We start from the raw sequence: 226,982 nt of genomic DNA on the forward strand, positions 1-226,982 counted from the left end.
TACCGCTTCTCGGTGTCGTGGCCGAGGATCCTGCCGGAGGGACGCGGCCGGGTGGAGCAGCGCGGCCTCGACTTCTACCGGCGGCTCGCCGAGGCGTTGCTGGGCAAGGGGATCGAGCCGTTCGTCACGCTGTACCACTGGGACCTGCCGCAGGCGCTGGAGGACCTGGGTGGCTGGCGCAGCCGCGACACGTCCTACCGGTTCGCCGACTACGCCGCGACCGTGCACGAGGCGCTGAGCGACGTCGTCACCAAGTGGGTCACGCTGAACGAGCCGTACTGCTCTTCGATCGTGGGCTACGGCGAAGGCCGGCACGCCCCCGGCGCCAGGGAAGGTCACGGCGCACTGGCGGCGGCGCACCACCTGTTGCTGGGGCACGGTTTCGCCGTGCGGGCCATGCGCGCCAACGGTGCGGCCGGCCAGGAGTTCGGCATCGTGCTCAACCAGTCCCCCACCGTGCCGGTGACGGACTCCCCCGCCGACGTCGCCGCCGCGAGCCGGCAGGACTGCCTGTTGCGCAGGCAGTTCACCGACCCGCTGTTCGGCGGGACCTATCCGGACGAGCTGACCTCGATGTTCAGCGAGATCACCGACTTCTCGTTCCGGCACGACGAGGACCTGTCGATCATCGGCGAGCCGCTGAACCACGTCGGTCTCAACTACTACTACCGCCTGCACGTCGCCGACGCACCGCACCGGGAGCCGGATCCCGCCAAGCGCACCGCCCACGACATCGGCGTCGACACGACCCAGCTGCCGGACGTGCCCCGCACCGGCATGGGCTGGCCGGTGGAACCCGCCGGTCTCACCACGGCGCTGACGGACCTCAAGGCCCGTCACCCCGATCTGCCTCCCGTGTACGTCACGGAGAACGGATGCGTCTACCCGGACACGGAAACCTTCGAGGACGACGACCGCATCGCCTATCTCCGCGACCACATCGCCGCGGCCGAAGCAGCCGCGGCGGCCGGAGTGGACCTCCGCGGCTACTTCTGCTGGTCGCTGCTCGACAACTTCGAGTGGGCGCACGGCTACAAGCACCGGTTCGGCCTGATCCACGTCGACTACGCGACCCAGCGCCGCACACCGCGCGCCAGCTACCGCTGGTACCGCTCGTTCATCAACGCTCGGCGGCAGGACAGCTGACGGCCGGAGCAGCTCCCCGGCTGGTGATGAGGGGATCTACTGGCGTTGCGCGGCCACCCAGGTCGCGACCTGCACCCTGGACTTGAACCCCAGCTTCGTCAGGATGTTCTCGGTGTGGGTCTCCGCGGTCCGCACCGAGATCACCAGCCGGTCCGCGATCTCCCTGCTGGTCAGCCCTTCGGCGATGAGGCCGGCGATCTCCCGCTCGCGCCGCGTCAGCACGCTCGGCGGCTCCACCGGCGCGGCGGCCTCCGGCTCCTCGCCCAGGGAGTACGCCATGGCCTCGTCGATCGTCATCGACCGGCCGCGCCCGAACGCCTCGTCGAAACCCTTGTCGCCCAGTCGTTTCCGCCCGACGCGCTCGGTTTCCTCGTGGTAGGGGTACATGTGCTGGTAGGTGCGCAGCGGACGGGCCATGATCTCCCAGACGCGGTCCGCCGCGCCGAGCAGCGTCGCCGCCGGTTCCACGTGCCCGAGCGCGGCCTCGACCCACGACAGCGACTCCACGGACCAGCCGATGCCGGTGAGGTCGCGGATGTCGCGGCGCAGCCGGATGCTCTCCCGGTACAGCCCGGCGGCACGGTCGTGGTCACCCTGCGCCATCGCGAAGATGCCCATGCTCCAGAGCGCGTACGAGCGGTGGAAGCACTCGCCCGCGGGCTCGGTGATCCGCAGCCACTCCTCGTGGCAGGCGGTGGCGCGGGCGACGTCACCGGCGAGGCCCACGGCGCTGGAGTAGCTCACCATCAGGTCGAGGCGGCGCGGCACGTCGACGCCGGGTGCCAGCACCGCGATGCCCCGCTCCAAGACCGAGATCGCGGCCGGCAGGTCACCGCTGTACAGATCGACGCTGCCTTCCACCCAGCAGGCGAAGGCCGTGATGGCCGGGTCGTTCACGACCGCCTCGATGGTCCTCGCGTCGGCCAGGCGGCGCAGGCTGTCGTCGAACTGCCCGTCCGCCGCCGCCAGGCTGCCGTCGGTGAGCAGCGCCCTGGCCCGCTCGACGGACGGCGGGCTCGGCCGGTCGAGCGCACGGCCCAGCCACAGGCGGCCTTCCCTGGCCCAGCCGCGGCCCCACCAGTAGAAGTGGAACAGACCGGACAGCATCCGGAACGCGGCCTCCAGCTCCCCCGGTTCCTTGAGGCAGTAGTCCACGGCCGCCTGGACGTTGGCGTGCTCACGGTCCAGCCTGGCGAACCAGAACACCTGCCGGGAGCTCACCCAGTCGGCGTTGGCCTGGTCGATCAGCCCGAGGTGGAAGTCGCGGTGCCTGCGCAGGAGATCCGCGTGTTCACCCGCGCGGTCGAGCTGTTCCACGCCGAACTCGCGGATGGTCTCCAGCATCCGGTAGCGCATCACGTCGCCGTGCTGGTCCGCGACCAGCACCGACTTGTCCAGCAACGAGGACACGGTGCTCAGCACTTCCTCGACGGCGAGCCCGGCACCGCAGCACACGTCTTCCGCGGCGTCGAGCTCGAACCCGCCGGCGAACACCGACAGCCGCGCCCACAGCAGCTTCTCCGCGTCCGAGCACAGGCCGTGGCTCCACTCGATGCACGACCGCAGCGTCTGCTGCCGGGCGGGGAGCACGCGCTGCCCCGCGGTGAGCGACTGGGGCTGGTCCAGCAGCCGGGCGAGGATGTCCTTCTCCGACAGCGCCCGCACCCGCGCCGCCGCCAGCTCGATCGCGAGCGGCAGGCCGTCCAGTCGTTGGCAGATCTCGGCCACCACGTCCCCGTTGGCGGAGTTCACGGTGAAGCCGAGCCGCACGGACGCCGCTCGTTCCGCGAACAGCGTCACCGCCTCCGACCCGTTCAGCTCCTGCTCGCCGAGCGGCCGTTCCAGGGCCGGGAGGGTGAGCGGTGGCACGGGCATGACTGCCTCGCCCGCGATGCCGAGGCACTCCCGGCTCGTCGAGAGGATTCGCAGCTCGTGACACGTCTGCAGCAGCGCGTGGGACAGTCCGGCGACCGCGTCCACGAGATGCTCGGAGTTGTCCAGCACCAGCAGCAGCCGGCGCGACGACAGGTAGTCGATCAGCATCTCGAGCGAGGTCCGGCCGGCCTCGCGCATGCCCACCGCCAGCGCCACGGCGTTCGCCACGAGCTCGGCGTCGCGCAGCTCGTCCAGCTCGACCAGCACGACCCCGTCCGGGAACGCCCGGTGCACGATGCGGCTCACCTCCAGGGCGAGGCGCGTCTTGCCGACTCCGCCCGGTCCGGTGAGGGTCACGAGGCGTGACGCGGACAACAGGCGCCTGACCTCGTCCACCTCACGCCGGCGGCCGACGAAGCTGCTCAGCTCCAGAGGAAGACCCGAAGTCCTCCTCCGGGCGACCGTGCCCATAACAACGCACGGTAGTGCCGTGGCCCCCGCGGCGCAGGGGGGAACCCACAACGGTTTGGAATCCGTAGCCTTCTACGTACTTCTCCCGATGTGTCCGCGGGGTGTCGCGAGCACCATTTCTCCATGTGGCCCGGACCACACGGGCTGGTGAAGAACCGGCCGCCGGGACACCAGGAGCGCAGCCATGTGCCAGCACCAGCCACAGTGCCCTGACGCGGCGGACCCGCGCGGCCCGTGGGCGGAGATCGCCGTCGCTCACCCCGAGCAGGGCTGGTACCTGCTCTGCAACGGGATCGTGCTGTTCGACGACGGAGGCCTGATGCTGCCCGATCACCGCGTCGTCGCTCCTGCCGCCTGATCTCGTTCGGGGGCGGCCTGACTCGGTCGGCCGCTCTCAAACGTGCCCGGTGGTTCCCCCGATGCCGGTGTCGCCTCCCCCCGCTGACACCGACGCGCACCGGGCGGGTGGGGTGGACGGTCTGCTCGCCGCAGCGCGCCTCTGCGGTCGGACCGTCCGCCCCGCCGTCCACCCCCACGACTCCGGAGAGAACCCGCCATGACCATCGACTCGCCGCCGCAGCCGTGCCCGCGTTGCCTTCGCCCGACAGTGCTGGTCACCCACCGCCAAGGCCGCGAATGGCTGCACGTCGGCACGTGGCTCGCCCGGTGCGGGCGGGTCGTGCACGCCGGCTGAGAGGGCTCACGGCGACGCGGCGGTGGACACCGGCGCGGTGAGCAGTCCGATGAGCAGGTCGACCAGTTCCGCAGCGGATTGCGGGTCGTCCCGCGGTAGATCGTCCGCGCACACGGCCCGTTCGCGGTCGGCGAGCAGGGCGAACAGCACGGTGGGCAGGACGCGCAGCCGCCGGCGCCGGATCTCGGGTGGCAGGTCCCGCAGCGCGCGGTCCAGACGCATGATGATCAGCCGGACCGCGGCCCGCCCCGCTCGCCCGAGGTTGCTGTCCGCGGCCAGCGCCGGGTGAGTTCGGACCTGTTCGAGGAACCGGGCGTAGTGGGTGGCGCCGTGTTCGTACGGGACGGTCAGCATCGGCACGACCAACGCCGACACCAAGGCCCGCACGTCGTGCGTCTCGCCGGCCGCCTCGCTCTCGGTGAGCAGCTCCAGGCGGTGCTGCTCCAGGTCGGCGATGCGGTACTCGGCGACGGCGTCGATCAGCCCGTCCCTGGAGCCGAAGTGGTACTGGACCGCGGAGTTGTTGCGCTGCCCCGCCGCCGTCGCGATGTCGCGCAACGGCACCTCGACGCCGTGCTCGGCGATCAACCGCTCGGCGGCGACGATGATCCGCTCCCTGGCGTCCGCGCTGGCCACGACATTACGTTAACACGCGCTTCTTGACTTTTAAGCACCAGCGCTTAACAGTGGCCGAGTGGTGACGGACATGTTCGGCTTGCCAGGCGCGGTCGCGGTGGTGACCGGAGCGGGACGGGGCATCGGCGCGGCATCGGCGGTGGCACTGGCCGAGGCGGGCGCGGACGTGGTGATCAGCGCACGTACCGCGGAGCAGCTCAACGAGGTCGCGGGCAGGATCGAGGTACTGGGGCGGCGGGCCGTCGTCGTGCCGGCAGATCTGTCCGATGTGGACGCTACGGCGGCGCTGGCGGACACGGCCGTCGAGCGGTTCGGGCGGCTGGACGTCGTGGTGAACAACGTCGGCGGCACGTTGCCGAACACGTTCCTGACGACAACGCCGGACTTCCTGGAAGACGCCTTCCACTTCAACGTGACCACCGCGCACGCCCTGACCTGCGCGGCGGTACCGCACATGCTCAAGGGCGGCGGCGGGTCGGTGGTCAACATCAGCTCTGTGATGGGCAGACTCGCCGGTCGCGGCTTCCTGGCCTACGGCACGGCGAAAGCGGCCCTGACGCACTACACGCACCTGGCCGCCACGGACCTCGCGCCGCGGATCAGGGTGAACGCGATCGACGTGGGCTCGGTCCACACCTCGGCACTCGACGTGGTCGCCCGCGACGAGAAGATCAGGACCTCGATGGAACAGGCCACACCGTTGCGCCGGCTGGGACATCCCGACGAGGTCGCGGCAGCGGTGCTGTACCTGGCGTCGCGGGCCTCCGGCTACACCACGGGATCGGTGCTGCGGGTCGACGGCGGGATCGGCGCGCCCAACCTCGACTTCAACCTGCCGGATCTCTGAGGAGGCCCAGATGCGCGTGGTGCAGTGGAGCACGGGCAACATCGGCAAGTGGGCGTTGCGGGGCATCATCGACCACCCCGAACTCGAGCTGGCCGGGGTGTGGGTGTCGGGCCCCGGCAAGGACGGCCGCGACGCGGGAGAGCTCGCCGGGGTGGACCCGGTCGGGATCCGCGCGACCACGGATGCCGGCCAGTTGATCGCGACGAAGCCGGACTGCGTGGTCTACACGGCGATGGCCGACAACCGGTTGACCGAGGCGATCGCCGACCTGTGCCTGCTGTTGCGGGCGGGCATCAACGTGGTGGCCAGCGGTCCGGTGTTCCTGTCCTACCCGGAGGGAACCGTGCCGCCCGAGCTGATCGAGCCGGTTCGCCAGGCCGCGATCGACGGCGGAAGTTCGTTGTGGGTCAACGGCATCGACCCCGGCTGGGCCAACGACTGGCTGCCACTGCTGCTGTCCGGCACGTGTCAGCGCATCGACCTCATCCGATGCTCGGAGATCACGGACTACTCCACCTACGACAATCCGTTGGTGTTGTTCGACATCATGGGCTTCGGTTCGGCGCCCGACCACACTCCCCTGCTGTTGCAGCCCGGCGTGCTCACTCTTGCCTGGGGCAGCGTGGTCCGCCAGCTGGCCGCCGCGCTGGACGTCGCGCTGGACTCGGTCGTCGAGGACCACGAGCGGTTCGCGGCTCCCGAGTCGTTCCCGGCCGCGGGCCGCACGATCGCCGAGGGCACGATGGCGGCGCTGCGGTTCACCGTCAGCGGCATGATCGCGGATCGGCCGGTGCTCGTGCTCGAGCACGTCACCCGCCTGCGGGCGGACCTCGCGCCGGACTGGCCGCAGCCGGTCGGCACCGGCTGCTACCGCGTGGAGATCGCCGGTGAACCCAACTACGTGGTCGACGTGCGGTTGACCGGTGGCGACGGCGACCACAACACCGCGGGCGTGGCGTCGACCGCCATGCGTCTGGTCAACGCCGTTCCCGCGGTCGTGGCCGCCCCACCCGGCCTGCTCACCGCACTCGACCTGCCCCTGACCACCGGACGCGGGCTCGTGGCCCGCGGCGCGAACGCCTGAGCCCTACCAGCCCCATCGGGACGACGGCCGCGTCTGTTGTTGTTTCAGGTCAAGGAAGTTGTACGCGGGCAACGGTCCGGTGCAAGTCGCCGTGACATCGGTGAACGCCGCCACCGCGGCGCGCACGGCCTCGATCTGGTCCAGAGGCAGAAGGTACGCACGGAGTTCCACGGTGTGTTCGGGTGCGGGAAGCAGCGCCGTCGACCGGGCCACCGCCGACACCGGTGCGAGCAGTGCTTCCGCCTCTTTCCGGCGCCACGCCACGATTTCCCGCGCGATCAGCTCGCCTTCTGCGAGGGTGTCCGTGCGGCGGCCCGTGAACGTGCGCTTCTCGTAGACCGCGCGCAACGCGGTGTCTTCGTCGAACGCCAGGCGCACGTGCAGCTCCGCCATGCCGTCGAGCTGGTCGAGATGGTGCCGCAGTGCCGGTGGGCCCAGTGCGAGCACCGCCGTGCGGGCGGCGGCCTCGTCCACCGCCGTGGTGCCGATGCGCAGTGGCAGCACCGGTCCGCCCGGCAGCAACGCGCACAACGCGGCCAGCTGGGCGACGGCCTCCTGCTCGGTCAGCGCGAGGCCGTCCGGCCGGTCGCTGACGACGACGGCGAGGTCCTCCAGCGCGACCATCCGGAACGGTGATCCGTCCGGCAGCCGGTGCAATGCCCGCACAACGCCGTGCAGGTGCAGGCTCACGGCTGGGGTTCCTCCACCTGGACCGCGGCCGGCGTGACGACCGCGGGGGTGACCATGGCCGGGACCGCGGAGGCGAGCAGGCCGTAGGTACCGCCGATGCCCTGTGCCGCGGGTGGTGCCGCCGCGAGGCCCCGGCGGGTCACCTCCAGCCGTTGCATCGCTTCCAGGTACCGGATGTAGGTGTCGACGCTCGCGATCACGACCTTGATGTCGATGGCGAGGATCTCGATGCCGATCAGCGACACGCGCACCGACGCGTCGATCACGAGTCCCTTGTCCAGCAGGACGTTCAGCACGTCGGACAGGCCGCCGGTGTTCGGCACGGCAGGAGCGGTCACGATGATGCCCTCTCTTCGCGCAACAGGCTCGCGATGTCGACGGGAAGCCGGACACCTGAGGAGTCCGGTTCACCGAGTGCTTCGCGCAACGCCGCGAACTGGCGTTGCAGTGAGATCAGCGCCTGGCCGAGGTTCTCGGTCTCCTCGGCCGTGAGGGTGCCCGCGTCCACCCGGCGCAGCGCTTGACGCTCCAGCAGTTCACACACGATCTCCAGCACGGCCACGACGATCCGGCCGAGCCCTCTGCCCGCGTCCTGCGCGGTCACCGGTCACCGCCGATGCCGATCAGCAACAGCCTCAGGTCGAGCCGGATCAGCTCGACGCCCGCCAACGCGATGACCACGTCGCCACGCACGACCGCACCCCGGTGCACCACCCGGTCGAGCAGGTCGACGAGGCTCGCGGCGGTGTGCTCAGGCATCGGCGAACTCCACCTTCGTGAACGAGTACGGCGGCCAGGGCCCGGTGATCTCCACTCGCAGCCCCAGTTCCCCGGTCAGCCGGCGAACCTCGGCGTGGAAGTCCTCCTCGTCCTCGGTGCGCACCAGGTACGCCGCTTCGAGCAGGAGGTCGCCCGAGAGGTCGCGGCACGTGCTCTCGGCGGCTCGCTGCTCCAGTGCACGGTGCACGGCGGCAGCGCCACTCCGGACGGCATCGGTGGCGTTCAGCCGCTGCCGGCGCAGTGTCAGATAAGCCGTTCCCGACATCTCGTCCAGATTGATCGGCTCACGCTCGGGGGCTCGCACCCGGACGCCCCACTCGCGCCGCCCCTCGACCCGGTCCAGCCAGGCCGACGCCTCCTCGTGGCGAGCGCTGAGCAGTCGCACGGCGGCGTCGACACCGTCGAGGACGGTGCCGAACCGCAGTGGCAGCACCGGTTCGCGCTGGAACACCGCACGCACCACGGCGTCGTGGTAGCGGGCCAGCACCGCCAGCGGACTGTCCTCAGTGGGCTCGTCGAGCTCGAGCCCGGTGAACCGGTCGAGCTCGACCTCGGCCACGACGAGGGCGAGGCCCCGGTGGCCGATCAGCCACGGCCCGGCCAGGTCGAGCTGCCGATCTCTCGTGATCGCGTACGCGTACAGGCCGCGGCTCATGGTCGTTTCTCCTCCAGCGCCCGCTCCAGCACCGCGAGACGCTCACGCAGCTCGGCGTTCTCCGCGGCCAGCTCGTTCGCCGCGGCCCGCTCCACCGCCTTCGGGGCGAAGAACGGGTCGTCCGTCCACCAGTCCATGCCCATCTCCCTGGCGGTCTGCGCGGACGCGACGAACAACCTCACCCGCAACGTGAGCAGCTCGATGTCCACCACGCAGACCGCGATGTCCCCGACGATCACCACGCCCTTGTCCAGGACGCGTTCCAGCGTGTCGGCGAGAGAACTGGACCTGTTGTCCACTGTGGAACCGTCCCCTCACATGTCGGTCGTCCCGCGGGTGTAACGCCGGAGCCGCTCGCAGCCGAACAGCTCCCCCGTCGCGTCGACGTCGACGCGATAGGTGGACATGACGCTGGTCGTGGCCGGGATGCGTTCGAGCTCGAGCACGTCGACCAGCACCGACCAGCCGCCGTCCGGCAGCGCGCGTATCCCCGAAACGGCTTCCGGCGTCCTGCCGATCAGCGCACCGAACTGCTCCGTCGCGGCGCGAATGGCGAATGCGGCAGTGAGTTTCTCAGGTTTTCCGGATGGCGAACTTTCATTGAAGTCGTCAGCCACCCTCCTGATCTTAGGGAGATCGCACCGCACGTCGCGATAATGCGTGCACAGCAAGAATTGACATATTCACCAGAACTGTCGAACAAGTCGAATACTGCCCCGGCCGTTGCAACCGGGGAGACCAAAAGGCGCTGCCAGCTGCGGAAATTCAGCGGAGTCCACAATGCCGACTCCGGCGGACGGGTGTGCGAATACCACCTTTGGAGCATGCGGACGAATCGGTGGATTCAGCCACCTATTGAGACACAGAATTTCAATGCAGCTGGTCGGGCGATTCCCGATCGGAATCACCGCGCCGCGGTTGACCTCGCCCGCAGGCGCAAGGCGGAGACGAGGAAGAAGATGCCGCCGAGAAGTGCGTAACCGGCCAGGTTCACCAGCGTCGCACCGTCCTTTGCGGACTGGAGGATGAACGAAGTGCCCGCCAGGACGGAAATCCCGCCGCTGAGGATCATCGGCCACTGACCACCCAGGCCGCGCCGCAGAACACCGACGACGAGCTGGACGAGCCCCGACACGATCGCCCAGCTCCCCCAGACCCGCAGGACGCCGGGGATGCCGGACGAGGCGGCGAGGGCGAGGCCGGTGGCGGCGAGCAGGCTGATCGCGATGTTCACGTAGAGGCCCGTGACCGCCTTCGTCTCCTTGGACGAGCGGAGGTCGACGATCGCCGCGGCCACGTCGAACACCGGGTACAGCACCAGCAGCGCGAGGCTCACGGCGCTGAGGCTCGACGCGGTCGCGACCAGCGAACCGGCCCACAACAGCGCGAAGGCGAACCGGACGAAGTACAGGCGCCTCAAGCCGAGTGCCACACCGGTCTCCGGAAGAGCAGCGGTGCTCATGAGTGTTCTCCCTCAGATAGATAGAACGTTCAGTCTCTCGCTGAACCATGACAGCCGCGTGGCGCCATCGTCAAGACCGAACGTTCTATCTGCTAGCGTGGCCGTCGAGAAGGAGAGGTGGGGCGACGGTGTCCGAAGCACGATCGCGGCTGCTCACCACGGCGAGCCGGCTGTTCTACTCGGAGGGGCTGCACTCGGTCGGTGTCGACCGGATCATCTCCGAGGCGTCCGTGACCCGCGCGACCTTCTACCGGCACTTCCCGAGCAAGGAAGATCTCCTGGTCTCCTACCTGCGCCTCGCCGACGAGGCGATCCGCGCCCAGGTGGAGACGGCCCGCGCCGCCGCGCCCGACGCGGCCGGGGCGGTGCGGGCGGTCGCGGAGTCGATCGCCGGCGGCATCCGGTCGGACGGCTTCCGGGGATGTGCGTTTCTCAACGCCGCGGCGGAGTACCCCGATCCCGCGCACCCGGTGCACCAGGCGGTCCTCGCTCATCGGGAGTGGTTTCTGAGCACCGTCACCGACCTGCTGGCACGGACGGGAGAGACGGCGGCCGAGCCCGCGGCGCGGCATTTCGTCATGCTGCGGGACGGAGCGATGGCGGCGGGATGCCTCACCGATCCTGAGCCGATCTGCGAGACGTTCCTGCGCGGCGTCGAGGGGATCCTGAGGTACCGAGCCACTCTCGCCTGATCACCGCCGTGCGCGTCGGTGATCATCCAACCGTGAACTACGTTGGTGGCATGGAGATCTACGACATCCCGGTCAGCACGCTCGCGGGTGAGCCGGGCAGCCTCGACGCGGTGCGGGGCAAGGTGCTGCTCATCGTCAACGTCGCCTCGCGCTGCGGCCTGACCCCTCAGTACGCGGGTCTGGAGCGGCTGCAGGAGAAATACGCCGACGACGGCTTCTCCGTGATCGGCTTCCCGTGCAACCAGTTCGCGGGTCAGGAGCCCGGCACCTCGGAGGAGATCGCCACCTTCTGCTCGACGACCTACGGGGTGTCGTTCCCCCTGTACGAGAAGCTGGAGGTCAACGGGCCCGGTCGGCACGCGATTTACCAGGAGCTGGTGCGTCAGGCGGACGCGGAAGGCGTCGCCGGCGACGTCCAGTGGAACTTCGAGAAGTTCCTGGTCTCGCGCGACGGCGAGGTGCTGGGCCGGTTCCGGCCGAACGTCGAGCCCGAGGCGCCGGCGATCACCGAGGCGATCGAGGCGGCACTTCGATAGGTCATCTGTGAATGCTGTTGCCGCGGCGTGCGCGGAGGTTGAATCCGCGCACGCCGTCGAAAGGGCTTCAGCATGCGTTTGATGAGCACAGCCGCGGTCACCGCCACAGCTCTCCTGGTGTCCGCGCTGCCCGCGTCCGCGATCAACTCCTACAACGCCACTCCCGCGCCCGAGCGCACCGAGGTCGGTGCCCTCGTCGCGACCTGGGACAACGACGACAACCCGGCGACCCCGGACCGCGTCGACTGGGTCTGCAGCGGAACGATGATCGACGACGACACGTTCCTCACGGCCGCGCACTGCACCAGCGACTGGCCGGCGAACGTGAAGTTCTACGTGTCGCTGCACCAGGACGTGCAGACCGCGCTGGACAACGCCACGGGCACGCCGGCGCAGATCGCCGCGGCGGTCGCGGTGCCGGGCACCGCGCACAACCACCCCGCCTACCCCGGCCCGGCGGAGGACACGCACGACATCTCCGTGGTGCAGGTGTCCGCGCAGCAGATGAAGGCGCGGTGGAAGTTCACCCCGGCGACGCTGCCCACCGCGAACCGCCTGGGTGAGCTCGGACCGCAGGGGCTCAACGACACGCCCTGGCTGGTCGCCGGCTACGGCACGCAGGAGGCCCGCCGCGGTCCAGGCGGGCACACGCACCCCGGTGGCGGTGTCCGGATGAAGGCGCCGGTGACGTTCAACGCGCTGAACAACGCGTGGGCCCGGCTCGCCATGACGGCGCCGCAGGGCAACGGCGGCGCCTGCTACGGCGACTCCGGTGGCCCGAACTTCGCCACGATCGACGGCAGGCTGACCCTCGCCGCCACGACGATCACCGGTGACTCGCCGTGCTACGCCACGAACGTCGTCTACCGGCTGGACAGCCCCGGAGCGCGGGACTTCCTCCGCCCGTTCGTCACGCTGCCCTGAACGGCTGCGAGCTGAGCTGACGCGCGAAGTTAGGCCGATCGGGTTACCTTCTGATTCCTGGTGACTGGGCAACACGCCGGGAACGGAGGTCGCCGTGGCACCCGACTCCGTTCCCGCCTGGATCGACCCGATGCTCGCCAAGCCCGACGGAGGCCGGCTGCGCGAAGGTCCGCAGTGGGCGTACGAGTACAAGCTGGACGGCTACCGCGCGGCGATGAGGATCGCCGCCACCGGCACGACAGTGCTGACCAGCCGCAACGGCCTCGACCTCACCGCCGAGTTCGCCGACCTGACGGGCGTGCTCGCCGAGGCGCTGCACGGGCGCGCCGCGGTGCTCGACGGTGAGGTCGTGGTCTACAACGAAGCCGGCCAGATCGACTTCGGCCTGCTGCAGCAACGACGCGGGCGCTTCCAGAAACACCGCACCGCTCGGCGGACCGAGCCGTTCACCGACGTCCCGGTCCGCTTTCTGGCGTTCGACCTGCTGCTGCTCGACGGGCGGCTCCTCCTCGACGAGCCCTACGAGCAGCGGCGCGCGCGGCTCAGCGAGCTGGCGATGCCCGACCCGTTCCGGGTGGCCGTGGTGCCGTCGTTCACCACCGCCGACCTCGCCGCCGAGCGGCTCACCCCGCAACGCCTGCTCGAACGCGTGGCCGCCGAGGGGCACGAAGGGCTCGTCGCCAAGCGCCTCGACTCCCCCTACCTGCCAGGCAAGAGGCCGGACTTCTGGTGCAAGCACCCGCTGGTGCAGACGCGCGAGGTGATCGTCTGCGGCTGGCGGCCCGGCCAGAGCGGCTTCACCGGCACCGTCGGCGGGCTGCTGCTCGGTGCGCACGACCCGGACACCGGTGAGCTGGTCTACATCGGCGACGTCGGCACCGGCTTCACCCGCCAGGACCGCGACCAGCTCCGGGATCGGCTGGCACCGCTCGAACGCCCACGCCACCCGTTCTCCGCCACTCCCCCGCGCGAGGACGTCGTGCGGGCCAGGTGGGTCGAGCCCGAACTGGTGGGCGAGGTGCGGTTCCGGCAGTTCACCCGCGGCGAGCACGGCCGCCTGCGCCACACCGCCTGGCGCGGCCTGCGCGCCGACCGCAGCCCCGCCGAGGTCGTCGCGCCACAGCCCGGCCGTTCACCCGCACCGGCGGAACCACCGGACATCGGCCGCCGCATCACCGTCAAGGCGGACGGACGCCGTCTGACCCTGTCCAACCTGGACAAGCCCCTGTACCCGGACGGCTTCACCAAGGGCGAGGTGATCGACTACTACACCCGCGTCGCCCCGGTGCTGCTGCCGCACCTGCGCGGCCGGCCGGTCACGTTCGTCCGCTTCCCCGACGGCGTGGGCAGGCAGGCGTTCTTCCAGAAGAACGCCGACGCCGGCGCACCGGACTGGCTGCCGACCGCCGCGCTGCCGAGCGGCGGCTCCCGGCGCGGCACCAACGCCGGCGAGATCATCCGCTACCCGCTGATCGAGGAGCTCGCCGCACTGGTGTGGGCGGCCAACCTCGCCGCCCTCGAACTGCACGTTCCACAGTGGAGGGTCGCTCCCGGTCCCGCACGCGGACTGCCTGACCGGCTGGTGTTCGACCTGGACCCCGGCCCCGGCACCTCGATCGTGGAGTGCTGCCGGGTCGCCGAACGACTCCACACCGCCCTCACCGCCGACGGCCTGGCCCCCACGGCCAAAACCTCTGGCGGCAAAGGACTCCAGGTCTACGCCGCCATCACCACCGACGATCCGGGCCGGCCGTCCGCCTACGCGAAAGCGCTGGCCGAACGGTTCGCCGCGGAGACACCCGGCCTGGTGACCGCGAAGATGACCAAGGCACTGCGCACGGGCAAGGTGTTCATCGACTGGAGCCAGAACAACCCGGCCAAGACCACCGTCGCGCCCTACTCCCTGCGCGGCCGCGACCATCCGGCCGCCTCCGCACCGGTCACCTGGGACGAGGTCCGCGACTGCCAGCACGCGGAAGAGCTCGCCTTCACCGCGGACGACGTGCTCGACCGGGTGGCAGAGCACGGTGACCTGTTCGCCGTCTGAACACCGCTGGAAGTGCTTCGTCAGGTGCGGTAGGGGCCTTGACCGGCGGGGTGATCTTCTAGTGGGGTGACGCCGGGAGGAGTTGGCGCGAGCACAACCCGCTGTCGTGCACCAGCACAACGCTCCTGGAGATCGCGAACGGGTGGCACCACCACGGCGAGCGAGGGGGCGATGTGGGAAGACTGAATCGCGTTGATCTGCCCGGCCTGATTGGTCGCGAGCCCCTTGGTTTCTTGGCGACGATGGGACTCGAAGCCCAGTTGTTGCACCAGGTCTACTTGAGCTGGGACCCGGCGGACGGTCATGCGATCCTGCACAGCGAGCGATATGCCACCATTGTCGATGTTGTCACCGAGCTGAAGGATGCGCTGGCCACGGTCAAGTCGGGACAAGCAATTCCAGGCATCAAAGGGTTTCCAATCCCCCGGAATCACGGAATGGCAGACCCCTTACGCATCCGCCCGGACGAGTACCGCAAGGTGCGTGCGCGTCAGGAACGCTCCGGCAGCTATTACTGGTTCGACAGCGTGGTGACCGACCGTGCGGTGGACGCCAATGGCTTCTGTGTTTTGAATCCTCTCGTCGGTATCCGTGGACGACAAACCGCCGGCAGCTTCTGGTACTACCCGATGATGGAAGTCAAGCGAGACCCGGAACGGCTTCTCACGGAAGCGCTGACGGGCTGGCGGAGGGTAGCAGGCGCGGAGGGATGGCTTCTTGATCACCGCGCGACCTATTCCTTCGAGACCACTCTGCGCGGCCCCGGTGGAAGTATGGCGGTGCCGGGTGCAACCTGGTTGGCCACCTTGGCGCTGCCGAGGTTCCGGTATCGACGTCGTAATGGCGTGGAGACCGGCCGGCCCGTGCTGCCGAACGGGTGGTTCCGCGTCGCCGATCGTGATGTGCTCGCATGGCCGATTTGGACGACACCGATTTCTGGAACCTGCCTGGATGCGGTCTGGAACGTCGGCTGGGGGTACGATGGCTGGAAATTCACGGCAAAGCCTGATGGTTCAATCGGTGCTGAGATTACGCGGACTCACGGCATACCGGCACCCAACAACATCGACCATGTCGTCGACCTGAACATTCTCGACCTGTATGGTGCTGCGCGCTCGACGCAGGGTGTTCTCACTCCTGTTGCGATGCGAACTCGACGTGTACCTGGGAAGTTCCGCGAGTACGACGCCTGGAAAGGTTGGGATTGGAAGTACCCGCCGGTTCCTGACTACCCGGGCAAGTACGGCCACGGGTGACGTTGACGTGTATCCGTCCCACCTGCCGACAGGGTCGCGCCACCAGATCGGCCCGCCGCCGCCAAGGTGACGGCCACTGCTGCACTCCCCCGCCGCGCACCAGAATGTGGTCCGCTTCTGCTGATGCGGGTGGTGCCCATGCGGGACGGACAGTCAGAGCGCCTCGCCGACTGTGAGCTGACCCGGGCGGACGACCGGATCGCGGTGACGGGCGAGATCGACGCGGCCAACGCCGGCGCGATCGCGGACCGGGTCTGCGGAGCTCTCGGCGGCACGGTCGTCGTCGTGGACCTCCGCGCGGTGACCTTCTTCAGCGCGGCTGGAGTGCACCTGCTGAGAAGGATCGCCGCCGCGGCCCGCACCTCGGACACCATCGTGCAGGTGCTGTGCTCGTCCGCGGTGCGCCACACCGCGCGACTGTGCGGAGTGACCGAACTCCCCGGCCTCGTGCTCGACCGATCCGACCGGCGCGAGCCGGACCCGACAGGGGACCGAGAGGCGCCGTCGTGACCACGTTCTCCGGCCGATCCACCCGCGAGCACTTCGAGCACGCCGTGCTGGTCGCCGACTCCGATGACGCCCTCGACCGGCTGCTCGTTCCCGTCCTGCGCCACCACATCCGCTCCGGTGAGCCCGCGCTGCTCGTGGTCAGCCGGCGCACCGAGCGCATCGTGCGCGACCGCCTCGGTTCCGCCGCCGGCAAGCTGGGCTGGGGAGATCCCAGCGCGTTCTACCAACGCCTCGGGTTCGTCTACGAGGGGTTCCGCCGCCACCTCGAACAGGAGCACGCGCAGGGCCGCAGCGTGCACGTGATCGCCGAGCCGGACTTCACCGCGGACCTGGACCTCCCGGTCGACCGCGCCACCGCCTACCTGGCGTACGAAGCGATCTGCAACGACGTCTGCGCCGGCTTCGGCTGCCCGGTGACGTGCATCTGGGACAGCCGCCACCACTCCGCCGAGGTCATCGAGTGCGTCCGCAGCGTCCACGCCCACGAGCTGACCGCCGAAGGCAGGCAGCGCAACAGCACGTTCGTCCGCGCCCGGGAGCATCTGGAATTCCAGACCCACGCGACCATGCCGCCCGCGCCGCGCAGGTTCGACATCGAGATCACGCTGCACGCTACGGCCGAGCTCGGTCCCAGCCGCGCCGCCGTCCGCGCCTGGGCCGGCTGTCACGGCTTCAGCGCCACCGCGGCGTTCCAGGTCACCACCGCGGTCAACGAAGTGCTCACCAACGGCCTCGAGCACGGACGGCCACCCGTGCGGCTCCGGGCCTGGCGCCACGGCACCACCCTGGCGGTCCAGGTGGACGACCACGGCGGCCGCCGCATCCCGCCCGACGCCGGTTACCGGCCACCCCGCCTGGACGGCGCGGGCATCGGCCTCTGGATGACCAGGCAACTCGCCGACGTCGTGCTCACCAGGACCACCGGCGACGTCACGACGGTGCGGCTGTACTTCCCCCACGCCGTCACCCACCGCAGCTTCGACGATGGGTGACGGCGACCGGGTCACGCCAGGTCAGCGGACCGCGCGCACACCGTTCTCGAAGAACGCGAGTCGCACCTCGGGGTCCACGGCCCGTTCCGGGTGGTCCATGAGCCCGAACGACAGTCCGTCCAGACTCGTGATGCCCGCGATGTTCTCGAACGAACCGTCGGGGTTGGAGTCCTTCTCGTAGCGCAGTGCCACGCGGTACTCCGCCACCGAAGCCGTGCTGTCCGGGTGGAAACGACCCTCACCGTGCGCACACGGGAAGACGAGGGTCTGACCGCCGAGCCCGGTGAGCCACGGGCTGTCGTTCTCCTCGTCGACGACGTGCCGCTGGTTCTCCTCGTTGCGGAACGTGCCGGAGCTGTTCACCTTCAGCCCCACCTTGCCGAAGCAGCCACCGCGCACCGCGATCTGGAAGCCGTTGCAGATGCCGATCAGCGGACGCGTGCGGCACGCCTCGAACTGGTCAGCCAGGTGGCTGCGCAGCAACGCACCCGCCACGGCACCCGCGCCGAGGTGGTCGCCGAACGAGAATCCGCCGGGGATGCAGAGGATGTCGGCGTCGTCGAGCCGCTCGTCGCCCGCCAGCAGGTCGGCCGCGAACCTCAGCCGCGGCGTCGCGCCCACCGCGGCGAACGCCGAGATGGTCTCCTCCTGGCAGTTCGTGCCGGGCAGGTACAGGACGTTGACGGTCGGCTTCATGCGATCCTCGCCGTGAACGAGTTGAGCCAGCCGTCACGCGCGGCCGGGGTGAACAGGTCAGTGCCGTCGAGCAGGATGCCGGAGCCGGGCGCGAGCACGCCGAGCACGACCGGGTTGAGCTCGGCGGGCAGGCGGTCCACGTCGTCCTGGGCCACCTCGACGACCGCGCCGACGCGGTGCTCGGCGAAGAGCGACTCGGCGGTCGCGGACTCCAGCCGCACACCGGTCCCGCTCGCCAGCACGCCCTGGGCGAGCGCCGCCGCGACACCGCCGGCACCGATGCGGGCACCGCTGCGCAACAGGTTCCTGCTCGCCGCCAGCGCGGCCAGGTAGGTGTCCACATCGGACAGTGCCAGGTCGTCCAGCGCACCGTCCGTCAGGCCGAGCTTGCGCCCGGCGACCGTGCCGACCGGCGACGAGGTGGACAGGCCGATGCGGACCAGCGCGTTGCCCGGCGCGGTCCACTGCTCGCGCAGCAGGCCGTCACGGTGGGGCACCTTGCCCAGCGCGGTCAGGAACACCGCGGGCGGCACGCTGACCAGGCCCTCGTCGGTGTGCACCGAGCCCGCCGACGAGTCCTTGCCCGAGATCAGCGGCACGCCGAAGTGACGGACCAGCACGGCCAGCTCGTCGACCATGCCGACCAGCCACTCGCGCCAGTTCTCGGACAGGTGCGGGGTGTAGAAGTTGTCGCACATGCAGACGTCGTGCACCTCGACGCCGGCGAGCACCTGGCCCGCGAGCAGCGAGCAGAACATCTGGCGCGTCGCGGCGACCGGGTCGGCGTCGAACATCCACGGGTTGAACGCGGTGTTCAGCACCGCGGCGGCAGGCGAACCCGCGACCGGGGTACCCGCCCAGTAGGCCGTGCGGACCGGGTGTTCGGTGCCGTGGTGCGGGCCGTACCAGGTGTTGCCCTGGACCGTGGAGTCGTACTGCGAGTCCGCGTAGTGCTGGGACGCCACCTCCGCGTCGGAGACGACCTGCTCCAGCAGCCCGGTGAGCTCGGCAGGCTCCAGCGACGGCCACGCGGGCGGCGGACCGGACGGGCGTGGCGGCGGGCCCACCTCCTGGCGTTCGACCTCGATGTCCAGCAGCTCGTACGAGACGTCGAAGCCGGTCTCGCCCTGGTGCGCGGGCACGGCGTCCGGCGCGGAGGCGATCAGGGCTTCCTCGGTCAGGTCCGGGGCGTGGAACACGTGGTAGCGACCCGTGTCCGCGAACCGGCCGATGACCGTCGAGCGGACCATGTGCCGGTCGAGGATCTTCTTCGCCCGCTCCTGGTGCTCCGGCGGCACGGCGAGCAGCATGCGTTCCTGCGACTCCGACAACAGGATCCGCCACATCGGCAGCGCCGCGGTCTTCAGCGGCACCAGCGCGGTGTTGATCCACACGCCGCACGCCTCGCCGATCTCGCCGACAGCGCTGTTCAGGCCCGCGCCACCGACGTCGGTCAGCGCGCTCATGCAGCCCTCTTCGCGCAGCTCGATCAGCGCCTTGCGGAACTTCACCTGCTCCAGCGGCGCGCCGATCTGCACCGCGGTCGTGTCCATCGTGGCGCCCGCCGAGCTGGCGGACGCGCCGTGGATGCCCTCGTTGCCGGTCAGACCGCCGATCAGCACGACGAAGTCACCCGGCCGCGGCGTGCCGCGCTGCGCCGCCGAGACCGGCAGCAGCCCGATGCTCCCGCCGAGCGCGAACGGCTTGGCGCGGTACGACGGGTGGAACGTCATGCGCGACGACATCATCGGCACGCCGAACGTGTTGCCGTACTCCTTGATCGCCCGGATCGTCTCGCCGGCGAGCCTGCGCGCGTCCGGCCTGCCCTTGATCGGCGCCAGCGCCTCGGGCTCGCCGATCGCCGTGTACTCGAAGCTGCCGATCGGGTCGGCGCTGAGGCCGGTGCCGAGGATGTCGCGCAGCACGCCGCCGAGCTTGGTCAGCTGGCCGAAGTAGCCGGAGATCGCCGACGGGCCGTTGTGCGTCTCCGCCTTGATCGCGATGGCGTGACCGTCGTAGAAGTCCCAGACACCCGCGTTGTCGTGGAACATGCTGAGCACGTTCGGGTTCGCGACGTCCTTGGCGGCGTTGATGAGCCTGCCGAGCAGGCCGCCCAGCGACTTCCACGTGGTGTGGGCGCAGTGGTCGCTCCACCGCGCGTCCAGGGCCTCCAGCAGGACCTCGGTGACGTACTCGTCGCCGAGCGTCTCCTGGATGTGCCGCACGTGCTTCATCTGGGCGAGCGAGAGGTTGCGGCCGCCGGCCACCCCCAGCTCGGCGAGCGCCTCGTCGTCGAGCCCGCGCAGGTCGTAGTGCACGGTCGGCTCGTAGTGGCCCTGCGGCACGAGGGTGTCATAGTGCGGTTCCTCGTCGTGCAGCTCTTCGATCGTCGCGTTGAACCGGGTCGAGGCGACCAGGTCGCGCAGCCGCGGCGACGACGACCGGTAGGTGGTGGCGACCTTTCCCGCACGCGCCTCGACACCGAGCAGCCCGCACACGGTGATGATCGAGTCGCTCTCGTTGTCGACCACGCCGCGCTTGTAGGCGACCTGCACGTCGCCCTGTGCCAGCGGCTGGTTCACGGTGACCTCGACGTCGAGCTGGTCACCGAGCACCGCGGCCACGCCGGTCAGCGCCGCCGGTTCCGGGTCGCCCTCGAACTCGACGTAGTAGTCGCGCCACACCTCGAGGTCGTCGAGCTCCCACGATCGGCCTAGCTCACGGATGTCGGGCTCCGCGACGCCCGCGGAGCGAACCGAGAACTTGTGGATCAACAATCCTCCTGGAGCTGGGACGGGGGGCGTCGAGAGACATTGTCCTCAATGGCCCCTCAGCTCGTGAAACCGCCTCCGTCAGGGATTTAATTCAGTCAACACTGAAGTGATTGTGACGATCGGAGATGACGATCTCGGCCTCGGGGTCGTGGCGCAGTCCTGACGTGCCCGCCACCACGATCGTCGCGCGGTGCCACGGCTGTTCGCGGAGCATGAACGGCAGTTCCTCGGCCAGCCACGCGGCGACGTGCTCCCGCTGGGCGGCGGAGTCGCCGTCGCGGGCCACCAGCCGGCGGTTCTGCTCGTCCAGGTCGCCCTGGATCCAGATCGAGGCGTCGAGCCACGGCGCGAGGGCGTCGCGGATGATCCCGGTGCCCTCGACCCACACCACGTCCAACCCGGCCGGGACGCGGATCGCGCCGGGCCGGTCGCGCTCGATCCAGGCCCGCGGCCGGAACTCCACCGCCTCGCCGCGGTGCAGCGGCCGCAGGACGTGCTCGGCCAGGAGGTCCGCCCAGTCGAAGTACGCGTGGTGCCAGGCGATGTCGTCGGTGTGCACGACTCCGGACGCGGGCACCATCGCGCGCAGCCGCTCGGCGAGGGTGGACTTCCCGGCGCCGCCGCGCCCGTCGATCGCGATCACCTGCGGACGTCCGGCGCCGGGTGCCGCCGCCCGCAGTCTCCGCACGACCTCGGACAGCCGCTCGGCCCGCCACCCCGGCGCCTCGGCCTCACCCCGGTGCAGGCGCATTCAGCCGGCCGTCCGGTATCTGCCGAGCACCATCTGGGCCAGCTCGTCCGCGACCTCGTCCAGCGTCGCGTCGACCCACCCCACGACCCAGTCGTGCATGAGCCCGTTGATCGCACCGATGATGGCCGCGGCGGTGATGCGGTAGTTGCCGGGCGGAATCTCGCCGCGCGTGACGGCGTCGGCGGCCAGCCGGTTGATCAGCTCGACCCAGACGGCCCGGCGTTCGAGGCGCTGGCGGTCCATCCGGGGGCTGACTCCGACGACCTCGACGTAGGCGATGCGGGCGTGACGCAGATCCGCGCAGGCACCCTTCACGTAGGCGTGCACGGCCAGCGGCAGCATTTCCGCCATGGGCAGGTGCGTGATGCGGGGCAGCGCCTCGGCGACAGCCTTCGCCGCCACGTCGTTGACGTGCAGGTGCAGGTCGGCCAGCAGGTCTTCCAGGGTGCGGTACTCCTCGTAGAACTGGCGGCTCGACAGTCCCGCGGCCTTGCACAGGTCACCGAGCCTGGTGCCCCGGTAGCCCGTCCCGGTGCCGAACAGCTCCAGCCCCGCTTCCCGGAACCTCCTGCGCCGCTCGTCACGGCGCTCGGCCGCGTCCTTGCCCCCGTAGCGACCCTCCGCCGGGGTGATCCTGCCTGCCACTGTTCCTCCACCGATGATCCGCAGCAGTTTCCTCCACTCGGTCTTGTGGCGGGCGTCACGTCGAGCCTACTATCCAGTAGCCACGATCTGAACTTGACCAAGTTCAGATTTCCCTGCGGCATGCCCCTTCCTGAGCGGGGCCCACTTCAACGGAGAAGCGATGAACGCTAGGACCGACCGTGCCCGGAAAACCCCTGCTGGGAGCGCTCTCTCGCGCCGCCGCCTGACTCACGCCGTCTTCGCGGCGGCCGTGCTCGCCGCCTGCGTCACCGCCCCGGCGGCCTCCGCGGCGCCGCTGCGCGAGGTGATGTTCGTCGGCAACAACTGGGACGGCACCGCCGATGTCATCAAGTCCACCGGCGACTTCGCCAGGATCGGCCGCCTCAACGTCATCCCCGACAAGACCCAGCGACTGACCGAGATCTACCTGAACCCGATCAAGCTCGCGTTCTTCCTCGGCATCCGGCAGGGCCCTGGCGAGGGACACGACCAGTTCGTCGACGACATGTACGCGACCCCCGACGGCACGGCCATGGTCGTCTCCCGCCCCAGCTTCGCCGACGTCGTCTCCCTCGACCTCGCCACCGGGCAGATCAAGTGGCGCTTCCCGGTGTCCGGCTTCCGCTCCGACCACATGGCCGTCTCCCCCGACGGCACCAAGGTCGCGGTCTCTGCGTCGACGTCCAACACCGTGCACGTGCTGGACATCAACACCGGCCGGCAGCTCGGCTCGTTCAAGACCGGTGACAAGCCGCACGAGAACGTCTTCACCAACGGCGGCAGGTACCTCTGGAACATGTCGATCGGCGAGGTCAACAACAACTTCGACGCGCCGTGGCAGGACTTCCTCAAGGGCGACCGGCACATCACCGTCGTCGACGCGAACACCTACCAGATCGTCAGGACGATCGACATGCGCGCCAGGCTGGACGCCTTCGGCCGCAAGGACCTGTCGAACTCGGTGCGGCCCGCGATGTTCAGCCCGGACTACTCGAAGCTGTACTTCCAGGTGTCGTTCTTCAACGGCTTCATCGAGTACGACGTCGCCACCGACCAGATCACCAGGGTGAAGACCCTGCCGAAGAACCCGAACACCAGCGACGACCGCACCACCTTCGTCAACGACTCACGCCACCACGGCCTGTCCATGAACCCCGACGGCAGCAAGCTCTGCGTCGCCGGAACCATGGACGACTACGCCACGGTCGTCGACCGCGGCACCCTCGAGCAGGGCCCGCTCGTCACGGCCTCCAAGCCCTACTGGGCCACCGTCAGCGGTGACGGCCGCGCGTGCGTGATCTCGGAGAGCGGCTCCGACCAGGTCACCGCGATCGACTTCGCCACCGGGCAGAAGCTCGTCTCCGTGCCGGTCGGCGACCACCCGCAGCGGGTTCGCATCGCCCGCATCGACGCGAACTGGACCGGATCGACCCGCTGATCATCGCCTGTCCATCTGGCCGGGATGTGCGCGCACATCCCGGCCAGATGCTGTTGTGACGTCGTACCTGACCGCCAGATCGAACGCCTTACCGCCCAAGGACTCGCGGACACCGTCCACACACGACTGGTGCGGCGCGGTGAATTGAGCACACCGTCCTGACCGGATCACCATCAGTGGTGGTCGTGGTGACCTTCGTGCGCGTGGCCGCCGTGGTACTGGTGCACCACCGCGTGCCCCTTGCCGCGCGAGATCAGCCACCGGTTGACGGGCACGGTCACCACGAAGGCGACGGCCAGCGCGAACGCGAGGCTCACCCAGAACAACCAGCTGGCGACGCCCGCCTCCATCGCACCGGGCACCAGCAGCATGACGGCGTTGTCGACGATCTCCATCACGGCGATCGAGACGGTGTCCGCGGCGAGCGCCACGCCGATCGCCGCCTTCAGCGGCAGGCCCGACTTGAGCACCGGGCGGATGGTCAGCGAGTAGCCGAACAGGAACGCCAGCGCAATCGCCAGCAGGATCGTGGCGAGGTTCGACCAGCCGAGCGCGGTGCCGATGACCATGCCGAGCACCTCACCGATCGCACAGCCGGTGAGGCAGTGCAGGGTGGCCGAGACGGCCAGCTTGGTCAGGCTCGCGGGTGCGGCGCCGTGGTTCATGTCTCCTCCTTCAGCTCGCGCCGAACCATACCCCTAGGGGGTACCCGTATCAAGTCCGACCTGAACCGGCCCCGGTGCCGGACCCGTAGGACACGTCGATGGCATCTACTAGGTACGGTAGTTGCATGAGCCACGGCGCGAAGGTCACGCGGTGGTTGTTGGTGTGCGTTCTGTTCGTCGGCGTCGTGGGGATGCATCACGTCGCGATGAGCGGCGCGATGCCGGCAACCCACGTGTCGATGCCGGCCGACGCGCACGGAGAACACGAACCCGAGAGCCCGTCGCAGCCGCACGACATGCTGAACATGTGCCTCGCGGTCCTGTCCGCCGTGGTGTTCGTGCTCCTCGCCTGGTTGCTAACCCGAGTGGTGCCCCTTGCCGCACAGCGCGTCCTGGCGACGCCGGCGTGGCCGCGGGCACCGGGTCGTCCCCCGCCCGCCGGCGGCAGAGCCCTGCTGAGTGCGGTGTGCGTGCTGAGGTTGTGATCCGCCCGGTCCACCGGCAGAAATCACCTGACCTCCACAAAGGAAGAAGTCTCTCCGCATGAAGAAGACCTTGGTGACGCTCGCCGTCGCGGCGGCCGCACTCGTCGCGGGCTGCGGCAGCAACGACATGACCGGGATGAACCACGGCTCCACCGCGCCCGCACCCGCTTCGAGCGGTCAGGCCGCCGGCCACAACGCCGACGACGTGACGTTCGCGCAGGGCATGGTGCCGCACCACCAGCAGGCGCTCGACATGGCGAAGCTCGTGCCCACGCGCAGCCAGAACCCGAAGGTGCTCGATCTCGCCAAGCGGGTCGAGGCCGCGCAGGATCCCGAGATCGCGAAGATGAACGAGTGGCTCAAGGCGTGGGGTGCCACCACGTCGACGCCGGGCATGGAGCACGGCTCCGGGCACGGCTCGATGCAGGGCATGATGAGCGCCGAGGACATGAAGATGCTCGAACAGGCCAAGGGCCCCGCGTTCGACAAGATGTGGCTCGAGATGATGATCAAGCACCACGAGGGCGCGGTCGCGATGGCGAGGACCGAGCTCGAGAAGGGCAGCAACGGCGACGCCAAGAAGCTGGCCCAGGAGATCATCGACGCCCAGCAGAAGGAGATCACCGAGATGCGCGGGCTGCTCGGCGCGGCCTGATCGGTGGGCGCCGGGGCGGGTGCGGCACCCGCCCCGGCGCGGCTCGGGAGGAGTTCCGCGTCACGTAACCTTGGCCGACCGGAGGGGATGGGCGATGCGCGGGCTGGGCGAGTTGGAAGCGGCCGTCATGGACGTGCTGTGGCACGCCACCGAGCCGCTGCGGGTGCGTCAGGTGCTCGAACGCCTCGACACGGGCAAGTCCCTCGCCTACACGACCGTGCTGACGGTGCTCGACAACCTGCACCGCAAGGACTGGGTGTCCCGCGAGCTCGACGGCAAGGCCTACCGGTACCAGCCCACCCTCAGCAGGGCGGAGGCCGCGGCGAACGCGGTGCGCGAGGTGCTGGCCGCCTCCGGTGATCCGCGGGCCGCGCTGCTGCACTTCGCTCGCTCCGCGTCCGAGGAGGAGTCGGAGGTCCTGCGGAAGGCGTTGCGCGGGAGACCGTCGAAACGATGACCGTCGCGCTGTCTCTTCTGCTCGGCTGCGTGGTCGTGGGCTGGCTCGCCCCGCGCTACCTGCTCCGGATCGCCGACCCGGCGGTGGCGCTCGTCGCGTGGCTGGTGTCCGTCGTCGCCGTCGTCGTCACCACGGCCGGTGCGATGCTGCTGCTGGTGCTGCCCGACCACGGGCTCGGCCCGTCGGTCGTGGCCACGCTGCACCACTGCTGGCAGTCCGTGGCGCACGGCTCTGCCCCTGCTGTCGAGGCGGTCAGCGGGGCGGTCGGCTTCGTGCTGCTCGCAGGCCTGCTGGCCCGCCTGGCCGTGGCCGGTGTCCGCGGCGGCCGTCAGCGCGCCCAGGCCCGTCGCGAGCAACTGGACGTGCTGCGCGTGGCAGGCCGGCGCGAAGAGGGCGCGCACGTGACGGTGTGGCTCGACCACGACAGCCCGCTGGCGTTCAGCCTGGCCGGCCGGCCCGGTGTGGTCGTGGCGACAGAAGGACTCCACCGCCACCTGAGCCCCGAGCAGGTGCAGGCGGTGCTCACCCACGAGCAGGCCCACCTGAACGGCCGCCACCACCTCCTCGTGGCGTTCGGCGACCTCGTCGGTGCCACACTGCCGTTCCTGCCGCTGTTCCGGCGCACGGCAGCGGCCCTGCGAGAGCTCGTCGAGCTCGCCGCGGACGCGACCGCCGTGCGCAAGCACGGCGCCGACGCGGTCAGGGCAGCGCTCACCGGCGTGGCCGGGCACGGCGCTCCCGGCACCGCGCTCGCCATGGGCGGCGACTCCGTGCAGAGCCGGCTCGCGAAGCTGCCGCGGCACGTACCCGGACCTGCCCGCAGGCTCGCCTCGTGCGGGCTGGCGGGTGTCACGGCCCTCGTGCTTCCCGCCGTGACCGCGCTGGCCGCCCTGGCGACGCTGATGCTGGTCTCCTGCCCGGCTGCGTGACGATCCGGCCGGCGCGGTAGCCGCCCTCCTCGATCTCCTGACACGACCTGCTACTGCCGTTAGTGGCAACCTCCGCGCGCCTTACCCCCAGGGGGTACTTGCCACACCCCTACCCCCCTGGGGTATAAAAGAGGCAAGCGCCCATCGTTCCCCCGGTCCCCCGACCGGCCGCGCGGTGGACCGATCGACAGGAGCGAGACGTGCACGGCTACACCGACAACAAGGACGCCCACCTGCGCCGCCTGAAGCGAATCGAAGGCCAGGTCCGCGGACTGCAGCGGATGATCGAGAACGACGAATACTGCATCGACGTCCTCACCCAGATCTCCGCGGCCACGAGGGCGTTGCAGGCCGTCTCACTCGGACTGCTCGACGAGCACCTCAAGCACTGTGTGAGCCAGGCCATCACCGACGGCGGAACGGCTGCGGACGAGAAGATCGCCGAAGCCAGCAACGCCATCGCCCGCCTGGTCCGCTCCTGACCGTCCGTCCCAGACGCACAGAGAGAAACCGAAATGGCTGAGTCCACCTACACCGTCAAGGGCATGACCTGCGGGCACTGCGTCAGCTCCGTCACAGAGGAGGTCGGCCAGATCAGCGGCGTGCGGCAGGTCGACGTCGACCTGCCCACCGGCAAGGTCACCGTCACGAGCGACGCGCCGGTCAGCCAGGAAGCTGTCCGCGCCGCCGTGACCGAGGCCGGCTACGAGCTCGTCGCGAGCTGAGGGAGCAGAGCATGAAGACCGGCTACAAGGTCTCCGCCTACGCACTCGCACTGGTGGTCGTGTTCGGCGGGGCCTGGGCTGCCGGTGCCGCCGCCGGCCCGTTCGGCGGAGCGGAAACGCCGAGCGGTGCCGACGGCATGAACCACAGCGAGAAGCCCAGCCCCGAAAAGTCCGCTGGGGAGCCACCCGCGTTGCCGCCGGGACTTTCAGTGTCCCAGAACGGTTACACGCTCCAGCTCGCCGCGAGCACGCCCACTCTCCAGTTCCACATCAGCGGCCCGGACGGCAAGCCGGTCACCGCGTTCGACGTGGAGCACGAGAAGAAGCTGCACCTCGTGCTGGTGCGCCGGGACGGTTCGGGTTACCAGCACCTGCATCCCGAGATGGCCGCCGACGGCACGTGGAGCACCCCGCTCACGCTGCCGGCCGCGGGCAGCTACCGGGTGTTCGCCGACTTCAAGCCACAGGGTGGCGCCAAGTCCACGCTCGGCGCGGACCTCCAGGTCCCCGGCGCGTACGAGCCGCAGCAGTACTCGACGGACACTCGTTCGTCCACTGTGGACGGCTACACCGTCACGCTGGGCGGCGACCTCAAGGCGGGCACCGAGTCCACGGTGACGGCCACCGTCACCAGGAACGGCGCGCCCGTCACCGACCTGCAGCCCTACCTGGGCGCGAACGGGCACCTCGTCGCCCTGCGCGCGGCCGACCTGGCCTACCTGCACGTCCACCCGCAGGAGGGGCCCGGCAGCGGTCCCGAGGTGAAGTTCTCCGTGGAGGTGCCGACCGACGGGCGCTACCGGTTGTTCTTCGACTTCCAGCACGGCGGGAAGGTCCGCACGGCCGAGTTCACCCTCGGCGCCGGCGCGTCGGCCGCCCCCGCCGTCACCCCGGCTCCCACCAAGGAGGAGGACGGCCATGCCGGACACGGCGGTTGATCCGCGAACCAGCCAGATCGAACTGTCGATCGGCGGCATGACCTGCGCCTCCTGTGCCGCGCGCATCGAACGCAAGCTCAACAAGCTCGAAGGCGTCACCGCCTCGGTGAACTACGCGACGGAGAAGGCTCGCATCGACTTCCCCGGCGACCTCTCCCCCGCCGACCTGGTGAAGGTCGTGGAGGACACCGGCTACACCGCCGAACTGCCCGCTCCCCCGGTCACCGGCGGGGACACCGTCGCCGAAGAGGATCCGACGCGGTCGTTGCGGCAGCGGCTGGTCACGTCCGCGGTGCTGTCGGTGCCGGTGATCGCGCTGGCGATGATCCCGGCGCTGCAGTTCACCTACTGGCAGTGGTTGTCGCTCGCGCTGGCCGGACCCGTCGTGGTGTGGGGCGCGTGGCCGTTCCACAAGGCGGCGTGGACCAACCTCCGGCACGGCGCCGCCACGATGGACACGCTGATCTCCATTGGCGTCGGCGCGGCGTTCCTGTGGTCGCTCTACGCGCTGTTCCTGGGCACCGCGGGCACTCCCGGCATGACGCACGGGTTCTCGTTCACCATCGAGCGGATGGCCGGGACCGGCAACATCTACCTCGAGGTCGCGGCGGGCGTCACGACGTTCATCCTGGCCGGCCGCTACTTCGAGGCACGGTCCAAGCGCCGCGCGGGAGCCGCGCTCAAGGCACTGCTCGAACTCGGCGCCAAGGACGTCGCCGTGCTGCGGGACGGCCGCGAGGTCCGCATCCCGACCGACGAGCTCAAGACCGGTGACCGGTTCGTCGTGCGGCCGGGCGAGAAGATCGCCACCGACGGCGTCGTCGAGGAGGGCAGCTCCGCGGTCGACGCGAGCATGCTGACCGGCGAGTCGGTGCCGGTCGAGGTGCGTCCTGGCGACTCGGTCGTCGGCGCGACGGTCAACGCGGGCGGTCGTCTCGTCGTGCGGGCCGCGCGGATCGGCTCGGACACGCAGCTGGCGCAGATGGCCCGGCTGGTCGAGGAGGCGCAGAACGGCAAGGCCGAGGTGCAGCGCCTCGCCGACCGGGTCTCGGCGGTCTTCGTGCCGATCGTCATCGCTCTCGCCATCGGCACGCTGGGCTTCTGGCTCGGCACGGGCGGAGGCGCGGGTGCGGCGTTCACCGCGGCGGTCGCGGTGCTGATCATCGCCTGCCCGTGCGCGCTGGGCCTGGCCACGCCGACCGCGCTGCTTGTGGGCACCGGACGCGGCGCCCAGCTCGGCATCCTGATCAAGGGGCCCGAGGTGCTGGAGTCGACCCGGCGCGTCGACACGGTCGTGCTCGACAAGACCGGAACCGTCACGACCGGCCGGATGAGCCTCATCGCCGTCCACCCGGCGAAGGGCGAGGAGCGTGACGAGGTGCTGCGGCTGGCCGCGGCGCTCGAACACGCCTCCGAGCACCCGATCGCCAGGGCGATCGTCGCCGGAGCGGGCGACGACCTGCCCGCGGTCGAGGACTTCCAGAACGTGGAGGGACTCGGCGTGCAGGGCGTCGTCGAAGGCCGCGCGGTGGTGGCGGGACGGGAACGCCTGCTCAGCGACTGGAGCGTGCACCTCGACGAGGAGCTGGCCACGGCGAAGAAGGAGGCCGAGCAGCAGGGCCGCACGGCGGTGCTGGTCGCGTGGGACGGCAAGGCGCGCGGCGTGCTGGTCGTCGCGGACACGGTGAAGCCCACGTCGAAGGAAGCGATCGAGGGCCTGCGCGGCCTCGGGCTGCGCCCGGTGCTGCTGACGGGCGACAACGAGGCAGCGGCTCGCGCGGTGGCGGCCGAGGTCGGCATCGACGAGGTCATCGCAGAGGTGCTGCCCGCGGACAAGGTCGACGTCGTCAAGCGGCTGCAGGACGAGGGCCGCGTCGTGGCGATGGTCGGCGACGGTGTGAACGACGCCGCCGCGCTCGCGCAGGCCGACCTGGGTCTCGCGATGGGCACCGGCACGGACGTCGCGATCGAGGCGGGCGACCTCACGCTGGTGCGCGGTGACCTGCGGGCCGCCGTCGACGCGATCAGGCTGTCGCGGCGCACGCTCGCCACGATCAAGGGCAACCTGTTCTGGGCGTTCGCCTACAACGTCGCCGCACTGCCGCTGGCCGCGCTCGGCCTGCTCAACCCGATGATCGCGGGCGCGGCGATGGCGTTCTCGTCGGTGTTCGTGGTGACGAACAGCCTGCGGTTGCGCGGCTTCCGCAGCCGGACCGCCTAGCAGGCGAGAGTTGAGGGGACGGCCCGCCCGGCCGTCCCCTTCAGCTCGCGTGCTGATCGGCTGGACGAGCGATCACGTTGGGCGCCAGCACATCCGGCACCGGCGCCCGGCCCGGCCCGCCGTCGGCGATCCAGCCGACGATGCCGTCGACCACCTCGTCCGACAACACGCCGCCGAGCCAGACCGGTCGTGCGCCCGCCTGCCTCGCGCCGGTGTCCGGCCGCACGACCACGACGTTCGAGAAGTCGCAGGAGTCCAGGCAGTCGGCGACCAGAACCCGGTGCGCGCCGACCGCCGCACGAAGCCGGGTGAGCTGGCTCTCGTGGTCGACGTCCGGGTGCTTCTTCTCCGTGCCGCAACAGCATCCGCGGCACACCGTCAACCTGTTCACCTGGCCTCCATGTGGCAAAACCTACTACGCGCGGCCGTTGGTTCCGCGCGCAGAGGGGCACACCCGGTGCCAGACGTCGAAGTGGGTGGCACCGCTGTCGGCGGAGCAGCCGGTGCACGCCGAACCCCGCCGCCTGCGAGAGCCGACCGAACAGCGATTGTTCGACCTCGCTCCGGATCACCGAGTCGTCACGCAGGTACACCCGCAGCGCATCTCTGCGCGCGAGCACGCCGACCAAGGTGCCGTGGCCGTTGACCACACACGCCGCATCGACGCGTGCGGCGGTCAGCACGCACAAGGCCGAGCACAACGGCTCCGGTTCCGCGATGGTGATGGCCGGCGACACCATGAGCTCCGCGGCCCGCGCCCCCTCCGGCGCGCTGCCACCGCGACCGCACCGCCGAGCCCGCCAGCACCGGCTCGGGCGTCGGTGCCGCCGCGGAACTCCAGCTTGGCCGGCAGATCGGTCTCGGACACCACGCCCTGCGGGCGGCCGGCCGGGTCGATCACCGGGACCACGCTCACGTCACACGCGAGCACCATCCCGACGAGATCCTCGAACAACGTCTCCGGTGCTGCCGTGACAACGCGCCGGCACATCACCCGAGCCGCGGTCAGCTCACCCGTGCTCGGCCTCCCGCACTTCGCGCGGCGACCGGCTTGCGGACTTACCAAGGTTGGCAACTGCTCAACCAGGCAGGAACGCCTCCCGACTCGCCGCCCCGGCGGCCGACCAGGAAGGATCACCACCATGACGACGATCCGCGGGAAGTGGCTCCGTTGAGCAGGCCCCTGTACCAGGTGAAAGCGGAGTTCTTCAAAACGCTCGGCCATCCGGCGCGCATCCGCGTGCTCGAGCTGCTCAGCGAACGCGAACACTCGGTCGCCGAGATGCTGGCCGACATCGGCATCGAGGCCGCGAACCTCTCGCAGCACCTCGCCGTGCTCCGCCGCGCCGGACTGGTCACCACCCGCAAAGAGGGCTCCAACGTCCACTACTCCCTGACGAGCCCGCACGTCGCCGAGCTGCTCGCGGTCGCCCGGCTCATCCTCACCGGTGTGATCTCCGGTCAGATGGAGCTGCTCGAGGACCTCCGCACGCCTGCAGGGCAGGCCCAGTCGCCGCGCCGACGCGGCTGACTCCCGGCGAGGACGAGGAGGACTGATGGCGGCCGAACCACCGGACACCGAACCCGACTACCGCTTCACCCTCGCCAACGAACGCACGTTCCTCGCCTGGATCCGCACCGCGCTCGGCCTGCTGGCCGCCGGTGTCGCGGTCCGCCAGCTCGTGCCCCCGTTCGCCGTGCCGGGTGCCACGACAGTGCTGGCGCTGGCGTGCACCGCTCTCGCCGCGGTCGTCGCGGCCACCAGTTTCCCGCGCTGGCGCCGCGTGCAGCGGGCGATGCGGGCCGGAACCCCGTTGCCGCACAGCCGGATGGTGGTCGTGCTCGCGGTCGGGGTGCTGCTGATGGCCCTGCTCGCCGCGGTCCTGGTGATCACCGGATGAAGCACGACCGAGGGCTGCAACCCGAGCGCACGAACCTGGCGTGGAACCGCACCGCGCTCGCGTCCGCCGCGTGCTCATTGCTGCTGCTGCATGTCGCGGCACGGCGCGGCTGGGGACTCGCGACCGTGCCCGCGGTGTGCACGGCCGCCGTCGCGGTGACGCTGGTCCTGCTCGGCCGCCACCGGCACCTGAGCACGACCGGGCCGCGCATCCTGCTGCTGGTGGCCGTACTCGTCACCATCGCCTGCGTGTCCGCACTACCGCTCGTTCTGCACGGGTAGCACCTGAACGTCGAACGACTCCCCTCCGGGAACGCGAACCCCAACAGGGCGAGGCCTTCCTCCTCCAGCACCTCACGGTCCTTTTCGGACACATCGGTGAACGGTCCGGCGACGAGCGTGCAGGCGCGCTTCGCCTTGTCCACCCGCCAGATTCCCTGGAGCAGTCCGCCGATCAGGAGATTGCCGCGCAGCACACCACCCCGCACGGTCATCAGCAGCCCGTGCTTGCGGCACCACTCGGCGAACGACAAGCCCTCCGGGATGATCCGGTCCCGCCTGGCGTGCGAGAGGAACACGTTGTCGTACTCGGGCAGATATCTCGGCGGCGCGGGCACGCCCGGGTCGGGCAGCTCGGCCTCCGGGACGTCGAACAGCTCCTTCCCGTTCTCGTCGAGGTGGGCGCACAGCTGTGGCCGCATCCGGTCGACGACCTCGCCGAGCCTCGTCAGCCCGCACCACGCCTGCACGTCCTGCACGCTCGCGGGCCCGAACGCCGCCAGGTAGCGCAGGATCAGCCGCTCCATCGACGGCGCCGCGTCGATCGGCCTGCCGAGCCACGTTCGCGCGGACGCGTGCACGGCGCGGCCGGTGCCGTTCCACGTGCCGCGCGGCGGGATCTGCACCAGCGCGGCCAGGTTGCGCACGGCGTAGGCGAGCGTCTCGGGCTTCCGGTCCGGCCAGTGCTCGTGCAGCGCCTTGCCCAGTTCGCTCGGAGTGCGCGGCCGCTCGTCGAGCAGTGCGAGCCCGCGTTCGACCACCGCGTCGAGGTCGAGGCCGCGGACGGCCGCGCTGTGGGCCGAGTTCCGGTGGAGGTCGCGGTCGAGCACCGGCTGCACGAGTGGACGCAGCGTCAGGCAGTCCTCCGCCGTCACGAGGTGGATCGTCGACCGCATCAGCGCGGTGCGCACCAGCTCGCGTTCGCTGACCATTGTGGGCAGTGGTTCGGACCGGTGGTCGCCGAGCCGCGACCACAGCGCGACGTACGGCCCCACCGTATCTGGGAGTGCATGCCCACCAGGTGCTCGACCACGTCGCGCTCGGGCAGGTCGTGCCTTCGCAGCAGGTACTGCCGGGACAGCAGGGCACGGTTGAGCACGCGGGGGCTCAACCGTGCCGCTGCCGCGGTCATCGATCAGCCTGCTGGGCTCCGCGCACGAAACCGTGGCTCCGCTCGACCTTGGCCACGTGCAGCGTGTACCTCTCGTACCACTCGGCCCGTCCGCGCTTCTGCGCCGTTTGGTGCTCGGCGTTCGTGCGCCACTGCGTGAGGGCGCCGGCGTCGCGGAAGTAGCCGACCGTGATGCCCAGCCCGCCAGGGGTCTGCGCGTGGTCGATCCCCAGGAAACCGGGGATCTCCCGCACCAGCTCCTCCATCCGCGCGTTGGTCTCGCGGTAGCCGCTCTGCTCCTGGGTCCGCACCGTGGTGAAGACAGCCACGTAGTAAGGAGGGTCGAAGGCCTCGACGGGCACTTGAGAGTCGTCGCTCACGGCGCCACCGTAAGGCGGGACGTGTCCGGCGATCCAACGCTTTCTGCAAAGATCGACAACGGGCACGTGGCCTGCGAGGCTGGACGCGATCTACGGGAGGCAGCGTGGCACCACTGGAGATGGAGGCAGAGCGGCGGGACGACGCGGTGATCCTGCGGGTCACCGGCGAGGTCGACTCCTACACCGCGCCGCTCCTGCACGAGCGCCTGGCCGGGGTGTTCGCCGAGGCGAAGGGCGGGACCGTCGTGCTGGACATGTCACGCGTGTCCTTCCTCGCCTCGTCCGGGCTCTCCGTGCTGGTGGACTACCACACGCGCGGTGAGGAACAGGGCACCCGGCTGAAGGTCGTGGCGCCGGCGGGCAACGTGCTGCGGGCGCTGCGGGCGACCACGTTGAACGAGATGATCGAGCTGTACGCCACCGTGCCGGACGCACTGGCGGCCCGCTGAGCCGGTTCGGCACCGACGGCATCGCCGGAACCTCGACCACCGGCTCACGGCGTTCAGCTGAGAACGGGGCCATCATGATCTGATGGACGTGAACGAGGTTCTGCTGCCCGGTGTGGGCCTGCGCTACGAGTTCACCAACGCGGACGGCGACCACATCGCCATCGTCGCCCGCCGCGAGGGCACCTTCGAGATCGGCCGCTACTGCGCGGACGATCCGGACGAGGCCCGGCAGGTGTTCCGGCTCACCAGCGCGGAGGCGGACACGATGGCCGAGATCCTGGGTGCTCCGCGCATCGCCGAACGGTTCGCCGATCTCACGAAGGAGGTTCCCGGCCTCAGCGCCGGTCAGGTCGTCGTGCCCGCCGAGTCGGTGCACCGGGGCAAACCGCTCGGCCACACGCGGGCCCGCACCCGCACCGGAGCGTCGATCGTCGCGATCGTGCGCGGCGACAACGTGATCGCCTCGCCGACACCGGACGAGGTGCTGAGGCAGGGCGACGTGCTCGTCGTGATCGGCACGCACGAGGGCATCAGCGGCGTGCGCGCGATCATCGAAAGCTGACCGTGCACACATCGCTCGCGCTGCTGCTCGAGCTCGGCGTCATCCTCGTCGGGCTCAGCGTGCTGGGCGCCGCAGCCCGGCGGTGGTCGGTCTCCCCCATCCCGCTCTACCTGCTGGCCGGCCTGGCGCTCGGCAACGGCGGCATCGCACCGGTACCCGCCGCGGGCGACTTCGTCGAGATCGGCGCCTCCATCGGCGTGGTGCTGCTCCTGCTCACCCTCGGCCTGGAGTTCAACACCGCCGAGCTCACGCACAGCCTGCGCCGCCACGTCCCGTCGGCCGTGCTCGACCTCGTCCTCAACGCCACGCCCGGTGCGATCGCCGGGTGGCTGCTGGGGCTGAGCTGGCCCGGTGTCCTGGCACTCGCGGGCGCCACCTGGATCTCGTCCTCCGGCATCATCTCGCGGCTGCTGAGCGACCTGCGCCGGCTCGGCAACCGCGAGACCCCTGCCGTGCTGTCGATCCTCGTCATGGAGGACTTCGCCATGGCGGTCTACCTGCCGGTGCTCGTCGTGCTCGCCTCCGGCGGCACCTGGTGGCAGGCGATCATCGGCGTGGTCGTCGCGACGGCCAGCGTCGCGGCGGCGTTCACCGCCTCGCACCGCTGGGGCCACCACGTCAACCGCTGGCTCGCCCATCCCGACGACGAGCAGCTCATGCTGCGCGTGCTCGGGACCACCCTCGTCGTGGCGGCACTCGCGGAACTGGTCTCCGTCTCCGCCGCGGTCGGCGCGTTCCTCGTCGGCCTCACCCTCACCGGGACCACGGCCGAACGAGCCCGCGCGGTGCTGGCACCGTTGCGCGACCTCTTCGCCGCCGCGTTCTTCCTCGCCATCGGCTTCGCCGTCAGCCCGTCCGACCTGCTCCCGGCGCTGCCCGCCGCGTTCGCCCTCGCCCTGACCGGCATCCTTACCAAGGTCGCCACCGGCTGGTATGCGGCCCGCCGGGACGGCATCGCCCCACGCGGACGCCTCCGCGCGGGAACCGCGCTGATCGCGCGCGGCGAGTTCTCCATCGTGATCATGAGCCTGGCCGGCGCCGCCGGGCACCAGATCGGTCCCGTGGTGACGGCCTACGTCCTGTTGCTGGCCACGATCGGGCCGCTGGTCACCCGCTGGTCCAGCGACTGGGTGCGCCGTCCGCGCGTCGAGCGGCCGCGGCAGCCCTGACCTGGACGGATCGACGGCGTCGTTAGTACACATCCGGCTGGTTGGCAAGGACTTGGCAACTGGACGAACCTTCGTCCAGGATGCCGCGCGTGCAGAGTGCGGCGGGGTTCGGCGACAGCGGTGAGATCTCCGGTGTCGCGTGGTCATCGCGCCGCTCGAGCGCCAGGAAGTCCACTGCGGACACGGCGGAGGACGTCCTGGCCGCGGCGCGCGGCGGGGACGAGAACGCCTTCCGCAGCCTCTACCGGGACGTGCAACCGAAGCTGTTGCGGTACCTCCAGGTGCTGGTGGGAACGGATGCCGAGGACGTGGCGTCCGACGCCTGGCTGCAGATCGCGCGGGACCTGGGATCGTTTCGCGGCGACGTCGACGGGTTCCGCGGCTGGGCGACCACCATCGCCCGCAACCGCGCGCTGGACCACCTGCGCCGTCAGCAGCGGCGGCCGGTCGTGCACGGGACCGTCGAGGACGTGGCCGAACCCGCGGGACCGGAGGACACCGCCCAGGCCGCGGTGGACTCCGTGGGCACCGACGCCGCGCTCGCGCTGATCGCCGGGCTGCCCAGGGACCAGGCAGAGGCCGTGCTGTTGCGGGTCGTCGTCGGCCTGGACGCGAAGGCCGCCGCCAAGGTGCTCGGCAAGCGTCCCGGCGCGGTGCGGACCGCGGCGCACCGCGGCCTGCGCACCCTGGCCGCCCAGCTCGACGCAAGCTCCCCACCAGGGCCAACACCACCGGAGTGACAAAAAATCGAGTCCTGACGCTGAAGGAAACGAGATGAGCACCCACCGTTCACGCCGCATCGGCCGGCGCACCGCGGAGCGACTGCTCCGCGACGCACCCGGCCACGCGCAGGTCACCGGGCACGACCGCCTGGGCGACCTGCTCGCGGCCGCGGCTGCCCCGGCCCGCGACCGTGAGCTGACCGGTGAGCACGCTGCCATGGCGGCGTTCCGCGACGCTCGTCTCGCCCCCGCCCCTCAGCGACGGAGACCCCGGATGCTCAAGATCGCACTCGCGAACCTGGTGACGGTGAAGATCGCCGCTGTCGCGGCGGCCGCCGCCGGCGGCATCGCACTGGCGGCGGCGGCCGGCACGCTGCCCGGCCAGCAGCGCGAGGAACCCGCGCCCGCCGCCGACACCGACGTCGTCGCCACGACCTCCGTCACGACCACCGAGAAGTCGAAGGCCCCGGACAAGAAGCCGGACAACAGCGCGTCGCCCTCGCCGTCCCTCCACGGGTTGTGCCAGGCCTACACCGCCAGGGCAGAACACGGCAAGGCGCACGAGAACCCGGCCTTGAGCGCGTTGATCACGGCCGCGGGCGGCCCCGACCAGGTGCCCGCCTTCTGCGCCGACCTGCTCGGCGACAAGCCCGGCAAGCCCGACGCGCCCGGCAAGCCCGACACACCCGGCAAGTCGGACCAGGCGCCCGGCAAGCCCTCCCGTTCGAACCGCTGACGCGCACCACGAACGTCCGGCGACCCGAGCTCTCCCTCACCGGGTCGCCCGCTCCCGGACGGGCGGCGGTCTGCCCCACACGCCGCCGCTCGTCCGCCCCTTCCCCGCTACCCAGAAAGTGGAGGAGCGCCTTGCTCTACGACTGTCCGTACGCGGTTTCGGCCGGCAGCTACCTGCTCGAAATGCTCACTCCCGAGGAGACCGACGAGTTCCGGCGGCACACCCTGCAATGTGTGTACTGCCAGGGGGAAATCGTGTCGCTGTTGCCCGGTGCCCTCTTCCTGCAGGAGCTCAGGGCCGGCATCCTCGCGGCGGACCAGCGCCTGTGCACGGACCGGCCTGCCCTCACCACCGTCGCCGCGCGGGAGCTCCGCTGGGTCTTCACGCACGGGTGAGCGTCAGCTGCCGCCGGTGGAAGTCGAAGTGCCGCACCGGAAACCGGTACAGGTCGCCGAGCGTCATGAAGTCCTGGAAGAACGGGTCCCAGCGCGTCGGGTAGTGCATGCCGCGGCTCAGGTCGCGTTCGCGGTCCAGGCGCCGGTGCAGCCTGGCGATCGTCCGGTCGCACAGCACATCCATGGTGTGCAAGGGCAGGAACGTGCCGCCGAGCCACGAGCCGAGGTAGTTCGCCACGTCGAACGGCCGGGTGCCGGCGTTGAGCACTCGGGCGAACCCGCGGCCGAACCCACGCGGCAACCGGCTGAACCCGCGGGCCAGCGCCAGCAGCGCCCTCATGATCAGGAAACCGAGCAGCATGTGGAACAGCAGCTGCCGGTTGGTCCACCGCGTTCCCGCGGACCTGGACCGCAGCTCGTTCTCCGTCGCCAGCGCGAGCAACTCGTGGAACGTCGCCCGCGCCCGCTCCAGCTCGTCGTGCACCGCCCGGGTGTCCACACCCTCGATTGTGCGCCTTCAGCGGGCGATCTTCGCGATGGTCGCTTTCGCCGTCGGTCCGACACCGATGAGGGTGGCGGACGCGGGTCCGGTCCAGCTGCCGTAGCCGAGCAGGTGCAACCGCGGCTCCTCCACCGCGCTCGTCCCGTCGACCGCGACGCGCCCTTCCGGGTCACGCAGCCGCAGTGGCGCCAGATGTCCTAGCGCGGGCCGGAATCCGGTGCACCAGATCACGACGTCGGCGTCCGCCAGCGTCCGCGCGTTCATCGGCGTGGCGGTCAGCAGTCCGCTGTCCCGAGCCTCGCGAACGGACGGCACGGCCACGATGTCACCGAGTTCACCGACGCCGTCCGCGCGGCGGCTGGCGATGTCGAAGAGCGCCTTTCCGTCGATCTCGTCAGGCATGTACCTCGGTGGCCGCCTCGTCATCCAGGTCAGCTCCGTGTGCGGCAGGAGGTCGGCGGCGATCTGCGCGCCGGAGTTGCCGCCGCCGACCACCACGACGTTCCGCCCGGCGAACTCGATCGGGTCGCGGTAGTCGGCAGTGTGCAGCTGGCGGCCGGGCAGGTCCATCAACGGCCGGAACGGGCGCCACCACGTTCCGGTCGCGCTGATGACGTGCTTCGCCGACCACGTCTCGGTGTCGGTGTGCACGAGCAGGCCGTCGTCGTGGCGGCTGACGGCGGTGACCTGGACGGGCCGGCGCACCGGGACGTCGTAGCGCTTCTCGTAGGCGGTCAGGTAGTCGACCGCGTGCTGCGCGGTCGGGTAACCGTCCTGGTGAGGCGGCATCGGCCAGCCGGGCAACGAGCTGTGGCGGGCGATGGAGAACAGCCGCAAGGAGTTCCACATGTGCGGCCACGCGCCGCCCGGCGACGGCCGGGCGTCGAGCACCACGTGGCCGATCCCGGCGCGGCGCAGGTAGTAGGAGGCGGACAAGCCGGCCTGCCCGCCTCCGATCACGACGACGTCAGAGCTCAGCACGGGCCGCCCACCGGCGTCGCAGCCGGAGGCTCACGTAGACGAGCGCGACGAGGACGGGCACCTCGATCAGCGGCCCCACCACACCGGCCAGCGCCTGGCCGGACGTCACGCCGAACACACCGATCGCGACGGCGATGGCGAGTTCGAAGTTGTTGCCCGCGGCGGTGAACGCCAGCGTCGTGGTCCGCTCGTAGGAGAGACCGGAGGCCTTGCCGAGCGCGTAGGAACCGGCCCACATGATCGCGAAGTACACGAGCAGCGGCACCGCGATCCGCGCGACGTCGAGCGGCCGGTTCGTGATGGTCTCGCCCTGCAGCGCGAACAGGATGACGATAGTGAACAGCAGGCCGTACAGGGCGATCGGGCCGACTCGCGGCAGGAACGCCGACTCGTACCAGTCGCGCCCGCGGGACCGCTCGCCCAGCTTGCGGCTGAGGTAGCCGGCCAGCAGGGGAATCCCGAGGAAGATGAGCACGGACTTGGCGATCTCCCACGCCGAGAAGTCGACGGAGGCGGTGCCGAGACCGAGCCAGCCGGGCAGCAGGTCGAGGTAGAACCAGCCGAGCACGCCGAACATGACCACCTGGAACACCGAGTTCAACGCGACCAGCACGGCGGCTGCCTCGCGGTCACCGCAGGCGAGGTCGTTCCAGATGATGACCATGGCGATGCAGCGGGCGAGACCGACGATGATCAGGCCGGTGCGGTACTCGGGCAGGTCGGCGAGGAAGATCCACGCCAGGGCGAACATCAGCGCCGGGCCGAAAACCCAGTTCAGCACCAGCGAAAGCAGCATCGTGCGGCGGTCACGGGTGACGGTGTCGAGTTTGTCGTAGCGGACCTTCGCGAGCACCGGGTACATCATCAGCAGCAGCCCCAGCGCGATCGGCAGCGACACCTCGCCGATCTTCACCGCGTCCAGCACGCCCTGCAGACCCGGCACGAACCGGCCGAGCAGCAGTCCGGCCACCATCGCCACACCGATCCAGACCGGCAGCAGTCTGTCCAGAAAGGACAGTCGGTGCAGCACGTCCGGTGCCGCGATTTCGTTCGTGCTCAACGAGTTCTCCTAAGTGAGGACAGACGGGGTCAGTCGCAACAAGCGCTGGAGTCGCGCAGAGGGCCGCCCGGTGCGAGGACCTGCGCCAGGGTGTCGATGGCGGCGTTGTCGACGCGGTACCAGCTCCAGGTGCCGCGGCGTTCCCTGCTCAGCACACCGGCCTGGACGAGGATCTTGAGGTGGTGGCTCAGCGAGGACTGCGGCATGTCGAACTGGTCGGCGAGGTCGCAGAAGCACGCTTCCTGCCCTTCCGTCCGCCGCACGAGACCGACCAGCTCGACGCGGATCGGTTCACCGAGCGCCTTGAACAGACGCGCGGCGGTGGTCGCGTCGAGCTGCAGCTGGTCCGGCATGTGGTCAGCATAGGGGCTTGGATTGACATTCGTCGATCCAGTCTGTTGTGATCTGCATCGACGAACTTCGGTCCAAGGAGATCTGATGTCCCGCACCCGCGGACTTCCCCAGCACGAGCTCACCGCCCAGCTGCTCCGGATCACCGACGAACTCGCCGACAGGTTCCACGGCGTCTACGGCCGCGAGACCGTCGCCAAGGTCATCGACGAGACCTACGACCTGCTCGCCGCCAACGCCACCGTCACCACCTACCTCCCCGTGCTCACCGCGCGCTTCGCCCGCCAGCGGCTGACCGACCAGGGCCGCGCCGACGGACTGACCACGATCACAGTGCCGCAGGTGCTGTTCATCTGCGTCCACAACGCCGGCCGCTCGCAGATCGCCGCCGCGCTGCTCGAGCACCACGCGTTCGGCAAGGTGTCCGTCCGGTCGGCGGGCAGCCGGCCGACCGGCACCATCCCGCAGACCGTCACCGACGCCCTCGCCGAGCTCGGGATCGAGCTGACCGAGGCCTTCCCCAAGCCGTTGACCGACGAGGTCGTGCGCGCCGCCGACGTCGTCGTCACGATGGGCTGCGGCGACGCTTGCCCGGTCCACCCCGGCAAGCGTTACCTGGACTGGGAGGTGGCCGACCCGGCAGGTGCCCCGCTCGACACCGTCCGGACCATCCGCGACGACATCGACCGTCGCGTCCGCGGCCTGCTGTCCGAACTGCTCCACGACTGAGAACCACCAGGAACCGAGGAGAACGACCGTGTCCAAGACCCCCGAGGTGCTGTTCGTGTGCGTGCACAACGCGGGCCGTTCGCAGATGGCCGCCGCGCTGCTGCAGCACTACGGCATGGGGCGCATCAGCGTGCGCTCCGCCGGTTCCGCACCCGCGGACAAGGTCAACCCCGCCGCGGCGGAGGCGATGGCCGAGTGGGGCCTGGACATCACCGCCGAGGTGCCGTCCAAGCTCACGACCTCCGACGTCGAGGCCTCCGACGTGGTGATCACCATGGGCTGCGGGGACACCTGCCCGGTGTTCCCCGGCAAGCGCTACCTGGACTGGCAGCTCGACGACCCGGCCGGGCAGGGCCTCGACGCGGTGCGGCCGATTCGTGACGACATCGACCGCCGCGTCCGCGGCCTGGTGGCCGAGCTGCTCGACCAGGCGTGATCGTCCGGGCGTGACCGGTCAGCCCTGGCAGCCGCACCCGGACGCCGTCTTGGCCTCGGCGACGCTCGTCGCGGGGTCCAGCGACTGCTCGTCCGTCGTACAGCAGGCGCTGACGCCACAGCAGGAGCTCTGCCCTTGTGCCACGGGCAGGCTCGCCGGGGTGACGGCGCCGGCCGGCTTCGTGGCGCGCACGATCGCCGAGTGCATGCCGTCGGCGACCTGCCGGGTCGGGGTGATCTCGATGTCGGTGAAGCCCGCCGCCCGCAGGCCGTCGCGGTACTCGCCGAACGTCAGCGCACCGGCGATGCAGCTGACGTAGGACCCGCGCTCGGCCCGCTGCGCCGGGGTGAGACCGTCGTCGGCCACCACGTCGGACACGCCGATGCGGCCGCCGGGGCGCAGCACGCGGAACGTTTCGGCGAACACCGCGGACTTGTCGACCGAGAGGTTGATGACGCAGTTGGAGATCACGACGTCGATCGTGTTGCCGGGCAACGGAATCGACTCGATGGTGCCCTTGAGGAACTCGACGTTGGCCGCGCCCGCCTTGGCCGCGTTGGACAGGGCGAGCGCGAGCATCTCGTCGGTCATGTCCAGGCCGTACGCCTTGCCGGCCGGGCCGACCCTGCGCGCGGAGAGCAGCACGTCGATCCCGCCGCCGGAGCCGAGGTCGAGGACCCGCTCCCCCTCCCGCAGCTCGGCGACCGCGAGCGGGTTGCCGCACCCGAGCGAGGCCGCGACGGCCTCGGCGGGCAGCTCGCCGCGGTCGCTCGCGGAGTAGAGGCCCGCGCCGAAGTTCTCGTCCACCTCCACCGCCTCCGGGCCGCAGCAACCACCGCCACCCGAGCTGACCGCGGCCGCCGCCGCCGCGTAGCGGGCTCGCACCGTCTCCCGCAGATCTGCGTCGCTCATCTGCACACCTCCTGCTGTATTGAAAACTGTCTATTGTTGGAACGTGTCGAAACAAGACTGCTGTGAGGGCTTGTCCGAGGCGCCGCTGGCAGAAGAGCAGGCGGCAGAGCTCGCGGCGATGTTCAAGGCGCTCGGCGATCCGGTGCGCCTGCGGTTGCTGTCGATGATCGCGTCACAGCCCGGCGAGGTCTGCGTCTGCGAGCTCACCCCGGCGTTCGAGCTGTCCCAGCCCACGATCTCCCACCACCTCAAGGTGCTGCGCCAGGCCGGGCTGGTCGACTCCGAACGGCGCGGCACGTGGGTCTACTACCGGCTGCGGCCCGAGACCACCGACCGGCTGGCCGCCGTGCTCGCCGCCAGTGGTCAGCCTGCCGGGGTGCGGTAGCTCGCGGTCGACAGCGCGGCCGCCAGCACACCGATCACGCCCAGCGCGACGAACACCGCCGGGTAGCCGCCGAGCCAGGACGCCATCGCGCTGCCCGCCCACGGTGCGACCGCGGCGGTCAGCATCACCGGGCCCATCAGCAGGCCGCTGAGCCGTCCGTAGTGGACCGCTCCCCACCGGTCGGTGATCGCGGTCGCCTGCACCAGCGTGAGGATTCCGCGCGTCACGCCGGCGAGCACCGCGCCCGCGATCAGCAGCAGCGCCGGTCCGGGCACCACCCCGAGCAGCACCGTCACCACCGCGCTCGCCAGCAGCACCACCGCGGTGCGCACGCGGACCGACGTCGCCGCGGCCAGGCGTCCGTAGCCGAGCCGCCCGAGCACCTGTCCCGCGCCGCCGAGCCCGAGCGCGACGGCCGCGACCGAAGTGGACAGTCCGCGTTCGGTCAGCAGCGGCACCAGGTTCACCACGCCCGCGTACACGCTCAACGCGGCCAAACTCATCGCCACCGTGAGCGCGAGGAACGGTGCGCTGCGTGCGATCGCGGACGGGTGGTGCTCCTCGTGCTCGTGCTCGATCGACGGCCACGGCAGCCGGAGTCCCCACAGGTGCACCGGAATCGTGATGACGGCGAGGACCACCGCCAGCGCCAGGTAGGTCTCCCGCCAGTCGAGGTGGGTGCCGAGCCAGGCGGTCAGCGGCGCGAACACGGTGCTCGCGAGTCCGGCGACGAGGGTGAGCGTCGTCAGGGCCGGCACCCGGTCCGGCCCGTGCCAGCGGGTCAGCGCCGCGAACGCCGGCGGGTACAGCACACCGGCCATCGCCACGCCCGCAACCGCCCACGCGCCGATGAACCAGGCCGGCGACTGCGCGGTCGCGATGGCCACGACCGCGGGCACCGCGAGCAGCGATCCCGCGGTCATGACCGGCCGCGGGCCGTGCCGGTCCAGCAGCCGCCCGGCCGGTACGCCGACGAGCGCCGCGACCACCTGGCTCACCGAGAACCCCGCCGTCACCCACGCCAGCGACCACCCCGTCTGCGCGCTGATCGACGTCGCGAGCACCGGGAACGCGTAGTAGAGCACGCCCCAGCTGGTGATCTCGGTGACGCACAGGACGATCAGCACACGGCGCAGGCCCGCGCGAGACCGCGCCGTCTCAGCGTGCACTGGTGACGAGGCCTGCCGGCTCGGTGCCGCAACCGCCGCCCTTGACCTCCTCCGGCGCGTCGAACACGCCGGCCCCTCCGCACACCCCGGTCTCCGGCAGCACGAGCTCGACCCGTCCGGCCGACTCGTGGTCACCGGCGATCGCGGCCACCACGGACCGCACCTGCTCGTAGCCCGTGAGCGACAGGAACGTCGGCGCCCGGCCGTAGCTCTTCATGCCCACCAGGTACACGTTCGGCTCGGGGTGGCGCAGCTCTGCCTCGCCGTGCGGGTAGACGGTGCCGCACGAGTGGACGTTCGGGTCGATCAGCGGCGCGAGCTTCACCGGGGCCTGCAGCACCGGGTCGAGATCGAGCCGGATCTCCGACAGCCACGACAGGTCCGGGCGGAACCCGGTCAGCACCACGACCTCGTCGATGTCCTCCACGCGGTGACCGTCGAACGACTCCAGCGTCAGCCTGCCGTCCGCCGTCCGCTCGACCGCGGCGGTGCGGAACCCGGTGACGGTCTCGATGCGCCCTGCCTTCGCGGCTTTCCTCGCCCGCAGGCCCAACGCGCCTCGCGCGGGCAGCTGGTCGGACTCTCCCCCGCCGAAGGCGTTGCCCACCGCGCCGCGGCGCAGCAGCCACACGATCTTCGTGCCCGGTTCCCGCTCGGCGAGGTCGGCCAGCGCGACCAACGCGGTCAACGCCGAGTGCCCGCTTCCCGCGACCGCGATCCGCTTGCCCGCGTACCGCGCGCTGGAGGTGGCGAGATCCGGCACGCGGTAGCTGATCTGTGCGGCAGCCGCCCGCTCTCCCACCGCGGGCAGACCGTCACCTCCCAGCGGGTTCGGCGACCCCCACGTGCCGGAAGCGTCGATCACCGCCCGGGCCGTGATCCGCTCCTCGCCCGCGTCGGTCAGCACGTGCACCGTCAACGGCTCGTCGTCACGCCCGGCGTCGACGACGAGGTCCCGGCCACGCCGCGCGACCCCCACGACCCGCGCACCGAACCGCACCCGGCCGCCGAGCGCCTCCGCGAGCGGGACGAGGTAGAGCTCGGCCCACTCCGCACCGGTCGGGTACCCTTCCGGCCGCACCCAGCCGCGTCGTTCGAGCAGGCGGACCGCCGCCGGGTCCACCAGCTCGCTCCATCTGGAGAACAACCGCACGTGGTGCCACTGCGACACCGCCGCACCCGCGCGGTCGCCGGCCTCCAGCACGATCGGCCGCTCGCCCCGCTCGACCAGGTGCGCCGCCGCGGACAGACCCGCGGGACCGGCACCCACCACGACGACTGGCAACTCGCTCATCGCACACCCCTTGAATTGATGAACTTCGAATCAACGTCTGGGACTCTATCGACGCGGGTCGATTGACGCAACCATCGACTTCCGTCGATACTTGCCGCATGACGGTCACCGTGCCCGGTCCACGCCTGCTCACCGCGCAGGACGCCGCGACGTACTCGGAGTGGTTCGCGAGTCTCGCCGAACCCACCCGCGTACGACTCCTGCACGCCGTGGCGACGGCAGGCCGGTCGATGACGGTCGGCGAGCTCACCGAGCTGCTCGGCATCAGCCAGTCGACGTGCTCGCACCACGTCCGCAAGCTCGCCGACGTCGGGTTCCTCCTGCTGCACAAGGAGGGCACGGCCACCCGCGTCGCCGTGAACCCCAACTGCTGCACCGGCCTGCCGCACGCCGCCGACGTGGTGATGGGTGTGCTCGAAACCCGCCCGTGCTGCCCGCTCGACGTGCCCGCCGACGTGACCGTGCGCCCGCTCGAACCGGGTGACTGGAGCGCGGTCCGGCGGATCTACGGCGAGGGCATCGCCACCGGTGACGCCACCTTCGAGACCGAGGTGCCGAGCAGGAAGACCCTGGACGCCAAGTGGCTCCCGGACCACCGCTGGGTCGCCGAGGTGGACGGCGAGGTCGCCGGCTGGGCCGCCGCGACGCCGGTGTCCGCCCGCGACTGCTACGCCGGCGTCGCCGAGACCTCGGTCTACGTCGGCGCGGGCTCACGCGGCCGAGGGGTCGGCAAAGCGTTGCTGAACAAGCAGGTCACCGCCGCCGACGAGGGTGGGCTGTGGACGTTGCAGACCTCGATCTTCCCCGAGAACCGCGTGAGCCTCGCCCTTCACCACGCCGCGGGCTTCCGCACCCTCGGTGTCCGCGAACGCATCGCACAGCACCACGGCGTGTGGCGCGACACCGTGTTCCTGGAACGCCGCACCGCCGAGTGAGGCCTCAGCCCTGCAGGTAGCGCACGATCGCGAGCACCCGCCTGCTGTAGGCCGCGCTGTCGGTGAGGTCCAGCTTGTCGAAGATCGCGTTGATGTGCTTCTCCACGGCGCTGCGCGAGATGCTGAGCGCCTGGCCGATGCCGGGATTGCTGTGCCCCTGCGCCATCTTCTCCAGCACGTCGCGTTCCCGCGGGGTGAGCAGCGCCAGTGGATCGGCGTGCGCGCTGCGGGCGATCAGCGCGCGGACCACGTCCGGGTCGAAGGCCTCGCCACCCGCGGCCACGCGCTCCAGCGCGTCGAGGAACTCGCCGACCTCCATCACACGGTCCTTGAGCAGGTAGCCGACGCGGCCACCCTCCGTTGAGATCAGCTCGGTGGCATAACGCTTCTCGACGTACTGCGACAGCACCAGCACGCCGGTCTCCGGCCAGCGGCGGCGGATCTCCAGCGCCGCCCGCAGGCCCTCGTCGGTGTGCGTGGGCGGCATCCGGACGTCGGTGAGCACGAGGTCCGGGCGGTGCTTCGCGGTCTCCTCGAGCAGTGCCGCGCCGTCGCCCACAGCGGCCACCACCTCGTGCCCCTCCTCGGCCAGCAGCCGGATCAGGCCCTCGCGCAGCAGGGTCGAGTCCTCGGCGATCACCAGGCGCACGGCAGCTCCGCGGTGATCACGGTGGGGCCGCCGCGCGGGCTGTCCACTGTGAACGCTCCGTCCACCGCGGCCACTCGCCGGGCCAGGCCGGACAGGCCGCTGCCGGCCGGGTCCGCGCCGCCGATTCCGTCGTCCTCGATCCGCACGACGACCATGGTGCCCGCACGGGTGACCGAGAGGTCGATCCGGGTGGCCCTGGCGTGCTTGCTGACGTTCGTCACGGCTTCGGAGGCGACGAAGTACGCGGGGATCTCGATGGTGCCCGGGTGGCGTTCGGTGAGCTCGTAGCGCAGCCGGACGGGTACGCCGGAGCGTTCCGCCAGCGACTCGAGGGCGGCGTGCAGGCCGTCGCTGTCCAGTCCGACCGGGTACACGCGCCAGGTCACCTCACGCAGGTCGAGCAGCACCCGCCCGGCCTCCTCGCGGGCCTGCTCCAGCAGTTCCGCGGCCTGGTCGGGACGGCGGCTCGCGCGGCCGAGCAGCATGCCCAGCGCGACCATGCGCTGCTGCACGCCGTCGTGCAGGTCGCGTTCGATCCGCCGGCGCTCCTCGTTGATCACCTCGACCACCTCGGCGCGGCTGACGGTGAGCTCGGAGACGCGGCGCCGCAACACCTCCTGCGCGGTCGGGCCGAGGAAGTGGCTCGCCAGCCTGCGGTCGAGGCTCTCCACCCCGAGCAGCCCCTGCAGCGTGATGAACACCAGCAACGTGCCGAACAGCGTGAAGGTGATCGGGTCGTACCAGCTCATCTCACCGTCACCGGAACCGATGGCCTCTCCCCCGGTCACCATCTGCCACACCATGACCGCCCCGGTCGCCGCACCGAGGAGGATCAGCACCAGCACACCGGCGCCGAGCCCGCCGATCAGCCAGCGGATGCCCAGGTACTGCAGCGCGCGCTTGCCCGAGTAGTCCTCGGCGGTGCACGGCCCGTGGTAGCGCTCGATCCTCCTGCGCTCGAACTCCGCGATCCTCCTGGCCGCGGCGAAGACCACGGGCCGGGCGGACGGCACCAGCAGCACGGGCACGGCGCAGATGAGGAAGGCGAGCTCGGCGAACGCGCCGGCACCCCCGATCGCCAGCCCTGCCGCAAGACGCGTGGCACGGCGCAGCAGACCACCACGTTCGAACAGCACCTCCGCAGCGTAGCCAGCACCGGGCAGCTGATCCACTGCGGTCGGCCGCACACCTGCACTGTGGAAAACCACACCCCGCCGCAACCGGCAGTTTCACGCCCGGCTCTACCTCGAAGCCCACCGGCTGCTGGACACTGTCCCGGTCGGTGAGGGAGAGGTGACGAGCATTTGGCAACGGGGGACGAACCACTGCAGTTCCGGGTTCTGGGGACGTTCGAGGTCACGCGCGGCAGTCGAAGATGCACGCCGACGGCCTCGAAGCAGCGGGCGTTGCTCGCCTTGCTCGCCTTGCACGCCAACGAGTTCGTGGCGACGAGTCGCATCGTCGACCAGTTGTGGTCGCGTGGCGCGCCGCGTTCGGCCATCGCCGCACTGCACGGCTACGTGACCGCGGTGCGGCGGGTGCTCACGCCGGGCTTGAGGAGCGCCAGGACGTCTCATCCCGTTCTGAACACCCGCCCCTCGGGCTACATGCTCTGCCTGGAGCCGCATCAGCTGGACCTGACCAGGTTCCGCCAGCTGGTGAAACAGGCTCAGGCCGAGGTCGCGGCCGGCGACTGCGGGCAGGCACGGGAGATGTTCACCGCGGCGCTCGGGTTGTGGCGCGGGTCGCCGTTGGCCGACCTGCGGGAGACGGGCATGTTCGACCACGACATCTCGCGGCTGGAAAAGGAATACCTGGAGCTGTTGCGCAGCCGGTTCGACGTCATGCTCTGCCAGGGCGACGGGCACCTGGCGGTGTTCGAGCTCGAGGAGCTGTGCGCGAAGTACCCGTTGTGGGAGAGGTTCCACGAGCAGCTGATGCTCGCGCTGTGCCAGGCCGAGCGGCGGGCCGACGCGCTCAACGCCTACGCCAGGGCGTATCGGGTGCTCTCCAGCGACGCCGGGATCGAACCGGGGCCGCGGTTGCGGGCCATGCACCAGGTCGTCCTCAGCGGGGACGACCCCCGGCACTGGCACGACCACCGGCACGCCGGGCTACGGGTGGCGCACACCGTTTCTCTTTAGGCGCCAGTCGAACTGCCGCCGGTAGCAGACGAGCGGTTCACCTTCCGCCACCTCGGTGTGGGTGACCTCGCCGATCAGCACGGTGTGGTCGCCGTGGTCGAACACCGCGGTCGCGGTGCAGCGCAGGTAGATCGGTGCCGCGCCCAGGCGGGGCACGGTGCCGTCCCACGCCCAGGCGACATCGGCGAACTTGTCCGCGCCCCGGCTCGCGAACGTCCGCGCGGTCCGTTCCTGAGCGCTGCCGAGCAGATGCACACCGAACTCCGCGCAGTGGGTCAAGGGATCGCGGCACCGTGAGGCGTGGTCGACGACCACCAGCACCGACGGCGGATGCACGCTGTACGAACAGATCGACGAGACGAGCAGGCCGCACGGCCGGCCGGCCGCCTGCCGGGTGGTGACCACGGCGAGGCCCGAGACCAGCCTGCTCATGGCGTCGGTGAACGTGGCCACCGGCAGTGCGGCGGCCACGTTCTCCGTTGCTGTCACCGCGATCCTCCTAAACCGTCGCGGCGGCGCAGAGTTCCCTGCGGTGCCGCGCGTCCTCGTCATCGGCGACAGCGAGAACGGCGTCGTAGTCGGCGATCGCCGCGGCCCACTCGCCGGACTCCTCGTACGCGACCGCGCGGTTGAACCTCGCCTCCGGGTTGTCGTCGAGCTTGATCGCCCGGCTGAGGTAGCTGATCGCGTCGGTCAGGTCGCCGGACGCCGCCGCGATCGTGCCGCGGATCGCCCAGGCCTCGGCCAGGCTGTCGTCGCGTTGCACCGCCTGCGCCAGTGCTTCGGACGCCTCGTCGTACTGCTCTCGTTCGACGAGCAGCTGTCCCTTGAGGCACAACAGGTGTGCGTTGTCCGGTGCCAGCTCCAGGGCGGCGGTGACATCGCGCCACGCCGCCTCGACGTCACCGTTGGCGAGCAGGAGTCCCGCGCGGTTGATCCTGGCGTCGACGTGCCTCGGGTCGAGTTCGACGACGTAGCCGAAGTCGGCGATGGCGCCTTCGATGTCGCCGAGCGCCAGGCGTGCGTCGGCGATGTTGTAGTAGGCCTCCGGGAACGGCGGGGAGAGCCGCAGTGCCTCGCGGTAGGCGGCGATCGCTTCCTCGTCGCGGCCGAGTCTGCGCAGGATGTTGCCGACGTTGAAGTGGTGCTCGGGGAAGTTCGGGTCCCGTTCGACGACGTGGCTGTAGTCGGCGAGCGCGTCTTCCAGCCTGCCCATGCCGCCGTAGACCTGTGCCCGGTTGTAGCGCAGCACCAGGCGGTGCAGCGCGTGCTCGTGCGGTTCCAGGTCGCGGTCCAGCCTGGCCAAGCCGTCGTTGAGCAGCGCGAGCGCCACCTCCGGTTTCTGCTCGCGCACCTCCACCAGTGCGAGGCCGTTGCGGGTGAACACCGACTGGAAGGCTTCCTTCTTCGGGTCGGTCAGCAGCGACGCCATCGCGATCGCCTGGTTCATCCACGCCCGTGCGCGAACGTAGTCCCGCTCGCCGTCCGGGTAGTGCCGCGCGTGCAGCATCGCCGTCGAATACGCCAGTTCAAGGTGCACGGCCGGATCCGTTGACGCTGCCCGGCCCTCGACGTAAAGAGCTTCTGCCTCGTGCGCACGTCCGACCGCCGCCAGCGCGATGCCCGTCTGGAACGTGAGCTGCCACCACGTCTCGGCATCGGTTTCCCGGTCGGCGACCGCGCGGCCGCGCAGGCCGAGGTCCGCCGCGGCCTGGTAGAGGCCGGTCTTCTGGCAGTGGTCCATGGCGGCGCGCAGTGCTTTCGCGCCGGCGCCCGCGGGGTCGCTGCCGTGCTCCAGGTGGTACGGGATGGCGCCGAGGTGCAACGAGAACTCCGTGGACTGAGCGAGCTGCTCGGCTCGGGCGTCGTGGAGTGCGGCTCTGGCTTCGTTCGGCAGAGCGAGGTAGGCGGCGAGCAGACGCGGGTCGTCGGCCGTGCCGTCACTGTCCACATAGGCCTGTGCGGGGTGGTCCGGCAGCGGGTCCTCCGCCGCAGGTTGAGCTTCGACCACCCGCGCGTGTGCGGCGATCGTCCGCGCCAGCGACACGTCGATCTCGCCGCGGGGGTCGGCGAGCGGTGCGCGGCTCGTGCCCACCACCACGGTGAGGCCGGGGATGTCCTGGCGGCGCAGCAGGATCGCGATGAACTCCTGGTCCGACGGGTCGGCCTCGTGCGCGTTCTCGAACACGAGGGTGCGCGGACCGCCGCCCAGCGCCGCCAGGTGGTCGCGCAGCACCTCTGCCAGGCCGTTGCCGATGTTGCGGGTGTGCAGCCGCGAGTAGTACCGGGTGCGTTCGTCGTTCTGCACGGCCCACTCCAGCGTGTGCCACGCGCTGGGCACCCGGCCGGCCAGCTCCGGCGTGCTCGTGAGGAGTTCGATGTTGTGCCGCTCCCCCAGCTCGGGGCAGCGGTCCAGCAGGTCGTCGGCGATCAGGCGCAGCAACGATCCCGCCGCGGTGTACGGCCCGCGCAACCGCCGGTGGGCGTCGACCGCCGCCCAGATCGGCGGCAGGTCCAGGTCGGCGAGCGCGAGTGCCCGGTCGCGCCGCCGGTCGGCGCGGATCCAGTAGCGGCTGTCCATGGGGTGCGTCCTCTCAGTGAATGACGTGGTGCAGGCGGCGGTCCCGGCGCGTCTGCACGCGTTCGCGGACCATGAGCCAGCCGAGCACTGCGAACTGCGCGATCGCCACGCCGCCGAAGACGATCGAGTCGAGCAGCAGGGGCGTGGGCACCGCGTCACCCGTGAGCCGGCCGAGCACGCCGACGGTGAACCGGTAGACCACGGGAGCTCCGGCGAGCACGAACGTCGTGAGGCTCGCGGTGTACCCGACCACGACGAGCCACGAGTACCAGAGCGCCACCCGGCGGTCGACCGGGTGCAGCATCGACTCGTCGGTTTCGAGGCGCCCGAACAGCCGCCTGAACCGGTTGCGGACCATCTGCCGTGCGGCCCCGTGCAGGTCGACGCAACCGAGCACCGTGCTCACGAGCACGTAGATGTCCGTGCGCAGGTAGAAGAAGAACTGCCAGATCACCCGAAGCAGCGCGGCGAACGCGACGGCGAGCAGGAAACGCCCCGCACCCGACAGCGAGCCGTCCGCGTGCCGCGTCAGGTCGGCGGCGATGGTGCACGCGGCGATCCCGATGACGTCGGCCAGCAGCCCGGCGACGATCGGCAGGTACCGCTTCCGCCGCGGCACGGCCACGAGCCCGTCGAGCGACGTCTCCAGCACGATGAAGTAGAGCCGCCGCCCGATTCTCAGCCGCGACTTGACGCCGAGCCTGCGCCCGGCCAGCGCGTGAAACGACTCGTGCAGGAGAATGAGCGGAACGGCGGCGAGGAAAAGCCCGACCTGGATGACCATGTAGTAGTCGGAGAAGAAGATGTTGTGATACGTCGGCCGCAGGTCCGGCGTGCGCACCATGGCGTACAGCGCCCAGCCGGCCAGTCCCGCGTAGACGACCCACGCCCACGGCGAGAACAGCGCGGCACCGAGTTTGGCGAAGCGCACCGGTTCCGTCGCGGTGACGAATTCGCCGGACTTCCGAATGAGGCCGAGCTCGTCGAGTCCCGCGACGACGTCCTCGATGTCAACGCTTTCCCCGTAGGCCCGCTCGAACCATTCAGCCGCCTGGCGCGGCGTGTCCCCCGCTTCCAGTCTGCGCACGAGCTCGGCGCCCTCAGCGGGGAAGATGCCGTACGAGTCGACGTCGGCACGCCCGATCGTCACCTCGTCGCCGTCCTCCAGGAACACCAGCGGATGCAGCGCCACCGGCCGGTCCAGATCGAACTCGGTCACCACGTTCCTCCCCGCGTGAGGCCAGATGCGCTGGGCGGCAAGGCCCAGCGCATCCCCGCCGCGCCTTAGACCGGCTTGACGTTGTACTGCGAACAGGCGGCCGCCGTGAGGCGAACCGGGCCCACCTTGCGAATGGTGATCCGCTTCATTTTCTTGGTCTTCTCCATGAGTGCACCTCCTCTTGCTGCGATACCGACATCGAGAGAGTTTGCCCGCACACTCCAAGAAATCTCCAAGAGGGCTCCAAAATCGAATCGTCACGCTATAGGAGAAGAAAATGGGCAACATTCCAGGTTGCCCGTCCTGCAAATGTCATAGGGTGGTGACATGGCTGAGCTGCTGACCATCGCCGACGTTCGGGCTGCGGCCGAGGTGCTCGACGGGCGGGTGCTGCGGACACCCACGCTCCCCTCGGCGGGGTTGTCCACGCTGCTGGGCGTGCCGACGACGGTGAAGCTGGAACTGTTGCAGCGCAGCGGTTCGTTCAAGACGCGCGGCGCCTTCGCGAAGATCCTCTCGCTGTCCGGCGCGGCGCGGGCGGCGGGCGTGATCGGCGTCAGCGGTGGCAACCACGGGATCGCGCTGGCCGACGCCGCGAACGAACTGGGCGTCGCCGCCACCGTCGTGATGCCCTCCACGGCACCCGCTCGCTCGGTGGACCTCGCTCGTGCGTCTGGTGCCGACGTGCGGCTGACCGACGACCTGCCGTCAGCCTTCGTGCTGCTGAACGAACTGGTGGCGGCGGGCGCGACCCTCGTGCACCCCTACGACGACCAGGTCGTGATCGCCGGCCAGGGCACGGTCGGGCTGGAGTTCGCGAGCGACGCCCCACACCTCACCGACGTGCTGGTGAGCATCGGCGGCGGAGGGCTGGCCGCGGGCGTCGCGACCGCGTTCCACGCGCTCGTGCCCGGCGTCCGCGTGTGGGGCGTGGAGGTCGAGGGCGCCGACGCGATGCACCGCGCACTGGACGCGGGCGGCCCCGTGGAGATCACGCCGACGTCGATCGTCTCGACTCTCTCCGCACCCCACGTGTCGCAGCTGACCTACGACCACGCCGTCGCGCTTCTCGAGGACGTCCTGGTGGTGTCCGACGCCGATGCCGTACGGGGCACGATCACGCTGGCCGAGACGCAGAAGGTGTGGGCGGAGCCCGCGGCGGGCTGCCTGGTGCCGGCGGCACGCAGGGTGCTCGACCGGGTCGGGCCCGGCGCCCGGCTCGGGATCGTGCTGTGCGGAGGGAACGCGACCGTCGCCGACGTCGTCCGGTGGGCGAACGCCTGACCCGGCCGAAGTTCAGCGAGCGAGGAGCTTGGCGACCCCGAACTCGAACCGCTCGTCGAAGGACTCCTCGGCGAGGAAGGGCAGCACGTTCTCCAGCGCGGGCCGCTGCCCCGGCGTGAGGTCATCGGACGAGCGGTGCGGCATCGCCTGTTCTTCCTGGCACAGGCCCAGGATGAAGTAGACGACGCTCCAACAGGTCCAGGCCGCCTCCCGCTCGGACAGGCCACCTTCGAGCAACGCGCCGACGAACGCCTCGGCGACGTCGAGAGTCGCGGGCTCGTTCGCGTAGGTGCCCGCGACGACGGCCGCGCCGTCACGGTGGGCCAGCAGGGCACGGCGGGCGATCTCGGTGGCGCGGGCGTGCCAGTCCCGCGGCAGGCCGGTCAGGGAGACGCCGGCGACGACCGCGTCCGCCATCAGCTCGCTCTGCCGGGCCTGGCTCCCCGCGTGCCACACAACGGAGTTCATGTGCACGTCCAGACGAGCGGTTGTCGGGGCTCGGCGTCACCTACGCGACCGGCAGGCGCGTGAGGAACCTGCGAATGCCGGACGGGAGCACGCTCTTCGAGCGCCTGCGGACCGGCGAGCACGTCGCGACCGGCGAAGGGCTCGTGCGCCCGGACGGTCACCTGGCGGCGTGACTATCGGATGGAGGCCTGAGCACGCGCGGCCGGGATGTCGTCGACCGCCACGACCTCGCGCCCGCCGGCCAGCACGAGGTCGCCGTCCGACGCGGCGGCGAGCATGGCGCGTTTCTCGGCGGGCGACCTCGCCTGGTGGACCACCCCCAGGCGATCGACGCGAATCAGCGTGACGGACGGATCCGTCACGCGGAACTCCGCGACGCTGCTCAGCCTCCGGACACCGTCGAGGCTGAAGTGGGCGAACTTCGGCATGACAATTGGTCTACACCAATAACCCTCCCCGCGGTAAGGGGCCAGTTCGCGCCGGCCCCTGTGCTCCGCGCCAAATTGGCGTAGACCAATTGACATGCGACTCCGAGCTTGGGCGGTCACGTGCGGACTGTGCGTGTCACTCGCCGTTGCGCCACCCTCCTCAGCCGATCCGCCGACGCCCGGACCGGGCAGAACGATCACCCTGATCACCGGGGATCAGGTGGTGGAGCACCGAACTCCAGGTGGCACGCGCACTTACGTGCCGCGAGCGGCGCGCGGACGGGAGCAGGTCCAGTTCGTCCAGTACGAGATTCCAGGTCACCACTACGTCGTCCCCGCCGACGCCGCCGGACTCGTGGCGGCCGGAAAGGTGGACGAGCAACTGTTCGACATGGCACCGCTCTTCGCGCAGGACGACGAGCACCTGCGAGTTGTTGTGCAGCACGGCGAGGAAGTCACGTCCCTCGCGGCGGCCGGTGACACGCGGACGCTCGCGAGCCTGCCCGGTTCCGCCCTGCGCGTGCGGAAAGCCGACGCGGCCGCGGCGTGGCCCAAGCTGACCGCTCCCGGCGTCAGCAAGGTGTGGCTCGACCGCAAGGTCCAGGCTTCGCTGCACGAGAGCATGCCGCAGATCGGCATGCCCGCGGCCTGGTCGGCCGGGTACACCGGCAAGGGCGTCAAGGTCGCGGTGCTCGACACCGGCGTGGACGACGGCCATCCCGACCTCGAGGGTGCCGTGGTGGCTGCCCGCGACTTCACCGGCAGCACCAGCGGCACCGCCGATCGGTACGGCCACGGCACCCACGTGTCCTCGATCATCCGCGGCACCGCCGACCGTTATCGCGGTGGTGCGTCCGACACGTCTCTGCTGTCCGGCAAAGTTCTCGACGACTGGGGGTCCGGCTTCCTGTCGTGGGTCGTCGCGGGCATGGAGTGGGCGACCGCGAACGGCGCCAGGATCGTCAACCTCAGTCTGGGCACCGGTGTGCCCAGTGCCGGTGACGACGTCATGTCGGTCGCCGTCGACCGGCTCACCCAGCAGACCGGCGCGTTGTTCGTCGTCTCCGCCGGGAACAACCCCGCCGTGCTGGGTTCGCCCGCCGCCGCACGGGAAGCGCTCACGGTCGGCGCGGTGACCAAGCAGGACGCCGTCGCCGGGTTCTCCGCACGGGGGCCGCGCGCGATCGACAGCCTGCTCAAGCCCGAGATCACCGCGCCAGGCGTCGACATCACCGCGGCACGGGCGAAGGACACCGAGATGGGCGTGCCCGTGGACGACCGCTACACCACGGCGTCGGGCACGTCCATGGCGGCGCCGCACGTCGCCGCGGCGGCCGCGGTGCTGGCCGGGAGCCGTCCCGGCTGGCAGGCGCCGGAGCTCAAGGCGGCGCTCATGAGCACGGCGAAGACGGTGGCGGGCGAGACCGTGTACGCGCAGGGCGCCGGGCGGGTCGACGTGGCCAGGCTCGTCCGTCAGAACGTCCACGCGAGCCCTGGCGGCGTGAGTTTCGGCCGGGTCTACGACAAGGCACTGAGCCAGGTCGTGACCGTGCACAACACCGGGCGGTCACCGGTCAGCCTCGGCCTCACCCTGGACGTGCGTGACAGCGCCGGAAACCCCGCTCCGAGCGGAATGTTCGGCACCGACGTGAACCGCGTCGACGTACCGGCCGCGGGCACCGTCCAGGTCACCGTGCACTCGCGGGCAGGCGTCCACGCGCCACCGGGCGACTACGGCGGATGGCTGGCCGGATCGTCCGCTGACGGGAGCGACGCCGTCCGCGTCCCGATCGCGTTGACCAAGGAAGCCGTGCCACATCACGACATCGATCTGGTCACGCTCGACACCGCGGGCAAGCCGGTCACCGGCTACCCGATCTGCGTCAGCCTGGACACGGGTGAACGCTGCCGCACCGTCGAACGCGGTGACGGCCGCCTGTCCGCGCGAGTGCCGGCCGGTCGCCACCTGCTCGCCACGAACGTCTTCGAACCCGGCCCCAGGCCGGACACCTGGCAGGTGTCGGCGATCGTGCGGCCGGTTTCGGTCAGTCAGGACAGCACGTTCGTCCTCGACGCGCGCAACGCGATCCCGTCCAGGGTCGCCGTGGACCGGCCGAGCACCGACCTCGGCGCCATGCTCACCGTCGCCTGCGACACGCCGGCGGGCAAGGCGATGTTCAGCGCCTCGGCGGCACGGCTCGCGGATCTGCGCGTGGCACCGGCCGCCGACGAGGCCGAAGCCGGTTGCCGCAGCACGTTCGGCACGGTGCTGGTGTCCGAAAAGGACACCGCGTCGAGCCCGTGGACCTACCACCTGATCTTCCCGTCGACCGGCGACATCCCCGCACCGGTGTGGCAGGCGCACGACGACCAGCTCGCGGTCGTCGAAGCCCGCGCCGCCGCCCAGGGAACCGTGCCGCAGCACGCCGTCAAGACCGTCTCGCCGATCTCGGACGGGTGGTTCGTCGTCCCGTGGAACTCGCTCGTCACACCACTTCCCGGTGTGCGCACGGAGTACCGCTCCCCCGGCCCGTGGACCTGGTACACCTACTTCAGCACCTACACGGACAACACCGAGACGTTCCTGTCACAGCAGGTCGCCCACACCACGTATCCGGCAGCGGGCCCGCGCGTCGAACGGTGGAACGCCGCGGTGTTCGGACCGAGCCTCGCCCCCGTCGACAGCACGGCCCACCGCTTCGGCAACACCGTGCTCTTCCAGATCCCGCTGTACGGCGACCAGTCACCGGACAACTCGGGCTACCTGCCCGGCATGACCGGTACCGTGTCGCTGTTCCGCGGCCACGACCTGATCGGTCCGGGCTCGATCCCGTTCGGCAACGTCAGCGCGTGGGCCCAGGTCCCGGCGGAACCGGGACGCTACCGCCTGGTCGCCGACGCGCAGCAGTCCTCGGCGGGCACCCCGCTGTCACCGCGGATCAGCGCCGAGTGGACGTTCCGCTCCGGCCGCGTCGACGACACCACGCAGATCCCGTTGCCGCTGCAGGTGGTCCGGTTCGCGCCGCCGGTCGACGAGCACAACACGGCACCGGCCGGGCAGGAGTTCCGCGTGCCGGTGACCGTGCAGCGGGTCACGGGCGCACCGCCGTCGCTCGTGATGGGCATCTCCGTGTTCGCTTCCTACGACGAAGGAACCACGTGGCATCCCGTGCACCTCATCCCCACCGCGACCGGGTGGGACGCGGTGCTGCACCATCCGCCGAACGCACGCACGGTGTCGTTGCGCGCCACCGCGACCGACGCCGGTGACAACTCCGTGCAACAGACCATCGTGCGCGCTTACGAGCTGAGGCAGGCGGGCTAGCCCTTCGGATTGTGCGACATCCTCGCCGGGGCACTCGTGATCGACGCCGCCGGGCACCACCTGGTGCACGGCGGCGCCGACTTCATCTCGCCGGCAGTTCTCCACGACGTACAGACCGCGCTCGAACGGCGGCACGAGGCTTCAGCGGGAGGTCCAGTCGGCTGAGACCTGCCGCCACTCCAGCTCCCACCGCCGCAACCGCAACCGCGTGTGCGTGAACCGGGTCAGGAGGTACAGCAGCGCCGCCGCGGCCGTCGCCGAGCCCCACACCACCAGGGCGACCACGATCGCGGTGATCGCGGCCCCCGCGGCGGACAACGGCGGCTCGGTCAGGTCACCGTTCCGATCGATCCAGATCGGCACGGTGGCGCCCGCCATCGCGCCGTGGTGCGCCTGCACCTCGCCTTGCCGCTCCTTCCCGTCCGGTGCGAGCCACGTCGCGCGCACGGGCGTGGTCTCCAGCACCGTGCCGCGGTCATCCACCCGCATGGCGGGCGGGGCGTTCTCGGCGAGCACGGCCTCGGCGCGCTGGCGCGTCGTCTGCTCGGTCTCCACCCGCGTCTGCCGGCTCGCGTGGAGTTCGGAGCCGGCCGCACCCGCGACCGGCACGGCGAGCAGCGCGACGATCACGGCGGCGACCAGCGCCGCGCCTTCGAGGCGATCGCCGGCGGTCGCGAGCTTGTTGCGGCCGGGGAACGCGTGCCGTACGACTCGCGAGAGCAGCTTCGAGCCCATCGTCCACCTCCGCGAGCAGGTTTCTCCTGACCAGGATCCCACTTCAAGGGCCCTTGGTCACGCCCCGGCAGGCGCCTGACGGCCTGCCGTTCACCCTGCCCATGATCGTCCTTTTCGGACTTCGGAGGCGCACGCGCCGACTCGCGGTGCGAGAGCTGGAAAGCGACGTGCCACAACGGTTCCTGCTGGCAGAATGGTGAGGCTGCACCCGATGACCGTCGTGGTCGCCGGAGCGTGGCCGGCGGTTCCGGCCGTGCGGGAGATCTGGCCTCGGGAGGATGATGACCATGGCGATTACCGCGAGGCAGAGCCAGGCGCTGCACGACCTCACCACGCGGGGAGTGCTGTCGGCCGACCAGGAAAGCGCCGTACGCGACGCACTCGAGGAGACCGGTGCGCCGCCGCGGGTCGCCGATCGGGTCACCGAGCTGGCCGCGTACGTCGGCGGCGGGCTCGTCCTCGGCGGGGCCGCGCTGCTGCTCGGGCTGTCCTGGGAAGACATGTCCCGCCTCACCAGGGTCGGGGTGCTCGGGGCGGCGACCGTTCTGCTGTTGGTCGCGGCCGTGGCGGTGGGCGGCCGTTCGGTGCGCGCTGTCACTGATGTGCGCCGGCGCGTCGTCAGCACGTTGTTCTCGCTCGCCGTCGTGACGGCGGCGTTCACTGCGGGAACCGCGGTGTCGTCTCGCGAGTTCGTCGTGGGTGCCACAACGGGTTTCGTCGTCGCGGTGGCGGCGTACCTGCTGGTGCCCACGGCGCTGGCCTGCCTCACCCTCGCCGCGGCGGCGATCGCCACGGTCATCGCGTGGACCACCGAGTACGCCGCGGACGTCCCGCTCGTGATCGGTGTGGCGTTGTTCGCGCTCGGGCTGATCGGCGCTCTGTTGTCCCTTGTGGACGTTCTGCGACCGGTACCGCTCGCGCTGGCGGTCAGTGCCGCGACCGCGTTGTTCGGCGCCCAGCAACCGTTGGGCAGCAACGCATGGGTGGCCTACGCGCTCACCGCCGGGCTCGCCGCCGCCTGCTTCGCCGCCTATCTCGGTGTGCATTCGACGGTGTTGCTCGTGGCGGGCGTGGTGGCCACGACCATCGTCGTGCCGGAGGTGGTGTGGGACCTGACCGATGGTGCCGTGGGCGGAGGCGTCCTGCTCCTGGTGGCGGGTGCCGTGCTGCTCGCCACCAGCCTGGTGAGCACGTGGTTGCGCCGCCACCGTTGATTTGGCCCCTTATGTCTGCTCGTGCCGCAGCAAGAAACTGCTGACATGAGCGACTATCGAAGATCAGTGGTACCAGTGCTCCTGGTGACCGCGGGCCTGGTGTTCTGGCCCACGGGCACGGCGGCAGCGCAGCCGCAGACGTGCAACGGCCTGACCGCCACGCACGTCGGCACCAACGGACCGGACGTCGTGTTCGGCACCAACGGGCCGGACGTCATCGTGACGCTCGGCGGAGACGACGTGGTGTTCGGCCTCGGTGGCAACGACACCGTCTGTCTCGGGGCCGGCGCGGACGAGTTCTTCGGCGGTGCGGGCAACGACTGGGCCTCCGGTGAGGCCGGCGCCGACACCCTCAACGGCGAGGCCGGCAACGACACCCTCCTGGGCGGCGACGGCCCGGACCGCCTGGACGGCGCGGCCGGCAGCGACATCCTCAACGGCGGCGCTGCCGCCGACACCATCGAGGGCGGCGCGGGCGACGACACTGTCAACGCGGGAGCGGGCGCGGACTCCGTGAGCGGCGGTGAGGGCGCTGACACCCTCAACGGCCAGAACGGCGCCGACCGCATCGAAGGCGGAAACGGCAACGACCGCATCAACGGTGGCGCGGGCGTTGACGACCTCGACGGCGGTGCCGGCAACGACATCGTCAACGGTGGCGCGGGGAACGACACGCTGACCGATCCGTCCGGCCTGGACGTCGGCGACGGCGGCGCGGGACCGGCCGACCGCTGCGACTCGCGGTTCGAGTCGCTGTCCGGCTGCGAGATCATCTTCTGACCGGGGGGGCCGCCGTCGAACCGGCACCGGCCTGACCCGTGATGAGCGGAGCGTTCACCGGCCCGAGGTTGATGAACGCTCTCCTCACTCCGTCGAGCGGCCTGGCACATGTCGTCGGACTCTGCCCCACACTCCGGAAGCTGCGGATCCTCAGGCACATGACATACGACGTGACATTCACCGAGCTGGCCTCCACCGTCACCTGCCATCAGCGGGTGAACACGACCGCGGCCGGCATCGCCAGTGCCGTCGGCCGAGGACTGCAGGACCTCTACGAGTTCGCCGCGCGCGCCGCGGTGACACCCGCGGGACCACCGCAGCTCAGCTGCCCGGACCCGGCTCCCGGCCGGGAGCTCGACCTCGACCTCCATCTGCTGCAGATCTCCGGCAGACCCGAGAAGAGCGGCGACATCGACGTCGTCGTTCTGCCGGAAGGGCCGGTCGCGCAGACGTTCCACCACGGCCGGTACGACGAAATCGGCGCCGCGTACGAGGCCCCGGCGCGAGAGCTGTACCTCACGGGACCGGACACAGCCACGGTTCCCGACGACTGCCTCACCGAGGTGGTCGTGCCGTTGCGCCGCAACTGACCGGCGGCGCGCCGACGCTCACGCCATGACGACGACCTGACGCACGGCCTCCCCGGACGCGAGCCTCGCGAACCCCTCGTTGATCTCGCTGAGCCCCAGCCGCCCGGACAGCAGCCCGTCGACCGGCAACCGGCCCGCCCGGTACAGGTCGACGAAGCGCGGTACGTCCCGGCGCGGCACGCACGAACCCAGGTAGCTGCCCTTGAGCGTGCGTTCCTCCGCGACGAGGTTCAGCGCGGGCAACGTGATCGTGCGGTCCGGGTGCGGCAGTCCGACCGTGACGGTGGTGCCGCCGACGGCCGTGGCGGCGTAGGCCTGTTCGAGCACCGCCGCGACGCCCGTGGTGTCGATGACCTTGTCCGCGCCGCCGCCGGTCAGGTCCCGCACGTGGCTCACCACCTCGGGGCCACCGGCGGCCTCGTGCGTCGCGCCGAGGGTGAGGGCCAGCGTGCGCTTGTGGTCGACGACGTCCACCGCCACGATCTGCGTCGCGCCCGCCGTCGCCGCCGCGAGCACGGCGGCCAGCCCGACGCCGCCCAGGCCGAACACCGCGACCCGGTCCCCCGGCACGACCTGCGCGCTGTAGAACGCCGCGCCCGCACCGGTCAGCACGGCGCACCCGAACAGCGCGGCGATGTCGAGCGGCAGGTCCGGCGGCACGAGCGTGGCGGAGCGGCCGGAGATCACGGTGTGCTCGGCGAAACCGGAGACGCCGAGATGGTGGTGTGGCCGGGTGCCGTCCGGGAGCGTCCATCGGCGGTGCCCGCCCAGCAGCGTGCCGTCGCGGTTCGCGACGGCGCCCGGTTCGCACAAGGCCTGGCGGCCGGACGCGCACCGGCGGCAGGCGCCGCACGCCGGGACGAACGACAGCACGACGTGGTCGCCCGGCGCGAACTCCGCGTTCGGGCCCGCCTCGACGACCTCGCCCGCCGCCTCGTGCCCGAGCACCATGGGCAGCGGCCGGATCCGCGAGCCGTCGATCACGGACAGGTCGGAGTGGCACAGGCCGGTGGCGTGCACGCGCACCAGCAGTTCGCCGGGACCGGGCGGGTCGAGCTCGAGGTCGGTGATCTCCAGCGGCCCACCGACAGCGGTCAGCACCGCGCCCCGCGTCTTCACGCGACCACCAGGCCTTCCATCGCCGTGCGCAGCTGCGCGGGGATCTCCACCGGCTTGCGGGTCGTCCGGTCGACGAACACGTGCACGAAGTGGCCTTCCGCCACGACGTCGTCACGTCCCTCGAAGTAGAACCCGACCTCGTAGCGCACGCTCGACCGGCCGAGGTGCCCGATCCGCAGCCCGGCGTCCAGCGCGTCCGGGAACGAGACCGAGCCGCGGTAGTTGCAGTGGGACTCCACGCACAGGCCGATCACGGTGCCGTCGTGGATGTCCAGGCCCGCGTCGATCAGCCACGTGTTGATCACGGTGTCCATGAACGCGTAGTGGACGACGTTGTTCACGTGCCCGTACACGTCGTTGTCCGCCCACCGGGTCGGAATCCTCTGCCAGTGCCGGTAACCGTCGCGCACACGACCTCCAGTCTCAACCGAGTCTCCTGGTGAGCTCGACCCTCGACCGCACGCCGAGCCGCGCGAAGATGTTGCGCAGGTGGTGCTCGACCGTGCGGTGGCTCAGGAACAGCTGCGCGGCGATCTCGCGGTTCGTCGCGCCTTCCGCGACCAGGCGGGCGATCTGCGCCTGCTGCGGCGTCAGCTCGGACCGGGGCAGCGGCGCGCCGGTCGGCTCCCCCGCCGCGCGCAGCTCGGCGCTAGCACGGGTCACCCAGTGATCTGCCTGGTAGGACTGGAAGATGCGCATGGCGTCGCGCAGGTGTTCGCGCGCCGCCTTGGGTTTGCGCCCGCGCCGCAGCCGGTTGCCGTACAGCAGCTCGGTCTTCGCGAGCTCCATCGCGGTGCCGCTTGCGCGGTGCAGCCGGATCGCTTCCTCGAAGTGCTCGTCGGCCGTGCCGTGAGCCAGCAGCGCGTGGCAGCGGTGCGAGAGCGCCAGCCGGGCCGCGCTGCCGGTGGCACCGGCCCACTTCTCGTACCTGCGGAGTGCTCTGTCCCCTGTGGACGGTTCGCCGCACGCGACGGCGGCCTCCACGACGTGCGGTGCGGCCATCACCTTGATGCCGACGTGACCGGAGTGCAGCCGCAACCGGCCCAGTGCGTCGGCCGGCCGGTCCCGTGTCAGGTCGACGCACGCGAAAGCCCACGCGCGCAGTGTGCCGGGCCGGATCAGCCCGCGCTGGGTGATGTGCTCGGTGGCGGTGCCGATGCGTTCCAGCGCGCTGTCCGCGTCTCCGCGCAACGCCGCGAGCAGCGCGAGGATCGTCAGGTGGTCGACCACCGCGTTGTGCTGGCCGATCGCGGTCGCCGCGTGCACGCCCTCGGTGGCCGCGGTGAGCGCCGCGTCGTGCTGGTCCAGCAGCAACGCCGACAGCGCCCGGTACACCAGCGCCCACGGCACCAGCGCGATCAGTCCGCACTCCCGCGCCGACGTGACCGCGCTGGTCGCCATCTCGTGCGCACGGGCGGCGTCGCCCAGCACGTACGCGGCCTGGCTCGCCCAGATCCGCGCCTGCGGTCCCGGGACCCGGCCGGCGAGCTCGACCACCTCGCGCAGCACTGGCAGGGCCTCGTCGTGCCGTCCGGCGAACGTCGCGGACATCCCGATCAGGTGGTCGAGCGTGAGACGGGTGGCGGGCGACTCGTCGTCGCGGAGGATCTCCCTCGCGAACTCCGCCGCCTCGGCGTGCCGGCGCTGGTCACCCGCGATGTTCGCGGCCTCGCCGGCGAACCCCAGCGCGGCCACCGCGAGCGAGCGCCGGGTGCCCGCCAGGCTCTTCGCGGCCCGGACCAGGCGGTCGGCGGCCACGTCCGGCAGTCCCTCACCCAGTTCGATGCCGCCGGCCAGCAGGTCCGTGAGCGCCGTCAGCTCCGGGTTGTCGGTCAGCCGGACGGCGGTGCGCAGGACGGCCCGCGACCGGTGCGGCGCACCGTGCGACCAGTGGTCCGAGGCGGCGTTCAGCAGGCGCCGCGCCTTCACCTCGGGATCGGCGGTGAGCTGGGCCGCGCGGTCGTGGTCGCGGGCCGCGGTGGCGAAGTCACCGCACCGGCGGGCGCGTTCGGCGTGCGCGGTGAGCACCTCCGCGAGCGCGGTGTCCTGGCTCGTGACCGCCTCGTGCCAGGTGCGGCGAGGTCCCGGTGGCAGGGTCGCCGCCAGCTCTGCGTGTGCCTCGCGGCGCAGCTCCAGCGGCACTTCCGCGCGCAGCACCGACCGGACGAGCCTGCGCGGATCGAGCAACGAACCCGCTTCCACCACGGCATCGAGGTCCAGCGCGGCCAGAGCCTCGGCGTCGAGCTCCTCGTCCACCGCGGCCAGCGCGACGACGTGCCGTGCGCGACGCGACAGCGCGTCGAACCGGGCACGCCACCGGATCCGCAGCGAGCTGTTCGCGGGCAGCACCTCTGGCGGCGGCGCGGTGCCCCCGAGCTGGGCGGGCGTGAGGGACTCCGCCAGCTCGACCAGCGCCAGCGGGTTCCCGCAGGCCAGGTCGGCGAGGTCCACGGCGAGGGTGGCGGGCACACCCGGCACCAGGTCGTGCAGCACGCGCAGGCTCGTCGAGCGGTCCAGCGGGTCGAGGGTCACGCTCGGCAGCCCGCGCGGCTCGCCCTCGCTGGCGATGAGCAGCGCGGCCCGTGTGCCGGTGACGTCGCGAGCGAGCCGCAGGAGGTCGTCGTCGAGAGAGAGGACGTCCAGGCACAGCAACGCGTCGTAGCTGTCCCGTACGGCGTTCAGCAGCGCGGTCTTGCCCGAACCGGCCTCACCGCGCAGCACCAGCACCCCGCCGCACCCAACGCGCGCACGGCTGATCAACGCGTCGACGGCGACGCGCTGCCGGTCACGACCACGCAGCATCGGGCCAGTCTTACGGCCCCCGGACGGCCTGCGGAAGGGGTCACGGCGAAATTCACCTACCGCTGTTAGTTTTGTGCCCGAAGTTTCCCGGTCAAGACCGGTGGTTGCACCGATGCGGACCGCACGACACGGGTTGCAGGGTCGAGAACGTCCTCTCAGTTCCCCTGCCGAATGAGGAGTACAACGCCGTGCAACTCCGTTCATTGATCCCGATCGCGCTCTCACTGCTGCTGGTCGGCGGCACCGCGCACGCCGCCGACAACCCGTACGAACGCGGCCCCGCCCCCACCACCGCGAGCATCGAGGCGGCACGCGGCCCGTTCGCCATCTCGCAGACCTCGGTGTCGTCGCTCGTCGGAGGCTTCGGCGGCGGCACGATCTACTACCCGACCAGCACCGCGTCCGGCACGTTCGGCGCGGTGGCCATCTCGCCCGGTTTCACCGGCACGCAGGCGACCATCGCGTGGCTCGGCCCGCGCATCGCGTCCCAGGGCTTCGTGGTGTTCACCATCGACACGACCACGGTCTTCGACCAGCCCGACAGCCGCGCGACGCAACTGCTCGCGGCGCTGGACTACCTGACCCAGCGCAGCGACGTGCGGTCGCGGGTCGACGCCACCCGGCTCGGCGTCATGGGTCACTCGATGGGCGGTGGCGGCAGCCTGCGCGCCGCCGCCCAGCGCCCGGCACTGCAGGCGGCGATCCCGCTGACCGGCTGGCACACCACGAAGAACTGGTCGACGGTGCGGGTGCCGACCATGGTGATCGGCGCCGAGAACGACTCCATCGCACCGGTCGCACAGCACTCCGAGCCGTTCTACACGTCACTGCCGTCCACTTTGGACAAGGCGTACCTGGAGCTCAACAACGCCTCGCACCTGGCACCGAACACGTCCAACACGACGATCGCCAAGTACAGCATCTCGTGGCTCAAGCGGTTCGTCGACAACGACACCCGCTACGAGCAGTTCCTCTGCCCCGCCCCACGTCCCGGCACCCTGATCGAGGAGTACCGCGACACCTGCCCGCACTCCTGATCCGAGCACGGGTCGCGGCACGGCGCCGCGACCCGTTCTCAGGACAGCGCCGCCGGTTCCCGGTGCGGGGTCCAGCGCAGGTGGACGTTCCGGTCGGGAGCGTCCGCCCGCAACAGCGACAGCCGCGGCCGGACGGCGTCGGTGCGCGACGTCGGCGGCTTGCGGCTGCCGGCCTGGAACTGGACAGGCCACTGGGCCCCGGCGCCGCGGTAGTCCTGTTCGGCCGCCGCGTGCAGGGTCCAGTGCGGGTCGTACAGGTGCGTGCGGCCGATCGCGCACAGGTCGGCGCGGCCCGCCAGCAGGATGGAGTTCACGTCGTCGTAGGACGCGATGGCACCGACCGCGATGACCGCCGTGCCGGTGGCGGCGGCGACCTCGTGCCGGATCCGGTCGGCGAACGGGGTCTGGTACGAGCGGCCGTACGCCGGCCGCTCCTCCCTGGCGACCTGCCCCGACGACACGTCGATCCCGTCCGCCCCGTGCGAGATGAAGGCACGGGCGATCTCTACCGCGTCGTGCTCGGTGTTGCCGCCGCTGATCCAGTCGGTCGCGGAGACGCGCACGATCATCGGCCGTTCGGCCGGCCACGCCGCGCGAACCGCGTCGAACACCTCCAAGGGGTACCGCAGCCGGTGCTCCAGCGAGCCGCCGTAGGAGTCGGTGCGCTGGTTCGCGATCGGCGAAAGGAACGACGACAGCAGGTAGCCGTGCGCACAGTGCAGTTCGACCAGGTCGAAACCCGCTTCGGCACCACGCCGGGCGGCGGCGGCGAACTCGGCGGTGATCCGGTCCATCTCGTCGCGGCCGATCTCGCGCGGCACAGGCGATCCCGGCCCGTACGGCAGTGGCGACGGGCCGACGGTCTCCCAGTTGCCCTCCGGCAGCGGGTCGTCCATGCCCTCCCACATCAGGCGCGTCGAGCCCTTGCGGCCGGAATGCCCCAGCTGCAGACCGATCCGGGCGGTGCTGCGCTCGTGGACGAACGACACGATCCGCGCCCAGGAGTCGCGCTGCTCGTCGTTCCACAGGCCGGTGCAGCCGGGCGTGATGCGGCCCTCCGGTGAGACGCAGACCATCTCCGTCATCACCAGCCCCGCCCCGCCCATCGCCTTGGACCCGAGGTGGACGAGGTGGAAGTCGCCCGGCACGCCGTCGACGGCCGAGTACATGTCCATCGGCGAGACGATCACCCGGTTCTTCAGCTCCAGCTGTCCCAGGCGGAACGGCTGGAACATCGCCGGCGCGGTGCTCTCCAGCCCCTGCGAGGCGGCGAAAGCGGCGTCGACGCGGTCGGCGAAGTCCGAGTCGCGGGTGCGGAGGTTGTCGTAGGTGATCCGGCGGGACCGCGTCAGCAGGTTGAAGCAGAACCGGGTCGGCTCCTGCCCCACGTACATGCCGATGTTCTCGAACCATTCCAGCGACGCCTGCGCGGCTCGTTGCGTGGACTCCACGACGGGACGCCGCTCGGTCTCGTACGCCGTCAGCGCGGTCTCGACGTCCGGGTGCTCGTGCAGGCACGCGGCGAGAGCGAGCGAGTCCTCCATCGCGAGCTTGGTGCCGGAGCCGATCGAGAAGTGCGCGGTGTGCGCGGCGTCGCCGACGAGGACCAGGTTGCCGTCGTGCCAGCGCTCGTTGCGCACGGTGGTGAAGCTCAGCCACTTCGAGTTGTTCGCGAACACCTGGTGGCCCGCCAGTTCCTCGGCGAACAGCTCGCGGATCCGCTCGACAGCGGACATGTCGGAGACGCCGGGAGGAAACTCCTCGGCGGTGTCGAACCCGGCGCGGCGCCAGACGTCCTCGTGCATCTCGACGATGAACGTGGAACCGGTGCCGGAGTACGGATAGCCGTGGACCTGCATCGTGCCCCACTCGGTGTCCCTGATGAAGAACTGGAACGCCTCGAAGACCCGGTCGGTGCCGAGCCACATGTACCTGTTGTGGCGGCGGTCCAGGGTGGTGCGGAAGCTGTCCGGAAAGGACTGTCGCACCAGCGAGTTGACGCCGTCCGCCCCGACCACCAGATCGTGCGACTCGCGCAGCCGGTCCGCGGCGGGGGCGGGTGTCGAGAAGTGCACCACCACACCGAGATCACGGCATCGCCGCTGCAGCAGGCCGAGCAGCTCCTTGCGCCCCATCGCCGCGAAGCCCTGACCACCCACGGTGTGGCTCTCGCCCCGGTAGTGGATGTCGATGTCCGTCCACCTGGCGAACCTGCGCGCCATGGCGTCGGCGAACTCGGGGTCGGCGTTCTCGATCCCGCCCAGGGTCTCGTCGGAGAACACCACGCCGAAGCCGAACGTGTCGTCCGGGGCGTTGCGTTCCCAGACGGTGATCTCGTGGCGCGGGTCGAGCTGCTTCATCAGCGCGGCGAAGTACAGGCCACCGGGGCCACCGCCGACGACACCGATCTTCACGTGAGCACCTCGTCCTCGACGATCTCGCGGAGTGCGAAGCGCTGCAGCTTGCCGCTCGCGTTGCGCGGCAACGAGTCGCGGAACCGCACGTCGCGCGGGTACTTGTAGGGGGCGATGGTCCGCTTCACGTGGTCCTGGATCTCCCTGGCCTTCTCGGCGTCGGCCGGTACGCCCTCCCGCAACACCACGAAGGCGCACACGACCGAGCCGCGTTCGTCGTCGGGCTTGGCCACGACGGCGGACTCCACCACGTCGGGATGGGTGTCGATGGCCTCCTCGACCTCCGGCCCGCCGATGTTGTACCCGGAGGACACGATCATGTGGTCGCTGCGGGCGTGGTAGTGGAAGTAGCCGTCCTCGTCGCGGTGGAACACGTCACCGGTGACGTTCCAGCCGTTCACCACGTAGTCCTTCTGCCGCGCGTCGTCGAGGTAGCGGCAGCCGACCGGGCCGATGACCCCCAGCCGCCCCGGCTCACCGGGGCCGAGCTCCTCGCCCTCGGGGCCGAGCACGGTCGCGCGGTAACCGGGCACCGGCTTCCCGGTGGCGCCGGGCCGGATGTCGTCGCCGGCGGCCGAGATGAAGATGTGCAGCAGCTCGGTGGCGCCGATGCCGTCGATCACCCGGAGCCCGAGCCGCTCGCGCAGCCGTTCCCAGGTCTCCCGCGGGATGTGCTCACCGGCCGACACCGCGCCGCGCAGGCCCGCGAGCTTCTGCTCCGCGCCGTCCCGCAGAATCGCCTTGTACGCCGTCGGTGCCGTCGCGAGCACCGTGACCCCGTGCTCTGCCACCAGATCCGCGATCTGCGCCGGGGTGGCGGCCTCGGTCAGCAGCGCGCAGGCGCCGGCTCGCAACGGGAAGACCACGAGCATGCCCAGGCCGAAGGTGAACGCGAACGGCGCCGTGCAGGCGACGAGGTCGTTCTCGTTCAACCGCAACACGTGCCGGCCGAACGTGTTGTCGATCGACAGGACGTCGCGGTGGAAGTGCGCGGTGATCTTGGGCGCCCCGGTGCTGCCGGACGTCGGCGCCAGCAGCGCCACGTCGTCGGCGGCGGTGTCCACGGCGGTGAACTCCCCCGGCTTGGTTCCCGCACGTGCCGCGAGGTCGTCGTACTCCACGACCTCCAGCGACGACAGCACGGTGCGCACGTCCTCGGTGAACCTGTTGTCCACCAACGCGATCGACGGACGTGTCCGCTCCAGGACCGGCGTCAGTTCACGGGCTCGCAACGCCACCATCGTGGTCACGACGACACCGCCGGCCTTGAGCACGCCGAGCCACGCGGCCACCGTCCACGGGTTGTTGGGCGACCGCAGCATCACCCGTTGTCCCGGCACGAGTCCGAGGTCCTCGGTGAGCACGTGAGCGACCTGGTTGGCGCGGGTCCGCAGCTCGCCGTAGGACCACACCTCCCCGGCGGGCGTGCGCAGCGCGGGCCGGTCGGGTCCGAACTTCGCCACCGGGACATCGATGAGCTCGGTGGCGGCGTTCAGCCGCTCCGGGTAGTTCAGCTCCGGTGTCGTGAACTCGATCGTCGGCCACAACTCCGCGGGCGGGAGGTGGTCACGAGCGAAGGTGTCCATGCTGAGTCCTTCCGGCGGCAGGTCGAGCGGCGCGGATCATGCCCTCCTGGGCAACGGTGGCGAGGTGACGGTGATCGCGGGTGAAGAAGCGGCCGTACCCGAGGCCGCGTCCCCCGTCCGCGGCGACCGCTTCCTGGGTGTAGAGCAGCCAGTCGCCGACCGGCCCCTGGCGGTGGAACCACATGGCGTGGTCGAGGCTCGCGGTGACCAGTCCCGGCTGCGCCCACGGCAGGTCGAGCACCCGCAGGACGGGCTCCAGGATCGTGTAGTCGCAGACGTACGCCAGCGCGGCGAGGTCCCGTTGCGCGTCGGTCAGTCCCTCGACCGGGCGCAGCGGGTCGAACGGCCTGACCCACACCGCCTGGTGCGGGACGCGCTCGCCCTCGACCGCGAGATAGACCGGGCCGGGCACGTGCCGCATGTCGAAACTCCGGCCACCGGACCAGTACGCCTTCGACACCTCGGTCATCGAGCCGCCGCTGCGCCCGGCGAGGTAGTCCGCCGAACCGGGCAGCTCCTCCGGTCCGGGCACACCGCCGGCGAACTCGGCCTGGAAGCTGCCGCCGGCCTCGCCGGCCGCGAAGTTCGCCAGGCAGACGTAGAGGGGCTTGCCGTTCTGGTAGCCGCGGACCTGACGGGTGCTGTAGCCACGGCCGTCGCGCAGCAGCTCCACCTCGTAGCGCACCCGGGCGCCGATGTCGGCCGGGCGCAGGAAGTAGCTGTGCATCGAGTGCAGCGTCTTGCCGTCGGTCACCGATCGCATGGCGGCGGCAGCCGCGGCGGCGACCAGGTCACCGCCGTACGCCTTGGGCCACGGGCAGGGCTGGGTGACGGCGGTGAAAGCCAGGTCGAAGTGCTGCGGCTCGGCCTCGTCCAGGGTGATGGCCGACGTGAACACCGCCGACGTCGCGAGGGTCCCGGTGGTCATCGGGTCAGCCAATCGCGCAGCTCCTCGTCCGGGACGTCGTCGAGGTTGACGACGATGTTCTCCGGCGTCCGCGTCGTCATCCACGTCAAGGGCTTGTTGCGCGAGAGGTTGCACTCGATGTGCGGCATGAACGGCGGCACGAAGACCCAGTCGCCCTCCTCCATGTCGACGTAGTCCTCGAACTTCTCGCCGAAGTAGATCCGCGCCCGGCCGGAGAGGACGTAACCGCCGGTCTCCGCCTCACCGTGGTGGTGGGTGACCGAGCGGTAGCCGGGTTCGTTGGTGACCTTGCCGAACCACAGCTTCGTCGCCGGGGTGTGCTGGATGCTCACGCCGGAGATCCGGATCGCGCCGCCGGAGTTCGCGGTGTCCGGGTTCTCCATGCCGCCACGCGTCACCACCGGGGCGACCAGACCGCTGGGCAGCCGGTACATCGAGTTGTCGCCTTCGAGCTGGTACTTGCTCAGGTCGGGCTCCATATATCGCATTCTTCACCGCCGTCAGATATTGTCAATACGCATGAGGCCAGTAGCAGTGAACCCGCCGAGCCTTCCCGTCCCGAGCGGCTACTCACACGGCACGCTCGCGGGCAACACGCTCCACCTGGGCGGGCAGACCGCCCTCGACGCGGACATGAAGATCGTCCCCGGCGGCATCGTCGAGCAGTTCCGCCAGGCGTTCGGCAACGTGCTGACCACGCTGCGCGAAGCGGGCGGCGAGCCGGAAGACCTGGTCAGCATCACGATCTACCTCACAGACATCCCGGACTACCAGGCCCACGGCAAAGAGATCGGCAAGGTGTGGCGCGAGCTCGCCGGCCCCGTCTACCCCGCCATGGCGGGCATCGGCTGCACCGCCCTGTGGCAGCCGGAGGCCCTCATCGAGATCCTCGGCGTGGCCGTGATCCCCGACCACCGCCTGCGCAAGCCATAGCGGTTTCATGATCAGCGAAATGGGGACGCGATAGTGAAACTCGCTGCTGTGACCGTCGACGGCGTCCGCCGTGCCGGTGTCGTGGACGAGGCGGAGCAGTCGATCGCCCTGCTGCCGGCCACCGTCGACGACATCGTCCGGGGCAGGCCGGCCGGTGCCCGCGGTGATGTCCTGCCGCTGGCCGAGGTCCGCCTGGAGTCGCCGCTGCACCGCTTCAACCGCGACATCCTGTGCACCGGCTGGAACTACCTGGACCACTTCGAGGAGTCGAAGGGCAAGCGCGAGGGGCAGGATCCCGCTTCCCTGCCCGAGCGCCCGACGTTCTTCACCAAGGGCCCGGACACCGTCATCGGCCCGGCCGACGACATCGCCTACGACCCGGGCCTCTCCACGAAGTGGGACTACGAGGCCGAGATCGCGATGGTCATCGGCCGCGACGGCCGGTCGATCCCCGTGGAGAAGGCCATGGACCACGTGTTCGGCTTCCTCGTCGCCAACGACGTCTCCCTGCGCGATCTCCAGCGCGCGCACGGCGGACAGTGGCTCAAGGGCAAGAGCATCGACGCCACCATGCCGCTCGGCCCGTGGCTGACGACGGCCGACGAGGTGGACGACCTCGCGAACCTGCAGGTGCAGTGCGAGGTCAACGGCCGCCTGCTGCAGAACGCCTCCAGCGGGCAGATGGCGTTCTCCTTCGCCCGGATCATCGCCGAGCTCAGCCAGGGCATGACGCTGCGCGCGGGCGACGTCATCCTCACCGGCACGCCCAGCGGCATCGGGAGCGCACGTGAGCCGCAGATCTTCCTGCAGGAGGGCGACGTGGTGGTCACGCGGGTCAGCGGGCTGGGCGAGCTGCGCAACACCGTTAAACTCACCCGCGGTTGATCACGGGCATGGACGAGGAGACGGCACTGAACGTCGCGCTGAACAGCGGCGCCGAGGTGGACACGACCGCCCCCGCCGGGCGCGACCGGCTCGGCCCGCTCATCATCACGATCTTCGGCCTGTACGCGCGCGGCGAGCACAACTGGCTCTCGGTGGCGTCCGTCGTGCAGCTCATGGCCGATCTCGGCGTCGAAGGCCAGGCCGTGCGGTCCTCGATCTCCCGCCTGAAACGCCGTGGCGTGGTCCGCAGCGAGCGCCGCGACGGCGCCGCCGGGTACGCGCTGGCCGAACCGACCCTCGAAACGCTCGCGGAGGGCGACGCCCGGATCTTCGAACGCAGGCGGGCGACCGCCGGGGACGGATGGCTCGTCGTCGTGTTCTCCGTGCCAGAGTCCGAACGCGAGAAGCGCCACGCGCTGCGCACCAGCCTGACCCAGCTCGGTTTCGGCACCGCGGCACCGGGGGTGTGGGTGGCGCCGGGCAACCTCGCCACCGAGACCCGCCGGACCCTGGAACGCCGCGGGCTGGCCGAGTACGTCGACATCTTCACCGGCCACCACTTCGCGTTCGGGGACCTGCGGTCGAAGGTGCGGGCGTGGTGGGACCTGGACGAGCTGGCCGACCTGTACGCGGACTTCGTGCGCCGCCACCGCCCCGTTCTCGACGCCGTCGCGGACCGCGTCACGACCCCGGAGCAGGCTTTTCAGCTCTACGTGCCGATGCTGACCCAGTGGCGGCGCCTGCCCTACAGCGACCCGGGGCTGCCCCTGTCGCTGCTTCCGCCCGGCTGGAACGGCGTCACCGCGGAAGCGCTGTTCGAGCAGCTCAACACCACGCTGAGCGCACCGGCGCGCGAGCACGCCCTGGCCGTGATCCACGGCCACGCCTGAGCGTGCAGGAGTGAGATCGGTGGCAAACGGGTAATGGGAGGAAGCCGTGCACGTGCATGTCAGCGCGGTAGGCCTGCCTCCGGGTGGACCGGCCGGTTCCGGCCCGGGAAGTTGAGCACTGCAGCGACCCGGCGCCGGTCCGGTTCCGGCCCGTAGCCGTACCATGCCTTGAGCGCGTCAAGCAGTCGGCGTCGTGGACTCCACTTGACGGAGGAAGAGGTACCACGGCATGGCTTACGAGGCGACCCACTCCGCATCCACGCCCTCCACCAACGGGGATCGCCCCGATCCGCTCGAGCGCCTGGACGAGACGGCCGAAGCCCTTGTGGTGCTGCGCGACGCTCTGACCGGCGAGGAACCGCTCGACAACGCGCTGCAGCGGCTGGCCGACACCGCGGCCAGGGCGGTGCCGGACGCCGACGCGGTGACCATTTCCCTGGTGACGGCGGAGCAGCCGCAGACGGCGGCCACGACCGACACCGGACTGGTCGACGTCGACGAGGAGCAGTACCGCGCGAACCGCGGGCCGTGTCTCGAGTCCGTGAGAACCCGGCAGGTCGTGCGCGCGGTCGTGGGCGAGCACGTCGACGAGTGGCCGGAGTTCGAGGCGGCGGCGGCCGGGCACGGGATCCGCGCCTACCTGTCGGTGCCCGTCCTGCTGCCCTCGGCGGACGAGGCCACCGCACAGCTCATCGGCTCGCTCAACATCTACAGCCACACCGCGGAGGCCTTCGACCCGTTCGACGAAGGCCTGATGCGGCTGTTCACCACGGCCGCGTCGGCGGCGATCAGCGGCGCTCACCGGTGGCAGCGCTCCCGCGAGCACATCACCCAGCTGGAGCAGGCGCTCGTGTCCCGTGCCGCCATCGACCAGGCCAAGGGCGTGCTGATGGCGGTCCACAGCTGCACGGCGGACGAGGCGTTCGCCATGCTCGTGCAGCGTTCGCAGCACGAGAACGTCAAGCTGCGCGACGTCGCGAAGAACCTGCTCGACACCGTGACTCGCGGCGACTGACCGGGGCCGGCTCACGCGGTCACCTCGGGTCCGGCACGACCTCGGAGACACGTGAGCGCGCCGGCCACCGCTCCCGGCGCGCCTCGCACGTGATCAGGTCAGTTCTGCCTGGACTTCAGGAAGCTGATGTACGACTCCGCGGCGGCGCGCGCCCTCTCCCGCAGCGCCTGCGGATCCGTCGCCGCGGCGGCCTTGATCTCCTCGCAGCTGGCAGCGAGCGCGTCCGGACCCAAGGTGGACAGGGCCAGGTCCGGCAGCTCGCTCTTCAGGCAGCGGGTCGCCCGCCCGACGGCATCGGGGTTGCAGTAGTCGTCCGGCGAGTAGCACTTCTCGACGGCGCCGTCCAGGACCGGCTTGCCGCGGGCGTAGACCAGCTCCAGGCCGCCGAGCCCCTGCACGGCCTTGGGCAGCACGACGTCCTTGAGCTCCTGGACGTCCCTGCGGTCTGTTCCCGGTTGGAGCTGGGCGGCGCAGACGCGGGACATGAACTCCTCGCGCGTGATCTTCGTCAGTGCGCCGACGGTGTCGCTGAAGTTGCCGAGGCAGGCGAGCGCGTTCGCCGCGGTGGGAGCGAGCACCAACGGAATCGCCGCACACAAGGCGGCGAACGCGGTAGTCCTGGCCTTCATGTCGTCGTCCTCCTGGGACTTGGAGCCGATCGGTCAATCCCTGGTACCCGCGAGATCACGAAAAGCACGGCGCGGGGCCAGGATCAACCGCATCGAGTGATGGTGAACCCATGCTCCACTTTGGAGTCCAGCAACAATGACGTCGCGTTGCGAACACGGGCGAGTCACCCGGTTTCCGTCGTGGTGATCGCTGAGCATCGGCGAGAACTTCCACCCGATCCAGTGTGGACAGATCACCCGCCGTGAGCTGATGTCGTCCACGACCGCGGCCGCCAGGACCGCGCTGTCCTCCAGTTCGGTGACGACGAGGCCGGCCCGCTCTCAGTTCGCCGCAGCCACCGGCGCCGTGTCGTGCAGTCGCCGCGCGGTGACTCACCTCTGGTCGGCGCGGCGTTCCTCGCGCGCCTTTTCGATGCGCTCCTCCAGCGCCTCGAACCACTCCTGCCCCTGCTCGCCGCAGCTGTCGCGGATCTCGCACTTGAGCTCGGACGTGTTGGCGTTGAGCGTGCGGACCATCTCCAGTCCCTGATCGACCTGGACGCGCAGCTCGCCGTGCGAACGAGCCAGGGCGTCCGCGGCGGCGTACATCTCGGCGCGTGCCCGCCTCGCCACGACGCGATGCGGGGCGAACCGCGCGCGGCGCACCAGGTACGACATCGTGTGCAGCGACGTCTGCGCGGACTGGTAGGTCAGGTGGGCGGTGTCAGCGCACTGGTACGACTCGCGGTGGAACGTGCGCAGGGCGTGGAAGTCGATGTCCGGGCGTTGTTGTCCCGGCCGTCCCGGTCCGCTCGACCCCGCGCTCGGATGGCCGGCCGGGCCGGTGCCCCGCGTGCGGATCTTCGTCAGGCGCGCCTGCACCTGTGCTGCCTGCCGGCGCACCCGCTCGTTCTCCATGCGGACGCGACGCAACGCGCGGTCCGCCTCCGCGGCCGCGGAGCGCACCTGCTGGACCGTGACCCGCTGGGGCCGGCGGTCCCACAGCCTGATCGCGACGAGCGCGCCCACACCGGCCAGCGCCGTGAGGGCGAGCGGCCCCATGCCGTCCTCGATGACGTGCTCACCGGACCTCAGCTTCAGGAAGGCGACCACGTTCATCGCGCCGAGCAGCACCCCGGACCGCACCAGCAGCCCCAGCCACCGCTTGATCACCGGCGTTCCCCGGCCACGCAGCCGTCCGTCGCGCCTCAGCGCCCACCGGACCAGCACCAGCGCCACCGGCACCGAGCCCGCCGAGGCCCATAGCCATTCCGACAGGTACGGCGCCTGGACGGGAGAGCCACCGGCCGCCACGTGCGCCGCGATCGCGGGCGACACCAGCAGCATGAGCAGCGGCAGGCCGAAGAACAGCAGGAAGAGCAGGATGGCACAACCACCGCAGCCGCTACGCCCGCGCGCCACAGCTCAGCACCCCGCCTTCATCGGCGGGTTCCGCGCTTGCCCGGTGCCCGTCCAGGACTGCGCCGCTGGGGCGCCAGCGCCGTCGCGCCGGATCCGTTGAGCACCTTGTCGATGACCTCGGCCACCCCGCCGGTGAGTCCGGTGTGGTGCTGGACCAGCATCGTGGTGAAGTGCTGGGTCAGCTCGATGTAGGCGCGGCGCTCCGCCAGCGGCAGCCCCGGCTTGACGGTCTCGCGCTGCATGTTGACCATGCACTCGCGCAGCGCCCGCGCGCTGTCGTCGGCCCGCCCGAGTTCCTTCCGCATCTGCCGCAGTGAGGCGCTGGACTCCTTCCTGCGCTGGTCCAGCAGCTTCAGGGTGATCTCCTTGGCGTCGGCCGCCAGGTTCTCCTCGAGCCTCACCCTGCGCATCTCGGCGTCCAGGGCGTAGGACTCGGCGACGTGCCGGCCGGCGGGACCCAGCGGTTTGAGCGACTCCGCGATGCGGGACACCGACTCGGTGAACCCCACGTGGTCGCCGGTCATGCGGATCAGACCGTTCGCCACTCAAACCGCCTTCCGCGCGAGCGTTCGTGGCGCGGCAGAGGCCGGCCACGGCCGGTTGATCCAACCGGCCGCACGGGACGTTACAAGATCCCGGTCGCAGCGGTGATCACGCTGCGTAACAGGTGCTCGAACTGCTCCGATAGCAGTAGCAGCAGGGGAGGCACGCGTCCGAACCTGGTTGTGCCTCACGGCGGAACGCGGTGGGGCCGCCTCTCAGCCGAAGGGCAGACCGCCATGCGCGCAGTCCGTTACCACCAGTACGGCGACCCCGGCGTCCTCACCGTCGAGGACGCCCCCGAACCGCACGCCGGGCCGGGAGAGATCCGGATCAGGGTCCAGTCCGTGAGCGTGAACCCCTACGACTGGAAGGTCCGCGCCGGCTACCTGGCCGAGGTCATCCCGACCACGTTCCCGGCGACCGTCGGCAGCGACGCGACAGGGATCGTCGACGAGGTCGGTGAGGGCGTCAGCGGTGTCGAGATCGGCGACCGGGTGTTCGGACTGGGGCAGGGCACCACGGCCGAGTACGCGGTCCTCACCGCCTGGTCGCCCGTGCCGGGCGGCTGGACGGTGGAGCAGGCCGCCGCGGCGGGACTGGTCGCCGCGACGGCCGTGACGAGCCTGGACGCTCTCGGCGACCTCGACGGCCGGACCCTGCTCGTCGAGGGTGCCGCCGGAGGTGTCGGTTCCGCCGCCGTGCAGATCGCAGTCGCCCGCGGCGCCACGGTGATCGGCACCGCGAGCGAGACCAACCACGACTTCCTCCGCGAGCTCGGTGCCACGCCCATCACCTACGGCGAGGGCCTGACCGAGCGGGTCGCCGCGGTCGCTCCGGACGGCGTCGACGCGGCACTCGACACCGCGGGCTCCGGCTCGCTGACCGAGATCGTCGCCATCGTCGGTGATGCCTCGCGCGTCGCGACGGTGGCCGACTTCGGTGCCGCCGCTCTGGGCGTCACCCTCATCGCGGGCAACGCGAACGCCGCCTCGGCCCTCGCCGACGCGCACCGGGTCGCCGAGTCCGGTGCGTACACCCCGCGCGTGGACGCCACCTACCCGTTGGAGAAGGCCGCCGACGCCCACACGCACGTCCAAGGTGGTCACGCGCGAGGCAAGGTCCTCATCACCCTCTGACAGTCCTCTTCGGACGGTCGGCCGCCGGCAAAGGGCCGGCCGGGCCACGAGATCGAGACGATCGGCGACTTGCGGTCAGCCGGTCGCGGCACGTGCGGCGCGCACGGACAGCTCGGCGAACGCGTCACGAAGGGCTTGTGGCGCAACAACATCGATGTCGGTGTCGAAGCGGGCGAGCCGCGCGGCGAGCGCGGCCCACGACCACGAGCCGGTCACCAGCCTGGTCGTGGCGGGACCGACCTCCTCGGCCAGACCGTCCCCGGCGAAAGGCGCCACCTCGGCCAGGGGCAGGTGGAGCACCACCTCTCCCGCACACGGCCAGGCATCGCGGTCGGTCCCTTTGAACCGGGCGGACAGGAACGCCGCGACGTCCCCGCCGGGCACCTCCCTCGGTGTGAAGCGGGGGCCGTTGGGAGTCCGCGGGATCATCCGGTCGGCGCGGTAGGTGCGCCAGTCCTCGTGTTCGGGGCTCCAGCCGACGAGGTACCAACGGCCGGCCCTGACCACGAGGTGGTGCGGCTGCACGCGGCGGGGCGGCCGCGGTTCGGTGTCGTCCGGGCGGCCCGGTGAGCGGTAGTCGAAGCGCACCTCCTCACGGGCGCGGACGGCACCGCTCAGGGCGAGCACCACGTCGGTGTCCACCTGAGGACCGGCTGATCCGACCGCGGTGATCTCCAGGGCGTCGACGCGCCGGCGCAGGCGGGCCGGCAGCACCTGGCGCACGGTGACCAGGGCGCGGGTGGCGGCTTCCTCGATGCCCGCCCCGCTGCCCACGGCGATCCGCAACGCCACGGCGAGCGCGATCGCCTGCTCCTCGTCGAACAGCAGGGGCGGCACCTCGCTGCCCGCCTCGAGCCGATAGCCACCGTCCGGCCCCTTGACCGCGTGGACGACATAGCCGAGCTCGCGCAGCCGGTCGACGTCACGGCGCACCGTCCGTTCGCTGACGCCCAGCCGCTCGGCGAGCAGACCTCCCGGCCAGTCGCGGCGGACCTGCAGCATCGACAGCAACGCGAGCAGCCGGCCGGACGTGACCGTGGAGGAGGCGATCGGCATGTTCCCAGCCTCGCACGAGTAGCGGACGTTCCCTGTCCTCTACTGCTGACATCGTCGTCCTCGCCGCCGGAAACCTCCGGCGACGACAACCACTTCCGAAGGACCGGACACGATGTCGATCAACGCTGTCGCCCACCTGAACTTCCGCGGCCAGGCCAGGCAGGCCCTGGAGTTCTACCAGTCGGTGTTCGGAGGCGAGGCCACCATCGCCACCTACGGCGACTTCGGCCTGCCCGCGGAGCTGCCCGGCGCCCGGCACGTGGTGTTCGGCCAGGTCGTCGCCGACAACGGATTCCGGGTCATGGCCTACGACGTGCCGGGCGAGCACACGCCACGACCGCAGGGCGAGCCCACCACGCGCCGGGAGAACGGCACCACGATCACCGAGGAGCCCTTCTTCCTGTCCGTGCGCGGCGAGACCGTCGAGGAGGTCGCCGCGCACTGGAAGGGCCTCGCCGACGGCGCGACGGTCATCGAGGACTTCGGTCCCGCGCCGTGGGCACCCGCTTTCGGCATGCTCACCGACCGGTACGGCGTCACCTGGATCCTGGACGTCGCTGCCTGAGGACACCCAGGTCCACTTTGGACAGTCCAGGGGTCACGGCGCTGGCGACAACCCGCCTGGCCGTGGCCCTGCGGCGGCACGGTTGCCATAATCGGTTGCCACTGCCCTGCGACCCGCGAGGTGAGACGAGCGACGTGATCCTCCCGAGCAGGCGCGCGGCGCGGGGCAACCTGCCGGCCGACGTCTCCAGTTTCGTGGGGCGCGGGCAGGACATCAGCGCCGCGCGTGACCTGCTGACCAGGACCCGTCTGCTGACGCTGACCGGTGCCGGCGGGGTCGGCAAGACGCGGCTCGCGCTGCGGGTGGCCACCGAGGTGCGGCGGGCGTTCCGCGACGGCGTGTGGCTGGTGGAGCTGGAGACGTTGCGGGAGCCGGAGCTGGTGCCGCACGCGGTGGCGGCGGCGTTCGGGCTGGAGGACAACACCGTCGGCTTCGGCTGGGCACCGCGCTCGCACCCGGACGTCGTGCTGGACCACCTGCGGGACAAGCACGCGTTGCTGGTGCTGGACAGCTGCGAGCACCTGGCCGTGGCGTGCGCCCGGCTCATCGCCTCGTTGCTGGCGTGCGCTCCCGGGCTGCGGATCATCACCACCAGCCGCCAGCCCCTCGGAGTCGCCGGCGAGCACCTGCTCACCGTGCCGCCGTTGTCGCTGCCGGACCGCGACCGGACACCGCCGCCGGACGAGCTCTGCCGGTACGAGGCGATCACCCTCCTGACCCAACGCGCCAGGGCGGTCCACCCGGCGTTCGCCGTCACGCCCGAGAACGCGGCCGCCGTGCTGCAGCTCTGCCGGCGGCTCGACGGCATTCCGCTCGCGATCGAACTGGCGGCGGTGCGGCTGCGCGCGTTGTCGGTGCGCCAGGTGCTGGAGCGGCTGGACGACCGGTTCCAGATGCTCACCGGCCGCCACCAGACGCTGTGCGCCGCGATCGACGGGAGCCACGAGCTGTGCTCGCCGCGGGAGCGGCTGCTGTGGGCTCGGGCGTCGGTGTTCGCCGGCGGTTTCGACCTCCGCGCGGCCGAGGAGGTCTGCGGCGGCGCCGGGATCGAGCCCGCAGAGGTCGTCGATCTCGCGACGGGCCTGGTGGACAAGTCGATCCTGACGCGGTGCGAGGAGCAGCGCGGGCAGGAGCCCCGCTACCGCATGCTCGACGTCCTGCGGCGGTACGGCCTGGAGAAGCTGCGCGCGGCCGGCGAGGACCACGCGATGACGGTCCGGCACCGCGACTGGTTCCTGCGCCTTGCGGAGGAGGCCGCGGCCGGCTGGTTCGGCCCCGACGAGCGGGCGTGGATGGACCGGCTGCGCAGTGAGCACGACAACGCGCGCGCGGCGCTGGAGTTCTGCCTGTCCGATCCCGGCAGTCTCGAGGCGGGTCTGCGGATCGGCGGAGCGCTGTGGTGCTACTGGGTGCCCGGCGGTCTGCTGGTCGAGGGACAACAGTGGCTCGATCGCCTGGTGGCTGCGGCAACCGAGCCGAGCCGGGCACTCGGGGTGGTGTTGTGGGTGTCCGGCTGGGCGGCCTCCCACGCCGGCGACCTCGTCGCCGCGGAGGCCAGGGCCGAGCAGTGCCGGCAGCTCGCCGCGCAACTGGGCGACGCGCGGCTGGAGGCCTACGGCCTGCAGGTCGCCGGGCTGGGAGCGTTGCTGAAGGGAAATCTGGAGCAGTCGCACGAGCTCTGCGCGCGGTCCTGGGAACGGCACGTCGCGCTGGGCGAGCTCACCAGCCCGGCGCTGAAGGTTCTGACGAAGCTCAGCCTGGTGGCGTCGATGACGGGAGACGTCGACCGGGCCGTCGCCTACGCCGAGGAGTGCGTGGACCTCAGCAGGCGGCACGACGCCCGGTGGGTCTGTTCGTGGGGTCTGGTGCTGCTGGGCCTCGCGCTGTGGCGGCGCGGCGACGCCGAGCAGGCGATCGGGCCGCTGCGCGAGAGCATCAGGGTCAAGCTGGAGCTCAACGACCTGTTCGGGCTCGGCATGGGCGGCGAGTACCTGGCGTGGGCGCTGACCACCACCGGACGGCACCGCGAGGCCGCCCGGCTGTTCGGCGTGCTGGAGCAGCTGTGGCCGACGGTGGGCACGCCGCTGATGGGACTCGCGCAGCTGGTCGAGTTCCACGAGCAGAGCGTGGCCACGGCCCGCGCCGCGCTGGGCGGCACCGCGTACGCCGAGGCGGCCGGGCACACCGCGTCCCATCCGTTGCAGGCGCTGGAGAACCTCCTGTGCGGCGACACCGCGCCTCGCCCGTCCCGGCAGGACGAGAAGTCGTGGGAGCCGCTCACCCGGCGCGAGCAGGAGGTCGCCGCGCTCGTCGCCAAGGGGCTGTCCAACAAGGAGATCGCGGCCAGGCTGGTGATCTCCCAGCGCACCGCGGAAGGTCACGTCGAACGCGTGCTGGTCAAGCTCGGGATGACCTCCCGCACCCGGCTCGCAGCGTGGGTGCATGGACGCCGGTGAGCACATCGCTGGGGGCTCCGTCGGCGTTGGGTTCCACGCCGAGCAGCCGCAGGTAGGCGAGCAACGGCTGCGCGTGGCTGTGCAGGTTGGCCACGGGATAGGCCTGCATCGCGACGCCGAGCTCCGGCAGTGCCCACGTCTCGCCGGGCCGGTCGCTCTCCGGCGCGAGGTAGCAGTCGGGTCCGGACAGCGTGCCGGTCCACGTGCCGGGGTAGGCGGCGGAGTGCGCGTGCAGGGTCATCCGCCGCCACTCGTCCCACGCCAGGTCGGGGTCGTAGCGGGCAGCCGCCCAGATCAGCGTCATGTTGACCGAGAACCACACCTGGCCGGGCCTGCCTTCGGGAACGGGCCACCGCGACCGCGCGCCGAGCGGTGATCCGGCGCGGCACGTCTCGTCGATCGTGCGCAGCAATGCCCGCGCCTGCTCGGGTGTGGCCGCGCCGCACAGGATCGCCCACGGCTGCACCTCGAGCCACAGGTCGTTCTCCCCGACAGGCCCGCCACCAGGGGCGTGCGCACGCCGGAACCACCGGCCGTTCCACTCGTTCGCGACCCGCTCACGGAGATCGGCGGCACGCTGCCGCGCCTCGGCGGCGGTGGCCCGGTCGCCGAGCCCTTCCGCCAGCCCCGCGTACACGGGCAGCACCCAGGCCGCCATCGCCGAGTTGAGCACCGACTCGCCGCGCTCGATCATCAGCTCACGGTCCACTTCGGACTCGCCGATCGCGAGGTCGTTCCAGTCGGCGTTCAGGATGCGGACGTGCCCGTGCTCCCCCACGCCGACCTCGTCGACGAAGAAGCGGAACTGGCGCCGCAGGTTCTCTGCCAGCGCAACCGGCTCGGCCCCGTGGCACGGGTGGTACGGCACCGGCCTGTCGAACGCCGCGAGGTCCCCGGTGGCCGCCGCGTACTCGGCGGCCAGCCAGAGCGCCCACAGGTTCTGGTCGGACGGCCGGAACAGCTGGGTCCACGGCTGCTTGCGGCCGTCGAGCGCGTACGGCAGGTCACCGTCCGGGCTGCCCCAGGCGCAGGTGTTGCGAAGGACCGACAGCGCGAGGTCCGGTTCGAGGTGGACGAGCGGGAGCGCGTGCTGCAGCGGATCCCTTGCCGCGCCGTTGAAACCGTGCCGGAACGAGTACGCGGCCCCCTGGTCGAGGGTGTGGCCGCCGAGCACGCCGTCCGCACAGGCGCCGCCGGTGAGCAGCGCCGCGTGCCAGGGGATCTCGATGGCCGCCTCCGGTGCCCGTGGGGCCGTCGCCGAGGGGAGCCGGTCGCGCAGGCCCGCCAGACTGGAGGCGTACAGGGCCGCAGGATCCACGAATCCGTCGAACAGCCCGAACCGGAACCACACCGTCGTCCGCCCGCCCGGTGGCAACGAGACCTCGACGGCGACCGTCAACGGCCCGTCGACGGTCTCCACCCGCTCGCCACCGAACTCCTCCAGCGCCACCACGGGTGCGTCCACCGGGGCAACCTCGCGCGACGGCCCAAACTCCAGGTCCACCAAGCGCGGCCGCACCACCCACTCCTCGGTCAACGGCCGGCGCAGCACCACCGCACCCCGGTTGACCACGTCGACCCGGACCAGCACCCACGGCACCGCACCTTCCGGGCACAGAACCGTGCGCTCGACCTCGGCCTCCTCGTCGGCGACCGCCACCCGGAAGAAGGTCGGCCCGAACAGCTTGGTCCCGGCTTTGTCCGTGGACAGCGCACCGAACCGCCCGACACCGGTGCGCTCGGCGATCCAGCGGCACCCGAGGTGCTCGTCCCACACCCCGGTGAGGCCGTCGCTGTCCGCCACCAGGGTGATCCGGCGGTTGCCCACGTGCACCCGATGCGTCGACGACGGCGGGTCGATGATCGGATCCCAGGGCTGAGGGCCCGCCCGGTACTCGAACGCGGGCAGGCCCTCGGCCGTCGTCCACACCCCGAACACGCTCACCCGTGAAGCGTTGCGGCAGAACGCAGGGGCGGGCTAGGTCCGTTCAGCGCCAGAACCTCGCAACCGGTCTCCCCTGTGCCCGACCAACCCCCGCAGCAGGGACGGGCCGGATCCGTTGAGCGCCACAACCTCGGCCGACGCTCACCCGCCCAACTCCCGCAACACGAGCGAGCGGGACCCGATCAACGCCACAACCCCCGCCAACGGAGTCCCGTCCGCGCACGCGACTCCCACAACACCGGCGGGCCCGACCCGCTCAGCGCCACAACCTCCGCCGACGGACTCCCGTCACCGCGCCCAACTCCCACAACACGGACGGCCCCTACCCACTCAGCGCCAGAACCTCCGCCGACGCTCTCCCGTCTGCCCGGCGAACTCCCGCAACACCTGCAGTGCCCGTGCCCACAACCGGTCCACGTCACCGGCGGCCGTGAGCTCCGCAACCAGGCGGCGCAGCGACTCGTACGCGGACCCCTGCCTGGAGCTGACGAGCATGCCGAGCCGGCTGGCCAGATCCGCCAGCAGCTCCCGGCGTTCCCAGCCGGGCCGGCCAGCGTCCTTCTCGAGGCGCTGAACCTCCAGCGCCGCGATCTCGCGCAGTTCCGCCGGTTCGTCGGGCACCGGTGCGGCACCACCACCCCCAGGAACCAGCTTCGGCCCCGCCGCCCGGAGGAGACGAGCCTGCGGCGCGGCGGGGAACCCTGCAGGAGCCGCGGGCGGCGGCGCGCCGAACCCGGCCGGCGCGGCCATCGCGACGGGGAAGGCGGGCATCGGCGCGGCGAACCGCGGCGTCTCCCAGCCCGCGGGCTGCTCGACCGGCTGCACCACGCGGTGCACCGTGCCGTCGGACACCACTCGCTCGTCCACCGCGACGAACGCGGTGAAGCGGCACAACACACCGAACCGCAGCGAAGTCTCCACGATCGACGCCTCCACCGCCCTCTCCCCGCTCGCGTACCGGTCTTCGAGGTCACGCAGCGCGGCGCGGGCCCACTGCGCGCGGACCGCGGGCTCGGTGTGGTGCTGCACGGCGACCGTCTCCTGCCAGTCCGCGCCGTCCCTGGTCCGGCCGCGCACGGTGAACGACTCCGGGGCCTGCGCGGTGTAGCGGCCGAGGACCACCAGCGGTACACCGGGATAGATGGCCGAGGGCGGCTTGGGCAGCGAGGACGATGGTGTCACCACCACGTCGGTGATCACCGGCGCACCGATCCGGCGCTGGATGTGCGTCATCGCCTCGTCCAGGCGGTCCTCGCTCTCGACGAGCTCGCACCGGCCGGCACCCCTGGCGGCCAGCCTGCCGAGGAAGCCCGCGTTGACGGCCGTGTCGATGCCGACGGCGTGCACCCTCGTCCGGTTGATCACCGGTGCCATGTCGCGCAGGATCTGGTCCTCGTTGCCGACCTGCCCGTCCGTGACGAGCACCAGGACGGGGTCGCGCTCGGAGCTCGCATCGGCCAGCAGCCCGAGCCCCTGCCGCAACGGCTCGAACAGCTCGGTGCCGCCGCGGGCCTGCACGCCGGCCAGGTGCTCGACGGCGCGGAAGCGGTGGCGGTCGGTGGCCGCGACCAGTCCCGTGCCGAGCTCGATCGGTCGTTCCACGCGGTCGTCGAAGGTGATCACGGCGAAGGTGTCGTCAGCGGTCAGCGTGTCGACGATGCGGGCGGCCGCGCGCCTGGCCGCGACCATCTTCCAGCCCGACATGCTGCCGGAGCGGTCGAGCAGCAGTACCACGTCACGAGGGCGGACCGGGGCCGCCGGGTCCGGTGGCAGGACCGTCAGCTGGTAGGTACCGCCGTCGTCGTCGGGCACGCACACGGCCGCGGAGCTGTTGCCCGCGTACTCCAGGCGGAGCACGAAGTCCCGGTCGACGCGCTCCCCCGGCACGACCGTGACGGTGTCGCCCTCGGCCACGACGGTGTGCAGGCTCGACCGCACCTCGCCGAGCTCCAGACCGGCCGGGTCGATCCGCACGCCGATGCCCAGCCGCACGGGGTTCGGGAATCCCGGCAGCAGCACCGGCGGCGTGATCCGGGAGGCGTCCGGCACCACGTCCGTGTCGTCCGCGTACCCGTCGCCCACCGACGGCCCCGGCAGCGGCGTGCCCGACACGTACCGGGGTGCGACCACCAGCGGGAACCGGAACGTGGCAGCGCCGTCCTCGAACACCAGCGGCCCGACCAGGCCCAGCTCGACGGTCACCCGCTCACCCGCCGGGATGTTGCCGACCCGCATGGTGAAGACGTCGGGCCGTTCCTCCTCGACGATGGACGCTCTTCGGCCGGCAGCTATCGCTTCGTCGTAGGCCTCCCGCGCGGCACCGCGTTCCTGCAGCTCGGCCTCGACCGTGCGGTCCCCGGCGGTCATCTTCATGCCGATCACGGCGGCGCGATCCGGGAGCGGGAACACGTACGTCGCTTCGAGAGCCGTGTCGTGGGAGTTCACGAAACCGGTCGTCAGCACGACGCGGCCGACCAGGCCGGTGATCGTCGCGCGCACGTCGAGGCGTTCCAGCGGCAGGTTGCCGCGTTCGGTGCGCAGCGCACCGACACCCGCGTCCTCACTCGTCCCGCCGACGCGGTCCAGTTCGGGAGCCTTCATCGGGGCGACGGAGAAGGTCATGACGATTCCCTTTCGTTCGTGAGCAGGCCACGGGCGGCGAGCAGGTCGAGCAACGGCCGGGCGGCGGCCGCGATGTCCGCGCAGTCGGCGGCGGCCGGCACACCCGGCACCAGGAGAACGGCACCTCCGCCGAGCGCGACGCCGTTCAGCGGAACCGCCGGCGGCGCTGGGGCGGGGGTGGCGACGGGTTCTGCCCAGAACCGAGGGCGGACGGCCTCCGCCGGTGGTGGTTCACCGGGTTCGAGCAGTCCTTCCGGCACGCGGGCGATGGCCGCCAGCGTGGTGTCGGTGGCGCCCGCGAGCTCGGCCTGGACCTCGGCCAGCGTCCTGCCCTGCGACTGCAGTCTCTTCACGGCCACGAGCTGGAGCAGGTGGCGCTTCTCGTACAACGCCGTCCGGCCGCGCATCGCCGACGGCCGGTCGACCAGCCCGGTCGTCGCGTACCAGCGGACTGCCCGCCGATCGGGCACGTCCCGCACCCGGCCGTTGGGCGCACCCGAGTACTCCGCCGTGAGCGCGGCGGAGACACGTTCCAGCAACTCGTCGAGCGTCCACACACCCCGATACTGACACTGCAATCGTGACAGTGTCAACGTTGCAGCCCGGAGTAACCTCACGAGTTGCTGAGCGTGACCAAACCTGCACTGAGGGGGCACGGAATGAGAGGCTTGGCAATCCTGGCAGCGCTTCTGCTGCTCTTATCCCCGTCCGCAGCCGCTGCGGCAGCGGTGGTCGTGGACTCGAACCGTCCGGACTTCTGGAAGGGCGAGGTGCGCAAGTCCGATCCGCGGCTGCGCGATGTGCCCGAATGCCGGACCAACGGGTGCGACCGCGCGTTCGTCTCCGTCCGGCTGCCCGCCGGTCTGCGGGCGAAGGCCGGGGGCGTCGAGCTCGCGATCCAGGCGGTCGGCGCCACTCCGGACGACAGTCTCGGGTTCGCCGTCTACCAGGGGTCGCGGCGCGTGGCACTCGCCGACGCGCAGATCGGCCCGGCTCGATCGGTGTGGCTGCCGAAAACCACCGCGCGCTACACCGTTTACGTCTTCTACAACCCGTTCGTACCCGAGCTGGGGTCGGACGTCGTCCGGTACGAAGGCCTGCTGGAGAACGAGAACTCGCCCAGGCCTTCTCCGCGCGAGCTCCTGCCGGATCTCGAGGCACTCCCCCAGCGGTACGCGACGTTCGAGACGCCACCGCCGTTCTTCGACGACGTCGCGGCGCCCGGCTCGTCGTGCTTCCGCAGCGAGGTGGAGGAGCAGAACGCCCGCAAGTGCCTGCGCTTCGGCCAGGCGATGTCGAACGTCGGTGAGGGTCCCGTCGACGTGCGGTACTCGACCCCGGCCGGCCAGCGCCCGCACGAAGTCCCGGGCTCACAACGCATTTATCGCGCTGACGGGACGTATCGCGACGTGCCGTCCGTCGGGGTCATGCACTATCACGAGATCCACCACCACTATCACTTCGAGGACTTCTCGGTCTCCAGGCTGGAGAACTCGGCCGGTGCCGTCGTCGCCACCGGGAAGAAGAACGGCTTCTGCATGGCCGACACCGAGATGCCCTGGTGGGCGCGCAAGGGCAACGCGCCGCAGAGCTATCCGGCGCCGCGCTGCCTGGACCCGGAGCCGTCGTCGCCACCCGGTGTCGACGCGTTCAAGAACGGCATCTCACGCGGGTGGGCCGACGAGTACTGGTGGGCACTGCCCGACCAGATGATCGAGGTCAGCGCGCTCGCGGACGGCACCTACACGCTGGTCACCCACGTCGACCCGAACAACAAGATCCGCGAGGCCGGCGAGGGCAACAACTGCGTCCGCATCCCGATCACACTGTCCGGACTGGCCACCGCCACCCCGAAAGCCGTGCTGGGGACCACGCCGAAAACCTGCTGAGGTTCACGCCGGGTGACCCGGTAGGGTGCCGCGGGTGACCACGGACAAGGTCGGCCACAACACCCTGCACAGCAACGACCACAGGGCCGAGCTGGGCCGGCTCAAAACCAAGAAACTGCAGATCCAGTACGCGCTGGAGCACATGCCGCGCGGGAGCACCGTCGAGGAAGTACGCGCCTGGCTGGGCGAGCACGGGCAACCGGCGCCCAGCCGGCCGTACACCGCGCCGATCGTCAACGAATGGCGCGCCCGCAACGGTGTGACGGACACGAGCGGACACGTGCCGCTGACGCCCGAGCTGATCGCACAGCTGGACGAGGCGGACGGCGGCACGCCCGCCGAACCGGCGAAACCCGCCGGTGCCAAGGGTTTCTACGCGGTCGCGGTGCTGAGCATCGGCGTCAGCGTGGACACCTCGTGGAGGTTTTTCGAGCAGCGCCTGGGAATCACCGACGTCGTCGAGCGGGTCGTGCTGTTCTCCGTGATGGAGGCGGCGCTGATCGCGTGCGGCTGGGCCATGCGCGCGGGCGTGCGCGGGAACGGCCGTCCTGGCCCTGCCCGCCTGGTGGCGTGGGCGCTCACGGCGTTCGCCGCGTTCGCCGCTCTCAGCCTGTCCGGTCCGGTCGCGGGTACCGCCCGCGTCCTGCTCGGACCGGTGCTGGGCCTCGTGATGCTGCACCTCGCGCTCGGCATCGAGATCCGCGCGACGCGTCAGCGCACGACCACCTGGGCCCGAGTGGGCCGTGAGCTCCGGGAACGCCTGTTGTCGTTGCTGGGCTTGGGAGACGACCACCGCGACGCGGTGGCGCGCACCCGCGACCGGGCGGCGCTGCGTGCAGCCAAGCTGGCGCTGGCGAGTCGGTGGACGCCGTTCCGGACGAGGCGCCTGCGCAAGGCTCTGCACGCCTCGCACGTCGCACACGACCCAGTACAACGCGACCGGATGCTGCGCGAACTGGGCGTGCTTCAGCACGCGCACAAGCTCGCCGAGACCACCCAGCCGTCGCCATGGTGACGTTCACCGACGACGCCGGGCTCGCCGCGGAGATCGCCGAGCTGGTGAACCGGGTGTACGCCGAAGCCGAGGCGGGACTCTGGCTCGGCGGCGCCGCCCGGACGAGCGAAACCGAGGTGGCGGACCTCATCCACGCTGGACAGATCGCGGTGGTCCGAACGGGCGAGCGCGTCGTGGGCGCGGTGCGCGTCCAGCAGCTCGGCGACGGCCTGGGCGAGTTCGGGATGCTGGTCGCCGCCCCGGAGGAGCGCGGCACCGGCCTCGGCAGGGACCTCGTGTCCTTCGCCGAACGGTGGGGCCGCGAGCGCGGTCTCTCCCGCATGCAGCTGGAGCTGCTGGTGCCGCGGACCTGGAACCATCCGGTCAAGGACTTCCTGCGGGCCTGGTACACGCGCATCGGCTACCGCGTGGTGCGCACGGGCGACCTCGGTGAGGACTACCCGGCGCTGGTGCCGCGGCTCGCCTGTCCGTGCGACTTCCTCGTGTTCCACAAGGCGCTGTGACCCAGGTCTAACTTTGCTTTTCCATAGCCAGTAGCTACTGTGCTGGCTATGGCTACCACTAGTCAGACTGCCGTCATCGTCGACGCCGTCCGCACTCCGCTCGCCAAGGGCAAGCCCGGCGGCGCCTACGCCGAGATCCATCCCGTCGACCTGCACAGCACGGTCCTCGCCGCCCTCGTGGAGCGCACCGCTATCGACCCGGCCGTGGTCGACGACGTGATCAGCGGAGCCGTGGGCCAGGTCGGCGAGCAGTCCGGCAACACCGCCCGCTGGGCCGCGCTCGCCGCCGGTTTTCCGGAGTCGGTGCCGGGTGTGACCGTCGACCGCCAGTGCGGTTCCAGCCAGCAGGCCCTGCACTTCGCCGCGCAGGGCGTGATCGCCGGCGCCTACGACGTCGTCATCGCCTCCGGTGTCGAGTCCATGAGCCGCATCCCGATCGGCTCGCAGACCCTGGGCAAGAACTTCGCCGGTACCAAGGTCTCCGAGCGCTACGAGCTCATTCCCCAAGGCATCAGTGCCGAACTCATCGCGGACCGCTGGAACCTCTCCCGCGCCCAGCTCGACGAGTTCTCCGCCGAGTCCCACGACCGCGCCGCCACTGCGTGGAAGAACGGGTTCTTCGACGCGCAGGTGACGTACGTGAACGACCTGCGCACCGACGAGACGATCCGTCCGGACACGACGGCCGAGGTCCTCTCCGGGCTCCGTCCCGCGTTCCGCAGCGAACACTGGGAGCAGCGGTATCCGGACCTGGACTGGCGCGTCACCGCCGGCAACAGCTCACCGGTCAACGACGGCGCCGCCGCCGTGCTGGTGACGAACGAGGAGGCGGCCACCCGCCTCGGCCTCCGCCCGCGTGCCCGCGTCCATTCCTTCGCCGTCGCCGGCGACGACCCGGTGCTGATGCTCACCGGCATCATCCCGGCCACCCGGAAGGTGCTCACCCGCGCCGGCCTGACCATCAACGACATCGACGTCTTCGAGGTCAACGAGGCGTTCGCGTCCGTCGTGCTGGCGTGGCAGGCGGAAACCGGTGCCGACCCGGCCAAGGTCAACCCGAACGGCGGCGCCATCGCCATCGGTCACCCGCTCGGAGGTTCGGGCGCGCGCCTGATGACCGCGCTGCTCCACAACCTGGAGCAGACCGGTGGCCGCTACGGGCTCCAGGTCATGTGCGAGGCGGGCGGACTCGCCAACGCGACCATCGTCGAGAGGATCTGACATGCCCCCGCGGCAGCGCAGCTACGACTGGAGCGACCCGCGGATCCTCGCGCAGGCCGCCACCGAGATGGACGGGATCGAGTTCCTCAAACGGATCGGCACCGGCGACCTGCCACCCCCTCCGGCCGGTCAGACCACCGGCATCGTTCCCGTGGAGGTCGGTGACGGGTGGGCACGTTTCGAGCTCGAGCCCGCCGAGTGGCACTACAACGTGATCGGATCGGTGCACGGCGGCATCCTGTCGACGCTCGCCGACACCGCGCTCGGCTGCGCCGTCCACACGAAACTGCCGGCCGGCACCGGCTACACGTCACTGGACCTGACGATCAAGTTCACCCGAGTGGCCACAGTGGACAGTGGCGTGCTCACCTGCGAGGGAACGGTGATCACGATCGGCCGCCGCACCGCCACCGCGCAGGCCCGCATCACCGACAGCTCGGGCAGGGTGATCGCCCACGCCGTGACGACGTGCTTGATCATCCCTTCCGGCTGATCCGGACGGCCAGCCCCTCCGGCCCGAGCGACTCGGCGCCGGACGGGGCGACCCGCACGCTGACGGGCTCTCCGGTCTCCGCCGCCACGACCCGCAGCGGCCCGCCGTCGTCACGCAGGTAGGTGTCGCCCCACTGCATGAGGGCTACGACCACCGGCAGCAACGCGTTGCCCATCTCGGTGAGGACGTACTCGTACCGGGTCCGCGATCCGGGCTCCCGGTAGGGCCGCTTCTCCAGCAGGCCGTGCTCCACCAGTTCCTTGAGCCGCTTGGCCGCCACCGCCTCGGTGATGCCGACGCGGCGCACGAAACCGTCGAACCGCGTTGTCCCGTAGAACGCCTCCCGCAGCAGGAGCATCGCCGACTTGGTGCCGACGACGTCCAGCGCCATGGCCATGGAACACCGGTCCGGCTGCCACTTGTCCAGCGCGGCCAGCGGCCCGCTCATCTGCATGGGCATGCGGGAAGCCTACACCTGACTAGCGTTGAGCATACCCAGGTGTCAGCTCTCCCAGGTCACCGGCGACTTGTCGTAGCCGTCACCGCGGCTGTACTCGGCTGCCGCGACCTTCGACCCGTCCGGCGCCCCGCTCAGCACGCACGTCTCGTAGGTCGCACCTGCCGTCGTGAACGTCTTCGGCGCGCTGGTGGACTCGCACTTCGGCGTCTCACCGCTGATGATCACGCCGGTGCCCTTGCCGTCCACACCGAGGCCGCGCAGCGACACCGAGACGTACCTGAGGTCGGTGCCGCTCAGGTTCTCGACTCGCACCCGCAGGTAGAACGGCGTGATGTGCTTCGCCTTGTCACCGAACTTCGCGAGATCCTCCTTCGCGCCCTGTTCGATGGCGGTGAGCGTGACCGCCACGGTGCCGTTCTTGTCCGACGAGGCGTACGGGATCACCGCGCGAGCGCCGACCTTGAGCTTGGTGCCGGGCGCGGTGACGTCACCGGGGGCGGAGACCGGTGCGGCGGCGGACGTAGGGCTCGCGCTGGTCGTCGGGGTCGCGCTGGTCGTCTCCACGGGAGCCGGTGCGCCGGTGGTCGCGGAGCCGCACGCCGACAGGAGCAGTCCTGCGGCGGCGGCGATGATCAGGGGGCCACGGGCGTGCGTCACTGCGGAACTCCTCTGGGCGGAACCTGGGGTCGCCGAGGAGGCTAGGTCGCGGCTGGTGGCGGCGGTATCGGTCGTTCACACCACACGGGTCAGAGGTCGTCGAGCCCGATCAGCCCGTCCTGGATCGCCCTGGCCACCAGCGCCGCCTTGGTGGGTGCCTGCCTGCCGATCGCCGCGTACTTGACCCTGATCCGTTCCAGATGCGAGTTCACCGTGCTGAGCGTGATGTTCAGGCGCTGGGCCACGAACTCCTTGGACTCCGACTGGAACCACTCGACCAGGACCTCGGTCTCGCGCGGTGACAGCGCGGGCCGGGTCTCGGACCTGTCGCCCGCCAGCGCGCCCGCGAGCGCGGGTGGCGTGTAGGACTGGCCTGCCGCCGCCGCACGCACCGCCTGCACGAGGTGATCCGCACCTTCGGACTTCGTCAGGTAGCTGAGCGCGCCGATCTCCAGGCATTGCAACGCGGTGTCGTCGTCCGCGCGCATCGAATAGACGACGACCTTGCGGCCGGCTTCCACGAGCCTGCGCAGCGCGGGCATCGCCGGTGCGGCACCGCCGAGGTGCAGGTCGAGCACGACCACCGACTCGGCGGGCGCGGTCCAGGCCACCTCGGGGTCCTCGCCGCTCGCCACGAGCGCGATCGGCGGCTGCGCGGTGGACAGCCAGTGCGCCACGCCCGCGCGCACGACGGGATGATCGTCGACCACGACCGCCGTCACGTCGTCCGCCATCTCGCCTCGCTCCTCACCAGTCCGCTGTGGACGCTTGTCTCCACGGTGACCAACGCCGGCGAGCCGCCGTCCGGCAACACTCCCGGCGCATCCGCGACCACCGCCACCCGCACCTCGTCGGCGGTGCGCAGTAGGCTCACCTTCGCACGTCCGTCAGCGGCGGCGAGCGCCTGGGCCATCGGTGCCACCAGTTCCCGGCGCACCTCCGTCGGCACCGGTGTCGCCGTGCCGCTCACCGCGAGCGACACCACGACTCCGCGCCGCTCGGCCACGTCCACGCACGCGGTCAGCTCGTGCAGCAACGGGTCCGGCACCTCGTCGTTCTCCGCGAACAACCTGCGCAGCTGCACCGCCGCGACCGAGCAGCGCAGCCTGGTGGGTTCGTCGGCCGCGCTCACCACCTCGTCGGCGAGATCGGCGAGCAGCGGCAGCACCGCGCCCAGCTGACCGGCGAACCCGGTGCGGAGGTCCTGTTCCCGTTGCCTGGCAAGCTCTTCCCGCGTACGGGCGGCGTCGTGCTCGGCGGCGGCTTCCGCGGCGAGGCGGGCATCGCGCACCAGCACTCGCGTCATCACCAGAACCCCGATCTGCAGGCTCGTGCCGCTGAGGATCACGACGCCGGCTGTACCGAGGTCGCCGTTGCCGTCGTGCAGGAACCACGCGACGGAAAACGCGATGTGTGCGGCGAGTGCGGCCATCGCCACCTTCGGCCGCTCGATCAGCAGAAGCAGCACGTACCAGCCGACCAGGCCGAACGCCCAGTCGGCGGGACCGAACGACGCCGCGTGCGGCAGGGCCGTCGTCGCGAGGATGGACGCCACGAGCACCAGAGCTGTACCGGGCAGCGCGATGACGGCGGGCAACTCCGCGACGAACCCGGCCACCAGCACGGAGCTCAGCAGCACGAACGCCACCCACGACGCCTCACGGGAGTGCGTCACGAGCACGGGCAGCGTCAGCCCGAGCTGGATGACGACCACCACGACCAGCAGAACACGCCGCGTGGTGGCGAAAACGGCGTGGTCAGTCATCGGCGGGCCAGACCAGTCGCACGCTGGTACCTCGGCCCGGCACCGAGTCGATCCTGGCCTCGCCACCCGCCGCCCGCAGCCGTTCCACGACCGACCCGCGCAACCCCCGCCGATGCTCCGGCACGTCGCCGGGCACGAACCCGCGGCCATCGTCCGCCACGACGACGAGCACGCCATCGTCGGTTCTGCTCACTTCCAGTTCCACGGTGGCTGCACCCGCGTGCCGCTCAACGTTCTTGAGCAGCTCCCCCACGGCCCGCACGAACGCCAGCGCGACGGCAGCGGGCACCGGCGCCGGCTCCACGGACACCGTGACAGCACTGCCCCGGGCCACCGCCGTGAGCGCGGTCCCGAGGTCCACCGCACCCTGGGCGTTGTCCCGCTCGGCCAGCGCCGAGAGGTCACGCCGGGCCTGCACCGCAACGGCCGACGCATCACCCCCGTGCGCGGCCATCAGGAACGTAGCCGCAGCGGTGTCGTGCAACAACGCCAGAAACTCCCGCTCCCGCCTACCGCGTTCCAGCGCCACCGCCGCCGCCCGCTGCTGCTCCACCGCCCGCTCGCGCAACGCGTCGACCCGCCGGCTGGACCGCCGCAGCAGCTCGTAGGCGACCCGCGCGAGCACCGACTCCAGCACCGCCCGAACCAGGACGCCTGGCCCGGCCACCGCCACCTGCACCGCGAGCAGCAAGGCGGTGGCGGGCACGGTGACCCGCGGCGGCCATTGCCACTGCCAGGTGATCAGCGTCGTGGTGAGCACGGTGAGGGTCCACTGCTGATCCCCCAGTGCCACGGACAGCACCACCACGCGCAGAAACGCCACCGGCAGCGCAACCCGCGGCACGCGGAAGTCCGCGATCGAGGTGAGGACGACGAACGCGAACAACGCCCAGCCCAACGGCGAGTTCACCGACAACGCGCCGAACACGCTGATCAGGAGGACACCGGCACCGCGGACCGGACCGGCGAGACGGTTGACCGTCGCGAGGAGCCTCGCCTCCAGCAGCACGCCCGGGATTGTGTCAGGTGGCGGATGCGCGGGGTGGGGTGGCGGAGAGAGCGGCGACCCGCGGCGGGTGAGGCCGCTGGTTTTGGATCGGGTCTGGCGCCGTTGGCGGGATCGCGGCAGCCCGGTCAGCCCCGGCCGGCGGGGCCGACGGGTTGACCGGGCTAAGGGGCCTGGCCGGGTTGACCGGGCGGACGGATGAACGTACTGCCGCGGGCAGGCAGAGGTAACGGGTCAGCTCGGCCGGCGCTGTCGGTCCGGTCAGCACTGTCAGCCCGCTCAGCCCCGTCAGCCCGGCCGGCGCTGTCAGCCCGCAGCAGCCCGGCCGATCCACTCCGCCGAGCCCAGCCCCATCAACCCGCCGCGACGATCCGCCACTGCTGGTTCAGGCTGTTGCTGTCCCCCCACTGCCCGAGGTTCGGCGTCCCCGAAGCCCTCCCCATCCCGTCCAGATAGAGCCCGGTGGCCCGGTTCCTGATGCGCACATCGTTGCCCCGGCTCTTCCCGGTGACCACGGTCCACTGCTGGCTGGTGGCCGAACTGCCGGCACGCTGCCCCGCATCCGCGCCGTTGGACGAACTCCCCAGCCCGTCGAGGTACAGCCCGCTGACCACGTTGCGGAACCGCACGTACGAGCCGGTGTTCTCGACGATCCACCGCTGGCTCGTGCTGGTACCGCCGGCGCCTTGGCCGGCCGTGGAAGCGCTGGTCCTGCCCAGGCCGTCGACGTACCAGCCGGTGCCGATGTTGCGGATCTCGACCTCGGTGCTGCCGCCGTCGCCCAGGCCCCAGGCGTAGCGCAGCCGTTGCAGTCCCGACGGGTTGGTCAGCGACAGGGTCTGGCCGCTTCTGCTGGTCAGGCTGTACCAGTCGCCGTCGCGCAGGCCCGGCCAGTACACGCTGCCCATGCCGAGGCTGCGCAGTTTCGCGCTGACGCCCCGGACGTAGTCGGACATGTACGACCCGCTGGGGATGTTGTAGTCGATGGCGTCGAAGTACACGTTGTTCTTGGTGCCGGGGGACATCGCGCCGCCCCACTCGGTGGCGATGGTGCGGGCGGCGTGGTTGCCGATGTAGCTCGCGATGTGGTCGGCCCACTGGGTTTCGCTCTCGTAGCCGGCGAAGAACGAGTAGTCGTGCACCGCGAGCAGGGTGCCGTTGAGCCTGCTGTCGTTGCCGACGGCGGGCACGTTCTGGGCGAGGCCGGCGCCGTCCAGGATCACCCTGCCGCGCGGGAGGCTCGAGTACCTGTTCAGCCAGCCGTAGTACATGTTGTTGAGGTCGGTGGTGCTGTAGCCGTGCGGCTCGTTGATGACCTCGAAGTAGGCGTTCGGGTTGCCGCCGTACTTGGCCACGACCTTGTCCCACATCTGGTTGAACGCGGTCATGTTCGGCGGACGGCCGCCGGTGTGCGCCCAGTACGCGAAGATCACGTTGCCCTTGGTCAGAGCCGTGTCGATGGCGCCGGTGTAGGTGCCCCAGTAGTTCGCCACGGTCGGCTCGTTGATCGGGATCCGCACCGTGTTGGCGCCGGTGATCGAGTACAGCTGGCCCACCACGCGGTCGGCGACGGCGGCGGCCGAGGAGTAGGTGTCCGAAGCGGTGAGACCTGACGGGTACAGCACTCCGTTGACGAAGTTGTCCCGCTGGTCGGCCCAGTTCACGCCCCTGAACTGCGCGGTGGAGGCCTGGGCCGGGCTCTGCACGGCGGTCAGCAGCCCGAGTAGCAACACCGGGGCCAGTAGCGCGGTAAGCGCTTTCCATCGACGACTCATCGGCTGCTCCACTACAGTGTGTCGCTCATTGCGATCGGTCGGATGCGGGCCGTGCCCGGCGGGTTCATGAGAGCAGCCTGACGAAGCGGGCGTCAAGCAGATGAGCATGCTTATCCGGGGCTTCGTCCACGAGGCTGATCACCGCGCTGGTCAGGTTCGATTCCATGTTCGATGGCCTGTCCTGGCTCGTTCGACGCGCATGTATTCTGGTTCGACGAACCAAAAAGTCATACTCATGAAGGAGCCGTATCGGTGGATGCAGAAGCCGCGTACGCGCCGCCCGCCTCCTACCGGCCGGGCTACGAGCTCGTCGCCGAACGGATCCTGCAGCTCATCGCCGAGCTCGAACTGCGGCCGGGCGACCGCATGCCGACCGAGAACGAGCTGGCCGGACGGATGGGGACCAGCCGGACCGTCGTCCGCGAGGCGGTGAAGATCCTCTCCGCGCTCGGCAGGGTGCGCGCGCACAAGGGGCGCGGGCTCTACGTCGCCGACGACGAGGGCATGCTCGGTTCTTCGAGGTGGGGCGGCTTCTTCATGCCCACCGACCTCGACCACGTCTACATGCTCTTCGAGTTCCGCCGGGTCCAGGAGACCGCGGCGGCCAGGCACGCCGCGACCCGCGCGACCCCCGCCGAGCTGCGTGCGATCGAGGTCGCCGCGGAACTGTGCAAGCAGGGGCACGTCACGAGGCAGGCGGCGCTGTTCGACCGCGGCGACGACGACTTCCACCTGGCCATCGCGGCCGCCTCGCACAACCAGTTCCTGGTCGCGGCGGTGCGCGAAGCCCGTCGCCTGCAGCGCCAGTCCAACATCATCGGCCTGCACGGCGCCGTCGGCGACCACGCCGCGGAGGCGGTGCAGGAGCACGCCGCGATCTACCGGGCCATCCGCGACGGCGACGAGGACGCGGCCGCCGCTGCCGCCGCCGTGCACGTCGACAGGACGCTCGAGGACTACCGCAGGGAGATCCAGCGCCGCGTCTTCGGCTGACCTGGACCGCTCTTCTGGATGCGTGCTACAACCTTCCCGGTGTTCAGTGTGATGTATCGCACTAAGCCCGATGCAATGACGCATCGAGGGAGGGACTCATGTCCGCCACCGAACGCCCGTGCGTGACGCCGTGAGCACGCCCGGATCCACCCCGGCGCCGCCGGCCACCACACCGCGCCCGCGAGCGCGAAGATCCTGACTGTCCACTGAGGACCGCCCTGGCTGCCGCACCGCCGCCGGCACACGGGCGCGCGGCCGGCGTGCCTCAACGCCGGAGAACTCGGATGAACCCGCTTTCACGAAATGAAGGTTGTGATGTTCATGAGTCCATCCCTGAGACGGCGGAGCAGACCGGCGCTCGCCGCGCTGACCGTCGCCGGACTCGCGGCGGCAACACTGACAACAACACTCACCCCCGGCGCGCCACAGCGGCGGCGAGCACCCTCGGAGCCGCGGCGGCACAGAGCGGCCGGTACATCGGGGCCGCAGTCTCCAGCGCCATCTCGGCGAGCCGCGTACGTCAACACGTGGGCCGCGGAGTTCAACTCCGTCACGCCGGAGAACGAGATGAAGTGGGACGCGGTCGAGCCCAGCCGCAACCAGTCAGCTACGGCGCGGCCGACCAGATCGTGAGCCAGGCGCGCAGCCTCGGCATGTCCGTCCGCGGCCACACGCTGGTGTGGCACTCGCAGCTCCCCCATCCGGGACTACAGCTACACGTACCGGTTGAAGCCGTTGCCCGACCTCGGCCAGGCGCCGGCGTTGTCCCGCAAACCGGTCGGCACCGCGGGCGGCGGCACCGGCCCGGTGCGGACTACCGCCTCGTCGCCCAGCACAGCAACAAGATGGTCGACATCAACGCCGCCTCCACCGCAGCCGGTGCCGTCGCGATCCAGTGGACCGCGACGGGCGGGTTGAACCAGGTGTTCGACTTCATCGACTCCGGTGGCGGCTACTACCGGATCCGCGCGCGGCACAACGGTCTCGTGTTGCAGGTCGCGAGCAACAGCACCGGCGCGGACATCACGCAGCAGGCCGACACCAACTCAACCAGCCAGCAGTGGCAGGTGGTCGACCAGGGTCTCGGCGTGGTCAGCCTGGTGAACCGGCAGAGCGGTCTAGCCGTGGACGTGTGGGAGCAGTCGACCGCCGACGGTGCCCGCGTCTCGAAGTGGACGGCGGGCAGCTGCCTCAACCAGCGTTTCCTGCTGCAGCGGCTCTAGGTTGACCGTGGGTGGTCTCCGCCGCTGCGGCGACGGAGACCGCCCAGGCGGCCGTGCCTGCCACCACCTCCGGCCGCAGCAGGTCCGTCAGCGTCTGCGCAGGCAGCAAACCCTTCTCCAGCACCAGTTCCGCCACTCCCCTGCCGGTGGCGAGCGCTTCCTTCGCGATGGCGGTGGCCGCCGTGTACCCGATGTACGGGTTGAGCGCGGTGACCAGTCCGATGGAGTTCTCGACGGCCGCCCGCAGCACCTCGGTGTTGGCGGTGATGCCGGCGACGCAGCGCTCGGCCAGCGTCACGCAGGCCGCGCTCAGGTGCGTGATCGACTCCGACAACGAGTGCAGGATGATCGGCTCGAAGGCGTTGAGCTGCAACTGACCCGCCTCGGCCGCCATGGTGATGGTGACGTCGTTGCCGATCACCTCGAAGGCGACCTGGTTGACCACCTCGGGGATCACCGGGTTGACCTTGCCCGGCATGATCGACGAACCCGCCTGCACGGGCGGCAGGTTGATCTCGCCGAAGCCCGCGCGCGGGCCGGACGACAACAGGCGCAGGTCGTTGCAGGTCTTCGAGAGCTTGACGGCGATTCGCTTCAACACGCCGGACATCTGCACGAACGCTCCGCAGTCCTGCGTCGCCTCGACCAGGTTCGCCGCGGTCACGAGGGGCAGCCCGGTGATCGCGGTGAGGTGGCGGCGGGCGGCCTCTGCGTAGCCGGGTGCCGCGTTGAGACCGGTGCCGATCGCGGTGGCGCCCAGGTTGATCTCGTGGATCAACGAGACCGCCTCTGCCAGCCGAAGGCGATCCTCGTCGAGCATCACGGCGTAGGTGGAGAACTCCTGCCCGAGCGTCATCGGCACGGCGTCCTGCAGCTGCGTGCGGCCCATCTTCAGCACGTCGCGGAACTCGACCGCCTTGCGGGCGAACGCGTCCTGCAGCACGGCCATGGCGTCCAGCAGGCCGCGCACGGCGAAGATCGTGGCGATCCGCACGGCCGTCGGGTAGACGTCGTTCGTGGACTGGCCGAGGTTCACGTCCTCGTTGGGGTGCAGGTGGGAGTACTCGCCCTTCTCGTGGCCGAGCAGCTCCAGCGCGCGGTTCGCCACGACCTCGTTGGCGTTCATGTTGGTCGAGGTGCCGGCACCGCCCTGGACGACGTCCACGACGAACTGGTCGAGCAGCTTGCCCGCCCGGATCTCCCGGCAGGCCTCGGTGATCGCGGCGGCCTTCGCCGGGTCCAGCAGCCCCAGCTCCTCGTTGGCGAGCGCGGCCGCCTCCTTGACCGCGGCGAGGGCTTCGACGAGGTGCGGGTAGACCGAGATCGGCATGCCGGTGATCGGGAAGTTCTCCGTGGCGCGCAGGGTGTGCACGCCCCAGTAGGCATCGGCGGGCACGTCGCGGTCGCCGAGCAGGTCGTGCTCTCTTCGGGAGTCTGCGGCGGTCATGGCTGTGCTGCTCTCTCGGGAAGGAGTGGAAGGCCTTCCGCGACGGGAGGGCTGTCGCGGAAGGCCGGCAACGTCAGCTCCAGCGGTCCTTGGCCTTGTAGTAGGCGCCGCCGAACGGCAGGAACCACGCGGTGCCGTTGTAGAACGGCACGGGCACCTTCGGGAAGCCGAGGCCGCGCAACGGGTTCGCCTCCGGCCTGCCGTCCATCACCTCGGCCATCGCCCGCCCCATGTACGTGGCCATCTGGACGCCGTGGCCGCAGTAACCCATGGAGTAGTACAGGCCGTCGACCTCACCCGCGTGCGGGATGCGGTCCCAGGAGAAGCCGACCATGCCTCCCCACACGTAGTCGATCCGCGTCCCCGCGAGCTGCGGGAAGATCTCCGTCATCTCCCGCTTGAGGATGTCGCCGCTCTTGATGTCGGAAGCCGGGTTGGAGGGGGCGAAGCGGGCCCGGCCGCCGAAGGCGAGACGGTTGTCCGGGGTGAGGCGGACGTAGTGGCCGACGTTCTTGTGGGCGACCAGCAGGCGGCCGTTCGGGATGAGCTCCTTGGCGCGCGCCTCCCCCAGCGGCTCGGTGACGATGATGAAGCTGCCGACGTTGATCAGCCGCTTCCGGAACCACGGCATCGACTTGTCGCTGTACGCGTCCGTCGCCGCCATGACCTGCTTGGCACGGATGGTGCCGTGCATCGTCTCCACCACGAAGCCGCCGCCGGGCAGTCGGGTGAGGCCGGTGGCGGCGTTGCGCTCGTGGATCTGGGCGCCCGCCCTCTCGGCGGCGTCCGCCAGGCCGCCGACGAACTTGCCCACGTGCAGGCCCGCGCTGAGCGGGTCGAGCAGAGCGCCGTGGTAGTAGTCCGAGCCGATCTCGGCCCGCAGGTCGCTCCTGCTCAGCACGACCGTCTCGTGACCGAAGTTCTCGGCCAGCTCGCGCTGCTTGGCCTGCAGGCCCTTGACGTGACTGGCCTTGCAGGCCAGGCCCAGACGCCCGGAGCGGGTGAAGTCGCAGTCGATCTGCTCCTTGAGCGTCAGCTCCTCCACGAGGTCCACGGCCTCACGGAACGCGTTGTACAGCTCGACGGCACGCTCGTCGCCGTACCGCTTGCGTGCCTCGCCGGGCGGGATCGTGATGCCCTGCGTGCACATGCTGCCGTTGCGGCCCGATGCACCGGAACCGATCTGGTCCTTCTCGACCAGCACCACGGACGCGCCCTTGCGTGCCGCGTGGTAGGCGGTCGACAGGCCGGTGAGACCGCCGCCGATCACCACCACGTCCGCGCTCTCGGGAAGTGGCTTGCCCGAGCGGTCGGGCCGTTGCGGGGCGGTGTCGAGCCAGTAGGGGATCTGTTTCATGGCGACGGCTCCTCCTGTGGTCAGCAGCCGAGCAGGGCGGGCAGCCCGGAGAGGTCGGGCAGCTCGTCGTAGGGCTGGTAGTCGCTGCTGCCGCGACGGCCGTAGCGGTTGATCCACACACGACGCTTCAGACCGAGGTCCCTGGTGGGGATGTGGTCGTACTCCCAGCCCTGCGCGACGTGGATCACCTGGCTCGGGTCGGCGTCCATGGTCTGGAAGGCGTACTCGAACGTCTGCCGGTCCGGCTTGTACGCCTTGGCCTGCTGCGCGGTGATCACGTAGTCGAACTCGACGCCGATGTTCTCGACGTTGCGCGCGATGAGGTTGTCGTCGGTGTTGGAGATGATCGCGATCTCGTACTTCTTCTTCAGCGCCCGCAACGCGTCGGGCACCTCGGGCCACGGCCCGAAGGTCGGGACGGCCTCGACGAGCGCGTCGCCGTCGGACTCGCGGTACTCCAGGCCGTGCAGGCGCATGGCGTTGCGCAGGCTGGAGTGCAGGATCTCGTGGTAGGGCCGGTAGGCCTCCAGAACAGCCTGGAAGCGCATGACCCGGAAGTCGTCCAGGAACTCGTCGACGTCCAGTCCGTCGAGGTCCAGCCGGTCGGCCAGCACCTTCAGGGTGGTCGGGGCGAGCTCGAAGTTGATCAGGGTTGCGTAGGCGTCGAAGGTGACGATCTGACGCATGATTCCAATCCTTTCTCAGACCACCCGGTCGCCGGGGGGCACGATCTCGTCGAGTGCGGCCAGGTCGGCCTCGGTGGGAGTCCAGCCGGCCGCCGCCGCGTTCGCGGTGACCTGCTGCGGGGTCATGGCGCCGCAGATGACGGAGCCGACGGCGGGCAGCGCGGCCAGCCCGCCCACGGCGACCTCGAGGAGGGTGAGCCCTCGCTCGGCGCCGTACGCCGTGAGTGCCTCGACGCGGTCGAGGGCCGCGTCGGTGAGCCAGCCCTGCCGCCAGGACAGACGGCTGCCGGGTGGCGGTTCCTCTCCCCTGCGGTACTTGCCGCTGAGCAGTCCGTTCGCCAGCGGGTAGTAAGGCAGGACTCCGATGCCCAGGCTCAGGCACGTGGGCGTGAGCTCGGTTTCCACGCCGCGGTCGAGCAGGTGGTAGCGGGCCTGCGTGCTGACGAAGGCCGCGGTGAGCTGGTCGGCCGGCGTGTTCGAGCAACCGATGTGGCGGACCTTTCCTTCCGCTACCAGTTCCTGAAGCGCCGCAACGGTTTCCTCGATCGGGGTCACACCGTCGGGTTCGTGGTACTGGTACAGGTCGATCCAGTCGGTGCCGAGCCGGTTGAGCGACGCCTCGACCGCGTGCCTGACGTACCGGCGGGAGCCGCGCGGCCCGTAGCTGTCGGCGACCGCGCTCATGGGCATGCCGAACTTGGTCGCGAGGACGACCTCGTCGCGGCGGCCTTTGAGCGCGGCGCCGAGCAGCCGTTCGCTGGAGCCGCGCCCGCCCTCGCCGCCGTACATGTCCGCGGTGTCGAACAACGTGATGCCCGCGTCCAGTGCGGTGTGGACGACCGCCGCGGTCCCCTCCTCGTCGAGGCGGGAGCCGAAGTTGTTGCAGCCCACCCCCACCACTGAGACGGTGGGACCGCGTTCACCCAGCGTGCGGTATCTCATGTGCCGTTCCCGAACCCGATGCAGACGTTCTTGGTCTGCGTGTAGCTCGCCAGCGCCTCCAGGCCCTTCTCGCGGCCCCAGCCGCTGTGCTTGTAGCCGCCGAAGGGCAGTTCGACTCCTGTGCCGACGCCGGTGGCGTTGACGTGGACCTGGCCGGCGCGGATGCCGTGCGCCATCCGCAGGGCCTTGTCGATGTCACGGGTCCACACGTACGACGACAGGCCGTACGGGCTGTCGTTGGCGATCTCCAGGGCCTCGTCGACGTCGTCGAACTCGATGACGGTCACGACGGGCCCGAAGATCTCCTCGCGGGCGACCCTGTTCTGGTTGGTCAGTCCGGAAAGGACAGTTGGCGCGATGTAGTAGCCACGGCGCAGCGTCAGGTCCTCGGGTGCACCGCCGCCGGCACGGACGTCCGCGCCCTCCTCGCGGGCCAGGTCCAGGAACCCCTGCACGCGGTCGCGCTGGCGTGCCGAGACGAGCGGCCCGACGTCCGAGTCGGTGAGACCGGGGCCCACGCGCAGCGCGTTCGCGTGGGCCGCCAGCCGGTCCAGGAACTCCTCGGCACCGCGCTGCAGCAGCAGCCGTGTCCCCGCCGAGCAGGTCTGGCCCGCGTTTCCGAACGCCGAGGCCGCGATGGCACCGAGCGCCAGGTCGAAGTCCGCGTCGGCGAAGACGACGACCGGCGACTTGCCGCCCAGCTCCACGATGGAGGGCACCACGTTGGCCGCGGCCGCCTGGGCGACCTTGATCCCGGTGGCGACCGACCCGGTGAACGTCACCTGGTCGATGCCGGGATGCCCGGCCAGCGCCGCACCGGTCTCACCGTCGCCCGGCACGACGTTCAGGACACCCGGCGGCAGACCGCACTCCAGCGCGATCCGGCCGATCTCCACCGGCGTCAGCGGCGCTTCCGGTGACGGTTTGAGCACCACCGTGCAGCCCGCGGCCAGCGCCGGCGCACTCCCCCGCGCGGTGTTCTGCAGCGGGTAGTTGAACGGGATGATCTGCCCGGACACGCCGATCGGCTCGCGCACGGTGTAGTCGATCAGGCCCGGTCCCAGCGGGATGGTGGAGCCGCCGAGCTTGTCCGCGGTGCCCGCGTAGAACTCGAAGTACCGCGCGGCCGCTTCGACGTCGGCCCTGGCCTGCCGCAGCGGCTTGCCCACGTCCAGGCTCTCCAGCCGGGCCAGTCGTTCGCCGTCGGCCCTGATGGCCTCGGCGATCCGGTACAGCAGCCGTCCGCGGTCCGCGGCGCGCATCCCCGCCCACTCGGGAGCGGTGAACGCGGCGCGAGCGGCGGCGACCGCGGCGTCCACATCCGCCTTGCCTCCCAGCGAGACCTCGGCGATCGGATCGCCCAGTGCCGGGTCCACGACGGTGAAGGTGCGGCCGTCGGCAGCCGGCACCCGCTTGCCGTCGATCAGCAGCTCGGTTTCCTTCACGGCTTGATCTCGCCTTCCACCGCGCCGAAGATCACGACCTCGTCGCCGGAGCGCACGGTGCGGATGCGGCGCACCCACAGCACGATGCCGTCCCAGTCGGCGCGGACCTCTTCGAGCGTGTTGCCGTAGTGGTCCACGATCTGACCGATCAGGTCGCCTTCCTTGCAGTTCTCGCCCGGTTCGGCGTAGCTGACGAAGAAGCCGCCGTTGCTGGAGCGGGCGAACGTGCCCGTGACGGCCGTGTAGGTGTCCCGCAGCTCCACCTCGCCGTCGATCATCCCGAGGCTGCGCAGGATGTTGCGGATCGAGTACATGTGCCGCTCGACGTTGGCCTCGCGGTACGTGGCGCCACCGCACTCGATGGTGATGGCGGGCTTGCCGGCCGCGAGAACGGGGTGGCGGACCGTGCCGCCCCACTTGCCGCCCTTCCAGACCAGCTCGTGCCCGGCGGCGAGCGCGATGTCCGTCGCCAGGTCCTCGTAGCCGCCCTGGAGGATGACCAGCGGGGCGATCTCGCCGTAGGCACCACCGGTGTGCAGGTCGACCACGGCGTCGACGGCGGGGACGACCCGCTCGACGAAGGTGGCGGCGAGACGCTGCGAGTACGAGCCCTCCGCGTCGCCGGGGAAGATGCGGTTGAGGTTCAGGTGGTCGATGCCGCTCGCGCGGGCGGCCGCCTCGAACGCCGGGGTGTTCATGCATGGGATGCCGACGACGGTGCCCCGCAGCGTCGCCGGGTCGATCTCGGCCAGCACGCGGCGGATCGCCTCCTGGCCGTCGTACTCGTCGCCGTGCACGCCGGCGTCGACACACAGGACCGGACCGTCCTGGACGCCGTTGACGACGATCAGCGGAATGCCGAGGTCCACGCCGTAGCTGCTGGTGCCGACCGGGATGAGGCCCTGGGCGCGCTCGCCGGGGGCGACGGTCAACGGACCGATGGAGTACATGTGCGTTCCTCTCGTGGTGTGGCGTGGAGACGTCATCGGGCCAGTGCGCGCGAGGCCTCGTCGAGCGTGTCGGCGATGATCTCGGCGATGCGGTCCAGCAGCGGCCGGTCGCTGATCAGCGGTGGCGCGATCTGCAGCAGCGGCGCGGCGCGGTTGTAGACCCTGGCCAGCAGCCCGGCTTCGCGCAGGCGACGCGGGGTCAGGTCGACGACGAGCGCCTGGCGTGCCGCGTCCGAGAAACCACCGTCGGGAAGATCGCCGGCCAGCTGGACGGCGTAGAAGAACCCGGCGCCGCGGACGTCGGCGACGATCGGCAGCCCGGCGAGCGCCGCCATGCCGTTCGCCAGTCCGCCTTCCAGAGCGCGGACGTTCTGCAGGACCTGGTCGCGTTCCATGATCTCGATGGTTCGCAACGAGATCGCGGCGCTGAGCGGGTGCCCGCCGAAGGTGTAGCCGTGGTTGAGCACGGCTCCCGGCCGGTTGATCACCTCGGCGACCCGTTGCCCGGCCAGCGTGGCGCCCATCGGGGCGTAGCCGGCGGTGATGCCCTTGGCGACCGTGACGAGGTCGGGCCGGGCGCCGAAGCGACTGCCGCCGAACCACTCGCCGAGCCGCCCGAAGCCGGTGATCACCTCGTCCGCGACGAGCAGGAAGCCGTACCGGTCGGCCAGCGCCCGCAGGCCCGGCCAGTAGCCCTTCGGCGGCGTGATGCAGCCGCCGCGGTTCTGCACGGGCTCCGCGATGAGCATCGCGATGGTCTCCGGCCCTTCGGCCAGCACGGCTTCCTCGATCTCACCGAGCAGGTGCGCGGTGAACACGGCGTCGTCCGCCAGCTCGGGCGCCAGGCCGAGACGGTTGGTGTTGGCCACGAACCGGGTGTCGATCGCGGGTGGCCCGTACGGCTCGGTGAGCCCGGGGTCGTCGGTGAACGACAGGGCGCCGACGGTCAGGCCGTGGTACGCGCTGTTCCTGGCGATGACCTTGGTGCGGCCCGGCTCGCCGCGCAGCGCGTGGTAGCGGCGCGCGATCTTCCACGCAGTCTCCACGGCTTCGGCGCCACCGCTGGAGAAGAACGTGTGCTCGATGCCCGCGGGCGCGAGCCCGGCCAGCCGCTCGGCGAGCTCGATCGCCGCCGGGTGGGCGGAGGCGGACCACAGCGGGCTGTAGCAGAGCTCGCGGAGCTGTTTGCCCGCCGCCTCCGCGATCTCGTCGGCGTAGGAGTACCCGAGCTGGCAGCAGTACAGGCCGGAGAGCCCGTCGATGTAACGCGTGCCGTCGTCGTCGCGGACGTACGGGCCCTCCCCGCTGCGCACGACGAAGAGATCGTCGCCGAGCGAGCCGTTCGAGGTCATGTTGAGCAGCAGGTGCTTGGCCGCGGCCGCGTGCAGGTCGGTGGTCATTTCGTGTCACCTCCCGCAGGGACGTCCACCGGCAGCAGGCCGCCCTGCTTGCCCGTGCCGAACCTGCGCAGAAGGCTGACGAGCCCCAGCGCCACCAGTGCGACGGCGATGAGCAGCGCGGCCACCGCGGTGACCGTCGGATCCACGTCGAACTGCAGGACGTTGAACACCTGCACGGGGAGAGTGATCGTGTCCACGGAGGACAGGAACTGGGAGATGAAGAACTCGTCGAAGCTGGTGATGAAGGAGAAGATCGCCGCGGCGATCACGCCGGGAGCGGCCAGCGGGAAGGTGATCCGCCGCGCGATGGTGAGCCGGCCGGCTCCCATGCTGGCGGCGGCGTCCTCCAGCCGCTCGTCGATACCCTTCAGCGTCGCCATCAGGATCATCACCGCGATCGGCGTGGCGAGCACGGTGTGGCCAAGCGCGATCGCGATCGGGCTGCCGAGCATCGCCGCCGGTTCGAAGAGCAGGAACAACCCCAGCGCGACGACCACCTGCGGGATCACCAGCGGCGCGAGCACCAGGCCGTAGACCGCGGACCGCATCGGAAGGTCGCTGCGCACCAGGGCGATCGCGGCCATCATCCCGAGCGCCACCGAGAACACCGTGGTCAGCGCGGCGACCGTGGCGCTCAGCGCGAGTGCGGCCGGCCACCTGCTGCCGTCGGCGAACAGCTGCTGGTACCAGTTCATCGTCCACGACTCGGGCGGGAAGGAACCCAGTGCGTCACTGCCGAACGACGTCACGAGGATCAGCACGATCGGCATTCCGAGGAACACGAGCACCAGCAGTGAGATGACGGCGAGAACGACGCGTCCCGCCACGCTGTCACGCAACCCGATCATGCCGCACCCCGGTTCTTCGCGGCCTCGCTCACGCTCTTCACCAGGCGCAGCAACAACAATCCGGCGAAGGTGAGGAGCAGCAGGATCACGCCGAGAGCGGAGGCGCCGTTCCACTGGTTGTTCTTCATCACCTGCTCGTCGATGAGCGAGGCGACCATCGTCTGCTTGGGACCACCCATCAGCGCCGGGGTCAGGTAGTAGCCCAGGCACAGGATGAAGCTCAGGATCCCGGCGTTGACCAGACCGGGGGCGACGAGCGGCAGGTAGACGCGGAAGAAGGTGACGAGCCGTCCGGCCCCCATGCTCGCCGCGGCCGCGATCAGCCCGCGGTCCACGCCGCGCATGACCGCGTACAGCAGCAGCACTGTGTAGGGCAGCATCACCGAGGTGGTGCCGATGACGACGCCGAGCTCGTTGTACAGCAACTGGAACGGGGCACCGGGCACGTGCAGCGCCATCAGCGTCTCGTTCACCAGGCCGTGGTCACCGAGCAGGATGATCCAGCCGTAGGTGCGGACCAGGGCGCTGATGAAGTGCGGCACGACGACCACCAGCATCACCAGACCGGCCCAGATCGGCCGCAGCCGGGTGATCCAGTAGGCCAGCAGGAACCCGATGACCAGGCTGATCACCGACGTCTCCGCGGAGATCCGCAACGTGATGAGCAGGATGTCCAGGCTGGTCCCGGTGAGCGCGTCGGTGTACCAGTGCAGCGTGAACCCGCCGTCCTCGCCCTTCAGGCTGAGCAGGAGGGTGCTGAAGATGGGGTACACGAACAGGATCAGCAGGTACACGACGACCGGCGTGGCGTTGAGCAGCCCGAAGCGGGTGCGGCGGCCGGACAGCCGGCGGCGCCATCCGCCGGTGGTGGTGGCGGCCGCGACCACCGGCTCCGGTGGCGGGGCGAGGACGGCCACGGCTCAGCCTCCCGTTCCGGCGGCGTCGAACACGCTGACGTCGTCCGGGTCGGCGGTCAGGCCCACCCGGTCGCCCATCAGGGGCGCCCGGCCGGCCGGGATCTCCAGCCGGATGGTGCTGCCGGCACCATCCGGGCGGATCGTGACGCGCACCAGCGTGCCGACGTACGTGACGGTCTCGACGATGCCGGTGCAGAACCCGTCCTCCGGCGCGCACACGGCGAGCCTGCCGGGCTGCACGGCGGCCTGCACCCTTGCACCGGCGGCATGATCATGCCGCCGGGTGCGCACGACGCCTCCGGTGTCGAGGCGAACCGCACCGTCACTCTCGACGGTGCCGGGGAGGAAGTTCGCGGCTCCGAGGAAGTCGGCGACGAACGGCGTGCGCGGGCGCTCGAACAGCTCCTGCGGGGTGTCGAACTGGTCGATGCGGCCGTCGCGCATGACGGCGATCCGGTCGGAGAGCACGAGGGCCTCCTCCTGGTCGTGCGTCACGTAGATGACCGTCAGCCCCAGCTCGCGCTGAATGCGCTTGATCTCCGTCTGCAGCTGGTCGCGCAGCTTCTTGTCGAGCGCGCCCAGCGGCTCGTCCATCAGGATCACCGGCGGGCGGTAGACCAGTGCGCGACACAGTGCGACGCGCTGCTGCTGGCCGCCGGAGAGCTCGCGCGGCCGGCGCCGGGCGAAGCGGGACAGTCCCGCCATCTCCAGCGTCTCTCCCACGCGGTTGCGGATGTCCTGTTTGGACAGGCCGCGCAGCTCCAGCGGGAAGGCGACGTTCTCGCTCACGGTCATGTGCGGGAAGAGCAGGTACTGCTGGAAGACGAAGCCCAGGCCGCGTTTCTGCGGCGCGAGGCGGGTGACGTCCCTGCCGCCGACGACGATCGACCCGGAGTCGGGTTCGACGAAGCCGGCGATCATCATCAGGGTCGTGGTCTTGCCGGAGCCGGACGAGCCGAGGAAGGTCACGAACTCCCCGGCGCCGATCTCCATCGAGACCTCGTCGACCGCGGTCATGGTGCCGTACGTCTTGCGCACCTTGGTCACCGAAAGCGATTTGCCGATGCCGATCCCGTCCGGTGCCAGGACCAGCGGCGACTTCCTCTCCGACATCACGTGAAGCTCAGACACGGGCCCACTCCTGCCAGCGCTTGGTCACGGCGTCGTCGTTGGCGACCCACCACTCGACGTCGGCGTCGAACCCGGTGTCCAGGTTCTTCGGCGAGCCCAGCAGGGTGGCCGAGACCTCGTCCTTCATGTCCTTGTAGGCGGCGGGCACCACCGGCGCCATCGGGTAGATCTCGGCGAAGCGGGCCTGCACCTCCGGACGCAGCGAGTAGTCGATCAGCTGGTACGCGGCGTCGAGGTTGGCCGCGCCCTTGGGGATGGCCCAGCCGTTGCTCTGCCTGCGGGCGCCCTGGAACACGTAGGCCAGCGGCTGGCCCTGCTTGATCAGGTCGTTGAGGCGGCCGTGCCAGACGGTCGACACGTCGACCTCGCGGCGGCCGAGCAGCACGCCGGGCAACGCGCCGGTGTCCCAGTACTTCTTGACCGAGCCCTTGATCTCGTCGAGCTTGCGGAAGGCGCGGTCGAGGTCGAGCGGGTACAGCTTGTCCAGCGGTACACCGTCGGCCAGCAGGGCGAACTCGAGCTCGGGGATGTCCGCGTCGAGGTGCTGGAGGCTGCGGTTGCCCGGCAGCGCCCTGGTGTCCCAGAAGTCGGCCCAGGAACTCGGCTTCTTCCCGCCGAAGGCGTCCGTGCGGTACGCCATCACGCTGCCCCAGTAGTTCTTGCCGACCGCGGTCGGCGTGAGCAGGTTCTTGGCGATGTCCGCGTTCTTGGCGGTCTTGAGGCGGTCGTAGTCGATCTGCTGGGTCGCGTCCTCCTTGGCGAACTTCACGAAGTCGATCATCGAGTTGTCGATCAGGTCGAACTGCGGCCGGCCCTGCTTGATCTGGGCCAGCATCTGCGCGTAGTTCGGGTTGATGACCTTGATCTCGATACCGGTCTCCTTCATGAAGGGCTCGAGAACAGCCTTCATGTTGGCGTCGCCGTAGGCGCCACCGCTGTTGCGGACCACGAGCGTCTTGCTGCTCGTGCCACCGCTGCCGGACGAGCGGCTCGTGCCGCTGCCGCACGCGGCCAGCGCGGACGTCGCGGCGACAGCGCCTAGACCTCGGAGGAAGAGCCGGCGGTCGATCCGGGTGTCTTTCACGATGAACCTCCTGGGGGCGGGGAGGAAGCTTTCGGGGCGGGGACTATCGGGGTGCCGCGATCGCGGCGAGGTCGGTGCCGGGAAGAACGGTGAGGCCGCGCATGCCGTAGAAGACGCGTCCGGTGGCGGGAGCCAGAACCTCGTGTTCGCGGCCGTCGGCCGGGTCGACGACGCGTCCGATGACCTGACCCTCGGTCACGTCCGTGCCCGGCACGAACTCCGGGTACCACAGGCCGATGGCCTCGGAGGCCAGGAAGGCGGCCCAGACCCATTCGGTGACCGGACGCGATTCGACGTCGTCGCCGTTGAGGAAGTCGATGACCCTCAGCAGCGCGGCGACGACGCGTTCGGCCGCCTGCGGATCACGTTCACCGAGCTGGCCGGTCTCCACGAGGATGGCGGGGATGCCGAGCCTGGCCGCCGCGGCGTGGCTGTTCCCGCCGTCGGGGTTCAGGCCGAGGATGACGTCCTCGTGGCCGACGACGGAGGCCATGGTGGCGGTCTTCGCGTCGAGCTCCTGGTCGCCGGTGAGGCGGTAGCCGACGAAGTTGCGCAGGAACTCGTCGATGCGGCCGGCGTGCAGGTCGACGAACGCGTCGGCGCCCTCGATGATGTTCTCGAAGAGCCACGCCGCCAGCCGCTCGGTCGGGCTGCCCTCGGGATCGCCGGGGAAGACGCGGTTGATGTTGATCCCGTCGAGCGGGGACGTGCCGAGCCGTCCGTTGTAGACGGCGGGAGGGTTGGCGACGAGGCAGAGCAGCACCTGCCCGCGCACCTGCTCCGGGTCGAGGCGACCAGCGAGCCGGTGGAGCGCGTCGATGCCGGTGAACTCACCGCCGTGCACGCCGGCGGTGATCACCACGCGCGGGCCCGGCCTGCTGCCGTTGATCAGGGCCACGGGGACGTCCGTGGTGAGCGTGCCCAGCTCGGCGCGCACGCTGCCGCGCACCTTGGTCCCCGGCCCGGCGCTCAGCGCGCCGACGGTGAGGGTGGTAGCGGTGTCGCTGGTCATGGCTGCGTCACGCCTCCGTGCGGTTCGTGGTCGAGATGAAGTCGATGGGCTGGGCCGACGTGCCGTCGAGGGCGAGGTCCGCGGCGATGTCGCCCATGGCGGGCGAGAGCTTGAAGCCGTGTCCGGAGAAACCGGCGAGCAGCACGACGTTCTCGTTGCCGGGCAACGGGCCCACCAGAGGGCGGCTGCTCTCGGTGTAGCCCTCCATGAACACGGACAGCCGGACGGGGTTCGGGTGCAGATCGGGCAGGTACCGGCCGATCAGCTCGTGGAAGATGTCCAGTTCGGACGGTTGCACCGTCCTGTCGAGACGGTTCGGGTCGTCCACCAGCCGGTGCAGGGTCCTGGACAGGCCGAGCTTGACCGAGACGCCGTCGGGCGACGGCAGGCCGTAGCAGTGGGTCGGCGCGGTGCGGATGAACGCCGGGCGCTCGTCCCCGAACCACGCGCCGGTGGTGGGCACGTACCAGGCGCTGACCAGCCGGCGGATCTCCACCTCCCAGGGCAGGTCGGGCAGCAGGTCGTTGACCCACGGGCCGACCGTGACCACGACGGCGTCGAAGTGCTCGCTGCCCTCGTCGGTGCGGACCGTCACGCCGCCGCCCGTCTTGGTGATCTCGCGGACCGGCGTGTACCGGTGGATCCGGGCACCCAGCTCCTCCGCGCGGCGTGCGGCGCTCTGGACGGTCAGCTCCGGCCGGATGAAGCCCGCGTGCCGGTCGAGCACCGCCGCGTCGCCGTCCTCGATCCGGTACTGCGGAAAGCGCCGCGCGAGCAGGTCCGCGTCGAGAACCTCGTGGTCGAGGCCGTGCTCGGCGATGGACTGCAGGACGGTGGCCATCTGCTGGTGCGAGGTCGGCCCCATGAGCAGGCAGCCGGTCAGGCGGCGCAGCTCTCGCCCGGTCTCCCGCTGGAGCTCGCCCCACAGCGCGTCGGCGTGCTTGAGCAGCGGGACGTAGCGGGAGTCCTCGAAGTGGGCGCTGCGGAAGATCCGCGTCTCGCCACCGGCGGCACTGCGGTCGTGGCCGGGGGCGAACCGGTCGTACCCGACGACCTCGGCCCCGCGGGCCGCGAGGCGCCAGGCGACCTGACTGCCCATCGTTCCGACGCCGACGACGGCGACACGCTTGCTGGCAGGCACTTGGACTTCCTTTCGGCTCACCGGACGGTGAAGCTGACGTGTCCGAGGGGTGATGTTCCACTGAGCTGTGCCACAATGTGGCATGCTGTGCTAGAATCTGGCACGAGAATGACACCCCGTACAAGGCGCGGTCAAGAGGTGTCTCATGGCAGAGCAGAGGATTAACCGGGGGTAACGTGTGGAGATGAAAAGCGTGACCAGGTCGCTGCGCATCCTGGAGGCGGTTGCGCATCACCAGCCGGTCACGGTGGGAGAACTGACCAAGCTCTTCGGGCTGCCCAAGTCGACTGTTCAGCGCACGCTCGTCACACTGCACGAGGCGGGCTGGTTGCGCGCGAACCGCAAGGACACGACGCGTTGGGAGATCGGTGCGCGCGTGCTCGCGGTGCGGCCGGCGGCCCTGCAGGGTTCCAGCCTGTTCGCGGCTGCCCGCGACCCGATGATCCGGTTGCGGGACAAGGTCAACGAGACCATCCACCTGTCTGTACCCGACGCGCTGGACTGCATGGTGGTGGTCGACCGCGTCGACTCGTCACACGCCGTGCGCACGTTCCACGAGATCGGTGACATCTCTCCGCTGCACGCCACGGCGACAGGGCGGGCAATACTGTCCAACACGGGCAAGTCCGATGTGGACGAAGTACTGGCCCGGCGGCTGGAGAGCTACGGCGAGGCCACCATCACCGATCCGGAGCAGCTCAAGGCAGAGCTGGAGCAGGCACGGGCGAACGGCTACGCGCTCAACCGCAACCAGTTCCGGCCCGGCGTCTGCGCGATCGCCTCAGCGATCCTGGATGAGGACGGCACCCCGCTGGCGGCGGTGGCGATCTCCATGCCGGACTCCCGCTTCGAGCCGGACCGGCTGCCAGAGCTGGGCCGGATGGTCGCGGACACCGCCAAGGAGATCTCCAACCGCAGACTGGGTTCCTGAGGTCGTGAGTGGTTTCCGTCGCCATGGCAACGGAAACCACTCACGACACCGGCACCGCCACGTACTTGTAGTCCAGGAACTCGTCGATGCCCACGCGGCCGCCCTCGCGGCCCAGCCCGGACTGCTTCACGCCACCGAACGGCGCGGCGGGGTTGGAGACGAGCCCGGTGTTGAGGCCGACCATGCCCGCCTCCAGCCGTTCGCTCACGCGCAGCGCCCGGTCGAGCGACTCGGTGAAGACGTAGCCGACGAGTCCCCACTCGGTGTCGTTGGCCTGGCGCACGACCTCGTCCTCGTCGTCGAACGTCAGGATCGCCGCGACCGGGCCGAAGATCTCGGTCCCCATCAGGTCGCTGTCCGGTGACACCCGGCTCAGCACGGTCGGAGGGTAGAAGCTGCCGGGACCGGTGGGCGTCCTGCCGCCGGCGAGCACGCGCGCGCCGCGCTGGACGGCGTCCTCGACCAGGCGCTCCACCTTGCGGCGTCCGTTCTGGTCGATCAACGGACCGACGTCGACTCCGGGTTCGGTACCGGGTCCGACGGTGAGCGCGCTCATGCGGGCGGCAAGCCGCACGGCGAACTCCTCCGCGACGTCGCGGTGCACGAAGAACCGGTTGGCCGCCGTGCAGGCCTCACCCATGTTGCGCATCTTGGCGACCATCGCGCCGTCGACGGCCTTGTCCAGATCGGCGTCGTCGAACACGATGAACGGCGCGTTGCCGCCCAGCTCCATCGACGTGCGCACGACCTGCTCGGCGGACTGCTCCAGCAGGAGCTTGCCGACCTGGGTGGACCCGGTGAAGGACAGCTTGCGGATGCGGCCGCCGCGCAGCAGCGGCTCGACGACCTCCCCCGGCTTGGACGTCGTGACGACGTTCAGCACGCCGTCTGGCAGCCCTGCCTCGCGCAGGATCTCCGCCAGCACGAGGCTGGACAACGGCGTCTGCGGCGCGGGCTTGAGCACCATCGTGCAGCCGGCCGCGATCGCCGGGCCGATCTTGCGGGTGCCCATGGCCAGCGGGAAGTTCCACGGCGTGATCAGCAGGCACGGCCCGACCGGGCGGCGCATCAGCAGCATCCGGTTGCGGCCGTCCGGCAGGGTGCCGAACCCGCCCTCGATCCGCACGGCCTCCTCGGAGAACCAGCGGAAGAACTCCGCCGCGTACGCGACCTCGCCCCTGGCCTCCGACAGTGGCTTGCCCATCTCCGTGGTCATCAGCAACGCGAGCTCGTCGGTGCGCGAGACGATGATGTCGTAGGCGCGGCGCAGGATCTCGCTGCGCGCCCTCGGCGCGGTGGCGGCCCACTCCTCCTGCACGCGCACCGCGGCGTCCACGGCGAGCTGCGCGTCCTTGGCTCCCGCGTCGGCGACGTGGCAGACGACCTCGCCGGTCGCCGGGTTGTCGACGGGCATCGTGGCGCCGTCCGCGGCGTCCACCCACGTGCCGCCGATGAACAACTGCTTCGGAACTTCCATCACGGGTCTCCTCCTGGGTCGAGCAGCTCTGCCAGGTGCACGGCGCGCACGCCCCGACCGCCCGCGAGGTGGTCGACCTGGGTGGCGCAGCTGAAGCCGTCCGCCACGACGACGGCATCGGGGTTTTCTTCCAGTCGCGGCCGCAGGGCGAGGTCCGCCACGGCCATCGAGGTGTCGTAGTGCTCCGCCTCGAAGCCGAAGTTGCCCGCGAGCCCGCAGCAGCCCTCCGCCTCGGTCACGGTGCGCACGCCGAGCCGGCGCAGCAGGTCGCGCGGGCGCCGGCCGCCGAACGTGGCGTACTCGTGGCAGTGCGTCTGCAGCACCACGGAGTCCGGCACGACCGGCTTCCAGTCCGAAGTGGGCAGATCCGTCAACGCGGCCGTGAGCGTGTGGACCCGCGCCGCCACGCGGCGGGCGGCGTCGGTGTCCAGCAGGTCGGGCACGTCCCGCTTCAGCGCCGCCGCGCAGCTCGGTTCGGCGACGACGATCGGCAGGTCGCGGTGCGGGCCGCGGTCGAGCCGGGTGACGGTGCGGGCCATCACCCGGCGCGCCACCGACAGCTGACCGGTGCTGACCCACGTGAGGCCGCAGCACAGTCCGCTGCTCGGTGTGCAGGGCACCCCCGCCGCACCGAGCACACGGGCAGCAGCACCGGCGACCTGGGGACGGAAGGCGCGCGTGAAGCTGTCCACGAACAGCAACGCGGCCGGTCTGTCGACCGCCGTGCGCAGAACTGAACGCAGCGCACGGCGGGACGCGAAGGAAGGGATGGCCCGGCGGGTGGTGACACCACCGAGCCACGCGGCCACCTTGCCCAGCGGGCCGCGCAGGACCGCGTTCAGCGGCCGTGCGACGTGGCCGGCGAGCTTGGAGGTCGCGGGCAGCCATCCCAGTGAGTAGTGCGAGCGCGGCCGGATCCGGCCGCGGTGGTGCTGGTGCAGGAACTCGGCCTTGTAGGTGGCCATGTCCACCCCGGTGGGGCAGTCGCTGGAACAGGCCTTGCACGACAGGCAGAGGTCCAGCGCGTCCTTGACCTCGGTGGAGCGCCAGCCGTCCCGGACGACGTCGCCGCGCAGCATCTCCTGCAGCATCCGCGCACGGCCGCGGGTGGAGTGGTTCTCCTCCCCCGTCGCGCGGTAGCTCGGGCACATCACGCCGCCGGAGCTGCCACGACAGCGGCCGACACCGACGCAGCGCCGGACCGCGCCCGCGAAGCCGTCCTCGTCGTGGGGGAACGTGAAGAGCGTCGTGCGTCCCTGCGGCTGCGGGACGTCCAGCGCGAGATCGGCATCGACCGCCGCAGGTGCCACGATCACGCCGGGGTTCAGCAGGCCGTCCGGGTCGAACACCCGCTTGAAAGCCTCGAACGCCCCGATGATCGCCGGGCTGTACATGACCTCCAGCAGTTCGCTGCGCGCCCGTCCGTCACCGTGCTCGCCGGAGAGCGTGCCGCCGTGGCGGACGACGACCTCGGCCGCCTCGTGCAGGAACCGGCGGGTGGCGTCCCTGCCCTCCTCGCTGCCGAGGCCGAAGTCGATGCGCACGTGCACGCACCCGGCACCGAAGTGTCCGTAGAGGACTCCGGTGAGCCGGTGCGCGGCCAGCAGCGCGCGGAAGTCGCGCAGGTAGCCCGCCAGGTTCTCGGGCGCGACCGCCGCGTCCTCCCAGCCCGGCCACGACTCGCCGCCGTCGACCAGCCGGGCGGCGAGGCCCGCCCCGTCCTCGCGCACCCGCCACAGCGAACGCCGCTCCTCGCTGTCGGCCACCCGGCCGTCGACCATGCGGCCGCGGGCCTTCAACGTGTCGAGCAACTCCCCGGCGCGGACGGCGACATCTGCCTCGTCGTCGCCGTCCAGCTCGACGTACAGCCAGGCGCTCCCGTCCGGCAGGCCGGTGACCGAGCCGGGGCCGCGGCGGGCGCGCATCGTGGCGACGATCGCCGCGTCCATGCCCTCGACCGCGGTCGGGTTCCAGCGCAGGATCTCCGGCACGTCCTCGGCGGCGTCCACGACGTCGTCGTAGCCCAGGGCCAGCAACGTCACCACGGGCGACGTCGTCACGAGCCGGACGGTCGCCGCCACGACGACCGCGCACGTGCCCTCGGTGCCGACCAGGGCGCGGGCCAGGTCGAACCCGTTCTCCGGCAGGAGGTGGTGCAGCTGGTAACCGGAGACCTGGCGCGGGATGCGGCCCAGTTCGGTGCGGATCGGCGCCAGGTGGTCGCCGATCAACCGCCGCAGTGCCGCCTCCAGCTCGGCGACCGCGCCGTAGTCCGCGGGGTCGGCGGGACGCAGTCCGGTGTGGTCCGCGATCGCGTGCAGACCGTCGATGGTGATGATCTCCAGCGCCTCCACGTGACCGCTGGTGCGCCCGTGCCGCACGGACCGGTTGCCGCACGCGTCGTTGCCGATCATGCCGCCGATCGTGCAGCGACTGTGTGACGACGGGTCCGGGCCGAACGTGAGGCCGTGCGGTGCGACCGCATCGCACAGGTCGTCCAGCACGACCCCGGCCTCGACCCGAGCGGTGCGGTTCTCCTGGTCGATGCTGAGGATCCGGTTCATGCCGCGGGAGAAGTCGAGCACGAGGCCCGGCCCGACGGCGTTGCCCGCCATGCTCGTGCCGCCACCTCGCGCCGTGACCGACACACCGAGCTCCTTGCAGGCCCGCAGCGCCGCGGACACCTCCTCTGGAGAACGGGGGAAGGCCACGGCGCGAGGCGCCACCCGGTAGTTGGAGGCGTCGTAGGCGTAGGGCGCAGTTCCTCCGGCCTTCGCCTCCACCCGCATTCCGGGGGCGGTCTTGGCGAGCAGTCGCACCAGCGGGTCGGCTGTCATCGAGCCGACACTCCCGCTTCCACGGCGGCGGACCAGGCCCGCAGCCCTTCGTCGACGGCGTACTCGTCGATCACGAGGGCAGGGATCATCCGCACGACCTGGTTCCACGCGCCGCACAGCAGCAGGAGCAGGCCCTGGTCCACGGCGGCGCGCTGAACCCGGCCGGCGGTCTCCGGGTCGGGGCTGCCGTCCTCGTTGACGAACTCGGTCGCGAGCATCAGGCCCGCGCCCCGCACGTCGCCGATCGCCGGTGTCCTGGCGGCGACCGCTTCCAGGCCCGCCCGCAGCCGCGCGCCCATCAGCTCGGCGTTCTGCACGAGCTTCTCCTCCTCGACGACCTCCAGCGTGGCGACGGCGGCCGCGCACGCCACGGCGTTCGCGCCGTAGGTGCCGCCCTGCGAGCCCGGCCACGCCTTGCTCATCAGCTCCTCGCCCGCCGCGATGCCGGACAGGGTGAAGCCGCTGGCCAGGCCCTTGGCGGTGACGAGGATGTCCGGCGTGACGCCGGAGTGCTCGTGACCCCAGAACCGGCCCGTGCGCCCGACGCCGGTCTGCACCTCGTCGAGGATCAGCAGGAAGCCGTGCCGGTCGGCGCGCTCACGCAGGCCCTCCAGGAACGCGCGGGGAGCGGGCACGTAGCCGCCCTCGCCCAGCACCGGCTCGACGATGAGCGCCGCGGTGTCGGCGGGCGAGGAGATCGTCTGCAGCACGTAGTCCAGCTCCTGCAGGGCGAACCGCGTCGCGGTCTCCTCGTCCCAGCCGTAGCGGTAGGCCGTCGGGAACGGCGTGACCACCACACCGCTCATCAACGGGGAGAAGCCCGAGCGGAACCGCGTGCCGGAGGTCGTCATGGAGGCGGCGGCGACGGTGCGGCCGTGGAAGCCGCCGTGGCAGACGAGGATGTTCGGCCTGCCGGTGGCCTGCCGCGCGAGCCGCATCGCCGCCTCCACGGCCTCGCTGCCGGAGTTGACGAAGAACAGGCTGTCGAGGCCCTGCGGCAGCACCTCGCCCAGCTTGTCGACCAGCCGGCGCAGCGGCTGGTGCATGACCGTCGTGTACTGGCCGTGGATCAGCGTCGCGACCTGCTCCTGGGCCGCGGCCACCACCTTGGGGTGGCAGTGCCCGGTGCTGGTGACGCCGATGCCCGCGGTGAAGTCGAGGTACCGCCGGCCGTCTTCCCCGTACAGGTGCACGCCCTCACCGCGGACCGCGACGACGGGGGTGGCTTGGCGCAGGTGCGGTGACAGAGCGGTCATGGTCATCTCCCGGGCGGAGTGGTCGTGTTCTTCGTGCGGTCACCTGAGCGTTGCCGCAGCGACGCACGCCGACAACGCGTGTTCTGTCCGGCTGAGGGCCGTTGTTTGGACGTTTTGTCAACCGCGGCCGACCGGCCTCGCCGTCCGGAGCCCTCCCGAGGCGTCCGGATCCGCGCTTGCGCAGGTGAGGACCGCTTGTCAAAGTGGCGCCGTGCCCCAGAAGCAAGGTCTCACCGTGGCCGACGTGCTGGCCCTGCCCGTGCTGGCCTCAGGCCGGCCCGAGGTCGTGGCCGGCGAGCAGAACCTCGACCGGCTGGTGCGCTGGGTGCACATCACCGAGCTGACCGACCCGGCGTCGTTCCTCAAGGGCGGCGAGCTGGTCCTCACGACCGGTGTGCCGCTGCCCGGTGACGCCTCCCTGGTGCGCCGCTACGTCGACGAGCTCGCGGACGTCGGCGCCGCCGCGCTGGTCCTGGAGCTGGTCCGCCGGTTCCACCGCGCGCCGGAACCGCTGATCCGCGCCTGCCGCGCCCGCGGACTGCCGCTGGTCACGCTGGCGAGGGACGTGAACTTCCTGGAGGTCACGCAGGTCGTCCACACGCTGATCCTGGGCAACCAGACCGAGGTGCTGCGCCGGACCCAGCAGATCCACGAGGCCTTCACGACGCTGACGCTGCGCGGCGCGGGACCGGAGGAGGTGGTGCGGACGGCGGTCGAGATGAGCCGCCGCACCGTCGTGCTGGAGAACCTCGCCCACCAGGCGGTCATCTGCGAACCCGCCGGAACCGACGCGGAGACCGCACTGGCGCACTGGGAACGGCGGTCGCGGGCCACTCCCGTCGTGGACCACACGGAGGTGCTCGGCGAGGAGGGCTGGCTGACCACGCCGGTCGAGTTCCAGGGCGAGCGCTGGGGCCGTGTCGTCATGCTGCCGGACACCAGGTCCTTCAGCGCCGAGGACGTCACCGTTCTCGAACGAGCCGCCATGACGCTGACGATCGCCCGGCTCATCCACTCCACCGCGTGGGAACGCCGGGCGCACCGCACGGTGCTGCACGACATCGCCGAACAGCGCTACCGCTCCCCCGGCGAGGCGCGAGCCCGCGCCGCCGCTCTCGGCCTGCCCGTCACCGACGCCTCGTTCCTCGCCGTGCTGGTCGACGTTCCGCGCAGCGCTGGAGAGGTGGAAACCCTGCTGTCGCGGACGCTGGAGCGGACCGCTCTGGTGGGCACGCTCACCGAACGGCGTGTCGGCGTGCTGCTGTTCCTGCGCAAGGGTCAGCCCTGGCAGTCCACAGTGGAACAGCTGAGCCGCACCGCACGGGAGGAGGACGCCGGCGCGGTGGTGAGCGTCGGGTGCGAGGTCGGCGACCTCACCCACGTCGCGCGCTCGTTCCGTGAGGCAGGGCGAGTGGCCGAAGCGGTTCTTCCCGGCTCCGACCTGCTCTTCCACCGGCTGTCCGACATCGGCCTGCGGCACCTGCTGCACACCCTGCGCGACGACGTCCGCGTACAGGACTACGTCGAACGGCAGATCGGCCGGCTGGTCGAGCACGACGCCCGCAACGGCACCGAACTGCTGCCCACCCTGCGCCACTACCTCGACGCCGCCGGCAACAAGACCATCGCCGCACGCCGCGGCGGCATCTCCCGCCAGACGCTGTACGACCGCTTGCACGCGCTGGAACGGCTGCTCGACCGCGACCTCGAGCTGGGCGAGCACCGCACCGAACTGCACGTCGCGCTCCTCACGCTCGACGTGCTCCGCGGCTGACACCCGCCGACCGGCTGGTCCCGGGCAGCCGGTCGGCGGGCTGTCGGGGCCGGGTCACCGGTGTTCGCGGGTGGTGCCGCGTGCCGAACACGGTGGTGAGAAAGGAGTCCACCGTGGACCATCAGGACCGCGAACCGAACCTCGCCATCGACCTCGCTCTCACGTTCCAGCCCGGCCACGGAGTGGAACGCACACCGGACGCCGCCCTCGATCAGGCCCCCGCGAACCAGGACGACGGTTCCAGTCTCACCGACCCGTCCTGATCCTCAGCACGGCCTCCGCCACCGCGTCCGGACGATCCAGCTGCATCAGATGCCCCGAACCCGGCACGATGCGATGCACCCCACGTGGTGCGAGAGCAACCATCGCCTCGTGGGCAGCGAGGATGCGGCGTGCCGAACGCGGACCACCCAGCGCCTCTCCCGCCGTGAGCACCCACCACGGCACATCGGGCAACGGGTGCACACCACGCAATCCGTCCACTTCGGACACCAGATCCGCATAGCCTGCCAGCTCCGCCACCGCGGCGGCGCGCGCCGGTGGCCGGCCGGCCAGCCGCAGCAACGGACTCACGCACCGCGCCGCCAGATCGGCCAGTCCGAGCCGGGCGACGGCGGTGGCGAGCACCGCCCCCGGATCGAACGGTCGGCCGATCCCCGGTGGCGCGAGACTCGGGTCCACGAGCACCGCACCGCACACGCGCGAAGGCCGCAGCCGCACGCAGGCCTCCACGTGCAAGCCGGCGAGCGAGTGCCCGACCAGCACGACCGGAGCCCCCGCGATGTCCAGCACCTCGTCCAGCACGGCCACCTCCCGCCGCGCCGACGGTGCCTCCGGCGACGGTGCGCTCGCCCCGTACCCCGGCCGATCGAACCGCAGCACCCGCATCGACGGTGCCAGCAGCCTGGTCAACGGGTCCCAGTCGGTGAGCGCGCCCGCGAGCCCCGAGGTGAGCACGACGGGAGGCCCGTCCGCCGGTCCGTCCCCGAGAACATGGATCACGAGAACCAGCATGCCGGAAACCGTCGCGACAGGAGTGCGCCTACCGGCTGCTGTAGACGGTGGCTTCCTTCGAGGTCTGCCGGATCCCGTTGGGGCCGTTGAGGAACCGCTCACCCCACGGCGTGAGACGGGCCGGATCGAACGAGGTGACGAGGTCGAGGTACTCGACGCCGCCGCTGTTGCCGCTCCACGACCAGCCGAGGTAGCCGAGGCCGCGTTCCTGGGCCTGGGCCATGATCGCGTTCTCGTCCGGGTCACCGTCCGAGTGCTTGTCCCCGAACTCCCCCACCACGAGCGGGAGCGCGGCGGCCCGGAACGCGTCGAAGTAGGCACCGACCTTCGCGGGGGTGTTGTAGAGGCCGTACATGTGGACCGAGAAGACCGTGTTGTGCAACGGATCCGCCTTGAGGACCGAGGCCGCGTCGTTGCGCATGATGTGCGCCCAGTCCTGCCCCCACATCGGCGCGTCCGCCATCAGCAGGTGCCGCAGCCCCGCCGCGCGCAGCCGGCTGATCGCCTTGCTCGTCGCGCTCGCCCAGAACGGGCTCACCAGCAGGTTGTTGCCGAACGGCTCGTTGCCCAGGTTGATCACGACGTGGGCCTCCTGGCCCCGCAGCGCCGCGGCCACCCCGATCCACCAGGTGGCGGCCTGGTCGAGGCTCGCGGCGCCGAGCTGGTCGCCGTACCCCGTGGTGTCGTGGGCTTCCAGCACGCAGATCAGCCGCGACCGCTTGCACAGCGAGACGACCTCGCTGACGTCGGCGGCCGACGTCGGTCCCCACCGCTGCCCGCTGCCCAGCACGACCCGGACGGTGTTGGCACCGAAGGACTTGATGTCCGCGAACGAGCCGGTCCGGTCCGGGAACCACACGTGCGGGTGGTTCACGCCGCGCATCACGAACGCGGCGCCGTTCGCCTCGACGACCCGCGCGCCGTCGACGTGCAGACCCACCGCGGTGTCGGCGGAAGCGGGAGACACACCGGCGGCGAGGATCAAGCCTGCCAGCACTGCACGAAGCCAGGTCACAGCGGCGCACTCTATCGACTTGATCACCCGCGAAGCACTCCGCCGGACGGCCGCTCATCATCCGTCACCTCCGGCACGCGAACCGAGCCGGCGTGCGTGGGGCGAAGCAGCGCCCCCTCACGAAGCACGGTCACATGAAATCCCTGCCTGCCAAGAAGACCTAGGCCCCGACGCAGACGAACCCGTTGGGCTCGCCGAGTTCCTCCTGGGCCTCGGCGAGCGCCCGCGCCGGGGGCAGGTTGTCGCGCAACCGGCGGTGCACCGCGATCATCAGCTCCTTGGTCGCGGCGTCCGGGACCGGGACGACCGAGGCGATCAGCTGCGAGGCACCGCGTTCGAGGAACGTCGCGGCCAGGCCCAGAAGTTCGTTGCCCGCCACCACCACAGAGCGGCCGACGTCGCACGCGGCCATGATCACGGTTTCCGGGACCTGGTCGAGCCGCTGGACGTCGTAGACGACCAGCGGTCCGTCGTGCAGCGACAGCGCCGAGAACAACGGGTTGTCCGGGTTGAGCCGGCCGTGCGCCGCGAGGTGCACGGTCCCGGCCGTGCCGAGGATCTTCAACACCTCGTCGACCGTCGCGTCAGGAGGGTTGGCGGTCTGGTGGATGTCCGCCACGGCCCGCGCTTCCTCCTCCGCGCCCGGCAGACCCGGACCGCTGGCGACGGCGAAGGTCCTCGCGCGGGCAGGACGGTTCGCCGCGGTGTGCCACAGCGTTGCCGAGGGTGACACCACGACCGGCTTTCCCCGGCACGACGGCAAAGTCGACCACGGAACGCCGTGGAGCACACCGGTCGGCACGACGACCAGCGGGCGATCGGCACGAGGCAGGAGCAGCTCGTCCAGCTTCGCGGCCGTGGCGTGCAACAGTTTCCTGACGTCCGGACGGGGTCGCTTGGCCAGGTGCCGCAAGGCGAACGGAACGCGTTCGAGCAGACCGCTCACCTCGGCGACGGTTCCGATCCCGCGCAACGTCAGCCGGCCGTCGACGATCGTCAGCGCCAGCAGGCAGCCGTCGATCTCGATGAACTGGACCAGCACGCGGTCACCGAGGTCCAGTTCGGACGGACGCACCGGCTCGGCGGGGCCGCCGGCGGTGGCGCGGAGCAGGCGGCTGCGGTTCTTGATCCGGCGTTCGAGGTCCACCTGCCGGTGTTCGAGCTTCACCGCGGGACGGCCCTCGGCGCGAGCGAGCTCCAGTTCCGCGACCGTGGCGCGCAGCTGCGGCAGCAGCGAGGCGAGTTCCGGGTCGTCCGGCGGGCGGACGGACCGGTGGAGGAACCGGCTCGCCCGGCCGCGTTCCGCCCATTCGAAGACGTCTGCGGCCCTGCCGGTGCCCAGGGCGACGCGCAGACCCAGCGAGGCCAGGTCAGCGCGGTGCAGGGCCGAGTGCGCACGAAGATCACCGGCGCCCAGCGCGGCGTGGTTCTCGTCGAGCACCCGCAGGCCGCGCCGGGCCGCCGCCAGCGCCGAACGAGGACCGGTGCGTTGACGCAGAAGGGCTTCGGCGTACCAGCCGCGAGCCCGCAACGTCGCCGGGCCGCCACTGCGTGCGCGGCTCGCGATGCCCAGGTGCGAGACCGCGCGCGCCTCCTGCCTCCGGCGTTCCGCGACCAGAGCCAGGTCGATGTGCGCCTGCACCACGGCGGCAGGGCGGCCGGCCAGTGCCGCGATCATCCCGTCGGGATCGCTGATGCGGCACGGCTTCCCTGCGCTCAACGCGGCACGCAGCACCGTCGCGCGAGCCAACGCGGCGTGGTGGTGCCGTCCCTGCCGGGTGAACTGGGCGAGCGCGGCGCGGGCGTACTTGCCTGCGGCAGCCCAGTCGGAGGCCAGCAGGGCCGCGTCGGCGAGCAGCAGACGCGTCTCGGGGACCTTGAGCTGGCGGCCCTCGGCACGGAAGGCGGAGATGGCCTGCGAGGCGTGCTCGCGTGCTTCACCCACCAGGCCCACGGACAGCAGCAACTCCGCGCGGTCTTCCAGCACCGGCGCCAGCTGGCCCCCGTGGTGCGCGATGATCTCCTCTGCGCGGTCCAGGTGTGCCAGGGCGGCCGGGACGTCACCGCGGCGGCTCTCCACGAACCCGAGGTTCTCGGCGATGATGCCCACGACGAGGTCACGGCCGAGCTCACGTGCCAGCCGTTCGGCCTCCAGCAGGTCCTTCACCGCCGCGGCGAAGTTGAGGCGCTCCGCCTGCAGGATCCCCCGGTTGACCAGGATGCGCTGCAGGGCGAGCCGGTCACCGCTGCGGCGCAGCGCGCGCTCGGCGGACTGGTAGTCGGCGAACGCGTCGTCGAGGTGGCCGAGGTGGTAGAGGATCACCGCCCGCTGGCCCCGTGCCCGAGCGCCCAGCACGGGCACCGCCAGGTCCACCTCGCGCAACGCCGAAGCGGCACGGCCCTGCTGGACGAGGGCGAACGCGAGCTTCATCCGGCTCTCGGCGGCCGCCTTCCCCACCCCGAGCCGGACCGCACGGCGCAGGTGGGTGACGGCCTCGGACACCTGCCCGGTCTGGGCCAGCGCGTACCCCCACGCCTGCTCGGCCAGCGCCTGAGCGGCGGCGTCACCGGAGGCGTCCCCGACCACGAGCGGGGCCAGCGGGAGCACCCGCGCCGGGTCGACGTCCGCGAGCCGCATCGCCTCACGTGCGGCTTGTAACGCGGATCCGGGCGGCATGATGACCAATGTGCCAGGTATAAACGCCGGGCGTGGCGGCATCGGTTCGGCGGAAGCTCACCCGCGGAGGCTGAAGTGCAGAAGGACGACAAGGACCAGGCCGCACCCGACACGCTCGTCGTGGACCTCACCGAGATCGAGGTCGTCGGTTCGGTGCTCGACGACCTCGGGATCTGGGTCACCGAGACCGAGAAGGTCGTCGAGTTCGACCTCGCGCTGCTGAAGCTCGAGCTCGGCGGCGCGGCCCTCACCGACATCGACCCCGTGCTCGCCGAACTGCGCGCCCGGTTCGCGGGGCGTGCCGCCGGCTGGTCACCGCTCATCGGCAAGAACCGGAGGATGGCGAGCGTCTTCGGCGCGTACCCGCAGACCAAGAGCATGAGCCTCTGGGACCCGGTGCCCGCCGAGGACTCGCTGCCGACCTTCACCCGTGAGGCGGGCGAGGGGGTGCGGATCGGCCTGCTCGACACGAGGATCTACGAACACCCCGCTCTCGCCGGCCTCGACATCGAGACCCCCGACCCCGCCACCCGGTTCGGCAAGGACCCCGGCACGGAGTGCACCGTCGAGGACGGGCACGGTGTGTTCACGGCGGGCCTCATCCTGGAGCAGGCGCCGAGAGCCACCCTCGTCGCGCGGCACGTGCTGGGTTCCGACGGCAAGGCCTACGCGTGGGACGTGATCAAGAAGCTCGCCGAGTTCCTGAACAACAAGCATCCGGTCGACCTCATGGTGCTGGCCAGCGGCTGCCGCAACACCCTCGACGGCCGCCCGCCGCTGATCGTCGAGCGCGCGATGGAACGGCTGAGCGCGCACATGATGATCGTGGCCGCCGCCGGCAACCACGGGATCGTCGAGGGCATGTCCTCCGACGTCCACACCACGCGCAACTCGGCAACATGGCCGGCCGCGCTTCCGCGCGTCGTCGCCGTCGGGGTGGCCGGCGCCAGCTACAGCCCTCAGCTGCCGTGGGTCAACTGCGCCGTCCATCTCGGGGAGGACCCGAGGTTCGTCAGCACGTACCTCGAAGACGACAACGTGAAGATGCTCGACGGCACCACCCACGTGGACTTCTCCAAGGGCTACGCGTCCTGGGTGGGCACGTCCTCTGCCGCGGCGTACGTGGGCGGGATGGTCGCCGCGAAGCTGGCGGCGTCGGACAAGAAGAGCGCCTACGAGGTGCTGCCGGAGGTGTGCGCCGGGCCGACCGTGAAGGAGTTCGACTGGCAGTACCGCGACGACGGGAGCCAGCGCATACTCGGCTGATGGACGACCCGGGCGGCAGGCTGGCCGCGCTGCGTGCGGCGGTGCTCGGCGGGCCCGGTGCCACGGACCGCGACCTGCGCCGGGCGGCGGCCTCGGGAGCCGCGCCCGGCGTGTGGTCGGGCTACGTCCGCTCCGTGCGCGAAGCCTCCTACCGGGTGTCCGAAGAGGACATCGCGGTGTTGAAAGCCGGCGGGATCGGCGAGGAGGAGATCTTCGAGGTCACCGTGGCCGCGGCCGTGGGCGCAGCCTTCGACCGGCTCGAAGCAGGCCTGCGGGCGGTGGCGGAGTCATGAGGCTCGGGGTCCTGGAACACGGGCACGGCCGGGCGGCCCGGTGGTTCCAGAAGATCGTGGTCACGCTCATGGGCCACGAGGTGGACGACGTCGTCAAAACGGCGATGCACCGGCCCGGTTTCTTCGGCAGGCACTTCTTCGCCTACGGCCAGGAAGTCCTGCGCGGGCCGTCGTTCTGGACGGTGGCCGAGCGCGAGCACCTCGCCGCGGTGTCCTCCGAGCTCAACGAGTGCCCGTTCTGCGTGCGGGTGCACACCGAGACAGCACGCCTCGCGGGACACCACGACGTGCGGCCGGAACTCGCCGCCGTGATCACCTTCATCACGCTGCTCAACCGCGGCGGGGTCACCGCGGCCGACGCGGCGGCGGTGCGCGCGGCCGGGGTGCCGGTCGAGGCCCTCGTGGAAGCGTTGCACGTCAACACGATCTTCAACATCGTCAACCGGCTCGGCAACGCGTTCGGCTGGAGCTGGGACTCCGACGAGCACGTCCACGCCGCCGCACGCGTGATCCAGCGAACCCGCTATCGGTTGCCAGGACTCGTGTTGCGGTGACGGCACGCGGCCACACGGTCACGTCGTGCCACCGTTGAGCCGAACGAGTAGGGCCGAAAGGCTCGTCAATGTAACGCCCGATCGGCGTAGCGTCGGCACGTCTTGCGTCGACCACGCACGCCACGGAGGAACGCGATGAGGCGGTCCACGACATTCCTGTCCGCATTGGCTCTCGTCCTGGGAGGCGTGGCGGCGTCACCCGCCCAAGCCGCGCCCGAACACGATCCCCTCGACGTCTACGTCGCCCGGGTGACGCCCGCGCAGGCGGGTGATCTCTCCAGGCAGGGCTTCGACGTCGCGCACGCCGCCACGGCCGGCGACAGGGTCGAGGTCGAGCTCGTGCTCTCCGGCGGCCAGCAGAAGGAGCTGGCCAGACGCGGAGTCGACGCGAAGGTCAAGAAGAACGCGGACGGCAAGAGCGCGCGGCAGCTCGCCGCCGAGCAGGCCGCGAACGGGTTCACCGTGTGGCGGTCCTTCGACGAGCCGGGCGGGATCCGCGACCAGCTGTACACGCTGGCGCGCACCAACCACAACCTCGTCAAGCTCTCGGTGCTCGGCAAGACCGGACAGGGGCGCGAGATCATCGCGCTGAAGGTGACGCAGGGCGCCAACGGGCTGCGCGACGGCAGCAGGCCCGCGGTGCTGTACTCGTCGACGCAGCACGCGCGGGAGTGGATCAGCACTGAGGTGAACCGCAGGCTGCTCAACCACGTCGTGGACCGCTTCAAGGCCGGCGACAAGGAGATGAAGGACCTCCTCAAGGACACCGAGCTGTGGTTCGTGATCGTCGCCAACCCGGACGGCTACCAGTACTCGTTCGACGTGGAACGCCTGTGGCGCAAGAACCTGCGCGACAACGACGGCAACGGGCAGATCACCGTCGGCGACGGCGTCGACCCGAACCGCAACTTCGACGAGCACTTCAACTACGACAACGAGGGTTCGTCGAGCGCGTTCGCCAGCGAGACCTACCGCGGGCCGAGTGCGGCCTCCGAACCCGAGACGAAGGCGATGCAGGGGCTGCTGGACCGGATCAAGCCGAAGTTCCAGTCGAACTGGCACTCCGCCGGTGAGTGGATCCTCTACCCTCAGGGCTGGCAGACCGGCTCGCCGGAGGCGGACAACCCGATCTACGTCGCGCTGGCCGGCACCGACGCCAAGCCCGCGATCGCCGGGTTCGACCCCGGCATCAGCTCCGACGAGCTGTATGTGACCAACGGCGAGACGACCGACTACGCCGACAGCCGCAACGGCACGGTGGCGTTCACCCCTGAGCTCAGCGAGGGCTGTGACGGCTGCGGCTTCGTCTTCCCCGACGACGAGGCGCTCGTCGAGCAGGAGTTCCAGAAGACGCTGCCGTTCTCGCTGTCGCTCGCGAAGTCCGCCGTCGACCCGGCGAATCCGAAGTCGAGCGTCGGCATCGACGTCAAGCCGTTCTACCTCGACCAGGCCGATCTCGACCAGGAGAACGGTCCACTGTCCATGTTGGACTTCACGTTCGACGTCTCCTACGGCGATCCGCAGGAGGTCCGGGTGCTGGCGAAGAAGTCGCTCGGCGCCGTGACCGCGAAGTGGCAGATCGGCGACGGGCCGGTGCAGAGCGGGCCCACGTCGGTGTGGACCGGCGGTGAGCGGTACAACACCGGCAATGCGAACTACTACCACGTGGTGCGCGGCACGGTGACCGGAACCAACCCGGGCGACCAGGTCAAGGTGTGGTTCGAGGGCGGCGGGCAGACGAGCGCTTCGTTCACCTACCGCGCTGTCTCCGAGACGGGCAACAAGGTGCTCGTTCTGGCCGCGGAGGACTACACCGGCGCCTCGCCCGTGCAAGGCGTAGCGGCGCCGAAGTACGTCTCGTACTACCTCGACGCACTCGCCGCCAACGGCATCGCCGGCGACGTGTACGACGTGGATGCCAACGGCCGCAAGGCACCTGACGCGCTCGGCGTGCTGAGCCACTACCAGGCCGTCGTCTGGTACACCGGCGACGACGTCATCACCCGCGAGGCGGGCTGGGGTCCCGGCAACGCCTCCAGCCTGGCGCAAACGGAGCTGTTCGAGATCCGCGACTACCTCAACGAGGGCGGAAAGGTGCTCTACACCGGCAAGTACGCCGGGCATCAGTACGCGGGCGGGCACGGCACGCAGCTCTACGACCCGTTCGAGAACAAGCAGTGCAGCACGCTGCCCGACGCCGCCACGCGGTGCCGCCCGCTCACCGGTTCCGGCAACGGCGTGAACGACGTCATCGAGTACTGGTTCGGTGCCGCGATCATCAACGAGGGCGCCGGCCAGGACCCCGACACCGGCGACACGTTCCCCGTCGCCGGTGTCGCCAACCCGCTCACCGGCATCTCCTTGTCCCTCAACGGAACCGACAGCGCGCAGAACCAGGACCACACCGCGTCGTTCCTGACGACCAGTGGCCTGCTGCCGGTGACCCAGTACCCGCAGTTCGCGAGTGAGGTCGCCGCTGCGTGGGACCGCCCAGGTGGCCCGTTCGCGCCGCACACCGGCGACTACTACATGTACTCGCAGATCAGCGACGTGTCGTACAAGCGGCTGACGCGCACGATCACCGTGCCACCGGCCGGCGCGCAGATGTCGTTCTGGACGTCGTACGACACCGAACCCGCCTGGGACCACCTGTTCGTCGAGGCCCGCACAGCCGGCGGCACCAACTGGACGACGCTGCCCGACCTGAACGGGCACACGACGACCGCTCCGGGGGACAGCTGCCTTGCGGGCTGGCGCGACCTGCACCCGCACCTCGACCACTACCAGACGATCAACGCCGACGGCACCTGCTCGCCCACCGGTTCCAGCGGTGTCTGGAACGCGGCGTCCGGCGGGTCCGGCGGCTGGCAGCAGTGGAACGTCGACCTGTCCGCCCATGCGGGTTCCCAGGTCGAGGTGTCCATCGCCTACGCCAGCGACTGGGCCGTTCAGGGTCTCGGCGTCTTCGTCGACGACATCGAGGTCACGACCGGTGAGGGCACGACGTCGTTCGAGTCCGGTTTGGACGGTTGGACCGTCACCGGCCCGCCCGCGGGCAGTGCCCCCAACGGCAACAACTTCATCCGCACCACCGCCGCAGGCTTCCCGGAGGGTGCCGTGGTGAGGACCGCCGACACCCTGTACTTCGGGTTCGGTTTCGAGGGCATCACCGACGCCGCGACGCGCAACGACGTGATGGGGAGGTCGATGCAGCACCTGCTCGGCACAGGACCGTGAACAGTCCTAACATGGGTTCCATGGGCACCACGACCCTGGAACTGACCGATGAGGAGCTCGTCCTCCTCCGGCACGCGCTGCGCCACTACCTGTCGGAGTTCGGTCACGAAGAGGCCGACATCCTGCGGAAGGCACGCGCACTGCTCGGCAAGCTCCCCGAGCCGGTCCGCAAGTAGGCCGGAGCACCGACGTCGCCGGGTCGCCTCGCACCCGGCGACCGGTGCCGTCCGGCCTCGACCGCGCGCCAGGTCCGCCGACCCGCCTCCGGGGTGATCAGCCAGCCGTCCCGATGGCCTCGTCGAGAATGCTCAGCCCCAGCGCCAGTTCCTCTTCGGTCGCGGTGAGCGGCGGCGCGATCCGGAACACCCCGCCCATCCCGGGAATCTGCACGATGTTCATGTGCAGCCCCAGCTCCAGGCACTTCTGCGTGATCGGCGCGCTCAGGCTCTCGTCCGCGATCTCCAGTCCCACCAGCAACCCGCGCCCGCGCACGTCGGACACCAGCGAGTGCCGGGCAGCGATGTCGTCCAGTCCGTTGCGCAGGAACGCCCCGAGCTTCGCCGCCTGCTCGTCCAGCCGTTCCTCCACCAGCACGTCCAGCACCGCGTTGCCCACCGCGGCGACCAGCGGATCCGACACGTGCGTGGTGAAGAACAGGTAGTTGCGGGCGTGCGCCTCCTCCTCGATCTCGGCCGAGGTGATCACCGCGGCGAGAGGCAGGCCGGCGCCCAAAGTCTTCGACAACGTCAGGATGTCCGGCACCACGCCGTCACGCTCGAACGCGTACCAGGTTCCCGTGCGGCACAACCCGGTCTGAGCCTCGTCGAGGATCAACAGCATCCCGCGCTCCCGGCACTTCGCCGACAGCGCCGCGAAGTACCCCACCGGCGGCTCGAGAATCCCGCCGGAGCTCAGAATCGGCTCGACGATGCACGCGGCCAGCGCACCCACGGACTGCGCGTCGATCAGCTCGAACGCGAGATCCAGCTGCGTCTGCCAGTCACCGGTCGGCGCCGGAATCGCGAAGTTCCCCGGTGTGGCGGGCCCGTACCCCTTGCGCCCGGCGCTGTAGGTGGCGGCAGCCGCGGCAGCCGTCATCCCGTGCCACGAGCGCGCGAACGACACCACCTCGTACTTGCCGGTCACGAGCTTGGCCATGCGCAACGCGGCCTCGTTCGACTCTGCGCCGGTCGTCAGCAGCTGCACCTTGGACAGCGGCGCGGGCAACGTCTCGGCGAGGCGGCGGGCCAGGTCCACCACCGGACGGCTCAGCATGCCGCTGAACAGGTGGTCCAGGTTCGCGATCTGCCGCCGCACCGTCGAGACGACGCGCGGGTGCGAGTGGCCGAGGATCGCGCTCATCTGGCCGGACGTGAAGTCCAGGATGCGGCGGCCGTCCTCGGTGAACAGGAAGCTCCCCGAGGCGCTGTCGATGATCTCCCGCGTGAACGTGCCCCCGTAGCGGACGAGGTGGCGGTCTACGTCCTGCCAGAAAGTGTCCATGCGGGAGACGCTACGAACCCGTGAGCATCAGGTCCATCTCACAATTCCACGCTCGCTGTTCGGAAATACCGAACAACGAGCACACTGCACGGCATGACGCTGAACCCGTGGCGCCTGCGCCTGCTCAGCCAGCTCGACGCGCTGGGGACCGTGCGGGCGGTGGCGCAGGCCGCGAACCTGAGCGCTTCGAGCGTGTCGCAGCAGCTCGCGGTGCTGGAGAGCGAGACGCGCACGCAGCTCATCGAACGGACCGGGCGCCGCGTGCGGCTGACGTCGGCCGGGCTGATCCTGGCCAGGCGAGCACGGTCGATCCTCGACCAGATGGACGCCGTCGAAGCCGAGCTGCGCGGCCTCAACGAGGAGCCGTCGGGCCTCGTCCGGCTGGGTGCGTTCCAGAGCGCGATCCACACGCTCGCCGTGCCCGCGATCGGGCACCTCGGCCACCCGCACCTGCAGGTGGAGCTGGTCGAGCTGGAGCCGCACGCCAGCATGCCCGCGTTGCTGGCAGGCGAGGTCGACGTGATCATCACGACGACGGACTTCGTCGAGCTGCCGGTCCCCGGGGACATCGACGTCGTGCCGCTCGGCGAGGACCCGATCGTGCTGCTCTCACCGCCGGGTCAGCCGAAGGCGGACCTCAAGGCGTGCAAGGACGAGCCGTGGGCGTTCGACATCCCCGGCTCGTACATGGCGAACCTCGCCACGCGCCTGTGCCGGCAGGCGGGCTTCGAGCCGCGGGTCGCCGGGCGGTTCAGCAACTACATGCTGACCCTCAAGCACGTCGAGGCGGGTCTGGCGGTCGCGGTGCTGCCCGCGCTGGCGGTCGACCCCAGGTTCGACGTCGTGACGAAGGAGCTCCCGGTGACCAGGAAGATCACCGCCGCTGTGCGCAGGGACGCGCGCGCCGCGATCACCGCGGTGCTCAACGCCCTGCATACTCGGTCGCAGTTCAACGAGAGGTGACGCCGACGAGATGGGCACTGCCAGCAAGCGCGTGACGATCAACGACGTCGCGCGGACCGTCGGAGTCTCGCGGCAGACGGTGTCGCGTGCGCTCAACGACAAGGGCGAGATCGACGTCGGCACCAAGCAGCGGGTCCTCGACGCCGCGCGCGAGCTCGGCTATCGGCCGAGCCGGTTCGCCCGCGGGCTGGTGCGGCAGGACACGACCACCATCGGACTCGTCATCCCCGACCTGCTCAACCCGTTCTTCACCGAGGTCGCCGCCGGGGCGCTGGAAGCCGCCCGCGCGCGCGGCTGGCACGTGATCGTCTACGACACCGCCGGCAGCGCCGACGAGGAGCGCGGCACGCTCGAAGTGGTCGTGTCCCAGGTGGACGCCGTCGTGGGCTACTTCAGCCTGGCGGAGGCCGATCTCGACGCTCACCTCAGCGGCATGCCAGCCGTCCTGATCGGGCGCGAGCACCAGACGCCGCGGTTCAGCTCGATCCGCGTCGAGGGCGCGGCGGGCGTCCGCGAGGCCGTCGACCACCTCGTCTCGAAGGGGCACCGCGAGATCGGCATGCTCGACCACGCGGGCCGCAGCGAGCCGAGCATCCGCCGCGCGTGGTTCACCGATGCGATGAACGCACACGGGCTCGCCGCGGACGCGGTCGGGAACGCCCTGCAGTCGGTCGACGGCGGGACCGAGGCGCTGACCGGCCTGCTCACGGAGCACCCCGAGCTCACCGCCGTCTTCACGTTCAACGACATCATCGCCATCGGGGCGCTGAGGGCGGCCCGGCGGCTCGGCCGGGTGGTGCCGGACGACCTGGCCGTGGTCGGGTTCGACGGGCTCCAGCTCGGCACGGTGGTCGATCCGGCGCTGACGAGCGTCGCGCTCGACACCCGCCGCGTCGGAGCGCTCGCGATCGAACAGGCGGGCAGGCTGCTCACGGGCTCCACACCGCTGCCCTCGGAAGAACTGCTGGTCAACGCCGTTCTTCTGGTGCGCGAATCCGCCTGACTCCTTGACAGATCCAGCCGTTCTGCGCATGCTTCGGAGGTGTCCGTGAACGTTCACGGGAGCGTTCACGGACTCCCTCGAGGGTGAGACGCTGAAGGGCTGAAACCTTGTACATCGAAGACATGGGTCCTGGTACGGGTGCCTTGCCGCCGCGTGCCTTCTTCACCTCCGACGCGGCATCGCTGTCGCTCGACGGAGCCTGGCGCTTCCACCTGTCCCCGTCCGCGGCCGCGGCGCCCGCCGGCGTCGAGCGCGAGGACTTCGACGACAGCGGCTGGTCCACGATCACCGTTCCCGGGCACTGGCAGCTGCAGGGCCACGGCTCTCCCGCGTACACCAACGTGCAGTACCCCTTCCCGATCGAGCCGCCGTTCGTGCCGTCCGACAACCCGACGGGCGATCACCGGCTGACGTTCGACCTGCCTTCCGGCTGGCCTTCCGACGAGCCCGCCGCGCTGCGGTTCGACGGCATCGACTCGTGCGGGCGGGTGTGGCTCAACGGTGCCGAGCTCGGCGTGACGCGCGGCAGCAGGCTGCCGTCGGAGTTCGAGGTCGGCCACCTGCTCCGCCCGCGGGGCAACGTGCTGGTCGTGCGCGTGCACCAGTGGTCGTCCGGCAGCTACCTGGAAGACCAGGACATGTGGTGGATGTCCGGCATCTTCCGCGCCGTGACGTTGCTGTCGCGGCCGCGCGGCGGTGTCGCGGACTTCCACCTGAACGCCTCGTACGACCACGTTTCCGGGCTCGGCCGGCTGTCGATCACCGCCGCTCCCGAGGTGCTGATCACCGTGCCGGAGCTGGGCGTGCAGGACGCGCGGTCCGCCGAGGTGCCGGTGGAGCCGTGGAGCGCCGAGAACCCCCGGCTCTACGACGGTTTCGTGCACACGGCCGTCGAACGCGTGCCGGTGCGGATCGGCTTCCGCACCGTCGCCATCGAGGACGGCGTGATCACGATCAACGGCTCGCGCGTGGTCTTCCGCGGCGTGAACCGGCACGAGCACCACCCGCGTCTCGGACGCGCCGTGCCGCGCGAGACCGCTCTCGCCGACGTCCTGCTGATGAAGCGTCACAACGTCAACGCCGTCCGCACCAGCCACTACCCGCCGGACCCGCACTTCCTCCAGCTGTGCGACGAGTACGGCCTGTGGGTGATCGACGAGTGCGACCTGGAGACGCACGGCTTCGGCGACCTGGGCTGGGAGGGCAACCCGAGCGACGACCCGCGCTGGACCGAGTCCTACCTGGACCGCATGCGCCGGACCGTCGAACGCGACAAGAACCACCCGTCCGTCGTGATGTGGTCGCTCGGCAACGAGGCCCACACCGGCCGCAACCTCGCCGCGATGGCCTCGTGGGCCCGCGACCGCGACCCGTCCCGCCCGGTGCACTACGAGGGCGACCGCGAATGCGAGTACGTCGACGTCTACAGCCGCATGTACGCCCCCCACGAGGAGGTCGAGGAGATCGGCCGGCGTGAGGACACCAACGCCCGGCGCCGCACGCTGCCGTTCATCCTGTGCGAGTTCGCCCACGCCATGGGCAACGGGCCGGGCGGCATGCTCGAGTACCGGGAGCTGTTCGAGCGCTACCGCCACGTGCAGGGCGGGTTCATCTGGGAGTGGATCGACCACGGCCTCGAGGCCGACGGGCACTACGCGTACGGCGGCGACTTCGGCGAGAAGATCCACGACGGCAACTTCGTGATCGACGGCCTGGTGTTCCCCGACCGCACGCCGTCGCCCGGCCTGGTCGAGTTCGCCAAGGTCTTCGAGCCGGTGCGGATCACCGGGACCGCGCAGAGCATCCGGGTCGAGAGCCGCTACGACCACGTGTCGCTCGACCACCTGCGGTTCGACTGGGTGTACGAGGTCGACGGGGCAGAGGTCGCCTCGGGGTCGCTCGACGTGCCCGCGGTGACTGCCGGAGAGCACGCAGAGCTCCAGGTCCCGCAGCTCCCGGCGGCGTCCGGCGAGGGCTGGCTGACCGTCCGCGCCTCCCTGGCCACCGCCACCACCTGGGCCGACGCCGGTCACGTCATCGCCTGGGGTCAGATCGCCATCGCGGAAGCCGCCCCGGTCTCCCCCGTCACCGCCGTGGAACTGGTGGGCGTCGGCGATGTCCTCTCGCTCGGCCCCGGCGAGTTCGACCCGGCCTCCGGCCTGCTGACCAGGATCGGCGAACACCCGGTGCAGGGTCCGCGCCTTGACCTCTGGCGCGCCCCCACGGACAACGACCGAGGCTCCGACGCACCGGACGACCGCGCCTGGCGCGAGGCGGGCCTGCACCGCCTGCAGCACCGCGTCATCGAGGTCGGCGTCCAGGAGAAGGCGCTGGTCGTCCGTACGCGGGTGGCACCACCGGCGCTCGGTTTCGGCATGCTCGCCGACTACCACTGGACCGCCGACGGCGACCGCCTGCGACTCCAGCTCGACGTCACCCCCGACGGCGAGTGGCCCTGCACGCTCCCCCGCCTCGGTCTGCGGTTGGCCCTCCCGGCCGAGCTGACGACCGTCGAGTGGTTCGGCGCGGGTCCGGGCGAGGCGTACGCGGACAGCCGCCACGCGGTCCGCACCGGCCGGTTCAAGTCCACTGTGGACGATCTGCAGACGCCGTACGTCTTCCCGCAGGAGAACGGCAACCGGGCGGACGCGCGCTGGCTCCAGATCACCGCGGGCGGTCGTGGCCTCCGGGTGAGCGGCGAGCCGGTGTTCGACTTCACCGCCCGCCGCTGGACCACCGAGGACCTCGACGCGGCCCGGCACCCGGACGAGCTGAAGCCGCGCGAGCACGTCCACCTGAACCTCGACCTCGCCCAGAACGGACTGGGCACGGCGTCGTGCGGGCCGGGCGTGTTGCCGCAGTACCGGCTCTACGCGCAGAAGGCGAGCTTCTCGCTCACCTTCACCCCGTTGTCCTGAGCGCCCACCAGGTGTCCATTCGAGGCACGGCGGCCGTGTCGCCCTGAGCGACACGGCCCGCGTGGAACAGGAACGCGGCGATGCCCGCCGCGCCCTGCATCCAGCCGACGCCGGGTGGCAGCAGCGGGTCGTCGTTCCTGTGCTCGAGGAACCGCCAGCACACCCCGGTCCCGTCCGGAATCGCGCGCTCGACGAGCACATCGGCAAGTCGCAACGCGAAGTCCGTGTGTTCGCCGGTGTCCAGCAACCTGTCGCCGACCCCGGCGGTGCCGCAGCAACGGCCGTCGTTGTCCCAGAACCCCGGATAGCGCCGTTCTGGCAGGCCGGAGGACAGGATGCTGTGCAGGCACCGGTCGTGCCAGTGCGTCACCGGGGCATCGGCCACGTCGGAGACACCGGCGTGGCCCAGCGCCGGCCACAGCAGCGACGTTCCGGTGGGGCCGTGGCACCAGCCGTAGCTGAACGGCTCCATGTCCTCCAGCAACGGGATGCGCAGCGGCACGCGGAAGCCACCGTCGCTCACCTCGGCGAGCGTCACGAGGTGCTCCGCACCCGAGGCCGCCGCCTTGACCAGGTCCGGCCGCCCGAACTCCGCGCCGGCGAGCGCCAGCGCGGTCGCGATGCCGGACAGGCCGTGCGAGAAGTTCGGCATCTCCCGTTGCACGACGCACGAGCGCACCGGCACTGCACGCCAGTTGAGCCCGGCCGGCACCTCCTCCTGCTCGGCCAGCAGGATCTCGGCCGCCGTGTCCGCGAGCTCGCGCGCTCCCCCGGCACCGTGGCGGTGAGCCCACACGGCCGCGAGCAGGACACCTGCCGTGCCGAGCGTCAGGTCCTGGCTGCGAGCGCCTTCCAGGAACCGCGGCGGGCTGTAGTGGTCGAGCGCCCAGCCGTCCGGTGTGGACAGTTCGAGCAGCCGGGTGACGGCCGCGCCGGATCCGGGCTCGCCGAGCGCGGTCAGCACGCCGATCGCGCTGACCAGACCGCCGAAGAACGTGTAGTCGGTCGTGGTGGCGATGCCCGCGCGGACCTGCTCGGCGACGACCGCGGCCAGGCGTTGCTCCTCGTCCGTCCACTCCCGGCTCAGGCGGATCTCCGCCAGCACGTGCGCCAGGCCGCCGACGCCCGCGTACATGCCGTCGCGGTCCTCCGGGTCGAACTGGCCGCCCGCTGACGGCGGAATCCACACCGCGTCGTCGTAGCGCACCTGATCCAGCACCCACCGCCAGGCTGCCTCGGCGGTCCCCCAGTACGTTTCCATCGCGCGATCATCGCATCGCGCCGGCCCGCGTACCCGGCGTTCCCGCCCGGTCGCATCACGTGATCTGGAAAGCTGGACCCGTGCGCGTGGCATTGCTGGGCCCCACGACCGCGGAGGCCGACGACGGCACACCGGTCGACATCGGTGGTGCCCGCGTCCGCATGCTCCTGGCCCGCCTCGCGCTCGATCCCGGCCGTCCCGTGCCCACCACGACCCTCATCGACGGCCTGTGGGGCGAACAGCCACCCGCGGACGCGTCGAACGCCCTGCAGTCGCTCGTCTCACGGCTGCGCAAGGTCTGCCCGGACGTGACGCTGGAGCCGGGCGGCTACCGGCTCGCGATCGCGCCGGACGACGTCGACGTCCACCGGTTCGAACGGCTCCGCGCCGCCGGGCGGCTCGACGAGGCACTCGAGCTCTGGCGAGGTGACGCGCTCGCCGACGTGCGAGAAGCGCCGTTCGCCCAGTCCGCCGCCGCACGGCTCGACGAGGCACGCCTCAGCGCCGAGGAGGAGCGGTTCACGACCGGCGAGCTCGACATCGTCGCGCTGACCGCCATGCACGAGAAGCACCCGCTGCGGGAACGCCTGGCCGGACTCCTGATGCGGGCGTTGTGCGCGCAAGGCAGACAGTCGGACGCGCTGCGCGTCTACGAGGGCGTCCGCCGCCGACTCGCCGACGAGCTGGGCGTCGACCCGTCCCAGGAGCTGCGGGACATCCACGTCGCCGCCCTGCGCGGCGAGCTCACCCCGAGGCCCTCGGTCGACCGGCTGCCCGTGCGGCTCACCAGCTTCGTCGGCCGCGACGAGGAACTGGCCCAGATCACCGGTCAGCTCGGCCACGCGCGGCTCGTGACGCTGGTCGGACCGGGCGGTGCGGGCAAGACGCGGCTGGCCACCGAGGTCGCGGCCCGGCATCCGTTGCACGCCAAGGGGCGCGTGTGGTTCGCGGCACTGGCCGGTGTCCGCGCGCCGGAGGATCTCGCGGGTGCGGTGCTCAGCGCGTTCGACGTGGCCTTCGGCGGGGATCCGTTGCGGCGCGGGGCGGAGGGCATGAACCGGATCGCCGAGGTGCTGGGCGCGGGCGAGTCGTTGCTGGTGCTGGACAACTGCGAGCACCTCATCGGCGCCGCCGCCGAGTTCGCCGGTGACCTGCTGCGGCGCGTGCCGAACCTGCGGGTGATCGCTACCAGCAGGGAGCCGCTCGCGATCGACGGCGAGTCGCTCTGCCCGGTCGGCCCGCTCTCCGTGCCCAACGGCCAGACCGACGTGTCGGGGTTCGGCTCGGTGCGGCTGTTCCTGGACCGGGCGAACGCGGTGAAGCCCGGCTTCCGGCTGGACGAGTCCACTGTGGACGAGGTTCGGCAGATCTGCCGCAGGCTCGACGGCATGCCGCTCGCACTCGAACTCGCGGCCGCGCGGCTGCGGTCGATGACGATCCGGCAGATCACCGAGCGTCTCGACGACAGGTTCCGGTTGCTGACCTCGGGCAGCCGCACGGCACTGCCCCGCCAGCGCACGCTGCGCGCCGTCGTCGAGTGGAGCTGGGACCTGCTGACGGAGGAGGAACGCCAGCTCGCGCGCAGGCTGTCCGTGTTCCCGGCGGGAGCCGACCTCGCCGCGATCGAGCAGGTCTGCCACGAGGACGCGCTGTACGTGCTCACGTCACTGGTCGAGAAGTCCATCGTGGACGTCACCGAGCACGACGAACCGCGCTACCGGATGCTCGAGACCATCCGCGTCTACGCGGCGGAACAGCTCGACGCGGCCGGGGAGAAGCGAGAGGTCGTCGACCGGTTCCGCCAGTACTACCGGGCCCTCACCGGCAGGTGGGAGCCGCTCACCCGCACCACCCGCCAGCTCGAGGCGATCGGGATGTTCGACGCGGAGCAGGACAACATCGCCGCCGCGCTGCGCGGCGCGTTGGACGATCGCGACGCGGAGCTGGCGGCGGACCTGGTCGGCGGCACCTTCTGGTACTGGCTGGTCAAGGGCGACAACGAACGTGCGGAGCTGTCGGTGCGCGACGTGCTCGCGCTCGGCAACGACCTGCCGGCCGACCTCGCCGCCTCGTTCCGCGCGATGCACCTCATCATGACCGCGATCCCCGGCGCCCCGGAGACCGTGCAGGCCGCGGACGTCATCGAGGACTGTGTGCGCACCGGTGCCACGCAGAAGTATCCGGCGCTGTCGATCGCACTGCCGATGCTCGCGTTCCTCAGCCAGAACCGCGAGCTGGCACGCCGTGAGGTGGCGCGGGCCTCGGCGAGCGAGGACGCGTGGGCGCGAGCGGCGGCCGACTGGGCGTTGAGCTTCATCCTCGTCGACGAGGGTGATCTCGACGGCGCCGAAGTGGCCCGTGACCGCGCGTACGAGCAGTTCGTGGCCGTGGGCGACCGCTGGGGCTCGGCGATGACGCTCGGCATGAAGGCCGCGTTCGTCTCGCACACCGGCGACAACCAGGCGGCGATCGACCTGTACCAGCGCGGGCTCGACGTGGCGCTGGAACTGCGGTCGCAGGACGACGCGGTGCAGCAGCAGTGGCGGCTCGCGGTCGAGTACGCGCGCGCCGGCGACCACGAGTCGGCCGCGCGTGAGGTCGCCGAGGCGGAGCAGTACGTCCGCGACGTCGGCAACGACCAGATGTCTCTCATGGTCGGCTACGCGAAGGCCGAGGTCAGGCTCCGCGCCGGCCACGCCGCCGAAGCACGTGAGCTGAGCACGCGGATCAAGGAGTCGGCCACGATCTCGGCCGTGTTCGGCTCGTACGTCGCGGAGTGGTCGGCGATGCTCGACGCGCGAATCGCGCTCGAGGAGGGCGATCTGGCCGAGGCGGAGGCACGCGCCGCGGTGGCGATCGGCATGACGTCGGACCGCGGCGACATGCCGGATCTCGCGACGGTGACCGAACTGCTCGCCCACATCCGGCACCGGCAGGGCCGCGGCTCGGCGGCCCGGCTGCTCGCGCTCGCCCAGGTGATCCGCGGCCGGCTCGACCTGGGCGATCCCGACGTGCGGCGCCTCGTCGCCGAGCTCGGCGAGCCCGGACAGCTCACCATCGGCAAAGCGGAAGCGCTGCGGGAGATACGCGAGGAAGCGGGCATCAGCACCGGCTGACACCCGCCTCGCACTAGACCCTCTTGCGGTAGGCCCACGTGGCCAGCGGGAAGAACACCGCGACCGCCGCCACCATCCAGATCAGCGAACCGGTGAGCGGTGCGGCGATCGCACCGCCGTTGAGCAGTCCGCGCAGCGCGTCCGCCATCAACGAGACCGGGCTGATGTCCGCCCACGCCTTCAGCCAGCCCGGCATCGTCGACGTGCCGACGAACACGTTGCTGCCGAACGTCAGCGGCATGATCAGCACGAACATCATGCCCTGCACGGCCTGCGGGGTCTTGAGCAGCATGCCGACGAACACCGACGCCCAGCAGAAGGCCAGCCCGAACACGATCGTGAGGCCCACCGCGACGAGCAGTTCCACCGGCCCGGTCTGCACCCGGAAGCCCATGACGGTGGCGACGACGAGCAGCACCATGATGCAGACGACGTACCGCACGATGTCCGCCAGCACCGCGCCGATCAACGGTGCCGAGCGGGCGATCGGCATGGACCGGAACCTGTCGAACACGCCCTTGGAGACGTCCGTGTTCAGCTGCACGCCCGCGGTCATGCTGGCCTGCAGGATGTTCATCACCATGATCCCCGGCACCAGCATCTGCAGGTACGCGTCCGTGTTCCCGGCGAGCGCGCCGCCGAAGAGGTAGGTGAACATCGCCAGGAAGACGATCGGCGCGATCGTCACGTCCATCAGCTGCTCGGGGTTCTTGCGGATCTTCAGGATTCCGCGCCACGCCAACGAGAACCCGTGGCGCATGCCCTTGTCCAGCGCGATGGTGCTCATGCCAGGCTCCCCTCGGTCTGCTTGCCCGTCAGCGCGAGGAAGACCTCGTCGAGCGACGGCAGGCGCAGCGCCAGCTCGTCCGCGGTGATGCCGGCGTCGTCGAGCTTGCGGACCAGAGTGGACAGCAGCACCGGATCGTTGACCGGCGCCGTGAGCAGTCCGGTGTCGTCGTCGCGCGTCGGCCGAACCCCGGTCAGGTCGCCGAGAATCCGTTGCACGACATCGAGATCGCGCAACGACGTCGGCCGCACCTGCAGCGTCTGCCCGCCCACGCGGCGCTTCAGCTCGTCCGGCCGTCCCTCGGCCACCACGCGGCCGTGGTCGAACACCGTGATCGTGTCCGCGAGCTGGTCGGCCTCCTCCAGGTACTGCGTGGTGAGCAGGACCGTCACCCCGTTCGCGACGAGCTTGCGCACCACCGCCCACACCTCGTTGCGGGCGTGCGGGTCCAGCCCGGTGGTCGGTTCGTCGAGGTACAGCACCGACGGATTCCCGACCAGGCTCGCCGCGAGGTCGAGCCGCCTGCGCATTCCGCCCGAGTACGTCTTGGCGGCCCGCCCCGCGGCGTCGGTCAGCTCGAACTGCTCCAGCAACTCGGCCGCCCTGGCACGCGCCCCCGCCCGTGAGTGGTCCAGCAGCCGCGCCAGCAGCACCAGGTTCTCCGTACCGGAGAGGTCCTCGTCCACCGACGCGTACTGCCCGGTCAGCCCGATCAGCGACCGCACCGCCCTGGGATTCTTCACCACGTCGTGCCCTCCGACCGTGGCGTGCCCGGCGTCCGGCCGCAACAACGTGGCCAGCACCCGCACCGCCGTGGTCTTGCCCGCACCGTTCGGCCCGAGCACGCCCACGACCTTCCCCTCTGGCACCTCGAGGTCCACGCCGTCCAGCGCTTTGGTCTCCCCGTAGTGCTTGACCAGGCCTTCTGCCCTGATCGCCAGTGACATCGTCGGTCCCTCCCCGTGTTCGGGAGGAACTGTGCGCCGCCCCGCTGGCAGGACGCGCACAAGCCGCTGTCAGCCCCTGACAGCCGCTGTCATGCGCCGGACGGCCTCCGTGAGGATCTCGGGCGAGGTGGCGATGTTGAGCCGCGCGAAGCCCGCTCCCCCGCTGCCGAAGTCCGTTCCCGAGGTCAACGCGACCCGTCCACGTTCGAGGAACAGCGCCGCCGGGTCCGCGCCGATGCTCCGGCAGTCCAGCCAGGCCAGGTAGGTCGCGGGTGCCGGCCGGTACCCGATCTCCGGCAGATGCTCCGCGAGCAGCCCAGCCAGCAGCGCGCGGTTCCCCTCGAGAGCTTCCAGCACCGCGTCCAGCCAGTCGCCACCTTCCTTCAACGCCGCGGTGTGCGCGATGGAGGCGATGTGACTGGGCCCGTGGCTGACCTCCACCGGCAACCTGTCGAGGTCGTCCGCGTCCGCCCCGGCAACGGCGATCGCGGCCTTCAGCCCGGCCAGGTTCCAGCCCTTCGACGCGGACATCAACGACAGCCCTCGCGGATCAACGCTCAAGTACGGCACGAACGTCGCGCTCCTGGACACGATCGGCGCGTGAATCTCGTCGGCGATGACCCGAACCCCGTACTTCCCGGCGAGGTCGGCAACGGCGGCCAGCTCTTCGGCCGTGTGCACGGTCCCGGTCGGGTTGTGCGGACTGCACAGCAAATACACCGGCCGCGCGGCGCGGACGTGCCTGAAGGTTCGCTCCAACACGTCCGGATCGAGCCGACCGTCGTTCAGCGGCGCTTCGACGATCGGCAGTCCCATGCTCCTCACGAACATGTAGAACGGCGGGTACACCGGCGGGCTGACGATGACGAGGTCACCGCCCACCACCTTGATCATCTCGACGATGCCGAGCATCACGTCCGCCACGACCGCCGTGCGGTCGACCGCGATCCCGTCCCACCTCCAGCGGCTACTCGCGAAGCCTGCCAGCGCCTCGGCATATCCGGTTCCGCACGGGTAGCCCGTATCGCCGAGCTGCACGGCATCGATGATCGCCCGCGCGACCGGTTCGGCCGGCTCGGCGTCCATCTCGGCCACCCACATCGGCAGCACGTCTTCCGGGTACTGGCGCCACTTCACGCTCGTGCGCTGCCGCAACCGCTCCAACCGGACGTCGAACGGGTTCACGAGGCCGACCGCACCAACGCCTCAGTGACTTCGCGGATCGAGGCCGTGCCGCCGAGATCGGGAGTTCTGGTCGACGGCTGGGCCAGTGTCGTCTCGATCGCCGCCAGCACGGCCGCGGCGGCATCGGGCCGGCCGAGGTGCTCCAGCATCAGCGCGGCCGACCACACCGCGCCGACCGGGTTGGCCACTCCCGTGCCCGCGATGTCCGGCGCAGACCCGTGCACCGGCTCGAACATCGACGGGAACTCCCGCGTCGGGTCGAGGTTGGCGGACGGCGCGATGCCGATGCTGCCCGCGACGGCCGCCGCCAGGTCGCTCAGGATGTCACCGAACAGGTTCGAGCCGACGACGACGTCGAACCGGCCCGGCTGCAGCACGAACTTCGCGGCCGGCGCGTCGATGTGCTCGGCGTCCCAGCGCACCCCGGGATGGTGCTCGGCCCGTTCGGCGACGATCTCGTCCCAGAACGGCAGGGTCTGCACGATGCCGTTCGACTTGGTCGCCGACGTCAGGTAGCCACGGCGCAGTGCCGCGAGGGCGAAGGCGTGGCCGACGATCCTCGTGACGCCGGCCCGCGTGAAGATCGCCTCCTGGATCGCGAGCTCGTCGGGGAAGCCGCGGTTGAGCCGGCCGCCCGCCTCGCTGTACTCGCCCTCGACGTTCTCCCGCACGACCACGAAGTCGAACTCGGCCTCCCGCACCGGCGTCTCGACGCCGGTGAACGTCCGGATCGGCCGGAGGTTGACGTACTGGCGGGAGGTGCGCCGGATCGGGATGAGCAGACCCCACAGCGACACGTGGTCGGGTACCCCGGGCCAACCGACCGCGCCGAGCAGGATGGAGTCGAAGTCCCGCAACACGTCCAGCCCGTCAGCCGGCATCATCGCGCCCTCACGCGTGTACCGCTCGCACCCCCAGTCGAACTCGGTGTACGACAGCTTGAAGCCGTGCGTGGCCGACACCGCGTCGAGCGCGTCCCTGGCCGCGCCGATCACCTCCCGGCCGATCCCGTCGCCCGGTATCACCGCTATCCGCATCAGCCACCGATTCCCAGCAGTGCGACCATCACCGGTAGCCCGAGCAGGATCAGGATCGCGCCCAGCACGTCGAACGAGATGCCGGAGCGGATCATTCTCGTGATCGGAACCACCCCTGATCCGTACACGACCGCGTTCTGCGGTGTCGAGACCGGCAGCATGAAACCGAATGACGCGGCGAACGTCGCGGCGAGCGCGGGCACGAACGGGTTGGCGCCCGCGGCCATCGCGATCGGGATGATGATCGGCACGACGACGGCGGCGGAGGCGGTGTTGCTCGTCGTCTCCGACACGACGATCGCGAGGACGACCGCGAAGATCGTGATCGGGACGACGCTGCTCAGGCCGAGCAGGTCGGACGCCGACTCGCCCAGCGTCTTGGCGAGACCGGTGCTCGCCAGCAGCGAGCCGAAGATGATGCCGGTGCCGAACAGCAGGATCGTGCCCCAGTCGATCTCGGCCGCGTCACGCCAGCGCAGCGTGAACTCACGCTTCGGCCAGTCGACCGGCAGCAGGTACAGCAGCGACGCGCCGATCACCGCGATGACACCCTCGTCGAGCCGGTCGCTGACCGTCTCGTAGACCTTCGAGTCGTTGCCCGCGATCAGCGCGACGATGCCGGGCACGATCCACAGCGTCACGGTGACCCCGAACGCGATCAACGTGTTCTTCTCCGCGCGGGACAACGGCCCCATCGCGTCACGCTCCCGCTGGACGTAGTCGCGCACGCCGTCGATGCGCTTGATCTCCGGCCGGTTGAGCAGCAACAGGACCACCCCCAACGCGACGAACATCAGCGCACAGATCGGCAACGCCGTCGCGGTCCACTGGGCGAACGAGATCCGCTCCCCGGTGGCTTCCTCGATCAGGCCCCTGCCGATGAGGTTCGGCGGTGTCCCCACCGGTGTCAGCAGTCCGCCGACGCTGGCGCCGTACGCGAGCATGAGCATGATCGCGGCACCGACCCGCAGCCGCAGCGGGTCGAAGTCCTCGGCCACCAGCCCGCGTTCCTGAAGCAGCTTCGCGATCACCGCGAGGATGCCGATCGCGGTCGGCAGCAGCATCGCGACCGTCGCCGTGTTGGACACGAACGCGGACAGCACACAGGTGATGCCGCCGAACGCGATGATCACGCCAGTCGTGGAGCCACCCACCCGCGGCAGCGCGAGGATCCGAAACGCGAACCGGCGCGCCAGCCCGTGCTTGAGCATCGCCTGGGCCAGGATGAACGCCCCGATGAACGTGAAGATCGTCGACGAACCGAACGGGCGCAGCGCCGCGTCCGGCGGCACCACACCCAGCACGACGATCAGCCCGACACCGATCAGCCCGCCGACCGGGATCGGCACCGCCTCGGTGATCCACAGGACGATCACGCCGAGCAGGATCCCCGCGAGGGTCTGCTGATGACCTGCCAGGTCGATCGGCAGCGCCAGGAACACGATCGTCACGAGCGGTGCGAGCCACAGTCCCACCGTGCGGCGGCCGCGCTCGAACCTCTCCTCGGTTTTGGACAGCTTCTGCTCGCCCAGACTCCGATATGTGGCGTGGCCGAGCAGTGCGGCGTCCACATCGGTCCGGTTCGTTGGTCGGTCGTTCGGCATGGTGCGCCTCCCATCGATCCAGGACCAGGGTGGCACCGGGGAGCACGACCGGCTACCCCTGAGGGCCTCACCAGCCGGTGAGGCCCTCCCCGGACCGCTGTCAGGCGAACGGCGACTTGTCGATGCCGCACGTCTTCTGCGCAGGCAGCACCCCGGTGAAGAGGTACTCCCGCTTCACCTTCTCCGCGCAAGCACTCCGCACGTACATCGACGTGTGCCCGTACCCCTCAACGGTGAGGAACGCGGTGCGAGCCATCTCCGCCGCACCGTCGCGAGCACCGTGCAGCGGCGTGGACGGGTCGAACCTGCTGTTGATGAACAGGATCGGCGCCGACGTCCAGCGGTTCCACGGACCGGTGTAGCGGTCCTCGTCACGACCCTGCCAGAACGCGCAGGCCATCATGTCGTACACCACGGCACGGCCCCAGTACGGCACGCGCTCGTTCTCACTCTTGCCGTACTTCGTGTACGTGGCGGTGTCGCGCGGGAAATCGCTGTCCGAGCACTGAACCGCGTTGAACCCCTCGAACCGGTTGGTGACGTAGTCGGCGGACGCCGCGCGCAGCGACGCCGGCGCCTCCCACACCCCCTGCAGGATCCGGGCGGTGTCCTGCCAGTTCTCCGGCTGCGCCAGCGCGTCCCAGACGGTGCTGATCAGCGTGACGCGGTCGAAGCGGCCGTCCGGCGTGGTGACGGGAGAAGCCGTCACCTTGGCCACCAGGTCCGCCCACTTCTTGCGCAGGTCGCCGCCCGCGAACGCGCATTTCGCGCCCGGAGCCGCGCACAGCTTCAGAAACTGGTCGAACGTCTCGGCGACACCGCGCGGCACGTCCTGGCGCGTGTCGAGCGGCACGGTCGTGCCCTGGTTGCCGTGCCCGGTGGCGTTGCCGATGAAGTCGAGCGCACCGTCGAACGCGAGCGCGCGGACCTTGTCCGGGAACATGTTCGCGTAGATCGCTCCGAGGTGCGTGCCGTACGAGATGCCGTGGTACGTCAGCTTCTTGTCGCCGACGGCCTTGCGCAGCTGGTCGAGGTCACGCGCCGTGTTGGCGGACGAGACGTGGTCCAGCAGGTCGCCGGACTTGGCCTCGCAGCGCCGCACGAACTCCCGGTACCCCTCGTAGAACGCCGGCTCCTCCGCGGCGGTGTCGGGGTAGACCGGGATCGAGTTGAGGAACGCCTGCTGCTCCTCGACGCTGTCGAAGCACCGGACAGTGGCGCTGCGACCGATGCCGCGCGGATCCCACGACACCACGTCGAACCGCGCCCGCAGTTCGGACGAGAACAGCCACTCCCACTTGCCACGTGCGCGCAACCGGTCGACACCGGACGCGCCGGGCCCGCCGAAGTTCACGAACAGCGAGCCGATCCGCTTCGACGGGTCGGTCGCGGGCAACCTGATGACCGCCAGGTCGATCTTCGTGCCGCTCGGCCGGTCGTAGTCGAGCGGCACCTTCGCGGTCGCGCACTGGAACCCGTCCTGACAGTCCTGCCAGGACAGCGCAGGCGTCTGCACGCCGGGTTCGGCGACAGCGACGGAGGCGGGCGCCAGGCCGATGAGCAGCGCCGCCGTGATCAGTATCGATTTCAAATTGAAGCTCCCCAGTTCCAAACCTCTCGGTCAGGGAGACGCTGGTGCCACCCGCCGGGTTGCATCCGGGGAACGAGCGGAAGTCAGCTCAGCGCGTGCGTGGCGGTCGCACCTCCGTCCACCACGAACTCCGCGCCCGTGCAGTACGCGCTTTCGCTGCTGGCCAGGAACAGAACGACGTTCGCGACGTCCTCCGGCTGGCCGACTCGGCGCAGCGCCACCTTCTTGCCGATCGGTGAGATGTCGACCGGGCGGCCCAGCGCCTCGCCCACCATCGGGGTGTTGATCGCGCCGGGATGCACGGAGTTGACGCGGATGCCGTGCTGGCCGAGCTCCATCGCGGCCACTTTGGTCATGCCGCGGATCGCGAACTTCGAAGCCGTGTAAGCAACCAGGTACGGCATGCCGCCCAGGCCCTCGACCGACGACACGTTGACGATCGATCCGCCGCCCGCCCGCGTCATCGACTCCACGACGGCGCGCATCCCGAGGAACGTGCCGACCTGGTTGATGCCGATCACCCGCTGGTAGTCGGCGAGTGTCGTGTCCGTCAGCGCCGAGAAGTGCAGGACGCCCGCGTTGTTCACCAGCACCGAGATGTCGCCGAACGTGCTGATCGTGAACGCGACCGCCTCGGCCCACTCGTCCTCGTTGGACACGTCGAGGTGGCAGTACTCCGCTCCCAGCTCGGCGGCGAGCTCCTTGCCCTGGTCGTCGAGGACGTCGGTGAGCATCACCCGCGCGCCCTCCTCGGCGAACCGGCGGGCCGCGGCCGCGCCCTGACCGCGGGCCGCACCGGTGATCAGGGCGATCTTGCCGTCCAGCCGCATCTACATCAGCTCGTCGGTCAGCGGCATCATCACGGTCTTGAGCTCGGTGTAGGCCTCGTAGGCGCTCTGGCCGCCCTCGCGGCCGAGACCGGACTGCTTGAAACCCCCGAACGGCACGTGCGGTTCGAGCTGGAAGCCGTTGATGCCGACCATGCCGACGCGCAGCCTCTTCGACACGCGGAACGCGCGGCGGACGTCGTTGGTGTAAACACCGGCTCCCAGGCCGTACTCGGTGTCGTTCGCGATGCGGATGGCTTCTTCTTCGTCGTCGAACGGCACCACGGTGAGCACCGGTCCGAAGATCTCCTCGCGGGCGATCGTCATGTCGTTGCTGGCATCGGCGAAGATCGTCGGCGCCACGAAGTTGCCCGACGCGAGATCGCCTTCGAGCCGGGTGCCGCCGGTGACCAGGCGAGCGCCGTCCTGCTGGCCGCGTTCGATGTAGCCGAGCACGCGGTCGAGCTGTTTCTGGTTGATCAACGGACTGGCCAGCACCGCCGGGTCGAACGGGTCGCCGAACGTGACCGCGCTCGCGAGCATCGAGGCGGTGGCGACGAACTCCTCCTGCACGTCCCGCTGCACCAACGCCCGTGTGTGCGCGACGCACGCCTGACCCGACAGGCCCATGGTGACCATGCCCATGCAGGTCATCGCGGCGAGGCCGACGTTCGGGGCGTCCGCGAACACGAGTGCGGGCGACTTCCCGCCCAGCTCCAGGGAAACGCGCTTCATCGTGCCCGCGGAGGCTTCGACGATCCGGCGGCCGACCGCGCGGCTGCCGGTGAAGCTGATCTTGTCGACCGCGGGGTGGGTGATCAGGGCTTCGCCGGTCGGATCGCCGGGACCGGTGACGAGGTTGATCACGCCCTCCGGCAGACCCGCCTCGATCAGCAGCTCGACCATGCGGATCACGCAGAACGACGCGTACTCCGAGGGCTTCACGACGACCGTGCACCCGGCGGCGAGCGCGGGCGCGAGTTTCTGGGCGAACAGCACGAACGGCGCGTTCCACGGCAGGATCGCCGCGACGACACCGACCGGCTCGCGGAACGTCATCGCCAGGTGGTCGCCACCCTGGTACGGCGGCAGGGTCTGGCCGCCGACCTTGTCGATCCAGCCCGCGTGGTGGTCGAAGATGTCCGCCGCGATGCCGACGGACGTGGCGTAGATCTGGCCGAACGACAGCGGCACGCCGTTGTCCAGCGCCTGCAGGCCGCGCAGCTCGTCGGAGTGCTCCCGCAGCAGGTCGCTGTACCTGCGCAGCACCCGGATGCGTTCACCGACCTTCGACCTCGACCACGTGCCCTCGTCGAACGCCTTGCGCGCGGCGAGCACGGCGGCGTCGACGTCCTCGGGTGACGCGACGGCGAAGTGGCCGATCTCCTCACCCGTGGCCGGGTGGTGGTGGGTCCAGGTCTCGGCCGTCTCACGGAACTCGCCCCCGATGAGGAGCCGGCCGTCCTTCAGGCCGAGCGTCTCGCGGTGCGGTTGCACGGTGAGCGTCACAGCTCCTCCTACAGCACAGTGTCGTTCAAAGACTCATGGTTTCGGTGCACGAGAACGTCTTCTTCGGATCGCGACCGGCGAAGTGGTCGTCCAGATCTTCGAACCCGGTGAACCTCTGCTCCACGGTGGGCGGCGCCATCAGCGCGACCATGCCGCCGTGCACCACGAAGACCTGGCCGTTGATCTTCTCGCCGGATGGACCCGCGAGGTGCGCCACGAACTTCGCGACGTGCTCGGGCGCCAGCGGGTCGTCGCCTTCCGGTGCGTCGCCGAACACGTGCGCGGTCATGCCCGTGCGAGCACGCGGGCAGATCGCGTTGGCGCGGACGCCGTAGCGGGACGTGCCTCGGGCCGTCGCGACCGTCAGCGCGGCGATCCCGGCCTTGGCCGCCGCGTAGTTCGCCTGGCCTTCGGAGCCGAGCAGGAACGCCTCCGACGAGGTGTTCACGATCCGCCCGTAGACCTGTTCGCCGGACGACTTGGACTGCTGCCGCCACAACGAGACGGCGTTGCGCGACAACAGGAAGTGACCTCGCAGGTGGACTCTCATCACGAGGTCCCAGTCCTCGTCGGACATGTTGAACAGCATCCGGTCGCGCAGCACTCCGGCGTTGTTCACGACGACGTGCAGGCCGCCGAACTCCTCCAGCGCCGCGGTGACGAGGGTGTCCGCGGTGGTCCGCTCCCCCACGTCACCCTCCACCACGACGCACTTGGCGCCCAGCTCCTCGATCTCGGCCGCGACGGCGTCGGCCGAGCCGGGCAGGTCGTTCAGGACGAGCGAAGCACCGGCACGAGCCAGCTCCAGTGCTTCCGCCCGGCCGAGCCCGGCTCCCGCGCCGGTGACGACGGCGACCTTCCCCGCAAGGTCCACTTGAGACTCCCGATGGCTGTGTGTTTCAGTCGAAGAGGATGACCTGACGGATCAGGGATCCTCCGCCGCGCAGCGCCTGCAGGCCCTCGTTCACGTCCTCGAGGCGGATCCGCTTGCTGATCATGCCTTCCAGGTCGAGACGCCCCTGGCGCCACAGCGCGATCATGCGCGGCACGTCCCGGCGGAAGTTCGCCGTTCCGTAGAACGACCCGTGCAAGGTCTTGTCGTGCAGGAACAGTTCCTGCGCGCTGAACGACACCATCGCGTCGGCACGTCCGGCGCCGACGACGACCGTGTGGCCGCCGCGCCGAGTCAGGTCCCACGCCTGCCGGATCGTGGCGGACAGGCCGACCACGTCGAAGACGTAGTCGAAGCCCATGCCGCCGTTGAGCTGGTTGTTGAGATCGGCGACGCCCTCGGGTGTCGTCGCGTGCGTCGCGCCGAACCGCTGCGCCACCTCGTGCTTCTCGACCACGGGGTCCACGCCGACGATCTTCGCCGCCGCGGCGAGCCGCGCGCCCTGGATCACCGCGATGCCGACGCCACCGCAGCCGATCACCGCGACGCTGGAACCCGGTTCGACCTTCGCGGTGTTGAGCACGGCGCCGACACCGGTGAGAATGCCGCAGGACAGCAGTGCCGCGATCTCCCACGGCACGTCGTCGTCGACCTTCATCGCCGCGTCGGCGGGCACGACCATCTCTTCGGCGAACGCGCCGAGACCCGCGTAACCGAACGCCGGATTGCCGCCGACGACGAAACGCGGCGAGGTGAACGCGGACAACGTGTGCACGAGACACAGGTGGGCCTGACCGGTCACGCACTGCGCGCACTTCCCGCACGGCGGCACGAACGTGATCGCCACGTGGTCGCCCACCGCGAGCGATGTGACGGCAGTGCCGATCTCGACGACCTCACCGGCACCTTCGTGCCCGATGACGCCGGGTGCCAGGGCGGGCAGCGTTCCGTCCATCGCGGACAGATCGCTGTGGCACACACCGCACGCCTTGATCTTGATGCGCACTTCCTGCGGCCCCGGCGCGGTGGTCGTCACGTCGTCCCGGAGCTCGAGCTTGTCGTCACCGACCTGGTTGAGCACGGCTGCCTTCACCGGTATCACTCCTCGCTGAGCTCACGGCCAGTGCCACGGCACTCGATACCCGTCGCACACTAGAATCTGTTCCTGTTCGTGACAAGGTCCATCAGCGTGAGAGCCGCAGCGCGCCCATGGGGCACGACGTGACGGCACGTTCGGCCCTCTCGACCTCGTCATCAGCCAGCTCACCCTCCCGGATCTGCAGAACCTCTTCGTCGTCAAGGTCAAACACCTCAGGCAGGATTGACATGCACACCCCGTGCGCCTCACAGACCGAAGGGTCCACGTCCACCTTCATGACAGCCTCCTGACAGCAGGTAGAACTTGTTCTAGAGTAGCGGCCATGCGCATCGGTTTCACGCCCGAACAGGAGCGGTTGCGCCAGGAGCTGCGGGCGTACTTCGCCGCGCTCATGACGCCGGAACGCCGGGCAGGGCTCGCCGGCGGCAGCGACTACGGTGATGCCGAGGTGTACAAGGACACCGTCCGCCAGATGGGCAAGGACGGCTGGCTCACCATCGGCTGGCCGGAGGAGTACGGCGGCCGCGACCGGCCGATGATCGAGCAGCTGATCTTCCTCGACGAGGCGTCCGCCGCCGGTGCGCCGGTCCCGTTCCTGACGCTGAACTCGATCGGGCCGACCATCATGGCGTACGGCACCGCCGAGCAGAAAGCGTTCTACCTGCCCAGGATCGCTTCCGGTGAGATCCACTTCGCCATCGGCTACTCCGAACCCGAGGCCGGCACCGACCTGGCGGGGTTGCGCACCCGGGCGGTCCGCGACGGCGACGACTACGTCATCAACGGCCAGAAGATGTGGACGAGTCTCATCCAGTACGCGGACTACGTGTGGCTGGCGTGCCGCACCGACCAGGAATCGCAGCGGCACAGGGGTTTGAGCATCATCATCGTGCCGACCACCGACCCCGGTTTCTCCTGGACGCCGGTGCCGACCATGTCCGGGCCGACCACCAGCGCCACCTTCTACGACAACGTGCGCGTGCCGGCGATGAACCTGATCGGCGAGGAGCACAGGGGCTGGAAGCTCATCACCAACCAGCTCAACCACGAACGCGTCGCACTGTGTTCGGCCGCACCGCTGCAGACCGCGCTGCGCGAGGTTCGTCAATGGGCGCAGGAAACCGGCGCCGATCAGAACGAGTGGGTACGGCTGCACCTCGCTCGCGTGCACGCCAAGACCGAGTTCCTCAAGCTGATCAACTGGCGGATCGCCTCCGGCGGTGACGACGCGCCTTCACCCGCGGAAGCCTCGGCCACCAAGGTGTTCGGCACCGAGTTCGCCACCGAGGGCTACCGGCTGCTGATGGAGGTGCTGGGCGCCAACGGAATCGTGCGCGCCGGTTCGCCGGGCGCGTTGTTGCAGGGCCGGGTGGAACGCATGCACCGGTCGTCGCTGATCCTGACGTTCGGCGGCGGCACCAACGAGATCCAGCGGGACATCATCGCGCGCGCCGGCCTCGGCCTGCCCGCGGTGCCTCGATGACCGGGAGACGACATGGACTTCACCCTGACCGAGGCACAACGCGAACTCGCCGCGCTGACCCGCAAGATCCTCGACTCCTCGGCCGACCCGTGGCCTGATCTGGTCAAGTCGGGTGTCGTGCCCGACTCCCCCGACGAGTTCGGCGTCCTCGAACAGTGCTCGGTGCTGGTCGAGCTCGGCCGCGCGGTCGCCGCTGTGCCGTACCTGTCCACGATGGTCGCGGCGTCGGCACTGGCGGAGTTCGGCACGGCGGAACAGCGCTCGCGGTGGCTGACGCCGGGAACCGTGCTGTCCGTGGCGCTTGCGGAAGCCGATGGCGCGAAGACGACCGTGCCGTTCGCGGCCAGTGCGGCCGCGTTCCTGGTGTCGCACGACGAGCAGGTGTTCCTCGTCGAGGCCGGCCGGCTCGACATCACTCCGCAGGAACTGGTCGACGGCTCGGAGGCGGGTTGGTTCGAGTTCTCCGGTGGCGAACCGGTTCCCGGACTCACCCCGGAGTGGCTCGTCACGCGGTACACGTTGGGGCTCTGCGCTTTCCAGCTCGGCGTGACCGAACGAGCGCTGGAGCTGACAGCCGAGTACGCGCGCACCCGCGTGCAGTTCGACCGACCGATCGGCAGCTTCCAGGCCGTGGCACAACGGCTCGCTGATGCGTACATCGACGTGGCGGCGATCCGGTTGACGCTGTGGCAGGCGGCCTGGCGGCTGTCCGAGGGCCTGCACGCGGACGCCGAGGTGGCGACGGCGAAGTTCTGGGCTGCCGACGCCGGGCACCGCGTGGCGCACACCGCCGTGCACGTTCACGGCGGCACGGGCATCGACATGAGCCACGACGTGCACAAGTACTTCACCGCGGCGAAGCGGGCCGAGTTCGAGCTGGGCGGGGCGACCGCCCAGCTCCTGAAGCTCAGCGCAGCTTGGTGAGCCGTTCCACCGTCTCGTCGAACTCCCGCAGCAACTCCGCGAGCACCTCCGCGACCGGGCGCACCTCGTTCATCCGCCCGACGACCTGCCCGACCGGCATCGACACCACGGACGGGTCGTCGGTGCGGGCGATCCGCAGGTGTGCCTCGCTGACCAGCAGGTTCTGCAACGGCATGGGCAGCGGTTGCGGGGCTTCCTCCGCCGCCCACGCCTCCGTCCACCGCGTCTTCAGCAACCGCGCCGGCTTGCCCGTGTAGATGCGGGTGCGGACGGTGTCGCTGGAACCGGCGGCGAGCAACGCCTGCTGCGTGCTGGAGTTCCCGAGCGTGTACTCGGTGGTGGTCAGCCAGTACGAGCCCATCCACACACCGGAGGCGCCCAGCGCCATGGCCGCTGCCGCCTGACGGCCGGAGCCGATGCCACCGGCGGCGAGCACCGGCACTTCCACCGCGTCGACGATCTCCGGCACGAGCACCATCGTGGCGACCTCACCGGTGTGCCCGCCCGCCTCGTAGCCCTGCGCCACGACGATGTCGACGCCGTTCTCCACGTGCCGGCGCGCGTGCTCGGCCTTGCCCGCGAGGGCGGCCACCGGAACGCCGGCCGCGTGCACCCGTTCGATGACATCGGCGGGCGGCGAGCCCAGGGCGTTCGCGATCAGCCGGATCGGGTGCTCCAGCGCCACGTCCACGTGTGATCGCGCGACCGAGTGCAGCCAGCCGAGAACGCCCTGGCTGTCCTCGCCCTCCGGCAGCGGTGGCACGCCGAGCTTCAGCAGCGTCTGCTGCACGAAGTCCTTGTGGCCCTGAGGGATGAGCTTGCTCAGGTCCACCTGCGTGCCTTCCGCGGGCACCTTGGCGGGCATCACGATGTCGACGCCGTACGGCTTGCCGTCGGTGTTCTCGTCCATCCACGTCAACGCGCGGTCGAGGTCCTCCGCGTCGTTGAACCGAACGCACCCCAGCACGCCGAGGCCGCCCGCCCTGCTGATCGCCGCCGCCACGTGCTCGGACGGTGTGAAGCCGAAGACGGGGTGTTCGATGCCGAGCTGGTCACACAGGCTGGTGCGCATGGTCCTCCACGTGGCGGCGAGCCCACTGGTAGTCGGGTTTGCCGGTGGGCGTCCTGCCGATCTCGTCGACCAGCCAGAGCGACCGCGGCACCTTGTAGCCCGCGAGCGTCTCGCGGACGTGAGCGTCCAGTTCGGACAGTGTGGGAGTCTTGCCCTCGCGCGGGTGCACCAGAGCGCCGACGCGCTGGCCGAGCCGGTCGTCGGGAACGCCGATCACGAGGGCGTCGTACACGTCCGGGTGCGACTTCAGCGCCGCCTCGACCTCTTCCGGGAACACCTTCTCGCCACCGGTGTTGACGCAGGTGTTGCCGCGGCCGAGCAGCGTGATGTCGCCGTCCTCCTCGAACCTGGCGTAGTCGCCGGGCACCGTGAACCGCCTGCCGTCGACCTCGACGAACATCCGCGCGGTCTTCTCGGGGTCCTTGTAGTAGCCGAGCGGGATGTGCCCGCCGCGCGCCAGCTTGCCGATGACACCCGGCACCGGTTCCAGCTTGTTGCCGTCCTCGTCGATGACGATGGTGTCGTCGTTGAGCTTCACCTTGGTGCCGTCGGTCTTCACCATCTCCTTGGACACCGCGCCGATGCCGGTGGAGCCGGTCTCGCTCGACCCGATCGACTCCAGCAGCGTCGTGTGCGGCAGGAGCTCGTGGTACATCTTCTTCACGGCGTAGGAGAACAACGCGGCGCTGCTGTTGATGATGTACAGCGACGAGCCGTCGTAGTCGCCGCGCTGGAACTCCTCGATCAGCGGGCGTCCCATCGCGTCGCCGGTGATCACGGCGACCTGGACCTTCTCCTTGCCGATCACCCGCCAGATCTCGGCGGGGTCGAACTTCGGCACGAGCACAACGGTGCTGCAGCTGAACAACGCGCCGAGCACGGCCCACTGCGCGGCGCCGTGGATCAGCGGCGGCAGGCAGAGCCGGACGAGACCGTAGTCCTTGCCCGCCTTGGCCTGCTGCCACTCGTCGGTCAGACGTTCGCCGGTCACGAAGTCGATGCCGCCGCCGAGCGTGCGCCACACGTCCTCGTGCCGCCACATCACGCCCTTGGGCATGCCGGTCGTGCCGCCGGTGAAGAGGATGTAGAGGTCGTCGCCGCTGCGTGGCGCGAAGTCCCGCTCGCCCGACTCCCCGGCGAGCGCCGTCTCGTAGTCGGCGCCGGCGAACTCCTCTTCGGACTCGTCGTCGATCACGACGGTGTGCCCGGGAGCCCCGACCTCCGCGACCAGCGGCGAATACCGCCGTTCGTGTACGAGTGCGACCAGATCCGCCTCACCGAACAAGTACTGCAACTCGTTCTTGGTGTAGCGGTAGTTCACGTTGATGGCCACCGCGCGCAGCTTGTAGACCGCGAGCATGGCTTCGACGAGCTCGATGGAGTTGCGTGCGTAGAGCCCGACGTGCGACCCCTGTGTCACGCCGTTCTTTGCCAGGTGGTGAGCCAGTTTGTTGGCTCGCGACTCGAGCTCGGCATAGGTGACCCTCCGGTCGCCGCACACGAGGGCGATCCGGTCGGGCACGGTGTCAGCGGCGTGTTCAACGAGGTCTGCGACGTTGAGGGCCATGGTAGGCAAAGTAGAACGTGTTACTGTTCTGGACAATCCCCCGTGCGGTCAGACTCGATCCAGGAGGCGCGCGAATGACGACCACGACGGAACCCCACGCCTTGGTGGACCTGGTCGGCAACGTTCTGGTCGTGACGATGAACAGGCCAGAGGTCCGCAACGCGTTGTCGGGCCCGATGATGGCCATCATGCGCGAGGCCTGGGACCGCGTGGACAACGATCCCGACGTCCGGGCCTGCATCCTGACCGGCGCCGGCGGGTCGTTCTGCGCGGGCGCCGACCTGAAGGCGATGACGTCGAACCATCCCAGTGACACGGCGGGAAGTCACGACTTCTCGGTGATCGAGCCACTGCTGAAGGGTCGTCGGTTGACGAAACCGCTCATCGCGGCGGTGGAGGGTCCGGCGGTCGCCGGCGGCACCGAGATCCTGCAGGCGACCGACATCCGGGTGGCCGGCGAGAGCGCGCGGTTCGGTGTCTCCGAGGCGCGGTGGGGACTCTTCCCGCTCGGTGGATCGGCGGTGCGGCTGCCGCGGCAGATCCCCTACACCGTCGCGGCCGATCTGTTGCTGACCGGGCGGCACATCAAGGCACCCGAAGCCAAGGAGATCGGCCTGATCGGGCACGTGGTGCCGGACGGTCAGGCACTGGACAAGGCGATGGAGCTGGCCGGGCTGATCACGGCCAACGGACCGCTGGCGGTGCAGGCGATCCTGCGGACGATGAGGGAGACCGAGGCCATGCACGAGAACGAGGCGTTCAAAGTGGACGCCCGGCTCGGCATGGAGGTGTTCCGCAGCGAGGACGCGAAGGAGGGTCCGCGCGCCTTCGCCGAGAAGCGGAAGCCGGAGTTCAAGGGCCGCTAGCCACTTCGTTCGCACCCGTAACACCTGCCGACGGTCTGCCGATCAGCCACTCAGCACGCATTCGCAGTCCGGGCAGGGGCCAGTCGTGAAGCACTCTGATCAGTCGACCGACAACGCCGTCGACGGCGATGTCCAGGGCACGTCGATCCAGGCGGGATCGATCGGCGAGGTCCACGTGACCGCGCAACGCGAGCCGCGGTGGCGCAGGCCCAGCTGGTTTCTCGGCGTGGCGGCGGCTGTGGTGAGTGCGGCGGTGCTCGCGTTCGTGCTGGTGCCGGGCGAGCAGGCGCAGCACACACCCGCGGCCGCCACCACCGCGACCTCGGCCCCGGCCGTCACAGCGTCGCCACCGGCTTCAGGTGCACCGGCCACCACGACAACGGCCGGTGCCGCCCGTCCGGCGCCGGGTGGGTCGGTGCCGCGTACGACGAACGCCGTCCCGACCGCAGTCGCGCCCACGACAACGACCACCACTGCCGCCGCCGCGCCCCCGCCCGCGGCCACCGGCGTGCGGTACAGCGGCACGCTGCAGTTCGGCAGCTTCCACCTCGACCTCGCGCAGCCACGCGACGTGCCGGGCACCAACCTCTGGCGGCTCACCCAGCACCGTCTGCACGGCGACGACGGCTACGAACTCGCGGAGTGGCTGGGCGACGGCGCACCGGGACAGGCCGAGTGCGCCGCCGACCTCGTGAAGCGCGCGACGAAGGACGCGGAGAACCTGGTCGCCGGCAGCCGCGTGTGCGGAAGGTCGCCCGCCGGCCGGATCTTCCGGATCGACGTCGTCGCGATCGACAGCACCGCGATCACCGGTGACGTCACGGTCTGGGAGTGATCAGCAGCCCGCCACGTGGAAGTCACCCGGCGGTACCCACGGCGTGCCGGGCCAGAAGATCCGACCCTCCGGCCGCATCTGGCGGCCGACCGCGTAGGCGTGGGCGTCCCCGCTCAGCTCGGGGTCGTGCGGCCAGCACTGGTCCCAGATCTCTTCCTTCCGGGCCTGCCAGTAGCCGAACACGTTCTCCGGGTGGTTCTGGATGCTGCAGCCCGTGTACTCGTCGCGCCGGATCCACGTGTTGCCGGCACTGTCCAGGTCGGCCTCCGCGGCGAAGATCGCGGCGGAGGTGTGGACGACGTGGTCGGTGTTCGGGTGGTCGCGGTGGCCGATGGGTCTCCCTCAGGACACCTCAGTCGATGCCGGGGGCGGTGTGCGCCGCAGCAGGAGAACGACGAACCCGAGAGTTCCGCGGTAGCCGCCCAGCCAGCTGGTGCGGTGGGCCGCTGACATCTGAAGAGCGAGGTCGCTGTCGGGGTGTTCGGGATTGTCGAGGGCCCACCGGGCGAGGGTGCCGGTCCAGCACCATTCGTACTCGTCCCACTCCGCGATGGTGCTGATGTATCCGTAGACCGGTGTCCATCCGTCGGCGACGACTTGGGCCACGGTGGTCGGGAGATCCGCGTACTTCTGCGGGCCGTCCTCCAGTTCCGCCCGGACGGCAGCGTCGGGCTCGCGCTCCCAGAAGCAGTCGCCGAGCAGGAGCATCCCGTCTTCGGTGAGATGCTCTCGAGCGGCGCTCAACGTGGGGAGCAGCCCGCCGAACGCGTAGGCGGCTCCCACGCTGAGCACCAAGTCCGCTTTCCTGGTCGACCGGTACTCGGCGACGTCCTGGCGGCGCAGTTCGAGCCGATCTTCCAGACCGAGCCGGGCGGCCTCGCTGAGGACGTGGTCGAAGCCTTCACCCGAGATGTCGACTCCGACAGCCGTTACGCCGCCGTGCGCCTGTAGCGCGCGTAGCAACCAGGTGCCATCGCCACAGCCCAGATCGAGCAGGTGATCGTCCTGCCTGCGGATGGCCCGGTGGAGAAGGTGCTCCACTGTGCTGTCGCTCAGTGGAGCCGAAATCGGATGGTCTGCGTGCGCGAGAGCGCTGAGTTCGCGTCGGTCCACCAGTGCTGTCTAGCAGAATCCGGATCTTGTGTCGCATGTATTTGGCGGTGGTGATGTTCTAGATGTCGTTGGCCGCTATGTAGCCGAACGTCATGGCGGGCCCGATCGTCGAACCGGCACCGGCGTAGCTGCGTCCCATCACTGCCGAGCTCACGTTGCCCGCCGCGTACAGGCCGGGGATCACCGAGCCGTCCGGGCGCAGCACGCGGGCACGGGCGTCGGTGACCATGCCGCCCTTGGTGCCGAGATCGCCTGGCACGATCTTGAACGCGTAGTACGGCGCCAGCCACAGCGGGGCGAGACACGAGTTCGGGAAGATCGCCGGGTCGGTGTAGTAGTGGTCGTAGGCGCTGTCGCCGCGCTTGAAGTCGGGGTCCCTGCCGGTGAGCGCCTGGTTGTTGAACCGGTTGACGGTGGTCTTCAACGCGTCCGCCGGGACGCCGATCGCGCCCGCCAGGCCGTCGAGCGACCAGTTCTTCACGACCGCGCCGCCCTGGTACCACCCGTCCGGCAGCGGCAGCGTGGGCGCGATGTCGGCGAACAGGTACCTGTTGCGGTAGTTCTGGTCGACGATCAGCCACGCCGGGATGCACGGATCGGTGGGGTTCTTGTCGTACATGACGTGCACGACGTCGCTGTAGGGCGCGGCCTCGTTGACGAACCGCCGGCCTGCCGCGTTGATCATCAGGCCGCCGGGCAGGGTGCGTTCGGCGAGACAGAAGTACGGCGAGCCGGGCGTCGGGATCGCGGGGCCCCACCAGGCGTCGTCCATGAGGTCGAGCGCGGCGCCGACGCGCTGGCCCGCGCGGTGGCCGTCACCGGTGTTCTCCTTCGCCCCGACCGTCCACTGTGTTCCGATCGGCTGACGCTGGTACTGGGCGCGCATCGCCGCGTTGTGCTCGAAGCCGCCGGAGCCCATGATCACGCCGCGCCGTGCTTTCACGAGACCGCGCGAGGTCAGCACTCCCCTGACCGCGCCGTTCTCCACGTGCAGCTCCTCCAGCGGGGTGTTCAGCCACACCGGCACGTTCGCCCGCATCAGTCCCGCCCTCAGACCACCGGCCAGCGCCTGCCCCATCGTCAGCGGCTTCTGGCCGGCCAGCGCGGCAGCCGTTCCTCTGGCGAGCGCCGCCGCGGCCGTCGCGGCTCCCTTGGCGTTCACCAGAGCGAGCGCGAGCCACTTGTAGTCGGCGCCGTAGATGACCAGGCCCGCGGGCGTGGCGAGGTACGGCGCGTTCAGGTTCGCCAGCTCCGCGCCGAGGATGCGGCCGTCCAGCATCTCCGGCTCGATCGACCGGCCCTTCACGATGCCGCCGGGAAGCTCCGGGTAGTAGTCGCTGTAGCCGTCCATGTGCCGGAAGCGCAGCGGGCTGTTGCGCATGACGAACGAGATCATCTGCGGCCCGTGCGCCAGGTACGCCTGCTGCCGCGCCACGGGGATGTCGCCGACGACGGCGGCGAGGTACTGCCGCGCCTTCTCCGGTGTGTCGGGCACCCCGGCGGCGAGGATGATCTCGTTGTTGGGGATCCAGATACCGGCACCGGATCTGGCGGCGGAACCGCCGTACGTCGGTGCCTTCTCCAGGACCACGCAACTCAGGCCGCGTTTGGCCGCGGTGAGTGCGGCGGTCATGCCGGCCGCGCCCGCGCCGACCACCACGACGTCGAACTCGCCGAGTGGTTGCGCGAGTGCAGGGGAGGTCCTGACGAGTCCTGAGGCCAGCGCGAGACCGGCTCCGGCGAGCACCTGACGGCGGTTCAGGTTCATGGGGTCGCTCCAGACATGGGACTTCCGGTGGTCTCAGGTCACGCGCGGTCGCGCAGCTTTCGCTTGTAGAGCTTGCCGTTCGGGTCGCGCGGCAACTCGGCGAGATAGTCGATCGTGCGCGGCAGCTTGAACTTGGCGAGCCTGGTGCCGGCGAACTCCAGCAGCTCCCTGGTCAGTTCCTCGCTCGGCTCGACACCGTCCGCGGGCTGGACGACGGCCTTGATCTCCTCGCCCCAGTCCGGATGCGGCACCCCGAACACGGCCACGTCCGCCACCTTGGGGTGGCACACCAGCTCGCCCTCGATCTCCGCCGGGTAGATGTTCACGCCACCGGAGATGATCATGTCGTTCTTGCGGTCGCACAGGAACAGGTAGCCGTCCTCGTCCAGATAACCGATGTCCTGCAACGTGAACAGCTTGCCGACCCGCGCGGCCTTCGTCTTCTCGGCGTCCTTGTGGTACTCGAAGGTCGCGTCGCCCATTCGCATGTAGACCAGGCCGCGTTCGCCCGCCGGGAGCTCGGTGCCGTTCTCGTCCAGGATCTTGATCTCCGACGTCGGCCACGGAAGGCCGACGGATCCAGGCTTCTTCAGCCATTCCTGGGCGCTGATCGCCGTGCCGCCGCCCTCGGTCGCGGCGTAGTACTCGATCACGACGGGGCCCCACCAGTCGAGCATCCGGCGCTTGACCTCGAGCGGGCACGGCGCCGCGCCGTGGATCATCGCGCGCAGCGACGACAGGTCGTACTTCGCCTTGACGTCGTCCGGCAGCGCGAGGAGGCGGTGGAACTGGGTCGGCACCATGTGGCTGTGGGTGACCTTGTACCGCTCGATCAGCCGCAGCATCTCCTCCGGCGACCAGTGGTCCATGAGCACCGCGGTGTGGCCGAGCTGGATGGAGATGACGACGAAGTTGAGCACCGCGGTGTGGTAGAGCGGCGATCCGCACAGGTGCACGTGACCGTCGTGCGGCTTGATCCCGAAGATGCCGAAGAACCACGGGGCCGACGGCGGCACGACGTCCGGGTCGGCGCCGGTCAACGGCCTGCGCACACCCTTGGGCCGGCCGGTCGTGCCGGACGTGTAGAGCATCGGTGAGCCGGCCGTGCGGACGTCCGGCCTGCCTTCCTCGCCCGCACCGAGCTTGGCGAGCGGCTCGAAGCCGGCGATGTCGCCGACCGAGAACCGGGCGCCGGCCGGCAGGCTCGCCGCGGCTTCGGTGGCGGCCTGCGCGAACCGCTCGTGCCCCACGAAGGCCTTGGCGCCGCTGTCCTGCACGAGGTAGGCGACCTCGGCGCCGGTCAGGTGCCAGTTCGCCATGACGACGTAGAGACCGGTCTGGAACGCGGCGAAGTACACCGCCACCAGTTCGGCGCTGTTGGGCAGCATCAGCACGATGCTGTCGCCGGGTACCAGCCCCAGGGCCTGAAACCCGCGACCGTACCCGTCTGCCGATGCCGCGAGCTCGGCGTAGGTGATCTCGCGACCGCTCGGATCGACCAGCGCGGTCAAGCCCGGCTGATCGGAAGCGATGTTCCAGAGTCCTGTGACCACCCCCTCAAAGTAGAACGCGTTTCACCTACTGACAAGCCTCAGCGACCGCCTTGATCGAAGCAACGTCGCGACATCCGACGAGCAACATCGTGACGCCCGCCTTCCCCCACCGGCCGACCTCCTCGCGGACGTGCTCAGCGGTGCCGACGATGGTGATCTCGGCGACCAGTTCGTCCGGAACCACCTGTGCCGCCTCGTCTTTGCGTCCCGACTGGAACAGCCTGCCGATGTCCTGGACGACCTCGCCGTATCCCATGCGGGTGAAGACCTCTGCGTGGAAGTTCATGCCGGGTGCGCCCATTCCGCCGATGTACAAAGCGACGAACGGCTTGAGCATGGCCCTGACCGATACCGGATCGTCCGTCACGACGACCTGACACGTGGCCGCGACCTCGAAGTTCTCCCTGCTGCGGCCTGATTTCGCGAACCCTTCGGACAGCCACTCGTCGTACATGCCGGCGAGCCTGGGCGCGTAGTAGATGGCGAGCCAGCCGTCGGCGATCTCCGATGTCAGCGCGACGTTCTTCGGCCCCTCGGCGCCGAGCCAGATGGGCAGGTCCGCGCGCAGCGGGTGGGTGATGGGCTTCAGCGGCTTGCCGAGCCCGAGCGCTCCCGGCCCCCGGTAGGGCAACGGGTAGTGCGGGCCGTCGTTGGTGACCGGGGCCTCGCGCGCCATCACCTGACGCAGGATCGAGATGTACTCCCTGGTCCTGGCAAGGGGTTTCGCGAACGGGCGACCGTACCAGCCCTCCACGACCTGCGGTCCGGAGACGCCCAGGCCGAGCACGAACCGTCCACCGGAGAGGTGGTCCAGAGTCAGCGCGTGCATCGCGCAGGCCGCCGGTGTGCGCGCCGACATCTGCACGACGGACGTGCCCAGCCGGACTCGCTGCGTCGCGGATCCCCACCACGCCAACGGTGTGAAGGCGTCGGAGCCCCACGCTTCGGCCGCGAACACCGCGTCGAAGCCGGATTCTTCCGCCGCCGCCACGAGTTCGGCGGCGTTCGAGGGCGGACCGGCGCCCCAGTAGCCGAGCTGCAGACCGAGCTTCATGCACCCATCTTGCCACCATTTCGAGAACCTGTTTCACTTTGATCTGTGACTCGGCCGCTGAGTGCTCCGCTCGACGTGGGCTTCGACTACACGCGCTCGCTCGGCCCGACGCTGGGCCGGTTCCTCACGGATCTGCGCCGCCGGAAGGTGACCGGGATCCGCGGTTCCGACGGCCGCGTGCACGTGCCGCCGCTCGAGTACGACCCGGTGACCGCCGAGCGGCTGTCGGAGTTCGTCGACGTGGCGTCGACCGGTGTCGTGCGCGGGTGGTCGTGGATCCCCGAGCCGCTGGAGGCCCAGCCGCTCGACCGGCCGTTCGCGTGGGCGCTGATCCAGCTCGACGGCGCGGACACCTCGCTGCTGCACGCCGTCGACGCGGGCTCGCCGGACCGGATGTCCACGGGCGCGCGGGTGCGGGTGCGCTGGCGGGCCGAACGCGTCGGCGCGATCACCGACATCGAGTGCTTCGAGCTCTCGGACGAGCCTTCCGCTGACCCGGTCGAGGCCGACGAGGTCACGATGGTGACCACTCCGGTGCACCTGCATTACACGCATTCCGCGTCGCCGACCGAGGACCCGTTCCTGCGCGGCCTGATGGAGGGGCGGCTGATCGCCCAGCGCTGCCCGGAGTGCTCGAAGGTCTACTTCCCGCCGCGACCGGCCTGTCCCACCGACGGCGTGCCGACGACGGACCGGATCGAGCTGTCCGACCGCGGCACCGTCACGACGTTCTGCGTGGTCAACGTGCCGTTCCTCGGCCAGCGCATCCCGCCGCCGTACGTCTCCGCCTACGTGCTGCTCGACGGCGCGGACATCCCGTTCCTGCACCTGCTGCTCGGCGTCGCGCCCGAGGACGTGCGGATGGGCATGCGGGTGGAGGCGGTGTGGAAACCGCGCGAGGAGTGGGGCCCGACGATGCAGAACATCGACCACTTCAAGCCTTCCGGCGAGCCGGACGCGCCCTTCGACTCATACTCCCAGCACCTGTGAGGGCCTGATGCGTGACATCGCGGTTGTCGGGTTCGCGCAGACGCCCTGCGTGCGTGAGACCGACGGCACCACCAACGGTGTCGAGATGCTGGTGCCGATCTTCCACGAGGTGCTCGGCGGGCTCGGCCTGACCAAGTCCGACATCGGCTTCTGGTGCTCCGGCTCCTCGGACTACCTGGCGGGGCGGGCGTTCTCGTTCGTCTCGGCGGTGGACGCGATCGGCGCGTTCCCGCCGATCATGGAGTCCCACGTCGAGATGGACGCGGCCTGGGCGCTGTACGAGGCGTGGGTGAAACTGCTGTGCGGCGAGGTCGACACCGCGCTCGTCTACGGTTTCGGCAAGTCGTCGGCCGGTCAGTTGCGACGGGTCATGGCGATGCAGCTCGACCCTTACGTCGTGACGCCGCTGTGGCCGGATTCCCTCGGCCTGGCCGGGATTCAGGCGCGCATGGGCATCGAGGCCGGTCTCTGGGACGAGCGGCAGATGGCGTCGGTGGCCGCGCGGAGCCGTGCCGCAGCGGTCTCGAACCCGCTGGCGCAGCTGTCGGGTTCCGTGGAGGTGTCCGATCTGCTCGCCACGCCGTACGTGGTGGATCCGTTGCGGCGGCACGACTGCGCGCCGATCACCGACGGCGCCGCCACGATCGTGCTGGCCGCCGGCGATCGTGCGCGGGAGCTGTGCGAGCGCCCGGCGTGGATCACCGGGTTCGAGCACCGGGTGGACTCGCCTTCGTTCGGCGCGCGCGACCTGCTCGGTTGCGCTTCGGCGGTGGCCGCGGGCAAGGCGGCCGGTGCCGGCGGTGTGGAGGTGGCGGAGCTGCACGCGCCGTTCACCCACCAGGAAATCATGCTGCGCCAGGCACTCGGCCTCGGCGACGACGTCGTGGTGAACCCGTCCGGTGGCGTGCTGGCCGGCAACCCGATGTTCGCGGCCGGCCTGGCCCGCATCGGCGAGGCGGCGCGCCGCGTGCACGACGGCTCGGCCTCGAAGGTCCTCGGCCACGCCACGAGCGGCCCGCTGCTCCAACAGAACCTCGTCTGCGTGATGGAAGGGCGGGAGTAGATGCGACCGGCAGCAGTGGTCGGCACCGGCCAGACGCACCACGCCGCGAAACGCCTCGACGTCTCGATGGCGGGCCTGTGCCGCGAGGCGATCGACCGCGCGATGGCCGACGCGGGCGTGGACTGGCCCGACATCGACGCCGTGGTCCTGGGCAAGGCCCCGGACCTGTTCGAGGGCGTGATGATGCCCGAGCTGTTCCTCGCGGACGCGTTGGGCGCGGTCGGCAAACCGTTGCTGCGCGTGCACACCGCGGGCTCGGTCGGCGGCAGCACCGGCAACGTGGCGGCGTCGCTGGTCCAGTCCGGCGTGCACGACCGCGTCCTGGCGGTCGCGTTCGAGAAGCAGTCCGAGTCGAACGCGATGTGGGCCCTGTCCGTGCCGACGCCGTTCACGATGCCGGTGCACGCCGGCGCGGGCGGCTACTTCGCCCCGCACGTGCGCGCCTACATCCGCCGCGCCGCCGCCCCAGAACACGTGGGCGCGATGGTCGCCGCGAAGGACCGCCGCAACGGCGCCCTGAACCCGTACGCACATCTGAAGCAGCCGGACATCACCGTCGAGTCGGTCCGCGCCTCGACCATGCTGTGGGACCCGATCCGCTACGACGAGACCTGCCCTTCCTCGGACGGCGCCTGTGCCGTGGTGATCTCCGCGGAGCCCACTTCCGGTCGTGCCGCGTGGATCCGCGCGACCGCGATGCGCACCGAGCCGACGACGTTCGCCGGCCGCGACCAGGTCAACCCGCAGGCCGGCCGCGACGCCGCCCGGGCGTTGTGGAAGCAGGCCGGGATCACCGATCCGCTGTCCGAAGTGGACGCCGCCGAGATCTACGTGCCGTTCTCCTGGTTCGAGCCGATGTGGCTCGAGAACCTCGGCTTCACCGACATCGGCCAGGGCTGGAAGCTCACCGAGGCGGGCGAGACCGAGATCGGCGGCCGCCTCCCGGTGAACCCGAGCGGCGGCGTTCTCTCCTCGAACCCGATCGGCGCGTCCGGCCTGCTGCGTTTCGCCGAAGCCGCCATGCAGGTCATGGGCACCGCCGGTGAACACCAGGTGGACGGCGCCCGAGTCGCCCTGGGCCACGCCTACGGCGGTGGCTCGCAGTTCTTCGCCATGTGGGTCGTCGGACAGGAGAAGCCATGAAGTTCACCCTCGGCATCGCCATGAGCCCGCTCGACCAGCTGACCGAGTTGGCCAAGACCGCCGAGGAGTGCGGCTACGCCTCCATCGCGCTGCCGGACTCCCTCTTCTTCTCGGAGAAGGTCTCCGCCGACTACCCCTACACCCCGGACGGCTCCCGCATGTGGAACGCCGAAACCCCGTGGGTGGACCCGCTCGTGGCCGCCGCCGCGATGGGCGCCGTGACGTCCCGCATCCGCTTCTACACCCAGGTCCTCAAACTGGGCTCCCGCAACCCCTTGCTCCTCGCCCGCCAGATCGGCTCAGTCGCCCACCTGACCGGCAACCGCTTCGGCCTGGGCGTGGGCCTCGGCTGGTCCCCGGAGGAGTTCGAGTGGTGCGGCGCCCCGTTCAAGAACCGCGGCCCGCGCGTCGACGAGATGATCGACATCCTGAAGCTCGTGCTGGACGGCGGCATGGTCGAGTACCACGGCAAGTACTTCGACTTCGACCGCCTGCAGATGTCGCCGGCTCCCACCTCACCCGTGCCGTTCTACGTGGGCGGCCACTCCCCCGCCGCCCTGAAGCGCGCCGCACGGGTCGGTGACGGCTGGACCTCGGCAATGATCAAGTTCGCGGATCTGCGTTCCGTGATCGCGCAGCTGAGGGATCTCGGCGCGTTCGAGCGCCCGTTCGAGATCCAGGCCGTGTGCATCGACCGCTTCGGCCTCGACGGCTACCGCCAGCTCGACGAGATCGGAGTGACGGACGTGATCGTCGTGCCGTGGCTGTTCTACGGCGTCGGCTTCGACGGCGACCTTCAGGCCAAGAAGGACGGACTTCGGCGCTTCGCCGACGAGGTGATCGGAGAGTTCGCATGACCGCCGTGACCTGGAAGGCCTCCCGCACGGAAACCCCTGCCCGCGTGGCCTCCTGGCGCTCGATGGACGCCGTGACCCGCGGCGCCAAGGACGAATGGCTGTCGCTGTTCGCCGACGACGCCGTGGTCGAGGACCCGGTGGGCCCGTCGATGTTCGACGCCGAGGGCAAGGGCCACCGCGGCAAGGAGGCGATCGCGGCCTTCTGGGACCTGGCGATCGCGAACGTGGAACGCTTCGAGTTCGCGATGCACGACTCGTTCGCGGCGGGCTCGGAGTGCGCCAACGTGGGCACGATCTCGGCGTTCCTGCCTGGCGGGGCGCGCGTGGACACCGAGGGCGTGTTCGTCTACAACGTGGGCGAGGACGGGCTGATCAGGTCCATGCGGGCGTTCTGGGAGACCGAACGCGCCCTGGCGACCCTGCGCACCGAATCCTGACCGGCTCGGGGCTCGGTTTTGCCTTCGCCGCGCTGGGTTTCCAGGCGCGCGACGGTTCCGCCGAGCGGGCCAGCTGCCGTTCTTCGCCGGCACGCTGATCCGGGACGGACATCTGATCGTGGAGGGCGACAAGATCGCGGGCGCTCACTCGTACGCGGTCAGCGGATAGCAAGGCACCTCCGGAGGTCGGCCCGCCTTGCGTTGGCTGGTCGCGTTCCAGCTGAGGGCTCGCCGACGCGGGTTGCTCGCGTTCCAGCGTGGTTGCGTGGGCATTGACGGGCCGGGTCTTTTCATCGTCGCGAAGCGGCGATGACGAAACCGAAGCTCGGTAAACCCGCGCGCCCACCCACACACGGCGACGATCGCACCGCAGGCGGCCAACCAGCAACACAGCGAATGCGGGCCCACCGAAGCAGACCCGCCTCCACCTACGAGTACTGGACCTGGAAGTCCTTGATCCCGTTCAACCACCCGGACCGCAGCCGTCGGGGTTCGTCGACCTGCCGGATGTTCGGCATGTGGTCGGCGATCGCGTTGAAGATCAGGTCGATCTCCAGCCGAGCGAGGTTGGCGCCGATGCAGAAGTGGGCACCGCTCCCGCCGAAGCCGAGGTGGGGGTTCGGGTCGCGGGTGATGTCGAACTTCTCCGGCTCCTCGAACACCTCCTCGTCGAAGTTGGCCGAGGAGTAGAACAGGCCGACCCGTTGCCCCTTCTTGATCTCCACCCCGCTCAGCACCGTGTCCTGCGTCGCCGTCCGCTGGAACACGATGACCGGTGTGGCGAACCGGACGATCTCGTCGGCAGCGGTGGCCGGCCGCTCGGCCTTGAACAGCTCCCACTGCTCCGGATGATCGAAGAACGCCTTCATCCCGTGGGTGATCGCGTTGCGCGTGGTCTCGTTCCCGGCGACTGCCAGCAGCAGGACGAAGAAGCCGAACTCCTCCGACGCCAGCCCTGCACCGTCCACATCGGCCTGGACGAGCTTGGTGACGATGTCCCCGCGTGGACAGGCGCGCCGGTCCTCCGCCATCGTCCAGGAGTAGCCGAGCAGTTCGGTGGCCGCGACCATCGGGTCGCCCTCGAACTCCGGGTCGTCGTAGGAGATCATCTGGTTGGACCAGTCGAAGATCTTGCGCCGGTCCTCCTGCGGGATGCCGATGAGCTCCGCGATCGCCTGCAACGGCAGCTCGCAGGCGACGTCTGTGACGAAGTCGCCCCGGCCCTTGGCGATGGCCTCGGCCACGATCTTCTCGGCCCGCGCGCTGAGGGCGTCGCGCAGAGCGTTGATCGACTTCGGCGTGAAGCCGCGCGAGATGATGCCGCGCTGCTTGGTGTGCACCGGCGGGTCCATGTTGAGCAGGAGGAGCCGCTGCATCTCGATGCGGTCGCGGGTCATGCCTTCGGCGAACCGGATGATCGCGGTGTTCTCCCAGCTCGAGTAGACGTCGCTGCGGCGGGAGACCTCCTTGACGTCCGCGTGTTTCGTCACCACCCAGAAGCCGTCGTCCCCGAAGCCGCCCTGGCCCGTCGGGTGGGAGTTCCACCAGATCGGCGCGGTCTGGCGCAGCTCGGCGAACTCCTGCAGGGGTAAGCGTTTCGCGTACATGTCGGGGTCGGTGAAGTCGAAGCCCTCAGGGATGCGCGGCTTGCCCACGGACACACCTCCTAGATGTAACACGTTCTAACCGATTCAAACACGGTTGCGCCTTGTGTTGAAGCCCCCAGGCGGCCAATCTGGTCGTACACAGGAACGTGTTCTAGTTTCCAGTCCAAGGAGGCTCGCGTGGGCAGTCCGGTGATCGTGGGAGCGGTGCGCACGCCCATCGGCAGGCGCAACGGCTGGCTGTCGGGGCTGCACGCCGCCGAGCTCCTCGGTGCGGCACAACGCGGTTTGCTTGATCGAACAGGTGTTGATCCGTCCACTGTCGAACAAGTCATCGGCGGCACCGTCACCCAGGCGGGCGAGCAGTCCAACAACATCACCAGGACCGCCTGGCTGCACGCGGGCCTGCCGCACACCACCGGCTGCACCACCATCGACGCCCAGTGCGGCTCGGCCCAGCAGTCCACGCACCTCATCGCGGGCCTGATCGCGGCGGGCGCCATCGACGCCGGCATCGCCTGCGGTGTCGAGGCGATGAGCCGGGTACCGCTGCGCAGCAACATCGGCGACGCCGGCTCGCCCCGCCCCGACTCGTGGGCCATCGACCAGCCCAACCAGTTCGTCGGCGCGGAACGGGTCGCCGCACGCCGCGGCATCGGGCGCGAGGAGGTGGACCGGTTCGGCGTCCAGTCCCAGACGCGCGCGGGCAGGGCCTGGGCGGAGGGGCGGTTCACCGCCGAGGTCGTGCCCGTGAAGGTCGGCGAGGAACTGGTGGAGACCGACCAGGGCCTGCGCGAGACCAGCCTGGAGGCACTGGCGGCGTTGAAGCCGGTGATGCCCGACGGCGTGCACACGGCGGGCACGTCCTCGCAGATCTCCGACGGCGCCTCGGCCGTGATGGTCGTGGACGAGGACTGGGCACGCGCACACGGGCTGCGGCCGAGGGCGCGGATCGTCACGCAGTGCCTCGTCGGCTCCGACCCGTACTACCTCCTCGACGGCCCGGTCGACGCGACCGCGCGGCTGCTGGAGCGCAGCGGTATGAGGATGGCCGACATCGACCTGTTCGAGGTCAACGAGGCGTTCGCATCGGTCGTGCTGTCGTGGGCCGCGGTGCACCGGCCGAACCTGGACCGGGTCAACGTCAACGGTGGCGCGATCGCGATCGGTCACCCGGTCGGCAGCACGGGCACGCGGCTCATCACGACGGCGTTGCACGAGCTGGAGCGCCGCGACGCGACGACGGCGCTGATCACGATGTGCGCCGGCGGGGCACTGGCCAGCGGCACGATCATCGAACGGATCTGAGGACCGGAACTGTCATACCCTGATAGCTTCCGGCGGTGGTCGTCTCTGGGCAACGCCCGACGGTGGGCGCAGAGGATCGGCGCGGTGTGCTGGAGCGTGCCGCCGATCTGATGGAGAGCCGGGTACGTCTCGATCGAGGTCGGCCGGTCGCTGGCGCAGCAGCTCCGGCACGATGCCGCCGCCGACCGCTGGCAGGCGCTCTCCGACCCCGGTGAGTTCGCCGCGGCGCTCACCGAGCATCTTCGGGAGGGTTCCGACGATGGGCACCTGGCCGTGAGCTACTCCGCGGCGGCGTTGCCGGCAGTCGAGATCACCGCCGGCGACGCCTACTCGGAGCAAGAGGCGGAGCGCTACTACGGCAGACGGGTCAACCACGGCTTCGAGAAGTTCGAGCTGCTGCCGGACAACATCGGCTACCTCAGCCTGCGCGTGTTCGCTCCGCCGGCCATGGCCGGCGATGTGGCCGCCGCCGCCATGACGTTGCTCGCCCAGGCCGACGCGATGATCATCGATCTGCGTCGCAACGGCGGCGGCCACAGCGACATGGTGGCACTGCTCGCGGCGTACCTCTTCGACCGCAGCGAACCCCTGAGCAGCACCTACTACCGCCCCGAGGACCGGCTCACGACCAGCAACACCCCGGCCTGGGTCCCGGGGCGCCGGTACGGCGCCACCAAGCCGGTGTACGTCCTCATCTCCCCGAAGACGTTCTCCGCCGCCGAGCACTTCGCCTACGACCTGCAGGCGCTCGGCCGGGCCGTTGTGGTGGGCGAGCCCAGCGGCGGAGGCGCGCATCCGTTCGAGTACCGGCGGCTGCACCCGCACTTCGTGTTGTGCCTGGCCGAATCCCGATCGGTCAACCCGATCACCAACGGCAACTGGCAAGGCGTCGGGGTCGTCCCGGACATCGCGGTGCCGGCGGACCGGGCGCTTGATGCCGCACTGGAGCTCATCCGCGCTCAAGCCCCGTACACGGGCACCGGGTGATCCTCGGCGACCAGCTGACGCACCACCCCGCCCAGCTCGTCCGGCGCCCACCGCGCACCCTTGTCGATCTCCGGCCCGCGCTGCCACCCGTGGACCACGCAGATCCGCCCGCCGTCGACCTCGAACATCCGGCCGGTCACGTCCGCAGCCTCCGCACTGCCCAGCCACACCACGAGCGGCGACACGTTCTCCGGCGCCATCGCGTCGAACCCGCCGTCCGGCGCCGCCATCGACTCCGCGAACGTCGCTTCGGTCATCCGCGTCCTGGCGGCGGGAGCGATCGCGTTCACCGTCACGCCGTACCGCGCCAGCTCGGCCGCCGCCACGAGCGTCATCGCCGCGATCCCCGCCTTGGCCGCCGAGTAGTTCGCCTGCCCCACGCTCCCGAACAGCCCGGCGCCGGACGACGTGTTGATCACCCGGCCCGACACCGCGCCGCCCGCCTTGTGGACGCCGCGCCAGTACGCGGCCGCGTGGTGCAGCGGCGCGAAGTGGCCCTTGAGGTGCACGCGCACGACCTCGTCCCACTCGTCCTCGCCGCAGCTCACGACCATCCGGTCGCGCACGATCCCCGCGTTGTTCACGAGCACGTCGAGCCCGCCGAAGGCAGACACCGCAGCCTCGACCACCCGCGCGGCACCGGCCCAGGTGCCCACGTCGTCGGTGTTCACCACGGCACGCGGCCCGATCAACGACGCCACTTCCGACGCAGGCCCCACCGACAGGTCGTTCACCACGACCCTGGCACCCGCGGCCGCGAACGCCAGGGCGTGCGCACGCCCGATGCCCCGACCGGCGCCGGTGACGATGACGACCCGGTCCTCGCACAACATCATGAACTCCCATCGGTCTTGGCGGCGTCCAGGAACGCGGGCACCTCGCCCCCGCCGTGCACCACCAAAGTCGAGCCGGTGACGTACGAAGCCAGCGGAGAAGCGAGGAAGACCGCGCACGCGCCGATCTCGTCCGGCGACGCGAGGCGGCCCAGCGGCACGGTCCGCTCAACGGCAGCGATGCCTTCCGCGGACCCGTAGTGCAGGTGAGACTGCTCGGTCCGCACCATTCCGACTGCCAGCGCGTTGACCCGCACGAGAGGCGCCCACTCAACGGCCAACGAAGCGGTCAGGTTGTCCAGCCCGGCCTTGGCGGCGCCGTAGGCGGCGGTCCCAGGCGAAGGCCGCCGACCGGAAACGCTGCTGACCATCACGATCGAACCGCCGGAGTCCTGCAGCGCTGCGTGAGCGGCCTGGGACACCAGCAGCGGCGCCAGCAGGTTCAGCTCGACGATCTTCTGGTGGAACCGCGGCGAAGCCTTCTCCGCCAACGCGAACGGCGCCCCACCGGCGTTGTTCACCAGCACGTCCAGCCGCCCGAACCGCGAGACGATCCCGGACACGAGCGACGACACCTGCTCGGCGTCCCGGACGTCGCACTGCACGAACGACGCACCCGGCACCTCGGCGGGACGCCGGGCACAGGTCACGACCGTCGCGCCCGCGGCGAGAAACGCACGGGTGATCCCAAGACCGACACCCCGCACGCCGCCCGTCACGAGGACGACGCTTCCGTCCAGGGAGAGTTCCACTCCGCACCTACCCCGGTCGCTCTGGCGCTGCTAAATTACCAAGCAATCGCTTGGTTCGGAAGGCGGCGCGATGGGAATCTCCAGCAGCCACACCGAAAACGGCATCATCGAGGTGACAGTCGACATACCTCCGGTCAACGCCATCCCCGCGCGCGGCTGGTTCGAGCTGGCCGAGACGATCACCTACGCGGGCCGGGATCCCGAAGCACGGGTGGTGATCCTCAGGGCCGAGGGCCGCGGGTTCTGCGCGGGCGTCGACATCAAGGAGATCCAGCGCACGCCCGGTCACGAAGCGCTGATCGCCGCGAACCGGGGCTGCGCCAAGGCTTTCGCTGCTGTCTACGACTGCGAGGTGCCGGTCATCGCCGCGGTGAACGGGTTCTGCCTCGGCGGCGGCATCGGGCTGGTCGGCAACGCGGACGTGATCGTGGCGTCCGACGACGCCACGTTCGGCCTGCCCGAAGTCGATCGCGGCGCGCTCGGTGCCGCGACGCACCTGGCCAGGCTCGTGCCGCAGCACCTCATGCGGACGCTGTACTACACGGCCAGGAACATCAGCGCGCAGGCGTTGCACCACCACGGCAGCGTCTACGACGTCGTACCGCGCGAGCAGCTCGACGACGCGGCCCGCGAGATCGCCAAGGAGATCGCCAAGAAGGACCCGACGGTGATCCGCGCGGCCAAGGAGGCGATCAACGGCATCGACCCGCAGCGCGTGCACACCAGCTACCGCTACGAGCAGGGCTTCACCTTCGAGCTGAACCTCACCGGGGTGTCGGACCACGCCCGGCAGGCCTTCCTGGACGGAAACCATGCGCGACAAGCGAATGACGGCTGACGAGGCAGTAGCCGGGATCAAGGACGGCATGACCGTCGGCATCGGCGGCTGGGGCTCGCGGCGCAAGCCGATGGCCCTGGTCAAGGCGATTCTCCGCACAGACCTGAAAGACCTCACCATCGTCACGTACGGCGGACCGGACGTCGGCCTGCTGTGCGCGGCGGGCAAGGTCCGCAAGCTGGTCTACGGGTTCGTCTCGCTCGACACCATCCCGTACGACCCGTGGTTCAAGCGGGTCCGCGAAGCCGGCGGGATCGACGTGCTGGAGCTGGACGAGGGCATGTTCCAGACGGGGCTCAGGGCCGCCGCGCACCGGTTGCCGTTCCTGCCGATCAGGGCAGGCCTCGGCTCGGACGTGCTCAAGTACGCCCCCGAGCTCAGGACCGTCCGATCGCCCTACGACGACGGCGAGGAGCTGGTCGCCATGCCCGCGCTCAAGCTCGACGTGGCGCTGGTGCACCTCAACCGCGCGGACCGGCACGGCAACGCCCAGTACCTCGGGCCCGACCCGTACTTCGACGACCTGTTCTGCCTGGCCGCGGACCGGCGCTACGTCTCGTGCGAGCAGATCGTGGAGACGTTCGACGGGCCGCCGCAGACGTTGCTGCTCAACCGCATGATGGTCGACGGAGTCGTGGAGGCACCGGGTGGCGCGGGGTTCACGAGCTGCGTCCCCGACTACCCCCGCGACGAGAAGCTCCAGCGCGAGTACGCCGAAGCCGCAGGTGACCTGGAGAAATGGCCGGGCTTCTACGAGAGGTTGCTGGCATGAGCGACATCACCAGGGCCGAAATCTGCGTCACCGCGTGCGCCGACCTGTTCGCGGGCGCCGGTGAGACGCTCGCCAGCCCGATGGGCCTCATCCCGTCCCTCGGCGCGAAACTCGCCCGCCTCACCACCGAACCCGACCTCCTGCTCAGCGACGGCGAGGCGTTCCTGCTCACGCCCGAGTCCACTGTGGAGGGCTGGCTGCCGTACCGGAAGGTCTTCGACGTCGTCGCGCACGGCCGCCGGCACGTCGTGATGGGCGCGAACCAGGTCGACAGGTTCGGCAACCAGAACATCTCCGCGATCGGCGACCACGCCAGGCCCACCAGGCAGCTCCTCGGTTTCCGCGGCGCGCCTGGCAACACCGTCAACCACCGCACCAGCTACTGGGTGCCGCGGCACAGCCCGCGCGTGCTGGTCGAGACCGTCGACGTGGTCTCCGGTGTCGGCTACGACCACGCCGTGGGCCCGTTCCACGACATCCATCGTGTCGTCACGAACCTCGCCGTGCTCGACTTCAACACCCCTGACCACTCGATGCGCCTGGTGTCCACCCACCCCGGCGTGTCAGTCGACGAGGTGCAGAAGCAGACATCGTTCCCGCTCGCCGCGGCAGACGTCACGGAGACCAGGCTGCCCACCGACGAAGAGCTGAAGCTCCTCCGAACCGTGCTCGACCCGGACAGCAAGCGCGACCGGGAAGTCCCGTCATGAGAACCGCGCTGACCGAGCTCGTCGGCGTCCGTCATCCCGTCGTGCAGACGGGCATGGGCTGGGTCGCCGGGCCCCGCCTGGTTTCCGCGACCGCGGAGGCCGGAGGGCTCGGCATCCTGGCCTCGGCGACCATGACCTACGCAGAGCTGGAAGCCGCCATCAAGGAAACCCGTTCCCGCACGTCACAACCGTTCGGCGTGAACCTCCGCGCGGACGCCCAGGACGCGGCGGAGCGGGTCGACCTGCTGATCCGCGAACAGGTCAAGGTCGCTTCCTTCGCGCTGGCACCGAAACCCGACATGATCGCGAAGCTGAACGACGCCGGTGTCGTCGTGATCCCGTCGGTCGGCGCGGCCAGGCACGCGGAGAAGGTCGCGAAGTGGGGTGCCCACGCGGTGATCGTCCAGGGCGGCGAGGGCGGCGGCCACACCGGCGGCGTGGCGACGACCCTGCTCCTCCCGAGCGTGCTGGACGCCGTGGACATCCCGGTGATCGCGGCGGGCGGTTTCTTCGACGGCAGGGGGCTCGCGGCAGCACTCGCGTACGGTGCGGCCGGAATCGCGATGGGCACGAGGTTCCTGCTCACCCAGGAGAGCACGGTCCCCGACGCGGTCAAACACGCGTACCTGCGACGGGATCTGAACGGCACGGTCGTCACCACCCGTGTCGACGGCCTGCCGCACCGGGTCCTGCGCACCGACCTGGTCAACCACCTCGAACGGTCTGGCCGGGTCAGCAGCCTGACACGAGCGATCACCAACGCGGCCAGGTTCCGCCGGCACACCGGGCTCACCTGGCGCGCGATGATCCGCGAAGGCCTGGCCATGAAGCACGGCAAGGACCTCACCTGGTCACAGGTGATCATGGCCGCGAACACGCCGATGCTGCTGCGCGCCGGCCTCGTCGAGGGCAGGACCGACGCGGGCGTGCTCGCGTCCGGTCAGGTCGCCGGTCTGCTGCAGGACCTGCCGACGTGCGAGGACCTGATCACCGGCATCGTGCACCACGCCGAGAAGATCATCGCCAGAATGGGGAACAGTCTCAGAGACGTTCGATGATCGTCACGTTGGCCTGACCGCCGCCCTCGCACATCGTCTGCAGGCCGTACCGGCCGCCCGACCGCTCCAGCTCGTGCAGCAGCGTCGTGAACAGCTTCGTGCCGGTCGCGCCGATCGGGTGCCCCAGCGCCAGCGCTCCCCCGTTGACGTTGACCTTCCCCAGGTCGACGCGCAGCTCCTTGGCCCAGGCCAGTGGAACCGACGCGAACGCCTCGTTGATCTCGAACAGGTCGATGTCCGAAATGGACATCCCCGCTCGCTCCAGGGCGTACCGGGTGGCGCGGATCGGCGCGGTCAGCATGTAGATCGGGTCCGATCCGCGGGCGGAGAGGTGGTGCACCCGAGCCCGCGGCGTCAGCTTCCGCTCGCGCATCGCCCGTTCCGACACGACGAGAACCGCCGAGGCGCCATCGGAGATCTGGCTCGACAAGGCCGCCGTCGTCCGTCCACCCGGCCGCAACGGCTGCAGCGCCGCCATCTTCTCGGCACTGGTGTCCGGACGCGGGCACTCGTCGTGCACGACACCGTCGACCGGCGCGATCTCCCGGTCGAACCGGCCCTCCTTGATCGCGGTAAGCGCTCGCAGGTGGCTCTGCAGCGCGTACTCCTCCATCTCGCGCCGGGAGAGGTCCCACCGCACGGCGATCAGGTCGGCCGCGCGGAACTGGTTGACCTCCTCGTCGCCGTACCGGTGCTGCCAGCCCTCACAGCCCTCGAACGGACTGACCGTCATGGCCGACCCGATCGGCACCTGCGACATGTTCTGCACGCCGCCCGCGACCACGACGTCCGCCGTGCCGCTCATCACCGCCTGCGCCGCGAAGTGCAGCGCCTGCTGGCTCGACCCGCACTGCCGGTCGACGGTCACCCCGGGCACCTGCTCCGGGAACCCCGCGGCCAGCCACGAGGTCCGCGCGATGTCACCCGCCTGCGGCCCGACCGTGTCGACGCACCCGAAGATCACGTCGTCCACGTCGGTGGGATCGACGTCGACGCGGTTGAGCAGTGCCGTGATCACGTGCGCACCGAGATCGGCGGGATGCACGTGGCTCAGTTCGCCGCCACGCCTGCCCGCCGGAGTCCGCACAGCCTCGATGATGTACGCCTCGGCCACGAGGGCCCTCCTTCTACGTCTTGTTCCCCATCGAGTTCTTCCGGCGCCCGGTGGCGATGCCGTCGAGCAGGATCGCGAGGTACTGGTCGGCGACCGCGTCCGCGGACAGGCCTCCGCCCGGCCGGTACCAGCGCACGGCCACCCACACCGTGTCGCGGATGAACCGGTAGGCGAGGTCCACGTCGAGATCGGCGCGGAACACGCCCGCGCGCATGCCGTCCTCCAGCAGCACCGTCCACAGCTTGCGGAACTCCACGTTGCGGTCGTCCAGGTAGGAGAACCGCTCCAGCGGCATCAGGTGCTTGGACTCGTTCTGGTAGATCGCGACCTCGGCGTGCCGGCTGTCGATCGCCTCGAACGATGCCACGACCAGGGCTTTCAGCGTCTGCTTCGGTTCGAGGCCCGCGTCGACGATCTCGTGGTACCGGGTGAACAGCTCGTCGAGGAAGGTCCGCAGGATCTCGTCCACCATCGACTCCTTCGAGTCGAAGTGGTGGTAGAGGCTGCCGGACAGGATGCCCGCCGCGTCCGCGATGTCCCTGACCGTGGTCTGCCCGTAGCCACGTTCGGCGAACATCCGCGCGGCGAGCTCCAGCAGCTCCGCCCTCCTGCCGCTCATCGATCTTTCCTTCCTCACGGGTGCTGACTGCTCACCGAGACGACCTCGCCCGTCAGGTACGACGAGTAGTCGCTGGCGAGGAACACGATCACATTCGCGACCTCCCACGGCTCGGCGGCGCGCCCAAAAGCCTCACGGGACGCCAGCTCGGTCAGCAACTCCTCACTGGTGACCTTGGCCAGGAACGGGTGCGCCGCCAAGCTCGGGGCGACCGCGTTCACCCGGATGCCGTGCTCGGCCACGTCCATCGCGCTGCATCTCGTCAGCGCCATGACACCTGCTTTTGCCGCCGCGTAATGGGCTTGGCCTTTCTGGGCACGCCAGCCGACGACGCTCGCGTTGTTAACGACAACACCGCTTCGCTGGGCGACCATTTGGCGCAACACGGCCCTGGTGCAGCGGAACGTGCCGTTCAACGTCACGTCGAGAACGCGCGACCACTCGTCGTCGGTCATGTCCAGCACGGACTTCTCACCGCCGAGGCCCGCGTTGTTGACCATCACGTCGATGCGGCCGTAGCGCGCGACTGTTTCGTCTACGAGCGTCTGCACGTGCTGTTCGTTCGTGACATCGCACGGGATCGCGTGATCGGTGCCGAGCGACTCGTGCGTCTCCTTGAGGCGGCGCTCGTGCCAGTCGCTGATCACGACCGTCGCGCCCTCTTCGAGGCACCGTTTCGCGGTCGCCGAGCCGATACCCGTGCCCGCCGCGGCGGTCACGACGACGACCTTGTCCCTGAGCAGGTCGTGGCCGGTCATCGCGGTAGCCCCAGAATCCGGTGGGCGATGATCTCGCGCTGGATCTCGTCGGACCCGCCGTAGATGGTCTCCGCGCGGCTGAACAGGAACATCCGCTGCCACTCGTTGCCGTCGATCATCGACTCGGGGCCGAGCGACTCCATCGCGAGCTCACCGAGCCTGCGGTGCCACCCGCCCCAGAACAGCTTCAGCACGGACGCCTCCGGGCCAGGGTCGTCGTTGAGCGTTCTCACCGTGTGTGAGCGCATGACGTGGAGCTCGAGCCACGCTCTGGTGAGTTTCTCCCGCATGTGGTCAGGAGCCTTCGCCATGATCGCGTCGAGCTGGCGGCGGAAGCTCACCTGGTGGCCGAGCATCGCGGTGCCGCGCTCGAAGCCCAGCGTGGCCATCGCGATCTTCCAGCCCTGGCCGGGCTGCCCGACCACGTTCTCGCGAGCCGTGACCGCGCCGTCGAAGAAGACCTCGTTGAACTCCGACGTGCCGGTCAGCTGGCGGATCGGCCGGACCTCGATGCCGGGCTGGTGCATCGGCACGAGCAGGTAGGAGAGCCCGTGGTGGCGTTGTGATCCGGGCTCGGTGCGGCACAGGACGAAGATCCAGTCCGAGTAGTGCGCGTTCGACGTCCAGATCTTCTGGCCGTCGATCACCCACTGGTCGCCCTCGAGGGTCGCCTTCGTCTGGACGGACGCGAGGTCGGAGCCGGCACCCGGCTCGGAGTAGCCCTGGCACCACAGCTCGTCGAGTGAGCGGATCTTCGGCAGAAAGCGTTCCTTCTGCTCGGGGGTGCCGAACGCGATGAGCGTCGGGCCGAGCAGACCCTCACCCACGATGTCGACCTTCGCGGGCGCGTCGGCCTCCGCGTACTCCTCGTGGAAGACGACCTGCTCCTCCACGCTGCGCTCGCCCGGCCAGCCGAGGCACGTCCACCCGTGCGCGGCCAGGTGCCGGTGCCAGCGCAGCCGGCCCTCGAACGCCTCGTGCTCGCGGCCGGGCCCACCCAGGCCGCGCAGCTCCGCGAACTCACCGACGAGGTTGGCGGACAACCATTCCCGCACCTCGCGCCGGAAGGACTCCATGGGCCATACTCTAACCTACCAAGCACTTGCTTTGGAGGCCCAATGGAGGCCACAGTGGCCAGCGATCCAAGCAGGCAAACGGTTTCAGCGGTGCTCGACCGCGCTGCCTCGCTCTTCGGCGGCGCGGAAGCGTTGGTGGACGGGGACGTTCGCCTCACCTACACCGCGCTGCGGGCGCAGGTGCACACCGCCGCACGCGCACTCATCGGGATGGGTGTGCGGCCAGGCGACCGGGTGGCGTTGTGCGCGCCCAACTCGCGGCACTGGGTGGTCGCGGCACTGGGCGCCTTGCACGCGGGCGCCGCGCTGGTACCGATCAACACCCGGTTCACCGCTGCCGAGACGCTCGACGTGCTGCGGCGGAGCAAGGCGCGCGCCTTCATCGTCGAGGGCGAGTTCCTCGGCCGCGACCGGCTCGCGGAGCTGCGCGGAGAGGAGCTCCCCGAGATCATCGTGCGACTACCGGCCGACTGGCTCGACTGGGCCACGAACCTGCCGTCGCTCGATCCGGACCAGCTGTGCGACGTCATGTACACCTCGGGCACGACCGGGCGCAGCAAGGGCGCGATGAGCGCGCACCGGCAGTCGCTCGGGGTCGCGGAGGCGTGGGCGTCCTGCGGTGAGCTGTCGTCGAACGACCGGTACCTGATCGTCAACCCGTTCTTCCACACCTTCGGCTACAAGGCCGGGATTCTCGCCAGTTTGCTGCGCGGCGCGACGATCGTGCCGCAGCCGGTGTTCGACGTCGTGGAGACGATGCGGCTGATCGAACAGGAACGCATCACCGTGCTGCCGGGGCCGCCGACGATCTACCAGACGTTGCTCGACCACCCCGATCGCGGTTCGTTCGACCTGTCCAGCCTGCGTCTCGCGGTGACAGGCGCCGCGGTGGTGCCCGTGGCGCTGGTCGAGCGGATGCAGACGGAGCTGTCGTTCTCGACGGTGCTCACCGCGTACGGGCTCACGGAGGCCGTGGTGGCCACGATGTGCCGTCCCGAGGACTCACCGGAGACCGTCGCGCACACGTGCGGGCGGCCGATGGCGGACTTCGAGCTGCGGCTGGGCGAGAAGGACGAGGTGTTGCTGCGCGGCCCGAACGTGATGCTCGGGTACCTGGACGATCCGGAGGCGACCGCCGCGGCCATCGACGCCGAGGGATGGCTGCACACGGGCGATGTCGGACGCGTCGACGAACGGGGCTACCTGTCGATCACCGACCGGCTCAAGGACATGTACATCTGCGGCGGGTTCAACGTCTACCCCGCGGAGATCGAGCAGGCGCTGGCCCGGTTGCCGGGAGTCGCCGAGTCGGCCGTGGTGGGGATGGCCGACGCACGGCTCGGTGAGGTCGGCGTCGCGCACGTCGTCACCTCGCCCGGCCACGAGCTGACCGAGGACGAGGTGATCGAGTTCTGCCGCGGCCGGCTGGCCAACTACAAGGTGCCGCGGGCCGTCGAGTTCCACCCCGCGCTCCCCCGCAACGCCGGCGGCAAGGTCCTCAAACACCTACTGCGCAAGGAGAACGCGTGACAGTCTCGTATGAGCGGCGGGAGGCGGTCGCCGTCGTGACCATGAACCGCCCGGAGTACCGCAACGCGCAGAACTCGGCGATGACGTACGCGTTGGACGAGGCCTTCACGCGCGCGGTCGACGACGACGAGGTCAAGGTGATCGTCCTGGCCGGTGCCGGTGACCACTTCTCGGCGGGCCACGACATCGGCTCGCCTGGCCGGGACGTCGACGTGTCGTTCGAGCGCAAGGCCGTGCTGTGGTGGGACCACGTCGGGCGTTCCGGTGGTGATCTCCGCTTCGCCCGCGAGATGGAGGTCTACCTCGGCATGTGCCGGCGGTGGCGCGAGATCCCCAAGCCGATGATCGCGATGGTGCAGGGCGCGTGCGTGGCGGGCGGACTGATGCTCGCCTGGGTGTGCGACCTGATCGTGGCCGCAGAGGACGCGTTCTTCGCCGATCCCGTGGTGCGTATGGGAATTCCCGGTGTCGAGTACTTCGCCCACCCGTGGGTGCTCGGCCCGCGCGCCGCCAAGGAGGTGCTCTTCACCGGCGACCGCTTCTCCGCCCAGCGCGCCTACGAATGGGGCATGGTCTCACGTGTCGTGCCGCGCGCCGAACTGGAAACGTCGACGTTCCAGCTGGCTTCGCGGATCTCGGCGATGCCGCAGTTCGGGCTGGCCCTGGCCAAGAAGGCGGTCAACCAGTCCGAGGACCTCATGGGCATGAGGGCCGGGATGGACTCGGTGTTCGGGTTGCACCACCTCGCCCACGCCCACAACGCCGAGGTGAGCCCGGACGCGCTGGCGGGCATGGACGCCCGTTCGATGAAGAAGGCCTCCAGCTGATGGACCTCTCACTGGACTCCTCGACTCTTGAGTTCCAAGCCGAGGTGCGCTCGTGGCTGGCCGCGCACGTCCGGCCACTGTCCTCGATGGACACCTTGCAGGGCTTTGAAGAGCACCGCGCGTGGGAACGGCTGCTCGCCTCGGCCCGGTTGTCGGTGGTGTCGTGGCCAGAGGAGTTCGGTGGCCGCGACCTGGGTCTGCTGCAGTGGCTGATCTTCGAGGAGGAGTACCACGCCGCCGGCGCGCCCGGTCGCGTCTCGCAGAACGGCATCTTCCTGCTGGCGCCGACGCTGTTCTCTCACGGCACCGACGAGCAGCGCGCGCGGATCCTGCCGCCGATGGCGCGCGGCGACGAGGTGTGGGCGCAGGCGTGGTCGGAGCCCGAGGCCGGATCCGACCTGGCGTCGTTGCGCAGCACCGCCGTTCGTCGTGATGGTGGCTGGCTGCTGCGTGGCCAGAAGACGTGGAGCTCGCGGGCGGCGTTCGCGGACAGGGCGTTCGGCCTGTTCCGGACCTCCGCGGAGGGACGTCACCGCGGCCTGACCTACCTGATGTTCGACCTGCGCGCCGACGGCGTCACCGTGCGGCCGATCAACCAGCTCGACGGCGAACCGGGCTTCGCCGAGATCTTCCTGGACGACGTGTTCGTACCGGACCACGACGTCATCGGCGAGGTCGGCGACGGCTGGCGCGTGGCGATGAGCACCGCGGGCAACGAACGCGGTCTGTCGTTGCGCAGTCCCGGCCGGTTCGTCGCCGCCGCGGGGCGGCTCGTGGAGCTGTACCGCAAGAACCCGGATCCGGCGTTGCGCGACCGGGTCGTCGACGCGTGGATCGGTGCCCAGGCCTACCGGCTGCACACGTTCGGCTCGCTGGCCAACCCGCCCGCAGGGCCGGCCGCGAGCGTCACGAAGGTGTTCTGGTCCGAGCTGGACGTGGCACTGCACGAGACCGCGATGGACCTGCTGGGCGAGGTCGCGCCGGGGTGGCGGGACGGCTGGCTGTTCTCGCTGGCGGGGCCCATCTACGCCGGCACCAACGAGATCCAGCGCAACGTCATCGCCGAACGGATCCTGGGGTTGCCACGATGATGTTCACGCTGTCGCCGGAGCAGACGGACTTCGCCGGGGTGCTGCACGGGTTCCTCGCGGCGGGGAGGCGGGACCTGGCCGAGGTCGGGGTGGACGAGGTGACGGAGCCGGTCGACCTCGTGGTGGTGTTCGAGGAGCTGGGGCATCACGCGGTGCCGGGGCCGCTGGTCGAGTCCCTGGCGGTGGTGCCGGCGCTGGTGGACGGGACGGCGACGGGTACATCGTCGGTTGCCTTCCCACCTCACGTCCCGCACGCCGTCGAAGCCGACCACTACTTCCTCGTCGAAGGCGACACCCTCCGCGAAGCCGTCCCCGCCGCCGAACTGTCCTCCGTGGACCCCGCCCGCCGCCTCGTCGAGCTGACCGGCGGCGCGGTGATCGCCACCGGGATCCCGGCCACCCGCGCCTTCGACCTCGGCGTTCTGACCTGCTCGGCACAGCTCCTCGGCCTCGGCCGCGCGATGCTCGAGATGACCACCGCCCACACCCTGGCCCGCACCCAGTTCGGCAGGCCGATCGGCTCCTTCCAGGCCGTCAAGCACCACCTCGCCAACGTCCTGATCGGACTGGAGCTGGCCCGCCCGCTGGTGTTCGGCGCCGCCGTGACGATGACGACCCGCGACGTCTCGGCGGCCAAGGTCGCCGCCTCGGACGCCGCCTGGAACGCCGCCAGGACCGCCCTGCAGGTGCACGGCGCGATCGGCTACACCGCCGAGCACGAGCTCGGCCGGTTCCTGCTGCAGACCCGGGCCCTGCGCACCGCCTGGGGCAGCCCGTCGCTGCACCGAGCCCGCGTGCTGGAGGCGTTGTGACACCGGAACAACTCGCACTGCGCGACACCGTCCGCAGCCTGCTCGACAAGCACTCCGACATCCGTGCCGCGATCGAAGCCCCGCACGGCTACGACAAGGACCTGTGGGCGCGGCTGTGCGAGATCGGCGTGCTCCCGATCCCCGAGCACCATGGCGGATCCGGTGCCGGGCTCGCGGAGACCCTGGTGGCGCTGGAAGAACTCGGCCGCACGCTCACGCCTGCTCCCCTGCTCTCGTCGACGCTGGCCGCACAGGCACTGCTCGTCAGCGGAAACGACGAGGCCTGTGGCCGGCTGCTACCGCGGATCGCCGGCGGAACCGTCGCCGCACTCGCCTTGCCCTGGGCCACCGGTGACCACGTGACCACGGCTCCGCTCGACCACCCCGAGGTGACCACGGCTGTCTCCGACGGCCCTCTCCACGCCACCGTCCACCACGTCCTCGACGGCGACCACGCCGAAATCCTGCTGGTCACCGACGGCATCTCGCTCTACGAGGTCGATCCCGGCCAGCCCGGCGTCACGCGCGAACACACGCCGGCCGTCGACCTGACCCGCCGCCTGGCCACCATCCGCCTCACCGACGCCACCGCGACCCGCCTGGGCCTCTGGTCTTCCCAGGTACGCGACACGGCACTGGCCGCACTGTGCGCGGAACAGGTCGGCGCCGCCGCCAGAGCACTGGAGCTCACCGTCGAGTACACGAAGACCAGGGTCCAGTTCGGGCGGCCGATCGGTTCGTTCCAGGCGTTGAAGCACCGCATGGCGGACATGCACGTCCTGGTGGAGACCGCGAGGTCGGCCGCGCGGGCCGCCACCGACGAGGTGTCCGCAGCGGTCGCGAAGGTGTACTGCGCCGAAGCGTTCTGCAAGGTCGCGGCCGAGATGATCCAGCTGCACGGCGGCATCGCGATCACCTGGGAGCACGACGCACACCTCTACTTCAAGCGGGCGCACGGCAGCGCCCAGCTGTTCGGCAGCCCTCAAGATCACATCGACCGCCTCTCCCGTTCCGCACACCGGTGATCAGGCCGCTGCCTGGACTCCTGGCTCGTGGACGAACGCATCCTTGACCCAGGACGCGCGCACGAGCGGTTGGACGACGACACCCTCCGTTCCGTGCGCGAGGACCACTTCGGCGGCGAGCCGGCGCAGGCCGAGGCGACGTTGCCGCTGAGCACGGCGTACGGGGAAATCGGCATCACGAGGGAAGAGCGAGGCCGATGTCGTGCTGTCCGCCGATGCGGCGCGGCACGGCGGGCGCCGGTTGCGCCGGGCTTGGCGCGAGCCGCCCGACGGGGCGAAGCGGGTGTACGTGCTGCAGGTCGCCGAAGGTGCGAACCTGCTGGGCGCGTTCGCCGGGCTCTCCGGGCGGTTGTGGGTCGTGTTGCAGGAGAGGTGGCCGCTGGAGGTCGTGGCCGAGGGCAAACCGCTGCCGCCCTGCCAGGCCGCAGCGGTGACCGTCGCCCCGCAGATCTGGAGCAGCTAACCGGTCAGCCGCTCCAGCAGGCGCCGGAACTTCGGACACTCCATGTGCGTCGGCGCCGGGCACGACGCGGCGTGCCGCAACCCGTCGCGCATGACCGTCAGCCGGCGGATCGTCGCGTCCAGTTCGTCCGCCTTGCTCGTGAGCACCGCGCGGTCCAGGCGCGGGCTGCCGTCGGGGGCGAACATGACCGCGATCTCCTCGAGGGTGAAGCCCGCCGCGCGGCCCACCGAGATCAGCGCCAGCCGCTGGAAGACGCCCTGGTCGAACACCCGCGTGAGGCCGCGCCGGCCGACCGATCCGATCAGGCCGCGCTCCTCGTAGTAGCGCAGGGTGGACGCCGGCACGCCGGATCGCCGCACCACCTCGCCGATACCCAGTTCCTGCATGACACTTGACCTCAAGCCGACTTGAAGTAGGACGGTAGGAGCATGACACCAGAGGTCAACAGCGAACAGGCCGCACTGTGGAACGGGCCCGGCGGGCACGGCTGGGCCGCGGCACGGGACATGGTCGACGTGGTTCTCCAGCCGTTCGAGGACCTGCTCGTCGCGGCGGCGCGGGAGAGGCCGCGCACCGGCGTGCTCGATGTCGGATGCGGGACCGGGGGCGTGACCAGGGCGATCGCGGCGGCGCTCGGCGACGTGCCGTGCGTCGGCGTCGACATTTCCTGGCCGCAGATCGCCGTCGCGCAGGAGAGCACGAACGTGCGGTTCGTGCACGCGGACGCGCAGGTGCACGCGTTCGAGCCGCAGTTCGACCTGATCGTGTCGCGGTTCGGGGTCATGTTCTTCGACGACCCGGTGGCCGCGTTCCGCAACCTCGGCAAGGCCGCGAAGCCCGGTGGCGAGCTGCGGGTCGTCGTCTGGCGCGGCAAGGACGAGAACCCGTTCATGACCACCGCGGAACGGGCCGTCGCGCCGCTGATGCCCGATCTGCCGACGTTCGATGCCGACGCGCCCGGGCCGTACGGGCTCGCCGACCCCGACCGGGCGCGGAAGGTGCTGGACGACAGCGGGTGGACCGGCGTCGACATCCGGAAGGTCGATCTGACCTGCACCATGCCAGAGGACGTGTTGCCGACGTACCTGACGATGCTCGGGCCGGTGGGCCGGGCACTCCAGCCCATGCCCGAACACGAACGCGCGGAGGTGCTCGGCACCGTGCTCCGCGCGTTCGAGGAGTTCGTGCAGGACGGGGAAGTCCGCTTCCCCACCGCGTCGTGGGAGATCAGGGCCCTAACTCCACTCTGACTGGCGCTGGGCGGTGAGCAGGTTGTCGAGGACCTCGCCGGACCAGCCTCGGGTGTCCAGCTCGGCGTGCACGGCGTAGCGGCCGCGGTAGAACAGCAACGGCTGCGCGTCGCGCACCGGGCCGAGCTCGACGACCGAGCCGACGACCATGTGGTGGTCGCCGGCGTCGTGCACCACCGAAACCCGGCAGTCGACCCAGGTCAGGGCGCCGTCGAGCACCGGGGCACCGGTGGCCGACGGCGTCCAGGCCACTCCGGCGAACTTGTCCGCGCCGGCCTTCCCGAACACCGTCGAGATCTCCCGCTGGTCCTCGGCCAGCACGTTCACGCAGAACGCGCCGGACGCCGCCATCGCCGCCCAGCTGCGCGAAGTCCGTTGTGGACAGAACAGCACGAGGGGCGGGTCGAGCGACAACGCCGCGAACGCCTGGCAGGCGAACCCGACCGGCCCGTCCGCAGACATGCCGGTCACCACGGTCACTCCCGTGCAGAAGTGACCGAGGACGGAGCGGTAGCGGGCTACTTCTGGTAGCCCACGCTGAAGTCGTGTCCCCACAGGCTCACCGCCGTGCTCTCGCGTGCGATCCAGTCCTCATCGGACACCTGCCGTCCCTCGCAGCCGAACTCGACGTCGAACCCGCCGGGTGTCTTCATGTAGAACGACAGCATCAGGTCGTTGACGTGCCGGCCGAGCGTTGCCGACATCGGCACCTTGCGCCGCATCGCGCGGTCCAGGGTCAGGCCGACGTCGTCGGTGTTCTCGACCTCGACCATCAGGTGCACGATCCCGCTCGGCGTCGGCATCGGCAGGAACGCCAGGCTGTGGTGGCGCGGGTTGCAGCCGAAGAACCGCAGCCACGCCGGTGGCCCGTCCGCCGGACGGCCGACGAACTGCGGAGGCAACCGCATCGAGTCGCGCAGCCGGAAGCCCAGCACGTCCCGGTAGAAGTGCAACGCCGCCTCGTCGTCCGAAGTGGACAGCACGACGTGCCCGAGACCCTGCTCCTCGGTCACGAACCGGTGCCCGTACGGCGACACCACCCGCCGGTGCTCCAGAGCGGCGCCGTGGAACACCTCCAGGGTGTTGCCGGAGGGGTCGTCGAAGCGAATCAGCCCGTTGACCCGGCGCTCGGCCAAATCCGAAGCCGAACCCTCCACCACCGCGACACCGGCGGAAGCCAGCCGCTTCGCCACCTCGTCCAGTTCGGCCTCGGTCGCGACCTCCCAGCCAGAGGCCTGCAAGCGGTCCGCGGTTCCGGGGACGATCACCAGCCGCGCCGGGAAGTCGTCCATCCGCAGATAAAGAGCGCCTTCCGTGGAGCCCTTGCCCTCGACCATGCCGAGGACCTTCAGTCCGAACTCGCGCCACCGGTCCATGTCGGTGGCCTCGATCCGGAGATAACCCAGCGATCGGATCCCCATCACGCCTCCGTCAAGAAGTCGGTCGCCAGCCGGTTGAACTCGTCGAACTTTTCGAGCTGTGCCCAGTGGCCGCAGCCGCCGAACACGTGCAGTTGCGCCCGCGGGATCAGCTTCAGCGCCAGCAAGGCGCCGTCGAGCGGATTGACCCGGTCTTCGCGTCCCCAGACCAGCAACACCCGCTGGCGCAACCGATATGCCTCCCGCCAGAGCATCCCCTGCTCGAAGTCCGGCCCGGCGAACGACTTGCCGAGAGCGGCCATGGCGCGCAACGACTCCGGCTGCCGCGCCGCCTCGAACCGTTCGTCGATCAGCTCCTCGGTGACCAGCGACTGGTCGAACACCATGATGCGCAGGAACTCCTCGATCCTCTCCCGTGTCGGGTCCTTCGCGAACGCGCTGAGTTTCCGCACACCCTCGGTCGGGTCCGGCGAGAAGACGTTGAGGGACAAGCCTCCCGGCCCCATCAGCACGAGCCGCCCGGCACGCTTGCCGTGGTCGAGAGCGAACCGGACCGCGGTGCCACCGCCGAGCGAGTTGCCCAGGATGTGCGCCTGCTCGACGCCCAGCTCGTCGAGCAGGTCCTTCAGCGCCCGTGCCGCGAAGGTGAAGTACTGGTCGTGCTCGGCGGGCTTGTCGGACTGGCCGTAGCCGGGCATGTCCACGGCCAGCACGCGGAACGACTTCGCGAACACCGGGATGTTGCGGCCGAAGTTGCTCATCGCCGACGCGCCGGGCCCGCCGCCGTGCAGCAGGACCAGCGTCTCGGAGTGGTCGGTGCCCGCCTCGTGGTAGTGCAGCCGCACGTTCATCAACGCCCCCTCAGAACAGCCCGTCGCGGACCTGGATGCCGAGCTCGCCCTTGCCGTACATGACGAGCACGCGCTCCGGGTCGTTGGCCGCGTGCACGCGTGCGGCGTGCGCGTCGCGCCAGAACCGGGGCAGCGGCAGGCCGCTGTTGATGGCCTTGCCGCCCGCGCTCTCGAAGAGCCGGTCGATCGCGGAGATCGCCCGCGCACTGCCGAGCACCTGGTCGCGCCGCGCCCTCAGCCGCAGCTCGATCGGGATCTTCGTGCCGGCGACGGCGTGCTCCCACTCGTCGTTGATGTCCTTCTCGAGCTGCCACCACGCCGTGTCGATGTCGTTGGACGCCATCGCGATCCGCACCTGGGCGAACGGGTCCTCGACGGACTTCTCACCCAGGTAGGCGGCCCGGACCCGCTCACGGGTGGCGTTGACGTGCACCTCGTACGCGCCGTACGCCATGCCGATCATCGGCGCGGTGATCGCGTACGGGTGGATCGTCCCGTACGGCATCCGGAAGAGCGGGCCGGGATTGACGTCCTGGCCGGGGCAGACGCAGCGGGCGGTGTGCATCATGCTCAGCGTCCGGTGCTCCGGCACGAACACGTCGGAGACCACGATGTCGTTGCTGCCGGTGCCGCGCAGACCGACCGTGTCCCACACGTCGTTGATCGTGTAGTCGGCGATCGGCAGCAGGAACGTGCGGAAGTCGACGGGCTTGCCCTCGTCGTTCATCACCAGGCCACCGAGCAGCACCCACGTCGCGTGGTCGCAGCCGGACGAGAAGCTCCACTTGCCGCTGAACCGGAACCCGCCCTCGACGGGGGTCGCGCGGCCGGTCGGCGCGTACGAGGACGAGATCCGCGTGTCCCGGTCCTCGCCGAACACCTCGTCCTGCGCCCGGACGTCGAACAACCCGACGTGCCACGGGTGCACGCCCAGCACGGACGCGACCCAGCCCGTCGACCCGCACGCGCTGCCGATCAGCTTCACCGCCGTGTAGAAGTCGAGCGGATGCGACTCGAAGCCGCCGTACCGCACGGGTTGCAGCATCCGGAAGAACCCGGTCTCCTGCAACGCCTTCACCGACTCCGGCGGCACCTTGCGCAGCTCCTCCGCCTCCTGCGCGCGTTCCCGCAGAGCAGGCAGCAGATCCCGCACCTTGCCGAGGATTTCCTCGCTCATCGGACTTTCTCCCTGCTCAGCTCCAGTGCGATGTCGATCAGCTGGTCCTCCTGCCCGCCCACGAGCTTGCGCTCGCCCGCGCGCACGAGGATCTGCGCGCCGGACACGCCGTAGCGTTTCGCCTGCGTGTAAGCGTGTTTGAGGAAGCTGGAGTAGACGCCCGCGTAACCCATCATCAGCGCCATCCGGTCGAGCAGGCACTCCTCCGGCATCACGGGCCGGACGACGTCCTCGGCCGCGTCCACGATCTTGAAGAAGTCGACGCCGGTCTCGAACCCGAGCTTGTCGCACACACCGACGAACGCCTCCAGCGGCGTGTTTCCCGCGCCCGCGCCGAATCCGCGCACGCTGCCGTCGATCTGCTTGGCCCCGGCCCTCGCCGCCGCGACCGAGTTCGCGACGCTCAGCCCGAGGTTCTCGTGCCCGTGGAACCCGACCTGGGCGTCGTCGCCGAGCTCGGCCACCAGTGCGGCCACCCGGTCGGAAACCTGTTCCAGCACCAGGGCGCCGGCCGAGTCGACGACGTACACGCACTGGCAGCCCGCGTCGGCCATGATGCGGGCTTGACGAGCCAGCGCCTCCGGTGGCTGCGAGTGCGCCATCATCAGGAACCCGACGGTCTCCAGTCCGCGCTCGCGCGCGAGCTGGAAGTGCTGCACCGAGACGTCCGCCTCGGTGCAGTGCGTGGCGATCCGGACGATCGACGCCCCGTTGTCCTGCGACACCAGGATGTCGTCCTTCACCCCGACACCGGGCAGCATCAGCACGGCGATCCTGGCCCGCTGGGCCGTCTCGGCAGCGACCTTGATCAGCTCCTGCTCCGGCGTGAGGCTGAAGCCGTAGTTGAACGACGACCCGCCGAGCCCGTCGCCGTGCGTCACCTCGATGACCGGCACCCCGGCGCCGTCGAGTGCCGCCACGATCGACCGGACGTCCTCGACCGTGAACTGGTGCCGCTTGTGGTGCGAGCCGTCACGCAGTGACGTGTCGGTCAGCCGCAGAATCGGACGCTGCTGCATTCGCGATCTCCTCCCCCACCTTCGTCGCGGCGGCCGTCATGATGTCGAGGTTCCCGGCGTAGGCAGGTAAGAAGTCGCCCGCGCCCTCGATCTCGACGAAGATCGACACTCGGCCGGCGTCGAACTGCGGCTCGCTCAGCAAGCGGAACCCCGGCACGTACGAGCGGATGTCGGTCTCCATCCGCGCGATCGAGTCCGTGATCGCGTCCGGATCGGCGTCCTCGGGGATCGCGCAGAAGATCGTGTCGCGCATGATCATCGGAGGATCCGCCGGGTTGAGCACGATGATCGCCTTGCCGCGCTCCGCTCCCCCGATCGCCTCGATGCCCTTGCTGGTCGTGCGGGTGAACTCGTCGATGTTGGCCCGCGTCCCCGGTCCCGCCGACACCGACGCCACGCTCGCGACGATCTCCGCGTACGACACCGGGACGACGCGCGACACCGCGTGCACCATGGGAATCGTGGCCTGGCCACCGCACGTGATCAGGTTGATGTTGGGCGCGTCCTGGTGCTCGCCGAGGTTCACCGGGGGCACGACGTACGGCCCGACCGCCGCCGGTGTCAGGTCGATCGCCCGGATGCCCGCCTCCGCGTAGCGCGGCGCGTTGGCCCGGTGCACCGCCGCGGACGTCGCCTCGAAGACGACGTCCGGCAGCTCGTCCTGACGCAGCAACCACTCCACGCCGTCGGCCGACACCTCAAGGCCCAGCGACGCCGCCCGGCGCAGACCCTCGCTGGCCGGGTCGATGCCCACCATCCAGCGCGGTTCCAGCACCGGCGAGCGCAGGAGCTTGTAGAGCAGGTCGGTGCCGATGTTGCCGGACCCGATGATGGCCGCCTTCACAGAGACCACCAGCCTCCGCCGCAGGCGCTGCGCACAATTCGATGGTCGGGCGTCGTGCTCATCATGGCTCCCGGTAAATTGCGTATCGTTAGGACGGCGTACAGGTGCCGGGCTTACCCGACCCCCGAACAAGCTGCGGTGTTCAACGGCACTTTCGGTTGTGTACGCCTGGTGTGGAACAGGACCCTGAGCGAGCGGAGTGACCGTTACCGCGACAGTGGTGCGCGCACCTCGTACAAGCAGACCTCCGCCACTCTCACCGAGTGGAAGCGCACCGAGGAACTCTCGCCCTTGTCGGAAGTTTCCCCGGTTCCGTTGCAACAGACACTGCGCCACCAGCACGCAGCGTTCCAGAACTTCTTCGCTCGGCGTGCGCGCTACCCGAAGTTCAAGACCCGCAACGGCCGCCAAACCGCGCACTGCACGCGCTCTGCATTCGGAATGCGGCACGGCATGCTGACGCTCGCCAAGACGGGCCTTCCGCTGCGTTTCGTCTGGTCTTTCGCCGATGTGGACGTGACCACGCTCGACCCGGCGACCGTGGTCATCACCCGTGAACCAGACGGACGCTGGTACGTCACCTTCGCCGTTGATGCCGAAGAGCCCGCGCCCACCGAGCCAGTGGGCCACGCGACAGGTGTTGACCTCGGCTTGACGGATCTCCTGGTGACCAGCGACGGCCTGCGGATCGCCAATCCGCGACAGTTTGCCCGCAGAGCACGCAACCTCGCCCGCTATCAACGCCGAATGGCTCGCTGCCAACGCGGAAGCAACGACCGCCGCAAAGCAAAGACAAGAGTCGCCCGGGTTCACCGGACGATTCGCAACGCACGGCGAGACTTCCTGCACCGCACGACCACGAACCCGGTGCGTTCGGCTGACCTCATCGCTGTCGAAGACCTGAACGTCGCGGGTATGAGACGCAACCACCACGTCGCACACGCCATCTCCGACGTCAGTTGGGGGGAGTTCAAGCGGCAACCGGCATACAAATGCGCGCGCGCTGGCCGCACACTGGTGGTCATTGATCGCTGGTACCCGTCGAGCAAAACGTGCTCGGCCTGCGGGCACCGGCTGACTGAACTGGCTCTGTCCGCTCGGCACTGGCCGTGCCCGTGCTGCCGCACCCTGCACGACCGGGACCTCAACGCGGCGAAGAACATCCTTGCGGCTGGTCGAGTCGTAGCCCGAAGCACATCGGGTGATGCCTGCGGAGCTGATGTCAGTCGGCAAGGGTCCTCCCTTCCGCGATCGGCGATGAACCAGGAATCCTCTGCCGTGAGGCGCAGCCCGTGAGGGCCATCCGCCGCAAGGCGGATGGGAAACAGTCAATCGAATTTCAGGTCTACGGAGCCGAGTCCGGCGAACTCGGCGTGGAACTCGTCACCCGGCCGCGCGTCGATCGCCCGCGTGCACGAACCGGGCAGCACGATGTCGCCTGCCAGCAACCGGACGCCGAAGCTCGCGACCTTCTCCGCGAGCCACGCCACCGCGATCGCCGGATCGCCCAGCACCGCGTCACCGCGTCCTTCGGCGACCACTTCACCGTTGCGCCGCAACGTCGCCGCCACCGCGCCGATGTCCAGTTCGGACGGCCGGACGCGCTCAGAGCCGAGGATGAACCCGGCAGAGGAGGCGTTGTCCGCGATGGTGTCCTGGAGGCCGATCTTCCAGTCGATGATCCGGCTGTCGATCAGCTCGATGGCCGGCGCGACGAACTCCGTCGCCCGCAGCACGTCCTCGACCGTGCAGCCCTCGCCCGGCAGGTCCTGGCTGAGCAGGAACGCGATCTCGACCTCGACCCGCGGGTACAGGTACGCCGAAGCGTCCGCGGTGCCGGTCAGCTGCATGTCGTCGAGCAGGTGGCCGTAGTCGGGTTCGTCGACGCCCATCATCTGCTGCATCGCGAGCGACGAGAGGCCGACCTTGTGGCCGATGACGTCACGGTTGCGGTGCCGGACGTTGAGCAGCTGGATCTCGTAGGCGTCGACCACGTCGATCTCGGGGTACAGCTCGACCAGCGGCTTGATCGGCACGCGGTCGCGTTCCGCCACGCGCAGCAGCTCGGCGGCCGCCTCCCTGGACTGGATCGTCAGCACCTGGCCTCCCCTGCATCTGTTGACCTGGCCACGTGTTGCCCGGCGCGGCGGCCAGAGAAGACGCAGTCGGCGAGCGCGAGCCCGCTGACGTAGGACTCCGAGCACACGCCGACCGCCGACCGGCCCGCCGCGTACAGGCCGGGAACTCCTCGCACCTGGCCGGTTTCCTCGTCGACGACGAGTCCGCCCAGCGTGAGCATCGGGCACGGGTAACCGAATCCGGCCTTGATCGAGACGTTGATCAGCGAGTACGGCGGCGAACCGAACGGTTCGGGCGTACCGATCCCCGCTTTGGCCGCCACCTCTTCGATCGTCGGTGCGGTGACCATGCCGCGGCTCAGGAAGTACCGGACCTGCCACCGCTGGAAGGGTGCCGCCTGCGTCCTCACCTGCGCCCGAGCGACCCGCAGGATGTCGTCGTCGACCAGCAGCCAGGCCTTTCCGCCGCGTTCGGCGATCGCGCTCCCGATGGCCGCGCCGTACCGCGTCGCGTCACCGAACCTGCGCCCTTCTGGGTCGACCAGCACCCCGCGTTGCAACGCACTGGGCGGCGTGACGAACCGCCACACCGAGATCTTGTCCATTCGCGCGGTCCTGCCACCGGCGGCGACACCGAGCCGGATCCCGCTGCCGTCGTCGCCGGGCGTGCCGAGCGGGAGGCCACCACGGTAGGCCGGCGAGATCTCGCGCACCCTGTCCCGGTCAGCGATGAACCCGCCCGCCGAGATGACCACTCCCTGCCGCGCGGACACCGTGACGGGACGGCTGAAGCGCCGTTCCAGCCACGCGGCCAGCGCGAACAGCTTCCTGCCGACGGGCGGGTAGTAGAGCCACGGCTTGGCGCCCGCCTTGGACAGCATCTCGTGCACGGTCTGCGGCAGGCCGGTCAGCGTCCGGCAGCGCACACCCGTGACCCGGCCGTCGGTCGTGATCAGCTCCTCGGCACGGGTCTGCGGCATGATCCGCACGCCCGCCCGCCGGGTCGCCTCGGCCAGCCGGGCGAAGAAGACCTTGCCCGAGGTGCCTTTCGCCCTGGTCCGGTGGCCACGCGGAGCCGGATCGGGCCAGGCGTCCTCGCTGCCGGACTGGTAGAGGTAGTAGTCGTCTGTCGGATAGGAGGTCTTGAACGGGCACAGGCTCGCGTCGAACGGCACGCCCTGGTCCTCCAGCCAGGCCAGCATCTTGGCGCTGTCCTCGCAGAACCGGCGCAGCGTCGCCTCCGACACCGCGTCCCGGACCTCGTGCTTCAGGTAGGAGAACATCGCCTCTGGCGTGTCCGTGACTCCGGCCTCGACCTGCTGTCTCGTGCCACCGCCCGCGTACACGACGCCACCGGACAACGCAGTCGCGCCACCACCCGCGAACCGGTCCAGAACCAGCACGGACGCACCGGCCGCCGCGGCTTCGATGGCGGCGCACGCGCCGGCCGCACCAAAGCCGATGACGATCACGTCAGCGGTGACGTCCACGCGATCCTCCCGGAACACGTTCTCGGTCAACGGACTTGCCTGGAACTCCTACACCATAGCGCCAAACCGCCTCAGAACTATAACCTGTTCTAGTCTGAGCCTCGGGGAGGTGCGATGTACGACGTGATCGTCGTCGGCAGTGGCGCGGCAGGCATGACAGCCGCCCTCTGCACCGCTCAACACGGCCTGCGCACCCTCGTCATCGAGAAGGCCGAGCACTTCGGCGGCTCGACCGCGAGGTCCGGCGGCGGCATCTGGGTGCCGAACAACCACGTGCTCGCCGGGGCCGGCCAGGCCGACTCGCCGGAGCTGGCCGCCACCTACCTGGAGCACATCGCCGGGGACGTGCCCGCCGAGCTGCGCGAGGCGTTCCTGGACGCCGGACCGGCCATGCTCGCGTTCGTCTGCGCGCACACGCCGCTGAAGTTCCGCTGGGTCCGCGAGTACGCCGACTACTACCCGGAGGCGCCCGGCGGACAGCCGCGCGGCCGGTCGGTCGAACCGCTGCCGTTCAACACCAGGCTCCTCGGCGAGGAGATCAAGGACCTCGAACCGCCGTACGTGCCGACACCCGCGGGCATCGTGATCACCCAGACCGACTACCGCTGGCTGACGCTGATCGGACGGCATCCCCGCGGCCTCCTGACCGCCGCCAAGGTCTTCGCCCGCAGGTTCCTGCCGGGCAGACGGCTGACCATGGGCCAGGCGCTGGCAGCGGGCCTGCGCGCCGGGCTGAAGGCGCAGAACGTGGAGATCCGGCTCAACACCGCGATGACCGACCTGCACTACGAGAACGGCCGGGTCGCCGGAGTCGTCGTCGGCGACAGGCTGATCACGGCAACGCACGTTGTCCTGGCGTCCGGCGGCTTCGAGCACAACGAACAGCTGCGCAAACAGCACCAGGACATCGGTACGGAGTGGACGGTCGGCGCGCTGGCCAACACCGGCGACGGCATCGAGGCGGGTGTCCGGGCGGGCGCGGCCACCGGGCTCATGGACGAGGCGTGGTGGGGACCGTCGGTGCCGTTGCCGCGCGGCCCGTACTTCCTGCTGGCCGAACGCTCACTGCCAGGCTGTGTGCTGGTCGACGGCACCGGGCGCAGGTTCGTCAACGAGGCGGCGCCCTACATCGACGTGGTGCACGCGATGACCGGCAAGACGTGGCTGGTGTTCGACCACGCCTACCGCAGCCGCTACCCGTTCTGCGGCCTCCCGCCCCGCCGCCCGCTCCCCCGTCGCTGGCAGGACGCCGTGCTCACCGCACCCAGCCTCGACGACCTCGCCCAGCAGGCCGATCTGCCGGAGCTCACCGAGACCGTCCGGCGGTTCAACACCCTGGCCGTGGACGGCGACGACACCGACTTCCACCGCGGCGACAGCGCGTACGACCGTTACTACGGCGATCCGCGCAACCGCCCGAACCCGAACCTGGCGCCGCTCATGACAGCGCCGTTCTACGCGGTCAAGATCGTGCCCGGCGACCTCGGCACCAAGGGCGGCCTGCGCACCGACAGCCGCGCGCGGGTGCTGCGCGAGGACGGTTCGGTGATCGAAGGCCTGTACGCGGCGGGAAACACCAGCGCGCTGGTGATGGGCCACACCTACGCGGGCGCGGGCGCCACCCTCGGACCGGCGATGACGTTCGGTTATCTCGCCGGCCTCGACATCACTGGAGGAACACGATGACGCAGGACGCCGTGCGGACCATCGACACCGGCGCACCTCCGGCGCGGTTCGCGCGCGGCTGGCACTGCCTCGGCCTCGCCGACAGCTTCCGCGACGGCAAACCCCATGCCGTGGAGGCGTTCGGCACGAAGCTCGTGGTGTTCGGCACGGAGGACGGCAAGCTCAACGTGCTCGACGGGTACTGCCGGCACATGGGAGGCGACCTCACCCAGGGCACCGTCAAGGGCAACACCGTCGCCTGCCCGTTCCACGACTGGCGCTGGGCGGGCAACGGCAAGTGCGTGGAAATCCCCTACGCCAAACGGGTTCCGCTGCGGGCGCGCACCCGGTCGTGGATCACGATGGAGGAGAACAAGCAGCTCTTCGTGTGGAACGACCCGCAGGGCAACCCGCCGCCGGAGCACGTGACGATCCCGCGCATCGACGCCGCGTTCAGCGACGAGTGGAGCAACTGGACGTGGGACTCGGTGGTGATCGACAACGCGAACTGCCGCGAGATCATCGACAACGTCGTCGACATGGCCCACTTCTTCTACATCCACTTCGCGTTCCCGACGTACTTCAAGAACGTGATGGAAGGCCATGTCGCCTCGCAGTACCTGACCACGCGCGGACGGCCGGACGTCGCGATGGGCTCGAACTACACCGGTGACGTCGAGGTGCGTTCGGAGGCCTCGTACTACGGGCCGTCGTACATGATCGACTACCTGTGGAACGACTACAAGGGCATCGAGATCGAGACGGTGCTGATCAACTGCCACTACCCGATCACGCCCACGTCGTTCCGGTTGCAGTGGGGCGCGATCGTGAAGAAGCTGCCCGGTGTGTCCGACGAGCACGCGGACAAGATCGCGGCGAAGTTCGCGCGCGGCATCGGTGTCGGGTTCCTGCAGGACGTGGAGATCTGGCAGAACAAGACCCGCATCGACAACCCGTTGCTGTGCGAGGAGGACGGGCCTGTCTACCAGCTGCGGCGCTGGTACGAGCAGTTCTACGTCGACGTGGAGGACGTCACCGACGACATGGTGCGGCGCTTCGAGTTCGAGGTGGACACGAGCCGCGCGGTCGAGGTGTGGGAGAAGGAGGTCGCCGAGAACCTCGCCCGGAGGGAACCGGCACAGCAGGAGCCGGCGACGTGAACGAGCGCGACGAGTTCCTCGTCGGCGGGATGGCGCCGGTGCGGTGCGACTGCGGAAACCGGGTGCTGGTCAAGAAGAACAGCCCTCAGCACACGAGCGTGCAGTGGCTCAGCGACACGAGCTCCTGCCCCGAGCTGTGCGGGCCGCGGTCCGCGTTCGTGCCGACGTGCCTGCGGCTGCGCGACAGCATCGAGAAGGCCGTGCGCGACGGGACGCTGGAGGTCGCCGATGGCTGAGGTGCACCGGTTGCGGGTCGACGCCGTGATCGAGGAGACCGAGGACGCCCGCTCGTTCGTGTTGTCCGGCGCCGACTTCGCGCCACGGCCCGGCCAGTTCCTGACCGTGCGGGCGGGCGACGTGGCGCGCTGCTACTCCCTGTCCAGCGCGCCGGGTGAGCCGTTGAAGATCACGGTCAAGCGGACGCCGGACGGGTACGGCTCGCACTGGATGTGCTCCGAGGTTCAGGTCGGCACGGAGCTGGACGTGCTGGCGCCCGCCGGGGTGTTCACGCCTTCCTCGCTGGACGGGTCGTTGCTCGCGTTCGCGGCCGGCAGCGGGATCACGCCGGTGATGTCCATCATCAGGGCGGTGCTGGCCGAAGCCGGCCGCGTGTTCCTGTTCTACGCCAACCGGGACGAGGGCTCGGTGATCTTCGCTCGCGAGCTCGACGAGCTGGCGCGGGCCCATCCGGATCGGCTGGTGGTCGTGCACTGGCTGGAGTCGGTGCAGGGCTTGCCGCACGTGAAAGCGTTGCGTGCGTTCGTCCGGCCTTGTGACGAGGCGTTCGTGTGCGGGCCGGGGCCGTTCATGGAGGCAGCGCGCAAGGCACTGCACGGCGTTCCGGTCGTGCACATCGAGAAGTTCGTGTCGTTGTCCAGTGATCCGTTCTCCGAGGTGGTACCGGTGGCGGACGATCGACCGGACGCCGTGGTCGAGGTCGAGCTGGACGGTGAGCACCACCGGTTTCCGTGGCCGGCGCGGACGAAGCTGCTCGACCTGTTGCTGGAGAAGGGGCTCGACGCGCCGTACTCGTGCCGCGAGGGAGCGTGCAGCGCGTGCGCGTGCCGGCTCGTCGAGGGCGAGGTCAAGATGCTCAACAACGACGTGCTCGACTCCGAGGACATCGCCGACGGCATCGTGCTGGCGTGCCAGTCGGTTCCGGTCACCGACACCGTGAAGATCACCTACGAGTGAGGGGCGCCTGATGCCGATCGACCCGGACGTTGCGATCGGGGCGGAACTTCCCGAGATCAAGTTCTCCTGGACGCACTCGGACGTGCTGCTCTACCACCTGGCACTCGGGGCGACCGAACTCCACTACGTCTACGAGCGGGGACTACGGGTGCTGCCGACGTTCGGCGTTGTCGCGCCCCGTTTTCACGAGACCGCGCCGCCCGCCGTGTCGTTCCCCGGCATCGACATCGACCTCGCCCGGGTGCTGCACGGGACGCAGGAGATCATCGTGCACGCGCCCGTCCCCGCCGAAGGTGAGGCCGTGCTGCGGACGCGGATCGCGGACGTGTGGGACAAGGGGAAAGCCGCCGTCATCGTGCAGGAGTCGACGGCCGTCACTCCCGACGGGACCGCCCTGTACACGACGCGGTCCAGCATCTTCGCGCGCGGCGAGGGCGGGTTCGGCGGGTCACGCGGGCCTTCTGCGCGCGTCGAGGTGCCGTCGCGAGAGCCGGACGCCGTGATCGAGACACCGACGCTGCCCCAACAGGCCTACCTGTACCGGCTGTGCGGGGACCGCAACCCGTTGCACGCCGATCCCGAGTTCGCCCGGCTGGCCGGGTTCGACCAGCCGATCCTGCACGGGCTGTGCACGTACGGCGTGGTGTGCAAAGCGGTGATCGACGCGCTGCTCGAAGGGCCGGAGCAGGTGTCGTCGTTCGGGGCGAAGTTCGCGGGCGTGGTCTTCCCCGGCGAGACGCTCACGACGCGGGTCTGGCGGGACGGTTCGCAGCTGGTGCTGACGACGTCCGCTGCCGGCCGTCCCGTTCTCGCCGACGCCGTGCTAACCCTGACCGAGGACTAGCCCGCTCGTCGGGACGCCGGTTCCCGCGGTGACCAGGACGTGCTCGACACCTCCCACCTGGTTCACCGCGGTGCCGCGCACCTGCCGCACACCCTCGGCGATGCCGTTCATGCCGTGCAGGTAGGCCTCGCCGAGCTGGCCGCCATGCGGGTTGAGCGGCAGGTCGCCGTCCAGTTCGAGAGCGCCCGATGCCACGAAGTCCCTGGCCTCACCCCTGCCGCAGAAACCCAGCTCTTCCAGCTGGACCAGCACGAACGGTGTGAAGTGGTCGTAGAGCACCGCGACGTCCACATCGGACGGGCCGATGCCCGACCTCTTCCACAGTCCGCGTGCCACCACGCCCATCTCGGGCAGCCTGGTCAGGTCGTCGCGGTAGTAGCTCGTCATCGTGAACTGGTCGACAGCGCTGCCCTGGGTGGCCGCCTTGATGTGCGCGGGCTTGTTCGGCAGGTCGCGGGCGTGTTCGGCCGAGGTGACGACGAGGGCGACGCCCCCGTCGGTCTCCTGGCAGCAGTCGAGCAGCCTGAGCGGTTCGGCGATCCAGCGGGAGGCCTGGTGGTCGTCGAGGGTGATCGGCCTGTTGTGGAACCAGGCGTGCGGGTTCGTCGCGGCGTGCTTGCGGTCGATCACGGCGATCCGGCCGAAGTCCTCCGAGGTCGCGCCGTACTCGTGCATGTACCGGCGGGCGAACATGGCGACCATCGCGGCCGGCGTGCCCAGGCCCATCGGGTACGACCAGCTGTTGTCGATGTTCGCTGCGGCCGCGGTCTGCACCTGGCCGAACCGGTGGCCCGAGCGTTCGTTGAAGGCGCGGTAGCAGACGACGACCTTCGCCGCGCCGGTCGCGACCGCCATCGCGGCCTGTTGCACGGTCGCGCACGCCGCGCCACCGCCGTAGTGGATGCGGCTGAAGAACGTCAGCTCCGGGATGCCCAGCTCGCGGGCGACCGCGATCTCGGCGTTGGTGTCCATGGTGAAGCTGACCAGTCCGTCCACATCAGAGGGTTCGAGACCGGCGTCGGTGAGAGCCGCCCGCACCGCCTCGGCGGCCAGCTGAAGCTCGCTGCGTCCGGAGTTCTTGGAGAAGTCGGTCGCACCGATTCCCACGATCGCGGCGTTCATGCCGGCACCTCGATCTTCACGACGCCGGTGACGTGGTCGCCGTGACCGGTCCTGCCGACGACCTCGACGGTCAGCTCCTGGTTCTCGCGTTCGACGACCTGGCCGAAGAACTTCAGCGTGTCGTAGGCGTAGCAGGGCGCACCGAGCCGGATGTTCACCTGACGCACCAGCGCTTCCGGGCCCGCCCAGTCCGTGACGTACCGCTGCACCAGCCCGGTCGTGGTGAGGATGTTGATGAAGATGTCCTTGGAGCCGCGCTTGATCGCCAGGTCGCGGTCGTGGTGCACGTCCTGGAAGTCACGCGTGGCGATCGCGGTGCTGATCACGAACGTCGGCGTGGCCTCGACGTGCCACTCGGGCAGGGAATCACCGATCCGCACGGGGCCTCCAGCTCGGCATCGTCAGTTCGTCGTCGATCTTCGTGAACACGACCTCGACCGGCAGCCCGATGCTCGGTTCGCCGTCCAGCTCGAAGAGCATGCGCACGCCCTCGTCCAGCTCGACCAGGGCGACCACGAACGGGGTCTGCTTGCCGGGCACCTGCGGATGGTGGTGCACGACGTAGCTGTAGACCACTCCGCGGCCGTCCGACACGAGGTACTTCGGTTTGGTGGCACCGCATTCCGGGCACATCGGGCCCGGTGGGTGGCGCAGGAGGCCGCAGCCGCCGCAGCGCTGGATGCGGAGCTCACCCTGCTTGCAGCCCTCCCAGAAGTACTCGGTGTCGCGGTTGATCGCGGGCCGGATCGCCTGCGCTCTCGGGGCTTCGGGTTGAGGCGCGGGCTTCTCCGCCGGCCGGCACTTGAGCACCCTGAACCGCATCTCCGCCACCGGCTCGTCCCCCACGTACCAGGTGCTCCTGGTCGTGACGAACCATCCCTCGCCGAGCGCGGTCTTCTTGGGCCCGGTCACGTCCTCCAGCGTCGACGTCACCGAGACGTGCTCACCCACGCGCAGGTAGCGGTGGTAGGTCTGGTCGCTGTTCGTCGCCACGACCGACGTGAACCCGGCCTCGTCGAGGATCGCCATCATCGCGCCGAGCGGGTCGTCCGACGTGCGCTGGCCGTGCAGGCCGCCCATCGTCCACACCTGGACCATCGCCGGTGGCGCGACCTCGGTGTAGCCGGGGTGCTGGTCGCCGATGGCCTCCAGCCAGTTGTTGATCATCGGGAGGTTGACCGGATCACGTGCCAGCCGCGGCGCCGACTCACCCCGTTCGGCGATGCGCGCTGCTTCCTTCTCAATGGCAGATTTGTCAGTCACCGCACCACCCTGGGTAGGCCGAGCCCGATGTTGGCGATGAGCTCGCGCTGGATCTCGTTCACTCCCCCGCCGAAGGTCAGCACGAGGTTGCGCCGCGCCTGCACGTCCAGCCACCGGGCGAGCTCCGCGTCGGCGCCGTGCCGTCCGACGAGCTCCTCCAGCAGCCTGCCGACGCGCTGGGTGCGGTCCGCGGCGAACACCTTGGTCGCCGAGGCGTCCGCGACCGACACCTCGCCGCTCGCGACCTGCCAGTTGAGCAGCTCGTTCACCCGGTGCACGGCGCGTGCCTCCGCCAGGGCACGCCGCACGTCCGGCAGGTCGAGCAGCTTCCGTTCGGCGGCCCAGCGGTGGACCCGTTCCACCAACGCGCCGAGGCGTCCGGACGGGCCGAGCATGACGCGCTCGTGGTTGAGCTGGGTGGTGATCAGCCGCCAGCCCTTGTTCTCCTCGCCCACCCGCCTGGTTTCCGGGACGCGGACGTCGTTGTAGTAGGTCGCGTTCACGTGGTGCGCACCGTCGCACGTGATGATCGGCGTCCACGAGTAGCCGGGATCCTTGGTGTCGACGATGAGGATCGTGATGCCCTTGTGCCGCGAGTCCGGTGACCCGGTGCGGCACGCCAGCCACACGTAATCCGCGTCGTGCCCACCCGTAGTGAACGTCTTCTGCCCGTTGACGACGTAGTGATCGCCTTCCCGCACGGCTTTCGTGCGCAACGCCGCCAGGTCCGTGCCCGCGTCCGGCTCGGTGTAGCCGATCGCGAAGTGGAGGTCGCCGCTGAGGATGCGCGGCAGGAAGAAGTCCTTTTGCTCCTGAGTGCCGAACGCCTGCAGGGTCGGGCCGACCGTCTGCAGGGTCACGTACGGCAGCGGGACGTCGGCGCGCGCGGCCTCGTTGACGAAGATCTGCTGCTCGACCGGCCCGAACCCCTTGCCGCCGTACTCCCGCGGCCAGCCGACGCCGAGCCTGCCGTCACGCCCGAGCCTGCGCACCAGTTCGCGGTAAGTCGCGCCGTGGCGTTCAGTCAGCATCGCCTCGCGCTCCTCCGGCGACATGAGCCCGGCGAAGTACTCGCGCAGCGCGTCCCGCAGCTTGCGCTGGCCGGCGGTGAGGTCAATGAACATCGATGGCCCCCAAGCGGTGCTCCACTCCGCCGACGAACCGCGTCAGCTCCTTGGCCATGCCGTAGTAGCGATGCATCGGGTACGTGATGTCGAGGCCCAGGCCGCCGTGCAGGTGGTGGCAGGTGTGGACGGCCGGCAGGGCTTCTGCCGCCAGCCAGTAGGCCGCCGTGGCGAGGTCGTTGTCGTCGAGGCTCCAGCAGGCGGCGAGAGTCGCCAGGTGGAGGGTGCGGGCGGCGATGTAGACGTCCGCGACCTGGCACGCGGCGGCTTGGAACGTCGACAGCGGCTTGCCGAACTGGTGGCGGGTGCCGACGTGCTGCACCGTGAGGTCGAGGGCGCCGGCGAGGACGCCGTCCGCGACCGCGCAGGCTCCGGCCAGCGCGAACCGGCGGATGCCTTCGGCCGCACCGGCTGTCAGAGGAGTACCGCGGGCTCCTTCGAGCTGCACCACACCGTCCGATGTGGACACGCCGGGTTGTGTGGGATCTACGACGAAGACGCCAGGGCCGTCGTCGGCGGTCGCTGACACGAGGATCCGTTGTGCCGCATCGGCGTGTGGCACGTTGATCTTCACTCCGAAGATCCCGTCCGGTCCCGCCTCGGTGTCAGGGATGGCGGGAAGGGGCTCGGACGGTTCGCTCAGCGCCGCCGTCAGCACCCCGTGCTGCTCGGTCACCAGTGGCAGCAACTCGTCCTGCTGCTCCGGTGTTCCGTATCGGGAGATCGGCAACACTCCCAACGCCAGAGTCGCCAGAGCCGGAACATTTGCAGCTCGCCGGCCGACCTCGGTGAGCAGCACCGCCGTTTCCAGGATGCCGAGCCCGTCGCCACCGAGCCGTTCCGGAACGGCGAGGGCCAGCAACCCGGCCTCCCCCAGGGCTTTCCAGGGTGTGTCGCCCTCCCTCCCCAGCACGTCAGCCGCCAGACGGCTGATCTCCTGCTGGGTCTCGTCGAGCTTGAAATCCATCAGGGCTCCCTCGATAGACCGAGAATCCGTTCCCCAGCAAGGTTCATCAGCACCTGCGTCGTCCCGCCCGCGATGCTCAGGCACCGCGTCAGCAGGAACTCGTGGACCAGCGCGCTGTCCACGGCACCATCCGGCCCGAGCAGCTCCACCGCGAACTCCGAGACGTCCTGGCGATGCCGCACCCCGACGAGCTTGCGCACGCTGGACTCCGCGCCCGGTTCCTGCCCGCTCAGCACCCGCAGGCTCGCCCGCAGGTCCAGCACCGACACCGCGAGCCCTTCTGCCACCAACGCGCCGAGCCGTTCCGCGTGATCCGGAGCCGCGGGCGATTTGAGAACCTGTTCCAGCGGCTCACCGAGCGACGAACCCCGCCCCATGGCAACGCGTTCGTTCGCGAGCGTGGTGCGCGCCAGCCGCCAGCCGTCGTTCACCTCGCCGACCACGCAGTCGTCAGGCACGAACACGTCGTCGAGGAAGACCTCGTTGAACCGGGCATCACCGGTGATCTCCCGCAACGGCCGCACGTCGACACCGGGCGAGCGCATGTCGACCAGGAAGTACGTGATGCCCTTGTGCTTCGGCACCGACGAGTCCGTGCGGGCGAGGCAGATCGCCCAGTCGGCCTGCTGCGCGAGCGACGTCCACACCTTCTGCCCGGTGAGCCGCCAGCCGCCGTCCACCCGCACCGCCTTGGTGCGCAAGGACGCGAGATCCGAGCCGGCCTCCGGTTCGCTGAACAGCTGGCACCAGGTGATGTCGCCGCACAACGTCGGCCGCACGAACCGTTCCTGCTGCTCAGGGGTTCCGTGACGGAGGATCGTCGGACCCGCCCAGCCCCCGATCACCAGGTCGGGCCTGCGCACGCCGGCACGGGCGAACTCGTCGTCGATCACGAGCTGCCGGGCGGGGTCTGCGTCCAGCCCGTACGGACGTGGCCAGTGCGGCACGAGGAAACCGCTGTCCGCCAGCCGTTCCCGCTGCGCGGCCGCGTCCAGCCCGGCGATCTCCTCAGCGAACGCGCGCACCTCCGGATCACCGGAGATCTCCACGGTGTGCGAGCGACGCATGCCCTGCAGCGCCAGCTCGGCGACCCGCCGGCGCCACCGGGCGACACCACCGGCGAGCTGCTGCAACGAGAGCGCCCGGCGCAGGTAGCGGTGGGCGTCGTGCTCCCAGGTGAACCCGACCCCGCCCAGCACCTGGATGCAGTCCTTGGCGTTGCGGACCGCCGCGTCCAGCGCCACGGCCGCCGCGACCGCCGCCGCCAGCGGCTGCTCGTCCTCGCCCACCGAGCCGGCCGCGTCCCACGCGACCGAACTGGCCTGCTCGGCCCGGCACAGCATCTCGACGCACAGGTGCTTCACCGCCTGGAACGAGCCGATCGCCCGCCCGAACTGCTGACGCTGCCGGGCATACGAGACGGCGGTGTTCAGGCACCACGCGGCGATCCCGCTCGCCTCGGCGGCCATCAGCGTCACCGCGAGGCCGGTCGGATCAGCCACCAGCTCACCGGGTTCGTCGACCACCACCGACCCGAGCGATCGGGACGGGTCGACGGCTTCCAGTTCGGTGACCGTGACCTGTTCGCGCGGCACGAGCATCCAACTGTCCGTTTTGAGCAGCAGATGCGTCGCCTCGGCGGCACCCACCACGTGGTGTGACGAAAACCCGAATCCGGCGATTCCGTCGAACTCCGGGACCAGCACGGACACCAGCGCCGTGGGCAGCAACGGTCCCGGCACGAGGTTCTCCGCCGCCCGTTCCAGCATCACCGCGAGATCGGCGACCGTGCCGCCCTCCCGCACCACCTCGAAGAACCCGACCCGGACGAGATCGACCCACTCGCCCTTGGCCGCGTCCACGCTGTCGCGCAACGCTCGTTGTTCCCCGGTCGTGGCGATCGGCATGCGGCCTCCTCCAGTACGTGAAGAAGTTTATAGAACGTGTTCTAATTCGGGCAACAGATCATGGCCGCCAAACCGATCGAGTACGATGAGGGGGCAGCTGCAACACGTTTCAGGAGGATCATCTCCGTGTCACCTTCGAAGTCGCGCACGGACGCGCTGATGGCGGGCGAGGAGCTCAGCTCCGCGGCCCAGCGCGAGCGGCGCAAGCGGATCGTCGACGCGACGATCGCGCTGGCGTCCAAGGGTGGGTTCGACGCCGTCCAGATGCGCGCCGTCGCCGACCGGGCGGACGTCGCGCTGGGCACGTTGTACCGCTACTTCCCGTCGAAGGTCCACCTGCTCGTGTCGAGCCTCGCGGTGGAACTGGAGCGCGCCCAGGAGAAGATGGACCGCACCACGGTCCCCGGCGACAGCGCCTACGAACGCGTGCTGTTCGTCCTCGGCCGCATCACCAGGGGCCTGCAGCGCAACCCGCACCTCACCGAGGCGATGACGCGCGCGTTCACGTTCGCCGACGCCTCCGCGGGCGCCGAGGTCGACCGCGTGGCCTGGCTGATGGAGAGCATGTTCACCCGCGCCATGAGCGACGAGGAACCGACGGACGAGCAGAAGGCCATCGCGCGCGTGATCGGCGACGTGTGGCTGTCCAACCTGGTCGCCTGGGTCACGCGCCGCGCCACGGCCACCGACGTCGCGAACCGGCTCGAGCTCACCGTGCGCCTGCTGCTCAAGTGAGTCCTACTCCTGCGGGATGACCCGGGAGTCACACCGCCGAACGATGCCGGTGCACGCGCAGCGTCCTAACGTCTGTCCTATGAAGACGCTCGTTGTGCTCGGTGTGCTGGCTGTGATCGGCACGACCACCGTCGTCCTGGTCAACCAGTTCGGCGGCTGGAACACTCTGATGGGCAAGGCCTGGGCCATCACCTACGAGGTGACGACCGAGCCGGCCGCCGACGGGCCGGTGCAGCTCCGGTACCTCGAGAACCCGGACCGCTACAAGAAGCAGCCACCGAAGGTCGTCACCAAGGCCGCGCCCGTCCCGTTCACGCACGAGGTGGTCGTCAACGCCGGCGAGAAGGCCGAGATCAGCGCGACGCCCAACGGGGACCAGGTGCTGACGTGCCGCATCCTGCTCGATGGCGAGAAGGTGCTGGCGAGCGCCACCGGTGCACGCGGGCAGAAGGTGACGTGCGAAACGACCACCAGCAGGTGATGGTCGTTTCGCACCGGTCACGAGGTCACGGGGTCAGCGCCGGTGCGGCCGCCAGGCCCGGGGGCCGCTCGGCGAACGCCTGCTCCGCCGCCACAGGGTAGCAGTGGTTCTCGCTCGCGTCGCCGAGGACGGAGTCGACCCAGCCCTGGACGGGCGCGACGGCGTCCGACTCCCACAGACAGGTCACCTCGGTCAGGTCCTGGCTCGGGTAGAACTGGAGCACCTTGACGCCCTCCGGGGCTCCCTCGCCCGAGATGAGCTGCCGACCGCGCTGGAAGGCGGCCTCGGGGTTCTTGATGTGGTGGTGGGCGACGATGTACATGGCGTGTGCCTCCTCGTGGTGAGCTCGATGGACACGACGCTAGGCAGCGAGGACCACGTCCCGCCTCGCTCGTACTGACCAACCCGAACAGACGGCATCACCAGCATTGACCACTCAGGCCAGGTGGTGGTCGTGCGCGAACGCGCTCGCCGCCGTCCGCGAGGACACGCCGAGCTTCGTGAAGATGTTCTGCAGGTGCCGTGCCACGGTGTGCTCGCTCAGGAACAGCGTCGCGGCGATCTGGCGGTTGCTGCGGCCGGTTGCGACGAGGCGGAGCACCTCGATCTCCCGGTCGCTGAGGCCGTGCCGCGAACCCTTGTCCGGCGCGATGGACTCCACGTCCGGCCGTGCCCCGAGTGCGGTGAACGTCTCCAACGCCGCCTGCAGCTCCAGGGCGCATGAGTCGGCGTCGCCCAGCAGCGCGCACGCCCGTGCGATCAGAACACGGCTGCGCGCGGCGTCGTACGGTGCCTCGATCTGCTGCCAGGCGTGCCAGGCCCGGCGTGACGCGGTCAGCGCCGCCTCGGGGTCGTCCTGCGCCAACGCCAGCGCCCCGCGGGCCTGCCAGGACATCGCGGTGATGGCGTCGCTGTCCTGCCGCGCCGCGATCTCGCCGAGTTCGCGGCAGGCACCGGCGGCCGCGTCGAGGTCGCCCGCCGCCAGCACGATCTCGACGTGGGCGGGCAGCAGCGCGGCACGGGGCAGCCCGCGCGACGTCTCCGCCACCACCCTGCGGATCATCGCGGCCGCCGCCTCCCGCCTGCCCTGCGCCAGCCGGAGCAGGGCGTGACCGGGTTGTGGTTCCCTGCCCAGGGAACTGGCCCTGCGGTACGACTCCTCGGCGAGGGCGAAGTCTCCGCGCAGGCGACGCACCTCACCCTCGCGATAGGCGGTGTCCCCGCGCGCCAGCTGGTTGAGGGCACCGCGCGTCAGCTCCTCGCTCAGCTTGCCCAGTTCGACGAGTGCGTCGTCCCACGCACCGCCCAGCGTCATGACCTCCGCGCGGTGCACCAGGCAGACGCCCTTGTGGGCCACCATGTTCGGCTGACGCGCGCACCACCGCGTGAGCGCCGCGGTCCACTCCCGGACGCGGCGCAGCTGGTAGACCTCGCGGCAGAAGGAGATCGTGTTGCAGTACACGATCCCGGCGACGATCGGCGAGAGCTCTCCCGAGGTGACGGCGACCATCGTCTCGTCGATCAGCCGCAGGCCGTCGGGCGCGCGCCCGAGCCGGACGAGCGAGTGGCCGAGCTCCATCATGCCCAGCGCCACCAGGTCGTCGTCGCCGAAGCGCTCCCCGACCTCGACGATCTCGGCTGCCACGGCGCTCTGCGCTTCGAGCTCGCCGTTCATCAGGTGGTTCAGCATGTCCGCGATCAGCACGTAGCCGCGCTCGGCGACGTCGCCCTGTTCCCGTTCGAGCAACCGCCGCGCACGGGCGAACCAGCCCAGCGCGGGCACAGCTGCCCGCGGAACAGCCAGCTGTGCCCGATCCAGAACGCGCAGCGCAGCGCCCGCAGCGGCGCACCGGCCGCCAGGTGGGCCCGATGCGCCCGTTCCAGCGCGCTCACGTACTCGTCGTCGCGGCCGAGCATGTAGGCGGTCTGCGCGAACAGCTCCAGGTCCGCCGCGTCCAGGTCCGCCCGGGTGAACGCGGCGTGGGCGTCCCGCCAGTTCGCCTCGGCGAAGCACCGGCGCCCGTGTTCGAGGTCCGGTTCCACGACCACCTCCGACCGCGGCGCCATCGTGACACAGCTCGCCGGGTTCAGCCTGGTGAACCGCGTTGCCGTGAGTGGTTCGGCCGCTCTGGCGCCCGAACCACTCACAACCGGTCAGACGTTGTCGACGTGTTCCACGCCGGAGGCGCGGTAGTTCTGCACGGCGGTCCTCACCTGGGCCGGGCTCAGCACCCGATCCTTGGCGAAGTACACGTAGTCGACCTCCTGCTGGTAGGCCCGCTCGGTGCTGCTGCCCTGCAGCCCGCCCGAGATGAACCACAGGTTGAAGTTGATCGACATGGGCGTCTCCGGGTAGTACCTGTCACCGTGGTCGGCGACGAGCACTCCGTCGATGTAGTACTTCACCCGGCCGCCGCCGACCTGGAACACGAGGTCGTGCCAGCCCGCGTAGCTGATCCGCTGCTCGTTGTGGATGTTGTCGGCGACCCACGGGTCTGCCTGGTAGGTCTCCCACGTGGTCTCGAACATGATGTTGGCCGGTTCGCCCCAGCCGCCGTTGGGCAGGTACTCGAAGTCGATCTCGCCGTAGTTCGGGTCCATCGGCGCGTTCAGCGGGGTGATGGTGAAGAAGGTCTGCACGACGTGGTCGCCGTCCGGGCCGAACACCGGCGCGTCGCTGAACTTCACCCTGGCCGCGTAGGTGCCCTCGAAGAACTTGCGCTGGTGGTACATCTCGGTCTGCTTCGCGGCGGAACCGTTGTTCCACGAGTCGAGGCGCATGACCTTCGAGCCGTCGACGGTCGGGAACGTCACGCGCGACGGGTCCCACTCGGCGCCCGGCACGCCCGGTCCGCCGCCGCCCGACCGGACGGTCCAGCCGCGCTGGCCGATGCGGGAGTCGCTGGAGCTGGTGTAGCTGAAGTCGTCGAACAGGGCGGGGCCGTCGGGGTTCGGCGGGTTCGAGGTCGTGGTCGTCGTGGTGGGCGGGCTGCCGCCGGGCGGGGTGCCCCACAGCAGCGCGCTGCCGCGGTGGACCGTCACCTTGGACCACGGCGAGTAGGTGCTGTCGCCGCGGAACGAGTAGTCGTCGGACTGCGTGATCGGGCCCCAGTTGGTGCGCCAGAACCGCAGCTGCAGGTCACCGGAGTCGCTTCCGGGTGCCAGGGTTCCCGCGCCCGCGGTGAAGCCGACCTCCAGGTAGCGGTCGGCCGTGCCGCCGGTCAGGGTGCCGAACGTGCCGATGACGTTGCCACAGCCGCGAACCGCCCATGAGCAGGCGAAGCGGTAGCCGACGTCCGGGGTCTCGCCGCGGAAGTAGTAGCGGATCTTCACGTCCGGCAGCGGCACTGTCGTGGTGCCCGAGTTGACCAGTTTGAACCACGGTTCGGCCTGGTCGGTGGTCGCGCCCGTCGCGCTGGTCCGGTACTGGGCGGTGATCGCGTCGGCCGCGAAGGCGCTCGGCGCCACCGCCAGCGCGGCCGCCGTCAGGGCCGCGCAGGAAACGGCTATGAGTGCTCGCAAGGTTCTCTCCTCACTTCGGCAGGGATGGACAGTGCGGCGAGCCTTGATGCGTGGTGACGCATCCGCGTGGTGAAGCCCTCCCACTCCGGGCGCTGGGACCAGAGGGTGTCGGCCAGCGCGGCGAGACGGGGAAAGGCCAGGTACTCCAGGTGTTCTCGGGTGCGGACGTGCTCGGTCCACAGCTGGCACTGGGCGCCGAGCACACCGTCGGGCAACGGCACGTGGTAGACGTCGCGACTGGTCACGACGTGGCCGGGCTGACCGGGTGGTTCGCGCGGGTCGTTCGACTGCGGGTAGTCGAGGTAGGTGGAAGTGTGCGGGGCCATCACGACGGGTTGGCCGCGTTCCAGCGCTTTGGCCGCCTGGGTCTCGTCCTTCCACGGCATCACGACGGCGCGCGGATCACCCGTCGGTTCCCAGGCGGCCGGCGTGCGGCCGCAGTCCAGCACGTACTTGCCGGCCTGCCTGAGGAACGTGCCGTGGACGTTCCCCGGCAGCAGGCATTCGTCGCCGCCGAGGTGCACGTACTCGCCGGGGAACACCTCCAGGACCTCGGCCAGCACCTCGCGGACGAAGCCGAGCGCGTGCGGGCCGAACGCCGAATCGCTGATGCCCCAGCGGGTCCAGACCGGCAGCGGTTCCGGCGCGATGCCCAGGTCCGGGTAGGCAGCGAGCGCCGCGCGGGCGTGACCGGGCATCTCGATCTCCGGCATGATCCGGATGCCGCGTTCGGCCGCGTGCGCGACGAGGCCTTCCAGCTCGCCGCGGGTGTAGGCGCCGCCGTGCCGCACACCGTCGCCGTTGGTCTCCTCTCGCCAGCCGCCGACCGAGGTCAGCAGCGGGTGGCTCGGGATCGGCATGCGCCAGCCCTGGTCGTCGGTCAGGTGCAGGTGCAGGACGTTGAGCTTGTGCAGGGCCATCAGGTCGACGAACCTGCGCAGCACGTGGACCGGCTGGAAGTGCCTGGCGACGTCGAGCATGAACCCGCGCCACGGCAGCCTCGGCACATCACGGATGTCGATGCCGGGCACCGTCCAGTCCACATCGGACGCACGGCTTGTCCTCAGCGCTTCGACCGGCAGGAGCTGGCGGATCGTCTGGACGCCGTGGGCGAGGCCCGCCGCGGTGGCGGCGCGCAGCAGGACGCCGTGTTCGTTGACGGTCAGCGCGTAACCTTCCGCACCGAGCCCGACGAGCTTGGCGTCGAGCGCGATGACGACCTGGCCAACGCCTGCGATCGGCAGCGGAAGACCGGTGGCAGGCCTCAGAAGCGTTCGCAGCAGGCGGGCCGCCGGCTCGGCGCCCGGCGTGACGCGGACGGTGGTGGCGCGGTCGAAGGTGAAGCCCTTGCCGCGGCGCACGGCCCTAGCCGGGAGCGGCACGATCATCCCTTCACCGCCCCTCCGACGATGCCGGTGGTGACCCGGCCCTGCAGCACGACGAAGATCAGCAGGACCGGCAGCATGAACAGCGTCGAGGCGGCCATCGTGGCGCCCCAGTCGGTGCCGAAGGTGTTGTTGAACGAGGACAGCCAGACCGGCAGCGTGCGGTCGTCCTGGTCCTTGATGATCAGCACGTTGGCGAAGGCGAACTCGTTCCACGCGGTGATGAACCCGAACAGCGACGTCGCCAGCAGGCCGGGAGCCAGCAACGGAAACACCACCCGCCGGAACGCCTGCCCGCGCGAGCAGCCGTCGACCTGCGCGGCCTCCTCCAGGTCGACCGGGATGGCGGCGAGGAACCCGCGCAGCGTCACGACGGTGAACGGCAGCGTGATCATGAAGTAGACCAGCGTGAGCATCCAGAGCGTGTCGAGCATGCCGGTGTCCCTGGCGATCACGTAGATCGGGATGAGCAACGCCTCCCACGGCGTCATCTGCGCGATGAACACCATGAGCACGAACGCCCTGCGGCCCTTCCACTGCAGCCGCGCCACCGCGAACGCCGCCAGCAGGGCGACGACGAGCGCGAGCAACACGGCACCGCCCGCGACCAGCAGACTGTTGCGCCAGAACGAGAAGAAGCCCTTTGCCGCTATCGCCGTGCCGAAGTGCTCCAACGTGATCGAGGCCGGGAGGAACGTCGGGGTGGCGCCCTGGATGTCCTTGGTGGGCTTGAAGGCCGTCAGGACCATCCAGTAGACGGGGAACACCGAGATGACGAAGACGACGAGCGCCGCCGCGGTTCTGGAGATCCGGCCGATCATGCTTCTCGCTCCTGCCGGTAGAGCTGGCGGAAGTACGCCAGCAGCGCGAGCACGAGCAACACCACCATGAGCATCGACACGGCCGCGCCCAGGTCGTAGCGCTGCAACGACTGCGCGACCTGGAACGCGTACACCGGCAGCGTCGTCGTGGCCTGCCCGGGACCGCCCTGGCTGATCACCCAGATCTGCACGAACGCCTTGACGACCCAGATCACCTCCAGGCACGTGATCAGGCCGAACATGGCTTTGAGCATGGGAAACGTGATGGTGGAGAACACCCGCCACGCACCGGCGCCGTCGATCCGCGCGGCCTCGTACAGCTCCTGCGGCACGGTGATCATCGCCGCGTACAACGACAGCGCCGCGAACGGGATCGACTGCCAGACGATCAGCGTCACGAGGATGCCGAACGTCGCCTCGCCGTCCGCGAACCACGTGTAGCCGCGGTACTGCTCGAAGCCGAGCGCGGTGAGAGCCCAGTTCACGACGCCGAGCCGGGACTGGAAGAGCCACTGGAACACCGTGGTCGCCGCGATGATCGGCGTCGCCCAGGTGAGCACGAGCCCGCCCATCACCAGCAGCCTGAGCCACTTGTTCAGCCGCACGAGGAGCAACGCGACCAATGTGGACAGCACCATGATCAGCACGACGTTGATCGCGGTGAACCACAGCGTTCTTCTGACCACGCCCCAGAACTCGGGATCGGCGAGCACCCGCGCGTAGTTCGCGAGCCCGACGAACTCCGCGTCTCCGCGCACCAGCTGCGGCAGCCCGAACTCCTGCAGCGAGATGATCACGTTGCGGATCAGCGGGTACAGCAGCAGGTACGCGGTGGCGAGCAGCGTCGGCGCGATCAGCAGGTACGGCAGCACCACCCGCTTGCGGCGTCGCGGTCCGGCCGGTGCGGTGGCGCGCACCGGCCGTTCGGCCAGCAACGTCATTCGCCCGAGTTGAGCGCTTGGGTGATCACTTCGTCGGCCTTGGCGGCCGCTGTCCCCGGATCGGCGCCGGTGAGAACCGCGGTCTGGAACTCCTTGATCGGGTTGCGAGCCTCGACCGCCGCCCACTTCGGCGAGTTCGGGGTGGCGTGCCCGTTGGCCGCGCCAACAGCCATCGCCGCGGTGCCGGGATCGCCGCCGACCTCCTTGGCGAGCGACTTGCGGTTCGGCACGTAGTTCATCGCCTTGGCCAGTTCGACCTGCCAATTCTCGCCGGTCAGCGCCTTCACCACCTCGTAGGCGCCGTCCTGGCGTTTCGCGGCGAGCGGGATGATCAGGTCGGAGCCGCCGGTGAACACCGCACCGGGCTTGTCCGCGGTCTTGCCGGGAATCGGGAAGAACCCGATCTTGCCCTCGAGCTCCGGATTGGCCTTCGTGACGAGCTTGGCCGCACCGGGCACCGCGATGAACTGCGCGACCTCGCCACCCGCCACGACGTCGGTCTGCTGCGGCTTGGCCTCGTCGGAGTCCTTCGGTCCGTCGCCCAGCGCCTGCAGCCTCTTGTAGAAGTCCATGCCCGCCAACGCCTCCGGCGTGTTGAGCGTGCCCTTCCACGTGCCACCGTCCTGCTCGGCGAGATCGCCGCCCTCGTCCCAGATGAAGCCGGACAGCGCGTACCAGTTCTGGCCGGGCAGGTAGATGCCCTGCTGCTCGCCCTGGTCGAGCTTCGCGGTGGCGGCGAGCCACTCGTCGCGGGTCTTGGGCGGCGTGACCCCGGCGGCCTCGAACAGGTCCTTGCGGTAGATCACGACCCGGTTGGCCGCGTAGAACGGGATGCCGAACTGCTTGCCGTCCACCGCACCCGGTTCGGCCAGGCCCGGGATCCAGTCCTCGCCCTTGAGCTCGCTCTTCCTGCCGCTCAGGTCGGTGACGCCCTTGCTGGCCACGTACTGCGCCACCTGCGTGTTGCCGACCTCGATCACGTCGGGCGGATCGGTGCTGGCCAGCGCGCTGGTCACCTTCTGCGAGATGCCGTTCCACTCCTGAATCTGGATCTTCAGGTCGAGGTTCGCGTGCTCCCGCTCGAACTCGCTCTCGAACTTGCCCACGAACTCGTCGGTGGCCGTGTCCTTCATGAGCCACACGGTGATCTCCTGCTTCTCACCTCCTCCCGCTTCCGCACCGCAGGCCGACAACGTGAGCGCCAGGACGAGCAGGACGGCGGAGCGCGACACGACTCACCTCTCACCGGGATATGACCAATTGGTCAGGTCTGCTGGAGTGGTGTAGAAAGTGGCATAGACCACTTCTCAGGTCAAGCCCCAGGCTGGACGCGTGAGAGCGCTCTCGATCTTGCGCCAGGTGGTTACTTACCAGTGGTATGCGATACTGGCCGCCGACGAAGCGGAGAGGCATGGGCGAAGCGATCCTCAAACGCGAGCGGGTCCGCGACCACCTGCTCGAGCTCATCGAGACCCACCCGGCGGGAGCCCCGATCCCCGCCGAACGCGTGCTGTGCCAGCAGCTCTCGGTGTCCCGCCCCACCGTCCGCTCGGCCGTGGAGGAACTGGTCAACACGGGCCTGCTGGTCCGCCAGCACGGCCGCGGCACGTTCGTGGCGCGCGCCAAGATCACCCAGGAGATGGTGTCCGGCACCGGCTCCATGTCGCTGCCGCAGGCCGGCGGCACCTGGGAGTCGCGCGTGCTCGAACACGCCCGCATCCCGGCCGGTGCGCGCGTCGGGCGCCGGCTGCGCCTCTCCCCCGCCGCCGAGATCCACTACATCGCGCGGCTGCGGCTCGTGGACGGGGAGCCGATGGCGCTGGAGTACCTGCACGTGCCCGCTTTCGTCGCCCCGGGGTTGACGTTGCACGACATGGAGTCCGGGGACTTCTACGAACGGCTGCGTGAGCACGGGGTGCACGTTCTCGAGGCGGTGCAGTCGATCGAGCCCACGGTGACCAACGAGTCCGAGGCGGCTCTGCTCTCGGTGCCCGTGCTGGCGCCGGCGCTGCTGTTCGAGCGGCTGACGACGGATGCCGAGGGACGGCAGGTGGAGTACGTGCACTCGATCTACCGGGGTGACCGGTATCGGATCGTGTCGCGGCTGACGCTGGGAGACTCGCCGCGCAACACGGTTGACGTGCAGGCCAGGGTGGGCAACGACCCGTTGGCGTAACACCGGGTGGCCCCGCGGGGCCACCCGGCGGCACCCTGGTTACCGGTACGGCACCGCGAAGATGTGGCTCATGTCCGAGTCGTGCGTGGAAGTAGACCCGCGCGAGTCGGTCAGGTTCAGCGCGGTCCCCTGAATCCCGCCGGTCTCCCCACCCAGCCACTGCACCAGCACGTAGGCGTTGACCCGCGGAATGCACCCGTCCCCGGTGCGCACCTCGAAGTTCGGCTTGTGCAGCGGCACAACGATGTGGTGCACGTAGTAAGGCACATCAACGGTCGCGGAAGCAGTCGAGTCCTGGTGGCACACCGACCCGTCGGCCTTCCACTGGTTGACCAAGAGCGTGAACCGGGCCCGCGAGGACTTCGCCTTGTCGCACGAGCTGTTGGGATGGCAGACCATGTACTCGTTGTCCCCGAACACGCTCAGCCCCTTGACGCCCGGCGCCAGGTCGAACACGGGCAGCAACGGCTCACGGGCGTCGGGGTTCGACGTGTTCAGGTGGATCACGCCCTGCGAGGTGCTCTTCTGCAGAGCCTCGCCACGCGTGTCGTTCTCGACCGACGTGTTGGCGAACCGCATCGACCCGCCGGCCAGGTACACGGTCGAGTTCTCGTAGCCGAGAGACGCCGTCCGCAGGTACGCCGTGCAGGTGACGTCAGCGGCGACGCCCGGATGCACGAGGAAGCGGGTCGTCAGCGTGACGTCCTCCCACTCCGGTTGCGTGCCGCCCTTCTTGTAGACGTTCTGCCCCATCACCATGTTCTTGCTGCCGCCCGCCCACCTGCAGACGACCTCGTTGTCGAACAGCGTGCGGATCGTCGCCGAGTTCACCCGCATCACCGAGACGATGTAGGCGGTCTGCGTGCTGCTCATGCGCAGCGAGACCTGGCCGAGCTCGACGACGTTCTGGTCGGAGGAACCGTCGCGCGGAACACCGGGCCCCAGCACGCTCCTGGGCTCGAAGCCGACGCTCGTCGAGGCCGCGGCGGTGGGGACGTGCACGACGGCCACCAGCACGGTGGTCAGAACGGCCAGCAAGGACAGCGCTCTTCTCATGCCGTCCTGCCTAGCAGGCCGCTCTACACGTCCCCTACACGCCTCACAACCGGCGTAGATCGACCGCCTCCGCCATCGCCCGGTAGCCCGCGTCGTTGGGGTGCAGGTGGTCGCCGGAGTCGAACGAAGGCCGCAGGACCTCAGGGTCGGACGGGTCGCGCAGCGCCGAGTCGAAGTCCGCCACGCCGTCGAAGATGCCCGCGGTCCGGATGAACGAGTTGACCTCCAGACGGATCGACTCGCGCTCGGGCGTGTAGGTCCGCCACCCCTTCCACGGTGCGATCGTGCCGGCGACGACCCGGACACCAGCGGCGTGGCTTCGTTCCACCACCTGCCGCAAAGCCATGATCAGCTGGGCGGCGGGCACCGAGTTCTGGATGTCGTTGATGCCCTCCATCAGCACGATCGTGCGGACTCCCGCCCTGGTCAGGGCGTCGCGGTCGAGGCGGGCGAGGCCGTTGGGGCCTGCGGTGGCGCTGGTGCCCTGGCTGGCCAGCCGGTTGGCGCTGATGCCCGCGTTCAGCACGCCGGACCGCAGTGCCGCGGGACGCTTCATCAGCCGGTCGAACAGCTGGTCCGGCCAGCGCAGGTTGGCGCCCCGCGTCGACCAGGCGCCGTCGGTGATCGAGTCGCCGAACGCCACCACCGCGCCACGGGCCTGCGAGGAGCGCACCTCGACACCGCTGACGTAGTGGAACGAGGTCGTGGCCGCGGCGAAGGGCGTGCCGGTCCCGTCCGAGGCGTGATCGCCGGTGGCGAAGTAGTTCGAGCGGTAGGCCTGCGGGTGGTACGTCGCGGGACCGGACTCGGAAGGCGTGTAGACGGTGACGGCGAGGTCGGCGTCCGGCGGCACGGTCAGCGTGACGGCGTCGCTCACCACCTCCGCGCCCGGCGGGATCGTCACCGACGGCACGCCGCCGAACGTCACCTCGCGCATCGTGAGAGGCACGATGCCGGCGTCCCCCGTGGACAGCGCCACCGTCACGTGGCCCATCAGGACCGGCGCGGTGCCGAAGGCGTTCGACAGCCGCACACGCGCCGCCTCGCCGCCGATGCTCGTGTGGACGACGTTGCGGATCGTCTTGTTCGGATGACCTGTGTCGGTCCCGGCCTGGGCACTGGCGGGCGCCGCCTGCCACGAGCCGATCCACTCCGGCGCGTGCCGGGAGGCCTCCGAAGCCGACGAGCCACCGACAACGAGTGCGAGCACCAGGCTCGCCAAGCCGACTTTCGCGGACATGCCACCACCCTCTGGCCGTGGCGGCGGCGAAGATCACGGTAGCTCATGCGGTGAAGCGGGCGGCCTCGCCGTCGATGAAGATCTGGGCGCGTTCGAGGGTGTGCGAGCCGTAGGTGCCGCCCGCGCGGGCGTCCAGCAACGCGTTCTGCTGCGCGTCCATCATCAGGCGTTGCAGCTCGCGGCGCTGGTTCAGGTGGCTGTCCGGGTCCTGTTCGGTCAGCATCCTCTCGATGGCCTCTGCGGTCGCGCCGCTGCGTTCGCGTGCCTGTTCGAGCAGCTCCGGGTCGAACGGTTTGCCGTTCTCGCGGACGAGCGCCGGACTCTCCAGCAACGCGCGCGTGGCGGCGATCAGCTCACCTGCGAGCCGCGCGTACTCACGGCGTGAGTGCTCCTCGTCGTTGCCGCGGATGCCCAGCCGGCGGATCACCAGCGGCAGCGAGCCGCCCTGCACGACCAGGGTGACGATCGCGACGGTGAACGCGATCAGGATCAGCTCGGCGCGGTGCGGCACGTCGGTCGGCAGCGACTGGGCGGCCGCCAGCGTGACGACACCGCGCATGCCCGACCAGGCGAGCACCACGCCGCCGCGCCAGCCGAGGCCTTCGCTGGCGTAGAAGTTGACGTCGGCCTGACGCCGTTGGAGGGCACGGGTGGCGCGGTCGAAGCGTTCCTCGCCGCCGGGGCGCGGGCCGCGCGCGGTGAAGCGGTCGACCAGCGTCTCGATCTTGCCGGTGAGGCGGTCCGCGCGGCGTTGCTGGTGGCGCAGCAGGGCGATCAGCGGGATCACGAACGCCACGCGCAGCACGACCAGCGCGGCGGTGGCCAGCAGGCCGGCGACGAGTGCCCTGGCCAGGCCGTCGTCCACGGCGCCGACGACCGAGGTCAGCTCGAAGCCCATCAGCAGGAAGACGCCGTTCTCCAGCAGCAGCTGGATCGTGCGCCAGTTGGTGCGCTCGGAGATGCGGTCGTGCGCGGTGAACCGCTTCGCGCTCTGGTGGCCGGTGATCAGGCCCGCCGTGACGACCGCGATCACACCGGACGCGTGCACCTCCTCCGCCGGGATGAACGCGAGGAACGGCACCACGAACGAGATCGCGGTCGTCAGCACCGGCTGCCCCTGGATGCGCGACCGCACCCACACGGACACCACCCCGACGAATGCCCCGATCACGATGCCCAACGAGACGGCGCGCGCGAAGTCGCCGAGCGCGCTGCCGAACGAGACGGTGGCGGTGATCGCGACGATGGCGGTGCGCAGCAGCACGAGCGCCGTGGCGTCGTTGACCAGCCCCTCACCTTCGAGGATGGTGACGAGCCGCGGCGGCAACCCGAGCCGCTTGCCGATCGAGGTGGCCGCGACCGCGTCCGGCGGGCTGATCACCGCGCCGAGCGCGAACGCGGTCGCGAACCCGATGTCCGGCAACAGCCACCAGATCAGCAGCCCTGTCCCGAACGCCGACCCCACCACCAGCAGCACCGACAGCGCCCCGATGGCCTTGAAGTCGCGCCTGAAGTCCACGACCGGCACGTTCACCGCCGCCGAGTACAGGATCGGCGGCAGCACGAGCCCGAGAATCCACTCCGGCTCCACGAAGACGTGCGGCGCGCCGGGCAGCTGACTGCACCCCATGCCGACGATCACGAGCAGCACGGGCGCCGCCACGCCCAGCTTCGGAGCGGCCCACGACACCGCCACGATGATCAGCACGGCCGCGACGGCGAGCAACGCCAGTTCCTGCATGACGTGCAGTTTGTCGGACGAGAACGGATCTTGCGCGTCAGGCCTGGGCCGGCAGCACGTGGCGTCCGTCGCGGTCCGTGCTCAGGCACAGCGAGCAGATCGTGCCGCCCAGCGCGCTGGCCGTCATGTCCGGCCGCTCGTAGGACTCACCGCACACCACGCAGTCGTACGGCGTACCGCTCGGGTTGCCGTCGGCGTCGAGC

At 70.2% G+C, this 226,982-nt stretch carries 223 protein-coding genes and 4 pseudogenes (2 of these 227 only partly in view); 99 read left to right on the plus strand and 128 right to left on the minus strand.

Annotated features, from left to right (window positions below):
* Positions 1–1,146: the 3' portion of a GH1 family beta-glucosidase gene (locus tag C8D87_RS01585; protein ID WP_112226204.1), read on the plus strand. Its footprint begins 222 nt before the window's first position; only the last 1,146 of its 1,368 coding nucleotides appear in the window; the start codon falls outside the window, past its left edge; it ends in the stop codon at positions 1,144–1,146.
* A gap of 36 nt (positions 1,147–1,182) precedes the next feature.
* Here the strand turns inward: C8D87_RS01585 and C8D87_RS01590 are convergent, their stop codons facing one another.
* Positions 1,183–3,492, minus strand: a complete 2,310-nt coding sequence (locus tag C8D87_RS01590) for an ATP-binding protein (RefSeq protein WP_112225257.1) — start codon at positions 3,490–3,492, stop codon at positions 1,183–1,185.
* 184 nt (positions 3,493–3,676) lie between these two features.
* Here C8D87_RS01590 and C8D87_RS45595 point away from each other — a divergent pair, with 184 nt between their 5' ends.
* Both C8D87_RS45595 and C8D87_RS45600 read left to right on the plus strand, forming a co-directional pair.
* Complete coding sequence (locus C8D87_RS45595; protein ID WP_170154946.1) at positions 3,677–3,850, plus strand: DUF5999 family protein; 174 nt, start codon at positions 3,677–3,679, stop codon at positions 3,848–3,850.
* A 198-nt stretch (positions 3,851–4,048) separates the two neighbouring features.
* The gene (locus C8D87_RS45600; protein WP_170166279.1) at positions 4,049–4,186 is read left to right on the plus strand and encodes a hypothetical protein; all 138 of its coding nucleotides are present in this window, start codon (positions 4,049–4,051) and stop codon (positions 4,184–4,186) included.
* Positions 4,187–4,192: 6 nt separating this feature from the next.
* Here C8D87_RS45600 and C8D87_RS01595 read toward each other — a convergent pair whose 3' ends face one another.
* A complete protein-coding gene (locus tag C8D87_RS01595) occupies positions 4,193–4,822 on the minus strand; it encodes a TetR/AcrR family transcriptional regulator (protein ID WP_112225258.1) in 630 nt (209 codons plus the stop codon).
* A gap of 58 nt (positions 4,823–4,880) precedes the next feature.
* Between C8D87_RS01595 and C8D87_RS01600 the strand changes: the two genes are divergently transcribed.
* Together C8D87_RS01600 and C8D87_RS01605 are read left to right on the plus strand one after the other, a co-directional pair.
* Positions 4,881–5,669 (plus strand): SDR family oxidoreductase, encoded by a 789-nt coding sequence (locus C8D87_RS01600; RefSeq protein WP_112225259.1) that lies wholly within the window; start codon positions 4,881–4,883, stop codon positions 5,667–5,669.
* Positions 5,670–5,679: 10 nt separating this feature from the next.
* Complete coding sequence (locus C8D87_RS01605) at positions 5,680–6,753, plus strand: NAD(P)H-dependent amine dehydrogenase family protein (RefSeq protein WP_112225260.1); 1,074 nt, start codon at positions 5,680–5,682, stop codon at positions 6,751–6,753.
* Between the two features lie 3 nt (positions 6,754–6,756).
* On the opposite strand, the gene C8D87_RS01610 is transcribed toward C8D87_RS01605, so the two are convergent.
* The 8 genes from C8D87_RS01610 to C8D87_RS01645 all read right to left on the minus strand — a co-directional run bounded on the left by C8D87_RS01610 (position 6,757) and on the right by C8D87_RS01645 (position 10,340).
* A complete protein-coding gene (locus C8D87_RS01610) occupies positions 6,757–7,443 on the minus strand; it encodes a GvpL/GvpF family gas vesicle protein (protein ID WP_112225261.1) in 687 nt (228 codons plus the stop codon).
* A complete protein-coding gene (gene gvpJ / locus C8D87_RS01615; RefSeq protein WP_109636863.1) occupies positions 7,440–7,781 on the minus strand; it encodes a gas vesicle protein GvpJ in 342 nt (113 codons plus the stop codon). The genes C8D87_RS01610 and gvpJ (C8D87_RS01615) overlap by 4 nt, the downstream gene beginning before the upstream one ends.
* Positions 7,778–8,047, minus strand: coding sequence for a gas vesicle protein K (locus C8D87_RS01620; protein ID WP_109636862.1), 270 nt, complete (start codon positions 8,045–8,047; stop codon positions 7,778–7,780). Before C8D87_RS01620 ends, gvpJ (C8D87_RS01615) begins: the two co-directional genes overlap by 4 nt.
* Positions 8,044–8,202 (minus strand): gas vesicle protein GvpJ, encoded by a 159-nt coding sequence (gene gvpJ, locus C8D87_RS01625; protein ID WP_109636861.1) that lies wholly within the window; start codon positions 8,200–8,202, stop codon positions 8,044–8,046. The genes C8D87_RS01620 and gvpJ (C8D87_RS01625) overlap by 4 nt, the downstream gene beginning before the upstream one ends.
* Positions 8,195–8,878, minus strand: coding sequence for a GvpL/GvpF family gas vesicle protein (locus C8D87_RS01630; RefSeq protein WP_109636860.1), 684 nt, complete (start codon positions 8,876–8,878; stop codon positions 8,195–8,197). The genes gvpJ (C8D87_RS01625) and C8D87_RS01630 overlap by 8 nt, the downstream gene beginning before the upstream one ends.
* Complete coding sequence (locus tag C8D87_RS01635) at positions 8,875–9,177, minus strand: gas vesicle protein (protein WP_112225262.1); 303 nt, start codon at positions 9,175–9,177, stop codon at positions 8,875–8,877. The genes C8D87_RS01630 and C8D87_RS01635 overlap by 4 nt, the downstream gene beginning before the upstream one ends.
* Positions 9,178–9,192: 15 nt before the next feature.
* Positions 9,193–9,495 (minus strand): gas vesicle protein GvpO, encoded by a 303-nt coding sequence (locus C8D87_RS01640; RefSeq protein WP_112225263.1) that lies wholly within the window; start codon positions 9,493–9,495, stop codon positions 9,193–9,195.
* Between the two features lie 287 nt (positions 9,496–9,782).
* Positions 9,783–10,340: a hypothetical protein gene (locus C8D87_RS01645; protein ID WP_112225264.1), complete on the minus strand. Its 558-nt coding sequence runs from the start codon at positions 10,338–10,340 to the stop codon at positions 9,783–9,785.
* 128 nt (positions 10,341–10,468) lie between these two features.
* On the opposite strand from C8D87_RS01645, the gene C8D87_RS01650 reads away from it, so the two are divergent.
* The 7 genes from C8D87_RS01650 to C8D87_RS01675 all read left to right on the plus strand — a co-directional run bounded on the left by C8D87_RS01650 (position 10,469) and on the right by C8D87_RS01675 (position 17,297).
* Complete coding sequence (locus C8D87_RS01650; RefSeq protein ID WP_112225265.1) at positions 10,469–11,032, plus strand: TetR/AcrR family transcriptional regulator; 564 nt, start codon at positions 10,469–10,471, stop codon at positions 11,030–11,032.
* 50 nt (positions 11,033–11,082) lie between these two features.
* A complete protein-coding gene (locus C8D87_RS01655) occupies positions 11,083–11,568 on the plus strand; it encodes a glutathione peroxidase (RefSeq protein WP_112226206.1) in 486 nt (161 codons plus the stop codon).
* 81 nt (positions 11,569–11,649) lie between these two features.
* Positions 11,650–12,492, plus strand: coding sequence for a trypsin-like serine protease (locus C8D87_RS01660; protein WP_233441853.1), 843 nt, complete (start codon positions 11,650–11,652; stop codon positions 12,490–12,492).
* 130 nt (positions 12,493–12,622) lie between these two features.
* The gene (ligD, locus tag C8D87_RS01665) at positions 12,623–14,539 is read left to right on the plus strand and encodes a DNA ligase D (RefSeq protein WP_112226207.1); all 1,917 of its coding nucleotides are present in this window, start codon (positions 12,623–12,625) and stop codon (positions 14,537–14,539) included.
* Positions 14,540–14,712: 173 nt separating this feature from the next.
* Positions 14,713–15,795: a type I-G CRISPR-associated protein, Cas3-extension family gene (locus tag C8D87_RS44995; protein ID WP_146771598.1), complete on the plus strand. Its 1,083-nt coding sequence runs from the start codon at positions 14,713–14,715 to the stop codon at positions 15,793–15,795.
* A 138-nt stretch (positions 15,796–15,933) separates the two neighbouring features.
* Positions 15,934–16,305 (plus strand): STAS domain-containing protein, encoded by a 372-nt coding sequence (locus C8D87_RS01670; RefSeq protein ID WP_215732131.1) that lies wholly within the window; start codon positions 15,934–15,936, stop codon positions 16,303–16,305.
* Complete coding sequence (locus tag C8D87_RS01675) at positions 16,302–17,297, plus strand: sensor histidine kinase (RefSeq protein WP_170166281.1); 996 nt, start codon at positions 16,302–16,304, stop codon at positions 17,295–17,297. Before C8D87_RS01670 ends, C8D87_RS01675 begins: the two co-directional genes overlap by 4 nt.
* A 21-nt stretch (positions 17,298–17,318) precedes the next feature.
* Here the strand turns inward: C8D87_RS01675 and C8D87_RS01680 are convergent, their stop codons facing one another.
* The 4 genes from C8D87_RS01680 to C8D87_RS01695 form a co-directional block, all read right to left on the minus strand.
* Entirely contained in the window at positions 17,319–17,993 is a 675-nt protein-coding gene (locus C8D87_RS01680) for a phosphoribosylformylglycinamidine synthase subunit PurQ (protein ID WP_109636852.1), read from the minus strand.
* Positions 17,990–20,767: an AIR synthase-related protein gene (locus C8D87_RS01685; protein ID WP_112225269.1), complete on the minus strand. Its 2,778-nt coding sequence runs from the start codon at positions 20,765–20,767 to the stop codon at positions 17,990–17,992. Before C8D87_RS01685 ends, C8D87_RS01680 begins: the two co-directional genes overlap by 4 nt.
* 91 nt (positions 20,768–20,858) lie before the next feature.
* Positions 20,859–21,518, minus strand: a complete 660-nt coding sequence (locus C8D87_RS01690) for a uridine kinase family protein (RefSeq protein WP_112225270.1) — start codon at positions 21,516–21,518, stop codon at positions 20,859–20,861.
* A complete protein-coding gene (locus tag C8D87_RS01695; RefSeq protein ID WP_112225271.1) occupies positions 21,519–22,163 on the minus strand; it encodes a TetR/AcrR family transcriptional regulator in 645 nt (214 codons plus the stop codon).
* Positions 22,164–22,323: 160 nt separating this feature from the next.
* On the opposite strand from C8D87_RS01695, the gene C8D87_RS01700 reads away from it, so the two are divergent.
* Positions 22,324–23,601, plus strand: a complete 1,278-nt coding sequence (locus tag C8D87_RS01700; protein WP_109636849.1) for a YncE family protein — start codon at positions 22,324–22,326, stop codon at positions 23,599–23,601.
* 173 nt (positions 23,602–23,774) lie between these two features.
* Here C8D87_RS01700 and C8D87_RS01705 read toward each other — a convergent pair whose 3' ends face one another.
* Positions 23,775–24,266: a DUF4396 domain-containing protein gene (locus C8D87_RS01705; RefSeq protein ID WP_109636848.1), complete on the minus strand. Its 492-nt coding sequence runs from the start codon at positions 24,264–24,266 to the stop codon at positions 23,775–23,777.
* Positions 24,267–24,391: 125 nt separating this feature from the next.
* Here C8D87_RS01705 and C8D87_RS01710 point away from each other — a divergent pair, with 125 nt between their 5' ends.
* From C8D87_RS01710 to C8D87_RS01745, 8 genes are all read left to right on the plus strand, one after another.
* Positions 24,392–24,751, plus strand: a complete 360-nt coding sequence (locus C8D87_RS01710) for a hypothetical protein (RefSeq protein ID WP_112225272.1) — start codon at positions 24,392–24,394, stop codon at positions 24,749–24,751.
* A 58-nt stretch (positions 24,752–24,809) separates the two neighbouring features.
* Entirely contained in the window at positions 24,810–25,406 is a 597-nt protein-coding gene (locus tag C8D87_RS01715) for a DUF305 domain-containing protein (protein WP_112225273.1), read from the plus strand.
* A 94-nt stretch (positions 25,407–25,500) separates the two neighbouring features.
* Positions 25,501–25,863: a BlaI/MecI/CopY family transcriptional regulator gene (locus C8D87_RS01720; RefSeq protein ID WP_109636845.1), complete on the plus strand. Its 363-nt coding sequence runs from the start codon at positions 25,501–25,503 to the stop codon at positions 25,861–25,863.
* Positions 25,860–26,792, plus strand: a complete 933-nt coding sequence (locus C8D87_RS01725; RefSeq protein WP_112225274.1) for a M56 family metallopeptidase — start codon at positions 25,860–25,862, stop codon at positions 26,790–26,792. Before C8D87_RS01720 ends, C8D87_RS01725 begins: the two co-directional genes overlap by 4 nt.
* A gap of 200 nt (positions 26,793–26,992) precedes the next feature.
* Positions 26,993–27,274, plus strand: coding sequence for a metal-sensitive transcriptional regulator (locus C8D87_RS01730; RefSeq protein ID WP_109636843.1), 282 nt, complete (start codon positions 26,993–26,995; stop codon positions 27,272–27,274).
* Between the two features lie 33 nt (positions 27,275–27,307).
* Positions 27,308–27,517, plus strand: coding sequence for a heavy-metal-associated domain-containing protein (locus C8D87_RS01735; RefSeq protein ID WP_112225275.1), 210 nt, complete (start codon positions 27,308–27,310; stop codon positions 27,515–27,517).
* An 11-nt stretch (positions 27,518–27,528) separates the two neighbouring features.
* On the plus strand, positions 27,529–28,455 hold the full coding sequence (locus C8D87_RS01740) for a hypothetical protein (RefSeq protein ID WP_112225276.1): 927 nt from the start codon (positions 27,529–27,531) through the stop codon (positions 28,453–28,455).
* Positions 28,436–30,676, plus strand: coding sequence for a heavy metal translocating P-type ATPase (locus tag C8D87_RS01745; RefSeq protein WP_112225277.1), 2,241 nt, complete (start codon positions 28,436–28,438; stop codon positions 30,674–30,676). Before C8D87_RS01740 ends, C8D87_RS01745 begins: the two co-directional genes overlap by 20 nt.
* 40 nt (positions 30,677–30,716) lie before the next feature.
* Here C8D87_RS01745 and C8D87_RS01750 read toward each other — a convergent pair whose 3' ends face one another.
* The 3 genes and pseudogenes from C8D87_RS01750 to C8D87_RS49065 form a co-directional block, all read right to left on the minus strand.
* Entirely contained in the window at positions 30,717–31,067 is a 351-nt protein-coding gene (locus C8D87_RS01750) for a hypothetical protein (protein ID WP_215732132.1), read from the minus strand.
* Between the two features lie 208 nt (positions 31,068–31,275).
* A pseudogene (locus C8D87_RS49060) lies at positions 31,276–31,416 on the minus strand (hypothetical protein); the annotation flags it as partial.
* Complete coding sequence (locus C8D87_RS49065; RefSeq protein ID WP_112225278.1) at positions 31,353–31,901, minus strand: CBS domain-containing protein; 549 nt, start codon at positions 31,899–31,901, stop codon at positions 31,353–31,355. The pseudogene C8D87_RS49060 and the gene C8D87_RS49065, both read right to left, overlap by 64 nt.
* Between C8D87_RS49065 and C8D87_RS01765 the strand changes: the two genes are divergently transcribed.
* Genes C8D87_RS01765 through C8D87_RS45000 form a run of 3 tightly spaced genes read left to right on the plus strand, consistent with a single transcriptional unit; the run spans position 31,848 to position 32,858 of the window.
* Positions 31,848–32,207, plus strand: a complete 360-nt coding sequence (locus C8D87_RS01765; protein ID WP_112225279.1) for an ArsR/SmtB family transcription factor — start codon at positions 31,848–31,850, stop codon at positions 32,205–32,207. The two genes, C8D87_RS49065 and C8D87_RS01765, sit on opposite strands and share 54 nt — an antisense overlap.
* A gap of 25 nt (positions 32,208–32,232) precedes the next feature.
* Positions 32,233–32,577 (plus strand): YidH family protein, encoded by a 345-nt coding sequence (locus C8D87_RS01770; RefSeq protein WP_109636836.1) that lies wholly within the window; start codon positions 32,233–32,235, stop codon positions 32,575–32,577.
* Positions 32,574–32,858 carry a DUF202 domain-containing protein gene (locus C8D87_RS45000; protein ID WP_109636835.1) on the plus strand — a complete coding sequence of 95 codons (285 nt, stop codon included), beginning with the start codon at positions 32,574–32,576 and terminating at the stop codon, positions 32,856–32,858. The genes C8D87_RS01770 and C8D87_RS45000 overlap by 4 nt, the downstream gene beginning before the upstream one ends.
* Positions 32,859–32,953: 95 nt before the next feature.
* Here the strand turns inward: C8D87_RS45000 and C8D87_RS01775 are convergent.
* Positions 32,954–33,787, minus strand: a pseudogene (locus tag C8D87_RS01775) (winged helix DNA-binding domain-containing protein); the annotation flags it as partial.
* Positions 33,788–33,983: 196 nt separating this feature from the next.
* Positions 33,984–34,346 (minus strand): antibiotic biosynthesis monooxygenase family protein, encoded by a 363-nt coding sequence (locus tag C8D87_RS01780; protein WP_112225281.1) that lies wholly within the window; start codon positions 34,344–34,346, stop codon positions 33,984–33,986.
* A gap of 104 nt (positions 34,347–34,450) precedes the next feature.
* Between C8D87_RS01780 and C8D87_RS01785 the strand changes: the two genes are divergently transcribed.
* The 6 genes from C8D87_RS01785 to C8D87_RS01815 all read left to right on the plus strand — a co-directional run bounded on the left by C8D87_RS01785 (position 34,451) and on the right by C8D87_RS01815 (position 38,379).
* Positions 34,451–34,795 carry an STAS domain-containing protein gene (locus tag C8D87_RS01785; RefSeq protein WP_109636832.1) on the plus strand — a complete coding sequence of 115 codons (345 nt, stop codon included), beginning with the start codon at positions 34,451–34,453 and terminating at the stop codon, positions 34,793–34,795.
* 82 nt (positions 34,796–34,877) lie between these two features.
* Positions 34,878–35,357, plus strand: a complete 480-nt coding sequence (locus C8D87_RS01790; RefSeq protein WP_112225283.1) for a cation:proton antiporter regulatory subunit — start codon at positions 34,878–34,880, stop codon at positions 35,355–35,357.
* A gap of 2 nt (positions 35,358–35,359) precedes the next feature.
* A complete protein-coding gene (locus tag C8D87_RS01795) occupies positions 35,360–36,526 on the plus strand; it encodes a cation:proton antiporter (RefSeq protein WP_112225284.1) in 1,167 nt (388 codons plus the stop codon).
* Positions 36,527–36,615: 89 nt separating this feature from the next.
* Positions 36,616–37,266, plus strand: a complete 651-nt coding sequence (locus tag C8D87_RS01800) for an RNA polymerase sigma factor (protein ID WP_233441854.1) — start codon at positions 36,616–36,618, stop codon at positions 37,264–37,266.
* Between the two features lie 34 nt (positions 37,267–37,300).
* On the plus strand, positions 37,301–37,984 hold the full coding sequence (locus C8D87_RS45610) for a hypothetical protein (protein WP_170166283.1): 684 nt from the start codon (positions 37,301–37,303) through the stop codon (positions 37,982–37,984).
* 131 nt (positions 37,985–38,115) lie between these two features.
* On the plus strand, positions 38,116–38,379 hold the full coding sequence (locus C8D87_RS01815; protein WP_112225287.1) for a hypothetical protein: 264 nt from the start codon (positions 38,116–38,118) through the stop codon (positions 38,377–38,379).
* On the opposite strand, the gene C8D87_RS01820 is transcribed toward C8D87_RS01815, so the two are convergent.
* Genes C8D87_RS01820 through C8D87_RS01835 form a run of 4 tightly spaced genes read right to left on the minus strand, consistent with a single transcriptional unit; the run spans position 38,366 to position 41,275 of the window.
* Positions 38,366–38,878 (minus strand): DinB family protein, encoded by a 513-nt coding sequence (locus C8D87_RS01820; protein WP_112225288.1) that lies wholly within the window; start codon positions 38,876–38,878, stop codon positions 38,366–38,368. The genes C8D87_RS01815 and C8D87_RS01820 overlap by 14 nt on opposite strands.
* 18 nt (positions 38,879–38,896) lie before the next feature.
* A complete protein-coding gene (locus tag C8D87_RS01825) occupies positions 38,897–39,862 on the minus strand; it encodes an ArsO family NAD(P)H-dependent flavin-containing monooxygenase (protein ID WP_112225289.1) in 966 nt (321 codons plus the stop codon).
* Positions 39,849–40,922, minus strand: coding sequence for an ACR3 family arsenite efflux transporter (gene arsB / locus C8D87_RS01830; protein WP_112225290.1), 1,074 nt, complete (start codon positions 40,920–40,922; stop codon positions 39,849–39,851). Before arsB ends, C8D87_RS01825 begins: the two co-directional genes overlap by 14 nt.
* A 29-nt stretch (positions 40,923–40,951) precedes the next feature.
* Entirely contained in the window at positions 40,952–41,275 is a 324-nt protein-coding gene (locus C8D87_RS01835) for an ArsR/SmtB family transcription factor (protein ID WP_112225291.1), read from the minus strand.
* 85 nt (positions 41,276–41,360) lie between these two features.
* Between C8D87_RS01835 and C8D87_RS01840 the strand changes: the two genes are divergently transcribed.
* Both C8D87_RS01840 and C8D87_RS01845 read left to right on the plus strand, forming a co-directional pair.
* Entirely contained in the window at positions 41,361–42,002 is a 642-nt protein-coding gene (locus C8D87_RS01840) for an arsenate reductase ArsC (RefSeq protein WP_112225292.1), read from the plus strand.
* 28 nt (positions 42,003–42,030) lie between these two features.
* Positions 42,031–42,438, plus strand: a complete 408-nt coding sequence (locus C8D87_RS01845; RefSeq protein WP_112225293.1) for an arsenate reductase ArsC — start codon at positions 42,031–42,033, stop codon at positions 42,436–42,438.
* Between the two features lie 18 nt (positions 42,439–42,456).
* Here C8D87_RS01845 and arsM read toward each other — a convergent pair whose 3' ends face one another.
* A complete protein-coding gene (gene arsM / locus C8D87_RS01850; RefSeq protein ID WP_112226209.1) occupies positions 42,457–43,350 on the minus strand; it encodes an arsenite methyltransferase in 894 nt (297 codons plus the stop codon).
* Between the two features lie 43 nt (positions 43,351–43,393).
* Here arsM and C8D87_RS01855 point away from each other — a divergent pair, with 43 nt between their 5' ends.
* A complete protein-coding gene (locus C8D87_RS01855) occupies positions 43,394–43,735 on the plus strand; it encodes an ArsR/SmtB family transcription factor (RefSeq protein ID WP_233439529.1) in 342 nt (113 codons plus the stop codon).
* Here C8D87_RS01855 and C8D87_RS01860 read toward each other — a convergent pair.
* Entirely contained in the window at positions 43,714–44,904 is a 1,191-nt protein-coding gene (locus C8D87_RS01860; protein ID WP_112225294.1) for an MFS transporter, read from the minus strand. The genes C8D87_RS01855 and C8D87_RS01860 overlap by 22 nt on opposite strands.
* Positions 44,894–46,198, minus strand: coding sequence for an FAD-dependent oxidoreductase (locus tag C8D87_RS01865; RefSeq protein ID WP_112225295.1), 1,305 nt, complete (start codon positions 46,196–46,198; stop codon positions 44,894–44,896). The genes C8D87_RS01860 and C8D87_RS01865 overlap by 11 nt, the downstream gene beginning before the upstream one ends.
* Before the next feature lie 98 nt (positions 46,199–46,296).
* Here C8D87_RS01865 and C8D87_RS01870 point away from each other — a divergent pair, with 98 nt between their 5' ends.
* Entirely contained in the window at positions 46,297–47,133 is an 837-nt protein-coding gene (locus tag C8D87_RS01870; protein ID WP_109636818.1) for a helix-turn-helix domain-containing GNAT family N-acetyltransferase, read from the plus strand.
* Positions 47,134–47,137: 4 nt separating this feature from the next.
* Here the strand turns inward: C8D87_RS01870 and C8D87_RS01875 are convergent, their stop codons facing one another.
* Together C8D87_RS01875 and C8D87_RS01880 are read right to left on the minus strand one after the other, a co-directional pair.
* Complete coding sequence (locus C8D87_RS01875; protein ID WP_112225296.1) at positions 47,138–47,782, minus strand: response regulator; 645 nt, start codon at positions 47,780–47,782, stop codon at positions 47,138–47,140.
* Entirely contained in the window at positions 47,770–48,918 is a 1,149-nt protein-coding gene (locus C8D87_RS01880) for a sensor histidine kinase (protein ID WP_233441855.1), read from the minus strand. Before C8D87_RS01880 ends, C8D87_RS01875 begins: the two co-directional genes overlap by 13 nt.
* Before the next feature lie 168 nt (positions 48,919–49,086).
* On the opposite strand from C8D87_RS01880, the gene C8D87_RS01885 reads away from it, so the two are divergent.
* Positions 49,087–49,926 (plus strand): AfsR/SARP family transcriptional regulator, encoded by an 840-nt coding sequence (locus C8D87_RS01885; protein ID WP_112225297.1) that lies wholly within the window; start codon positions 49,087–49,089, stop codon positions 49,924–49,926.
* Here the strand turns inward: C8D87_RS01885 and C8D87_RS01890 are convergent.
* From C8D87_RS01890 to C8D87_RS01900, 3 genes are read right to left on the minus strand one after another with little or no spacing between them, the layout of a single operon-like run.
* The gene (locus tag C8D87_RS01890; RefSeq protein WP_170166285.1) at positions 49,897–50,415 is read right to left on the minus strand and encodes a flavin reductase family protein; all 519 of its coding nucleotides are present in this window, start codon (positions 50,413–50,415) and stop codon (positions 49,897–49,899) included. The genes C8D87_RS01885 and C8D87_RS01890 overlap by 30 nt on opposite strands.
* Positions 50,416–50,425: 10 nt before the next feature.
* Positions 50,426–52,507 carry a tetratricopeptide repeat protein gene (locus C8D87_RS01895; protein ID WP_112225299.1) on the minus strand — a complete coding sequence of 694 codons (2,082 nt, stop codon included), beginning with the start codon at positions 52,505–52,507 and terminating at the stop codon, positions 50,426–50,428.
* Between the two features lie 13 nt (positions 52,508–52,520).
* Positions 52,521–53,726: a hypothetical protein gene (locus tag C8D87_RS01900; protein ID WP_215732133.1), complete on the minus strand. Its 1,206-nt coding sequence runs from the start codon at positions 53,724–53,726 to the stop codon at positions 52,521–52,523.
* Positions 53,727–54,053: 327 nt separating this feature from the next.
* Between C8D87_RS01900 and C8D87_RS01905 the strand changes: the two genes are divergently transcribed.
* Entirely contained in the window at positions 54,054–55,010 is a 957-nt protein-coding gene (locus C8D87_RS01905; protein ID WP_233441856.1) for a threonine ammonia-lyase, read from the plus strand.
* Positions 55,011–55,022: 12 nt separating this feature from the next.
* Here C8D87_RS01905 and C8D87_RS01910 read toward each other — a convergent pair whose 3' ends face one another.
* Positions 55,023–55,478, minus strand: a complete 456-nt coding sequence (locus C8D87_RS01910) for a TetR/AcrR family transcriptional regulator C-terminal domain-containing protein (RefSeq protein WP_112225301.1) — start codon at positions 55,476–55,478, stop codon at positions 55,023–55,025.
* A gap of 173 nt (positions 55,479–55,651) precedes the next feature.
* Positions 55,652–55,906, minus strand: a complete 255-nt coding sequence (locus C8D87_RS01920) for a hypothetical protein (protein ID WP_112225302.1) — start codon at positions 55,904–55,906, stop codon at positions 55,652–55,654.
* Between the two features lie 223 nt (positions 55,907–56,129).
* Between C8D87_RS01920 and C8D87_RS01925 the strand changes: the two genes are divergently transcribed.
* Entirely contained in the window at positions 56,130–59,231 is a 3,102-nt protein-coding gene (locus C8D87_RS01925; protein ID WP_146771599.1) for a S8 family peptidase, read from the plus strand.
* Between the two features lie 141 nt (positions 59,232–59,372).
* On the opposite strand, the gene C8D87_RS01930 is transcribed toward C8D87_RS01925, so the two are convergent.
* Positions 59,373–59,966, minus strand: coding sequence for an Rv1733c family protein (locus C8D87_RS01930; protein ID WP_112225304.1), 594 nt, complete (start codon positions 59,964–59,966; stop codon positions 59,373–59,375).
* A gap of 287 nt (positions 59,967–60,253) precedes the next feature.
* Here C8D87_RS01930 and C8D87_RS01935 point away from each other — a divergent pair, with 287 nt between their 5' ends.
* From C8D87_RS01935 to C8D87_RS01945, 3 genes are all read left to right on the plus strand, one after another.
* Positions 60,254–61,180: a DUF2157 domain-containing protein gene (locus tag C8D87_RS01935; protein WP_170166286.1), complete on the plus strand. Its 927-nt coding sequence runs from the start codon at positions 60,254–60,256 to the stop codon at positions 61,178–61,180.
* Positions 61,181–61,225: 45 nt separating this feature from the next.
* Entirely contained in the window at positions 61,226–61,960 is a 735-nt protein-coding gene (locus C8D87_RS01940; RefSeq protein ID WP_112225306.1) for a calcium-binding protein, read from the plus strand.
* A 158-nt stretch (positions 61,961–62,118) separates the two neighbouring features.
* A complete protein-coding gene (locus C8D87_RS01945) occupies positions 62,119–62,550 on the plus strand; it encodes a hypothetical protein (RefSeq protein ID WP_146771600.1) in 432 nt (143 codons plus the stop codon).
* A gap of 18 nt (positions 62,551–62,568) precedes the next feature.
* Here C8D87_RS01945 and C8D87_RS01950 read toward each other — a convergent pair whose 3' ends face one another.
* From C8D87_RS01950 to C8D87_RS01960, 3 genes are read right to left on the minus strand one after another with little or no spacing between them, the layout of a single operon-like run.
* The gene (locus C8D87_RS01950; RefSeq protein WP_112225308.1) at positions 62,569–63,669 is read right to left on the minus strand and encodes a zinc-binding dehydrogenase; all 1,101 of its coding nucleotides are present in this window, start codon (positions 63,667–63,669) and stop codon (positions 62,569–62,571) included.
* A complete protein-coding gene (locus C8D87_RS01955; RefSeq protein ID WP_112225309.1) occupies positions 63,666–64,079 on the minus strand; it encodes an acyl-CoA thioesterase in 414 nt (137 codons plus the stop codon). The genes C8D87_RS01950 and C8D87_RS01955 overlap by 4 nt, the downstream gene beginning before the upstream one ends.
* A 13-nt stretch (positions 64,080–64,092) precedes the next feature.
* Positions 64,093–66,471: a LuxR family transcriptional regulator gene (locus tag C8D87_RS01960; protein ID WP_112225310.1), complete on the minus strand. Its 2,379-nt coding sequence runs from the start codon at positions 66,469–66,471 to the stop codon at positions 64,093–64,095.
* 188 nt (positions 66,472–66,659) lie between these two features.
* Between C8D87_RS01960 and bdeA the strand changes: the two genes are divergently transcribed.
* The gene (bdeA, locus tag C8D87_RS01965; protein ID WP_411711325.1) at positions 66,660–67,508 is read left to right on the plus strand and encodes a bis(hydroxyethyl) terephthalate hydrolase; all 849 of its coding nucleotides are present in this window, start codon (positions 66,660–66,662) and stop codon (positions 67,506–67,508) included.
* Positions 67,509–67,546: 38 nt separating this feature from the next.
* Here the strand turns inward: bdeA and C8D87_RS01970 are convergent, their stop codons facing one another.
* The 4 genes from C8D87_RS01970 to C8D87_RS01985 are packed head-to-tail and all read right to left on the minus strand — an operon-like array spanning position 67,547 to position 72,915.
* The gene (locus C8D87_RS01970) at positions 67,547–69,922 is read right to left on the minus strand and encodes a bifunctional salicylyl-CoA 5-hydroxylase/oxidoreductase (RefSeq protein ID WP_112225311.1); all 2,376 of its coding nucleotides are present in this window, start codon (positions 69,920–69,922) and stop codon (positions 67,547–67,549) included.
* Positions 69,919–71,508 carry an AMP-binding protein gene (locus tag C8D87_RS01975; protein WP_112225312.1) on the minus strand — a complete coding sequence of 530 codons (1,590 nt, stop codon included), beginning with the start codon at positions 71,506–71,508 and terminating at the stop codon, positions 69,919–69,921. Before C8D87_RS01975 ends, C8D87_RS01970 begins: the two co-directional genes overlap by 4 nt.
* A complete protein-coding gene (locus tag C8D87_RS01980; protein WP_112225313.1) occupies positions 71,489–72,436 on the minus strand; it encodes an acyl-CoA thioesterase in 948 nt (315 codons plus the stop codon). Before C8D87_RS01980 ends, C8D87_RS01975 begins: the two co-directional genes overlap by 20 nt.
* Entirely contained in the window at positions 72,433–72,915 is a 483-nt protein-coding gene (locus C8D87_RS01985; protein ID WP_109636796.1) for a cupin domain-containing protein, read from the minus strand. Before C8D87_RS01985 ends, C8D87_RS01980 begins: the two co-directional genes overlap by 4 nt.
* A 40-nt stretch (positions 72,916–72,955) precedes the next feature.
* On the opposite strand from C8D87_RS01985, the gene C8D87_RS01990 reads away from it, so the two are divergent.
* The 4 genes from C8D87_RS01990 to C8D87_RS02005 all read left to right on the plus strand — a co-directional run bounded on the left by C8D87_RS01990 (position 72,956) and on the right by C8D87_RS02005 (position 76,159).
* The gene (locus C8D87_RS01990) at positions 72,956–73,369 is read left to right on the plus strand and encodes a RidA family protein (protein WP_112225314.1); all 414 of its coding nucleotides are present in this window, start codon (positions 72,956–72,958) and stop codon (positions 73,367–73,369) included.
* A gap of 33 nt (positions 73,370–73,402) precedes the next feature.
* Positions 73,403–74,254: a fumarylacetoacetate hydrolase family protein gene (locus tag C8D87_RS01995; protein WP_112225315.1), complete on the plus strand. Its 852-nt coding sequence runs from the start codon at positions 73,403–73,405 to the stop codon at positions 74,252–74,254.
* An 8-nt stretch (positions 74,255–74,262) separates the two neighbouring features.
* Positions 74,263–75,144 (plus strand): PaaX family transcriptional regulator, encoded by an 882-nt coding sequence (locus C8D87_RS02000; RefSeq protein WP_112225316.1) that lies wholly within the window; start codon positions 74,263–74,265, stop codon positions 75,142–75,144.
* Positions 75,145–75,373: 229 nt separating this feature from the next.
* Positions 75,374–76,159 carry a GAF and ANTAR domain-containing protein gene (locus C8D87_RS02005; protein WP_112225317.1) on the plus strand — a complete coding sequence of 262 codons (786 nt, stop codon included), beginning with the start codon at positions 75,374–75,376 and terminating at the stop codon, positions 76,157–76,159.
* A 98-nt stretch (positions 76,160–76,257) separates the two neighbouring features.
* Here the strand turns inward: C8D87_RS02005 and C8D87_RS02010 are convergent, their stop codons facing one another.
* From C8D87_RS02010 to C8D87_RS02020, 3 genes are all read right to left on the minus strand, one after another.
* Positions 76,258–76,788 carry a hypothetical protein gene (locus tag C8D87_RS02010; RefSeq protein ID WP_112225318.1) on the minus strand — a complete coding sequence of 177 codons (531 nt, stop codon included), beginning with the start codon at positions 76,786–76,788 and terminating at the stop codon, positions 76,258–76,260.
* Between the two features lie 372 nt (positions 76,789–77,160).
* Positions 77,161–78,189, minus strand: a complete 1,029-nt coding sequence (locus tag C8D87_RS02015) for a hypothetical protein (RefSeq protein WP_112225319.1) — start codon at positions 78,187–78,189, stop codon at positions 77,161–77,163.
* Positions 78,190–78,206: 17 nt separating this feature from the next.
* Complete coding sequence (locus tag C8D87_RS02020) at positions 78,207–78,734, minus strand: hypothetical protein (protein WP_109636789.1); 528 nt, start codon at positions 78,732–78,734, stop codon at positions 78,207–78,209.
* A 234-nt stretch (positions 78,735–78,968) separates the two neighbouring features.
* Between C8D87_RS02020 and C8D87_RS02025 the strand changes: the two genes are divergently transcribed.
* The gene (locus tag C8D87_RS02025; RefSeq protein ID WP_112225320.1) at positions 78,969–79,868 is read left to right on the plus strand and encodes an NADP-dependent oxidoreductase; all 900 of its coding nucleotides are present in this window, start codon (positions 78,969–78,971) and stop codon (positions 79,866–79,868) included.
* 75 nt (positions 79,869–79,943) lie between these two features.
* On the opposite strand, the gene C8D87_RS02030 is transcribed toward C8D87_RS02025, so the two are convergent.
* Entirely contained in the window at positions 79,944–80,924 is a 981-nt protein-coding gene (locus tag C8D87_RS02030) for a helix-turn-helix transcriptional regulator (protein ID WP_112225321.1), read from the minus strand.
* Positions 80,925–81,036: 112 nt separating this feature from the next.
* On the opposite strand from C8D87_RS02030, the gene C8D87_RS02035 reads away from it, so the two are divergent.
* Together C8D87_RS02035 and C8D87_RS02040 are read left to right on the plus strand one after the other, a co-directional pair.
* Entirely contained in the window at positions 81,037–81,489 is a 453-nt protein-coding gene (locus C8D87_RS02035; RefSeq protein ID WP_112225322.1) for a VOC family protein, read from the plus strand.
* Positions 81,490–81,623: 134 nt separating this feature from the next.
* Positions 81,624–83,945 (plus strand): ATP-binding protein, encoded by a 2,322-nt coding sequence (locus C8D87_RS02040; RefSeq protein WP_233441857.1) that lies wholly within the window; start codon positions 81,624–81,626, stop codon positions 83,943–83,945.
* Here C8D87_RS02040 and C8D87_RS02045 read toward each other — a convergent pair.
* From C8D87_RS02045 to C8D87_RS02055, 3 genes are all read right to left on the minus strand, one after another.
* On the minus strand, positions 83,887–85,890 hold the full coding sequence (locus C8D87_RS02045; RefSeq protein ID WP_146771601.1) for a GH36-type glycosyl hydrolase domain-containing protein: 2,004 nt from the start codon (positions 85,888–85,890) through the stop codon (positions 83,887–83,889). The genes C8D87_RS02040 and C8D87_RS02045 overlap by 59 nt on opposite strands.
* A gap of 330 nt (positions 85,891–86,220) precedes the next feature.
* Positions 86,221–88,512 (minus strand): VIT domain-containing protein, encoded by a 2,292-nt coding sequence (locus tag C8D87_RS02050; protein WP_112225324.1) that lies wholly within the window; start codon positions 88,510–88,512, stop codon positions 86,221–86,223.
* Positions 88,509–89,069: a MerR family transcriptional regulator gene (locus C8D87_RS02055; RefSeq protein WP_112225325.1), complete on the minus strand. Its 561-nt coding sequence runs from the start codon at positions 89,067–89,069 to the stop codon at positions 88,509–88,511. The genes C8D87_RS02050 and C8D87_RS02055 overlap by 4 nt, the downstream gene beginning before the upstream one ends.
* A gap of 102 nt (positions 89,070–89,171) precedes the next feature.
* Between C8D87_RS02055 and C8D87_RS02060 the strand changes: the two genes are divergently transcribed.
* The 5 genes from C8D87_RS02060 to C8D87_RS02080 are packed head-to-tail and all read left to right on the plus strand — an operon-like array spanning position 89,172 to position 93,633.
* Positions 89,172–90,401 (plus strand): lysyl oxidase family protein, encoded by a 1,230-nt coding sequence (locus tag C8D87_RS02060; protein WP_109636782.1) that lies wholly within the window; start codon positions 89,172–89,174, stop codon positions 90,399–90,401.
* A 34-nt stretch (positions 90,402–90,435) separates the two neighbouring features.
* The gene (locus tag C8D87_RS02065; protein WP_112225326.1) at positions 90,436–91,416 is read left to right on the plus strand and encodes a hypothetical protein; all 981 of its coding nucleotides are present in this window, start codon (positions 90,436–90,438) and stop codon (positions 91,414–91,416) included.
* Entirely contained in the window at positions 91,410–91,919 is a 510-nt protein-coding gene (locus C8D87_RS02070) for a GNAT family N-acetyltransferase (protein ID WP_112225327.1), read from the plus strand. The genes C8D87_RS02065 and C8D87_RS02070 overlap by 7 nt, the downstream gene beginning before the upstream one ends.
* 48 nt (positions 91,920–91,967) lie before the next feature.
* On the plus strand, positions 91,968–93,140 hold the full coding sequence (locus C8D87_RS02075; RefSeq protein WP_112225328.1) for a thiolase family protein: 1,173 nt from the start codon (positions 91,968–91,970) through the stop codon (positions 93,138–93,140).
* A gap of 1 nt (position 93,141) precedes the next feature.
* Positions 93,142–93,633, plus strand: a complete 492-nt coding sequence (locus C8D87_RS02080) for a PaaI family thioesterase (RefSeq protein ID WP_109636778.1) — start codon at positions 93,142–93,144, stop codon at positions 93,631–93,633.
* Here C8D87_RS02080 and C8D87_RS02085 read toward each other — a convergent pair.
* From C8D87_RS02085 to C8D87_RS02110, 6 genes are all read right to left on the minus strand, one after another.
* On the minus strand, positions 93,617–94,093 hold the full coding sequence (locus C8D87_RS02085; protein ID WP_112225329.1) for a winged helix-turn-helix transcriptional regulator: 477 nt from the start codon (positions 94,091–94,093) through the stop codon (positions 93,617–93,619). The two genes, C8D87_RS02080 and C8D87_RS02085, sit on opposite strands and share 17 nt — an antisense overlap.
* 42 nt (positions 94,094–94,135) lie before the next feature.
* Entirely contained in the window at positions 94,136–94,750 is a 615-nt protein-coding gene (locus C8D87_RS02090; protein WP_112225330.1) for a hypothetical protein, read from the minus strand.
* Between the two features lie 89 nt (positions 94,751–94,839).
* Entirely contained in the window at positions 94,840–95,484 is a 645-nt protein-coding gene (locus C8D87_RS02095) for a response regulator transcription factor (protein WP_109636775.1), read from the minus strand.
* Positions 95,469–96,515, minus strand: coding sequence for a hypothetical protein (locus C8D87_RS02100; protein WP_109636774.1), 1,047 nt, complete (start codon positions 96,513–96,515; stop codon positions 95,469–95,471). Before C8D87_RS02100 ends, C8D87_RS02095 begins: the two co-directional genes overlap by 16 nt.
* Positions 96,508–97,524: a sensor histidine kinase gene (locus C8D87_RS02105; RefSeq protein WP_233441858.1), complete on the minus strand. Its 1,017-nt coding sequence runs from the start codon at positions 97,522–97,524 to the stop codon at positions 96,508–96,510. The genes C8D87_RS02100 and C8D87_RS02105 overlap by 8 nt, the downstream gene beginning before the upstream one ends.
* 350 nt (positions 97,525–97,874) lie before the next feature.
* On the minus strand, positions 97,875–99,296 hold the full coding sequence (locus C8D87_RS02110) for an RICIN domain-containing protein (protein ID WP_109637080.1): 1,422 nt from the start codon (positions 99,294–99,296) through the stop codon (positions 97,875–97,877).
* Between the two features lie 252 nt (positions 99,297–99,548).
* On the opposite strand from C8D87_RS02110, the gene C8D87_RS02115 reads away from it, so the two are divergent.
* The 3 genes and pseudogenes from C8D87_RS02115 (at position 99,549) to C8D87_RS46710 (ending at position 101,512) form a co-directional block, all read left to right on the plus strand.
* The gene (locus tag C8D87_RS02115) at positions 99,549–100,289 is read left to right on the plus strand and encodes a FadR/GntR family transcriptional regulator (RefSeq protein WP_233441859.1); all 741 of its coding nucleotides are present in this window, start codon (positions 99,549–99,551) and stop codon (positions 100,287–100,289) included.
* A 321-nt stretch (positions 100,290–100,610) separates the two neighbouring features.
* Positions 100,611–100,850 (plus strand): annotated as a pseudogene (locus C8D87_RS47360) (hypothetical protein); the annotation flags it as partial.
* Entirely contained in the window at positions 100,790–101,512 is a 723-nt protein-coding gene (locus C8D87_RS46710) for an RICIN domain-containing protein (protein ID WP_233441989.1), read from the plus strand. The pseudogene C8D87_RS47360 and the gene C8D87_RS46710, both read left to right, overlap by 61 nt.
* On the opposite strand, the gene aspA is transcribed toward C8D87_RS46710, so the two are convergent.
* From aspA to solA, 13 genes are all read right to left on the minus strand, one after another.
* The gene (gene aspA / locus C8D87_RS02125; protein ID WP_211337341.1) at positions 101,481–102,959 is read right to left on the minus strand and encodes an aspartate ammonia-lyase; all 1,479 of its coding nucleotides are present in this window, start codon (positions 102,957–102,959) and stop codon (positions 101,481–101,483) included. The two genes, C8D87_RS46710 and aspA, sit on opposite strands and share 32 nt — an antisense overlap.
* A gap of 73 nt (positions 102,960–103,032) precedes the next feature.
* A complete protein-coding gene (locus C8D87_RS02130; protein WP_112225333.1) occupies positions 103,033–104,316 on the minus strand; it encodes an NAD(P)/FAD-dependent oxidoreductase in 1,284 nt (427 codons plus the stop codon).
* 20 nt (positions 104,317–104,336) lie between these two features.
* Positions 104,337–105,002, minus strand: a complete 666-nt coding sequence (locus C8D87_RS02135; protein WP_112225334.1) for a haloacid dehalogenase type II — start codon at positions 105,000–105,002, stop codon at positions 104,337–104,339.
* Between the two features lie 15 nt (positions 105,003–105,017).
* Positions 105,018–105,944, minus strand: coding sequence for an aldo/keto reductase (locus C8D87_RS02140; protein ID WP_112225335.1), 927 nt, complete (start codon positions 105,942–105,944; stop codon positions 105,018–105,020).
* The gene (locus C8D87_RS02145; protein ID WP_112225336.1) at positions 105,941–107,389 is read right to left on the minus strand and encodes an aldehyde dehydrogenase family protein; all 1,449 of its coding nucleotides are present in this window, start codon (positions 107,387–107,389) and stop codon (positions 105,941–105,943) included. Before C8D87_RS02145 ends, C8D87_RS02140 begins: the two co-directional genes overlap by 4 nt.
* Positions 107,386–108,339 (minus strand): succinylglutamate desuccinylase/aspartoacylase family protein, encoded by a 954-nt coding sequence (locus C8D87_RS02150; RefSeq protein ID WP_109636767.1) that lies wholly within the window; start codon positions 108,337–108,339, stop codon positions 107,386–107,388. The genes C8D87_RS02145 and C8D87_RS02150 overlap by 4 nt, the downstream gene beginning before the upstream one ends.
* A gap of 32 nt (positions 108,340–108,371) precedes the next feature.
* A complete protein-coding gene (locus tag C8D87_RS02155) occupies positions 108,372–109,739 on the minus strand; it encodes an aminotransferase class III-fold pyridoxal phosphate-dependent enzyme (protein ID WP_112225337.1) in 1,368 nt (455 codons plus the stop codon).
* Entirely contained in the window at positions 109,736–110,587 is an 852-nt protein-coding gene (locus tag C8D87_RS02160; protein WP_112225338.1) for an ABC transporter permease, read from the minus strand. Before C8D87_RS02160 ends, C8D87_RS02155 begins: the two co-directional genes overlap by 4 nt.
* Complete coding sequence (locus C8D87_RS02165; RefSeq protein WP_109636764.1) at positions 110,584–111,504, minus strand: ABC transporter permease; 921 nt, start codon at positions 111,502–111,504, stop codon at positions 110,584–110,586. The genes C8D87_RS02160 and C8D87_RS02165 overlap by 4 nt, the downstream gene beginning before the upstream one ends.
* Before the next feature lie 3 nt (positions 111,505–111,507).
* The gene (locus C8D87_RS02170; protein ID WP_215732135.1) at positions 111,508–112,635 is read right to left on the minus strand and encodes an ABC transporter ATP-binding protein; all 1,128 of its coding nucleotides are present in this window, start codon (positions 112,633–112,635) and stop codon (positions 111,508–111,510) included.
* A complete protein-coding gene (locus tag C8D87_RS02175; RefSeq protein ID WP_112225339.1) occupies positions 112,628–113,719 on the minus strand; it encodes an ABC transporter substrate-binding protein in 1,092 nt (363 codons plus the stop codon). Before C8D87_RS02175 ends, C8D87_RS02170 begins: the two co-directional genes overlap by 8 nt.
* 43 nt (positions 113,720–113,762) lie before the next feature.
* Positions 113,763–114,731: a M14 family metallopeptidase gene (locus tag C8D87_RS02180; RefSeq protein ID WP_112225340.1), complete on the minus strand. Its 969-nt coding sequence runs from the start codon at positions 114,729–114,731 to the stop codon at positions 113,763–113,765.
* 7 nt (positions 114,732–114,738) lie between these two features.
* Positions 114,739–115,872: an N-methyl-L-tryptophan oxidase gene (gene solA, locus C8D87_RS02185; RefSeq protein ID WP_211337339.1), complete on the minus strand. Its 1,134-nt coding sequence runs from the start codon at positions 115,870–115,872 to the stop codon at positions 114,739–114,741.
* Positions 115,873–116,056: 184 nt separating this feature from the next.
* Between solA and C8D87_RS02190 the strand changes: the two genes are divergently transcribed.
* Positions 116,057–116,803 carry an IclR family transcriptional regulator gene (locus C8D87_RS02190; protein ID WP_112226217.1) on the plus strand — a complete coding sequence of 249 codons (747 nt, stop codon included), beginning with the start codon at positions 116,057–116,059 and terminating at the stop codon, positions 116,801–116,803.
* A 40-nt stretch (positions 116,804–116,843) separates the two neighbouring features.
* Here the strand turns inward: C8D87_RS02190 and C8D87_RS02195 are convergent, their stop codons facing one another.
* Genes C8D87_RS02195 through C8D87_RS02205 form a run of 3 tightly spaced genes read right to left on the minus strand, consistent with a single transcriptional unit; the run spans position 116,844 to position 122,373 of the window.
* On the minus strand, positions 116,844–118,280 hold the full coding sequence (locus C8D87_RS02195; protein ID WP_215732136.1) for an NAD-dependent succinate-semialdehyde dehydrogenase: 1,437 nt from the start codon (positions 118,278–118,280) through the stop codon (positions 116,844–116,846).
* Positions 118,280–121,117 carry an FAD-binding and (Fe-S)-binding domain-containing protein gene (locus C8D87_RS02200; RefSeq protein WP_112225343.1) on the minus strand — a complete coding sequence of 946 codons (2,838 nt, stop codon included), beginning with the start codon at positions 121,115–121,117 and terminating at the stop codon, positions 118,280–118,282. The genes C8D87_RS02195 and C8D87_RS02200 overlap by 1 nt, the downstream gene beginning before the upstream one ends.
* Positions 121,114–122,373 carry an aspartate aminotransferase family protein gene (locus C8D87_RS02205; protein WP_112225344.1) on the minus strand — a complete coding sequence of 420 codons (1,260 nt, stop codon included), beginning with the start codon at positions 122,371–122,373 and terminating at the stop codon, positions 121,114–121,116. The genes C8D87_RS02200 and C8D87_RS02205 overlap by 4 nt, the downstream gene beginning before the upstream one ends.
* Before the next feature lie 211 nt (positions 122,374–122,584).
* On the opposite strand from C8D87_RS02205, the gene C8D87_RS02210 reads away from it, so the two are divergent.
* Positions 122,585–124,147, plus strand: a complete 1,563-nt coding sequence (locus tag C8D87_RS02210) for a PucR family transcriptional regulator (protein WP_233441860.1) — start codon at positions 122,585–122,587, stop codon at positions 124,145–124,147.
* Between the two features lie 113 nt (positions 124,148–124,260).
* Positions 124,261–124,410, plus strand: a complete 150-nt coding sequence (locus tag C8D87_RS45615; RefSeq protein ID WP_170166288.1) for a hypothetical protein — start codon at positions 124,261–124,263, stop codon at positions 124,408–124,410.
* Here C8D87_RS45615 and C8D87_RS02220 read toward each other — a convergent pair.
* The 3 genes from C8D87_RS02220 to C8D87_RS02230 form a co-directional block, all read right to left on the minus strand.
* On the minus strand, positions 124,394–125,161 hold the full coding sequence (locus C8D87_RS02220) for an alpha/beta fold hydrolase (RefSeq protein WP_112225347.1): 768 nt from the start codon (positions 125,159–125,161) through the stop codon (positions 124,394–124,396). The two genes, C8D87_RS45615 and C8D87_RS02220, sit on opposite strands and share 17 nt — an antisense overlap.
* 28 nt (positions 125,162–125,189) lie before the next feature.
* Positions 125,190–126,176 carry a glycoside hydrolase family 5 protein gene (locus tag C8D87_RS02225; protein ID WP_233441861.1) on the minus strand — a complete coding sequence of 329 codons (987 nt, stop codon included), beginning with the start codon at positions 126,174–126,176 and terminating at the stop codon, positions 125,190–125,192.
* Positions 126,177–126,336: 160 nt separating this feature from the next.
* On the minus strand, positions 126,337–128,853 hold the full coding sequence (locus C8D87_RS02230; protein ID WP_146771602.1) for a CHAT domain-containing protein: 2,517 nt from the start codon (positions 128,851–128,853) through the stop codon (positions 126,337–126,339).
* 75 nt (positions 128,854–128,928) lie between these two features.
* Here C8D87_RS02230 and C8D87_RS02235 point away from each other — a divergent pair, with 75 nt between their 5' ends.
* The 5 genes from C8D87_RS02235 (at position 128,929) to C8D87_RS45620 (ending at position 134,379) form a co-directional block, all read left to right on the plus strand.
* A complete protein-coding gene (locus C8D87_RS02235) occupies positions 128,929–130,119 on the plus strand; it encodes a S8/S53 family peptidase (RefSeq protein ID WP_112225349.1) in 1,191 nt (396 codons plus the stop codon).
* Entirely contained in the window at positions 130,119–130,412 is a 294-nt protein-coding gene (locus C8D87_RS02240) for a hypothetical protein (protein WP_109636751.1), read from the plus strand. The genes C8D87_RS02235 and C8D87_RS02240 overlap by 1 nt, the downstream gene beginning before the upstream one ends.
* Entirely contained in the window at positions 130,409–130,966 is a 558-nt protein-coding gene (locus tag C8D87_RS02245) for a carboxymuconolactone decarboxylase family protein (RefSeq protein ID WP_112225350.1), read from the plus strand. Before C8D87_RS02240 ends, C8D87_RS02245 begins: the two co-directional genes overlap by 4 nt.
* A gap of 135 nt (positions 130,967–131,101) precedes the next feature.
* A complete protein-coding gene (locus C8D87_RS02250) occupies positions 131,102–134,203 on the plus strand; it encodes a M14 family metallopeptidase (protein ID WP_112225351.1) in 3,102 nt (1,033 codons plus the stop codon).
* Positions 134,204–134,223: 20 nt separating this feature from the next.
* A complete protein-coding gene (locus C8D87_RS45620; protein ID WP_170154936.1) occupies positions 134,224–134,379 on the plus strand; it encodes a hypothetical protein in 156 nt (51 codons plus the stop codon).
* A 97-nt stretch (positions 134,380–134,476) separates the two neighbouring features.
* Here the strand turns inward: C8D87_RS45620 and C8D87_RS02255 are convergent, their stop codons facing one another.
* Positions 134,477–135,706 carry an aspartate aminotransferase family protein gene (locus C8D87_RS02255; RefSeq protein WP_112225352.1) on the minus strand — a complete coding sequence of 410 codons (1,230 nt, stop codon included), beginning with the start codon at positions 135,704–135,706 and terminating at the stop codon, positions 134,477–134,479.
* Between the two features lie 93 nt (positions 135,707–135,799).
* Between C8D87_RS02255 and C8D87_RS02260 the strand changes: the two genes are divergently transcribed.
* The 3 genes from C8D87_RS02260 (at position 135,800) to C8D87_RS02270 (ending at position 140,590) form a co-directional block, all read left to right on the plus strand.
* Positions 135,800–136,669, plus strand: coding sequence for a LysR family transcriptional regulator (locus C8D87_RS02260; protein ID WP_112225353.1), 870 nt, complete (start codon positions 135,800–135,802; stop codon positions 136,667–136,669).
* 10 nt (positions 136,670–136,679) lie between these two features.
* The gene (locus C8D87_RS02265; RefSeq protein ID WP_112225354.1) at positions 136,680–137,672 is read left to right on the plus strand and encodes a LacI family DNA-binding transcriptional regulator; all 993 of its coding nucleotides are present in this window, start codon (positions 136,680–136,682) and stop codon (positions 137,670–137,672) included.
* 107 nt (positions 137,673–137,779) lie between these two features.
* Positions 137,780–140,590, plus strand: coding sequence for a glycoside hydrolase family 2 TIM barrel-domain containing protein (locus tag C8D87_RS02270; RefSeq protein WP_233441862.1), 2,811 nt, complete (start codon positions 137,780–137,782; stop codon positions 140,588–140,590).
* Here C8D87_RS02270 and C8D87_RS02275 read toward each other — a convergent pair.
* Positions 140,574–141,851 carry a lanthionine synthetase LanC family protein gene (locus tag C8D87_RS02275; protein WP_233441863.1) on the minus strand — a complete coding sequence of 426 codons (1,278 nt, stop codon included), beginning with the start codon at positions 141,849–141,851 and terminating at the stop codon, positions 140,574–140,576. The genes C8D87_RS02270 and C8D87_RS02275 overlap by 17 nt on opposite strands.
* An 80-nt stretch (positions 141,852–141,931) precedes the next feature.
* Between C8D87_RS02275 and C8D87_RS02280 the strand changes: the two genes are divergently transcribed.
* On the plus strand, positions 141,932–144,967 hold the full coding sequence (locus C8D87_RS02280) for a BTAD domain-containing putative transcriptional regulator (protein ID WP_112225355.1): 3,036 nt from the start codon (positions 141,932–141,934) through the stop codon (positions 144,965–144,967).
* A 13-nt stretch (positions 144,968–144,980) separates the two neighbouring features.
* Here C8D87_RS02280 and C8D87_RS02285 read toward each other — a convergent pair whose 3' ends face one another.
* The 11 genes and pseudogenes from C8D87_RS02285 to C8D87_RS02335 all read right to left on the minus strand — a co-directional run bounded on the left by C8D87_RS02285 (position 144,981) and on the right by C8D87_RS02335 (position 156,722).
* Positions 144,981–145,754 (minus strand): ABC transporter permease, encoded by a 774-nt coding sequence (locus C8D87_RS02285; RefSeq protein WP_109636743.1) that lies wholly within the window; start codon positions 145,752–145,754, stop codon positions 144,981–144,983.
* Entirely contained in the window at positions 145,751–146,701 is a 951-nt protein-coding gene (locus C8D87_RS02290) for an ATP-binding cassette domain-containing protein (RefSeq protein WP_112225356.1), read from the minus strand. Before C8D87_RS02290 ends, C8D87_RS02285 begins: the two co-directional genes overlap by 4 nt.
* A gap of 69 nt (positions 146,702–146,770) precedes the next feature.
* A complete protein-coding gene (locus C8D87_RS02295; protein WP_233441864.1) occupies positions 146,771–147,886 on the minus strand; it encodes a MalY/PatB family protein in 1,116 nt (371 codons plus the stop codon).
* A complete protein-coding gene (locus tag C8D87_RS02300; protein WP_112225357.1) occupies positions 147,883–148,923 on the minus strand; it encodes a tartrate dehydrogenase in 1,041 nt (346 codons plus the stop codon). Before C8D87_RS02300 ends, C8D87_RS02295 begins: the two co-directional genes overlap by 4 nt.
* Positions 148,923–150,527, minus strand: coding sequence for an SLC13 family permease (locus C8D87_RS02305; protein WP_112225358.1), 1,605 nt, complete (start codon positions 150,525–150,527; stop codon positions 148,923–148,925). Before C8D87_RS02305 ends, C8D87_RS02300 begins: the two co-directional genes overlap by 1 nt.
* A gap of 100 nt (positions 150,528–150,627) precedes the next feature.
* A complete protein-coding gene (locus tag C8D87_RS02310; protein WP_112225359.1) occupies positions 150,628–152,118 on the minus strand; it encodes an alpha/beta hydrolase in 1,491 nt (496 codons plus the stop codon).
* 83 nt (positions 152,119–152,201) lie between these two features.
* Complete coding sequence (locus C8D87_RS02315) at positions 152,202–152,948, minus strand: glucose 1-dehydrogenase (RefSeq protein ID WP_109636738.1); 747 nt, start codon at positions 152,946–152,948, stop codon at positions 152,202–152,204.
* Complete coding sequence (locus C8D87_RS02320; protein WP_109636737.1) at positions 152,949–154,454, minus strand: aldehyde dehydrogenase family protein; 1,506 nt, start codon at positions 154,452–154,454, stop codon at positions 152,949–152,951.
* Between the two features lie 25 nt (positions 154,455–154,479).
* Positions 154,480–155,331: pseudogene (locus tag C8D87_RS02325) on the minus strand (3-oxoacyl-ACP reductase); the annotation flags it as partial.
* A gap of 22 nt (positions 155,332–155,353) precedes the next feature.
* On the minus strand, positions 155,354–156,439 hold the full coding sequence (locus C8D87_RS02330; RefSeq protein ID WP_112225361.1) for a Zn-dependent alcohol dehydrogenase: 1,086 nt from the start codon (positions 156,437–156,439) through the stop codon (positions 155,354–155,356).
* 91 nt (positions 156,440–156,530) lie between these two features.
* Positions 156,531–156,722 carry a ferredoxin gene (locus tag C8D87_RS02335; protein ID WP_109636734.1) on the minus strand — a complete coding sequence of 64 codons (192 nt, stop codon included), beginning with the start codon at positions 156,720–156,722 and terminating at the stop codon, positions 156,531–156,533.
* A gap of 45 nt (positions 156,723–156,767) precedes the next feature.
* Between C8D87_RS02335 and C8D87_RS02340 the strand changes: the two genes are divergently transcribed.
* Both C8D87_RS02340 and C8D87_RS02345 read left to right on the plus strand, forming a co-directional pair.
* Positions 156,768–157,928 carry an acyl-CoA dehydrogenase family protein gene (locus C8D87_RS02340; RefSeq protein WP_112225362.1) on the plus strand — a complete coding sequence of 387 codons (1,161 nt, stop codon included), beginning with the start codon at positions 156,768–156,770 and terminating at the stop codon, positions 157,926–157,928.
* Between the two features lie 12 nt (positions 157,929–157,940).
* A complete protein-coding gene (locus tag C8D87_RS02345; RefSeq protein WP_112225363.1) occupies positions 157,941–158,852 on the plus strand; it encodes an acyl-CoA dehydrogenase family protein in 912 nt (303 codons plus the stop codon).
* On the opposite strand, the gene C8D87_RS02350 is transcribed toward C8D87_RS02345, so the two are convergent.
* Positions 158,836–159,924 (minus strand): NAD(P)H-dependent flavin oxidoreductase, encoded by a 1,089-nt coding sequence (locus C8D87_RS02350; RefSeq protein WP_112225364.1) that lies wholly within the window; start codon positions 159,922–159,924, stop codon positions 158,836–158,838. The genes C8D87_RS02345 and C8D87_RS02350 overlap by 17 nt on opposite strands.
* A complete protein-coding gene (locus tag C8D87_RS02355; RefSeq protein WP_112225365.1) occupies positions 159,905–161,491 on the minus strand; it encodes an acyl-CoA synthetase in 1,587 nt (528 codons plus the stop codon). Before C8D87_RS02355 ends, C8D87_RS02350 begins: the two co-directional genes overlap by 20 nt.
* 74 nt (positions 161,492–161,565) lie before the next feature.
* Between C8D87_RS02355 and C8D87_RS02360 the strand changes: the two genes are divergently transcribed.
* Positions 161,566–162,357 (plus strand): crotonase/enoyl-CoA hydratase family protein, encoded by a 792-nt coding sequence (locus C8D87_RS02360; RefSeq protein WP_112225366.1) that lies wholly within the window; start codon positions 161,566–161,568, stop codon positions 162,355–162,357.
* Positions 162,358–162,442: 85 nt separating this feature from the next.
* Positions 162,443–163,192, plus strand: a complete 750-nt coding sequence (locus C8D87_RS02365; protein ID WP_112225367.1) for a hypothetical protein — start codon at positions 162,443–162,445, stop codon at positions 163,190–163,192.
* On the opposite strand, the gene C8D87_RS02370 is transcribed toward C8D87_RS02365, so the two are convergent.
* From C8D87_RS02370 to C8D87_RS02390, 5 genes are all read right to left on the minus strand, one after another.
* Positions 163,193–163,375 carry a hypothetical protein gene (locus C8D87_RS02370; RefSeq protein ID WP_112225368.1) on the minus strand — a complete coding sequence of 61 codons (183 nt, stop codon included), beginning with the start codon at positions 163,373–163,375 and terminating at the stop codon, positions 163,193–163,195.
* Between the two features lie 159 nt (positions 163,376–163,534).
* Positions 163,535–164,233, minus strand: coding sequence for an SAM-dependent methyltransferase (locus C8D87_RS02375; protein ID WP_215732138.1), 699 nt, complete (start codon positions 164,231–164,233; stop codon positions 163,535–163,537).
* 130 nt (positions 164,234–164,363) lie between these two features.
* Positions 164,364–166,073 (minus strand): 3-oxosteroid 1-dehydrogenase, encoded by a 1,710-nt coding sequence (gene kstD / locus C8D87_RS02380; RefSeq protein ID WP_112225370.1) that lies wholly within the window; start codon positions 166,071–166,073, stop codon positions 164,364–164,366.
* 38 nt (positions 166,074–166,111) lie between these two features.
* Positions 166,112–167,626, minus strand: a complete 1,515-nt coding sequence (locus C8D87_RS02385) for an acyl-CoA synthetase (RefSeq protein ID WP_112225371.1) — start codon at positions 167,624–167,626, stop codon at positions 166,112–166,114.
* Positions 167,627–167,651: 25 nt separating this feature from the next.
* Positions 167,652–168,680, minus strand: coding sequence for an LLM class F420-dependent oxidoreductase (locus C8D87_RS02390; protein ID WP_112225372.1), 1,029 nt, complete (start codon positions 168,678–168,680; stop codon positions 167,652–167,654).
* A 45-nt stretch (positions 168,681–168,725) separates the two neighbouring features.
* Between C8D87_RS02390 and C8D87_RS02395 the strand changes: the two genes are divergently transcribed.
* Genes C8D87_RS02395 through C8D87_RS02415 form a run of 5 tightly spaced genes read left to right on the plus strand, consistent with a single transcriptional unit; the run spans position 168,726 to position 173,170 of the window.
* Complete coding sequence (locus tag C8D87_RS02395; protein ID WP_109636723.1) at positions 168,726–169,670, plus strand: Zn-ribbon domain-containing OB-fold protein; 945 nt, start codon at positions 168,726–168,728, stop codon at positions 169,668–169,670.
* Positions 169,671–169,677: 7 nt separating this feature from the next.
* The gene (locus C8D87_RS02400; protein WP_112225373.1) at positions 169,678–170,733 is read left to right on the plus strand and encodes a thiolase domain-containing protein; all 1,056 of its coding nucleotides are present in this window, start codon (positions 169,678–169,680) and stop codon (positions 170,731–170,733) included.
* Positions 170,734–171,876 (plus strand): thiolase domain-containing protein, encoded by a 1,143-nt coding sequence (locus C8D87_RS02405; RefSeq protein ID WP_112225374.1) that lies wholly within the window; start codon positions 170,734–170,736, stop codon positions 171,874–171,876.
* Positions 171,873–172,733, plus strand: a complete 861-nt coding sequence (locus C8D87_RS02410) for a TIGR03619 family F420-dependent LLM class oxidoreductase (RefSeq protein WP_109636720.1) — start codon at positions 171,873–171,875, stop codon at positions 172,731–172,733. Before C8D87_RS02405 ends, C8D87_RS02410 begins: the two co-directional genes overlap by 4 nt.
* On the plus strand, positions 172,730–173,170 hold the full coding sequence (locus C8D87_RS02415; RefSeq protein ID WP_112225375.1) for a nuclear transport factor 2 family protein: 441 nt from the start codon (positions 172,730–172,732) through the stop codon (positions 173,168–173,170). The genes C8D87_RS02410 and C8D87_RS02415 overlap by 4 nt, the downstream gene beginning before the upstream one ends.
* A gap of 428 nt (positions 173,171–173,598) precedes the next feature.
* On the opposite strand, the gene C8D87_RS02420 is transcribed toward C8D87_RS02415, so the two are convergent.
* Complete coding sequence (locus tag C8D87_RS02420) at positions 173,599–174,825, minus strand: cytochrome P450 (protein ID WP_170166289.1); 1,227 nt, start codon at positions 174,823–174,825, stop codon at positions 173,599–173,601.
* 129 nt (positions 174,826–174,954) lie between these two features.
* Between C8D87_RS02420 and C8D87_RS02425 the strand changes: the two genes are divergently transcribed.
* Together C8D87_RS02425 and C8D87_RS02430 are read left to right on the plus strand one after the other, a co-directional pair.
* Positions 174,955–176,082: a steroid 3-ketoacyl-CoA thiolase gene (locus tag C8D87_RS02425; protein ID WP_112225376.1), complete on the plus strand. Its 1,128-nt coding sequence runs from the start codon at positions 174,955–174,957 to the stop codon at positions 176,080–176,082.
* Positions 176,083–176,355: 273 nt separating this feature from the next.
* A complete protein-coding gene (locus tag C8D87_RS02430) occupies positions 176,356–177,069 on the plus strand; it encodes a S41 family peptidase (RefSeq protein ID WP_112225377.1) in 714 nt (237 codons plus the stop codon).
* Here C8D87_RS02430 and C8D87_RS02435 read toward each other — a convergent pair.
* Positions 177,042–177,905 carry an SDR family oxidoreductase gene (locus tag C8D87_RS02435; protein ID WP_112225378.1) on the minus strand — a complete coding sequence of 288 codons (864 nt, stop codon included), beginning with the start codon at positions 177,903–177,905 and terminating at the stop codon, positions 177,042–177,044. The two genes, C8D87_RS02430 and C8D87_RS02435, sit on opposite strands and share 28 nt — an antisense overlap.
* Positions 177,902–178,654, minus strand: a complete 753-nt coding sequence (locus tag C8D87_RS02440; RefSeq protein ID WP_109636715.1) for an SDR family oxidoreductase — start codon at positions 178,652–178,654, stop codon at positions 177,902–177,904. Before C8D87_RS02440 ends, C8D87_RS02435 begins: the two co-directional genes overlap by 4 nt.
* A gap of 70 nt (positions 178,655–178,724) precedes the next feature.
* Between C8D87_RS02440 and C8D87_RS02445 the strand changes: the two genes are divergently transcribed.
* The 4 genes from C8D87_RS02445 to C8D87_RS02460 are packed head-to-tail and all read left to right on the plus strand — an operon-like array spanning position 178,725 to position 182,032.
* Positions 178,725–179,492 (plus strand): enoyl-CoA hydratase family protein, encoded by a 768-nt coding sequence (locus C8D87_RS02445; RefSeq protein ID WP_109636714.1) that lies wholly within the window; start codon positions 178,725–178,727, stop codon positions 179,490–179,492.
* Positions 179,467–180,264 (plus strand): CoA transferase subunit A, encoded by a 798-nt coding sequence (locus C8D87_RS02450; protein WP_112225379.1) that lies wholly within the window; start codon positions 179,467–179,469, stop codon positions 180,262–180,264. The genes C8D87_RS02445 and C8D87_RS02450 overlap by 26 nt, the downstream gene beginning before the upstream one ends.
* Entirely contained in the window at positions 180,261–180,974 is a 714-nt protein-coding gene (locus tag C8D87_RS02455; protein WP_109636712.1) for a CoA-transferase subunit beta, read from the plus strand. Before C8D87_RS02450 ends, C8D87_RS02455 begins: the two co-directional genes overlap by 4 nt.
* Positions 180,971–182,032: an NAD(P)H-dependent flavin oxidoreductase gene (locus C8D87_RS02460; RefSeq protein ID WP_112225380.1), complete on the plus strand. Its 1,062-nt coding sequence runs from the start codon at positions 180,971–180,973 to the stop codon at positions 182,030–182,032. Before C8D87_RS02455 ends, C8D87_RS02460 begins: the two co-directional genes overlap by 4 nt.
* Here the strand turns inward: C8D87_RS02460 and C8D87_RS02465 are convergent.
* Genes C8D87_RS02465 through C8D87_RS02480 form a run of 4 tightly spaced genes read right to left on the minus strand, consistent with a single transcriptional unit; the run spans position 182,016 to position 185,599 of the window.
* A complete protein-coding gene (locus C8D87_RS02465) occupies positions 182,016–183,146 on the minus strand; it encodes an acetyl-CoA C-acetyltransferase (protein ID WP_109636710.1) in 1,131 nt (376 codons plus the stop codon). The genes C8D87_RS02460 and C8D87_RS02465 overlap by 17 nt on opposite strands.
* A 13-nt stretch (positions 183,147–183,159) precedes the next feature.
* Entirely contained in the window at positions 183,160–183,765 is a 606-nt protein-coding gene (locus C8D87_RS02470; RefSeq protein WP_112225381.1) for a TetR/AcrR family transcriptional regulator, read from the minus strand.
* Positions 183,766–183,779: 14 nt separating this feature from the next.
* Positions 183,780–184,523, minus strand: a complete 744-nt coding sequence (locus C8D87_RS02475; RefSeq protein ID WP_109636708.1) for an SDR family oxidoreductase — start codon at positions 184,521–184,523, stop codon at positions 183,780–183,782.
* On the minus strand, positions 184,520–185,599 hold the full coding sequence (locus tag C8D87_RS02480) for an acyl-CoA dehydrogenase family protein (protein WP_112225382.1): 1,080 nt from the start codon (positions 185,597–185,599) through the stop codon (positions 184,520–184,522). Before C8D87_RS02480 ends, C8D87_RS02475 begins: the two co-directional genes overlap by 4 nt.
* 42 nt (positions 185,600–185,641) lie before the next feature.
* Between C8D87_RS02480 and C8D87_RS02485 the strand changes: the two genes are divergently transcribed.
* From C8D87_RS02485 to C8D87_RS02510, 6 genes are all read left to right on the plus strand, one after another.
* A complete protein-coding gene (locus C8D87_RS02485; RefSeq protein WP_109636706.1) occupies positions 185,642–187,129 on the plus strand; it encodes a FadD3 family acyl-CoA ligase in 1,488 nt (495 codons plus the stop codon).
* Positions 187,126–187,956: an enoyl-CoA hydratase gene (locus C8D87_RS02490; RefSeq protein WP_109636705.1), complete on the plus strand. Its 831-nt coding sequence runs from the start codon at positions 187,126–187,128 to the stop codon at positions 187,954–187,956. Before C8D87_RS02485 ends, C8D87_RS02490 begins: the two co-directional genes overlap by 4 nt.
* Positions 187,956–189,047 carry an acyl-CoA dehydrogenase family protein gene (locus C8D87_RS02495; RefSeq protein WP_112225383.1) on the plus strand — a complete coding sequence of 364 codons (1,092 nt, stop codon included), beginning with the start codon at positions 187,956–187,958 and terminating at the stop codon, positions 189,045–189,047. Before C8D87_RS02490 ends, C8D87_RS02495 begins: the two co-directional genes overlap by 1 nt.
* Positions 189,044–189,859: an acyl-CoA dehydrogenase family protein gene (locus C8D87_RS02500; protein WP_112225384.1), complete on the plus strand. Its 816-nt coding sequence runs from the start codon at positions 189,044–189,046 to the stop codon at positions 189,857–189,859. The genes C8D87_RS02495 and C8D87_RS02500 overlap by 4 nt, the downstream gene beginning before the upstream one ends.
* Complete coding sequence (locus C8D87_RS02505) at positions 189,856–190,884, plus strand: acyl-CoA dehydrogenase family protein (protein WP_112225385.1); 1,029 nt, start codon at positions 189,856–189,858, stop codon at positions 190,882–190,884. Before C8D87_RS02500 ends, C8D87_RS02505 begins: the two co-directional genes overlap by 4 nt.
* A gap of 202 nt (positions 190,885–191,086) precedes the next feature.
* The gene (locus tag C8D87_RS02510) at positions 191,087–191,347 is read left to right on the plus strand and encodes a hypothetical protein (protein WP_112225386.1); all 261 of its coding nucleotides are present in this window, start codon (positions 191,087–191,089) and stop codon (positions 191,345–191,347) included.
* Here C8D87_RS02510 and C8D87_RS02515 read toward each other — a convergent pair.
* Positions 191,344–191,733, minus strand: coding sequence for a helix-turn-helix domain-containing protein (locus C8D87_RS02515; protein WP_112225387.1), 390 nt, complete (start codon positions 191,731–191,733; stop codon positions 191,344–191,346). The two genes, C8D87_RS02510 and C8D87_RS02515, sit on opposite strands and share 4 nt — an antisense overlap.
* 42 nt (positions 191,734–191,775) lie before the next feature.
* On the opposite strand from C8D87_RS02515, the gene C8D87_RS02520 reads away from it, so the two are divergent.
* Positions 191,776–192,597: a class I SAM-dependent methyltransferase gene (locus tag C8D87_RS02520; protein ID WP_112225388.1), complete on the plus strand. Its 822-nt coding sequence runs from the start codon at positions 191,776–191,778 to the stop codon at positions 192,595–192,597.
* On the opposite strand, the gene hsaB is transcribed toward C8D87_RS02520, so the two are convergent.
* From hsaB to C8D87_RS02550, 6 genes are read right to left on the minus strand one after another with little or no spacing between them, the layout of a single operon-like run.
* On the minus strand, positions 192,583–193,152 hold the full coding sequence (hsaB, locus tag C8D87_RS02525; RefSeq protein WP_267899821.1) for a 3-hydroxy-9,10-secoandrosta-1,3,5(10)-triene-9,17-dione monooxygenase reductase subunit: 570 nt from the start codon (positions 193,150–193,152) through the stop codon (positions 192,583–192,585). The genes C8D87_RS02520 and hsaB overlap by 15 nt on opposite strands.
* Complete coding sequence (gene hsaC / locus C8D87_RS02530; RefSeq protein ID WP_109636698.1) at positions 193,116–194,018, minus strand: iron-dependent extradiol dioxygenase HsaC; 903 nt, start codon at positions 194,016–194,018, stop codon at positions 193,116–193,118. Before hsaC ends, hsaB begins: the two co-directional genes overlap by 37 nt.
* Complete coding sequence (hsaD, locus tag C8D87_RS02535; protein WP_112225389.1) at positions 194,018–194,827, minus strand: 4,5:9,10-diseco-3-hydroxy-5,9,17-trioxoandrosta-1(10),2-diene-4-oate hydrolase; 810 nt, start codon at positions 194,825–194,827, stop codon at positions 194,018–194,020. Before hsaD ends, hsaC begins: the two co-directional genes overlap by 1 nt.
* A gap of 10 nt (positions 194,828–194,837) precedes the next feature.
* The gene (hsaA, locus tag C8D87_RS02540) at positions 194,838–196,004 is read right to left on the minus strand and encodes a 3-hydroxy-9,10-secoandrosta-1,3,5(10)-triene-9,17-dione monooxygenase oxygenase subunit (RefSeq protein WP_109636696.1); all 1,167 of its coding nucleotides are present in this window, start codon (positions 196,002–196,004) and stop codon (positions 194,838–194,840) included.
* Entirely contained in the window at positions 196,001–197,023 is a 1,023-nt protein-coding gene (gene dmpG, locus C8D87_RS02545; protein ID WP_112225390.1) for a 4-hydroxy-2-oxovalerate aldolase, read from the minus strand. Before dmpG ends, hsaA begins: the two co-directional genes overlap by 4 nt.
* Positions 196,977–197,876 (minus strand): acetaldehyde dehydrogenase (acetylating), encoded by a 900-nt coding sequence (locus C8D87_RS02550; protein WP_112225391.1) that lies wholly within the window; start codon positions 197,874–197,876, stop codon positions 196,977–196,979. Before C8D87_RS02550 ends, dmpG begins: the two co-directional genes overlap by 47 nt.
* Positions 197,877–197,930: 54 nt before the next feature.
* Between C8D87_RS02550 and C8D87_RS02555 the strand changes: the two genes are divergently transcribed.
* A complete protein-coding gene (locus tag C8D87_RS02555; RefSeq protein WP_112226224.1) occupies positions 197,931–199,163 on the plus strand; it encodes an RNA-guided endonuclease InsQ/TnpB family protein in 1,233 nt (410 codons plus the stop codon).
* Positions 199,164–199,195: 32 nt separating this feature from the next.
* On the opposite strand, the gene C8D87_RS02560 is transcribed toward C8D87_RS02555, so the two are convergent.
* Together C8D87_RS02560 and C8D87_RS02565 are read right to left on the minus strand one after the other, a co-directional pair.
* Complete coding sequence (locus C8D87_RS02560) at positions 199,196–199,966, minus strand: 2-keto-4-pentenoate hydratase (RefSeq protein WP_109636693.1); 771 nt, start codon at positions 199,964–199,966, stop codon at positions 199,196–199,198.
* Positions 199,960–201,465 (minus strand): FAD-binding protein, encoded by a 1,506-nt coding sequence (locus C8D87_RS02565; RefSeq protein ID WP_267899822.1) that lies wholly within the window; start codon positions 201,463–201,465, stop codon positions 199,960–199,962. Before C8D87_RS02565 ends, C8D87_RS02560 begins: the two co-directional genes overlap by 7 nt.
* Before the next feature lie 84 nt (positions 201,466–201,549).
* On the opposite strand from C8D87_RS02565, the gene C8D87_RS02570 reads away from it, so the two are divergent.
* The 5 genes from C8D87_RS02570 to C8D87_RS02590 are packed head-to-tail and all read left to right on the plus strand — an operon-like array spanning position 201,550 to position 206,298.
* Positions 201,550–203,121 (plus strand): FAD-dependent oxidoreductase, encoded by a 1,572-nt coding sequence (locus tag C8D87_RS02570; protein ID WP_112225392.1) that lies wholly within the window; start codon positions 201,550–201,552, stop codon positions 203,119–203,121.
* Positions 203,118–204,260 carry a Rieske 2Fe-2S domain-containing protein gene (locus C8D87_RS02575; protein WP_112225393.1) on the plus strand — a complete coding sequence of 381 codons (1,143 nt, stop codon included), beginning with the start codon at positions 203,118–203,120 and terminating at the stop codon, positions 204,258–204,260. Before C8D87_RS02570 ends, C8D87_RS02575 begins: the two co-directional genes overlap by 4 nt.
* On the plus strand, positions 204,257–204,496 hold the full coding sequence (locus C8D87_RS02580; protein ID WP_456085578.1) for a hypothetical protein: 240 nt from the start codon (positions 204,257–204,259) through the stop codon (positions 204,494–204,496). Before C8D87_RS02575 ends, C8D87_RS02580 begins: the two co-directional genes overlap by 4 nt.
* Positions 204,489–205,454, plus strand: coding sequence for a ferredoxin--NADP reductase (locus C8D87_RS02585; protein WP_112225394.1), 966 nt, complete (start codon positions 204,489–204,491; stop codon positions 205,452–205,454). The genes C8D87_RS02580 and C8D87_RS02585 overlap by 8 nt, the downstream gene beginning before the upstream one ends.
* Positions 205,455–205,464: 10 nt before the next feature.
* A complete protein-coding gene (locus C8D87_RS02590; RefSeq protein ID WP_112225395.1) occupies positions 205,465–206,298 on the plus strand; it encodes a MaoC/PaaZ C-terminal domain-containing protein in 834 nt (277 codons plus the stop codon).
* On the opposite strand, the gene C8D87_RS02595 is transcribed toward C8D87_RS02590, so the two are convergent.
* From C8D87_RS02595 to C8D87_RS02620, 6 genes are read right to left on the minus strand one after another with little or no spacing between them, the layout of a single operon-like run.
* Positions 206,278–207,420 (minus strand): lipid-transfer protein, encoded by a 1,143-nt coding sequence (locus C8D87_RS02595; protein ID WP_112225396.1) that lies wholly within the window; start codon positions 207,418–207,420, stop codon positions 206,278–206,280. The genes C8D87_RS02590 and C8D87_RS02595 overlap by 21 nt on opposite strands.
* Entirely contained in the window at positions 207,417–207,800 is a 384-nt protein-coding gene (locus C8D87_RS02600; protein WP_109636687.1) for a MaoC family dehydratase, read from the minus strand. The genes C8D87_RS02595 and C8D87_RS02600 overlap by 4 nt, the downstream gene beginning before the upstream one ends.
* A complete protein-coding gene (locus C8D87_RS02605) occupies positions 207,787–208,683 on the minus strand; it encodes a bifunctional MaoC family dehydratase N-terminal/OB-fold nucleic acid binding domain-containing protein (RefSeq protein ID WP_146771603.1) in 897 nt (298 codons plus the stop codon). The genes C8D87_RS02600 and C8D87_RS02605 overlap by 14 nt, the downstream gene beginning before the upstream one ends.
* On the minus strand, positions 208,680–209,807 hold the full coding sequence (locus tag C8D87_RS02610) for an acyl-CoA dehydrogenase family protein (RefSeq protein WP_112225397.1): 1,128 nt from the start codon (positions 209,805–209,807) through the stop codon (positions 208,680–208,682). The genes C8D87_RS02605 and C8D87_RS02610 overlap by 4 nt, the downstream gene beginning before the upstream one ends.
* The gene (locus C8D87_RS02615; protein ID WP_112225398.1) at positions 209,797–210,774 is read right to left on the minus strand and encodes an acyl-CoA dehydrogenase family protein; all 978 of its coding nucleotides are present in this window, start codon (positions 210,772–210,774) and stop codon (positions 209,797–209,799) included. Before C8D87_RS02615 ends, C8D87_RS02610 begins: the two co-directional genes overlap by 11 nt.
* Positions 210,774–212,681 carry an acyl-CoA dehydrogenase family protein gene (locus tag C8D87_RS02620; RefSeq protein ID WP_112225399.1) on the minus strand — a complete coding sequence of 636 codons (1,908 nt, stop codon included), beginning with the start codon at positions 212,679–212,681 and terminating at the stop codon, positions 210,774–210,776. The genes C8D87_RS02615 and C8D87_RS02620 overlap by 1 nt, the downstream gene beginning before the upstream one ends.
* A 159-nt stretch (positions 212,682–212,840) precedes the next feature.
* Here C8D87_RS02620 and kstR point away from each other — a divergent pair, with 159 nt between their 5' ends.
* A complete protein-coding gene (gene kstR / locus C8D87_RS02625) occupies positions 212,841–213,416 on the plus strand; it encodes a cholesterol catabolism transcriptional regulator KstR (protein ID WP_233439566.1) in 576 nt (191 codons plus the stop codon).
* 79 nt (positions 213,417–213,495) lie between these two features.
* Positions 213,496–213,897, plus strand: coding sequence for a hypothetical protein (locus C8D87_RS02630; RefSeq protein ID WP_112225400.1), 402 nt, complete (start codon positions 213,496–213,498; stop codon positions 213,895–213,897).
* Positions 213,898–213,922: 25 nt separating this feature from the next.
* On the opposite strand, the gene C8D87_RS02635 is transcribed toward C8D87_RS02630, so the two are convergent.
* From C8D87_RS02635 to C8D87_RS02665, 8 genes are all read right to left on the minus strand, one after another.
* Positions 213,923–214,219, minus strand: coding sequence for a DUF3303 family protein (locus C8D87_RS02635; RefSeq protein ID WP_112225401.1), 297 nt, complete (start codon positions 214,217–214,219; stop codon positions 213,923–213,925).
* 114 nt (positions 214,220–214,333) lie between these two features.
* On the minus strand, positions 214,334–215,680 hold the full coding sequence (locus C8D87_RS48820; protein WP_325049612.1) for a LuxR C-terminal-related transcriptional regulator: 1,347 nt from the start codon (positions 215,678–215,680) through the stop codon (positions 214,334–214,336).
* The gene (locus C8D87_RS46720) at positions 215,596–215,964 is read right to left on the minus strand and encodes a hypothetical protein (protein ID WP_215732139.1); all 369 of its coding nucleotides are present in this window, start codon (positions 215,962–215,964) and stop codon (positions 215,596–215,598) included. The genes C8D87_RS48820 and C8D87_RS46720 overlap by 85 nt, the downstream gene beginning before the upstream one ends.
* 87 nt (positions 215,965–216,051) lie before the next feature.
* A complete protein-coding gene (locus tag C8D87_RS02645) occupies positions 216,052–217,419 on the minus strand; it encodes a cellulose binding domain-containing protein (protein ID WP_215732140.1) in 1,368 nt (455 codons plus the stop codon).
* Positions 217,404–218,807, minus strand: a complete 1,404-nt coding sequence (locus tag C8D87_RS02650) for a beta-N-acetylhexosaminidase (RefSeq protein WP_112225402.1) — start codon at positions 218,805–218,807, stop codon at positions 217,404–217,406. Before C8D87_RS02650 ends, C8D87_RS02645 begins: the two co-directional genes overlap by 16 nt.
* Positions 218,804–219,625 carry a carbohydrate ABC transporter permease gene (locus C8D87_RS02655; RefSeq protein ID WP_109636678.1) on the minus strand — a complete coding sequence of 274 codons (822 nt, stop codon included), beginning with the start codon at positions 219,623–219,625 and terminating at the stop codon, positions 218,804–218,806. Before C8D87_RS02655 ends, C8D87_RS02650 begins: the two co-directional genes overlap by 4 nt.
* On the minus strand, positions 219,622–220,566 hold the full coding sequence (locus tag C8D87_RS02660) for a carbohydrate ABC transporter permease (RefSeq protein ID WP_112225403.1): 945 nt from the start codon (positions 220,564–220,566) through the stop codon (positions 219,622–219,624). The genes C8D87_RS02655 and C8D87_RS02660 overlap by 4 nt, the downstream gene beginning before the upstream one ends.
* A complete protein-coding gene (locus C8D87_RS02665; protein WP_215732141.1) occupies positions 220,563–221,798 on the minus strand; it encodes an extracellular solute-binding protein in 1,236 nt (411 codons plus the stop codon). The genes C8D87_RS02660 and C8D87_RS02665 overlap by 4 nt, the downstream gene beginning before the upstream one ends.
* 179 nt (positions 221,799–221,977) lie before the next feature.
* On the opposite strand from C8D87_RS02665, the gene C8D87_RS02670 reads away from it, so the two are divergent.
* Complete coding sequence (locus C8D87_RS02670; RefSeq protein ID WP_112225404.1) at positions 221,978–222,742, plus strand: GntR family transcriptional regulator; 765 nt, start codon at positions 221,978–221,980, stop codon at positions 222,740–222,742.
* A gap of 39 nt (positions 222,743–222,781) precedes the next feature.
* Here C8D87_RS02670 and C8D87_RS02675 read toward each other — a convergent pair whose 3' ends face one another.
* The 4 genes in view from C8D87_RS02675 to C8D87_RS02690 are tightly spaced (at most 43 nt apart) and all read right to left on the minus strand, a layout consistent with a single transcriptional unit that may run on beyond the window.
* Positions 222,782–223,798 (minus strand): hypothetical protein, encoded by a 1,017-nt coding sequence (locus tag C8D87_RS02675; protein WP_146771604.1) that lies wholly within the window; start codon positions 223,796–223,798, stop codon positions 222,782–222,784.
* Between the two features lie 43 nt (positions 223,799–223,841).
* Positions 223,842–225,038 (minus strand): SGNH/GDSL hydrolase family protein, encoded by a 1,197-nt coding sequence (locus C8D87_RS02680; protein WP_112225406.1) that lies wholly within the window; start codon positions 225,036–225,038, stop codon positions 223,842–223,844.
* A gap of 43 nt (positions 225,039–225,081) precedes the next feature.
* Positions 225,082–226,779, minus strand: a complete 1,698-nt coding sequence (locus C8D87_RS02685; protein ID WP_112225407.1) for a cation:proton antiporter — start codon at positions 226,777–226,779, stop codon at positions 225,082–225,084.
* Positions 226,780–226,816: 37 nt separating this feature from the next.
* On the minus strand, positions 226,817–226,982 hold the final stretch of the coding sequence (locus C8D87_RS02690; protein WP_112225408.1) for a purine-cytosine permease family protein. 1,445 nt of this gene lie beyond the right edge of the window; only the last 166 of its 1,611 coding nucleotides appear in the window; the start codon falls outside the window, past its right edge; its stop codon occupies positions 226,817–226,819.

Source organism: Lentzea atacamensis, from assembly GCF_003269295.1.
In the GTDB taxonomy this organism is placed as follows: Bacteria; Actinomycetota; Actinomycetes; order Mycobacteriales; family Pseudonocardiaceae; genus Lentzea; species Lentzea atacamensis.

Bases quoted from the DNA above. Each gene is read 5' to 3' on its own strand.
- C8D87_RS01590 (WP_112225257.1), bottom strand. From the start codon at position 3,492: ATGGGCACGGTCGCCCGGAGGAGGACTTCGGGTCTTCCTCTGGAGCTG.
- C8D87_RS45595 (WP_170154946.1), top strand. From the start codon at position 3,677: ATGTGCCAGCACCAGCCACAGTGCCCTGACGCGGCGGACCCGCGCGGC.
- C8D87_RS45600 (WP_170166279.1), top strand. From the start codon at position 4,049: ATGACCATCGACTCGCCGCCGCAGCCGTGCCCGCGTTGCCTTCGCCCG.
- C8D87_RS01605 (WP_112225260.1), top strand. From the start codon at position 5,680: ATGCGCGTGGTGCAGTGGAGCACGGGCAACATCGGCAAGTGGGCGTTG.
- gvpJ (WP_109636861.1), bottom strand. From the start codon at position 8,202: ATGCCTGAGCACACCGCCGCGAGCCTCGTCGACCTGCTCGACCGGGTG.
- C8D87_RS01630 (WP_109636860.1), bottom strand. From the start codon at position 8,878: ATGAGCCGCGGCCTGTACGCGTACGCGATCACGAGAGATCGGCAGCTC.
- C8D87_RS01645 (WP_112225264.1), bottom strand. From the start codon at position 10,340: ATGAGCACCGCTGCTCTTCCGGAGACCGGTGTGGCACTCGGCTTGAGG.
- C8D87_RS01655 (WP_112226206.1), top strand. From the start codon at position 11,083: ATGGAGATCTACGACATCCCGGTCAGCACGCTCGCGGGTGAGCCGGGC.
- C8D87_RS01660 (WP_233441853.1), top strand. From the start codon at position 11,650: ATGAGCACAGCCGCGGTCACCGCCACAGCTCTCCTGGTGTCCGCGCTG.
- ligD (WP_112226207.1), top strand. From the start codon at position 12,623: ATGCTCGCCAAGCCCGACGGAGGCCGGCTGCGCGAAGGTCCGCAGTGG.
- C8D87_RS01670 (WP_215732131.1), top strand. From the start codon at position 15,934: ATGCGGGACGGACAGTCAGAGCGCCTCGCCGACTGTGAGCTGACCCGG.
- C8D87_RS01680 (WP_109636852.1), bottom strand. From the start codon at position 17,993: ATGAAGCCGACCGTCAACGTCCTGTACCTGCCCGGCACGAACTGCCAG.
- C8D87_RS01690 (WP_112225270.1), bottom strand. From the start codon at position 21,518: ATGCGCCTGCACCGGGGTGAGGCCGAGGCGCCGGGGTGGCGGGCCGAG.
- C8D87_RS01700 (WP_109636849.1), top strand. From the start codon at position 22,324: ATGAACGCTAGGACCGACCGTGCCCGGAAAACCCCTGCTGGGAGCGCT.
- C8D87_RS01705 (WP_109636848.1), bottom strand. From the start codon at position 24,266: ATGAACCACGGCGCCGCACCCGCGAGCCTGACCAAGCTGGCCGTCTCG.
- C8D87_RS01710 (WP_112225272.1), top strand. From the start codon at position 24,392: ATGAGCCACGGCGCGAAGGTCACGCGGTGGTTGTTGGTGTGCGTTCTG.
- C8D87_RS01715 (WP_112225273.1), top strand. From the start codon at position 24,810: ATGAAGAAGACCTTGGTGACGCTCGCCGTCGCGGCGGCCGCACTCGTC.
- C8D87_RS01720 (WP_109636845.1), top strand. From the start codon at position 25,501: ATGCGCGGGCTGGGCGAGTTGGAAGCGGCCGTCATGGACGTGCTGTGG.
- C8D87_RS01725 (WP_112225274.1), top strand. From the start codon at position 25,860: ATGACCGTCGCGCTGTCTCTTCTGCTCGGCTGCGTGGTCGTGGGCTGG.
- C8D87_RS01735 (WP_112225275.1), top strand. From the start codon at position 27,308: ATGGCTGAGTCCACCTACACCGTCAAGGGCATGACCTGCGGGCACTGC.
- C8D87_RS01740 (WP_112225276.1), top strand. From the start codon at position 27,529: ATGAAGACCGGCTACAAGGTCTCCGCCTACGCACTCGCACTGGTGGTC.
- C8D87_RS01745 (WP_112225277.1), top strand. From the start codon at position 28,436: ATGCCGGACACGGCGGTTGATCCGCGAACCAGCCAGATCGAACTGTCG.
- C8D87_RS49065 (WP_112225278.1), bottom strand. From the start codon at position 31,901: ATGGCCGAGCGTTTTGAAGAACTCCGCTTTCACCTGGTACAGGGGCCT.
- C8D87_RS01770 (WP_109636836.1), top strand. From the start codon at position 32,233: ATGGCGGCCGAACCACCGGACACCGAACCCGACTACCGCTTCACCCTC.
- C8D87_RS45000 (WP_109636835.1), top strand. From the start codon at position 32,574: ATGAAGCACGACCGAGGGCTGCAACCCGAGCGCACGAACCTGGCGTGG.
- C8D87_RS01790 (WP_112225283.1), top strand. From the start codon at position 34,878: ATGGACGTGAACGAGGTTCTGCTGCCCGGTGTGGGCCTGCGCTACGAG.
- C8D87_RS45610 (WP_170166283.1), top strand. From the start codon at position 37,301: ATGAGCACCCACCGTTCACGCCGCATCGGCCGGCGCACCGCGGAGCGA.
- C8D87_RS01835 (WP_112225291.1), bottom strand. From the start codon at position 41,275: ATGCCGGACCAGCTGCAGCTCGACGCGACCACCGCCGCGCGTCTGTTC.
- C8D87_RS01840 (WP_112225292.1), top strand. From the start codon at position 41,361: ATGTCCCGCACCCGCGGACTTCCCCAGCACGAGCTCACCGCCCAGCTG.
- arsM (WP_112226209.1), bottom strand. From the start codon at position 43,350: ATGAGCGACGCAGATCTGCGGGAGACGGTGCGAGCCCGCTACGCGGCG.
- C8D87_RS01865 (WP_112225295.1), bottom strand. From the start codon at position 46,198: ATGAGCGAGTTGCCAGTCGTCGTGGTGGGTGCCGGTCCCGCGGGTCTG.
- C8D87_RS01870 (WP_109636818.1), top strand. From the start codon at position 46,297: ATGACGGTCACCGTGCCCGGTCCACGCCTGCTCACCGCGCAGGACGCC.
- C8D87_RS01895 (WP_112225299.1), bottom strand. From the start codon at position 52,507: ATGGACAGCCGCTACTGGATCCGCGCCGACCGGCGGCGCGACCGGGCA.
- C8D87_RS01905 (WP_233441856.1), top strand. From the start codon at position 54,054: ATGGCTGAGCTGCTGACCATCGCCGACGTTCGGGCTGCGGCCGAGGTG.
- C8D87_RS01910 (WP_112225301.1), bottom strand. From the start codon at position 55,478: ATGAACTCCGTTGTGTGGCACGCGGGGAGCCAGGCCCGGCAGAGCGAG.
- C8D87_RS01920 (WP_112225302.1), bottom strand. From the start codon at position 55,906: ATGCCGAAGTTCGCCCACTTCAGCCTCGACGGTGTCCGGAGGCTGAGC.
- C8D87_RS01930 (WP_112225304.1), bottom strand. From the start codon at position 59,966: ATGGGCTCGAAGCTGCTCTCGCGAGTCGTACGGCACGCGTTCCCCGGC.
- C8D87_RS01935 (WP_170166286.1), top strand. From the start codon at position 60,254: ATGGCGATTACCGCGAGGCAGAGCCAGGCGCTGCACGACCTCACCACG.
- C8D87_RS01940 (WP_112225306.1), top strand. From the start codon at position 61,226: ATGAGCGACTATCGAAGATCAGTGGTACCAGTGCTCCTGGTGACCGCG.
- C8D87_RS01945 (WP_146771600.1), top strand. From the start codon at position 62,119: ATGACATACGACGTGACATTCACCGAGCTGGCCTCCACCGTCACCTGC.
- C8D87_RS01960 (WP_112225310.1), bottom strand. From the start codon at position 66,471: ATGCTGCGTGGTCGTGACCGGCAGCGCGTCGCCGTCGACGCGTTGATC.
- C8D87_RS01975 (WP_112225312.1), bottom strand. From the start codon at position 71,508: ATGGACACCTTCGCTCGTGACCACCTCCCGCCCGCGGAGTTGTGGCCG.
- C8D87_RS01980 (WP_112225313.1), bottom strand. From the start codon at position 72,436: ATGACCACCGGGACCCTCGCGACGTCGGCGGTGTTCACGTCGGCCATC.
- C8D87_RS01985 (WP_109636796.1), bottom strand. From the start codon at position 72,915: ATGGAGCCCGACCTGAGCAAGTACCAGCTCGAAGGCGACAACTCGATG.
- C8D87_RS01990 (WP_112225314.1), top strand. From the start codon at position 72,956: ATGAGGCCAGTAGCAGTGAACCCGCCGAGCCTTCCCGTCCCGAGCGGC.
- C8D87_RS02000 (WP_112225316.1), top strand. From the start codon at position 74,263: ATGGACGAGGAGACGGCACTGAACGTCGCGCTGAACAGCGGCGCCGAG.
- C8D87_RS02005 (WP_112225317.1), top strand. From the start codon at position 75,374: ATGGCTTACGAGGCGACCCACTCCGCATCCACGCCCTCCACCAACGGG.
- C8D87_RS02010 (WP_112225318.1), bottom strand. From the start codon at position 76,788: ATGAAGGCCAGGACTACCGCGTTCGCCGCCTTGTGTGCGGCGATTCCG.
- C8D87_RS02025 (WP_112225320.1), top strand. From the start codon at position 78,969: ATGCGCGCAGTCCGTTACCACCAGTACGGCGACCCCGGCGTCCTCACC.
- C8D87_RS02030 (WP_112225321.1), bottom strand. From the start codon at position 80,924: ATGCCGATCGCCTCCTCCACGGTCACGTCCGGCCGGCTGCTCGCGTTG.
- C8D87_RS02035 (WP_112225322.1), top strand. From the start codon at position 81,037: ATGTCGATCAACGCTGTCGCCCACCTGAACTTCCGCGGCCAGGCCAGG.
- C8D87_RS02050 (WP_112225324.1), bottom strand. From the start codon at position 88,512: ATGACCTTCTCCGTCGCCCCGATGAAGGCTCCCGAACTGGACCGCGTC.
- C8D87_RS02060 (WP_109636782.1), top strand. From the start codon at position 89,172: ATGAGAGGCTTGGCAATCCTGGCAGCGCTTCTGCTGCTCTTATCCCCG.
- C8D87_RS02070 (WP_112225327.1), top strand. From the start codon at position 91,410: ATGGTGACGTTCACCGACGACGCCGGGCTCGCCGCGGAGATCGCCGAG.
- C8D87_RS02075 (WP_112225328.1), top strand. From the start codon at position 91,968: ATGGCTACCACTAGTCAGACTGCCGTCATCGTCGACGCCGTCCGCACT.
- C8D87_RS02080 (WP_109636778.1), top strand. From the start codon at position 93,142: ATGCCCCCGCGGCAGCGCAGCTACGACTGGAGCGACCCGCGGATCCTC.
- C8D87_RS02085 (WP_112225329.1), bottom strand. From the start codon at position 94,093: ATGCCCATGCAGATGAGCGGGCCGCTGGCCGCGCTGGACAAGTGGCAG.
- C8D87_RS02095 (WP_109636775.1), bottom strand. From the start codon at position 95,484: ATGGCGGACGACGTGACGGCGGTCGTGGTCGACGATCATCCCGTCGTG.
- C8D87_RS02100 (WP_109636774.1), bottom strand. From the start codon at position 96,515: ATGACTGACCACGCCGTTTTCGCCACCACGCGGCGTGTTCTGCTGGTC.
- C8D87_RS02110 (WP_109637080.1), bottom strand. From the start codon at position 99,296: ATGAGTCGTCGATGGAAAGCGCTTACCGCGCTACTGGCCCCGGTGTTG.
- aspA (WP_211337341.1), bottom strand. From the start codon at position 102,959: ATGACCGCCGCAGACTCCCGAAGAGAGCACGACCTGCTCGGCGACCGC.
- C8D87_RS02130 (WP_112225333.1), bottom strand. From the start codon at position 104,316: ATGAAACAGATCCCCTACTGGCTCGACACCGCCCCGCAACGGCCCGAC.
- C8D87_RS02135 (WP_112225334.1), bottom strand. From the start codon at position 105,002: ATGCGTCAGATCGTCACCTTCGACGCCTACGCAACCCTGATCAACTTC.
- C8D87_RS02140 (WP_112225335.1), bottom strand. From the start codon at position 105,944: ATGAGATACCGCACGCTGGGTGAACGCGGTCCCACCGTCTCAGTGGTG.
- C8D87_RS02150 (WP_109636767.1), bottom strand. From the start codon at position 108,339: ATGTACTCCATCGGTCCGTTGACCGTCGCCCCCGGCGAGCGCGCCCAG.
- C8D87_RS02155 (WP_112225337.1), bottom strand. From the start codon at position 109,739: ATGACCACCGACCTGCACGCGGCCGCGGCCAAGCACCTGCTGCTCAAC.
- C8D87_RS02160 (WP_112225338.1), bottom strand. From the start codon at position 110,587: ATGATCGGGTTGCGTGACAGCGTGGCGGGACGCGTCGTTCTCGCCGTC.
- C8D87_RS02180 (WP_112225340.1), bottom strand. From the start codon at position 114,731: ATGACCAGCGACACCGCTACCACCCTCACCGTCGGCGCGCTGAGCGCC.
- C8D87_RS02190 (WP_112226217.1), top strand. From the start codon at position 116,057: ATGAAAAGCGTGACCAGGTCGCTGCGCATCCTGGAGGCGGTTGCGCAT.
- C8D87_RS02195 (WP_215732136.1), bottom strand. From the start codon at position 118,280: ATGGAAGTTCCGAAGCAGTTGTTCATCGGCGGCACGTGGGTGGACGCC.
- C8D87_RS02200 (WP_112225343.1), bottom strand. From the start codon at position 121,117: ATGACAGCCGACCCGCTGGTGCGACTGCTCGCCAAGACCGCCCCCGGA.
- C8D87_RS02205 (WP_112225344.1), bottom strand. From the start codon at position 122,373: ATGACCGCTCTGTCACCGCACCTGCGCCAAGCCACCCCCGTCGTCGCG.
- C8D87_RS02220 (WP_112225347.1), bottom strand. From the start codon at position 125,161: ATGCTGGTTCTCGTGATCCATGTTCTCGGGGACGGACCGGCGGACGGG.
- C8D87_RS02230 (WP_146771602.1), bottom strand. From the start codon at position 128,853: ATGCCGCCCGGATCCGCGTTACAAGCCGCACGTGAGGCGATGCGGCTC.
- C8D87_RS02240 (WP_109636751.1), top strand. From the start codon at position 130,119: ATGGACGACCCGGGCGGCAGGCTGGCCGCGCTGCGTGCGGCGGTGCTC.
- C8D87_RS02245 (WP_112225350.1), top strand. From the start codon at position 130,409: ATGAGGCTCGGGGTCCTGGAACACGGGCACGGCCGGGCGGCCCGGTGG.
- C8D87_RS02250 (WP_112225351.1), top strand. From the start codon at position 131,102: ATGAGGCGGTCCACGACATTCCTGTCCGCATTGGCTCTCGTCCTGGGA.
- C8D87_RS45620 (WP_170154936.1), top strand. From the start codon at position 134,224: ATGGGCACCACGACCCTGGAACTGACCGATGAGGAGCTCGTCCTCCTC.
- C8D87_RS02255 (WP_112225352.1), bottom strand. From the start codon at position 135,706: ATGGACACTTTCTGGCAGGACGTAGACCGCCACCTCGTCCGCTACGGG.
- C8D87_RS02260 (WP_112225353.1), top strand. From the start codon at position 135,800: ATGACGCTGAACCCGTGGCGCCTGCGCCTGCTCAGCCAGCTCGACGCG.
- C8D87_RS02265 (WP_112225354.1), top strand. From the start codon at position 136,680: ATGGGCACTGCCAGCAAGCGCGTGACGATCAACGACGTCGCGCGGACC.
- C8D87_RS02275 (WP_233441863.1), bottom strand. From the start codon at position 141,851: ATGGAAACGTACTGGGGGACCGCCGAGGCAGCCTGGCGGTGGGTGCTG.
- C8D87_RS02285 (WP_109636743.1), bottom strand. From the start codon at position 145,754: ATGAGCACCATCGCGCTGGACAAGGGCATGCGCCACGGGTTCTCGTTG.
- C8D87_RS02290 (WP_112225356.1), bottom strand. From the start codon at position 146,701: ATGTCACTGGCGATCAGGGCAGAAGGCCTGGTCAAGCACTACGGGGAG.
- C8D87_RS02300 (WP_112225357.1), bottom strand. From the start codon at position 148,923: ATGCGGATAGCGGTGATACCGGGCGACGGGATCGGCCGGGAGGTGATC.
- C8D87_RS02305 (WP_112225358.1), bottom strand. From the start codon at position 150,527: ATGCCGAACGACCGACCAACGAACCGGACCGATGTGGACGCCGCACTG.
- C8D87_RS02315 (WP_109636738.1), bottom strand. From the start codon at position 152,948: ATGCGGCTGGACGGCAAGATCGCCCTGATCACCGGTGCGGCCCGCGGT.
- C8D87_RS02335 (WP_109636734.1), bottom strand. From the start codon at position 156,722: ATGAAGGTGGACGTGGACCCTTCGGTCTGTGAGGCGCACGGGGTGTGC.
- C8D87_RS02340 (WP_112225362.1), top strand. From the start codon at position 156,768: ATGCGCATCGGTTTCACGCCCGAACAGGAGCGGTTGCGCCAGGAGCTG.
- C8D87_RS02345 (WP_112225363.1), top strand. From the start codon at position 157,941: ATGGACTTCACCCTGACCGAGGCACAACGCGAACTCGCCGCGCTGACC.
- C8D87_RS02350 (WP_112225364.1), bottom strand. From the start codon at position 159,924: ATGCGCACCAGCCTGTGTGACCAGCTCGGCATCGAACACCCCGTCTTC.
- C8D87_RS02355 (WP_112225365.1), bottom strand. From the start codon at position 161,491: ATGGCCCTCAACGTCGCAGACCTCGTTGAACACGCCGCTGACACCGTG.
- C8D87_RS02360 (WP_112225366.1), top strand. From the start codon at position 161,566: ATGACGACCACGACGGAACCCCACGCCTTGGTGGACCTGGTCGGCAAC.
- kstD (WP_112225370.1), bottom strand. From the start codon at position 166,073: ATGAACCTGAACCGCCGTCAGGTGCTCGCCGGAGCCGGTCTCGCGCTG.
- C8D87_RS02390 (WP_112225372.1), bottom strand. From the start codon at position 168,680: ATGAAGCTCGGTCTGCAGCTCGGCTACTGGGGCGCCGGTCCGCCCTCG.
- C8D87_RS02400 (WP_112225373.1), top strand. From the start codon at position 169,678: ATGCGTGACATCGCGGTTGTCGGGTTCGCGCAGACGCCCTGCGTGCGT.
- C8D87_RS02405 (WP_112225374.1), top strand. From the start codon at position 170,734: ATGCGACCGGCAGCAGTGGTCGGCACCGGCCAGACGCACCACGCCGCG.
- C8D87_RS02410 (WP_109636720.1), top strand. From the start codon at position 171,873: ATGAAGTTCACCCTCGGCATCGCCATGAGCCCGCTCGACCAGCTGACC.
- C8D87_RS02415 (WP_112225375.1), top strand. From the start codon at position 172,730: ATGACCGCCGTGACCTGGAAGGCCTCCCGCACGGAAACCCCTGCCCGC.
- C8D87_RS02435 (WP_112225378.1), bottom strand. From the start codon at position 177,905: ATGATGTTGTGCGAGGACCGGGTCGTCATCGTCACCGGCGCCGGTCGG.
- C8D87_RS02445 (WP_109636714.1), top strand. From the start codon at position 178,725: ATGGGAATCTCCAGCAGCCACACCGAAAACGGCATCATCGAGGTGACA.
- C8D87_RS02450 (WP_112225379.1), top strand. From the start codon at position 179,467: ATGCGCGACAAGCGAATGACGGCTGACGAGGCAGTAGCCGGGATCAAG.
- C8D87_RS02455 (WP_109636712.1), top strand. From the start codon at position 180,261: ATGAGCGACATCACCAGGGCCGAAATCTGCGTCACCGCGTGCGCCGAC.
- C8D87_RS02460 (WP_112225380.1), top strand. From the start codon at position 180,971: ATGAGAACCGCGCTGACCGAGCTCGTCGGCGTCCGTCATCCCGTCGTG.
- C8D87_RS02470 (WP_112225381.1), bottom strand. From the start codon at position 183,765: ATGAGCGGCAGGAGGGCGGAGCTGCTGGAGCTCGCCGCGCGGATGTTC.
- C8D87_RS02475 (WP_109636708.1), bottom strand. From the start codon at position 184,523: ATGACCGGCCACGACCTGCTCAGGGACAAGGTCGTCGTCGTGACCGCC.
- C8D87_RS02480 (WP_112225382.1), bottom strand. From the start codon at position 185,599: ATGGAGTCCTTCCGGCGCGAGGTGCGGGAATGGTTGTCCGCCAACCTC.
- C8D87_RS02485 (WP_109636706.1), top strand. From the start codon at position 185,642: ATGGAGGCCACAGTGGCCAGCGATCCAAGCAGGCAAACGGTTTCAGCG.
- C8D87_RS02495 (WP_112225383.1), top strand. From the start codon at position 187,956: ATGGACCTCTCACTGGACTCCTCGACTCTTGAGTTCCAAGCCGAGGTG.
- C8D87_RS02500 (WP_112225384.1), top strand. From the start codon at position 189,044: ATGATGTTCACGCTGTCGCCGGAGCAGACGGACTTCGCCGGGGTGCTG.
- C8D87_RS02515 (WP_112225387.1), bottom strand. From the start codon at position 191,733: ATGCAGGAACTGGGTATCGGCGAGGTGGTGCGGCGATCCGGCGTGCCG.
- C8D87_RS02520 (WP_112225388.1), top strand. From the start codon at position 191,776: ATGACACCAGAGGTCAACAGCGAACAGGCCGCACTGTGGAACGGGCCC.
- hsaC (WP_109636698.1), bottom strand. From the start codon at position 194,018: ATGGGGATCCGATCGCTGGGTTATCTCCGGATCGAGGCCACCGACATG.
- hsaD (WP_112225389.1), bottom strand. From the start codon at position 194,827: ATGAACGTGCGGCTGCACTACCACGAGGCGGGCACCGACCACTCCGAG.
- hsaA (WP_109636696.1), bottom strand. From the start codon at position 196,004: ATGAGCGAGGAAATCCTCGGCAAGGTGCGGGATCTGCTGCCTGCTCTG.
- dmpG (WP_112225390.1), bottom strand. From the start codon at position 197,023: ATGCAGCAGCGTCCGATTCTGCGGCTGACCGACACGTCACTGCGTGAC.
- C8D87_RS02555 (WP_112226224.1), top strand. From the start codon at position 197,931: ATGGCTCCCGGTAAATTGCGTATCGTTAGGACGGCGTACAGGTGCCGG.
- C8D87_RS02570 (WP_112225392.1), top strand. From the start codon at position 201,550: ATGTACGACGTGATCGTCGTCGGCAGTGGCGCGGCAGGCATGACAGCC.
- C8D87_RS02575 (WP_112225393.1), top strand. From the start codon at position 203,118: ATGACGCAGGACGCCGTGCGGACCATCGACACCGGCGCACCTCCGGCG.
- C8D87_RS02585 (WP_112225394.1), top strand. From the start codon at position 204,489: ATGGCTGAGGTGCACCGGTTGCGGGTCGACGCCGTGATCGAGGAGACC.
- C8D87_RS02590 (WP_112225395.1), top strand. From the start codon at position 205,465: ATGCCGATCGACCCGGACGTTGCGATCGGGGCGGAACTTCCCGAGATC.
- C8D87_RS02595 (WP_112225396.1), bottom strand. From the start codon at position 207,420: ATGAACGCCGCGATCGTGGGAATCGGTGCGACCGACTTCTCCAAGAAC.
- C8D87_RS02610 (WP_112225397.1), bottom strand. From the start codon at position 209,807: ATGTTCATTGACCTCACCGCCGGCCAGCGCAAGCTGCGGGACGCGCTG.
- C8D87_RS02615 (WP_112225398.1), bottom strand. From the start codon at position 210,774: ATGGATTTCAAGCTCGACGAGACCCAGCAGGAGATCAGCCGTCTGGCG.
- C8D87_RS02620 (WP_112225399.1), bottom strand. From the start codon at position 212,681: ATGCCGATCGCCACGACCGGGGAACAACGAGCGTTGCGCGACAGCGTG.
- kstR (WP_233439566.1), top strand. From the start codon at position 212,841: ATGGCGGGCGAGGAGCTCAGCTCCGCGGCCCAGCGCGAGCGGCGCAAG.
- C8D87_RS02630 (WP_112225400.1), top strand. From the start codon at position 213,496: ATGAAGACGCTCGTTGTGCTCGGTGTGCTGGCTGTGATCGGCACGACC.
- C8D87_RS02635 (WP_112225401.1), bottom strand. From the start codon at position 214,219: ATGTACATCGTCGCCCACCACCACATCAAGAACCCCGAGGCCGCCTTC.
- C8D87_RS46720 (WP_215732139.1), bottom strand. From the start codon at position 215,964: ATGGCGCCGCGGTCGGAGGTGGTCGTGGAACCGGACCTCGAACACGGG.
- C8D87_RS02650 (WP_112225402.1), bottom strand. From the start codon at position 218,807: ATGATCGTGCCGCTCCCGGCTAGGGCCGTGCGCCGCGGCAAGGGCTTC.
- C8D87_RS02655 (WP_109636678.1), bottom strand. From the start codon at position 219,625: ATGATCGGCCGGATCTCCAGAACCGCGGCGGCGCTCGTCGTCTTCGTC.
- C8D87_RS02660 (WP_112225403.1), bottom strand. From the start codon at position 220,566: ATGACGTTGCTGGCCGAACGGCCGGTGCGCGCCACCGCACCGGCCGGA.
- C8D87_RS02670 (WP_112225404.1), top strand. From the start codon at position 221,978: ATGGGCGAAGCGATCCTCAAACGCGAGCGGGTCCGCGACCACCTGCTC.
- C8D87_RS02675 (WP_146771604.1), bottom strand. From the start codon at position 223,798: ATGAGAAGAGCGCTGTCCTTGCTGGCCGTTCTGACCACCGTGCTGGTG.
- C8D87_RS02680 (WP_112225406.1), bottom strand. From the start codon at position 225,038: ATGTCCGCGAAAGTCGGCTTGGCGAGCCTGGTGCTCGCACTCGTTGTC.
- C8D87_RS02685 (WP_112225407.1), bottom strand. From the start codon at position 226,779: ATGCAGGAACTGGCGTTGCTCGCCGTCGCGGCCGTGCTGATCATCGTG.